Consider the following 226,485-nt stretch of genomic DNA (forward strand, 5'->3'; position numbering starts at 1 on the left):
GAAGCGATGGCGGAAGGCAGCGCGCTGGTGCGCAACTACGGCGTTTCCGGCGCCGACTACCTGCAGATGCTGAGCGGTACCGTCTTCGCCGCCCCGGCCTATCAGGGCTATGGCGCGCTGATCGCCGCCGAGAAGTATTCACCCGCCAGATTCCGCTTGGCGCTGGGGCTGAAGGACGTCGGGCTGGCGCTGGCCGCCGGCGCCGACAGCCATACGCCGATGCCGTTCGCCGGGGTGCTGAAAGACAATTTCCTCGACGCGATGGCGCAGGGGGATGCGGATCTGGACTGGGCGGCGCTGGCCAAGGTAGCGGCGCGACGAGCGGGCCTGAAATAACGAACGGGGGCGTTGGCCCCCGTTTTCCGTACTCAGAACACGATGTCCGCCGCGGGCACGGCGCGGATCGGCACGCCGAAGCTGTCGATATTCGACAACGTCTCGTTATGGTGGGTACGGATCAGCAAACCATCGGCATAGGATTTGTCGTGGCAGGTATGCGCATCCGCCGCCAACGTCACCGGATAACCGTGCGCCGCCGCGCTGCGCACCGTGGTATCGATGCAAAACGGCGTGGAGTAGCCGCAAACCACCAACTGCGATACGCCGTTGGCGATCAGTAACGCGCCGAGCGAAGTGCGCAGGAACGAGTCCGGCGTGGTTTTATCCACCCGATGGTCGCCCGGCGCCACCTTCAGCGCCGCGAGCACTTGCCAGGCGGCGCTGCCGTGCGGCAGTTCGTCGTCCGGCGTATGGTGCTGAATCACGATCACCGGCACACCCGCCTGGCGGGCGCGCTCGCTCAGTTGGTTGATGCGCGCAACGGTGCCCGCGGCATCCGCCGGCGGCGGCGTAAACAACCCTTCCTGCACATCGATAATCAACAGCGCGCTGGTCATGGCGGCTCCCGAAGAGAAGACAAGACAAGTCGCGTCAGCACACCGGCTGGCGCGGGCGGAAAATATGGTCGACGCCCTGCTCGCGCAGCCTGTGCACCAGATCGTGCCCGCCGTTCGGCGTGGCGTGCGCCAGCTGGCGCTCGGCGGTAAACACCGGGCTGGCCCAGAACAGGTTCACCGGGTCGCCATACTGCTGAGGCAACGTCAGGTGCGCGTGATGCGGGTAGAAGGACGACGATAAAATATAGCCTTCATAGCCCAACGGCGCCACGTCGGACTCCAGCGTATGCCCTTCGCCGATCCAGGTCAGCCGCGCCCAAGGGGCGTGAGCGAAACCGGCCAGCGCGCTGGCCATCTGCACCGCGTTGTCTTCGGTCATGTATTGGCTGTCGATGGCGATCGCCATCTCCATGCGGCGATAGCGCGAAGCCTCATCGTTGAACAGGATCTCCACCCACGGCATCGGCCGAATGCTGACGCCCATGGTGAGGAAGTAATAGATGCCGTCGCGCTCGTGCTGAGTGATGGCCATCGGCGGCCACTTGCCCTGATCGATGGCGTAGTATTTTACCGAAGGGCCGAAATGCTGCTCATAGCGCGCCTGAAAATCGCGCTGCATCTTCGGCCACGGATTGCCCTCTTCACGCTGCCAGCTGCGCCAAAACTGGCGGGTGCTTTCCGCCTGCGCATATTGCGTGTTGGTCGAGGCCGAACCGAGCGGATAGGCCAACGGGCTCTCCTTGATGCAGCTGGCCGAATAGCACACCGAATGGTCGATATACAGGCTCCAGCCGGGGATCACCGCCAGCAGTTGGCCGTAATACCACAGGGCCGCGCCGTCGTCGCTTTCGCTCCACACCACCATCAGCCCTTCCGGGTTCAGCGGCGCTTCCCCTTCCAGGTTGCGGCAAAATTCCGCCGCCAGCATCGGCGGTTGCCCCTGCTCCAGCGCGGCGCGATCTTCCTGCAACGGCGCGGCGGCCAGATTGCGCAGCCAGCAGGCGCGCACCTGATAGCGATCGCTGTAGGCTTCGGCGGGATAGATGTAAAAATAGGCTGCCCGGTGATCTTGCTGAACCACCGCGACCAGCGTCTGGTTCTCATTGCTGACTTCAGCAAGTACGTATGACTCGTTCATATCACCTCAATAGGGTCAGGGCGCGGCAGAATCGGCTGCGCGCAAAAAATGGAATGTGGCTTTGCCCTCAAGTGTAAAACGCATTACTGGCCGGATCACCCGTAAAAGTCTCAAAAACGGCCGTAAACGAAGATAAACAAAGGTTAATTATAGCGGCTGCGGCTCATGACGCCTGAGTGATGCGCCGCACCGCGCGCTGATAGGAACCGTTGCGCATCGACGCGCCCAGCACTTTGCCGAGGCCTGCAGCCCCCGTTCGCACCAGCCGCCGCCGCAACGCGCCCGGATGAAAGCCGAACTGCCGCTGCGCCCAATCGGGCAACAGATCGATGCCCGCCTGCATCACCACCCCGCCGAGCGGGCGCGCCAACGCGCTCGGCGCCGGCGCCTTCAGCAGAATGCGCGCCACCTCTTGGGTGCGTTCGTCACAGACCAGCTGCGGCCGCATCGCCTGCAGATAGTCGTCTACTTCCGCGCAGGACTGAGGGATAGCGGTCGCCCCCAGCGCGGCGGCCACGCGCGCCGCTTCGCGATAGTATTGATCCTGCAAATCGCGGGAAAGATGCGGGTTGCGGTAGCGCAGGTGGCTGGCCAGAAAACGGCTGCTCTCCGCCACGTGCACCCAGGTCAGCAGCGCCGGATCGCTGGCGGCATAGGGCGTGCCGTCGCTGCCGACGCCGGTCACCCGCAGGTGGATGGCTTTGACTTTGGCGATCAGCCGCTCCGCCTCGGCGGTCGGGCCGAAGGTGGTGACCGACACGAACTGGCTGGTGCGGCGCAGGCGGCCAATCATATCGTCGCGGAAGTTGGAGTGATCCCATACGCCGGCCAGCGCCAACGGGTGCAGCATTTGCAACAGCAAGGCGCTGACGCCGCCGCACAGCATCGGGGTGAAATCGCGGTGTACCTGCCAGATGACAGACTGCGGGCCGAACAGCCCCGGATCGCCGGGCGGATTCTCAAAATCGACGCCGCCGAGCGCCAACCCGGTCAGGCTGAGCACCTGTTTTTCTATCGCTGCGCGTACCGCTTCCATCCTGCCGCCCTCTTGCTCATTCAGCGGCCAGTGTATCACGCGGCGAGCGCCTCATTGCGCCCTGCGGCGGTTGAAAGCTTTAACTTACTGAATTACAGTTGTTATACCGCTTGCAACCAGGCGGGCCTATTCGATCCACTGCAGAGGCGCTTTGCAGGGCGTTAACCCACGTTAATTCGGCACTAACCCCACAAAACCTCTATCTAGTTTCTTTTCCTTCAACTTAGATAGCAGAGAGTTCGATGATTACCATCAGAGCACGCGCGGCGGAAGACAACGCGCAATTGGCAGATATCTGGCTGCGTTCGGTGCGCGCCACTCACCACTTTTTAACCGAAGACAACATCGCACAACTGTTCCCGCTGGTGCTGAACGACTATCTGCCGGCGGTCAACGTTTGGGTGGCCGAAGAGCAGCCGGGGCATCCCTGCGGCTTTATCGGTCTGAACGGCAACAAGGTGGAGATGCTGTTTATCGACGCCGATCAGCGCGGCAAAGGCGTGGGCAAAGCGCTGCTCACCCACGCGGAAACGCTGCACGATGAGCTGCAGCTGGACGTGAACGAGCAAAATCCGCAGGCCAGCGGCTTCTACCGCCACTACGGTTTTGTCATCACCGGCCGCTCACCGCTCGACGGCCAGGGCAACCCGTTCCCGCTGCTGCACATGAAGCTGGAAAAACGCTAGTCCGCCCCCGCCGGCCGCCCTGCGGCCGGTTTTCTCCCCCTTCTCTCGCCCGCCGCCTAATATATCAAATCAGAATAAGTAATAGATTTTACATTCTTCCTGTCACTATCAACCCTCGGTAGGATTGCCCGGTATTCACCCGCAACAGAGGTTCCGTCCGTCACTTCCCGCCGGGTTGTGCCCCGCCGAAAAGCCGAACGATCCTTGTCCGGCGCGACGCGCCCCGGACGGAATGCTGTGATGTATCAATAAGGATCCGCTTCGCTATGATCGTTCTTTCGAACGTTTGCAAAACTTTTGACAGCGCACAGGGCCGCGTCGTGGCGGTTGACGACGTCAGCCTGGCGATAGAAGCCGGGCAAATTTACGGCATCATCGGCTACAGCGGCGCCGGCAAAAGCACGCTGATCCGCCTGCTCAATGGCCTGGAAAAGCCCACCAGCGGCCGCATTGACGTGGGCGGATTCGATATCGCCCGCGCCAAAGGCAGCCACCTGCGCCAGGCGCGGCTGAAAATCAGCATGGTGTTCCAACACTTCAACCTGCTGTGGTCGCGCACCGTCAGCCAAAACATCGCTTTTTCCATGCAGATAGCCGGCGTCCCCAAGGCGCAGATTGCCCCGCGCGTGGCGGAACTGATCGCGCTGGTTGGCCTGCAGGGGCGCGAAAACGCCTACCCGTCGCAGCTCAGCGGCGGCCAGAAACAGCGCGTCGGTATCGCCCGCGCGCTGGCCAATAACCCGAGCGTGCTGCTGTGCGACGAGGCCACCTCGGCGCTCGATCCGCAAACCACCGACGCCATTCTCGACCTGCTGCTGGCCATCAATCGCCAGCTGAAATTGACCATCGTGCTGATCACCCACGAAATGCACGTGGTGCGCAAAATCTGCCACCGCGTGGCGGTAATGGAAAACGGCCGCATCGTCGAAGAGGGGCCGGTGCTCGAGGTGTTCACCCGGCCACAGCAGCCGATCACCCGGCAGTTCGTCAAACAGGTGTCGCAGTATGCGGACACGGCTGAGAGCTTCAACCCGCAGCTCACCGCCCACCTGCCGGGGGCGATCTTCAAGCTGACCTTCGTCGGCGAACAAACTCATCAGGCGGTAATCGCCGAGGTGATTCGGCGCTACCCACTCACCGTCAACATTCTGCACGGCAAGATCAGCCACACCCTCAACGGTTCGTTCGGCGAACTGTACATCCACGCCGAAGGCAACGAACAACACGTCGCCGACATGCTCAGCCTGCTGAACGAAAGAGACATCGCCGTCGAGGTTATCCAACATGATTGAATCCCTGTTCCCCCACCTGCGTCTGGACCAACTGTGGGACGCCACCTGGGAAACGCTGTACATGACCGGCATCGCCGGTTTGGCCACGCTGGTGCTGGGCATCGTGCTCGGCGTGCTGCTGTTTTTAACCTCGAAGGGGCAGTTGCTGCAAAACCGCACGGTCTACACCCTGATCTCCGTGCTGGTCAACGTCTTCCGTTCCATTCCGTTCATCATTCTGATCGTGCTGCTGATCCCGTTCACCAAGTCGCTGATCGGCACCATTCTCGGTGCGGACGCCGCCCTGCCGGCGCTGATCGTCGGCGCCGCGCCGTTCTACGCCCGGCTGGTGGAGATCGCGCTGCGCGAGGTCGACAAAGGGGTAATCGAAGCGGCGCGCTCGATGGGCGCCAAAAACCGCACCCTGATTTTCCGCGTCTTGCTGCCGGAGAGCTCGCCGGCGCTGGTTTCCGGCATCACCGTTACCCTGATCGCGCTGGTGAGCTACACCGCGATGGCCGGGGTGATCGGCGCCGGCGGCCTGGGCAACCTGGCCTATCTGGAAGGCTTCCAACGCAACCACAGTGACGTGACGCTGGTGGCGACGCTGACGATCCTGCTGATCGTTTTCGTCATTCAGTTCATTGGCGACACCCTGACAAGAACGCTCGATAAACGTTAATTAACCAAGGAAAACGATGATGAAAAAGCACCTACTGATGTTGGCTTTCGCCTCTGTCGCCACCCTCGCCTCTTACGGCGCCGCCGCGGCAACCAAGCTGGTGGTTGGCGCCTCCAACGTGCCGCACGCCGAGATCCTCGAACAGGCCAAACCGATACTGGCGAAGGAAGGCATCGATCTGCAGATCAAGCGCTTCCAGGACTACATCCTGCCGAACACCGCGCTGGCCAGCCACGACATCGACGCCAACTACTTCCAGCACGTGCCTTACCTGAACTCGGTGCTGAAAGACCACGCCGACGACAAGAGCTACGACTTCGTCAGCGCCGGCGCGATCCATATTGAGCCTATCGGCATCTACTCGAAGAAGTACAAGAGCCTGAAAGATCTGCCGGAAAACGGCAAAATCATCATGCGCGACGCGGTGGCGGAAGAAGGCCGCATTCTGTCAATCTTTGAACGGGAAGGCGTGATCAAGCTGAAGCCAGGGGTGAGCAAGGTGGATGCACGCATCGCCGACGTGGTGGAAAACCCGAAACACCTGAAGTTCCAGGCTAACGTTGAAGGCGCGCTGCTGCCGCAGATGTACAACAACAACGAAGGTGACGCCGTGGTGATCAACGCCAACTACGCCATCGACGCCGGGCTGAATCCGACCAAGGATCCGATCGCGGTCGAAAGCGGCGAAAACAACCCGTACGCCAACATCATCACCGTGCACAAAGCCGACGTGAACAAGCCGGAGATCGTGGCGCTGGTGAAAGTGCTGCACTCCAAGCCGATTCAAGACTTTATCCGCGAGAAATACCAGGGCGCGGTGATCCCGGTCAACCAGTGACGCTGTATACGGCCCGGTAAAAACCGTAATGCTGGTCAGTTAGCGTTTTTATGCAGGCGTTCGTGAAATTTTCGGTCGATAAAAGTGAGATGCCCCATGTGGCTCCCACACCTCGACCGAGCCAGGGGCCGAAGGCGCGGCCCCTGGCAACCCGCGCCTTTGCCCTGTCAGACGGTTGGCTTTGCCAACTCCCCTCCCTCCGCCATAGCGCATTGAGGCCGGTTGCGACAGGCGTCCCTGCCTGTCTCACCTGAAACCGCCGTCCATGGCGGTTTCGCCTAATGCGCTACGTCTGCGTTCGGCGTCTTCAAGGGCGCCCAACACCGTGCTCATCTCCAACTTCTCTACCACAACCTCATAAGCGACAGATTTCCCGGTAGCTGCCAGCTCAGGTGTTGACCTTGGGCGCGCATCACCGGCTGCCGAGCAAGACGGCGTTGTCAGGGGCAACCGGCCAGGGAAGGCCGGTTGAGGCGAGACTAACAGGGACGTTTGTCGCAGCCGACCCGCCAGACAATGCAGGCGCGGCGAGGGTATCCGCATAGCGGACAGACGGTGTTAAGCAAAGGCGCGGGTGGAGGGGCCGCGCCATCGCCCCTCCAATTGCCGTTCATGTTGGCCATAGAGAAATGCAGGACATTTACGGCAATTCCCCTGCACAGAACGCCCAGAAGCTGGATAAAAAAATGCCACTCAGGATTAACTGATCAGCATTGCGGTAAAAACCGGGCCTGTTTCTACACCTTATTGCCAATCTGGCTGAGACGCGGCCACACCAGCATCAGCGCCTCCAGCAACCGCAACAGATCGTCCCGGCTTGCCCCTTCTCGCGCCTGCACCGACATGCCTTCAATGGTGCAAATCACGTATTTCGCCAGCAGCGCGGTATCGGTTTTCGCCAGCAGCTCGCCCTGTTGCACCTTGCGATCGAAGCAGGCCTTCAGCGCCGCTTCCTGCGCATGATGCTTTTTGCGCAGCATCTGGGCGACGTCGTCGGAAGCGGACGACAGCGCAGCGGAGGCGCACACCATAAAGCAGCCGGAGGGGGTATCGGGATCGGTGAAGACCTGAACCGAAGAACGCACGTAAGCCTCGACGATCTCGGCTACCGGCACATCCTGTTCCAACAGCTGGTTGGTGCAGGTGGTGTATTTTTGCAGATAGCGCTCCACCGCCGCGCGGAACATCCCTTCTTTGTTGCCGAACTCGGCATATAGCGTCGGCGCCTTGGCGCCGGTCACTTCCACCAGATCGGCCAGCGAGGTGGCTTCATACCCGTGCCGCCAGAACAGATCGAGTGCGCTTTCCAACGCCCGGTCGCGATCAAATTGTTTGGGTCTGCCACGGCTTTTCTTGCCGCAGACCGCTTCATTGATGCTCATCGTTCCTCTCCTATCCCGCTCCACAGCAGGCTTAGCACAAATAACTTAACGATCATTATAAAAAAATATTGCGCCCTCGTCGAGAACCGATTAGCATTTAGTTATCGATCGTTAATAAAAATTAGCGAACCGGATTAAAACCCTCTATTGACCGTTATCGAAAAGGAATTAACATCATGAAAAGCTTAAAACTAACCTTAGCCGCCCTCACTCTGGCCAGCGTTTCCTTCGGCAGCTTCGCCGCCGATTTGGTCACTAGCCAACCGGCCGACCAGCAAAAAGTGGGCGTCATCACCGTCAGCGGCGCATCCGATTTGACCTCGCTGGAAAACAGCCTGGCCGCCAAAGCCGATCAGGCCGGCGCCAAATCCTTCCGCATCACCAGCGCCGGCGGCAACAACCAGCTGCATGGCACTGCAGAAATCTATCAATAACAAAGCATTAAGCCTGTGGACTGCATATCCTTATTGCTCACAACGCCAGGGCGTAAAAAAAATTAATTAACGAGCATTAAAAAAATACTTGCAATCCGTCAAACCGGCATCTAACATTAAATTATCGATCGTTAATTAATTTAACGACCTTACAAAACAAACATCGTAAAGAACACTGATAGGAAATAAGACCATGAAAAACCTGAAAATGACCATCGCAGCCATCGCACTGGCTTCCGCCTCCTTCGGCAGCTTCGCCGCCGAACTGGTTAACACGCAACCCGCCGACCTGCAAAAAGCCGGCGTCGTTACCGTCAGCGGCGCGTCCGACCTGAGCAGCCTGGAAAACAAACTGGCGGCCAAAGCCGACGCGGCGGGTGCCAAATCCTTCCAGATCATCGCCACTACCGGTGACAACAAACTGCACGGCACCGCGATCATCTACAATTAATGGCCGGATCGGCAATCGTGCAAAAGGGCGGCTCAGGCCGCCTTTTGTTTGCTTTAACGCCAACGTTCTGTTGTAAGCTGTAGCGACCTCTTCCCGCTGAGCCGAGCAACGCCATGACTCCCCTGCTGTTTCACAAATATCACGGTCTGGGCAACGACTACCTGGTATGCCACCGTTCGGTCGCCGATCGCCTGAGCCAGGAACAAATCCGCCTGCTGTGCCACCCGCATTACGGCATCGGTTCCGACGGCCTGCTGATCGACAGCGGCGACGCCGTCAATCCCACCCTGCGCATCATCAACCCGGACGGCTCCGAAGCGGAGAAAAGCGGCAACGGCTTGCGTATCTACGCGCGGTATCTGTTCGACAGCAAGCGCGTGGCGCATCAGCCGTTTCTGGTGCACACCGCCGGCGGCGACGTGCGTTGCCAGGTGGCGGAAGACGCGCATCAGATAACCGTGGAGATGGGGCGCGCCAATTTCAGCCCGGCGGCGCTGCCGGCCTTGATCGATCTGCCGGAGGCGCTGAACTATCCGCTGCCCCTGAAGGAGGAGACGTTAAGCGTTTCGCTGGTGTCGATGGGCAACCCGCACTGCGTGGTGCCGGTGGAAAAACTGGATCTGGCGCAGGTGCATCGGCTCGGACCGCAGATTGAGCTCCATCCGCTGTTCCCGAAACGCACCAATGTACAACTGGTGGAAGTGGTCGATCGCCAGACGCTGCGCATCGGCATCTGGGAGCGCGGCGCCGGCTTTACCCTCGCCTCCGGCAGCAGCAGCTGCGCCGCCGCCAGCGTGATGCGCAAGTTGGGACGAGTCGGCGAGCGGGTTAGTGTGCGGATGCCGGGCGGCGAACTGCAGATCGCCTTCAGCGGCGATTTTCAGGTCAGCATGCGCGGACCGGTGCATAAAATCGCCACCCTGACGCTGGACGAAGACTGCTTTGCCGGCGGCGCGGGGCTGTTTACGGGATCCACCCCAGCAGCCTGAACCACAGATAGTCCAACGGCACCAGCAGTGCGAAGCTGAGCGCGGCCAACAGCAGGCACAGCTTTAGCCCTTCGCGCGCCGGCACTTTGCCCATCCCCATCGCCACCACGATCGGCGAGGCCTGATACGGCAACAGCGGCGTGGCGTAACCGATCACCTGGGTCATCAGCACCGTCAGCAGCGGCAAGCCGCTGCCTGCGGACAACGCCTGCGCCAGCGGGGTAAACAGCGCCGGCACGCCGTTGGCGGTCACCACGAAATTCAACAGCGCGGTGATCCCCACCAGCGAACCGAATGCGGCAAACGGTTTGCCGTGCAGATCCGGCATCATCGCCAGCAGCGCGCCGCCCAACCGATCGCCGAGCCCCGAGTGGCTGACCAATGCAGTCAGCCCCAGGATCCCCGCCACGTAAATACAGGTGCGCACGTTGACCCCGGCGGCGAACTGCTCGCCGTTGAGAAAACCGATGCGCGGCAACAGGCAGAAGCAGGCCGCCGCCAACCCTATCCAGGCGGGGGCGATGCCGTGCCAGCTGTCGGTCATCCACAACAGTACCGTAATGCCCAACAGCGCGATCAGCCGCCACTCGGCGGCACTGAGCGGCGTTTGCCCCGCCTCGGTCGCCACCGGCTGCGGCCGCGCACGGAACAGGCCGCAGATGCACAACGTCAACAATGCGCCTTTGGCCACCCCGAGCACCGGGGCATGCAACAGCAGATAAGAGAGATAGGCGAAGTGGCTGCCGTAGGCGCTTTCTGCCGCGCCGCTCATCACCAGGTTAGGCACGTTGGCCGGCAGGATGCTGGCGGAAAGCTGGAAGGTGCCGAACCCCACCGCCAGCGCCAAACCGATGCGGCCGCGCGAACCTTCAGTCAGACCGGCGCGCTCGGCCAACGCCATGACGATCGGCATCAGCAGCGTAATCCGCCCCATGTTGGAGGGCATGACAAACGCCAACGCGTAGCTTATCGCCACCACGCCGCCCACCAGGCGCGGCCAGGAACCGGCCAGATGCGGCAAGAGTCGGTTGGCCAGGCGATCCGCCAAGCCGGTGCTGCGGATGGCGGTGCCCAACACGAAACCGCTGAGCACCAGCCAGAATGCGGAAGACGCGAAACCGGAAAAGGTCACCGCGGCGGGTGCCAGCTGCAATACCATCACCGCCGCAAAGAACAGCAACGCGACCAAATACTCCGGCAAACGGGCGCTGGCCCATAGCGCGATGACCACCAGCGTGACCAGCGCAGACAGCGCCATGGGATCCCCCAACATAATTCTCCTCCCTGATAAAACGTTGTGATTGTTATCAAACGGTTAACAGGGTGACACAAGGCGCGGGCGTTAACCTTGAAACCGCTCACATATCGTCGTTCTGCAGATTTTTCAGCATGCACACATTGCAGCCGTGGTGGCCGGTATTGCCGCGCCGTTCCGTCAGCAGCGTGAAACCCAGCGCGTAATACAACCCGATCGCCTCTTTCAATTGTTCGGTGGTTTCCAGATAGCAATAGCGATACCCTGCCGCCCGGGCCGCCTTCAGCGCCTGCACCACCATATAGCGCGCCATGCCCAACCCGCGCGCGCCGGGTTTGAAGAACAGTTTCTGCAGCTCGCAATAGCCGGGCTCTTCGCCGGCCAGCGGCGCCATGCCGACGCCCCCCACCACCTGCCCGTCCCGCTCCAGCACCCAGTAGCGGCCGCCGTTGTCGCGATACAGGCCGGTCAGCCGATCGAGATCGGGATCGTGCAGGCTGACGCCTTCCATCTTGTCCATGCCGTACTCGCGAAACACCTCGCGAATGATCGCCGCCATCGCCGCATCGTCGCGCTCGGCGATCGGCCGCACCCGCAGATTGGCGTCGCGCTGTTTGCGTGCGCTCCGCAGCGCCGCGGTCATCTTTTTCATCGCCGCAGTGGTGCTCGCCAGCTCATCGTCACCCAACTGCGCCAGCGCCGCCTGCATAAAACCGTCGGCGTCGCTCTCGATGCCGGCCAGCGCCTTGCCGCCCTGTTTACTCAGCCGATGCAGGTTGTGCCGCCTGTCATCCGGATGATCCACCGTTTCTATCACGCCGGCGGCCACCAGGCTGCGCAGCGCCCGGCTGGCGCTGGCCTTGTCGATGCACAGCCGGGCCGCCAGCTCGGTGACGCCCAGCGGCTGCTCGCTGACTTCGATCATCAGATGGATCTGCAGCGGCGAAAAGCGCGAGCCGTTGCTCTGCTTGTTCAACATGCCGAATTCTCTGACCAAATTGCGCGCCAATGCTCTGAAATCCCTGATGTTCACAATTGATATCCCCAATTAGCTACCGATAAAAAATGAGATTTAGTTGATAGTGTTACCTAATTCTCACTACCTTAACGGATCATCAAACCGCCATGAACCCCGGTATAACAGAGGAGCTGATGCAAAACGTTACATTACCCAATACAGTAAACTGATTAATTCAAAAAAATCAGAATAAAAATTCATTAATTTAATGTTGATAAAACAATAAACCAGTTAAAAAACATACAATCGTGAAAAAATCTGCGGATGAGAGAAGAAATCGATATCAATTCATTGCATTACAATAGGTTACAACAATGTTAATAGCGGCATTAATGCCGATATCTTGTTGTAATTTGTTACATATTCATGGCAGGATCGCGGCGCTTCCATAACGGCGACAATGCTCGTTATGGAAACATCGGGCGCGGGTTGCTCCCGCGCCGTTTTATGCTCATGGAGAGATCGCATGCCAATGAAAAAATCACTCGCCGTCTGTTCCGTCGCCCTTTCCGTCACTTTGCTGGCGGGCTGCGCGACCGAATCCTCCCGCTCTTTGGAAGTGCCGAAAGTGGCTTCCTACAACACCACTTATCAGGGCCCACGCAGCCCTATCGCCGTCGGTAAATTCGACAACCGCTCCAGCTACATGAATGGCATCTTCTCCGATGGCGTCGATCGGCTGGGCAATCAGTCCAAGACTATCCTGATCACGCATTTGCAGCAGACTGGCCGTTTCAACGTGCTGGATCGCGCCAACATGGAAGAGTTGAAAACTGAAGCCGGCATTAAAGGGAAAGCACAAACGCTGAAAGGCGCCAACTATGTGATTACCGGCGATGTCACTGAATTCGGCCGCAAAGAAGTCGGCGATCATCAGCTGTGGGGCATTTTGGGCCGGGGTAAATCACAGGTCGCTTACGCCAAAGTTAATCTGAACGTCGTGAACGTACAGACCTCAGAAGTCGTCTATTCCTCTCAGGGCGCCGGTGAATACGAACTGTCCAATCGCGAAATCATCGGTTTCGGGGGCACCGCCAGCTACGACTCCACCCTTAACGGCAAGGTGCTGGATCTGGCCGTGCGTGAAGCCGTCAATAACCTGGTTACCGGTCTCGAAAACGGCGCATGGCGCCCTGCTAACTAACGGACTAGAAGCAGAAAGATGATAACTAAAAAAATGGGCGGGGCGCTGTTTGCAGCGACCCTGTTGGCCGGCTGCGCCGCGCCGAAAACGCTTTACAATTGGGATGGCTACCAAACTTCTCTTTATCAATACTACCAGCAGGATGGGCAAAGCCCTGAGCAGCAGATCGCTACGCTGAAAGAGATCGTCGAGAAATCCCGCGCCAAGGATAAAGCCGTACCGCCGGGGCTGCATGCGCAACTGGGGCTGCTGTACAGCAAAACCGGCAACGACGGACAAGCCATGAGTGAATTCAACACGGAAAAAGCGCTGTTCCCGGAATCGGCATCGTTTATGAATTTCCTGATGGCCAAGGATAAGGGGAGCTTTAAATGAAGCGTGTACTCACTTTCCTCAGCGTTACCGCCATCCTGTTGCTGAGCGGCTGTGCTAAGCAAACGCCTTATGACTATGCGGCATTCCATGAGAGCAAGCCGAAGTCGATCCTGGTCTTGCCGCCGGTTAATCAGTCGCCGGATGTCAAAGCCAGCCACAGCGTGCTCGCCAGTGCAACCTTACCGCTGGCCGAGGCCGGTTACTATGTGCTGCCGGTCGCTGTAGTGGAGGAAACCTTCCTGCAAAACGGTCTAACCAACGCCAACGACATCCGCGCCGTCAGTCCGAAAAAACTGCACCAGATTTTCGGCGCCGACACCGTGCTGTACCTGGATGTCACGCAATACGGTACCAGCTACATGGTGATCAGCAGCGAAACTCGCGTTACCGTAGCCGCTCGCCTGGTTGACCTGCGCAACGGCAAACAGCTGTGGGCCGGCACCGCCACCGCATCCAGCAACGAAGGCAACAACAATTCAGGTGGCCTGCTGGGCATGGTGATCAGCGCCGCGATTTCACAAATCGCGGATACCATCAGCGACAAAGGGTTCGACATTGGTGCCATCGCCAACACTCGCCTCCTGTCGGCAACAGGTCAGAACGGCGCCATTCTTTATGGCCCGCGCTCACCTCATTACGCCAGCCAGCGTTAAGCAGTCTCTCGGGCGGCCTTCTCGGGCCGCCTATGCCAAACTTGTCCCTTTTGCCAAAAGTAGCCCATGCTTTAACTGCTCCTTTCCTTCTGGCTAACCGGGACGCTGGCTCATGACGAAAAAAACCACCCTGCTGCAATTCTTCCACTGGTACTACCCCGACGGCGGCAAACTGTGGCAGGAGGCCGCCGAACGCGCCCCGCACCTCGCCGAACTGGGCATTACCGATCTGTGGCTGCCGCCCGCCTACAAAGGCGCTTCCGGCGGTTACTCCGTCGGTTACGACACCTACGATCTGTTCGATCTGGGCGAGTTTGACCAGAAAGGCAGCGTGGCCACCAAATACGGCGACAAGGCGGCGCTCGAACACGCCGCCACTGCGCTGCGCGAACACGGCGTGGGGGTGCTCTACGACGTGGTGTTCAACCACAAGCTCGGCGCGGACGAGAAAGAACGGGTGCACGTGTTCAAGGTGGACGCCAACAACCGCAACGACATTGACGACCAGGGCTTCGACGCGCTGGCCTATACCCGCTTTACCTTCCCCGGCCGCCAGGGCGCGCATTCCGAGTTTATCTGGGATTACAAATGCTTCAGCGGCGTCGATTACGTTGAGCAGCCGGACGATAAAGGGGTGTTTAAAATCGCCAACGACTACGGCGACGACGGCTGGAACGATCAGGTCGACGACGAGAAAGGCAACTACGACTACCTGATGGGCGCCGACGTGGAGTTCCGCAATACCGCCGTGACAGAGGAGCTCAAATACTGGGCGCGCTGGCTGCTGGACACGCTGCCGTGCGACGGCTTCCGCCTCGACGCCGCCAAACACATTCCCGCCTGGTTCTTCAAAGAGTGGGCGGATCACGTGCGCGACAGCGCGCAGCGCGATCTGTTTATCGTCGCCGAATACTGGTCGCACGATCTCAGCGCGCTGCAACAATACATCGAGTTGGTGGACGGCAAAGTGATGCTGTTCGACGTGGCGCTGCACCTGAAGTTTCATCAGGCGTCAAAACAGGGCGACGGCTTCGACATGGCGCAGATCTTCACCGATACCCTGACCGCCGCCGATCCGGCCCACGCGGTGACGCTGGTCGCCAACCACGATACCCAGCCGCTGCAATCGCTGGAGGCGCCGGTGGAACCCTGGTTCAAACCGCTGGCCTACGCGCTGATCCTGCTGCGCGAACAGGGCGTGCCCTGCGTGTTTTACCCCGACCTTTATGGCGCCAGTTACCGCGATAAAGGGCGTGACGGCGGCGAGTACCAGATTGACATGCCGGCGATCCCGGAGCTGGAGAAGCTGATTGCCGCTCGCCAGCGCTTCGCCAACGGCCCGCAAACCGACTACTTCGACGACAGCCACTGCGTGGCCTTCAGCCGCGCCGGCACCGCCGACGCCCCCGGCTGCGTGGTGGTGTTGACCAACGGCGGCGAAAGCGGCAAGACGGTCGCGCTCGGCGCCGATCTGGCGCGCACCGCCTGGCGCGATTTCCTCGGTAACCGCCAGGAGGAAATCACCACCGACGACCAGGGCAGCGCCCATTTCCCGGTCAACGCCGGCAGCGTCAGCGTCTGGGTGCCGACAGGCAGCCTGTGAACGCCCGCCGCCGCGCAATGATGCCGCGGCGGCAAAACTAATGTTTGCCTTTCGGGTCTAACTTACGCTATCAACTGCGCAAGCCATTCACACCGGAGCCTAAATAGGGTACAAGGCTGCATGAAAATTCCAAAACGACTCCAGCCGCTGGTGGATGACGGATTAATCGACGAAGTCATCCGCCGTTTGAAAAGCGGCAAAGAAGCCGACGTGTTTATCGTGCGCTGCGGCGATGAGATCCGCTGCGCCAAAGTGTACAAAGAAGCCGAGAAGCGCAACTTCAAGCAGGCCGTGCACTATCAGGAAGGGCGCAAGGTGCGCAACAGCCGCGACGCGCGCGCCATGAGCAAAGGCTCCAAATTCGGCCGTCAGCAACAGGAAGAAGCCTGGCAGAACACCGAAGTGGACGCGCTGTATCTGCTGGCCAGGGCCGGGGTGCGGGTGCCGCAGCCGGACATCTGCCTGGACGGCGTGCTGCTGATGGAGCTGATCACCGACGAGGAAGGCCTGGTGGCGCCGCGTCTGAGCGATGTCATCCTGACGCCGGAACAGGCGCGCGCCGATCATGCTCTGATGATGAACTACGCGGTGCGCATGCTGTGCGCCGGCTTGGTGCACGGCGATCTGTCGGAATTCAACGTGCTGATGGATAAAGACGGGCCGGTGATCATCGATCTGCCGCAGGTGGTGGACGCCGCCGCCAACAACCACGCCAAAAGCATGTTCGAGCGCGATATCGACAATCTGGCGGAATATTACGGCCAATTTGCGCCGGAGCTGCGCGACAGCCAATATGCCAAAGAGATCTGGGCGCTGTATCAGGAAGGCACGCTGACGCCGGACAGCGTCCTCAGCGGCCGATTCAGCGAAATCCAAAAGCGCGCCGACGTCGGCTCGGTGCTGGAAGAGATCCAGGCCGCCAGCGAGGAACATCAGCGCCGCCTCATGGCGCGCAACGCGGAAGAGTAACGCCCGCGCTACTCGACGCGAAACACGTCCGGCCGCTGCGGGGTCGCGGCTTCGTGATAGATATCCCCCAGATAGCCGGCGATCTCCTCTTCGCGCAGATCCGCCGGCAACACGATATCGTAGCTGGGGGCATATTTGCGCTCCGGCAGCGTCACGCGGAACAGCCGCCATTCGTCCCCGATACGCTTCACGCCTACCAGGCGGCCGAACACGTTAAAAATCATCATCCGCCATTCCCCTTTTCGTCGCTTTCAGGCTATAACACTGTGATGCCGCCGCAGTGAAAAGGAAAGCGCATGAGTGAAAAAACGCCCCAGTTCTGGCGCGACCCGCAGTTGCCTTTTGTCGAAGCGCGCGCCATCAATGATGGCCGCAAAGTGTGCTACAGCCTGCACAGCCACGAATTCTTTTCCATCGGCGCCATCACCGGCGGCGTCAGCACCTATGTCAACGGCGAGCGGCGCATGCAGGTCGGCGCCGGCGATGTGGTTGTCATCAATCCGCAGCAGGCGCATGCCTGCAACCCGATCGCCGACCGCCGTTGGTCATACATCATGTTCTATCTCGATCTCGCCTGGCTCGGCGCGCTGCAGCAGGAAATGATGGGCGGCGACGGCGACCGCTTTGTCCCCTTCAGCCGGCCGCTCAGCCGCGATCCGGCGCTGTTCAACGGGCTGAACCAACTGTACGCGCTGCTGACGAACGCGCAGTGCGGCGCGCTGGAAAAACAGATCGCCCTGGTGGAGTATTTCAGCGCCCTGCAGCTCGCGCTGGGCAGCGGCCGCCATCCGGAGACGCCGCCGCACCCCCGACTGGAAGCGGCGGCGGCGTTTATCGACGCGCACTGCACTCAGTCGCTGACGCTGGAAGACATTTGCCACGCCGCCGCGCTCTCGCCCTCCTACCTGATCCGCGCCTTCCGCCAGCGCTACGGCATGACGCCGCACGCCTATCTGGTCAATCGCCGCGTGCAGCACGGCCATCGGCTATTGAAAAGCGGCCTGCCGATCGCCGCGGCCGCCAGCGAAAGCGGCTTTGCCGATCAGGCGCACTTCCAGCGCACCTTCAAACAGTTGCTGGCCGCGACGCCCGGCCAGTATCAAAAACCCTCCGCCAACAGATAGCAGGCGCTGGCCGCCAGCAACGCCGCCATCGCGCGATTGAAACGCTGTACGTTGCGCGCCTGCCTGAGCAGGCCGCGCAACATCGCGCCAACGTAAGCCCAGCAGGCCACCGAAGCATAGCAAATCACGAAGTAGAGCCCGGCGAACTGCCACAGCAACCGGATGTCACCGTCGCCGACAAACGCCCCGAGACTGGCCACCGACGCCAGCCACGCCTTGGGGTTCAGCCATTGCATCAGCGCGCCGTACCAACAGGAAGGCGCCTGCGCCTCGCCGTTGCCCAGCCTGCCGTCGTCAAACGCCAGCCGGTAGGCCATAAACAGCAGGAAGGCCACGCCGGCCCATTGGATCAAGCGGGTCAACGCCGGCCACAGGATCAGCAGTTGGTGCATGCCCAAACCCAGCAGCACCAGCAACAGGGTAAACCCCAGCGTGGCGCCGACCACGTGACGCTGGGTCGCGCCAAAGCCGAACTGCGCCCCAGCGCTCAATGCGACGATGTTGACCGGGCCGGGCGTGATGGAGGCCGCCAGCGCAAATGCGGCCATGGAAAGGTAGATATTATTCATGAGGGCACCTGAGGAAAAATTCACAGGCGCCAGAATGCCGGGCCGCGCCGACAACGTATTGAACAGAATTGCCCTGTTAGGTTTAGCGCACCGCGACGGCCCGTCGGCGCGGCAACCCGAAGGTATTGACCGCCATGCCGGCCAGCACCAGCAACGCGCCGCCGAACTGCGCCGGCGACAGCGCTTCGTCCAGCAGCAGCCAGGCGGCGAACAGCCCGACCAGCGGCACCAGCAGCGTCAGCGGCGCGACGCGCCAGGTTTCGTAGCGCCCCAGCAGGCTGCCCCACACCGAATAACCGAACAGCGTGGCGGCGAACGCCAGATAGGCAACCGCCAGCCAGGTGCCGACCTGCACATGGCTCAGGCTGGCCAGCACCGCCTGCGGGCCGTCGAACAGCCAGCTGCAAATCAGGAACGGCAGTACCGGGATCGGCGCGCTCCACACCACCAGCGACAAAATGTTGCGCTGCGGGAAACCGGCCAGGATCTTCTTGTTGGTCAGGTTGCCCAGCGCCCAGGAGAACGCCGCCGCCAGGGTCAGCAGCAGGCCCGCCAGGGGGACCGCGCCGCTGCCCGGCTTATGCAGGCTGGCCTGCGCCAGCGCCAGCATGCCGCCGCTGGCGATGGCGATGCCGACGAAATGATTCACGCGCAGCTTTTCGCCCATCAGCACGACACCTAACAGCAGGGTGAAGAACACCTGCGCCTGCAACACCAGCGAGGCCAACCCCGCCGGCATGCCCACCTTGATGGCGACAAACAGAAAGGCAAACTGCGCGAAGCTCATGGTCATGCCGTAGAGCAACAGCCATTTCCACGGGATGGTCGGGCGCGGGATAAAGAAGATCGCCGGCAACGCCACCAGTAAAAAACGCATCCCGGCCAACAGGAACGGCGGCATCCCCTGCAGGCCGAACTTGATTACCACGAAATTCACGCCCCAGATCACCACCACCAACAGCGCCAACAGCCGATCGCGCAATGTCATCCTCGCCCCGCTTATCCCATTGAAAATTCGCTTTGCCTTGCAGGTTACAACCAAACCGGGCGCATGGACACCGGCAAACGCCGGCGTTTATTCCGGCATCAGGCCGATGAAGGTGGTTTTCTTGCGCGGGCCGGTCATCAGCGCTTCCAGCTTCTCCACGCACTGCAGATAGTGTGGGGTCTGCTTGTGCGCCGCCACCGCCTGCTCGTCGCGATAGGCTTCGTAGATGTAAAACCGCGTCGGAATATGCTCATCCTGCAGCACGTCGAAACGCAGGTTGCCCGGCTCTTCGATCGCCCCCAGGTGATTGGCGCGGAAAACGTCGATAAATTCGTCGATCTTGTCCTGTTTAACGTTGATCTCTACCAATGTGACGTGCATGACAGCTCCTTGTTTAAACGGCGCGCCGCAGCATGGCGCTTTCCAACCATAGGTTTATTCCCGTCGATTGCCCTGCCGCAACGGTAATTTTGCCGCCTGGCTCACAAATCGCACCGGCGATGCCCACCCCGCCCCCGGCGAGGGAAGACGGCGGCATCTATAGTTACTATTCCTCCCCCTGAGAGCATAGGCTATGGATAACTACTTGATGGCGCTGGACGCAGGAACAGGCAGCATCCGCGCGGTGATCTTCGATCTGGCGGGCAATCAGATCGCGCACGGCCAGGCCGAGTGGCAACACCTCGCGGTGCCGGGCGTACCCGGCTCGATGGAATTCGATCTCAACCGCAACTGGCAGTTGGCCTGCCAGTGCATCCGCCAGGCGTTGCAGCGCGCGGGGCTGAGCGCGCAGGCGATCCGTGCGGTAGCCTGCTGCTCGATGCGTGAAGGCATCGTTCTGTACGATCGCAACGGCGTGCCGATCTGGGCCTGCGCCAATGTCGATGCGCGCGCCAGCCATGAAGTCAGCGAACTGAAAGAGTTGCACAACCACGGCTTCGAACGTGAGGTCTACCAGTACTCCGGCCAGACGCTGGCGCTGAGCGCCATGCCGCGCCTACTGTGGCTGGCGCACCACCGGCCGGACATCTATCGCCAGGCGGCGACGCTGACCATGATCAGCGACTGGCTGGCCTACATGCTGAGCGGCGAGCTGGCGGTCGATCCTTCCAACGCCGGCACTACCGGCATGCTGGATCTGACCAGCCGCGACTGGCGGCCGGCGCTGCTCGATATGGCCGGGCTGCGCGCCGATATTCTGTCGCCGGTGAAAGAGACCGGCGTCGTGCTGGGGCGCGTCACCGAGCAGGCGGCCCAGGAGAGCGGGCTGCTGCGCGGCACCCCGGTGGTGATGGGCGGCGGCGACGTGCAGCTCGGCAGCCTGGGGCTCGGCATCGTGCGCGCCGGGCAGACGGCGGTGCTCGGCGGCACCTTCTGGCAGCAAATCGTCAACCTGCCGGAACCGGCCATCGATCCGGAAATGAACATCCGCATTAACCCTCACGTCATTCCCGGCATGGCGCAGGCGGAATCCATCAGCTTCTTTACCGGCCTGACCATGCGCTGGTTCCGCGACGCTTTCTGCGCCGAAGAGAAACTGCTGGCGCAGCGACTGGGGATCGACGCTTACAGCCTGCTGGAAGAGATGGCGGCCAGGGTGCCGCCGGGCGCCTACGGCGTGATGCCGATCTTTTCCGACGCCATGCATTTCAAAACCTGGTATCACGCGGCGCCGTCATTCATCAACATGTCTATCGATCCTGAACGCTGCAACAAACAGACGCTGTTCCGCGCGCTGGAGGAGAATGCCGCCATCGTCTCCGCCTGTAATCTGGAGCAGATCGCCGCCTTCTCCGGCGTGCAGGCCCGCTCGCTGGTGTTCGCCGGCGGCGGTGCGAAGGGCAAACTGTGGAGCCAGATCCTCAGCGACGTCACCGGCCTGACGGTGCGGGTGCCGGTGGTGAAAGAAGCCACCGCGCTGGGCTGCGCGATCGCCGCCGGGGTCGGCGCCGGGCTTTACGCGTCGCTGGCCGAAACCGGTGAGCAGCTGGTGCGCTGGGAGCGCGAGCATCAGCCGGATCTCACCAACCATGCGCGGTATCAGGAACAGAAAGAAAACTGGCGGCGAGTCTACGCCGATCAGCTGACGCTGGTGGATAGCGGCCTGACCACCTCATTGTGGAAAGCGCCGGGGCTCTAGCGCCGCGCGCGGCCCGGTCATAACCTTATACCGTTTTATTCCTTTCCCCTCGGCGCGGCGCAAGCCGCGTTTTAACTCGCTGCCGTCATTGTTCCCCCTCAGAAACAGTGTAACCACCGCAGATGGATTTATCTGCGCCTTCAGCCTGCCGTAGATTGTGACTTTGATCACGCCGCGCCCCGAGCGCGGCCTGCGCATTCACCTGAGAAGAGCGGCATTATGCTGAATAATAAAGATAACCCTGCATCATCCCCGTGGCCGGCGATCTTCTCGCTGACGGTCGCCTGTTTTGTCATGGTCACCACCGAGTTTTTGCCGATCGGCCTGCTGACCAACATCGCCCCTTCGCTCAGCGTCAGCACCGGCACCGCCGGGCTGATGGTGACCATGCCCGGCATCGTGGCGGCGGTGGCCGCGCCGGTATTGAGTCTGGCTTCCGGCCGGCTGGACAGACGCCTGCTGATGCTGGGGCTGTCGTTGCTGCTGATGGTGTCCAACCTGGTGGCGGCACTGGCCGTCAACTTCCCGATGATGCTGCTGGGCCGCGTGCTGCTGGGCATCTGCGTCGGCGGCTTCTGGTCATTCGCCGCCAACTACGGCCGCCATCTGGTGCCGGAAGCCAGCCAGGGCCGCGCCACTGCGCTGATCCTCAGCGGCATCTCGGTCGGCGCGGTATGCGGCGTGCCGGCCGGGGCCCTGATCGGCGATCTGTTCGGCTGGCGCGCCGCCTTCTTCGGCGGTGCGGCGCTGGCAGTCGGCGTACTGTTGGCGCAGCTGCGTTTGCTCACGTCGGTACCGCCTTCCCGACCGGTCACGCCGCGCGATCTGGTGCTGCCGCTGCGCCTGCCGATGGCGCGCATCGGCCTGATCGCCATCGTGCTGTTGTTCATCGGCCACTTCGCCGCCTATACCTATCTGCGGCCCCTGCTGCAGCAGGTGTTCGTGCTCAGCCCATCGGCGATCTCGCTGCAGCTGTTGGCCTATGGCGCCATCGGCCTGCTGGGCACCTTTCTCGGCGAGCGTCTGGCGGAACACAGCCTGCGCGCCACCTTCATACTGATCGCCGCCATGCTGGCGGGCATTTTGATCGTTTCGCCGCTGCTCAGCGGCCTCGCCGGCGCCACTTTGATGGTGCTGGTATGGGGGCTGGCCTTTGGCGCCGTGCCGGTCTGCGCCACCAACTGGATGTTCGCCGCCGTGCCGCAGGCGCCGGAAGCCGGTCAGGCGCTGTTGGTGTGCGTCATCCAGATCGCGCTGGCCTCCGGCGCACTGCTGGGCGGCGAGGTGGTGGACTGGCAGGGCGTCAGCAGCGCCATGCTGTTTGGCGGCGCGCTGATCCTCTCCGCCACGCTGGTATTTGGCCTCAGCTTGCGCTCCGGCGCGATTGGCGCTAAACAGTGTTAATCATTATCTATCTGCAGAAACATGCCCCGGCCACCGCCGGGGCATGGCGTTGAGAACCTATGGACCATCATTTGCTCGCTATCCGGGTCTTTAACCGCGTCGTGGAAACCGGCGGCTTTACCCGCGCCGCCGATTCGCTGGGCATGCCGAAAGCGACGGTCACCAAGCTGATCCAAAATCTGGAGGATCACCTGCAGACCAAACTGTTCCAGCGCACCACCCGCAGCGTGTCGGTCACCCGCGAAGGCGAATGCTATTACCAGAATACGGTGAAATGGCTGGCGGATTTGGAGCAGATGGAGGGCTGTCTGACCGAGTCGCAGAATTCTCCGCAGGGCGTGCTGCGCATCGATACCGGCAGCGGCACCGCCCGCCAACTGCTGTTGCCGGCGCTGCCCGGCTTTTTGGAACGCTACCCGCAAATCCAGATCGATCTCAGCATCGGCGATCGCGTTATCGATTTGATCAGCGACAGCGCCGACTGCGTGATCCGCAGCGGTCCGTTGGCCGATTCCAGCCTGATCGCCCGGCGTCTGTTCGATCTGGACTGGGTCAGCTGCGCCACCCCGGCCTATCTGGCGCGCCACGGCACCCCGCGCCATCCGTGCGATCTGGAACAGGGTTTTCCGATGGTGCACTACCGCCATCCAGTCAACGACCGCATCCATCCGCAACGCTATGTCGAGCGCGGCAAAGAGATCGCCATCCAACAGCGCTACCCGGTCAGCATCAATGAAGGCAACGCGCTGCTGGCGGCGAGCCTGGCCGGCTTGGGCATCATCCAGATCTATCGGTTTATGGCGCAGCCGCACCTCGAGCGCGGCGAACTGGTCAGCCTGCTGCACGACTGGCAGCCGCCGCCGGAGCAGATGTACGTGGTCTACCCGTCCAATCGCCACCTCAGCGGCAAGCTGCGGGCGTTCATCGACTGGGCGGTGGAGACGTTTCATTAACCGGCCGCTTAGGCAGGAGCGGCTTTTTTCCCGACTTTAAAAAAAATAGGCACATCATGCATATCGAACCGCTGCTCGCCCATCGCCGGCGCATTGAGGAACTGGCCGCGTTGCTGCACCAGGAATGGGGCGCCTTTGCGCAGTGGAGCAGCCGCGATACCATCAGCCGGCGGCTGGCTGAACGCTGCGCACCCGAGAGCCAAGGCGTCGTGTTGCTGGCGCTGTCGCCACAGCAACAGATCGTCGGCACCGCCAGTTTGACGCTATATGAATTGACAGATAAACCGGAGCGCCAATACTGGCTGAGCGAAGTCTTTACCCACCCGCAGCACCGCGGCCAAGGCATTGCCCGCAACCTGATCGCGCGCTGCATCGAGCACGGTCGAATCCAGGGCATCAGCGAACTGTATCTGTATACGCCCGACCAGCAGACGCTGTATCAGAAACTCGGCTGGCGCCCTCTGGAGCAACGCCAGGTCGCCGGTGAAACCGTCACGGTGATGAGCCGCACGTTGTAGCCGCACGCACTGTGGTATTATTGGCCGCATAGTGATTCACGACGGACGACCACCATGGCCTATATCCCCAAAAACTATGCGAAGCTGGAAACCGGCTACCGCGAAAAAGCGCTGAAACTGTTCCCCTGGGTATGCGGGCGCTGCTCGCGCGAATTCGTTTATTCCAACCTGCGCGAGCTGACGGTGCATCACATCGATCACGATCACAGCAACAACCCGGAAGACGGCAGCAACTGGGAAATGTTGTGTCTGTATTGCCACGACCACGAACACTCGAAATACACCGAGGCCGATCAATACGGTTCGACGGTGGTGGCCGGTGAAGATGCGCAAAAAGATATCGGTGTCGCCACCCACAACCCGTTCGCCAACCTGAAGGCGATGATGAAGAAGTAACGCCATCGACAGCTTAATGAGCCACTAACTTATTAAGCTGTTAAACTAACAAAAGGCGCTTCCGTTCCGCCACTTCCCAGAGAATTCCTACTTACCCATCCGGTCCATTCACCGCAAAATAAGCTGCGCAGTTAACAACATACTGGCTTGGCAAGCCGCCGCAGTTGGTGCATATTGTTCGCGAGTTGTTCTTGTTAACCTGTTTGATTATCAACCTAATAAGCACATTAACTTAATAAGTTACCCGCTTAATAACTTGAGAGATGGCAGCATGATTGTTCTGATTGGCTCGCAAAAAGGCGGCGTCGGCAAATCGACGAAAGCAGTGAATATCGCCGGGTATCTGATTCTTAAGCAAGGCAAGACGGCGATCATCGTCGATGCCGACGACCAGAAATCGATCATGACCTGGTACAACGACCGTCAGAATGTCGAGGGGCTGCCGCACATTCCGGTGGTGGCCGCGTCGGGTAAAATCAAGGAAACGCTGCTGGAGCTCGATCGCCATTACGACTACGTGATCGTCGATACCGCCGGCCGCGACAGCGCCGAACTGCGCTCCGGCCTGCTGGCCGCCGATCTGTTCCTCTCGCCGCTGCGCCCTTCGCAGATGGATCTCGACACCATCGGCTATCTGTCGGAGATGTTCTCCACCGCGCAGGAATACAACGAGAAGGTCAAAGGCTACATCGTATTGAACATGTGCCCGACCAATATCTTCATTAATGAAGCCAACGAAGCGGCGCAGGTGCTGAGTGAATACCCGGAGTTCACCCTGGTGAGCAATCGCCTGTGCGACCGCAAGATTTACCGCGATGCCTGGGGTGAAGCCATCACCGTGCACGAAGCGAACAATGAAAAGGCGCAGACCGAAATTGAATGCCTGGTGAAAGAGGTGATCCTGTGAAGAAACGCACCCCCACCCACCGCATGTCGGAAGACGAATTCATCAACAGCGCCACCTCGCATACGTTGCCGGTTGCGGCGCCCGCGCCGGAAGCCAAGCCGGCCGGCCGCAAGCGTACTTATAAGGCGATCTCCGTCAGCCTGACGGACAACCACATTGAGGCTATCGATGAAGTGATCGTGCAGGCGGCGCGCAACGGCATCGTGCGTATCACCCGCTCCGACATCATCAAACTGGCGATCGACGGATTGGCGGAGAAAAGCGAAGCGCAACTGCTGGCGCTGCTGAAAAAGCTCTGACCGCACGGCAGCCGCCGGCTGATCGAGCCGGCGGGCCGTTACACCGACGAGAACTCGCGTGGGAACGGCATAGTACGATAGGTTTTGCCGGTGGCCTTATGCAGCGCGCTGGCCATCGCCGGGGCGACCACCGCAGTCGACACTTCCCCGCATCCCTGCGGCGCTCGCGCGCTGTCGAGTATCACGACCTCCACCTTGGGCATTTCGGCGATCGCGAGCAGCGGATAGCGATCGAAATTCCCTTCCACCACGCCGCCCCGTTCAAAATGCAGCTCGCTGTGCAGACAGGTGGTCAGCGCAAAGCCGATGCCGCCCTCTACGTTGGCGCGCACCAGGTTCGGGTTTATCACCTTGCCACAGTCAATCGCACATACCGCGCGCAGCACCCGTAGTCGCCCCTCCTGAATGGCGATTTCAACCACCAAACCGACGTAGGTGGTGAAAGCATTATTGCGGCCGACCCAAATATTGCACGCCATACCGCGAGAAACGCCCGACGGCGGTTCATGCTGCCAACCGGCCGCCGTGGCGGTGGCGTCCAGGACGCGCAACGCTTCCGGGCTGTCCTGCAACAGATGCCGCCGATACGAATACTCGTCCCGGTTGGACTTATGGCTGAGTTCGCTGATAAAGCTTTCCAAAAAGAACAGACTGGCGACGCTGCCGACACCGCGAAGATAGCTCAGGGAGATCGGCTGTTCGACGATGCCGGCCTCCACCTTCAGATGAGGGATGCGATACGGCGTGCTGTAAACGCACTCCACCATACTTTCATCCCATCCCCCGGCCTCGTTGACCGTTTCGCGCCGCATTTGCCAGAAGAGCGACTGCCCGGCATAGCGCGCCCACAGCGCCTGCGGGTAGCCGTTTTCATCCAACAGCGCCCGATAATGGCTGATGCAGGCCGGACGATAGTATTCATGCCGCATGTCGATCTCGCGCGGATAGACCACTTTGACCGGTTTCCCCACCGCCCGGGAGGCGGCGGTAGCATGCATCACGGCATCCGGCAGATATTTGCGCCCAAAGCTCCCCCCCAGATAGGTCGTATTCACCACCACATCCGTCGGCTTCAGCCCGAACATTTTCGCCAGAACGTTGCGCACCATGTCCTGCCCCTGGAAGGGGCCCCAGGTTTCGATACGGCCCTCGCCGTAATGGCTGGTGGCATTGCAAGGCTCCAGGGTGGCGTGCGCCACATAAGGTGCGCTGTAACGCGCCTCATGCAAGCGCGAACCTTGTTCAACGCCACGAATCAACGCCGACGCCTCGCCGCGATCGACCGCCGGCACCAGCGTATCGCCATCCAGCATCGCCAGATTCTCTGCCGCAATCGCGCTATCGGTCAGCGCTTTTCCTGCGCCCGGCAGCCAGTCGACCTCCAGCAAATCAGCCGCCTTTTTGGCCTGCCAGTAACTCGCCGCCACCACGATCACCGTATTGAGCGACATATCATGATCCAATCCGACCATGTTGTTCATCGACCACTGCCGGGTCAGCACCAGATCCACCACGCCCGGCATGGCCCGAATCTGTCGTTCATTACGCACGGCGACCAGCTTTCCGCTAAGGTCGGGCACCATCCAGGGGACGCCGATCAGCATCTCCGGCAAGTCGATATCAATACCGTAAATCGCACTGCCATCTACTTTCTCCGGCGTATCGACCCGCAACAGCGGCTTGCCAATGACACTCTCTCGCTCTTGCGCCTCACTCTTTAAAGCAGGCTGCGGATCCAACGGCAGTTCGGCGGCATAGCGCACCAAATCGCCATAGGCGACCTTGCGCTTCCCGCCTTTCTCAAGCACCCAGCCTTTCTCCGTGCGGCACTGCGATGGTGAAAGCGCGAAATGTTTTGCGCCGGCCCGCAGAAAGAAATCTCTCGCCTGTGCGCCGGCCAGCCGGGCACGCTGATAAAATTTGGTCATGGAGGTTGAGGCGGCGACAAACTGCGCGAAAGCCTCGCCCCCGGCAACCTGACGGTAAGCGTCACGGCCGGTGACGAATTTCACCGTCACCTGCGCCCAATCGGCATCCATCTCCGCCGCCACCACTTCGGCCAGGCCGGTGTAAATCCCCTGCCCAACCTCACATTGCGACACGCCGATGACGATGCGCCCATCGCGGTCGATCCAGATCCAATCGTTCAATTCATGCTGACTGTCCGGTGGCGCCACGTCTTGTGAAACCACGGCCGCCAGGCTGCGCGTCGATATCGGCAGCAACATGGCGGCCACTGCCAACGCGCTGCCTTTTATCAAGGTTCTGCGGGTGATCGCCATACTCAGGGTTCTCCCTTGTCGGCGGCGCGGTGCACCGCCGCACGGATACGGTGGTAAGTGGCGCAGCGGCACAGATTGGTCAGGCCCGTATCTATCTGCCGATCGTCCGGCCTCGGGTGTTCCGCCAGCAGCGCGCTGACCGCCATGATCATGCCTGATTGGCAGTAGCCGCACTGCGGCACGTCCTCCGCAATCCAGGCCTGCTGCACCGGATGACGGCGATCGATGGACAGCCCTTCGATGGTGGTCACCTGCCGATCGCGCACCAATTGCAGCGGATAACAGCATGAACGCACAGCCTTACCGTCGACATGTACCGTACAAGCGCCACAGGCGCCGATACCGCAGCCGAACTTGGTGCCGGTTAATTTAAAATGTTCTCGGATCACCCACAGCAGCGGCGTATCCGGCTCGCCGTTAAATTCGACCGCCTGGCCGTTCAGATTGAACTTCATGCCATCCTCTCTTGGATCAGTGCTTCACCCGACGTTTCACCCACGCCCCAATGACGATCAATACCAGCAATACGCCGCCCCAGAACACATAATGCAATGACGTAATCAACAGCGGTTTTTCACCGCCCGCCCGCTGCAGAGCCACTTGCTCCGGCGTTATCCTGACCGCCGGATTGCCGAATTGCTGCAATACGTAATTGCCCAATTCAGCCAGTTGCCGGTCATCCAGACTATCGGCGAACCCCGGCATCCAGGTCTGCAGCGTCTCCCCCTGACGCTGCACGCCATACAGCATCACCATGATCAGGTTATTGGCCCGTTCGCTGCCTACGGTGGTGTTGTGCGTCAAAGAAGGGAAATGGCCGTCATAAGCCCCCTCGCCGCCCAGACGATGGCAGCTGGCGCAGGAAACGGCATACAGCGCCTGTCCGGCGGCACGGCCTTTACCGCCCCCCTGATATTGATAGGCCGCTTTCGTTCCTTGTACGGTGACGATCGGCGGCGTTTGTTTAAGCCAATCGGCGATGGCGCCGAGGTCGTCGTCACTCAGGAAACGCAGGCTATGCTCCACCGCCTCCGCCATGCCGCCGGCAGCCTGAGCTTTGTCATTGCGGCCGGTACGCAGATACTGCACCAATTCTTTCTGGCTCCAGCCGCCGATGCCGCTCACGGGATCCGAGGTGATATTCGGCGCGATCCAACCGCCGGCTTCTCCTCCTGCCAGATAGCGATCGCCGCGTTCCGCCATCATCCCGTTACGTGGGCTGTGACACGCCGAGCAATGCCCCAACACATCCACCAGATAGCGGCCACGCGCCTTCCTCTCGTCTGCATCGACGGGCGTCTTTTTCAGAAACAGCCAGTTCCAGCCGTGGATCGCATAACGCCAGGAAAAAGGGAACGTCAGTTGGGTCTCAGGCACCGCACGATCGACCGGTACGACACCGGCCATAAAATAGCGATACAGCGCGTGCAGATCGTCATCACTCAGCCCCCGATAAGCGGTATAAGGCATGGCGGGATACAAGGGTTGGCCGTCCCGCCGAATGCCCTGCGTTAACGCGCGGCGAAACTCTTGTTCACTGTAGTCGCCAATGCCGGTTCCTTTGGCGGGCGTGATATTGCTGGCGATGATGTCGCCCATCGGCGACGCGATGGCATAACCGCCGACATAGGGGGCGTCCTGTTGATTGCTGCCGCGGTGACAAGCCGCGCAATCTGCGGCGGTAGCCAGATATTTTCCCCGTGCGATGACCTGTTGGTCATTCTGGCTGGCGAAGACCGAGCAGGAGAAGATCCCCAACGCGATAACGCACAGCTGTTGTGCTCTCCGCCAGCGGCCGTTCACGCTTCACCTTCCGGCTTCATCGCACCCGCTCGCTCCTCCGCCAGAAGAGCAAACTCGTCCGGCAACAGATTTTCCTGTTCGAGCATCGCTATCGCGTTATGCTTGATGCCAAACAATACGCGGTAAAAAGCCTCCAGATCGTTGGCCGAAATGCCGTTGAGCAGTTTTTGCCGCGCTTGCTGGCTGGAATGATCCAACTGCGCCAGCATCTCCTGCCCGGCCTCGGTCATTCTCACCCCTTTGGCGCGCTTATCTTCGGACAGAGCATCGCGGGCGATAAGCCGATTTTTTTCCAGAAACAGCAGCGCGCGCGACATCGTCGAGACTTCGGCGTTCAAATGCTGCGAAACGTCTTTCAACGTGCAGCCATCCCCCAGATCGGCAATCGCACTCAGCGCCAGCCAATGCGGGCGCGTCAGATTGGTCATTTTCACCGACTGGTCCATCGCCGTGCGCCACAGGCGATTGGTCACATCCAGATGGATGCCCAGTGCAGCAGGAAGTTTACGTGGTTGTGACATGTCGGGTTACTCTCGATTATTTATTTGCTTGTGCAAACAAATAGTAGATCGAACATGAGAACAGGATCAAGCAGAGGAGGGAGAATAAAATAAAAGCAAGTTAATACATTTGGTTAGTTTGTATCGCACGGCGTACGCTCCCCAACGACGGGGAGCGATAAGAAAAACTCAGTTCCCCGCGACCTCGCACCGGTAGTCCTGAATTTCACCGGCCGACCCCAGGTTGAGATCGGTCAACTTCAAACGGTTTGCCAACAGCAGCATCTCGCCCTGCGGGCTGATCGCCAGCGCCAGGCCGTAATTGCCGATGCTGTCGCCCTGCTCGACCACGTAGTTTTGCAACAAGCGGAAAGGATCTTCCTGGGTTAAATCGGTGCCCGCCAATTTTCTGGCCAGATATTGATGGCCGACCAATTTCACCGCCAGCGGCCGCCACTGTTGATCTAATTGCTCAGCCTGTTCCCCCAGCGCGTTATAGACATCCTGGCGCAAGCAGGCAACGTGAATATGCAACTGATTTTGAGAGCGGCCATATTTCGAATTGACCGCCAGAGAAACCCATGCGTCTTTTAACGGTTTACCCAGCTCGCTGGATATATGTTCGCGGTTATTCCAGGCCTGGGCGAAATAAGGCGGCGTTCGATCCGCTTGCAATATCGGGCTCTCGATGCCGCTGACCTTTTCGGTCGGCATCACCAGATCGTGGTAAGGGCCCTTGCTGTCCTTAAACAGCACATATCCTTCGGTTAAATCCACCTTTAAGCAGGGTGCAGGATCGTGGTTCTGCTGCTGATTGGGCACGCACTGTTGGCTGACTATCTGCCACAGCGCATTCGGATTGCCGCGCCCGAAGAACCACCACAGCACCGCCGCCAGCAGCAAAATGACAAGCAAAATAATTAATAGTCTGAAAAGTCTTTTCATCGCGACTCCCTGTTTATCTATTCCATACCGAAAGGAGCGCCAGCATAAACCAAGGCTCCGGCATCGACCAGAATATTATCCTTAATGTCACCTTTTATTGACGTCTTGTTAGCAATGGATAATTAAAAATAAGCCTCCACCTGAGTAATTTACGGTAAATTAATACCGTGGGTTGAATATGAGTGTGATATAAGCAGCCGGGACTCTTTTTATATAAGGAACCGATAAGATGCCAACGATGGGCAAATCCCTGCATTATCTCGACGTAGGTTCAGGCTTTCCATTGCTGCTGGGCCACAGCTATCTGTTCGATCTGAATATGTGGGCGCCGCAGTTCGAAGCGCTGGCTAAACGCTACCGCCTGATCGTACCGGATCTCTGGGGCCACGGCGATTCACCGGCGCTGCCACCCGGGCGAAACAGCCTGTCGGATATCGCCGCCGATCATTTGGCGCTGATGGATCATTTGGATATTGAAGAGTTCGGCATCGTCGGCCTGTCCGTCGGCGGCATGTGGGGCGCCGAACTGGCGGCGCTGGCGCCGGAGCGGGTGAAAGTGCTGGCGCTGCTGGACAGCTACCTGGGCGACGAAACTCTAGAGGCGCGGCAGCGCTATATGGGCATGCTGGCCGCCGTGGAACAGGCCGGCGCCATCACGCCGCCGCTGCTGGAATATATCGCCGCGCAGTTCTATTCCGACGAAGTGCCCGCTGCGCTGTCGCAGCCGTTGCTGGCCCATCTGCAAAGCCTGCCCGCCGAGCGCCTGCGCGAAAGCATCGTGCCGCTGGGCCGGATGATCTTCGGCCGCCCCGACAAGCTGGCGCTGCTGGAACACATCACCGCCGCCAGCATCGTCATCACCGGCGCGCAGGATAAGCCGCGCCCGCCGGCGGAAGGCCAGCGCATGGCGGATCTTCTCGGCTGCCGACATGTGCTGATCCCCAACGCCGGGCATATCAGCAACAAGGAAAATCCGGCGGCGGTCAATGAAACGCTGCTGGCGTTTCTTGCCGAAAGCACCACGCCGCTGTTTTGGTAAGTCGCTCCGGGCCGCCAGGCCCGGACCTGCCATGCCATCGCTCAGACGACGTGGCTATCGCCATTTCCCTGACCGAACTCCCCCAGACGCAACCAGCGGTAAAGCTCCGCATCGCGCTGAAAATGCATCTTTCTCATCACCGCCCGTTTATGCGTGCTCACCGTCTTGATGCTGACCCGAAGCCGACGGGCAATGGCGGTCGGCGTCATTTCCCAACTCAGGTAACGCATCACTTGTTTTTCCTGCGGCGTCAATGGCAACGGCTGGCACCAGGCGCAACAAGAAAAACCGCAGGCGCCGCCGGTTCGGCCTTTTATCACCCGCGCTACCGTGTGCAACAGCTTTGCGACGCCTTCATTGCGGTACACCCTGCCCGCTTCCCTCAGGCACCCCGAAATGGCGCGAATGCGGGCTTCTCTGAGATCGTAAACGGCGAGATAAAGGGCGTGAGGAGCATGGGGAGGATGGCAAAAACGCGCCATGTCGCCTTTGGCGATCGCCTGGAACACAAGGTCGGCATTCATCGGCTCGCTGCAGCGCGCCTCGATGCCACGTTCACTAAAATAGTCGCTCAACGCCCGATACGCCCCGGCGACAAAAAAGCGGTCGATATCCAGGAAGGCGATATTGATGACCGTGTTCACGCCGTTTCCCTCCGCGCGAAAACAAACCGGCAAAACCGGCCGGCATTGAGCCTGCTGCGCCCATCCAACGTAACGAGCAGCAGCGTCAAAACCGCCCATTGGATGAGCGACAGCCCGAACGGGTAGGAAAACTGCGCGCACAGCAGCAAGGGAATGCCGCTCGCCGCCAACGCGGCCTCTTCCCCGGCGGCCGGGCTGTGCAAGCGGGCGGCGATGCGCTCCCGTCGCCATGTTTGGCGCACCAGCGCCGCCACGCCCGCCAGCAGGCACAACATGCCCGCCAACGCAACGACGCCGCCTTCTATCCACCACAGCAGGAGCTCATTATAGGGTTGCCGCGCTGCGCCTGCCCGCGCCACCGCGGGCAGCGCATGGGCCTGTAAATGCTCAAAGCCATGCTCGAATCGGCCATAGCCCCATCCCAACCAGGGCCGCTCTACCACCAGCGCCAGCGAGTCAAGCAGCGTATCGCAGCACGGCGCGGCGTTCGACAAACGAACGCCAGCGTTCAATTCATCCGCCAATATCGCCAGACAGAATCCCAATGCCGTCATCAGCAGCGCGAGCACGCAATGCAGCGGGTATCTGCGCACAAACATCAGGGTCAACAGCGCGGCACCCAATAGCACGCTGAGACAAACGGTCTGCGATGCCCCCCAGCCCAGCGCGGCGGATAAACCGATCAAGAGCGGCAGCAAGAGTAAAATACGCCATCGCTCGTTATCTCGGCGCAACATGCGGAACCGAGGCAACACCGTCAGACCCCATCCCGCCAATAATCCGCTCGCCAATAAACTGCTCGCGGCATCCGGCCAACGCCCCCCGCTGCCGGCATAGCCCGCCGCCGCCTCGGCCGGGGAGGAAAAAAGCCAAATGCCTCCCACGGCAGCGGCTAATACCAGCGTATAGATAAACGCAATACGCACGTGTTGCATGACCCGATATTGCAATAGGATAAAGTAAATAATCCAACTGCCAAACAGGCAGGCCATTCGCCCGACGGTAAGCACGCCCCACTCGGCACGAGAATAAAAAAGGGGCAGCAGCAATATCACCGCGCCCAGCGCAAAGAAAAAACACGCGGGGGTCATCCCCCACGCTTTTCGCAAAAAAAGGAGCGCGCCGCCGACGCCCAATAAAGCAAACAGGACAACCCCAATCACAAGAGAATATGGAAACGTCAGCGAGAAATAGTTCATATCATAGTGATAAATATAGCCACCCAACAAAAGCAATACGCTGACATAGACCATCACCATGAACTTTAAACATGGAATAGACATAATAATTTCATCCCAAAATATCTATCTGAAAAATCATCAGAAAAGGCTAAGCCATTTTTCAATTGCAATAAAAGAAATGCCTGTCAGCAACACCAGCCCGGTAACTATCGCCATCACAATCCCGACAGATTGAATAGCTTCAAAAAGCTTTCGCCTGTAGCGTAAAAGCGTCCAGTTTCTTTTAAACATACCTTTTCCTCTTGGCCATTCAGGCTTCAAGCAAAGAAATCCCGCAATTTAAACGTGGATTACCGGCAAAATCCTGTCGCATTTCCCAGCGAGTTCCATAGTATCGCCGCAGCCAAAATCAAGATATATGTATTAAATTTAACCATAAAAACAGTTTTTAATTCCTAAAGATAATAAAAATAAGGAATTAAAAACCAAAACAAAGAAAACCTAATATTATAAAACTGGCGCCCCCCGTACGTTTGAACTTTCGCCAAAAATTTCACAACATGAAAAAATCGCCATCATCTTGACGGGTGAAAAATAATAGATAACTCTGTCCTCGCTAAATTTCACCGTCGCTATAAGGGCAAGCAGCACATTATGGAATACGTCATTAATCAGATGATTATTTTCTCACCTGCCGAACGCGCATTGTTCATCATCAATGAACGGGAATCTTTTATGCCGTTATCTAACCCTGCCACCCGCTTGTTGTTAGAGTTGGTTACCCATCATAAAGAGATGCTCACCCGCAGGCATTTGATGCAGCGGGTCTGGGAAGATAATGGTTTTGTGGGTTCAAACAATAATCTGAATGGTTGCATCAGTGAGATAAGAAAAGCGCTTGAGTCGTTGGCGCTGGATCCGCAAATCATTATTACCATCCCCAAACTGGGGTTCATTCTTGAAGCGGAAATTACCTCATGCGAAAACATGCGCTCACCGGACAACCAAGAAGCGGTTATTCCCACCCTGTTGACCCGGGCCGGCGCACTGTTAAAACGGCGTGGGAATATCTGCCTGGCAAATAAAGCGCCCCTTGCCGCAGCATTGATGATGATTGCGTGCTTTAGCCTCGTCTGCGCTTTATTGTGGTTCAACCGGCCGGTTCACGCGTTCAAAAACGCCAGGGTCGATTTTTTTTATCGCCATGAGCAGTGCAACGTTTTTACGTTGGAAACCGCCGCGCTGAACGATCGGCGTGAAACGCAAGCGCAAATTGCCGCTGCATTGAAAGCTGAAGCGACCGACTGCGGCACAACGCCCGCCGATCTGTTCTACACCAAAATCGCCAACCCCAATCTTCCTTTTCAGATCACCTTCATCGCCATCTGCAATCTGGCGCAACCTGGTCAATATGGCCGGTGCCGCACGATCAAAAACACCGACGGTATGACGCCATGAACAAAAAAACACGCTTTATCGTCGGCTTGTTATTATTGATGGCACCCCTGGCAAGCCAGGTCGCCCAGCTGTCGCACCATCCTAAAACCTTACTGCGTTGCGAAGCGGAGATCACCGCGCGCAACCGCTATGGCCCAGCCATGGAGCCCGCCGCGGTTTTAAAAGCAAAGATGTATTTTTTCCTCTACCACAACGGCACTGGCTTTATCAGGCTCAATGGTTTTATCGAGCGGCAAGAAAAAACCTATGTGCTGAACCGCGAACTTCACTATGTGTATGACACCCCCGGCGATGAGGCGGCTGAAGAGGATGGCGGCGGCGATGGGTACACGCTGCGATTCGCCGCCGACCGTAAACATGCCGGAGATACGGTTCCCGCCCCCCTTTGGGCGACCTTTTTGCAGTCGGAAGATCCCCGAATCTCCTACCATGTCGCCATCGAACACGTACTCGGCAATCTGTATGTGGTCACTACGCTTCAAAGCCCGACCTTTGTCTGCCGGCGTTATTAGGCTATGCGTTGCGAGTGTTGCCTATCGGAAGAAAAGCCCGCAAGCGGCAGCCATTTCAGCGGTTAATTGAACGCGCCATGCGGCTGTAGGTGTGGCGCACGCCGCGAATCGCCACGCTGTAGGCGAAGATGTTTTCCGGCAGTGCCAGCCCCAAATAGCCGGTATCGCCGATATGGTGCAGATCCGCGCCGGCCATTTTGCTCATCAGCGCAATCTGCCGCACGGTCTGCACGTCGGCCCCCTCTTGCGAGGTGCCGATCGCCGTCATCGCCAGCGCCCCCTGCCGCTGGGCAAAGGCGATCAGCGCCGCCACTCTCTCCTGCGACATACCGGGAATGGTGCCCGGAGCAGGCAGCAGCACGATGTCCGCACCGTTCTCCACGAACAGCGCGATGTCCTGCTCGCCGATCAGTTGGCTGCCGCTTTCGCGCACAATGCCGGCGCCGTGCATTTTGCCGGTCACCAGCACCATCTCGTCGCCCACTTCATCGCGTATCGCTTTCAGCGCGGCGGCGATCGCCTGATTGCTGACGCCGTTGTTCGGGTTGCCGGTCAACACCAGCATGCGCGCGCCAAGCTGATACAGCTTGCGCGCATTCTCGGCGGTGGCGGCGCGGCCCGCCGTCATCTGCCAAAAGTCGTTATGTTCGCTGGCGAAAGCCGGATCGACGGCCTCCAGGTTCACCCCGATCACCCGCCCGGTCAGTCGCTGCAGCGTGCGCAGCGCCTCCTGCGGCGGCACGTCGGCGGGCAGGCCCGCGATATGTGGACGATCGACGTCGAACAGGTTCAACAACAGCAGGTCGGCGCCCTGGCTGGCCGCCAGTTCGGCGTTGGTGACGTTATTGAGCAGCGGCTGAGTGACCGCGATGGTTTCGCTGACCAAGATGCGCCCTTCGCTGGCGCGGATGGCGTAGAGCAGATCGGCTTTGCCGATATCGGCCAGATCGCTGGCGCTGCAGTCCAGATAGCGTTTCATGAGGCAAGCTCCGGTGACGTTAGCGGAAAGGGATGGATGCCCCCTCTCCCACCGCAGTGAAAGAGGGGGAAAAGGTTACTTCAGCGTAAAGCTTTGCGCCTGCACGTTGTCGGAATCCAGGCCGACGAACACGTTGAATTTGCCCGGCTCCGCCCCCCACTTCAGGCTGGCGTTGTAGAACTTCAGATCGTCTTCGCTAATCGGCAGCTCAACCTGCTGCGACTGACCGGCCTTCAGCGTCACTTTCTTGAAGTTGCGCAGCTCTTTCACCGGGCGGCTGACCGACGCGGTGACGTCCTGCAGATACAGCTGCACCACCGTGGCGCCGTCGTACTTGCCGGTATTCTTCAGCGTGACGCTGGCGGTTAACTTGCCGTTGCGCGCCATCGTCGGGCTGGATAACTTCAGATCCGACAGGCTGAAGGTGGTGTAGCTCAAGCCGTAACCAAACGGATACAGCGGGCCGTTCGGCGAATCGAAGTAGCGCGAGGTGTACTTGCCCGGGTTCTCCTTGCCGAACGGCCGGCCGGTGTTCAGGTGGTTGTAGTACATCGGGATCTGGCCGACCGAGCGCGGGAAGGTCATCGGCAGCTTGCCCGACGGGTTGTAATCGCCGAACAGCACGTCCGCCACCGCGTTGCCGCCCTCGGTGCCGCTGTACCAGGTTTCCAGCATCGCGTCCGCCTGCTCGCTCTCCCAGCTCAATGCCAGCGGGCGGCCGTTCATCAGCACCAGCACCAGCGGCTTGCCGGTGGCTTTCAGCGCGGCGATCAGATCGCGTTGGCTCTGCGGGATCGTGATGTCGGCGCGGCTGGAGGCCTCGTGCGCCATGCCCTGCGATTCCCCCACCACCGCCACCACCACATCGGCCTTGTTCGCCGCCTGCACCGCTTCGTCGATCATCTGCTGCGGCGAACGGGTATCGAACGCCACCGCCGGCTCATACTCGTTCAGATAATCGATGATGCCTTTATCCTGCGTGACGTTGGCGCCCTTGGCGTACAGAATGCGCGCCTTGTCGCCCACCGCCCGCTCCAGCCCCTCGCGCAGGGTGACCGACTGCTTGACCACCCCGGCGGCCGACCAACTGCCCATCACGTCGCGCTGGCTGTCGGCCATCGGCCCGACCAGCGCGATGGTCGCCTGCTTGCTCAGCGGCAGCGTCTGCTTATCGTTCTTCAGCAGCACCATCGTCTTGCGCGCCACCACCCGCGCTTCGGCGCGGTGCAGACGGCTTTCGGCGTTGGTGTCCTGCGGATCGGAACCCGCCGGGCCCAGATGCACGTAAGGATTGGTGAACAGCCCCATGTCGTATTTGGTGTTCAGCACGTCGCGGCAGGCGCGGTCGATATCGCTTTCAGACACCAGTCCGTCCTTCACCAGACCCGGCAGGTATTTGTCGTAGAACTCGTCGCTCATGCTCATGTCGACGCCGGAGGTGATCGCTAGGCGCACCGCATCGCGCGCATCGGCGGCCACGCCGTGCTTAATCAGTTCCTTAATCGCGCCGTGGTCGCTGATGGTGATGCCTTTAAAGCCCCACTGCTCGCGCAGCAGATCTTTCAGCAGCCACGGGTTGGCGGTGGCCGGCACGCCGTTCACCGAGTTGAGCGACACCATCACTCCGCCGCTGCCGGCGTCCACCGCCGCTTTGTAAGGCGGCAGATAGTCCTGATGCATGCGCAGCGGGCTCATGTCGACGGTGTTGTAATCGCGGCCGCCTTCGACGGCGCCGTACAATGCAAAGTGCTTGACGCTGGCCATCACCGAACCGGGTTTGGCCGGATCGCCGTTCTGGAAACCGTCGACCATCACCTTGGCGATTTTCGAGACCAGCCAAGTGTCTTCGCCGAAGCCTTCGGAGACCCGGCCCCAGCGCGGATCGCGGGTGATATCGACCATCGGCGCGAAGGTCATGTTCAGGCCGTCATCGCTGGCCTCTTGCGCCGCGACCCGGGCGCTGAGCGCGATGGCTTCCAGATCGAAGCTGGCCGCCAGCCCCAGGCTGATCGGGAACACGGTGCGCTGGCCGTGCACCACGTCATAGGCAAAGAAAAACGGGATTTTCAGGCGGCTGAGCTGCATCGCCTGATCTTGCATCACCCGGATATCCGGCCGGGTGACGGTATTGAAGATGGCGCCGATCTGCCCTTTGCGGATCCCCTCGCGGATCGCTTCTTTCGGGTTATCCGGCCCGACGCTGATCAGCCGCAGCTGGCCAATCTTCTCTTCCAGCGTCATCTGCTTCATCAAATTGGACACGAAGGCGTCGCGCTGCTGGGCGTGAATGCCCTGCGTTATCGGCGTTTCCTGCGCAAAAACCGGGCTGAGGGCCAGACCGGACAACATACTCACCACACAAAGCCATTTCATCTTGTTTTATCTCAGGCGTGTTTCCGCCGCCAACGCCGCGGAGTTTAATCGGAGTGAAGAAACAGTTTGCCACACTCTGTTTCATCGCCAAGGGAATTCGCATCGCTAATGTTTACAAAGCATTACAGGTTATCGGCAGGTAATTCTGCAGCCGGGCGCGGCTGTCGGCGGCCTCCGTCGCCAGAAAATCGATCAGCGCGGTTAACGTCGGCGGCGCCACCGTGCGTTCAGGATAGACCAAATAATAGGCCGCGCCGCTGCTGACGCAGAGCGGGAACGGCGTTACGATGCGCTGCGCCTGAATATCCTCCTCCAGCAGGCACAGATCGCCGATGGCGATGCCGAATCCCTGCAGCGCGGCGCTCATCGCCAGATCGAGGGTATCGAAATGCTGGGCCTTGCCGGACGGCAACGCATCGGCGCCCGCCGCCTTCAGCCAGCGCAGCCAGTCGCGCCGATCGCGCGTCGGGTGCAGCAGGGTTTTGTCCGTCAAGTCCGTCAACCGGGCTGCCGGCGGCAGGAACGTCGGCGTGCAGACCGGCGTGAGGATTTCGTCGAACAGCAAGTGCGCGGTCAGCTTTTTACCCGGCGGCCGGCCGAATACCACCGCGGCGTCAAACTGCTCGGTACTGAAATCCAGGCCGTGCGACACCGAGGCGGTCAGCTCGATATGCATGTCCGGCCGTTCATTTTGCAGGCGAATGATGCGCGGCAGCACCCAGCGCATGGCGCAGGTCGGGCATTTGATGCGCAGCGCCCCCGGCGGAGCGGCGGCCCGCGTCAGGGCTTCATCCAACTGCCCCAGCGCCTGCTGTACCGGCGCCAGCAGCTGCGCGCCCTGCGGCGTCAGCGCCAAACCGCGCGCCTGACGGCTGAACAGCGGATAGCCCAGACGCTGTTCCAGCCCGAGAATTTGCCGGCTGACCGCCCCCTGCGTCAGGTGCAGCTGCCGGGCGGCATGGGTAAAGTTGAGGCGTTGCGCCACCACCACAAAGGTTTTCAATACGTCGAGCGACGGCAGGGATATCGGCATAGCGTGCCTCGATTAGGTATGATCGTAGTGCATGGCAAGTATGACAAACTTTCCCTTGTCCGCCTACGCCGCCTGATGCTTAATCGCTCAACACTTCCCTGTTTGCCTGGAGCCCATCATGCAGAGCGCCTGCTCATCCCGCTCGAAGCTGCCGGACGTCGGCACCACCATCTTCACCGTCATTGGCCAACTCAGCGCCGAACATCAGGCCCTCAACCTGTCTCAGGGCGCGCCCAACTTCGCCGGTGACCCGCAGCTGATCGAGGCAACGGCACAAGCCATGCGCGCAGGTCATAACCAATACGCGCCGATGAGCGGCGTGGCGGCGTTACGTGCTGCTCTGGCGGAAAAAGCTGAACGATTGTATGGCGCGCGCTATGACGCCGACGAAGAAATCACGGTGATCGCCAGCGCCAGCGAAGGGCTGTACTCGGCGATCAGCGCGCTGGTGCATCCCGGCGACGAGGTGATCTATTTCGAACCGGCGTTCGACAGCTATGCGCCGATCGTACGCCTGCAGGGCGCCACGCCGGTGGCGATCAAACTGTCGCTGCAGGACTTTCGCGTCGACTGGGATGAAGTGGCCGCCGCCATCAACGGCAAAACGCGCATGATCATCGTCAACACGCCGCACAACCCGACCGGCGCAGTGTTCGACGCGCAGGATATCGACCGCCTGACCGCCCTGACCCGCGACACCGACATCGTGATCCTGTCCGACGAGGTCTACGAGCATGTGGTGTTCGACGGCGATATTCACCACAGCATGGCGCGCTACCCGCAGTTGGCGGAACGCAGCGTGATCGTGTCGTCGTTCGGTAAAACCTACCACGTCACCGGCTGGCGCGTCGGCTATTGCCTGGCGCCGGCGGCGTTGATGGACGAAATCCGCAAGGTGCACCAGTTCATGGTGTTCTCCGCCGATACGCCAATGCAGCACGCCTTCGCCGCCGCGCTCGCCAACCCGCAGAGCTACCTGGGGCTGGCGGCGTTTTACCAACAAAAGCGCGATCTGCTGGCCAGCGCCCTGCAGGATTCGCGCTTTGAGCTGCTGCCCAGCCGCGGCAGCTTCTTCATGCTGGCCCGCTTTAGCAGCTTCAGTCACGAAAGCGACAATGATTTCGCCGTGCGCTTGATCCGCGAAGCGAAGGTGGCGACGATCCCGCTGTCGGCGTTCTACAGCGACGGCACCGATACCGGCCTTATTCGGCTGAGTTTTTCCAAAGATAACGAGACCCTGCTGGAAGGCGCGCGCCGCCTGAGCCAGGCGTAATTTTTTGTCCGACCATGGGAAAGGGGCACTGCCTATGAAAGCACTGAAAACGCTGTTCGCCGCCGGATGCCTGCTGGCCGCCGGCACTTCGCTGGCGGCGGAAAACAGCCTGCGCTTCGGCCTGGAAGCGCTGTATCCGCCGTTCGAATCCAAATCCGCCAACGGCAAACTGGAAGGGTTCGACATCGAACTGGGCGACGCGGTATGCGCCGCCGCGCAGTTGAAATGCAGCTGGGTGGAAACCTCGTTCGACAGCCTGATCCCGGCGCTGCAGGCGCGCAAGTTCGACGCCATCAACTCGGCGATGAACGTGACCGAACAGCGGCGCCAGGCCATCGCCTTTACCGACGCCATCTATCAGGTGCCGAACCGCCTGATCGCCAAGGCCGACAGCGGCCTGCTGCCGGACGCCAAAGCGCTGGCGGGCAAACACGTGGGCGTGCTGCAAGGCTCGATTCAGGAGATTTACGCCAAAAACCATTGGGCGCCGGCGGGCGTGGATGTGGTGTCTTACCAGGATCAGAATCAGGTGTATCTCGATCTGGCGGCCGGTCGGCTCGACGCCACGCTGGTGATGGCGCCGTCGGGGCAAAGCGGCTTCCTGTCGCAGCCGGACGGCAAAGGCTTCGCCTTCGTCGGCGAGGCGGTGCGCGACGACAAAATCCTCGGTGAAGGCATCGCCTTCGGCCTGCGTAAAGGGGATGAGGCGCTGAAGAAAAAACTGGATGCCGCCATCGCCAAAGTGAAACAGCAAGGCACGGTGGCGGCGCTGTCTAAGAAGTATTTCGGCGATATCGACGTGACGGTGAAGTGATGGACGGGGGCGGCACCGCCGCCCCCTGCCGCGTTTAGCGATCGAACACCGAACTGTTCAGCGCGCGATCCTGCTGGTGGCGCTCCAGCGCCAATTCGATCAGGCGCGTGATCAGCGCCTGGTAGCTGACGCCGCTGGCGGCCCACAGCTTGGGATACATGCTGATGTTGGTGAAGCCCGGCAGCGTGTTAATCTCGTTGATCACCACCTGGTTATCCGGCGTCAGGAACACATCCACCCGCGCCAACCCGAAGCACTCCAGCGCGCGGAACGCCTTCAGCGCCACCTCACGGATGTGGTCGCTCACTTCCGGCGCGATCGCCGCCGGCACCACCACCTGAGCGCCCTGCTCATTGATGTATTTGGTGTCGTAGGAGTAGAAAGCGTCGCTCAGCACGATCTCGCCGCACACGCTGGCCTGCGGATCGTCGTTCCCCAGCACCGCGCACTCGATCTCGCGGCCGACGATCGCCGACTCCACCAGTACTTTATGATCGAAACTGAAGGCCAGTGCCACCGCCGCGTCAAACTCGGCGCGGTTCTCCACCTTGCTGACCCCGACCGACGAGCCCTGGTTGGCCGGCTTGACGAACAGCGGCAGGCCGAGGCGCTCGCTCAGTTGCTCAAACGTGAATCCGGCGCGGTTGGCGCGCGTCAGGGTGACGAACGGCGCCACCGCCAGCCCGGCGTCGCGCAGCAGGCGCTTGGTCACGTCTTTGTCCATGCTGACCGCCGAACCGAGCACGCCGGCGCCGACGAACGGCATATTGGCCATGCGCAGCAGCCCCTGCAGCGAGCCGTCCTCCCCCAGCGTACCGTGCACGATCGGGAAGATGACGTCCAGTTGGCCCAGCGCGCCGGCGCTGCCCGCTTCGATCAGCTGTTGTTTTTCCTGGCCCGGGATCAGCGCCACGTTCTTGTTCGAGCGGTTCAGCGCGATCAGCGCCGGGTTCTCGGCGTTGAGCAGGTAGTTGGAGGCGTCGTTGATGTGCCACTGCCCCTGTTTGTCGATCCCCAGCAGCGTGACGTCAAACTTCTCTTTGTCGATTGCATCCACAATGTTTTTGGCCGACTGCAGCGACACCTCATGCTCTGCCGATTTACCGCCAAAAATCACCCCAACACGTAGTTTAGTCACGCCTTAAATCCTTCTGAAAAATCATGGCAAAAAAGTCGTTCATCACAATAAACGCATTGCCTGGCGGCGGCAATCGTTGTTACCAGAATCTTCTTACGCCACAGAATGCCACATCGCGACCATCCAAAACGTATACACTTCGTATATCGTTCATTTATGGAGACGCCGATGGGCATCGTAAAAATTTCGGACGCGCTGCATGACGATCTGCGCCTCGCCAGCCTGACCATGACGCGTTCGATCAACGCGCAGGCCGAGTACTGGATCAAGATCGGCATGCTGGCGGAGTTCCATCCGGAACTGACCTACCCGCAACTGGTAAAAAAAATGATGAAAGATAATGCGCTGACGCTGAAGGAGATTGTCGGGTGAAACAGATTGTGATTAAAACGCCGGAAGAGATTGCCAAAATGCGCCATTCCGGCGCTCTGCTGGCTAAAGTGTTTGCTATGCTCGATGAGGTCATCGTCGAAGGCATCTCCACCATGGAGATTAACGACCGCGCCGAGGCGTTTATCGTCGAAGAACTGAAGTCGCGCCCGGCCAGCAAGGGGCAGTATGATTTCCCCTATGTGCTCAACACCTCCGTAGACGACGTGGTGTGCCACGGGGTGCCGTCGGCCAGCAAAATCCTGCGTTCCGGCATGATTGTCAACGTGGACATCACGCTGGAAAACGGCGGCTACATCGCCGACTCCAGCAAGATGTACTGCATCGGCCAGGTGACGCCGCTGGCTAAACGGCTGGTGAACAACGTCTATGAATCGATGTGGCAGGGCATTCGCGCGGTGAAACCGGGCGCGACCCTGGGGGATATCGGCCACGCCATCCAGCGCCACGCCGAGCAGGCCGGCTACAGCATCGTGCGGGAGTATTGCGGCCACGGCATCGGCCGCGACATGCACGAAGAGCCGGCGGTGCTGCACTACGGCCAACCCGGCAGCGGCATGGCGCTGCAGGAAGGCATGGTGTTCACCATCGAGCCGATGATCAATCAGGGTGACCGCCGCATCAAGCAGAAGAAAGACGGCTGGACGGTGGTGACGCGCGACAAAAAACTGTCGGCGCAGTGGGAACACACCGTAGCGGTCACCGCCGACGGCGTGGAAATCCTGACGCTGCGCGACGAAGAGCGTCGGGCCGGTTACGCCGAACGCTACTAAATCCGCAAGCCATTAGCTTAATAAGCTAATTGCTTGATAATTTATTTAATTGATAGCCTCTTAGCTGACTGCGCGGCACTCCGGCGCCGCGGTTAAAGCGACGGGGATGACAGGGAGACAGGCAGCATGCAGTCAGGCAATCAGGCGTTTCTCAACCAGCTTAAGGACATCGTCGGCGGCCCGCAGTTGTTGACCGGCGATCGCAACACCGAACGGTATCGCAAAGGGTTCCGCTCCGGCGAAGGCCAGGCGCTGGCGGTGGTGTTTCCCACTAGCCTGCTGCAGCTGTGGCGCATTCTGCAGGCCTGCGTGGCCGCCGATAAAATCGTCATCATGCAGGCCGCCAACACCGGCCTGACCGAGGGCTCAACCCCCAGCGGCAACGACTATGATCGCGATATCGTCATCGTCAGCACCCTGCGCCTCGACCATATTCAGGTGCTGGACAACGGCAAGCAGGTGGTCGGCTTCCCCGGCAGCACCCTGCACCACCTCGAGAAATTGCTCAAGCCCTACGGCCGTGAACCGCATTCGGTGATCGGCTCTTCCTGCATCGGCGCCTCGGTTATCGGCGGCGTGTGCAACAACTCCGGCGGCTCGCTGGTGAAACGCGGCCCGGCCTATACCGAAATGGCGCTGTACGCCCAGTTAGGGGAAGACGGCCAGCTGCGCCTGGTGAACCATCTGGGCATCCGGCTTGGCGACACGCCGGAAGAGATCCTCACCCGGCTGGAAAAAGGCGACTATCGCCCGAGCGACGTCGAATACGGCGAGCTGCGCGCCTCGGATAACGAGTACGCCAGCCGGGTGCGCGACGTCGACGCCAACACCCCTTCCCGCTTCAACGCCGACAAACGCCGCCTGTACGAAGCCTCCGGCTGCGCCGGCAAACTGGCGGTGTTCGCGGTGCGGCTCGACACCTTCGAGAAAGAGGGCAAAGAGCAGGTGTTCTATATCGGCACCAACGACACCGCGGTGCTGACCGAACTGCGCCGCCACATGCTGAGCCAGTTCGAAAACCTGCCGGTGGCCGGTGAGTACATGCACCGCGATATCTTCGACATCGCCGAGGTGTACGGCAAAGACACCTTCATGATGATCGACAAGCTCGGCACCGATCAAATGCCGCGCTTCTTCACCCTGAAAGGCCGCATGGACGCCAACCTCAACAAGCTGCCGCTGCTGCCGCACAACCTGACCGATCGGTTAATGCAGGGCCTGAGCCACCTGGCACCGAGCCACCTGCCGAAGCGCATGAAGGAATACCGAGAACGTTTCGAACACCACCTGCTGCTGAAGATGGCCGGCCCCGGCGTAGACGAAGCGCAGCGCTACCTGACCGACTATTTCGCCCAGGCCGAAGGCGCCTTCTTCGCCTGCACGCCTGACGAAGGCAAAAAGGCCTTCCTGCACCGCTTCGCCGCCGCCGGCGCCGCCGTGCGCTACCATGCGGTGCACGCCGATAAGGTAGAGGATATTCTGGCGCTGGACATCGCCCTGCGCCGCAACGACACCGACTGGTTCGAAACCCTGCCGCCGGAAATCGACAGCCAGCTGGTGCATAAGCTGTATTACGGCCACTTTATGTGCCACGTCTTCCATCAGGACTACGTGGTGAAAAAAGGCGTGGACAGCCACGCGCTGAAGGAAAAGATGCTCGAGATCCTCAACCGGCGCGGCGCCGAGTACCCGGCGGAGCATAACGTTGGCCACCTGTATCACGCCAAACCGGATCTGCAAACGTTCTACCGCGCCGCCGATCCGACCAACAGCTTCAACCCCGGCATCGGCAAAACCAGCAAACGCAAAGGCTGGGCCGAAGACCCACGCTAAACGCCACCCGATCGGCCCGCCGCCCACCCGGCGCGGGCCTCACCGCCCCTGCCCGCCTCGTCGAGATCTTTGCGCCCATAAAGATGTATTCTTATTGCAACTTATAAAATTCCCGATTACCATTCATCGCAAATGAGAATTAATTACAAAGCTGTCGTGACGGATACATGACATCCGCCGTGGCATTCACCGCGAACTTAATGAGAAGGAACCTACCATGAGTCAGACCCTCGATTCCGCCCAGCTGTTGGCCGCGCTCGATAAAGTGATGGTGATCTCCACCACCGATCTGCAGGGCACTATCACCTACGTCAACGACCTGTTCTGCCAACTGACCGGCTTTTCCCGGGAAGAGCTGGTGGGCCAGCCCCACAGCATCGTGCGTCACCCTTCCGTACCGAAAGCCGTTTACAAAGCAATGTGGGACACCATCAAGGCGGGCGGCATCTGGACCGGAATCATCCCGAACGTCGGCAAGGGCGGCGTGCTGTACGTGGTCGACACCACGGTGCAACCGCTGTATGACGCCCAAGGCAATATCGAGGCTTATATCAGCATCCGCCGCGTAATTAACGATCTGATGACCGACTTCGAATCGGTGGAATTCGCCAAAGAACAGTTCGACAACCACTACGACAAGTAACCGCTATGGCCGACATCATCGAACGCATCCTGATTGGTTACGGTTCGGAGTCGGGCAACGCCCGGGCGCTGGCGATGCGCCTGGGCGAGCAAAGCAGCCTGCAACCCTACCGCCCCGTCGTTAAAGAACTCAACGCCATCCAGCCCGCCGATGTGGGCAAACGCGACGCCCTGTTGATTGTCTCGAGCTCATTTGGCGACGGCGAACCGCCCGCCAACGCCGAACGTTTCCCCGACGCGCTGGCGCAATGGCCGGATCGCCACCGGTTGCGCTACGCCATCTTCGGTCTCGGCGACACCGCTTACCCGCATTTCTGCGGGTTTACCCAGGCGCTGGATGCGCGCCTGACGCAATACGGCTCCCGTGCCATCATCAATCGCGTTGACGCCGACGTTAACGTCGAACGGTTCTTCACCACCTGGCTAACGACGCTGGATAAGGTGCTGGCCGGCGATGCCCAGGCGGGCCGCGATTTGCATCTGCGCGTGACCGCCTACGGTGAAGACCATGCGTTCAACGCCGCCCTCCTCGAACGGCGGCCGCTTAGCGCACGCACGCCGCAAGCCTGGCATCTGCGGCTGAATATCGCCGGCAGCGGCATCGTTTACCGGGCAGGGGATACCGTCTATCTGTTGCCGGAGAACGACGAAGGATTATTGATCCGGCTGGCAGAGTGGCTCGGCAGGCCGGAGGCCATCGACGCACTGCGGCGCCGGGAGCTGCGCCAGATCAGCAAAACGACGCTGCGCGAACTGGCGCAGTTGGCCGACAGCGAAGAGCTCAAAAGCCTGCTCAAGATCCGTCAGCGCAAATCCCTGGAGAGTTATCTATACGGCGCCGATCTGCTGGACGTGCTGCACGATTTTTGCCCGCCGCACGCGATCACGCTGGAGAACCTGTTGGCGCTGCTGCCCATTTGCCTGCCGCGCGCCTACTCCATCGCTTCGGCAACGCGGGAAGAGAGCCTCGATCTGTGCGTGCGCGACGTGCGTTATGAACGCGGCGGCCGCACGCGGCGCGGCACGGCGACCGGCTGGCTGCTCAAGCACCCCGGCCCTTTCCGCCTCTTCTGCCGCGCCAACCCCGGCTTTTACCTGCCGCGCGACACCGCCTTGCCGGTGCTGCTTATCGGTACCGGTACCGGCATCGCACCGTTGATTGGCTTACTGCGCGAAATGGCCGCCCAGGGCGAACGGCGTGAAACCGTCCTGATCTTCGGTGAGAAAAGGCGCGATGAAGACTTCCTGTATGGCGAGGAGTTGGTCACGCTGAACGCGACGGGCGTACTCACACGGCTCATCACGGCATTCTCGCGCGACGCCGCCGACAAGTATTACGTGCAACACGCCATCGACGATCACGCCGATGCCGTCAGCGGCCTGCTGCAACGGGGCGCGCATGTCTACCTGTGCGGCAATCGCCAGTATCTGGAACATGCCGTGGCGACGGCGCTGGAGCAAGCCTGCGGGGCGGAAAACCTGTGGCAGACGCTGATTGAGCAGCAGCGCCTGCACCTGGAACTCTATTGAGACAGGGCGGCGTTCACCGCTCCGCGCGCAACAGCAAGGAGACGATGAACGCGCCCCCCAGCCCCGCCGTAATGATGCCGATGGGCAGCTCCTGATTGGGGATCAGGCTGCGGCTGAGCATGTCGCCGCCGGTCAGCAGCATCGCCCCCAGCAGGCCGCACATCGGCACGGACAAGCGGTGGCGCACACCTACCAGGCGCCGGGCCAGATAAGGCACCATCAGCCCGACAAAACCGATCACGCCCGTCAGCGAAACGAGAAACGCCGTAGACAATGCGCAGCACAGAAAGGTCTCGGTGCGCAGGCGCGCCACGTTGACTCCCATCGAATGGGCGGTTTGCTCGCCCGCCAGCAGCGCGTCCAGCGCCCGCCAACGCAGCGCCGTAAATCCGGCCAGCAGCGCGAAACTCACCAGCGGAATGAACAGATTATCCCAACGCGCCAACCCCAAGCCGCCCAGCGACCAGAACAACACTGAACCGGCCGCCCGCTGATCGCCGGAAAAGACCAGATAGCTGGTGAGCGCGCTGAACAAAAATGAGACCGCCAGGCCGCAGACGATAAGCTGCTCGGCGCGCCTGACCCGGCTGACGCGAAACAGGATCATCACCGCCAACGCGGACAGAATGCCGCCGACGAAAGCGGACAGCGGCAACGTCAGCGCCCCCAGCGCATCGCCGAAGCGCGTGATGACCAGCACCGCGCCGGCGGCGGCGCCGGAGGAGAGCCCAAACAAAAAAGGATCGGCCAGCTCATTGCGGGTGGTGGTCTGCAGCAGCGCGCCGGTCATCGCCAGCCCGGCGCCGGTCAACGCCGCCAACAAGGCCCGAGGCACGCGCAGTTGCACGACGATAGTGTCCAGCATGCCGGAAAGCGGCGCCGAACCTATCCCTAACGCCGCCAACGCCTGCCGCCATGACAGCGCGACGCTGCCCAATTGCAGGCTCCAGACCATTAATCCGCACAACGTCAACAGCGCCAGCGGCGCGAGCACCATAAACCGCCGTGTCGGCGAGTTCATTCAGCCTCCGGCGCGTACAGCGCCCGCGCCAACTTTTCCACCGCGCCGATGTTGGCCGGCCCCGGCGTCAGCTCCGCATACTGCAGTTTCAGATAACGATGGTGCCGTACCGCAGGTGTCAACTTCATCAACGGATGAGACTCGAGGAAACGCCGCAGCGCCTCGGCGCCTGACCCGGTCTGGTAATCCAGCAGAATGATGAAGTCGGGTTCCGCCGCCGCCACCGCCTCCCAAGATGCCGTCGTCCAGCTCGCCGCCAAACCGTCCATCACGTTGCGGCCGCCCGCCGCTTCGACAATCGCCGTCGGCATGGCGTATTTACCGCTGGTAAAAGGCTTCTCTTCTCCCGAGTCATACACGAACACCTTGAGCGGCGCCTGCCCCGCCGGTCTGGCGGGCAGCGCGGCTAACCGGCGGCGCCAGCCCTCAACCAGCGCGGCGGCCTCTCGCTGCTTGCCGAAAATCTTGCCGAGCTTCAGCTCATCGTCATACAGCAGGTTCATATCGGCCTTCTGCGGCCGACCGCCGGCCTGTACGCAGCTCTCGCTCAGCACCAGCGTTTTGATGCCGAACGGCGCGAGCGTCTCCGGCGTGACGTCGCCGCCGATCTTCATGCCGTAATTCCAGCCGGCGAAGAAAAAGTCCGGCTGCGCCGCCAGCAACGTTTCCAGAGCGGGATACTTCGGCGCCAGTTCGGGAATGGCGCCCATCGCCGCCTTGAAATCAGGCGTCAATTTGTACCAGCCGGTGATGCCGGTCAGCCCGACGATCCGATCCTGCAGATGAAGCGCAAAGGCCATCTCGGCCATATTGATGTCGTTGATGACGGCGCGCTGCGGCGCCTGATTGAAGGTGATCGGCTTCCCGCAGCTTTCTACGGTGACGGGAAATTTTTCAGCCGCTGCCGCTCCGCCGGCCAACAGCAGGAGCAAGGGGAATACGCGTATGTTCATGTTTCTCTCTGGTTTATCAAGCGCAATGGGGAACTTCAAAAATACGCAGCGTTTTCCCGCTGACGGGATGCGCCACGCTGAAACTGTGCATGCCGAACACCGGCAGAATTACCGGGGTTTGCAACACCGCCGCGGGCGAGCCGCAGGCCACCTGGCGGCTTTCGTTGAGCACCAGGATCCGATCGGCGAACGCCTCCGCCACGGGCAGGTCATGCAGTACCGCAATCACGGCGATGGCTTTATGTTTTACTAACGACAGCAGCGCCGAACGCCCGGGAGGATCGAGGTGATTGGTCGGCTCATCCAACAACAACAGGTCGGGAGTCTGCGCCAACGCCCGGGCCAACGCAGCGCGCTGACGCTGGCCGCCCGAGAGCCGCCCCAACGGATGGTGCCTGAGCGGCGCCAGGCCGGTTTCCCCGATGATCTCGTCAACGATGCGTTTTCCCGCCGCGGGCCGTTCGCCATGCGGCAAACGCCCTAACGCCACATAGTCCTCCAGCGACAGCCGCAAATCCGGCAGATCGTTTTGCGCCAGAAAGGCGATGCTTCTGGCGCGTTCCGCCGCCGACAAGCCGGACAAAGCGCGCCCTCGCCAGTAAATCTCGCCGCTGTCCGGCCGCGTTTCGCCGATCAGCGTGCGCAACAGGCTGGATTTGCCGCTGCCGTTAGGGCCGATCACCGCCAGCTTCTCACCGGCGCGCAGCGTGAAATGGATGTTGTAGAGTATCGAGGCCCCGCCGTGGCCGGTCAGGCTAACCCCATCAACATGGAGGATGTCGTGAGCTGAATTCATTATGTGTTAATTGTTATATTATAACATATCAATATTTTTATCACGATTGCGCGCCCTCTGCAAAAATGAATCGTAAAGTCTCTTGCCGCACGCATGACGGGAAACGGCGGCGGGGAGCCTACCCCCTTGCGCCTCGCGCTGGCGCTAAAACTGCGTTTTTGCAGCAACATAGCACACCTTTAATTTAATGATAATGATTTTCATTATCATTTATGATTCTGTGATTTTCGGTTGCACGCCACGCTGAACTTGGCTATGTTTGAAGCGATTGGTTTCATTCACGGTTTTCTGGAACTCACATGACCTACCTGGCGCACAGCACAGATCCGACAAACGCGACCGTTCCGGCCGTCGTTTTGCTGTGTGCTTCCTCCGCTCCACCCGCCGTTTTCTCTGTCGTTTCCGCGGTTGCCGCTTACCCGCCACGCCTTGTGGTCGTGCGCTAAGCCACACCGACTTTTACCTCCGGCTTATGTTGATTTATTGCGTTCAGGCGTAGACCGCCGCGCGCGCCGGAGCCTGTAATTTTCACGACAGGTGAAATTGATATGCGATTACCTTCTCTCTGGGCCAATGCCGGCCTGGCTACGCTGTTCGTCCTGCTTTGGAGCAGCGGCGCGATCTTCTCCCGTTGGGGGTTGGAGCACGCCTCCGCCTTCGCTTTTCTGTTCTTCCGCTGCGCCATCGCGCTGGCGGTGCTGTTGGCCATCGGCCTGTGGCAGCGCCAGTGCCTGCCCGCCGCCTGCACCCGTCGGCGCGTCGCGTTGATCGGCGTGCTGATGATCGGCAGCTATCAGATCTGCTATCTGCTGGCCCTCGAACGGGGCATTACCCCCGGCGTGCTGGCCACGCTGCTTGGCGTACAGCCGATCCTGACCCAGTTCATTACCGAACGGCGCTGCGCCGGGCTGCGCGCGCTCGGGTTGGCGCTGGCGTTGGCGGGGCTGACGCTGGTGGTGTACCAAAGCCTGATGGTGGCCCATTTCTCGCTGAGCGGCATGCTGTTCGCCTTTATCGCCTTGGGCTGCATGACCGCCGGCACCCTGCTGCAAAAGGGCATGACGCAGCCGCCGCTGGCGGTGTTGCCGCTGCAGTATGCCGTCGGGCTGTTGATGTGTGCGTTGGCGCTGCCGTTTGAGCCGCTGCGGGTCGAATGGCGGCCTGAGTTCGTGCTGCCGCTGCTGTGGATGGCGGTGGTGATCTCGGTGCTGGCGACGTTCTTGCTGTATCGGCTGATCCAGCGCGGCAACCTGGTGCAGGTGACCAGCCTGTTCTACCTGATCCCGGCGGTCACCGCTCTGCTGGATTATCTGCTGCTCGGCCACGCGCTGGCCGCGCTGAGCCTGCTGGGCATGGCGGGCATCGTGCTCGGCGTGATGCTGGTTTTCCGCCGCGCATAGCCTAAAAACAAAAGCCCCCGCGCCGTTCCACCGGCGCGGGGGCGATAACAACAACCGTTAACTCAGAACAACCAGGAACCGTACCCCCACAGCAGCACCGTCACCCCAAGCAGCAGCTCGAGCAACAGAATGCCGATGGCGAAGGTCGAGCTGGAGAAGATGAACCCTTCCTTACTGTCGATATTCAGGAAGTGCGGGATCCCCAGATTCAGCAGATAGCCCGAATAGCACAGGCCGATAATGCCGACAAACAGACACAGCCAGACGACCGGATAAAGCGCCACTACCCCGCTGAGGAACATCGGGGTCGCCACGTAGCCGGCGAACACCATGCAGCGGTGCAGGCTTGGGCGCGATTCATAACGCCGCGCCATCCAGTGAATGACTTTCCCCATGGCCGCTACGCCTGCCAGCATCAGCAGGTAGAACGCCACGGCGGTATAAAACGCGGTAAACATGTCGAGCCTGATGGCATGTCCCTCGCCGGAGAGCCAGCCCAACTGGGTGGTGCCGATAAAGGCGCAGACCACCGGGATTGCTGCCAAGAGCAACACGTGATGGGTGTATAGGTGCGAGACGCTTTCATTCTCGCTTTTGATCTGTTCGAACTCGGCGCTGGGATGCGCCAGAAGTCCCCAAACATGACTGACCATGAGACACCTCCTATCTCGCCGTAGGCCGCGATCGGCGAACGAATTTCACACCTCTGACGGACAGCTACCCGTGCGAGGATTGCGGCCACGGGGCTCTCTCCCCTGTACTAATTATAGTCTTTTGGCGAAAAAACGTGCGGAAAGCGAAAGGCGCGGCGCTTTGTCTTATACTCCCCCCATTAAACCCAGGCTGTGAGGAAGGTTATGTCATCCGCTATCATCACCCGCCAGGCGGGGATCGTCGACGTCGACGCCGGGCGCAACGTCACCGTGGTAGAACCCTGCAATCTTTACGGCTGCCGGCTCGGCGACGATGTCTTCGTCGGCCCGTTCGTCGAGATCCAGCGCCACGTCAGCATCGGCGCGCGCAGTAAAATTCAGTCGCACAGCTTTATCTGCGAATACGTTACCCTCGGCGAAGCGTGCTTTGTCGGCCACGGCGTCACCTTCGCCAACGATCTGTTCAAAGACGGCGCGCCCAACGCCGATCCGGCCAGCTGGGGGCGCACCTGCATCGGCGATCGGGTGTCCATCGGTTCCGGCGCCACGATCCTGGCGGTGACGATCTGTAGCGACGCGGTGATCGGCGCCGGGGCGGTCGTGACCCGCGACATCACCCGCAAGGGGATCTACGCCGGCAACCCGGCGCGTCTGCTGCGGGAGCTGCCGTAATGAACCCGACCATCCGCATCGCGGCCATTGAGACGTTGCCCGACGATTATCTGGCCCGCGGCGATTTCAGCTTCACCATCGCCTGTTACGCCCTGCCGCAGTTCGACAGCCCGGTGGACAGCTGGCCAACCCGCCCGGTGGCGCCGTTTCGCAAACGCTATCCCCTGGCGCCGTTCGCCAACGAAGACAGCGTGACCTTCCTGGCTTATCGCCAGAACGACGCCGTTGGCCACATCACGCTGAGCAAAAACTGGAACGGCTACACCCTGATCGACGAGATCGCCGTCAGCGCTGACGCGCGCCGCCAAGGCATCGCCGGGGCGCTGCTGGACTGCGCCAAACAGTGGGCGCGGCAGCAGGAAACCTCAGGTATGATGCTCGAAACGCAGAACAACAACCTGGCGGCCTGCCGCTGCTACCAGCACTATGGGTTTATCCTCGGCGGCATCGATCGCTTGCTGTACCGCGCCGAACCGGAGATCGCCGATCACGAAATCGCGCTGTTCTGGTATTTGCCGTTCAATAGCGAAATCGGTTACTGATTTATCGATTGCCATTGAGGTTATGTTTACTTTTTAACCCCTACCATCGGATGAGAACTGTTATCACTTACTCTGATAAACCAGCGACACCCATGGAGGGCCGTATGAACAAGAACAAGGCTGTTTTACTGATGTTAGCTATCGCCATGAGCGGATGCGCCGATCGCCCCACCGCCGTCACCCCCGCAACGCCGCCGACCGACGCCGCCGTTTCGCCGCCGAACCTGCAACCGCAGATGGATGACAGCACCCGCAGCAAGCTGCGTGAGATCCTCGCACTGCGCGCCGGTTGGCCCGCCGCGCAGCCGCATGGCCGCACCGTCGATTTGATTTCGCGCGAATTCCTCGGCACGCCCTATCTCGCCAACCGCCTGATCGGTTCGCAGAGCACGCCCGAGCAGTTGGTGATCGACTTCCGCGGGCTGGATTGCTTCACCTACATCGATTATGTCGAAGCGCTCAGCACCGCCCGCAGCGAAGCCGAGTTCGTTCAGCGCCTGGTGGACATCCGCTATGTCGACGGCAAAATCGCCTTCCCGCAGCGCAAACACTTCTTCACCGACTGGGCGCAGCGGCCGAAAAAAGTGGCCGAAGACATCACCGCCCAGCTCAGCCCGCACGCCGTCAGCCTCGTGAAAAACCTCAATCAGAAAGCCGACGGCGGCAGCTACCTGCCCGGCTTGCCCGTCGTGCAGCGCAGCGTGACCTACATTCCCAGCGACCGCGTCGACGACAAGGTGCTGGCCCAGCTGCGCACCGGCGACTACATCGGCATTTACACCAACCTCGCCGGGCTGGACGTGACCCATACCGGCATCTTCGTCATGACCGACAACGGCCCGGTGCTGCGCAACGCCTCATCGCGCAAGGCCAACATGCAGGTCGTCGATTCACCCTTTATGGATTATGTGATGGCCACGCCGGGCATCGTGGTGCTGCGTTCGCTCAGCCGATAATCCCCCATCGCATAACGGCTATAAGCTATAGCCGTTTATGCTGAACGAGCGTTTGACTTCATCGGCGGTTCAGGCTTAGCTGTAAGAACAAAAACCAACTGATTTTATTGTTCTTTTCAGGGAGAGTTCGATGACCTTACGCTGGCGTATCACCCCTCTGGCGGCGGCCTTCGCCGCCGTCTTGGCGCTTCAGGGCTGCGATCAAAAAACCGACCAAAACCATATCAAAGTCGGCGTCATCAACGGCGCGGAACAAGACGTGGCAGAAGTCGCCAGGCAGGTGGCGAAAGAGAAATACGGGCTGGACGTCGAACTGGTCGGTTTCAGCGGCTCGCTGCTGCCGAACGACGCCACCGACAAAGGCGAACTGGACGCCAATGTGTTCCAGCACCGCCCGTTCCTCGAACAGCAAAACAAAGATCACGGCTATAAGCTGGTGGCGGTCGGCAATACCTTCGTCTTCCCGATGGCCGGCTACTCCAAAAAGATAAAATCGCTGAAAGAGTTGCCGGACGGGGCGGTGATCGCCATTCCGCTCGATCCGACCAACCTGGGACGCGCCCTGCTGCTGCTGGAAAAAACCGGGCTGATTAGCCTGAAGCCTGGCAAAGGGTTGCTGCCTACCGCGCTGGACATCAGCGCCAACCCGCATCATTACCAGATCATGGAGCTGGAAGGCGCGCAGTTGCCGCATGTGCTGGACGATCCGAAGGTCACCGTCGCCGTCATCAGCACCACCTACATCAACCAAACCGGCCTGTCGCCGACCAAAGACGGCATCTTCATCGAAGATAAAGACTCGCCGTACACCAACATCATCGTCACTCGCGAAGACAACAAGGACGCGCCGAACGTGCAGAACTTCATCAAGGCCTATGAATCGGATGAAGTGGCCAAAGCCGCCGAAAAAATCTTCAACGGCGGCGCGGTGAAAGGCTGGTAATGCCAGGCAAACCGCCTCAGGGGCTCTCCCCAAAGAGCCCCTTCCCGCTCATCATCGCCTTTTCTTATCTCACCATAAGAAAACCCGATTTATCCCGGCGGCGAGCAGCGCGCATAATGGCGTTTATCCGCTGATTTTCAAGGTAAACAGACACGTGACAACGCTCTCCGCCCCCGTACTCAGCCTTCTTGACGCCACACCGGACGATATGGCAGCCGTGCTGCGTATTTACACCCAGCACGTGCTGTACGGCGCGGCCTCATTTGAAGAGCAGCCGCCGACGCTGGCGGAAATGCAGCTGCGCCTGAGCAAGGTGCGGGAGGCCGGCCTGCCCTGGCTGGTGGCGAAAAGCGCAGGCGTCATTGTGGGTTACTGTTATGCCACGCCTTATCGCCCCCGGCCGGCTTACCGCTTTACCGTGGAAGACTCGGTGTACATCGCCGAAGGGCAACAGGGTAAAGGCATCGGCAGAGCGCTTCTGAGCGCCTTGATCGCCCGCTGCGAACAAGGCCCCTGGCGCCAGATGCTGGCGATCGTCGGCGATTCCGCCGCCAACCGCGGCTCATTGGCCTTGCATCAGTCACTCGGCTTCACCAGTGCAGGAACGTTAAAAGCGGTGGGGTTCAAGCTGGGGGAATGGCGCGACACGCAGATTATGCAGCGCGCGCTGGGCGCGGGCGACAAGCGCCGCCCGTGAAGGCATGACGACGCACGATAGAGAGATAGCGTCTATAGTGAAGAATGATTTCATTAAGTTAGCGCCAATCGCGCCCCACCTTTAACCGGTAAGGAAGAAGCCAATGAAAATTATTCTGTGGATTGTCGCCATCATCTTCATCGTGGGTTTGTTGACGATTACCGGCGTTCTCAAACTGATCTTTTAATTCGTCTGATACGTCCCGCCCCTCCCGGGGCGAGACTTTTCATCAAGCCTTGAAACGCGCGCGCACGGCGCCCAGCGCCGACACCACCGCCAGCACGACACCGCCGGCCACCAGCCCGAACGCCACGTTCAACAGCGCCGGGATCACCCCCTGCAAAAGATGGCCAAACGTCGGCACCACAGTGGTGTACGAGGCCCAGTCTTCGAACAGATGATGCACCGGCGGCAAACCGTGGGTCAGAATACCGCCACCGACCATAAACATGGCGACAGTGCCGACGATCGACAGCGTTTTCATCAAATAAGGCGCGGCGCGCACGATGCCGCCGCCGAGGGAGCGCGCCACCGCGCTGCGTTTGCGGCTCAGATACAGCCCCAGATCGTCCAGGCGGACGATGCCGGCGACAATGCCGTACACACCGAGCGTCATCACGACGGCGATGCCGCACAAGACGATCACCTGCTGGCTGAAGGTGGCGCCGGCGACCGTGCCCAAGGTGATGGCGATAATCTCGGCGGACAGCACAAAATCGGTGCGTATCGCCCCCTTCACCTTGCGTTTTTCATAGGCCGCGGCGTCCTCATTGGCGCCGGGCCCGTCCGATGCCTCCTCCTGCGCCGCCTTGCCGGGGCTCAGGCTGTGGAACACCTTTTCGAACCCTTCGTAACACAGGTAGGCGCCGCCCACCATCAGCAGCGGCGTAATCGCCCAGGGCGCGAAGGCGCTGATCAGCAGCGCCAACGGCACCAGGATCGCCTTGTTGATCAGCGAGCCTTTGGCGACGCTCCACACCACCGGCAGCTCGCGGTCGGCTTTAACGCCGGTGACCTGCTGCGCGTTGAGCGCCAGATCGTCCCCCAGCACCCCGGCGGTTTTTTTCGCCGCCATCTTGCTCATTAAAGAGACATCGTCCAGCAATGAGGCGATGTCGTCGATGAGAGTGAGTAAGCTACTTCCTGCCAAAATGATTCATCCTTTTACATTCACATTTATTATTTGTTTAGCATAGCGGTTAAGTGCCATGCAGGGATATAGGATGAGAGAGGAAAACGCCAGGCCAGCAATGGCCGCCCCGCGCCGACGTTAAACCCCCTCGCCCGCCGGCCCCTCATCGGATCCGGTAGCGGCCGCACGCGAGATATGTTGAAGGACAAGGGGATGGGCATCAAATACGCACGATAAATGCGTGCTGCCTTCAAGCAAACCAAAGGCGGTTTGGGCGTTGCCATGCTGTTCGACGAAGCGCTGCATCGCTTGCGCATTGAACAACTCATCCTGCGCTGCCGCCAGCAGCAAGGTCGGTAATCGCAGCGCCGCCAGTTGCCTGGCCGGGGCGCGAGGCGTCAACGCGTTAGCCATATTGACGCTGTATTGGCAGACAAAATCGGGGGCGGCGGCCAGCACAGCCGGGGGAAAATTCAGGCTGACCGCCCGAACGTGCCCAAACCAGCGCCCGCCGCTGAGCGCATTGGCGACAAACGGCCATTGACGCACCTGCGCAAAACGGGCCGTCGCCGCCAGATCGCGGGCCATCCCGGAAAATGGCCCCAGCTCGGGCGCCAGCATGATCAGGCTATCCGCACGCTGTTCGCCTGGGTAACGGGTCAGGTAGTTGAGCAACATCCCGGCGCCGCTGGAATGGCCCAGCAGGTGCCTGCGCGCCAACGGAAACCGGCGGCGCATTTCCGCCAGGATGACATCGACATCGCGCCAAATACGCTCAGGCCGCTCAACCGTCCCCCGCTCTCCCGTGGAATCGCCATGTCCGCGGATATCCACCAGGCACACCGCGAGCGTTGGCTCGGCCGCCAACTGGCGCGCCAGGACGTCATACCCGGCGGCGCTGTTAACCCCGCCGCCGTGATAAACCACGATCGCGTCTTCACTCTCGGCTGCGTGCCGATACAGACGATAGCTCAACCCCTCGACGCAACCGGACGACATGTCCACATGCCCGCCCGGCCACTCGCCGTAAGACTTCGCTTGCTCAACATAGCGGTCAAAATCAATCAAAGCGCACCTTTCCATGATGTTGTCGGTATTGCCCACGGCAGAGAGCCCTGCCGCCATGGCGATAAGCATATGAAACAACAGTAGGCGCTACCATCCCTTTTGCACGCCGCGCGCTGAGCTCAGGGCAGATCGCCCGCCGGCACATTGAGCTGCCAGGAAAGGCCGAAACGATCGTTGAGCCAGCCGAAACGGGCGCTGAAGCCGTAGTCATCGAGCGGCATCAGCACCTTGCCGCCCTCCGCCAGCCGGTGGAACGCCCGCTCCAACGCTTCTTCGTTAGGCAGGTTGATGAACAGCGACACCGCCGGGGTAAAGCTGAAGTCATGGCTGATCGGGCTATCGGTAAACACCAGGTTCTGCCGATCAAAATCGATGGACGCATGCTTGATCAACCGCCGGCCGTCCGGCGTCGGATCGTAATGCTGCACCTGCATGAGCCGAAAACGCTCGAACACCTGGCTGTAGAGATCGATCGCCCGCTGCGCCTCTCCCTGGAACATGACAAAGGTCGAAACCTGACTCATAACATCCCCTCCGGCAAACGTTGTGGTATTAATGGAGGATAGCGGATTACCGTTGAAGCGGCGGAAAGGAGCAACCATGAGCATCATTCATCGCCTGGCGCAGCCGGACGATCTCAACGGCCTGTTAGCCTTGTATCGCGAGCTGCGCCCGCAGGACGCGCCGCTGCGCGCCGACGATGCGCGCCGTACCCTGCAACGCCTGTTGGACGATCCGGCGATCCGTCTGGTGGTGGCGGCGAAAGAAGAACACCCGATCGCCACCTGCATGCTGGCACTGATCCCGGGGCTGGCGCATCAGGCACAACCGTTCGGCGTCATCGAACACGTGGTGACGGCGGAGCCCTACCGCGGCCACGGCGTGGCGCTCGCCATGATCGAATACGCGCTGCAGCTGGCCTGGCGCAAAGGCTGTTACAAGGTGATGCTGTTGTCGGGGCAGCAACGCACCGGCGCGCACCAGCTCTACCTGAAAGCGGGCTTCGACGGCGATCGCGAGCGGGGATTTGTCATCAGACGGCCCGAGGGCCGATAGCGGCCCGCCGCAAACGGGCGGACCGCCAGGCGGGTTATTCGCTGTCGTTCTTCGCCAGACGGGCGTCTTTTTGGCGGCGATAGTCACGCGCGGCGGCCGGGATCGGCGTCACCTTGCCGGTTTCAATCCAGCTGCGCAGACGGTTGGCGTCGGCGAAGTGGGTGTATTTGCCGAAGGCGTCCAGCACCACCAGCGACACCGAGCGGTTGCCGATCACGGTACGCATCGCCAGGCAGTGCCCCGCCTGGTTGGTGAAGCCGGTCTTGGTCAGTTGAATGTTCCATTTCGGGTTGTACACCAGGTGGTTGGTGTTGCGGAACGGCAGCGTGTAGTTGGGATCCTTGAAGCTGGCCATGCGTTCGGTGGTGGTGCTGAGCTGGCCGATCAACGGATATTGCTTGGTGGCGATCAGCAGTTTGGTCAAATCGCGCGCCGTCGACACGTTATGAATAGAGAGCCCGGTCGGTTCCACATAATGGGTATTGGTCATGCCGAGCGCCCTGGCCTTGGCGTTCATCGCTTTGATGAAGGCGTTGTAGCCGCCCGGATAGTGGTGCGCCAGGCTGGCGGCCGCGCGGTTTTCCGACGACATCAGCGCCAGCAGCAGCATATCCTTGCGGCTGATTTCGCTGTTCAGCCGCACCCGCGAATACACCCCTTTCATCTCCGGCGTCTGGTGGATGTCCACCGACAGCATCTCGTCGAGCGGCAGGTGCGCGTCCAGCGTGACCATAGCGGTCATCAGCTTGGTGATCGAGGCGATCGGCACCACCTCATCCGGGTTGCGCGCGTACATCACCTTATGGGTTTGCATATCGACGACCATCGCGCTGCCGGAAGCCAGCTCCGGCTGGGTGGCGTGCACGGCGGCGGCGTTGTCGCTGGCCAGCGCGCGCGGCGCAAAGCCCGCGCCCGTCTGTAAAGCGAGCAGAGTCAGAACCAAAACACGTATTTTCACAGGCATTACTCTGAAATGGGGGCTTGAATTCAGCGAATTATATGTGAGGGTTCAGCGCTTGGCACTGGGATTGTATGGCGGATTTGTGACAAATTCTGTCGGCCGAAAATCGGTACAGCCCGCGGGCGCTCTGGGATGAACGCCCGCGGGGAAAAAGTTACAGTGCCGGCTGCCACGCCGACTGCGGCAACAGGTACAGCCCCGGCGTTTGCCGCGCTCCCGCGCCGACGATATGGCCGATGCCGGCCGCCATCACCGCCAGCGTGACGTCGAAAGCGTTAAGGCTGTCGCCATAGCCGGCGGTCAGGTTGAACATCGAGCCATTGGCCAGCAAATAGACCGTCTTTTCATTCAGTTGGTAAGCATTCACATAAGGCATCGGCTCGTGGTGCGGCAGGCTCTTGAGGAAGCCGACATCGATCTCTTCGGCCACGTGGCCGACGTTGAGGATAAATACGCCGTCCTGCGCCTGTTGCAGATGCTGCGCCGAAAGCACGTTTTTCGCGCCGGTCGCGGTGGCGATAACGTCCGCCTGCGCGACCGCGCTCGCCAGATCCACCACCTGCCAGCCGTCATAACGCGCCTGCAGCGCACGCGCCGGATCGATTTCCGCCACCATCACCTGGCCGCCGTACGCCCTGGCCGCCGCCGCCGTGCCCTGCCCGACCAGGCCGTAACCGATCACCAGCACGCGCTTCTCGTGCAGCGTCAAATGGGTGGTCTGGAAGAAGGTATGCCAGGCGGTCAGCCCAACCATGTGCCGGTTATGCAACCCTTCTTTCACCGGCAGATCGTCCCAATTGAAGATCGGGTAGCGCGGCGCCACGCCGTTCAACCGGCTGATGCCTGAACCGGTGGCCTCCAGCCCGGCAACGATCTGCGGGCCGTTCGGCGATTGGTGCAGACGGGTGGTCAGATCCGCTCCCATTTCGCACAGGTGAGTCGGCCGCCAGGCCAGCGCGCGATCGAAAGATTCCGACCATTCGCCGGCGTTCATATCGCGCCAGGCGTAAGCCTGCGCGCCCCGCCGTTCCAGCCAGGCCACCACGTCGTTCTGTACCGTGGTGGGATTGCAGGTGGTCAGAAAGATCGCCGCGCCCTTGTCCAGCAGGCCGGCCACCAGCGGCGCCATTTTCAGATCCAGGTGCATATTGCACGCCAACCGCACCCCGTGCAGGTCCGGCAACGCCGCCACCGCCGCCCGGGTGCGCGGCATATGACGCATCGCCCAGCTCAATTCGCTCTCAAAATCCTGATACATCCGTTGCTCCTCTGATGCGCCCCGCCGCCAGGCGTGGCAAAAAAGTTATCCCGCGCGGCCAAGCCGGCGGATCGCCTGCGGAGACAGGCCAAATACGCGGATAAACGCCCGCCTCATACGCTCCGGATCGCTGAACCCCACCGAGCGGGCGATCGCCTCCAGCGGTTCGGCGCTCTCTTCAATACGCCCTCTGGCCGCCTCTACCCGCAGCTGCTCGATCACCTTGGCCGGCGTCTGCCCGGTTTCGGCGCGGAACAGCCGGCCGAATTGCCGCTCGCTCAGGCAGGCGGCGTCGGCCAGATCCGCCACCGACAGCGGCAGATGCAAATGCTCGCGCGCGTACGACAGCGCGGTGCGCATGCGATCCGACGACGGATTCAGCGCCAGCAGCAGCGAGTACTGCGACTGCCCGCCGGGGCGGCGGTGATAGACCACCAGCTGCCGCGCCACGGCCGCCGCCAGGGTGGCGCCCAGATCGTCTTCGATCAGCGCCAACGCCAGATCGATGCCGGCGCTGATGCCGGCCGAGGTCCAGATATCCCCGTCGCGAATGAAGATGCGGTTGCTGTCGACGCGAATGCGCGGGTAGTTCTGCTGCAGCCGCGCCGCGTGATACCAGTGAGTGGTGGCGCGCTTGCCGTCCAGCAGCCCGCAGGCCGCCAGAATAAACGCGCCGGTACATACGCTGGCGATGCGCCGCGCTCGTCGGCTTTGGTTGGCCAGGAACGCCGCCAGCGCCGGTGATTGCGCCGCCATCACGTTGCCGCTGCCGCCGGCCACCACCAACGTATCGAAACGCTCGTCGCCGCACGGCTGCGTGGCGATTTCCACCCCGGCCGAGCTGGCGACCATGCCGCCCTGCGGCGAGATCGCCACACAGCGGTAGGCCGGCGGGTCGGTGAACTGGCTGACGTTATCGAACGCCGCCAGCGGCCCGGCAAAGTCCAGCAGGTTAAAACCGGGAAAAACCACAAAACCGATCGTTTTCATGATGGCGCTTTTTGAGGGTTATCTGTCATATCAGCCAAAAACAGGGCGGCTATTATGACCCAGGTCCAACGATAAAAATGAGGCGAATATCATGTCTGAATCACTCGTGATTGTATTTCCCATCTATCAAGGCGTCACCCAGCTCGACTTCACGGGCCCCTTGCAGTTCCTGCGCCGCATGCCGGGCGCGGAAATCGTCGTCGCCTCGGTAGACGGCGCGGATGTCGAGTCGGAAGGCTTGCACTTCACCCAGCTGCGCCCGCTGCCGGAGATCGCGCGCTGCGACGTGCTGTGCGTGCCGGGCGGCAGCGGCTGCACCCAGGCGCTGCAAGATGAGGCCTTCATGCAGCAGATCCGTCGGCTGGGCGCCGATGCCCGCTACCTGACCTCGGTGTGCACCGGTTCGCTGATCCTGGCCGCCGCCGGTCTGCTGCAAGGCAAACGCGCCGCCTGCCACTGGTCGATGCGCGACAGCCTGAAGCTGTTCGGCGCCGTGCCGAGCTCAGCGCGCGTGGAGCGCGACGGCAATGTGATCAGCGGCGGCGGCGTCACCGCCGGCATCGATTTCGCGCTGGCGCTGATCGCCGAACTGCACGGCGAAGAGACCGCCCAAATGATCCAGCTCTATCTGGAATACGCCCCGGCGCCGCCGTTCGAGGGCGGCACGCCGGAACTGGCCCCGCCGCACATTTACGCCAGGGTACAGGCGCAGATGGCGGAGAGCCTTCAGCGGCGCAGAGCGTTGGTGGCCCAGATCGCCCAAGGTTAGCAATCGGGCGTATACTTGCCCTTATGCGTCAGCCACATAAGGAGTAAGGAATGACCGATTTAGCCCACTATATTACGGACTACGGTTACTGGGCGTTGTTTATCGGCTGCCTGGCGGAAGGGGAAACCATCACGCTGCTGGGCGGCATCGCCGCTCATGAAGGGCTGTTGCACTGGCCGTGGGTGATCGCAGTGGTGGCGCTGGGCGGCATGATGGGAGACCAGCTGCTGTACTTCGCCGGCCGCCGGTTTGAAGGCCGCGTCATCTCGCGGCTCAAGGGACAGGAAAAGCGCATCGCGCGCGCCAGAAGGCTGATCGCCCGCCACCCGATGCTGTTCGTTATCGGGGTGCGTTTCATGTACGGTTTCCGCATCATCGGCCCGGTGTTGATCGGCGCCAGCCGTCTGCCGCCGTCGCGCTTCGTGCCGTTGAACATCCTCGGCGCCATTTTATGGGCGACGATCTTCGTCATGCTCGGTTATTTTGGCGGCCAGGCGATCGAACGCTTCGTTACCGGCTTCGACAAAAAGCTCTCCAGCCTGCTGTTTGTCGCGCTGGCGATCGCCGCCATCCTGCTGGTGCGTTTCTGGTGGCGTAAACGCCACCCGGAGTAAGCAAACACAGCGGGCGTCAGCTTTCCTGCGGCGCCTCGCGCATCAGCGCGACCAGTTCGCGCGCCGCTTTGTCCAACGGACGATTCTTAAGCCAGATCAAATGCATCGGCAAGCGCAGCTCGTTCTTGGTGTTTTTGAACTTCAGCCGCACCAACCGCCCCTGCGCCAGCAGCGGCTCGGCCAACGACAGCGGAAAATTGCCCCACCCCAGACCCGCTTCCACCATGTTCAGCGCCATCGGCAGGCTGTCGGTGCGCCAGTAAGCCTCCGCCACCTGGGGACGCAGATCGCCGATCGGCAGATCGCGACTGGCCACAATGATCTGCCGCACGTTGACCAGATCCTCGAGAAACAGCTCGCCCGCCGCGCCGTCCAGCGCCGGGTGCTGCGGCGACAGCATCGCCACCAGCGATTCCGCGCCCACGAAGTGGAACTGTTCCGCGCTGTTGACGTTCAGCCCGCCGAACGCCAGACAAACGCCGATGCGCCCCTCGTGCAGCATGTGCAACACGTCGTCCTGCGGCGCGCTGAGCACTTCGATGTTCAGCAGCGGATAACGTTGCGACAGCGTTTTCACCGCTGCCAGCAGGCCGGCGCCGTTGATATCCGACGCCACGCCGATCGAAAGCCGGCTCTCCAGCCCCTGGGACAGTTCGATGGCATGCACCTGCAGCTGCTTGAGCTGCCCGGCGATCAGGCGGGCGTGCGGCGCCAGGGCCAACGCCAGCGCGGTCGGCGTCGGTTCACGGTGAGAACGGTCGAACAAGGCGAAACCGAGTTCCGCCTCCATGTTGGCGATGGCCATGCTGACGGCGGAGGGCACGCGCCGCAGCGCGCGGGCGGCGGCGGAAAACGAGCCGCGATCGAGCACCGCCAAAAACAGTTCGATGTTGTCGCTGGAAAAATTCATTGTTCAACCTGTCAGATTAACTGACAACTCCTGACTTTTTCTATCAATGTGATTGACGTTATCTTAGCCGCCGTCGCCACAGAGGCAACTAAAAACAGATCGGGAGAAAACGATGCAAGGCGTCAAACGCAAACTGGTGTATGTCACCGCTTATGAAATCATCGGCATGGCGATCTCGGCGTTGGGGCTGGCGCTGCTGTCGGGCCATGCGCCAAGCAGCACCGGGCCGCTGGCAGTGGTGATCACCACCATCGCGGTAAGCTGGAACTTTATTTACAACTATGTATTCGAGTGGTGGGAAAGCCGCCAGGTGTCGCGCGCCCGCACGCTCAAACGCCGCATTTTGCACGCCGTCGGCTTTCAGTTGACGCTGGTAGTGTATCTGATCCCGCTGATCGCCTGGTGGATGGGCATCACGCTGTGGCAGGCGCTGCTGCTGGATATGGCGTTGATCGTCATCATTCCCTGTTATACCTTCGTGTTCAATTGGGCATTCGACAAGCTGTTCGGCCTGCCCGCATCGGCTCTGCCGGCCAGCGAATCGGCCTAAGACTCGTTACGCGCCCACCGACCCGCTGCTGATGCCATTTTCTGCGCGGGTCGCCATTTCCTTTCCCCTTATTTCTCACCGCGAAATATAAGAACAACACCCTGTAATTTGCACGGTAATTATTATTTTGTGATTTTAATCACTTTTTATTCCTCGATATTTCCGTCTTGATAAAACATCACATCTTTTTGAATAATATATCCTTTTATATTTGGATTAAAAAATAAACACACTTGTTCACGTTTTATGCGCAGTATTTTTTGCCACCATTACGGAGAAAAGGTAGCATGCTTCGCCGTTATTTTAATGATGGCTGTATACACAATAAACAGCGGAATGATGCCACGACCTCATTCTCATGACGATTGGTCATAGCAATCGTTTGCTCTCGCTAAGAGCAGGGTTAACATAGACAGGTAAACAGGACGGATAATGCACTCACAAAAACAGTCTGCGGATGAAAAACACGCCGCCAGAAGACGCTGGCTAGACTCTCATGAATCCGGTTATCACAAAAGCATGGGCAACCGGCAAATCCAAATGATCGCCATCGGCGGCTCCATCGGCACCGGCTTGTTCCTCGGTACCGGCGGCCGTCTCGAACTGGCCGGGCCGGCGCTGGCGCTGGTCTATCTGGTGTGCGGGATCTTCTCTTTCTTCATCCTGCGCGCACTGGGCGAACTGGTGCTGCATCGCCCTTCCAGCGGCAGCTTCGTTTCTTACGCTCGCGAGTTCCTCGGTGAAAAAGCCTCTTACGTCGCCGGTTGGATGTATTTCCTCAACTGGGCGATGACCGGCATCGTCGACATCACCGCCGTGGCGCTGTACATGCACTATTGGGGCACCTTCGCCGACGTGCCGCAGTGGCTGTTCGCCCTCGGCGCGCTCGGCATCGTCGCCACCATGAACATGATCGGCGTGAAGTGGTTCGCCGAGATGGAGTTCTGGTTCGCGCTGATCAAGGTCGCCGCCATCGCGCTGTTCCTGATTGTCGGCGTCGTCTTCCTCGGTACCGGCACGCCGGTGGCCGGCCACACCACCGGCATGCACCTGATCACCGAAAACGGCGGCATGTTCCCGCACGGCCTGCTGCCTGCGCTGGTGCTGGTGCAAGGGGTGATCTTCGCCTTCGCCGGCATCGAGCTTATCGGCACCGCCGCCGGCGAGTGTAAAGATCCGGCCAAAATGATGCCTAAAGCGATCAATAGCGTGATCTGGCGTATCGGTCTGTTCTACGTCGGCTCCGTGGTGCTGCTGGTGCTGCTGCTGCCGTGGAACGCCTATCAGGCCGGCCAAAGCCCGTTCGTCACCTTCTTCAGCAAGCTGGGCGTGCCTTACATCGGCACCATCATGAACATCGTGGTGTTGACCGCCGCGCTGTCCAGCCTCAACTCCGGCCTCTACTCCACCGGCCGCATCCTGCGTTCGCTGGCGATGGGCGGCTCCGCGCCGAAGCTGATGGCCAAAATGAGCAGCCAGCAGGTGCCTTACGCCGGCATCCTGGTCACCTGCGGCATCTACGTGATCGGCGTGGTGCTCAACTACCTGGTGCCGTCGCAGGTGTTCGAGATCGTGCTGAACATCGCCTCGCTGGGCATCATCGCCTCCTGGGCGTTTATCATCGTTTGCCAGATGCGCCTGCGCAAAGCCGTGCGCGAAGGCCGCGCTCAGCCGGTGTCGTTCAGAATGCCGGGCGCGCCGTTCACTTCGTGGCTAACGCTGGCGTTCCTGCTGATCGTGGTGGTAATGATGGCCTTCGACTACCCGAACGGCACCTGGACCATCGCCACCATTCCTGTGTTGGCGGTGCTGCTGACGCTGGGCTGGTTCGGCCTGCGCAAACGCGCGCAGGAAGTGAAGCTGGAACAGCAGGCTCACGAAGAGCAGAACCCGCACTGAATCGACAAACCGCCCTCCGGGGCGGTTTTTTTATCCGCTATAACCGCCCGTAGAACGTCATTCTGGCGCTTTCCGACAGCATCACGTCCGGCTGCGCATTGTAGGCCAGCACCACCAGCATGCGCGTGGTGTCGCCTTCGGTCGGCGTCACCCGGTGCATGGCGTTGCGCCCGCGAAACAGCACCAAATCCCCCTCCTCCATCGCCAGCTGTTTGACCGCCCGCTCGCCGTCCAGCACCTGCGTGACCCCGGCATAGTTCATCTCGCCGCGATCGGCGTCGCGCAGGTTCTCCACGTATTCGAAGCGCCCACCCGCCTGCGGTTTCTGGATCAGGAGCGTGATGGCGAACGAGGAGTTGTCAAAATGCCAGCCAAGCTCCTGGCCGGTGTGGGCGTAATGCAGGTTGATCGACGACAGCCGATCGGCGTAGGGATACAGCTGCGCCTCATCCAGCACCGCGCACAGGAACGCGCGAAACGCCGGAGCGTCGTACAACGCGCGCAGCGGCGACTGCGGCGGAATATCCTCGTCGGTAATACAGCCCTTGGACGACACCACCAGCCGGTTGCGCGCATGGTCGGCCGGCAGCGCGTCGTCCTGTGGCCGTAGATACACGTTGTGTTTGCTGGTGGCGTAAAACGCCGCATGGTGCTGTTCGGCGCCTTCCAGCCGCACCGTCGCCAGCGCGGCTTCGCGCAGAAATCCCGGCAGCACCAGCGCGCCGGCGCGCGCCAGCGTTTGCCGGCAGCGGACGCGGAACGCGGCGTCGTCGATGGGGTGGGCTGACAGATCGATAATATCGGCAAGTTGCGGCATGACGTTCCCCTCGTGTGCGAAAGCCGGATGCCTCCCACTGTAGCGAATGCCGCATTGCCGCCATAACAAAAATACGTTATGGATAAGCTAACGAATTCTTAGCGATAAGCCCTGCTCATGCACTCACCGTCCCGTGCGCGCTTGCCCAAGCTGAGCGCCATTCTGGCGTTCGAAACCGCCGCCCGCACCGGCAGCCTGGCCCGCGCGGCGGATACGCTGGCGCTGACCGCCGCCGCCGTCAGCCAGCAGATCCGCCAGCTGGAGCAACATCTGGGGATCACGCTGTTCATCCGCGCCAAAAGCGGCGTCACGCTGACCGAACAGGGCGCGGACTACCTGGCCTACGTGCAGGAGGCGTTCGAAACGCTGCGCGTGGCGCAGCAGCACGTCGAGCGCCAGCGCGGCAAACAGGCGCTGACGGTATTCGCCCTGCCGGCGTTGACCTCCAAGTGGCTGAACCCGGCGCTGGGCGACTGGCTGGCGCAGTGCCCCGACGGCGATCTGCGGCTGCACGCGACCCATGCGGCGGTCGATTTCGCCCATTCGGCGGCGGACTTCGCCCTGTGCTTCGGCGATCAGGACTATCCGCTGCTGGAAAAGGTGCGGCTGTTTCAGGATCGGGTGCAGCCGGTGTGCAGCCCGGCGCTGCGCGATCGCGGCGACTGGACGCAGCTACCGCTGATCCACGTCGACTGGGGCAAGGAGAGCCAGTTTCTGCCGGGCTGGCACGAGTGGTTCACCGCCGCCGATCGAATGCCGCCGCCGCGCCGCGGGCTGACCTATAACCTGACTTCGCTGGCCATCGACGCCGCCGTGCAAGGACGCGGGGTGCTGCTCGGCCAGCGGCGGCTGATCGCCCGTGAACTGGCGGAAGGCCGGCTGGTCACCCTGGCCGAACCGGCGCTGCCGCTTAGCAAGCCCTACTACGTAGTTTACCCGCCGCGCACGCTGGAAAAACCCGGCGCCGCAGCGTTTTTGGGCTGGCTGCAAGCACTCGCCCTCGCCGCCAGCACCTAAAATCCGCAACGTGATGTTTGCTGGCGTCAGACACAACCCTGGACGCTTAATGCCCTCGCCTTAGCCTGTTAATTTATTCCTGCCGACCGGGATCATGAACGGGCTCCCTCTTCGGTCACAATGCCACTTACTTAAGCCTCCGCCTCTGCAACTGCCACATATTGCATCGGCCTCTTATCGTACCAAATGAGGGTTATTCCATGATTTCATTAAATGATTATGCCAATCTGCGCAACTATGCCGGCAGCGAAACCGCAGTGATGCTCGAAAACCGCTACCACCATGGCGTATTTACCCGAGACGACGCGGATTCCACCAGTCAGGATAACGGTGTTACCCTGCTCGTCGACGCGCAAAACCGCCGCTGGAAGCGCATCATCAATGACGGCGATTACAGCATCGATTGGTGGCACCTGCCGGGCGATGAGCTGGATTACTCTCTGACCATCACCCGCGCTTGCAACTTCTTGCAGGTCAAAGGCGAAGAGTGGTGGCAACTGCCGATCCCGACGACCCCTGCGGGGATTACTCTGGTCGGCCCCGGCGGCGTACGCCCTTGTAAAACCACCGCCAACCTGAAGCTATGGAAAAACGCCGTCGATTTTAAGGGCACCATTCTTGATTTCAGCAGCGCGGCCAATATCGAGTGCGTACGCGTGCAATACTCTTTGGGTGCGCCGGCGATTTACAACCTGCGCATCGTCGGAGCGCCCGGCGCGGCGGCCAATCTGCGCGGCCTGTGCGTCTACAGCGATGCCTCGAACATGCACGGCCTGCCGGCCTGCCAACTGCTGGTGCAAAACGTCTGGCTGACTAACCTGCACAAGGGCATCGTCTTCGGCAACAACGCCTATATTCAGAGCTGGCACAGCATCATGGTGCGCGGTTGTGTGTGGCCAATTTGGTCGGAAACCACCGCCAACGCCGGCGAAAAAATCGTCTTCTACAAATGCCTGTTCGGCGACAGCCGAAACTACTATCAGGGCGTGCATACTTTGGCCTTCCGAGATTGCTCTTTCGATTACAGCGGCTTTAACAATGAAACCGAACAGTTGGCCAATACCGATTACGGCTTGTTTGATCTCAAAGGCGGCACGCTTGACTTTAAAAACTGCCACTTCGAATGGGGCAACGCCAACTGCCGCAACTATCGACCGGTATTTACCAGCGACAACGGCGGCACGGTAAAAATCAAAGACAGCCAATGGCACAGCGTGATGACTAACAACACCGATACCGGCAGCAAGGTGCCTTATCAATACGTTGAATATTTCTACTTCGATAAATCCAGCGATCTGAGCGGAAAATGTTATATCGATGGGTTCGATCTGGTGAACGCCGACATTAAAAAAGGCTGGTCCAACAACCACATCGAAATGAAAAAGATCGTCGCGCCTGGCTATGTCAACATGTGGCGTCTGCTCTATCTGGGCGATGGCGTCAACCATCTGCCGGAACCCACCTGGAAAGAGAGCAGTGCGCTGGCGCTGAATAATGTCTACGCCTTCGGCGGCGCACGCGTTTCGCAAACGGAAACCGCCGATTTGGCAGTAACGCTGCAAAACGGCGTGCTCACCGCCACCACCAAAACGGCGACAACGGCCGACAAGCGCATCGAGATCTACTTCCCGGTCGCGAAAAACGATCTGGTGCTGTGGCGCGCCACGTTGGCAAACCTAAAAGGCCAGAACAGCCTTGATGTCACAATCGGTACCTACCAAGGAAAGTATGTGCTGAACGGCGATGCCGGCGTCACCACCTTGCTGGAAAAAGTCTGTCAGTGGGGCCGCACCGGCACAGTCACCCCGACCACTTCAGCAACGATGACCTCGGATCGCATTACCGCGCTCGACGTTGCCGAGTATTTGCCGCTGCCTGAGGGCTACGTTAATTACGCCCGCATCGCCATCGTGCTGAAAAACTTTGTCGGCAGCGCCGCTCAGCCAACCTCGGTGGACATTACCAAACTGCTGTGTCAAAAGATCGACATCGTCTCCCGCAACCCGCATAAATCCTGGTAACTGCACAGGCCCCATCAGGGGCCTGTTTTTGTTAATGCGTGGAATAACCGCCGTCGATGCAGTAGAACGCGCCGGTGGCTTTCCCGCTATTTCTTTCCTGTCCTGTTTTCAACGCATCCAACTTGGGATGCGCTTCATGACTGAAGATCGCCTGCGCCACGAAACGACACTGCATTCGAAGAGGAACGCCGCGGCGTTTTTGGGCTGGCTGCGGGAACTGGCCCAACGCTCGGCATAGCGTTCAGGTTTTGGCCATCAGCTCGCCCAGCAGCAGGTTCGTGGCGCGCGGTTGGTACACTTCATTGCCTGCACCGGGGGTGAGCGTCAGCTCGCCGATATAGAGCCTGTCTTGCGTCAGGTAGAAATCGACCCGGCAGTAGTCCAGATCGGCGGCAACGGCTTGGGCGACTTCAATCATCTCATCCCAAAAGTCAGGCTTCGCGTGCAACGTGTTGATCTGGGGAATATCTTTCTGGGTAAAAAAGCAGTGATGCGCATGGCGGTCCAAAAACTCCAGCGACGTCGGCTCCGGGCCGCCCCGCAGCAACTCCACGAACAGATAAGGCTGGCTGCCGTTAAAAACATGCACTTTATAGTCGATCAATTCACCGTCGCGTTCGATGTCCAACAGGTTTTCAACCACAATTTGCAGTGGGATCTTCGCATAGTGCTTCTCACGAAAGCGCTTCCAATACGTTATTTTTGACCATTTCTTGAGAGTGCTTGCAATCTCATCATAACTCACTCGCGCTTTATCTCTGACAATCTTAACTTGCTGCGAGGCATTATTTGTTTTGATAACAAAAGATTGAGGCAACGACAAATAGTCTTGCTCAGTGAAGTTCTCCGTTATCATGATGACCGGCGTTAGGTATTTTTCCGAAACGCGACTGGATATATAATCCCTCACCGCCACCTTGTCCGCCAACAGGCTGAACTCTTCGCGCGGGTAGCGCATTCTGTGGTAAATCCTTTCGGAAAAACTTTTAGGATTCAAAAAGTTGACAAAGCTTCCGTGAGCAAAATAATGCGACAGCTGATAATAAATAAAGTCAGGCGAAACCTTATAGAGGTATTTTACGAATTTTCTCATTCCGTTGATTCATCCATTAATCCAACATAACAAAAGACCCAGCTAAAGTTTAAATGCAATTGACTTCAATTGTAAAATATAAAAAAAGCCTTGGTGATTATTAAAGGATAAAAAACGGAATAATCCTATATCATAAGGTATTCAGGGAAGCGTCAGTGAAACTAAAGATCATAGACTTCAGCATAATAAGAAACGCTTCCTGGATGATAGCGGAAAAGACGGTATCAATCCTCGGCGTTATATTCATCACCGCCTACATGGCCAAATATATTGGGCCGGAAAGCTTCGGAAAGATTACCTTTGCCACGGCGATTTTCGCCATTACCCAAACGTTGGCGCTGCTGGGGTCGGACACCATCCTCTTCAAACGCATTAGCCGTAATCCGCGCTCCGGCGCAGCGCTGATGTTCTCCACCAACCGGCTGAGGCAAGCCTGTTTCCTGGCCTTTTCTGCGATCATCTTGCTTTATACCGGGCTGCGGGAAGACTTCACGACCTTTTACTTTTGCGCCGCCACATTCCTGGCCTCGTTTTTTTCACTCAAAGACGTCTTCGCCATTTACCATGACGCCCGGCTGGAATCGCGTTTCAATACCCTGGCCAACGTGGCCGGCTTAGCCAGCGCATTGTTGGCTCGCTGGCTGATCGTGTTTTTTGATCTGCACCTGTACTTTCTGGCCATCCCTATCGTGATGGTGTACCTCATCCCCTATCTGATCCGTCATCACCTTTATCATCGCCGCCATCCGGGCTTTTCGGCCCCCGGCCGTATTCGGCGCAAATATGTGCGCTATCTGCTCGCCAGCGGCCTGCCGTTGGCGGTATCCAATGTTTCCATCGCCATCTATACCCGGCTGGCGCAGCTGTTTTTGATGTGGTTCGTTTCCGCCGCGGTGCTGGGCATTTACTCGGTCGCCATTACCCTGGCGACCGCCTGGATGTTCGTTACCGATGCCGTCATCACCTCGTTCTTCGCGAAAATATTCGCCTATCGGCGCGAAGACGCGATGCGCGCCGCGGCCAAACTGAATGGGTTGGTGCTGGCCATCGCCTTAGCCATCGTCGCCGGGATCGTTTGGCTGGGCAAACCGGTCATCGCACTGTTGTACGGCGAGCAATACCTGGCGGCCTATGCCGCCATGGGGGTGTTGGCCGTCGCCACCCTGCTCTCCGCCCTGGGGACCGTGGCCTATAAATACATCGTGCTGTTTTCCGGTTACGGCTTCCTTTCCCGCAAAATGTTGTTGGTGTTTATCATTAACATTCCTCTGTCATACGGCCTGATTCGGCAATACGGCATGATGGGCGCCGCTTACAGCACCTTGCTGACCGAACTGCTGTCATTGACCGTACTCAACTATCTCTTTCAACGGGGTACCGTACTGAAAATGCATCTGCGCTCACTGAACCCGGCGCTTTACCTAAGACGCCCGTCGGGAAAGTAATCCGGCTGCCGAGGCGCAGCACGTAATGCGCTCACAAACGCCACAAAGCCCGCTATTTTAAGCCTACTTTTTCTCATGCGAGACTCCCTGTGGATACCCAACGCTACCTGCAGCATATCGGCTTTACCGGTGCCGCCCGCCCAGACCTCCCCACGTTGCAACAGCTGCACCATCGCCACATGCTGAGCGTCCCGTTCGAGAACCTGAGCATTATTTATCATCAGGGCATTCAACTGGCGCCGGAGGCGCTGTTCAGCAAGGTGGTCGAGCGTAACCGCGGCGGTTTCTGTTATGAGCTGAACACGCTGTTCGCCCTGCTGCTGCGAGAGCTCGGCTTCAAGGTGAGCTTCATCTCCGGCGAGATCCGCGCGCGCGACGGCCATTTCGGCCCGCCCTACGACCACCTGGCGCTGCGGGTGGATCTGGAAGATCAAGCATGGCTGGTAGACGTCGGTTTCGGCGATTCCTTCCTGACGCCGCTCAAAATCGTCGTTGCCGAGCCGCAACCGCAGGCCAGCGGCACCTTCCACCTGGAGCAGGAAGGCGAGTATTACCTGCTGGAGCGCCGCAACGGCGACCAACGCTCGCATGCCAAAACCCTGTATCGCTTTACCGTTCAGCCGCGCGAATTGCATGAGTTCGACGAGATGTGCCACTTCCACAGCACTTCGCCGCAGTCGCATTTCACCCAACGCCTGGTGTGCTCACGGCCGACGGAACACGGCCGGGTGACCCTCAGCGACATGAAGCTGATCGTGACTGAAGATCACCAGCGCCACGAAACGACGCTGCATTCGGAAGAGGAACGCCGCGCCGCGCTGTGGCAGCATTTCGCCATCGATGTGGATCGTTGACGGCGCGGGCGACGCCCTTTTATTACGATTCTGTTACATCGATTGCATAACCGCGCTTGGCTGATTGCCAGCATCGCGGCGGCAGGCATCATAGGATCATGATTCGGCAACAGAGTGCGAAAAATGATCCGTGTGATACTGGTCGATGACCATGTGGTGGTGCGCTCCGGCTTTGCGCAATTGCTCAGCCTCGAAGCAGACATCGACGTAGCGGGGCAATACAGCAGCGCGGCGGCGGCCTGGCCGGCGCTGCTGCGCGACGACGTCAGCGTCGCGGTGATGGACATCGCCATGCCGGATGAAAACGGCCTGAGCCTGTTGAAACGCCTGCGGGCGCAGAAGCCGCAGTTTCGCGCGATCATACTCAGCATTTATGACTCCCCCACCTTCGTGCAGAGCGCGCTGGATGCCGGCGCCAGCGGTTATCTGACTAAACGCTGCGGGCCGGAAGAGCTGGTGCAGGCGGTGCGCTCCGTCGATATGGGCGGCCATTACCTGTGCGCCGACGCGCTGCGGGCGCTGCGCGGCGGCGAGCAGCCGGCCACGGCGCTGGAAGTGCTGACCCCGCGCGAGCGTGAAATCTTCGAGCTGCTGGTCAAAGGCGACAGCGTAAAGGAGATCGCTTTCAAGCTCGATCTCAGCCATAAAACGGTACACGTACATCGCGCCAACGTCCTGGGCAAGCTGCAGTGCAACAGCACCATTGAGCTGGTGCATTTCGCCCTCGATCATCAACTGCTGGCGGGGCATTGATGTCACTCCGCTCACGGCGCTGGGTTATCTCGCTGTTTATCCTGTTGGCCTGGGGCAGCGGCTGGCTGATGCTGTGGACGCTCGGCTTCTATCTGACCCACAACGGCAATCAGGCGGCGCTGTTTCTGCCCCACGGTGTCTATCTCGCGCTGCTGATCTTGCTGGCGCGCCGCTATTGGCTCGCCCTGATAATACCGCCGGTGCTGCTGCTGTTCTGGCTGCACGGCGAACGCCTGCTGAGCGGCTATGGCCTGCTGGCCGCGCCGTTCATCACCCTGCTCCCGGCCGCGCTCGCGCAGCGATTCTGGCGCCGTTTTCCGCTCTACTGGCAACGGCTGACGCTGCTGCTGGCCGCAGTGACCGCCGCCTCGCTGCTCAATACCGCCCTGCTGTCGCCTTTCGCGCAGAGCCCGGCGATGCTGCTCGGCCTGGCGTCGTTTACCGGCGGTGTTTTGTTGACCCCGTTCGTCTACCTGATCTTTGAATTTCTGCGCCAGCAGCACCGCTACCATCTGCTGGGGCTGGACACCGCCAACCCGCCGCTGCGCGCGTCCTTAATCATCTGGTGCAGCCTGTTTTTCGTTATCGGCATCGGTACGCAGATGGTGCTGTCGCCGGAAATCGAGCGCCTGCTGCTGATCGTGGTGTTTTTGCCGAACGTGGTGATGGCGTGGAAGTTCGGTTGGCAGGGCGGCGTGCTGTCCGGCCTGCTCGGCAGCATGATGATCACCCTCGCGCGGCAGGTCGGCGTGGGGTTCGGCAATCTGGTCGAGCTGGAAATCTTTCTGGCGACCCAGGCGCTGCTCGGCATCGGTCTGGGCATCGCCATCAGCCGTCAGCAGCACCTGGCGCAAAACCTGCACCACTATCGCCGACGCCTGGAAGAAGAGTTGGCGGCGCGGCGGGCGTTGACCGAAAAACTGATCCACACCGAAGAAGACACGCGAAAGAACCTGGCGCGCGAGCTGCACGATGAAATCGGCCAGAACATCACCGCCATTCAAATTCAGTCGCAGCTGGTCAAGCGGGCGCGCGATCCGGCGCAAACCCAGGCCGCCGCGAACCAGATAGGCGATCTCGCCCGGCGCATTCATCACTCCACGCGCCAGCTACTGCGCCAACTTCGCCCGCCCGCGCTGGACGAGCTGGCGTTCAAAGACGCGCTTCACCACCTGCTGAGCGAATTCGCCTTTAGCGAGCGGGGCATCCGTTGCCGTTTCGACTACCGCCTGACCGACACGCCCGCCGGCGAGACGGTGCGCTTCACCCTCTACCGGCTGCTGCAAGAGCTGCTCAACAACGTGTGCAAACACGCCGAGGCCAGCGAAGTCGCCATCGTTTTGTATCAGCAAGGCGCCATGTTGCACCTCGAGGTACGGGACAACGGCGTCGGCATCCATGCGGGCAACGCGCCGGGCTTCGGCATTCAGGGAATGCGCGAACGGGTCAGCGCGCTCGGCGGCGAACTGACGCTGGAAACGCAGCGCGGCACCCGGGTAATTGTTAACCTGCCCACAAATTTGCAACAAACCGCCGACTAACTAGGAAAAAGTCTTAGCCACTCCGGACTTTATCTCATCCCCTTTCCTTTTCACCTTCTTATAGTCAGCACCAGGGAGGCGGCTATGCAAGCACGCTCAGCATCTGAAATCGATCATCGTTACCGCGCGCTGCGCCCGCGGCTGCTGCTGTACATGGTCATCGGGTACGCCGCCTTTTACCTGACGCGCAAAAGCGTGAATTACGTGCTGCCGGCGCTGCAAACGGATTTGGGGCTGGATAAAGGAGACATCGGCCTGCTCGGCTCGCTGTTTTATCTGAGCTACGGCCTGTCGAAATTCGTCGCCGGGTTGTGGCACGACGGCCATGGGCAGCGCGGGTTTATGGGGATCGGCCTGTTCGCCACCGGTTTGCTGAACGTGGCGTTCGCCTTCGGCGAATCGCTGACGCTGCTGCTGGCGGTCTGGGCGCTGAACGGCTTCTTTCAGGGCTGGGGCTGGCCGCCCTGCGCGCGGCTGCTGACCCACTGGTATTCGCGCAACGAGCGCGGCTTCTGGTGGGGCTGCTGGAATATGTCGATCAACCTCGGTGGCGCGATTGTGCCGCTGATCAGCGCCTTCGCCGCCCAGCGCTGGGGCTGGCAGGCGGCGATGTTGATCCCGGGGGCCGTCAGCATGGTGCTGGGCATCTGGCTCACGCGGCAGCTGACAGGCACGCCACAGGAAGAAGGCCTGCCGTCGGTCGGCCAGTGGCGCCACGATCCGCTGGAGCTGCGCCAGGAACAGCAAAGCCCGCCGATGGGGCTGTGGCGAATGTTGCGCACCACGATGCTGAAGAACCCGATGATCTGGTTGCTCGGCGTCTCTTACGTGCTGGTCTACCTGATCCGCATTGCGTTGAACGACTGGGGCAACCTGTGGCTGACGGAAAGCCACGGCGTCAACCTGCTCAGCGCCAATGCGACAGTGATGCTGTTCGAGATAGGCGGCCTGCTCGGCGCGCTGTTCGCCGGCTGGGGCTCGGATGTGCTGTTCGGCGGGCAGCGCGCGCCGATGATTTTGCTGTTCACGCTCGGGCTGATGGTTTCCGTCGCCGCGCTGTGGCTGGCGCCGGTGCATCACTACGCGCTGCTGGCGGGCTGTTTCTTTACGGTGGGCTTTTTTGTCTTCGGCCCACAGATGCTGATTGGCCTCGCCGCCGTGGAATGCGGGCACAAAGGCGCCGCGGGCTCCATCACCGGCTTTCTCGGCCTGTTCGCCTATCTGGGGGCGGCGCTGGCGGGCTGGCCGCTGTCGCGGGTCATCGAAGGCTACGGCTGGTCAGGCATGTTCAGTTTGCTGTCGATCGCCGCCGTTCTTATGGGTTTATTGCTGATGCCGCTGCTGATGGCGAGCGTTACCACCTCTACCGAGAGAAGGATAAAACAATGAAAAAAACGTGGGTCACTACCCTGATAGCGTCCGGCATCGCGCTGGCGACCCTGAGCGGCGCCGCGCACGCCAAGGGCCGCCTGGTGGTCTACTGCAGCGCCACCAATGAAATGTGCGAAGCGGAAACCAAAGCTTTCGGCGAGAAATATGACGTGAAAACCGCGTTCATCCGCAACGGATCCGGCAGCACGCTGGCAAAAGTGGACGCCGAGAAGAAGAACCCGCAGGCGGACGTCTGGTACGGCGGTACGCTCGATCCGCAATCCCAGGCCGGTGAAATGGGGCTGCTGCAGCCGTACAAATCGCCGAATCTCGACCAGGTGATGACGCAATTCCGCGATCCGGCCAAGCTGAAAGGCAACTACTCCTCGGCGGTCTACGTCGGCATTCTCGGCTTTGGCGTCAATACCCAGCGCCTGAAAGAGAAAAATCTGCCGGTGCCCAAGTGCTGGAAAGACCTGACCAAGCCGGAATACAAAGGCGAGATTCAAATCGCCGATCCGCAAAGCTCCGGCACCGCCTACACCGCGCTGGCGACCTTTGCCCAGCTGTGGGGAGACGATCAGGCGTTCGCTTACCTCAAACAGCTGAACGCCAACGTCTCGCAGTACACCAAGTCCGGCATTGCCCCGGCGCGCAACGCCGCCCGCGGCGAAACGGCGATCGGCATCGGTTTCCTGCATGATTACTCGCTCGAAAAGGAACAGGGCGCGCCGCTTGAGCTTATCTCGCCGTGTGAAGGCACCGGCTACGAAATCGGCGGCGTCAGCATCCTCAAAGGCGCGCGCAACCTCGACAACGCCAAGCTGTTCGTGGATTGGGTGTTGTCGAAAGAGGCGCAGGAGCTGGCGTGGAAGCAAGGCAAGTCCTATCAGATCCTGACCAACACCACCGCCGATACCTCGCCGAACTCGCTGAAGCTCGACGACCTGAAGCTGATCAACTACGACATGGACAAGTACGGTTCGACCGACGTCCGCAAGGCGCTGATCAATAAATGGGTCAGCGAAGTCAAGATGGGTAAATAAGCCCACATTCTGCGCCTGTTGCCGGGTAAGCCTCACGGCTTGCCCGGCCTGAACATCCGGGAAACTTATGTCACATACACATGCACTCCATCTCGTGAAAAAACGAGATGCGATATCCCTTTGGGTTTTGCTTGGCTGGCTGGCGTTCGCCCTGCTGCCGAGCTGGAGCCTGGATTACGGCCTGCTGGAGTCCACCGGCGAAGAGATCCTCGCGGCCTACGGCTGGTCACACCGCAATATCAGCTGGCTTTGGTGCCTGCTGCCAAGCCTGCTGCTGTTGCGCCCTTACGCTGCGGCAGGCCGTGAGCAGCGGCGCCGCCACGCGTTCGATGCCGGCTGGGCGCTGCTGTGCATGGCCTTTATCGTTGTCAGCGCCACGGTGGCGGGACGCGGTTTAGGCTACGCCACCCTGGTGCAGTTGACCGCGCTGGGCGCCATCATGACGCTGGCGCTGACCCGCCTCGACTGGCTGGGCGGCGACCGTTTCGTTATCGGCGCGCTGGTCACCATCGTGGCGCTGATCGGCGTCTTCATCGTCTGGCCGAGCATCGCGATTTTCATTCCGATGTTCACCGACCAGACGGGCGCTTTCGCGCCGCTGGCCTTTATGAACGTGCTGTCGCAGGCGCATATCATTCAGGTGATCCTCAACTCCATCGCCCTGTCGATCGCGGTGGGCGCCGGCTGCACCTTTTTCGGCCTGGTGCTGGCAATTTACACTACCCGCATCGCCAAGCGCAGCGCCATTATCGGCCGCATCTTCTCCATCTTGCCCATCGTCACGCCGCCGTTCGTCGTCGGGCTGGGCGTCACGCTGATGATGGGGCGCTCCGGCTATGTCACCGAGTGGATGGTGGCCTGGTTCGGTTTGACCAACACCAACTGGCTGTACGGCTTTACCGGCATCTGGCTGGCGCAGGTGCTGGCGTTCACCCCGATGGCGTTCATGATCCTCGACGGCGCGATCAAGACCATTCATCCTTCGCTGGAAGAGGCCTCCTACACCCTGCGCGCCAGCCGCTGGCAAACCTTTAACGGCGTGTTCGTGCCGCTGCTGAAACCGGCGCTGGCCAACGCGTTTTTGATCGTGGTGGTGCAATCGCTGGCTGATTTCAGCAACCCGCTGGTGCTCGGCGGCAACTTCGACGTGCTGGCGACGCAAATCTATTTTTACATCACCGGTTCGCAGCTCGATTATCAGGCCGCCAGCACCCTCGGCGCCTTCCTGCTGCTGTTCTCACTGCTGGTGTTCTGCATCCAGTATATGTGGATCGGCAAACGTTCCTACGTCACCGTGTCCGGCAAATCGTATCGCGGCGACGTGCAGCCGCTGCCGGTCACGCTGGTGTGGGGCGTGATCGCGCTGCTGGCGGTGTGGGTAGCCTTTAACGCCCTGCTTTACGGCAGCATTTTCTACGGCAGCTTCACCGTCAACTGGGGAGTGGATTACACGCTGACGCTGGATAACTTCATCAAACTGTTCGGCCAGGGCATGAGCGACGGCGCGTGGCCTTCGCTGCTCGACACGCTGCTGTACGCCGGGATCGCCGCGCCGATCACCGCCGCGTTCGGCCTGCTGATCGCCTGGATCGTGGTGCGCCAACAGTTCAAGGGCAAAAAGACCATCGAGTTCACCACCATGCTGTGCTTTGCGGTGCCGGGTACCGTGGCCGGCGTCTCTTACATTCTCGCCTTTAACGGCGCGCCGGTGTACCTCACCGGGACGGCCGCCATCGTGATTATTTCGATGGTGATGCGCAACGTGCCGGTGGGCATTCGCGCCGGGATCGCCGGGCTGGGCCAGATAGACAAATCGCTGGACGAAGCCTCGCTCAGCCTGCGCGCCGGCTCGCTGCGCACCATCACGCACATCCTGCTGCCGCTGCTGCGCCCGGCGATCCTGTCGGCGCTGATCTACAGCTTCGTGCGCGCCATCACCACCGTCAGCGCCATCGTCTTCCTGGTCACCCCCGATACCCGCGTGGCCACCGCCTACATCCTCAACCGCGTGGAAGACGGCGAATACGGCGTGGCGATCGCCTACGGTTCAATTCTGATCGTGGTGATGCTGGCGATTATTTTCCTCTTTGACTGGCTGATCGGCGAGGCACGCATCTCCCGTTCAAAAGCCAAAAACCAGGCGTAATGGAGCCCATGATGAGCCAGAAAAATTTCGTTGAACTGCGTAACGTCTCCAAACGGTTCGGCAGCAACACGGTAATCGATAACATCACGCTCACCATCCCACGGGGGCAAATGGTGACGCTGCTCGGCCCTTCCGGCTGCGGCAAGACCACCATTTTGCGCCTGGTCGCCGGGCTGGAAAAACCGAGCGACGGGCAGATATTCATTGATGGTGAAGACGTCACCCATCGTTCCATCCAGCAGCGTGACATCTGCATGGTATTCCAGTCTTATGCCCTGTTCCCGCACATGTCGCTGGGGGAGAACGTCGGCTATGGCCTGAAGATGCTCGGCATTCCGCGCGCCGAAGTGAAAGCGCGCGTGCAGGAAGCGCTGGCGATGGTGGACTTGGCGGGGTTCGACGATCGCTATGTCGATCAGATCTCCGGCGGCCAACAGCAGCGCGTGGCGCTGGCGCGCGCGCTGATCCTCAAGCCGAAAGTGCTGCTGTTCGACGAGCCGTTGAGCAACCTCGACGCCAACCTGCGCCGCAGCATGCGCGAAAAGATCCGCGAGCTGCAAAAGCAGTTTGATATCACGTCGCTGTACGTCACCCACGATCAGAGCGAGGCTTTTGCAGTCTCCGACACCGTACTGGTGATGAACAAGGGGCATATCATGCAGATGGGCTCGCCGCAGGATCTCTATCGGCAGCCCGCCTCGCGCTTTATGGCGAGCTTTATGGGGGACGCCAACCTGTTCCCGGCCAGCTTCAGCGCCGATCATGTCGATATCAGCGGCTATCGCCTGCCGCGCCCGGCGCATTTTGCCGCCCAGGGCGCCGGCACGGTGGGCGTGCGGCCGGAAGCGATCACGCTGAGCGAGCATGGCGATGAAAGCCAGCGCTGCGAGATCCAGCATGTCGCCTACATGGGGCCGCAGTATGAGGTGACGGTGGCGTGGCACGGGCAACAGATTTTGCTGCAGGTTAACGCCACCCGCCTGCAACCGAACGTCGGCGAGCAGTATTATCTGGAAATTCACCCCTACGGCATGTTTATGCTGGCGGACGCGGCATAGTCGGCCTCACGCTTAAGGGGTAGAATAACGGCCATCCCATACGGGATGGCCGAAAATAATCGCCAAAAACACCGTATTTATCTATTTTTACAATTCCACCCAAGTCCTTGTTCAGCCGAAAAATAAATATAGCCACACCCACTCAAAAATAACCACCCAGACCACTCAGGGTGATATTTTTATTTAAATAGGGTAAGCTTGATCCCGCAGTCGAAATTATTTAACGGCCAACTCAAGGAGAAATTCATGAGCAACAATGCAAATGCACAGGCGCAGCTGGATAATTTACGCAATGTCGCTTCCCAGCTGAAGGAAATGCGCCACTACGCGCAGTCGAATATCGAGACGCTCTCCGCACACTGGCTGGCCTTCGATCAGGGGGAATGCAAAAATAAGGCATTCGCCGAAGCCATTAACGACCTATTGAATAAACAGGGCGCCTGTCTGGAAGGACTGGAAAAAACCATTCAGGATATCGAGATAGAATTAAACCGTCTTGATAAAGCCGCCTGATAATGCCGATTTAAATAAACCCGCCACGCGCGGGTTTATTTTCAGCTGCGGCAGATGACGCGCGCAATATCCCCGGACGTCGTCAGCGCGCGTATTTCGCTGAACAGTTCAGTTGCTTCATCATATTCTTTACGCAAATAACCCAGCCACTGTTTAATGCGCGCCACGTGATACAGGCCGGTGTCGCCCTGCTTTTCCAGATGGACGTATTTTTGCAGCAGCTCAACCACCTGCGGCCAGGGCATGCGCGGTTCGTTATATTTCACCACCCGGCTCAGGTTCGGCACGTTGAGCGCGCCGCGCCCCAGCATGATGGCGTCGCAGCCGGTCGTCTGCAGGCAATCCTGCGCGCTCTGGTAATCCCAGATCTCGCCGTTGGCGACAACCGGGATGCTCAGCCGCTGACGGATCTCGCCGATCGCCGCCCAGTTGATGCGATCCGCCTTGTAGCCGTCCTCTTTGGTGCGGCCGTGCACCGTCAGTTCGCTGGCGCCCGCCTGCTGCACCGCATCGGCGATTTCAAAGCTGCGATTGGAAGAGTCCCAGCCCAAGCGCACCTTCACCGTGACCGGCAGATGGGCCGGCACCGCCGCGCGCATCGCTTTGGCGCCCTGGTAGATCAATTCCGGATCTTTGAGCAGCGTCGCCCCGCCGCCGCTGCCGTTAACCAGCTTGGACGGGCAGCCGCAGTTGAGATCGACGCCGTAAGAGCCCAATTCCACCGCGCGCGCGGCGTTCTCCGCCAGCCACTGCGGGTACTGCCCCAGCAGCTGTACCCGCACCAGCGTGCCCGACGGCGTGCGGCTGGCGTGACGCAGCTCCGGGCACAGCCGATAGAACGACTTGGCCGGCAGCAGCTGATCGACCACGCGCAAAAATTCGGTGATGCACAGATCGTAGTCGTTCACTTCGGTGAGTAACTCACGCACCAAAGAGTCGAGAACGCCCTCCATCGGAGCCAATAATACGCGCATGACCAATCCCAGCTAAAAAAAGACCCGCAATAATACGGGTGAATGCCCGCGCCAGACAAGCCTCTGCGGGCATTAAAAACGCCATCAGCCCAGCCGACGGATCGGTTGACCGGCGAGAAACGCCGCAATGTCCTCGACCGCCTCGGTGAAGTAGGCGCGGTAGTTATCGTCCGCCACGTAACCCACATGCGGCGTCGCCAGCACGTTGGGCAGTTGACGAAACACATCGTCGGCCGGCAGCGGCTCCGTCTCGAACACGTCCAGCCCGGCGCCGGCAATCTTCCGCTGTTGCAGCACGTCCACCAGCGCCGCCCGATCGACGATCCCCGCGCGCGAGGTGTTGATCAGGTAAGCGGTGGGTTTCATCGCCGTCAATTCGTCCCGCCCTACCAGCCCGCGGCTGCGATCGCTCAGCACCAGGTGAATGGAGACAAAATCGCTCTGCTCGAACAGCGCCCGTTTGGACGGTGCCAGCAGGGCGCCCTCCTGCGCTGCCCGTTCCGCCGTCAGGTTCTGGCTCCAGGCCAGCACCCGCATGCCGAACGCCTGTGCCACCTTGGCCATTTGGCCGCCGATCTTGCCCAGCCCCAGCAGCCCCAGCGTCTTCCCCTGCAGCGTGACGCCCAAGCCCAGCTGCCACGGGCCGTTGTTCCGCAGCCCGGCGCTTTCCGGCACGATATGCTTGGCCAGCCCGAGCAGCAGCGCCCAGGTCAACTCCATCGGCGCCGCCGACCCGCTGCGGGTGCCGCACACCACTACGCCGCGCTCAGCGGCGGCGGCCAAATCGATAGCGGCATTGCGCATGCCGGAGGTGATCAGCAGCTTCAGCTGCGGCAACCGCGCCAGCAGCGAGGCGGTTATCGGCGTGCGCTCGCGCATGATGACCAGAATGTCGCATTCCTGCAGATGCACCGCCAGCTCCGCCTCATCGGTAAAGTGCGCGCTGATGGCGGACACCTCCACCCGATCGGCCAGCGCCGACCAGTCCGCCATCTTGAGCGCCACCTGCTGGTAATCATCGAGAATTGCGCACTTCAATTTCATCTCCGTCTCCTGGAATGTAGGGGTAGCCACCGTCCAGCCTAGTACGAAAATGCCGTTCCGCCAGGCAAAAAAAAAAGCCGCCCATACAGGCGGCTTGCTTTTGCGCAATCGGGCTTATTCGGCCGGTTTGCGACTGCGCGGGCGACGCGAGGCCGGCGCGCCGGAACGGCGCTGGCCGTCACCCTGCGGGCGAGCGTTGCCGTTACCGTTGCCACGGTTTTCACGCTGGCCGCCGTTGGCGTTACCGCTGCGCTGACCGCCGCCGTTGCCGGAACGCTGGCCACCGCCGTTGCCGCGCGGCGCGCCGCGTCCACCACCCTGGCGGCCGTTGATGATCGGCTCGGCCTTGATGGTCGGATCCGGCTCGTAGCCCGGCAGCGCAATGCGCGGAATTTCACGCTTCAGCAGACGCTCGATGTCGCGCAGCAGCTTGTGTTCATCCACGCACACCAGCGAGATAGCTTCGCCGGTGCGCTCCGCGCGGCCGGTACGGCCGATGCGGTGCACGTAGTCTTCCGGCACGTTAGGCAGCTCGTAGTTCACCACGTGCGGCAGCTGGTCGATATCCAGGCCGCGCGCCGCGATGTCGGTCGCCACCAGCACGCGGATGCGGCCGTCTTTGAAGTCGGCCAGCGCACGGGTACGGGCACCCTGGCTCTTGTTGCCGTGGATCGCCGCTGCGGTGATGCCGTCTTTGTTCAGCTGCTCCGCCAGGTGGTTGGCGCCGTGCTTGGTGCGGGTAAACACCAGCACCTGTTTCCAGTCGCCTTCGCCGATCATCTGCGACAGCAGTTCCCGCTTACGCTTCTTGTCGACGAAGTGCACGCTCTGCTCGATCTGCTCAGACGCGGTGTTGCGGCGCGCCACTTCTACCGAAGCCGGGTTGTGCAGCAGCTTGTTGGCCAGCGCCTTGATGTCGTCGGAGAAGGTTGCGGAGAACAGCAGGTTCTGACGCTTGGCGGGCAGCTTGGCCAGCACGCGGCGGATGTCGTGGATAAAGCCCATGTCCAGCATGCGGTCCGCTTCGTCCAGCACCAGAATTTCGATTTTGGACAGGTCAACCGCGTTCTGATGTTCCAAATCCAGCAAACGGCCCGGCGTTGCCACCAGGATATCGACGCCGCCGCGCAGCTTCATCATCTGCGGGTTGATGCTCACGCCGCCAAACACCACCAGCGAACGCAGGCGCAGGTGTTTGCTGTAGGCATCGACGTTTTCGCCGATCTGCGCCGCCAGCTCACGGGTTGGCGTCAGGATCAGCGCGCGCACCGGGCGACGGCCCTTGACCGGATGGTCATGCTTGCTCAGCAGCTGCAACAGCGGCAGGGTAAAACCGGCGGTTTTACCGGTGCCGGTCTGGGCGCTGGCCATCAGGTCACGACCTTCCAGCACGACAGGGATAGCCTGACGCTGAATTGGCGTCGGTTCGCGATAGCCCTGTTCTTCAACAGCGCGCACAATTTCAGCACTTAAGCCGAGGGTTTCAAATGACATAAAGAGAAAAACTCCAGATCCCCCCTAACCTAACAGTGTTCGGTGCAGTTTCCTGGGAGGATGATCAGACGGGGCATTAAGCATGACCACGAGGGATTGGCACAAACTGCAGTGCACCAGGCGGCGATTGTAACAGAAGTCGCGCAATAAAAAGTACTTTTACGCACCCAGAGCACAATCTGCCGTAAATTCAGCATTGTCTGAAGCCGATCACATAACTCATTGTGATTAGCGGTTGCGTTTTAAACAATCTGGCATAAAGTTAATCATATGATTGATTAACTTTGAGCGTGCCCCATGCCAGCTTCCGTCCCTCATCAGGCCGCCGGCCGAGCGCGCGGCGAGCAAACGCGCCGGCAGCTGCTCGCCGCAGCGACCGACCTGTTCGGTGAATATGGCCTGCAGGGCGCCACCACCCGCGATATCGCCCAGCGCGCCGGCCAGAATATCGCCGCCATCACCTACTACTTCAGCTCCAAAGAGGGGCTGTATCTGGCCGTGGCGCAGTCGCTCGCCGATTTCATCCAGCAGGCGTTCGCCCCGCTGGCCGAAGAGGTCGATCGCTTTGGGCAGCAGCCTGCCGCACAGCGATCGCCCGACGCGGCGCTGCGTTTGCTGCAGCGTGGCCTGCTGGCCTTCAGCGAGCTGATGACCCAGCCGCACACGTTGAATCTGAGCAAAATCATGTCGCGCGAACAGCTTGCCCCAACCGACGCCTACCCGCTGATCCACCGCCAGGTGATCGCGCCGATGCACGAACGGCTGTGCCGCCTGCTGTCGGCCGCCACCGGCATCGACGAACGCGCCGCCCGCCTCGTGTTGCATACCCATGCGCTGATCGGCGAGGTGCTGTCGTTCCGCGTAGCGCGGGAGACCATCCGCCGTCAGGCCGGCTGGCAAGAGATTGGTGAGGGCGAAGCGGCGCAAATCGCGGCGGTGCTGAGCGAGCATATCGAGATTTTAGTTATTGGGCTGCGCCAACGTCACGGCGCGTAAATTCAGGCAGGGAGTGTTATGAACAAAAAACGCAGTGCCTTGATCGTGTTGTTGATTCTGCTGATCGCGGCCGTCGCTTACGGGGTATGGCATTACCAACAGCAGCAAGAGCGGCCGCTGACGCTGTACGGAAACGTCGATATCCGCACGGTCAACCTCGGCTTTCGCGTCGACGGCCGCCTGGCGTCGCTGACGGTGGATGAAGGCGATACCGTTCAGCCGGGCCAGCTGCTCGGCAAGCTGGACGATGCTCCCTACCGCAACGCGCTGCAACAGGCCGAAGCCAACGTCGGCAGCGCGCGCGCCAAACTGTCGCTGCTGCAGGCCGGCTATCGCAGCGAAGAGATAGCCCAGGTGCAGTCAGAAATGGCGCAGCGCCAGTCCGCTTTCGCCTACGCCGACAGTTTCCTGAAGCGCCAGCAAGGGCTGTGGGCGAAAAACGCCACCTCCGCCGACGCGCTGGAGGATGCGCGCACCGCCCGCAATCAGGCGCAGGCCAATCTGCAAGCGGCGAAAGACAAACTGTCGCAATACCGCAGCGGCAACCGCCCGCAAGAGATTGAACAGGCCAAGGCCGAGGTGGCGCAAAGCGAAGCGGCGTTGGCGCAGGCGCAATTGAACCTGCAAGACGCCACGCTGCTCTCCCCTTCAGCCGGCACGGTGCTGACCCGTGCGGTAGAGCCGGGCACCATGCTCGGCGCCGGCGGCACGGTGTTCACCCTGTCGTTGACCCGGCCGGTGTGGGTGCGCGCCTACGTCAACGAAACCAGCCTGAACCAGGCGGTGCCCGGCACCGAGCTGGAGATCTACACCGACGGCCGCCCCGGCAAGCCCTACCACGGCAAGATCGGTTTCGTCTCGCCGACCGCGGAATTCACGCCGAAAAGCGTTGAAACGCCGGATCTGCGCACCGATCTGGTGTACCGCCTGCGGGTGATCGTCACCGACGCCGACGATGCGCTGCGTCAGGGCATGCCGGTCACCCTGCGCTTCGCCAAACCCTGAGGCCGGCTATGGAACAGGCGCACACCATCGAGTTGGAAGGGCTGGAAAAGCGCTTCCCGTCGCTTGAGAAACCGGCGGTCGCCAGCCTGACCACCACCCTGCGCAGCGGCGCGGTCATCGGGCTGGTCGGCCCGGACGGCGCCGGCAAAACCACCCTGCTGCGCATGCTGGCCGGGCTGCTGAAGCCAAGCAGCGGCAAACTGCGGGTCGCCGGGCTGGATCCGATCGGCCAGGATCGCCAACTGCATGCGATCCTCGGCTACATGCCGCAGAAATTCGGGCTGTATGAGGATCTGACGGTGATAGAGAACCTGACGCTGTACGCCGATCTGCGCGGCGTCACCGGCGATCTTCGCCGCCAGACCTTCGAACGGCTGCTGAAATTCACCGATCTGACCCGCTTCACCGGGCGTCTGGCGGGCAAGCTGTCCGGCGGCATGAAGCAGAAACTGGGACTGGCCTGCACGCTGGTGGGCGAACCCCAGGTGCTGCTGCTGGACGAACCGGGCGTCGGCGTCGATCCGATCTCGCGCCGCGAGCTGTGGCGCATGGTGCACGAGCTGGCCAATGACGGCATGTTGATCCTGTGGAGCACCTCTTATCTCGACGAGGCCGAGCAGTGTCGCGAAGTGCTGCTGCTCAACGAGGGCGAGCTGCTGTTCAGCGGCGCGCCGCAGGATCTGACCCAGCGCATGGCCGGACGCACGGTATTGATCGCCGCGCCGCCCGGCAGCCATCGATCGTTGCTGCAGCGGGCGATCTGCCTGCCGGCGGTCACCGACGGCGTGATCCAGGGCAAGTACCTGCGCCTGATCCTGAAAGAAGGCGAAGATCATCGGCAGCTGCTGCAGACGCTGGATCTGCCGGACGCCGAACTGGACGAAGCGGATCCGCGCTTCGAGGATGCGTTTATCGATCTGCTCGGCGGCGGCCCCAACCATCGCTCGGCGCTGGCGGAGATCATGCCGACCGTTGACGGAGAAAGCGGTGAAACGGTGATCGAAGCGGTGCAGCTGACCAAGAAATTCGGCGATTTCGCCGCCACCGATCACGTCGATTTTCAGGTGCGGCGCGGCGAAATCTTCGGCCTGCTCGGCCCGAACGGTGCCGGCAAGTCCACCACCTTCAAAATGATGTGCGGCCTGCTGGTGCCGTCCGGCGGCAAGGCGCTGGTGCTGGGGATGGATCTGAAGACCAGTTCCGGCAAGGCGCGCCAACGCCTCGGCTACATGGCGCAAAAATTCTCGCTGTACGGCAACCTGACGGTGGCGCAGAATCTGAAGTTCTTCTCCGGCGTCTACGGCCTGAGCGGCAAGGCGCAGCGCGACAAAATCAACGAGATGTCCCGCGCCTTCAACTTCGCGCCGATCCTCGATCAGACGCCGGATGCCCTGCCGCTCGGCTTCAAGCAACGCCTGGCGCTGGCCTGCGCGCTGATGCACGAACCGGATATTCTGTTCCTCGACGAACCGACCTCCGGTGTCGATCCGCTGACGCGGCGCGAGTTCTGGCTGCACATCAACGGCATGGTCGACAAGGGCGTCACGGTGATGGTGACCACCCACTTTATGGACGAGGCGGAATACTGCGACCGCATCGGCCTGGTGTATCGCGGCAAGATCATCGCCGCCGGCACGCCGGACGATCTCAAACAACAGGTAGCGCGCGACGACAACCCCAACCCCTCGATGGAACAGGCGTTTATCGAACTGGTGCAGGGCTACGACGAGGAGGAACCGCGGTGAGCGACAACCGAGCCCCAATCGACGACGGCGGCTTCTCCTGGCGCCGACTGCGCGCGCTGTGCCTGAAGGAGACGCGGCAAATACTGCGCGATCCCAGCAGCGGCCTGATCGCCTTCGTTATCCCGCTGATGCTGCTGTTTATCTTCGGCTACGGCATCAACCTGGACTCCAGCAAGCTGCATCTGGGCATTCTGATGGAGCAACAGAGCGAAGACGCGCGCGATCTGGCCCAGGCGTTCGCCGGTTCGCCCTATATCGAACCGACCATCAGCGACAACCGCCGGCAGTTGATCCAGCAGATGCAGGCCGGCACGATCCGCGGCCTGGTGGTGATCCCGGTGGATTTCGACCAGCGCATGGCGCGCCCGCACGACAGCGCCCCCATCCAGGTGATCACCGACGGCAGCGAGCCGAACACCGCCAACTTCGTGCAGGGCTATGCCCAGGGCGTATGGCAAGTTTGGCAGCAGCAGCGCGCCGCCGATCGAGGGAGCAACGACAAGCCGCTGATTGACGTGCAGATGCGCTACTGGTTCAACCCGGCGGCCATCAGCCGGCACTACATCATTCCCGGCGCCATCACCATCATCATGACGGTGATCGGCGCCATTCTCACCTCGCTGGTGATCGCCCGCGAATGGGAGCGCGGCACCATGGAAGCCCTGCTCTCCACCCAGGTGACGCGCAGCGAGCTGCTGCTCTCCAAGCTGATCCCGTATTACTTCCTCGGCATGATCGCCATGGCGCTGTGCATGGCGGTGGCGGTCTGGGTGCTCGGCGTGCCCTATCGCGGTTCGCTGCCGATCCTGCTGCTGATCAGCAGCCTGTTCCTCGCCAGCACCCTCGGCATGGGCCTGCTGATCTCCACCCTCACCCGCAACCAGTTCAATGCGGCGATGGTGGCGCTGAACGCCGCCTTCCTGCCGTCGATCATGCTGTCCGGCTTCATCTTCCAGATCGACAGCATGCCGGCCATCGTACGCGCGGTGACCTACATCATTCCGGCGCGCTACTTCGTCAGCACGCTGCAAACGCTGTTCCTGGCGGGCAACGTCGGCACCGTGCTGCTGATCAATCTGTTGTTCCTGATCGCTTCCGCCGTGGTGTTCATCGGCCTGACGGCCTGGAAAACCCAGCGCCGGCTGGATTGAGGAGAAAGAGCGATGTTTCATCGTCTGTTGACGCTCATCATCAAGGAAATGCAGGCGCTGCTGCGCGATCCGCAAACCCGCGCCATTTTAATCATGCCAGTGATCCTGCAGGTGCTGCTGTTCCCGTTCGCCGCGACGCTGGAAGTCACCAACGCCACCATCGCGGTCTACAGCGAGGACAGCGGCCAGGCCTCGGTAGAGCTGACCCAACGCTTCGCCAAGGCCAAAGCCTTCTCCCATGTCCTGCTGCTGCGCAATCCGCAGGAGATAAAGACCACCATCGACAACCAGCGGGCGCTGCTGCTGATCCGCTTCCCGGCGCAGTTCTCGCGCGATATCGCCGTCGGCAATACCGCGCCGCTGCAGCTGCTGCTCGACGGGCGCAACTCCAACAGCGCGCAGATCGCCGCCAACTACGTGCAGCAGATCGTGCAGGAATATCAGAACGAGCTGCTCGGCAACCGCGCGAAACCCAACAACAGCGAACTGGTGGTGCGCAACTGGTATAACCCGAATCTGGACTACAAATGGTTCGTGGTGCCGTCGCTGATCGCCATGATCACCACCATCGGCGTGCTGATCGTCACCTCGCTGTCGGTGGCGCGCGAACGTGAACAGGGCACGCTGGAACAGCTGCTGGTCTCGCCGCTCACCACCTGGCAGATCTTTATCGGCAAGGCGGTGCCGGCGCTGATCGTCGCCAGCTTCCAGGCCAGCATCGTGCTGTTGATCGGCATCTTCCTGTATCAGATCCCGTTCGCCGGATCGCTGCTGCTGTTCTACGCCACCATGTTGATCTACGGGCTGTCGCTGGTCGGTTTCGGCCTGCTGATCTCGTCGCTGTGCGCCACTCAGCAGCAGGCGTTTATCGGCGTGTTCGTGTTCATGATGCCGGCGATCCTGCTCTCGGGGTATGTCTCGCCGGTGGAGAATATGCCGGTGTGGCTGCAGGATCTGACCTGGGTGAATCCGATACGCCACTTCACCGACATCACCAAGCAGATCTACCTGAAGGACGCCAGCTTCAGCATTATCTGGCGCAGCCTGTGGCCGCTGCTGGTGATCACTGCCACCACCGGCAGCGCCGCCTACGCGCTGTTCCGCCGCAAGATCGCATAAAAAAAGCTCTGCATGTCACATGCAGAGCTTTTTGATCGCCAAATACCCTAAGGCATGAAAGACGACGGATTTAGCGGCGGTTGCCGAAAATGCGCAGCAACATCAGGAACAGGTTGATGAAGTCGAGATACAGCGTCAGCGCGCCGACGATGGCGTACTTGCGGAAGCCGTCTTTATCATCGGCGTTCAGCTGCTCGCCCATCGCCTTGAGTTTCTGCGTGTCGTACGCGGTCAGGCCGACGAACACCACCACTCCGATGTAGGTAATCGCCCACATCAGCGCGGTGCTTTTCAGCCAGATGTTCACCAGCGAAGCCAGCACGATGCCGATCAGCGCCATGAACAACATGCTGCCGAAGCCGCTCAGATCGCGCTTGGTGGTGTAGCCGTACAGGCTCATCGCGCCGAACATGCCGGCGGTGACGACGAAAGTGCTGGCGATCGAGCTGTAGGTGTACGCGATAAAGATGCTCGACAGCGTCAGCCCGGTCAGCGCCGAGTACAGCATGAACAGCGAGGTGGCCACCGCGCCGCTCAGGCGGTTGACCATGCCGGAAATCACGAACACCAGCGCCAACTGGGCGATGATCAGACCGAAGAAGGTGATCTGACTGGAGAAGATGAAGTTGAGGATCGCGGGCGTATTGGCCGCATACCAGGAAACGAACGCCGTCAGCAGCAGACCGCAGGTCATCCAGCCGTAAACCTGCGCCATGTAGGCCTGAATGCCGCTGTTGGCACGTTCGACGATTGAACCATTAGAGCGTGGATATCGGTCCATGACGGTTACCTTTTGCGTTGTAAACAAGATTCCGAAGCCCCGTAAACGGGGCTTCGCCTGCTATAAGCGTACCACAGAATAGGCCGCGCGAAAGCGGCAAAGGTCTTGATTTGTTTCCGCTGTTGAGGCGTTATTTAGCCGCGTCATGCCAGCGCTGCGCGGCCTGACGATCGCTGTCGCGAGCGTCCACCCAACGATCGCCCTGGCCGGTCGCTTCGCGCTTCCAGAACGGTGCGCGGGTCTTCAGGTAGTCCATGATGAACTCGCTGGCGGCGAACGCCATGCCGCGGTGCGCGCCGGTCACGCCGACGAACACGATCTCATCGCCGGGATACAGCGCGCCGACGCGGTGGATCACCGTCACGCGCTGCAACGGCCAACGGCTGCGCGCCTCGGCCACGATCTCCGCCAGCGCCTTCTCGGTCATGCCGGGGTAGTGTTCCAGCGTCAGCGCGCTGACGTCGTCCCCGAGGTTATGGTTGCGCACCTTGCCGGTGAAGGTCACCACCGCGCCGTCGGCGTCGCACTGCGCCAGCCACTGATACTCGTCGCCGACGTTGAACGGCGCTTCGCCCACGCGAATGCGGGTGTTTTCCATGCTTACCCCCCGGTAACCGGCGGGAAGAAGGCCACTTCATCGCCGGCGCGCAGCGGGTGATCCGCCGCCACCAGCGACTGATTGACCGCCGCCAGCAGTTTGCCGGACTCCAGCGCCAGCGCCCAGCGATCGCCGCGCGCGCACAGCGCCTGACGCAGCGCCTCGACGGTCGGGTAATCCGCCGGCATCGACAGCGCGCCGGTGCCCACCAGTTCGCGCACCTGCGCGAAGAAAAGAATATCGATCATGCGTTCACCTTAAAATCACCGGATTTGCCGCCGCTTTTCGCCAGCAGGCGCACCGGGCCGATCACCATGTCTTTCTGTACCGCTTTGCACATGTCATAGATGGTCAATGCCGCCACCGAGGCGGCGGTCAGCGCTTCCATCTCGACGCCGGTTTTGCCGGTCAGCCGGCAGCAGGTTTCAATGCGCACCCGGCTGTGCTCCGTTTGCGCCTCCAGCTGCACTTCGACCTTGCTCAACATCAGCGGGTGGCACAGCGGGATCAGTTCCCAGGTGCGTTTGGCCGCCTGAATGCCGGCGATGCGCGCCGTGGCGAACACGTCGCCCTTGTGATGGCTGCCGTCGACGATCATCGCCAGCGTGGCGGGCAGCATGTCGACGAAGGCTTCGGCGCGCGCCTCGCGCACCGTTTCGGCCTTGGCGGAAACGTCAACCATATGGGCTTCGCCGGCGGCGTTAATGTGGGTTAGCTGTGTCATGACTCAGGGCTTCTTCAAATGGGGCTGGAAGTTGCACGGGCGATGGCGCGCGTCCAACTGCTCTTCGATAATCCGCTCCCAGGCGGTGCGGCAGGCGCGGGTGGAGCCCGGCATGGCGAAAATCACCGTGCGGTTGGCCAGGCCGGCCAGCGCGCGCGACTGGATCGTCGCGGTACCGATCTCTTCGTACGACACCATGCGGAACAGTTCGCCGAACCCTTCCACCTCTCTGTCGAACAGTGGCAACAGCGCTTCCGGCGTGTTGTCGCGCGCGGTAAAACCGGTGCCGCCGGTGATCAGCACCGCCTGCACGTTGTCATCGGCGATCCACGCGGAAACCCGTGCGCGGATCTGGTAAATGTCATCTTTGACGATGGCGCGATCCACCACCTGATGGCCGGCTTCCTGCGCCGCTTCCTGCAGATATTGGCCGGAGGTGTCTTCCGCCGCGCCGCGGCTGTCGGACACGGTCAGGATGGCGATATGCGCCGGAATAAACTCGCTGCTCGCATGGCTCATGGTTCAATAAGCTCCTATTGGCTGTCAGCCGCCGATAAACGACAGGTTCTGGGTGATCCCGCTGTTGCCCTGATGCAGGAAATGGGTCTGCTTCTTGCTCAGCAGCCCGCTCTGAATGCGCGCCTTCAGCGCGTCGAGCTGGCCGTCGTCCGCCAGCAGATCGCGCAGGGGCACCCCCTGCTCGCCGAACAGGCACAGATGCAGATTGCCGATGGAAGAAACGCGCAGCCGGTTGCAGCTGGCGCAGAAGTCTTTTTCATACGGCATGATAAGACCCACCTCACCCTGGTAGTCCGGGTGGCTGAACACCTGCGCCGGGCCGTCGCTGCGGCCGCGCGCCTGGCGCTGCCAGCCCTGCTGCTCCAGCTGCAGGCGAATCACTTCGCCGGAAACGTGGTGTTTGCGAAACAGTTCGCCCCCCTCGCCGGTTTCCATCAGTTCGATAAAGCGCAGCTGGATCGGCCGATCCTTGATCCAGGCGAGAAACGCGCCGAGTTGCTGGTGATTGACGTCGCGCATCAGCACGGCGTTGACCTTGACCTTGCTGAAACCGGCGCTGAAGGCGGCGTCGATACCGTCCATCACCTGGCGGAACTTGTCCTGACCGGTAATGGCGTGAAACTGGCGGGGATCCAGACTGTCGATGCTGACGTTGATCGCCGTCAGACCGGCGTCACGCCAGGCGGCGACGTCGCGCGCCAGACGGTAGCCGTTGGTGGTGACCGCCAGCGTGCGAATGGCCGGATTTTCCCGCACGGCGGCGATGATCTCGGTAAAGTCGCGGCGCAGCGAAGGCTCGCCGCCGGTCAGACGCACCTTTTCGGTGCCCAGTTCGGCGAACGCGCGGCTGACGCGGCGGATTTCATCCAGCGACAGGAAGCTTTTCGGGCTGCCGCTCGGCTTGTAGCCGTCGGGCAGACAGTAGGTGCAACGAAAGTTGCACACGTCGGTGATCGACAAGCGCAGGTAATAGAACTTGCGCTCATAAGCATCAATGAGTTGCGGTACCATAACACCTTTCCAAAGTCGGGAGATGCGAGCGTTTCCCCTCTGCACCCTGGTGGCTGACTTCGCCACGGCCCAGGCGCCATATCGTTCCGGATGAACAACGTAGGCGCAGGGGCTAGGAGTTTGATTTCTCTTCCCGCTACCTTGAGTAGCCGGAATGAAACCGTGGTTTTCAGCAGAATTCTAGCGCTAATCGGCAACGATAGCCAACGCGTTAATTCGCTATATAACTGTCTATACAGCGTTTTTAGACGCCGCGTAATCGGGTAAACCATGATAAACATCGCTTACGAGGGCGAATTGACCAGAATCACGCAAATGGCACTCTTTATCCCCTAAATAATGGGCGTCGCCTCCCGACGGCAAGCCCGCTCCCCCCAGAGGCAACGTCAAGGATAACGGGTATATCGCGTTTTTACGCCGGATCCGCTACCTTATGCGGGCAGTTCAGCCCCTTTGTAAGGAAATTTATGCGTAATCGTACCCTGGCCGATCTCGACCGCGTGGTGGCGTTGGGCGGCGGACACGGCCTGGGCCGTGTAATGTCGGCCCTGTCGTCCTTAGGCTCCCGCCTGACCGGCATCGTTACCACCACCGACAACGGCGGTTCCACCGGCCGCATCCGCCGTTCGGAAGGCGGCATTGCCTGGGGCGATACCCGCAACTGTCTCAACCAGCTGATCACCGAGCCGAGCGTCGCCTCGGCGATGTTCGAATACCGCTTCAGCGGCAACGGCGAACTGGCCGGCCATAACCTCGGCAACCTGATGTTGAAAGCGCTGGATCACCTGAGCGTGCGCCCGCTGGAAGCGATCAACCTGGTGCGCAGCCTGTTGAAGGTGGACGCGGCGTTGATCCCGATGTCGGAACAGCCGGTGGATTTGATGGCGCACGATCACGAAGGCAACCATGTTTACGGTGAAGTGAATGTTGACCAACTGACTCATATGCCGCAGGAGCTGATGCTGTCTCCCCCGGTCAACGCCACGCGCGAAGCGCTGGACGCCATCGCGCAGGCCGACGTGATCCTGATTGGGCCGGGCAGTTTTCTCACCAGCCTGATGCCGCTGCTGCTGCTCGACGATCTCACCCAGGCGCTGCGCCGCAGCAGCGCCAGCATGATCTATATCGGCAACCTCGGCCGCGAGCTGAGCGTGGCCGCCGCGGCGCTGTCGTTAAAGGACAAGCTGACGCTGATGGAAGAGAAGATCGGCCGCCGGATGATCGATGCGCTGATCGTCGGCCCGGCGGTGGACGCCAGTGAAGTGCAGGATCGGGTGGTGATTCAGCAACCGCTGGAAGCGAGCGACATCCCTTATCGCCACGATCGCCAGCTGCTGCGCCAGGCGCTGGATCAAGCGCTGGTAGAGCTGGCCGACCGCCGCTAACCGAATTTAACCGTCTCGCCCGCGCAGCCAGGGATTATCGCTGGCTGGGGCGGGATGGCTGACCATATCGATATACAGATCTTCCACCTCTTTACGCGCCCAGGGCGTGCGACGCAAAAATTTCAGACTGGACTTGATGCTCGGATCGCTGCGGAAGCAGTTGATGCGAATGCGCGCGCCCAGCTCGGACCAACCGTAGTGATCCACCAGTTTATTCAGCAGTTGCTCCAGCGTCACGCCGTGCAGCGGGTCTTTAGACTGGTGTTGGCTCATGTTCGGTACTCTTCGTGGTCAAATCGGGCCGCACACCATAACAGCTTTGACGCGGCCGACAAGGAATTTTGACGCCCACAGCGCGGGCGCCGTCCAACGGTCAGGAAATCGCGATGAACTGCTCGCGCAGCTGGTGGATCTCGTCGCGCAACGCAGCCGCCTGCTCGAACTCCAGATTTTGCGCATGGGTATACATCTGCGCTTCCAGATCGCGGATTTTCTGATCCAGCGCTTTCGGCGTGAGGTTCTGCAGCTGAGCGCCGCTGTCCGCCGCCTTGCCCCTGCCTTTACCCTTGGCGCGGTTGACCGGCTGGCCAATCTGCAGAATGTCGCCGATCTTCTTGTTCAGCCCCTGCGGCACGATGCCGTTGGCTTCGTTGTAAGCCTGCTGCTTGGCGCGCCGCCGCTCGGTTTCACCGATCGCTTTGGCCATCGAATCGGTGATGCGATCGCCATACAGGATCGCCTTGCCGTTCAGATTACGCGCCGCGCGGCCGATGGTCTGGATCAGCGAACGTTCGGAACGCAGGAAGCCTTCCTTGTCGGCGTCCAGAATCGCCACCAGCGACACCTCAGGCATGTCGAGCCCCTCACGCAGCAGGTTGATGCCCACCAGCACGTCAAACTCGCCCAGACGCAGGTCACGAATGATTTCGACGCGTTCCACGGTGTCGATATCCGAGTGCAGGTAGCGCACGCGCTCACCATGCTCTTCCAGGTATTCGGTCAAGTCTTCCGCCATGCGTTTGGTCAGGGTGGTCACCAGCACGCGCTCGTTGATCGCCGCACGCTTGCGGATCTCGGAGAGCAGATCGTCCACCTGAGTGGCGACCGGCCGCACTTCCACGATCGGATCCAGCAGCCCGGTCGGGCGCACCACCTGGTCGATCAGATCGCCGCCGGATTTCTCCAGCTCATATTTGCCCGGCGTGGCGGAGACATAGATGGTCTGCGGCGCCAGCGCCTCGAACTCCTCGAAGCGCAGCGGGCGGTTGTCCAGCGCCGACGGCAGGCGGAAACCGTACTCCACCAGCGTTTCCTTGCGCGCGCGGTCGCCCTTGAACATCGCGCCGATTTGCGGAATGGTGACGTGGGATTCGTCGACCACCAGCAGGCCGTCCGCCGGCAGGTAATCGAACAGCGTCGGCGGCGGCTCGCCCTCGGCGCGCCCGGAAAGGTAGCGCGAGTAGTTTTCGATGCCCGAGCAGTAACCCAGCTCGTTCATCATCTCCAGATCGAACTGGGTGCGCTGCGTCAGGCGCTGCTCTTCCAGCAGCTTGTTGTTGGCCAACAGCACCTTGCGGCGGTCCGCCAGATCGACCTTGATCTCTTCCATCGCCTGAATGATCCGCTCGCGCGGCGTCACGTAGTGCGACTTCGGGTAGATGGTAAAACGCGGCACCACCTGCTCAATCTGCCCGGTCAGCGGATCGAACAGCGACAGCCGCTCCACTTCGTCGTCGAACAGCTCGACGCGCAGCGCCAGCTCGTCCGATTCCGCCGGGAAGATGTCGATCACCTCACCGCGCACGCGGAAGGTGGCGCGCTGGAAAGCCTGATCGTTGCGGGAATACTGCAGCTCCGCCAGCCGGCGCAAAATGGAGCGCTGATCGATGATCATGCCCTTGGTCAGATGCAGCATCATCTTCAGGTAAAGATCCGGATCGCCCAGGCCGTAGATCGCCGACACCGACGCCACCACCACCACGTCGCGCCGCTCCAGCAGCGCCTTGGTGGCGGAAAGGCGCATCTGCTCGATGTGCTCATTCACCGAAGCGTCTTTTTCAATGAAGGTGTCGGAGCTGGGCACGTAGGCTTCCGGCTGGTAGTAGTCGTAGTAAGAGACGAAGTACTCCACCGCATTCTCCGGGAAAAACTCTTTCATCTCGCCGTACAGCTGCGCCGCCAACGTCTTGTTCGGCGCCAGCACCATGGTCGGCCGATTCAGATCGGCTATCACGTTGGCGATGGTGAACGTTTTGCCCGAGCCGGTTACCCCCAGCAGCGTCTGGTGCGCCAGGCCGTCTTCCAACCCCTCTTCCAGTTTGCGGATGGCTTCCGGCTGATCGCCGGCCGGTTTGAAATCAGAATGCAGTTTGAAAAGTTTACTCATTGCTCGGCTACCCTGTGGAGATGCGCGCGCTCAGGCGGCCAGCCGGCTCTGCGCCGGACGTGGCCCCTAATTATGGAAAGTGTCGGCGATTTGCGCCAGTGCCCATGATACTGGATATAAAACCAGCTTCAAGCGGATTCGTCGCTGCGCGCGGCAGCGCGGCAACGCCGTTGCACCGTGAGGTTACAGCGGGGTGACATTTTTATTGTCAATAACAGATTTATCCCCAGAACTTGCCGAAAATTAACTTATTGATAGCACCGCGGCGAAAAATCACACATAGAAACCCGATCAATGCCCTGGCGTCTTGATTTTAGTTAATTTATTGATAATTAATAGTTTTAATAAAAAGACGAGATTGCGGACAAAGCGAACAGAACCCGCGTCGGCTCTCGCTTTACAGCGTTTTTCTAAATCTAATGCACAAGGTTATCCACAGGAATAGTGGATAACTCTCACCGCCCCGCCCGTGGCGGGAGTTACAGAAAGAAAGCTTTTCGCCCTTTACACTCGCCAAAATGGCTTTTTTAGTTATTTTTTCATAAAAATATCGCTTTGTTTATGCCGATTAATACTAAAAATCCCCATTGCCAAAATCGCATTGCCCCCTTTCACGCCGATCGCGCTTGACGGCGGCGCAACACCTTGCACCACGCCCACGCCGGAGAGCACCACAAGAGTGCAAAAAACGTCCGGGTTAACTTCCCGGCGTATTTTCAGGCCGCCGCGGCAGAGCGCGTCGGGCCTGACAGGCGGTTAACAAAGCGATAACACTCCCTCTTTTCGGCCAGTGGCAAAACTGGCCTGGGAGTTGCTTTATCTTCCCGCGTGCGAACGAGGCGCGACAGCATAATGCGCTGCCGAATGCGGCGTGCAACCGCCGCCTGGCTATGCCTCGTAAAAGCGCGAGAACGACACCAAGTCGTCATAAACGTCGTTTTTCACGACATATTGACTGTCTTTCCGTCCACCGCAGACATTGCTCAGGTGAATCGGAGGGACGGCATTTTGTTCCGGACATTGCCACACTCGGGAAATCAACCGCCAATGCGGCCTTTGCAGCACCCCACCAACGAGTGGAACGGGCGCCTATGTCTATGAGGAGAATGCCACATGCTGAGTCTGAGATCGGTCAATCAATTTTACGGGCAAAATCATACCCTGTGGGACATCAACCTGGAGCTGCCGCGCGGCCAGTGCACCGTGCTGCTCGGGCGCAACGGCGTGGGCAAGACCACGCTGGTCAACTGCATCATGGGGCATTTGCCGGTGGTGAGCGGCAGCATGACCTGGCAGCCGGCGGATCAGCCGCCGCAAAACCTGCTGCTGCAACCGATGGAGCGCCGCGCCGCACTCGGCATCAGCCACGTCCCGCAAGGGCGGCAACTCTTCTCGCAGCTGAGCGTGGAAGAGAATCTGCAAGTGGCGCAGATGGCCGTGCGCGGCGCCCCTTACCGCATTCCGCCGCTGATCTACAGCCTGTTTCCCAATTTGCGCCAGATGCGCACCCGCCGCGCCGGCGATCTGTGCGAAGGCGCTCAGCGCCAGTTGGCGATTGGTCGTGCGCTGGCGCAGGAGCCGGCGCTGCTGATCCTCGACGAACCGACAACGGGCGTACCGCCCTCGATCGCCGCCGACATCGGCAACGTGATCCGCAGGCTCAACTATGAGTTGGGCATGACCATTTTGCTGGTAGAGCATCAGCTGCCGTTCGTGCGCCGGGTGGCGGATCGTTTTTGTCTGCTCGATAGCGGGCGCACCGTGGCGCACGGCGCGCTGGCGCAGCTGGATGAGGCGCTGATCGGCGCCGGGCTGGCAGAGTGAGTGCTCGGGTTAGCGATTAGGTTGCTGTTGTATCAGTCACGGCCGGTCTGCGCCCAATAGGCATGGACCGGCCATCTTTTCATACTCGATAGGGGTCACACCGACACCATAATATCGAGGGATGTAAGCATGACAGACAACAACGCGGCATTTATTCAATACGCGGATTTGCGCAACAAAAACTGGAGCCTGCAGGAACGTCTTAATATTGAAGGCATTTACGTCAGTTCGCGCGACGAACTGGTCGGCGCACAAGACTTTATCATCAAAACGTTAAAACGCCCTGCGATTGTCAGATTCGCCGCGCCTTTTGCCCTTTGGACGGCGCCTAAAACCGATATCAATGTCGGATTCGTCTATATCGACGGCAACGGCGTCAACATCACTACCGAGATCCCCAACGGCACGGAAAGCGACCATAACTATTTCCTGCGCTGCTATACCAGCAGCGGCGCGCTGGATAACAACGTTCCTATTCGCCCGGCGCCTATCATGAAAGATTTCACCGTAAAGGGCATCGGCGCCAGGATTAACAACAGCAAAGATGAAACGACGATCGAATACACCTATATCGACGGCGTCCGTTTCGATTCGCCTGAAGGCCCGCTGGGCAACTTTTCCGTCAATAACGTCTATATTTCCGGCTTCTACTACGGCCTGTACTACGGTACCAATGCCTATATCGCCCACCACTACGCCTGTGAAGTCATTCGCTGTTTTGAGTGCCTGCATATGCCTTCAACAAACAGCGGCGCCCAAAACTTCGGCGAAGGCATCAACTTCTTCGGTGGCACCCTCGGCAATTCCCAGGGGCTGGCCGTTCGCAACGCTAACCCCAACGGCGCCTTCCGCCTGTTCGGCACTTCGATCGACTATGCCGGCTCGATTGCCGACGTTGAGGCCGGTAGCATTGAATTGCATGGCTGCCATATGGAATTCAACAACGGTAATAGTCCGCTCACGGAAATTCCCTTCCGTTGCAGCGCCAATCAAAATGCATCGCTGTTGATTCACGGCGGCGAAATCATCGTCGCCGGCGGCCGACTGGCGCAAGCGTCGCTGTTTTACGCCGAGGCCGGCAGTAGCGGGATTATCGTCGACAGCGTGAAGTTCTATGGCGTACGAACCGCCAGCGGCCGCTATTTCAGCGGTACCGGCGACTTTGTCATCGTCAATAGCCGACTGGATGGCGGTGGGGGTGGCGCCGGGATCCAGACGCTGGTCGGCGCCGTGAATAACAAGTTAAAAGACGGTGAGTTCGCCTTTTCCGCTAAGCCGTTTGGCTGGGAAGTGACAGGCGGCACGATCAGCGAGCCCTTTACCTCAGACGCAGTGACTATCAGTATCGAAGCCGGCGCGGGCGTCAACGGCAGCAATGCCCTGAAAGTGACCAAGTTGGGCAACGCCAATACCAACGCCGGAGTGAGAGTGATCGTGCCCGCCGCGCAATATGAGCAGCTGGGCGCCTGTTTTACCCTGAAAACGGTCAACGGCGGTACCGGCAATCTGTTCGCGACGCTGCAATATGCCTGTATCCAGGACCATGCGGACAACGGCGTCTCGCTCATCGCCAAAGCCGCGCCGGCAGCCTGGGACGCCGCCTTGAAAGCCGATGCTTACGCCGAGTACACCGAATATCGTTTCAACGCCAATCGACGAAAAGTCCCGGTCTGGGCGACCCATGTCATCCTGACGTTCAACCTGTTTGCCCTGGCGAAAAATGGCGTGCTTTATCTCGATAACGCCTGTATTACCGCTATGTAAAAGCCAACGCCGGGTCATAAGACCCGGCGTTGTGATTCATCAGCCAGAACCTCTCACTGCGCCAGCAAGCTGATATCCAGATACTGCCCCAGCGGCGCCCGTTCGGCCTGCGGCAGGTGCGGGATTTCGCCCAGCAGCGGCGCGGGCAGCATACGGTGCAGCGTAGCCAGGTATTCCTGATGCCGCCGCCCCGGCGGCGCCACGTCGTTGGCGATCCAACCGGCCAGCTTCAGCCCGGCCTGTTGCACCGCCTGGGCCGTCAGCACCGCGTGGTTGATGCAGCCCAGCTTGATGCCCACCACCAGGATCACCGGCAGTTGCTCTTGCCGCACCCAGTCGGCGAAGGTGTACTCCGCCGACAACGGGGTAAACCACCCGCCGGCCCCCTCGACCAGCACCCAGTCGGCGCGCTGCTCCAGCCGGCGCAGGCCGTCGGACAGCCGCGCCGCGTCGATCGGCCGGCCTTCATCGGCGCTGACGATATGCGGCGAGGTCGGTTCGGCAAATACGTAAGGGTTCACTTCGTCGTAATCCAGCGCCACACCGCTGTTGGCCTGCAGCGCCAGCGCGTCGCCGTTGCGCAGCCCCTCGGCGGTCATCTCGCTGCCGGAGGCCACCGGCTTATAGCCGGCGCTGCGGTAGCCCGCCCGGTTGGCGGCCTGCAGCAAGGCGCTGCTGGCGACGGTTTTCCCCACTTCGGTGTCGGTGCCGGTCACGAACCAACGTTTACTCACGATAAATCACTCCATAAGCCAGATGATAGCTGAGCGGGAACTGCCCCTGCCGGCACGGGTAAGCCGCCTGCAGCGCGGCGAGGCGGCCGCGCGACATCAGGCCGCCCTCGCGCCCCTGATGCAAATGCGTCGCCCCGATGCCCTTGAGCGAACGCATCAGCGTCATCACGTCCGGGTAGTTCAGGATACGCAACTCCGTCACCAGTTCGTGTCGATAGGCGGCGCAGGCGGTGCGGATCTGCGTCAACGGCAAAAAGGCGTTCACGTGACGTTCGCCGTCCACCTGTTGCCAGGCGTCCCCCAATTCCTGCAGCGAGCCCGCCGCCAGCGTGGAAAACAGGATCACGCCGCCGGGACGGGTCACGCGATACAGCTCTGCCAGCGCGGCAGGCAGATCGCTGCACCACTGCACCACCAGGCTGCTGAAACAGATGTCCATCGCCGCATCGGGCAGCGGCACCTGTTCGATATCGCCCAGCAGATAATGATGCGCCGCCTGCCGTTGGCGGGCGACGTCCAGCATGCCCGGCGCCAAATCGAGCGCGGTCACCCGTTTGCCGCGCTCACGCCACATACGGCTGAAATAGCCGGTGCCGCAGCCGGCGTCCAGCAGCTGTTCGCCCGGGTGGGAACTCCCCATCCCCAGTAAGCGCTCGCCAACGTCACGCTGCAGCTCGGCGGCGGCGTCGTAGCTGCCGGCCGCGCGGCTGAAGGCCGAGGCGACCGCCTGTTTGTTCACTGTGTCATTGGCTGACGTCATTCAGCACCTCCAGCAGGCGATCGATATCCTGCGGCTGATGCGCCGCCGTCAGGGTAATGCGCAGCCGCGCGCCGCCCGGCGGCACCGTCGGCGGGCGGATGGCGCTCACCCACAGGCCGCACTCGCGCAGGCGGGTCGCCAGATCGAGCGCGCGCTGATTATCCCCCACCAGCAGCGGCTGGATGGCGGTGTCGGAATCTGTCAGGGTCAGCGCCAGCGGCGCCGCGCCCTGACGGAAACGCCGAATGTTGTCCTGCAGCCGGGCGCGCAGGTCATCGCCCTCTCGAATGCAGACCAGCGCCGCCTGCAGCGCGCAGGCCTGCGCCGGCGGCATCGCGGTGCTGTAGATCAGATGGCGGGCGAACTGCAGCAGATACTCGGCGGTCGCCTCATCGCACAGCACCGCCGCGCCGCTGACGCCGAACGCCTTGCCGAAGGTCGCCACCAGCAGTTCAGGGCGCACGCCCTGCTGCCAGCAGCTGCCGCGGCCTTGTTCGCCGCGCACGCCGATGCCGTGGGCGTCGTCCACCATCAGCCAGGCGCCCGCCGCACGGGTTAAGCGATGCAGCTCTGCCAACGGCGCGCCGTCGCCATCCATGCTGAACACCCCTTCGGTGACCGCCAGCCGCTGCCCGTCGCAGGGTTTGGCCAGCAGATCCGCCAAGGCCTGCGGTTGATTGTGCTGGAACCGGCGCAGCTCGGCCGGCGACTGCGCCGCCGCCTCCAGCAGCGAGGCGTGGCTGAGACGATCGGCCAAAATGCGATCGCCCTTTTGCATCAACGCCGCCAGCACCGCCTGGTTGGCGGCGTAGCCGGAGATGAACAGCAGCGCGCGCGGATAGCCGAGCCACGCCGCCAGTTGCTCTTCCAGCGCCTGATGCGCTGCGCTAAAACCGGTCACGTGGCCCGAACCGCCGCTGCCGACGCCATAACGCTGCGCGCCCTGCTGCCAGGCGGCGATCACCCGCGCATCCTGGCTCAGCCCCAGGTAGTCATTGCCGGAGAAGTTCAGATAGAGACGATCGCCGAGCCGGATCTGGCGGCCATTGCCGCCCTCGGTGGTCTGTCGCCGGCGGTAGGCGGCGTTGAAGCGCCGCTCTGCCAGCGCCTGCTCGATGCGTTGCTGCCAGCTCATCACGGCGCCGCGTTGTAAAACTCGGCGGTATCGGCGTTCAGCAGTTGCTTGGCCAGCACCTGCTGTTGCTGGTTGTCGCCGTGTTCGGTTGCGGTCTGCTGCGGGTTGAGCCCCAGCTTGCGGAACAGCTGCAGGTCTTTGTCTTCTTCCGGATTCGGCGTGGTCAGCAGCTTGCAACCGTAGAAGATCGAGTTGGCGCCGGCCATGAAGCACATCGCCTGCGTCTGTTCGTTCATCTGTTCGCGGCCTGCGGAGAGACGGACATAAGAAGATGGCATCATGATGCGCGCCACCGCGATGGTGCGGATGAAATCAAACGGATCGACGTCATCGTTATCCGCCAGCGGCGTGCCTTTCACCTTCACCAACATGTTGATCGGCACGCTCTCCGGTGGTTTTGGCAGGTTGGCCAGCTGCACCAGCAACCCGGCGCGATCGCGCACCGTTTCACCCAGCCCGACGATGCCGCCGGAGCACACTTTGATGCCGGCGTCGCGCACCTTGTCGAGCGTATCCAGGCGCTCCTGGTAGCTGCGGGTGGTGATGATGCTGCCGTAGAACTCCGGCGAGGTGTCGAGGTTATGGTTGTAGTAATCCAGCCCGGCCTCCGCCAGCCGCTCGGCCTGGGTGCCATCCAATGTGCCCAGCGTCATGCAGGTTTCCATGCCCATCGCTTTCACGCCCTGCACCATTTGCTGCAGATAAGGCATATCGCGCTCGTGCGGGTTCTTCCACGCCGCGCCCATGCAAAAACGGGTCGAACCGTTCGCCTTGGCCTTGCGTGCCGATTCCAGCACCTGCTCGACCTGCATCAGCCGCTCCGACTCCAGGCCGGTCTTGTAGCGTGAGCTCTGCGGGCAGTATTTGCAGTCTTCCGGGCAAGCGCCGGTCTTGATCGACAGCAGCGTGCTGACCTGCACCTGACGCGGGTCGAAGTGCTGGCGGTGTACGGTTTGCGCTTCGAACAGCAGTTCCAGCAGCGGTTTATCAAACAGGGCCTGGGCTTGCCCTACTGTCCAGTGAATGCGGTCGGCCATCATGGCGTCTCCAAAACGAAAAAGTGTCGCCAGTTTAAATATTGTGGATATACTGTCAACCAATCTTAATCCAATTTGGTTTACAACAATGTCTGTCACCGCTTCCGACCTGGCGTTTGACCAACGCCATATCTGGCACCCCTACACCTCCATGAGCCGCCCGTTACCCTGTTACCCGATCGAATCGGCCAGCGGCGTCGAACTGCAGCTGGCGGACGGCCGGAGTCTGGTGGACGGCATGTCCTCCTGGTGGGCGGCGATCCACGGTTACAACCATCCGCGCCTGAATCAGGCCGCCAGCCAGCAGTTGGAGAAGATGTCGCACGTGATGTTCGGCGGTATTACCCATCCGGCCGCCATCTCGCTGTGCCGTCGGCTGGTGGACATGACGCCGGAAGCGCTGCAGTGCGTGTTCCTGGCGGACTCCGGTTCGGTAGCGGTAGAAGTGTCGTTGAAAATGGCGCTGCAGTACTGGCAGGCGCGCGGCGAGCGCCGGCAGCGCATCCTGACGCTGCGCCACGGCTATCACGGCGATACCTTCGGCGCGATGTCGGTCTGCGATCCGGACAACTCGATGCACAGCCTCTATCAGGGGTATCTGGCGCCGCACCTGTTCGCCACCGCGCCGCAGTGCCGCTTCGACGAGGAATGGCGTGAAGAGGATATCGCGCCGTTCGCCGCGCTGCTGGAGCAGCACGCCGGTGAAGTGGCGGCGGTGATTCTGGAACCGGTGGTGCAAGGCGCCGGCGGCATGCGCATCTACCATCCGACCTATCTCAAGCGGGTGCGCGAGCTGTGCGATCGCCATCAGGTGCTGCTGATCGCCGACGAGATCGCCACCGGTTTCGGCCGCACCGGCAAGCTGTTCGCCTGCGAGCACGCGCAGGTGGTGCCGGACATTCTCTGTCTGGGCAAGGCGCTGACCGGCGGCTATATGACCCTTTCCGCCACCTTGACTACCCGCCATGTGGCGGAGACCATCAGCAACGGCGCGGCCGGCTGCTTTATGCACGGGCCGACCTTTATGGGCAATCCGCTGGCCTGCGCCGTGGCGGACGCCAGTCTGGCGCTGCTGGCGGAAAATCGCTGGCAGGCGCAGGTGAGCGCCATCGAAACCCAGTTGAAGCGGGAACTGTTGCCGTTGGCGGCGCTGCCGAAGGTGGCCGACGTGCGGGTGCTGGGCGCGATTGGGGTGGTGGAGATGCGCGAACCGGTGGATGTCGCCGAGCTGCAGCGCGGGTTCGTCGAGCGCGGGGTATGGATCCGGCCGTTCGGCAAGCTGATTTACCTGATGCCGCCTTACATCATCGAAGCGGAACAGCTCAGCCGCCTGACCGCCGCCGTGGCCGACGCCGCGCGTTAATGCCTTACCAATGCTGGTCCAGATAGCGGGCCAGCAATCCCAAACACAGCAGCCACAGTAAAATGATCATCGCCGCCGCCATGCGGCCGGTGGGATTATCGACGCGCTTTTGCGCCTTCTCGCGCAGCTCGGCCATCAGCGGTTTGGGGATCAGCCGCACCGCCAACATGATGCCCAACGGCACGATGATCACATCGTCCAGATAGCCCAGCACCGGAATAAAATCCGGGATCAGATCGATCGGTGAGATCGCATAGCCGGCGACCAGCAGCGCGATCAGCTTGGCGTACCACGGGGTGCGCTTATCACGGGCGGCCAGCCACAGCGCGTAGATATCGCGCTTGATGCCTTTGGCCCAACGGCGCAGCCAGCCGAACCACGGCGTGCGTTTTTTCAGTGAAATCATGATTACTTCATATAAGAACGTAAAACGGTCATCAATTGCTCGATGTCCTGCTCGCGCTGCTGCGGCGTAGCGTCCGCGGCAGCCAGATGTTCGCGCACATGCCCTTCCAGCACCTGCGCCATCAGACCGTTGACCGCGCCGCGCACCGCCGCGATCTGCTGCAGAACAGCCGAACATTCGCCGCCGCTCTCCAGCGCGCGTTCCAGCGCTTCGGCCTGCCCTTTAATGCGGCGTACCCGCGCCAACAGCTTCTTTTGATCTCTGTGGGTATGGCTCATCATTTCCGCCTGATTGTTATTTACTATACTGGGGTATAGTATATTTCAGCACACTATCTTTTGCTGAGGAACTTCACCATGACGTCTCACGCGCCCGTTTTGCACCGCGAGCACAGCCACGTTTTTGACGATGGTAACCCATTGGCCGAAAGAAACACCAGATGGGCGGTGATACTCACCGCCAGTATGATGGCTATCGAGATCGCCGGCGGCTGGCTGTTTAACTCGATGGCGCTGCTGGCCGACGGCTGGCACATGAGTTCGCACGCGCTGGCCCTGGGCCTGTCGGTGCTGGCTTACGGCGCCGCACGCCGGCTGGCCAAGGATCGCCGCTTTAGCCTCGGCACCTGGAAGATCGAGGTGCTGGCCGGTTACACCAGCGCGGTGTTGTTGGTGCTGGTGGCGGCGCTGATGCTGTTTCAGTCTGGGCAGCGGCTGCTGAATCCCAGCCCGATTCATTACAACGAAGCCATCGCCATCGGCGCGATCGGGCTGGCCGTCAACCTGCTCTGCGCCTGGCTGTTGCGCGGTGGCGGCCACCATCATCATCACGGGGATGACCACGACGACACTCATCATGACCTCAACCTGCGTTCTGCCTATGTTCACGTGCTCGCCGACGCCGCCACCTCGGTGCTGGCGCTCGTCGCGCTGTTCGGCGGCAAGCTTTGGGGCGCCGCCTGGCTCGATCCGCTGATGGGCATCGTCGGCGCGGCGATGGTGGCCGCCTGGGCCTATAGCCTGATGCGCGATAGCGGAAAGATTTTGCTGGATGCCGAAATGGACGCCCCGGTGGCGCAAGACATCCGCCAGGCCCTGGCCGCTTCCGGCCACGCGCTCACGCTGACCGATTTGCATGTAGGCCGCATCGGCAAAGGAAAATATCATTGCGTCCTCGCCCTGAGCAGCGCCGATCGCACCCTCACCGCCGATCGGGTGCGCCAACTGTTGGCCGCGCATCCCGAACTGGTGCATGTCACCGTCGAGATCAACCGTCCGCCGCTGGCGCAAGGGGTTGTATTGTTCCACCGAAAAGATCTAGCTTAAGGGTCCGCGTTTATCGACAACTGGGAGTCATTATGGCTTTTCGTTTGTACAGCAACGATCTGCAGGACGGCGGCACAATGCCGCAGACGCAGGTCTTCAACGGCATGGGCTACCGCGGCGATAACCTGTCGCCGCACCTGGCCTGGGACGGCGTGCCCGCCGGCACCAAAAGCTTCGTCGTCACCCTGTACGATCCCGATGCCCCGACCGGCTCCGGCTGGTGGCACTGGGTGGTGGCCAATATTCCGGCCGACGTGCGCGAGCTGCCGCAGGGCGCAGGCTCCGGCAAAGCGCCGCTGCCGAGCGCCGCGCTGCAAACCCGTACCGACTTCGGCTCGGCCGGTTACGGCGGCGCCGCGCCGCCGAATGGCGAACGCCACCGCTATCAGTTCACCGTGCATGCGCTGGACGTGGAAAGCATTGAGGTGGATGAAGGCTCCAGCGGCGCGTTGGTGGGCTTTAACGTGCATTTCCACAGCCTCGGCAGCGCCACGCTGACGGTGATGTTCAACTGATTGATCTCCGCCCATAAAAAAGCGCGGCTCAACCGAACCGCGCTTTTCTGCTCTGCCCGCCGAATTACTTCGCCAGCACGCTTACCCACATCGGGCCTTTGCCCACCGGATAACGCGCCAACATAGTCAGCTGACCGCTGGCCTGATCAATTTCATGCACCGCGATGTGATCGGACTTCTGGCCGGACGAAATCACGAAGCGGCCGCTGTGATCGATATTGAAACCGCGCGGTTGCGCTTCGGTCGGATAATAGCCGACCACGCTCAACGTGCCGCCGTCTTCGGAGACGCTGAAGAGGGTCAGAATGCTGGCGGTGCGATCGCTGGTGTACAGGAAGCGGCCGTTCGGCGTGATATGAATGTCCGCCGCCCAGCGGGTGCCGTCGAAATCGTCCGGCATGATATCCAGCGTTTGCGTCACGGTGTATTTGCCGCCGTTTTCCGAAATGGCCAGCACGTCCACCGTGCCGTTCAGCTCATTGACGCAATAAGCGAACTTGTCGTTGTGGTGGAACGCCATATGGCGCGGGCCGGCGCCGGCGGCGATATCCACCGCGTCCTGCGCGTGCGGCGTCAGCTGGCCCGCCAGGCTCAGGTTGAACAGACGGATGCGGTCTTCTTTCAGACACGGCACCAGCACCAGCTGGTTGGTCGGATCGATGTTGGCGGAGTGCGGCGCGCTCAGGCCGTCGATCTGTTGGATCGGCGCCGTGACCACGCCGTCGTGGCCGATCGGGCTGATGCTGGCGCAGTTGCCGCTGTAGGAAGCGGAGAACAGGTAACGCCCCTGCAAATCGGTGGAGATATGGGTCGGGCTGCCCGGCAGCGGCGCCATGCCGGCCTGCTGCAGCGTGCCGTCCGCCTCGATGCGGTAACTGACGATGCCGAACGCCGGACGCACGCCGACGTACAGGTGAGTCTTGTCCGGATGAAGGGTCATCGGCTGCACCTGGCCCGGCACGTCAACGGTTTGCAGCAGCGTCAGCGCGCCAGCGTCGTCCAACTGCCAGACGTGGATCTGCTGGCTCTCCGGGCTGGCGACATAAACGATTTGCTTCATGTGTTCTCCTTGCAAAGGGTAAAAGAGGAACCGGTTTCAGGCCGTTCGATTGTCCCTAGCTTACCGCACATCCACCGCATGGCAACCCTGCTTAGCACCGGAAGCTCACGCGGTTTTCTCCATTGGCTATCCGGTGTACCATCGGATTAATTTTATGGCTAACGATAACGAGAACCCTATGAGCTACCGCGTCATCGCCCTCGATCTTGACGGCACCCTGCTGGACAATCAAAAACGCATCTTACCGCAGTCGCTGGAAGCGCTGGCGCAGGCGCGCGCCGCCGGCGTCCAGGTGGTGGTGGTCACCGGCCGCCATCACGTCGCCATCCATCCGTTCTACCAGGCGCTGCAGATTGACACCCCGGCCATCTGCTGCAACGGCACTTACCTGTATGATTTTCAGCAGAAAAAGGTGCTGGCCGCCGATCCCTTGGCGAAGGAGCAGGCCAAACAGGTGCTGCAGATGCTCAAACAGACCGACATTCACGGGCTGATGTACGTTGACGACGCCATGCTGTATCAGGAACCGAGCGGCCACGTGACTCGCTCGCTGGCCTGGGCCGAAACCCTGCCTGCGGCGCAGCGCCCGACGCTGCTGCAGGTCGGCAGCCTGGCGCAGGCGGCCGACGACGCGCAGGCGATCTGGAAATTCGCCACCTCGCACGCCGATATTCCGGCGCTGCGCGAGTTTGCCGACACGGTGGAAAAAGAGCTGGGGTTGGCGTGCGAATGGTCCTGGCACGATCAGGTGGATATCGCCAAAGGCGGCAACAGCAAAGGCAAACGCCTGCGCCAATGGGTGGAGTCGCAGGGGCTGAGCATGGATCAGGTGGTGGCGTTCGGCGACAACTACAACGACATCAGCATGCTGGAAGCGGTCGGTTTGGGCGTGGCGATGGGCAACGCCGATGACGCGATCAAGGAACGCGCCGATCTGGTGATCGCCGATAACCTGCAGCCGGGCATCGCCGAGGTGATCCGCACCCGCGTGCTGTAGTCTTTTCGCCCTCCCGCCGGGAGGGCCCGCCTTAACGGCTCTCGCGGCTGATCGACACGCTTTTCACCTGCGCGTACAGCCACTGCCCGGGGCGGATCGCCAGTTCGTCTCGCGCCCAGGGCGTGATGCGCGCCCACAGCACGTGTTCCCCGACCGCCAGCTTCACCTCCACCTGCCCGTCCACGTCCAGACACTCGCTGACCTTGGCCGGCAAGACGTTGCGAATGCTGCTGTTGACCGGCGGCTGCAGCACCAGCGAGACGTCGGCGGCATTGATGCGAATGCGCAGTTGGGTGCCCAATTCGGCGTCGATGCCGCTGACCCACAGCCGCTGATCGCCGAGCGCCAGCGCGGTCATGGCATAGCGTTGATGATGCTCGATCACGCTGACGCGCAGCACGCTGCTCTGATCTTCACGTTGTAGCCACGGCCGCAGCGCGCTGCTGGCCCAGACGGCTTCCAGCCCGCCGAACGCGCGCACCTCGCCGCGATCCAGCACCAACACCTGCTCGGCCAGGCGCAGGATCTCGTCCAGGCTGTGGCTGACATAGAGGATGGGGATGTTCACGTCCTGCGCCAGCCGCTCCAGATACGGCAGCAGCTCGCGTTTGCGCGGCAGATCGAGCGAGGCCAGCGGTTCGTCCATCAGCAGCAGTTCCGGCGCCGTCAGCAGCGCGCGGCCGATCGCCACCCGCTGTTTTTCACCGCCGGAGAGCGTCAGGGGCAGCCGATTAAGCAGCGGCCCGATGCCCAGCAGCTCGACGATGGTGTTGAACTGCGCGCGCATGCCGGCCGCCATGCCGTACTGCAGGTTGCCGCGCACCCGATAGTGCGGGAACAGGCGCGCATCCTGAAACACGTAGCCGATACGGCGCTTTTCCGGCGGCAGGCAGAGGCCCGCGGCGGTATCCACCAGCGTGCGGCCATTGAGCGCGATGCGCCCCTGCTGCAAACGGGTCAGGCCGCCGATGGCGTTGATCAATGAAGTTTTGCCCGCGCCGGACAAGCCGAAAATCGCGGTGATGCCCTGCGCCGGCAAATCGGCGCGGACGTTGAGATTGAGATCGCCCAGCTGCTGCGAGAAATCCAGCTCCAGCATTTACACCCCCATCCGTTTGCGGCCCCAGCGGGCCAGCCATTCGGACACCATCAGCGAAGCCAGCGACAGCACGATGGCGATCACGCACAGACGCGCGGCGGCGGCCTCCGCCCCCGGCGTTTCAATCAGCGTATACATCGCCAGCGGAATGGTGCGAGTTTCACCGGGAATGTTGGAGACGAAGGTGATGGTGGCGCCAAACTCCCCCAGCGAACGGGCGAAGGCCAGCACCACGCCGACAATGACGCCGGGCAGCGACAGCGGCAGCGTGATGGTGAAAAATACCCGCCACGGATTGGCGCCCAGCGTGCGCGCCGCCTGTTCCAGCCGGGTATCCACCGCCTCCAGCGCCAGCCGAATGGCGCGCACCATCAGCGGAAACGCCACCACCGCCGACGCCAGCGCGGCGCCGCGCCAGCTAAAGCTGAAGCTGAAGCCGAACCAATCGTACAGCCGCTCGCCGATGACGCCGCGCCGCCCCATGGCGATCAGCAGCAAATAACCGACCACCACCGGCGGCAGCACCAGCGGCAGGTGAATGACGCCATCGAGCAGCGCCTTGCCGGGAAAACGGCAGCGCACCAGCACCCAGGCCATCAGAATGCCGAACGGCAGGCTGCAGACTACCGCCAAACCGGAAACTTTCAGGCTCAGCTCAACCGCCTGCCACTCGTACTCGCTCAGAATCATTTACGCGGGGTGAATCCATAATGTTCGAAAATAGCGGCCGCTTCCGGGCTCTTCAAATAGGTATAGAAAGCGCTGACCGTCGGATTTTGACGATCTTTCACAATCGCCATCGGATATTCAACCGGTTTGTGGCTGTCTTCCGGGAACACGCCCACCACTTTCACCTTGTCGCTGGCGACCGCGTCGGAACCGTAGACGATGCCGAGCGGCGCTTCACCGCGCTCCACCAACGCCATCGCGCTGCGCACATTGTTGGCGCGCGCCAGTTTAGGCTCCAGCGTGCGCCAGGCGCCCAGATGCTCCAGCGCCTCTTTGGCGTAGATGCCGGCCGGCACGTGATCCGGATCGCCCACCGCCAGACGGCCGCCGTTCAGCAGTTTGGCCCAATCGGTCTGCTTGTCGATGGCGATCTTGTCTTGTTTATCGTTCTTGGCGGCGATCAGCACCAGTTCGTTGCCCAGCAGCGTGTAGCGGGTGTCTTTCACCATCTGCTGTTTGTCGATGGCGTAATCCATCCACTGTTGATCGGCGGAGATAAACAGATCGGCCGGGGCGCCCTGCTCAATTTGGCGCGCCAGCGTCGAGGACGACGCGAAGGAGGAAACCACCTGCACGTCCTTGCCTTTTTGATACTGGGTGGCGATGTCCTGCAGCGCGTTGGTCAGCGACGCGGCGGCGAACACGGTGATCTTTTCCGCCGCCGAGGCCTGAGTCACCAGGCCCGATGCCAACACGATCCCGCCAACCCATTTGGTCCATTGCTGTTTCATTGTTTTTCTCCGCAAGTTAACGTGCATTATCACTCTTCGTTATATAAAAAATAATATAACGTTGCGCGAAAGCTTGTCATGCGGTTTATCGGCAAAGCGTGAGATAACTTGAGGAATGCCCGCCGGGCGATGCCGACGGGTATCGGGATGGGGAACGGTCAGTGCTGGGTGCGGTTTTCTTTCGAACGGCCCACTTTGGAGAAGACGTTGAACACTTCGCCAAAACCGTAGATCAAGCCGAGAATGAGCGCCATGACCACCGGCACCATCACCACGGCGAATAACAGACTTTTCAATAATTCCAACATGATAGCCTCGCTTAACTGCCCATTGAGCGGCAAATGCCTTTCACCGCATATCAGGTTATTCTAACCCAAAAAATCGCTAAAACCGGAGTTATTTTAGCCAGCGAGGCGAAATTGTGATCGGCCAAACGTGCCCTTTGGCGCTTTGCCGCCAAATCGGCGACAATACGATTTTTGCCGCCGACAGGATGCGCTATGCAGGCCGAAATTCTTCTGACTCTCAAACTCCAGCAAAAGCTGTTCGCCGATCCGCGCCGCATCGCGCTGCTGAAACAGGTGCAGCACACCGGCTCCATCAGCCAGGGCGCCAAACTGGCGGGCATCAGCTACAAAAGCGCCTGGGACGCCATCAATGAGATGAACCAACTGGCGGAACAAACGGTGGTGGAACGCGCCACCGGCGGCAAAGGCGGCGGGGGCGCGCATTTGACGCACTACGGCCAACGGCTGATCCAGCTGTACGATCTGCTGGGCCAGGTGCAGCAAAAAGCCTTCGACGTGCTGCAGCAGGACGATCTGCCGCTCGACAGCCTGCTGGCGGCCATCTCGCGCTTCTCGCTGCAAACCAGCGCGCGCAATCAGTTTTTCGGCACCGTGATCGAACGCGACCACCAGCAGGTACAGCAGCATCTGGCGATCCTGCTGAACGACGGCAGCACTCGCCTGACGGCGGCCATTACCCAGCAAAGCGCCGATCGGCTGCAGCTGACGCCCGGCAAAGAGGTGCTGGCGCTGATCAAGGCGCCCTGGGTGCGTCTGAGCGTCGATGCGGCCGATAACGCCGACGCGGAGAATGCGCTGGCGGGCGTGGTGGCCGGCATTCAGCCGGGCGCCGAACACAGCGAGGTGCTGGTGACGCTGGCGGGCGGCGAAACCCTGTGCGCCACCCTGACGACGGCGGAGCTGCAGCGCCTGCAGCTGAGCGTCGGCGACGCCGTATACGCCCTGTTCAACGCCGATCGGGTGATTGTCGCCACGTTGTGTTAAGCGCAACGTGATGTTGCGTTTTTGTTGATTGACATCACCCTGCAATGCGCCTATTTCTAAGGAAAATAATTGCAAAAAAAGGAACAGGTGATGTCGTCGTTGCACATTTCGCAAGGTTCATTCCGCTTGAGCGATACCCGCACCCTGACGCTGGAAGCGCTGGCGATCCAGGCCGGTGAAAGCTGGGCCTTCGTCGGCGCCAACGGCAGCGGCAAATCCGCCCTGGCGCGCGCGCTGGCCGACGAACTGGTTCTGCTGCGCGGCGAACGCCGCAGCGACTTTCAGCATGCGGTGCGCATCTCCTTCGAACAGTTGCAAAAGATGGTCAGCGACGAGTGGCAACGCAACAATACAGATCTGCTCAGCGCGGACGAAGACGACACCGGCCGTACCGCGGCGGAGATCATTCAGGAAGAGGTGAAAGACGCCGCGCGCTGTGAGCGACTGGCCGCGCAGTTCGGCATTACCGCCCTGCTGACGCGCCGCTTCAAATACCTCTCCACCGGCGAAACGCGCAAAACCCTGCTGTGCCGCGCGCTGATGCCGCAGCCCGACCTGCTGATCCTCGATGAACCTTTCGACGGGCTGGACGTCCACTCACGCGCGCAGCTCGCCGCGCTGCTGAGCGAGCTTTCCGCCCAGGGGCAGACCGTGGTGCTGGTGCTCAACCGTTTCGACGAAATACCGGATTTTGTCCGGCAGGTGGGCGTGCTGGCGGACTGCACCCTGACCAACCGCGGGCCGCGCAGCCAGGTGATGGCGGACGCGCTGGTGGCGCAGCTGGCGCACAGCGAAAATCTCAGCGGGCTGGCGCTGCCGGAAACGGAGGATCCGGCGCATAAAGTGGCCCTGCCGGCGGATCGTCCGCTGATCGTCCTGCGTGACGGCGTGGTCAGCTATAACGATCGGCCGATCCTCAATCATCTCGACTGGCAGGTTAACCCTGGTGAACACTGGCAGATCGTCGGTCCGAACGGCGCCGGCAAATCCACCCTGCTCAGTTTGATCACCGGCGATCACCCGCAGGGCTACAGCAACGATCTGACGCTGTTCGGCCGCCGCCGCGGCAGCGGGGAAACCATCTGGGAAATCAAACGCCATATCGGCTACGTCAGCAGCAGCCTGCATCTGGATTATCGCGTCAACACCAGCGTGCGCAACGTGGTGCTGTCGGGGTTCTTCGATTCGATCGGCATTTATCAGGCGGTCTCGGATCGCCAGCGGCAGCTGACCGAGCAATGGCTGGCGCTGCTCGGGCTCGACGGCGCGCGCGGTGACGCCCCGTTCCACAGCCTTTCCTGGGGCCAACAGCGATTGGCGCTGATCGCCCGCGCGCTGGTGAAGCACCCGGCGCTGCTGATCCTCGACGAGCCGCTGCAAGGGTTGGATCCGCTCAATCGCCAGCTGGTGCGCCGCTTCATCGACGTGCTGATCGGCCAGGGCGCCACGCAGTTGCTGTTCGTTTCGCACCATGCCGAAGATGCGCCGCAGTGCATCACCCACCGCCTCAGCTTCGTGCCCGACGGCGAGGGCGGCTACGGCTATCAACACCAGCGGCTGGAGGCAGCCTCCGCCTGAAACGCGGCGTAAACATATCCGGCAACACTTCACCGCAGCACATCACATTTGGCCTTTTATCATAGAAAGAAAGAAGGCCATTTTCTGGAGACGCCATGTCCGCTGCGTTGATTATTATCGACCTGATCGAGGATCTTATCGGGCCCAAAGGCCGCGCCAACCACTGCCGTGAACAGGTGGCGGCGACCCACCTGCTCGCCAACGTCAATGCCGCCGCGGCCTATGCGCGGGTGCGAAAAATCCCGGTAATTTGGGTGCGGGTGGGATTCGCCGACGATTATCATGACATCCCGCCTCACTCGCCGCTGTTCAACCATCTCAAGCAGATCGGCGCGCTGCGGCTAAATGGCCCGGGCTGCCGCTGGATGCCCGAACTGCATCAGGAAGAGACCGATCTGCAGTTTGAAAAAACGGCAGTCAGCGCTTTCTCCGGTAACAATTTGTTAGCCTGGCTGCGGCAACATCGGTGCCACCATCTGCTGCTGGCGGGCATCAGCACGCCGCTCGCCATCGAGAGCACCGCGCGGCAGGCGCACGACGCCGGCTTTCAGGTGACCGTATTGCACGATCTGTGCGCAGCCCCTACGCAGGAGATCCACCAGCAGAGTCTGGATACCCTGCAAAACCTGGCCGAAATCACCCGCTCGCAGGCCTGGATGAAAGGCTGACCCGCGTTGTCGCCGGTCGTGTGGGCCGGCATCATGCACAAATCCGTCACTGCCCCGACCTTTAGCGTCATTTGGGTGTGCTACTATCCGCTTTAGCGCTCAATTTCGCCATCATCGCACGCCGCAAAGGCGCTGAGCGCCGTGTACATATTTTAAAGGGACATATTATGTGGGGCGTACTGGCTGCTTCGTTATTTTTCTTGCCGTTTAATCGGCTGATAGCCTGGGTGATCCTGGCCGCCTCGGCGGGCATGGGGCTTTATCATGGGGTGCTGACGCCACTCAGCCTGGGTTGCCTGTTGGCCATCGTGGCGCTGGCGGGTCTACGTCATTATTTTCGCGCGCAGCGTAATCTGGCGATCGCGCTCGAAGGGTTGGTGATCGCCGGCTGCGTGGCGCTGTTCTTGCATCTGGTGCCTGGCATCCACAACCAGCTGATGATCGACGGCGAAAAGGCCGGCCCGCTCAGCGCGCCGTTCACCATGTATTACAACTTCGACAAGGCGATGGTGCCGTTCCTGCTGTTCGCCTGCTTGCCCACATTGTTTTCCGCCGAACGCGGCGGCAACGGCGGCAAGGCGGGCTGGATTGCGCTGCTGCTGGCCGTGCCGGCGCTGTTGCTGCTGGCGGTGGCGCTGGGCGGCTTAAAAATCGAGCTGCATGCGCCTGCCTGGATCCTGCCCTTCGTCATGGCGAACCTGTTCTTCGTCTGCATGGCCGAAGAAGCGCTGTTTCGCGGCTACCTGCAGCAGCGCCTCAGCCAGTGGCTGGGGGCCTGGCCGGCGCTGATTGTCGCCTCCCTGGTGTTCGGCGCCGCGCATCTGGCGGGCGGTACGCTGATGGTGATCTTCGCGACCCTCGCCGGGGTGATCTACGGCCTGGCGTGGATGTGGAGCGGCCGTCTGTGGGTGCCGATTCTGTTCCATTTCGGGCTTAATCTGACCCATCTGCTGTTCTTCACCTACCCGCTGTATCAGCATCCCTAACGTCTGACGCCGGCAGAGAGCGCTTCTCTGCCGGTGGCTGGATGAAAACGCTATCACAAGCGCCTCACCGCCCCGCCATCAACCGCTTTGCATGCTGCTTTACGCCGCCTGTCCGGCGCTTTTCACCGAAGTGTAAACGATTCCATTTTTCGCGTTGGATCACCTTTTTATCGCTGTAGCCATGCTATCTTTTTGCGCATTGACCACTCCCTGTTCAGCAATGGGCGTATCAAGACGGTAATTGGAAGCGATTACACCCTCGTCGACGCCAAGAAAGGAACCGTATGACGGAATTTAACCCTATCGACCATCCGCACCGCCGCTTTAACCCGCTGAGCGGCCAGTGGGTGCTGGTCTCACCGCACCGCGCCAAGCGCCCCTGGCAGGGCCAACAGGAGAGCGTCCCCACAGCAACGCTGCCGGCGCACGATCCCGACTGTTTCCTGTGCCCGGGCAACGCGCGCGTCACCGGCGATCGCAATCCGGAATATCGCGGCACCTATGTCTTTACCAACGATTTCGCCGCGCTGATGAGCGATACGCCGCCGGCGCCCGACAGCCACGATCCGTTGATGCGCAGCCAGAGCGCGCGCGGCGTCAGCCGGGTTATCTGTTTCTCTCCCGATCACAGCAAGACCCTGCCCGAACTGACGCTGCCGGCGCTGGAGCAAGTAGTCGCCGCCTGGCAGGCGCAAACCGAGGAGCTGGGCAAGCACTACCCCTGGGTGCAACTGTTCGAAAACAAAGGTGCGGCGATGGGCTGCTCCAACCCGCACCCGCACGGGCAGGTCTGGGCCAACAGTTTTCTGCCGAACGAGGCCGAACGTGAAGATCGCCTGCAACACGACTATTTTCGGGAACATGCCTCCCCGCTGCTGCTGGACTATGCGCAGCGCGAGCTGGCCGCAGGCGAACGCATCGTGGTGAACACCGAGCACTGGCTGGCGGTGGTGCCCTACTGGGCCGCCTGGCCGTTTGAAACGCTGCTGCTGCCGAAAACGGCGGTGCAGCGCATCACCGATCTCAGCGCGGCGCAGAGCCGCGATCTGGCGCTGGCGCTGAAGAAGTTGACCAGCCGCTACGACAACCTGTTCCAGTGCTCGTTCCCCTATTCGATGGGATGGCACGGCGCGCCGTTCAACGGTGCCGACAACCGGCACTGGCAGCTGCACGCCCATTTCTATCCACCGCTGCTGCGTTCAGCCAGCGTGCGCAAATTTATGGTCGGTTACGAGATGCTGGCGGAAACCCAGCGTGACCTGACCGCCGAACAGGCCGCAGAGCGTCTGCGCGCCGTCAGCGATATTCATTACCGTGAAGCCGGAGCCCAAGCATGAGCCTGAAACCGCTTACCCATTCCCTGTTTACCGAACACTTCGGCTATGCGCCGGCGTTGACCATCCAGGCGCCGGGGCGGGTGAACCTGATCGGCGAGCATACCGATTACAATGACGGCTTCGTGCTGCCCTGCGCCATTGATTACCAAACCGTTATCGCCTGCGCCAAGCGCGACGACCGTCAGATCCGCGTGCTGGCCGCCGATTATCAGAATCAGCAGGATCAATTCTCGCTCGACGATCCGATCGTCAGCCATCCCGACCAGCGCTGGTCCGACTATGTCCGCGGCGTGGTGAAGCACCTTCAGCGCCGTAACGCCGATTTCGGCGGCGCGGATCTGGTGATCGCCGGCAATGTGCCGCAGGGCGCGGGGCTCAGCTCCTCCGCCGCGCTGGAAGTGGCGGTGGGCCAGGCGCTGCAGGCGCTCTATCAGCTGCCGCTGGACGGCGTGGCGCTGGCGCTGAACGGCCAGGAGGCGGAGAACCAATTCGTCGGTTGCAACTGCGGCATCATGGACCAGCTGATCTCCGCGCTCGGCCGGCGCGACAGCGCTCTGCTGATCGACTGCCGCTCGCTGGAGACCCGCGCGGTGCCGATGCCGGACAGCGTGGCGGTGGTGATCATCAACTCCAATGTGCAACGCGGGCTGGTGGACAGCGAATACAACACCCGCCGCAAACAGTGCGAAGAAGCGGCGCGTTTCTTCGGCGTCAAGGCGCTGCGCGACGTCAGCCCCGAACAGTTTGCAGCGCGTCAACATGAGTTGGATCCGTTGGTGGCCAAACGCGCGCGCCATGTCATCAGCGAGAATGCCCGCACGCTGGCGGCGGCCGATGCGCTGGCGGCCGGCGATCTGCAACGCATGGGCCGGCTGATGGCGGAGTCTCACGCCTCGATGCGTGACGACTTTGAAATCACCGTGCCGCCAATCGATCGGTTGGTCGAGATTGTCAAAGCGACCCTCGGCCCGCGCGGCGGCGTGCGCATGACCGGAGGCGGCTTTGGCGGCTGCATCGTCGCGCTGATGCCGCAGGACCTCGTGGAAACGGTGCGCGCCGCCGTGGCGCACGAGTATCCGCTGCAAACCGGCGGATTGCGGGAAACGTTTTACGTCTGCCAGGCTTCGCAGGGGGCCGGCACATGCTGACGGTGAGCACGGAAGCGGCGCCCGATGGGCAGCCTTACCAGCTGACGCGGCTGCAAAACGCCGGCGGCATGACCGTCACCCTGATGGACTGGGGCGCCACCTGGTTGTCCGCGGTATTGCCGCTCACATCCGGCGAAAAACGCGAGCTGCTGCTCGGCTGCCGCAGCCCGGCGGACTATCAACGTCAGGGCGCCTATCTGGGCGCCACCGTTGGCCGTTACGCCAACCGCATCGCCAATGCCAGCCTGCCTATCGACGGTAAATCCCATGCGCTGCTCGCCAATCAGGGCGCGCACCAGTTGCACGGCGGCCCCGACGGTTTTCATGCCCGCCGCTGGCGCCGGGTACAGCAGGATGCGCACCAGGTCTGCTATGCGCTGCATTCAGCGGATGGCGATCAGGGCTTCCCCGGCAATCTCGACGTGCAGGTTTGCTACCGCCTGACCCTCGATAATCGTCTGGAAATCAGCTATCTGGCGCAGGTCGATCGCCCCTGCCCGGTCAACCTGACCAACCACGCCTATTTCAATCTGGACGGCCCCGGCACCGACGCCCGCGCCCAACGGCTGCAGCTGTTCGCCGATCGCTATCTGCCCGTCGACGCCGAGGGCATTCCCTGCGCCGAGCTGACGCCGGTGGACGGCAGCGGTATGGATTTTCGTCAACCGAAAACGCTGCTGCAGGATTTCCTGCGCGATCGCGACCAACAGCGGGTCAACGGCTACGATCACGCCTTTCTGTTGCACCGCATCTGCGGCGCGCTGGAAAGCCCGGCGGCCCATTTATGGTCCGCCGACGGGCAGGTGCAAATGAGCGTGTTCACCGACGCACCTGCGCTGCAACTCTACAGCGGCAATTTTCTGGCCGGCACGCCGGCGCGCGACGGCGGCAGCTATGCCAACCATGCCGGCGTGGCGCTGGAAAGCGAGTTTTTGCCGGACAGCCCGCACCATCCCGAGTGGCCGCAGCCGGATTGCTGGCTGCAGCCGGGGAGCCGCTACCGCAGCGCCACGCATTATCAGTTTTATCCTATCTAACCCGCCATGCCCCTCGCCGTACGGCCGGGGGCGATTTGTTATAAATGCTTACCTTTTAGCCCTATCCCCCCGCCGGCGCCCACCTTCCCTTATTCCAAAGCGCGCACTACACTCAGGCTACCGTGATAAGCACAACGCCTTGTGCAACGTCACAATTTTCGGCCGATGGCGGCCAATCAATAGCTGAAGGAACACCTATGCGTCTGATTACTGCACTTCCATTGCTGGCGGGCTTAATGCTGAGCACCAATCTGATGGCGGCCGACGCGACGACGGCGACGAAAACGCCTTCGCCGGCGCAGGCGGCCCAACAGAAACGCATGACCGATTGCAACCAGCAGGCATCCACCAAGTCGCTGAAAGGCGCGGACCGCTCCACCTTTATGAGCACCTGTCTGAAATCCGAAGGCGCCGCTGCAACGGGCAAAACCCTGACGCCGCAGCAGCAGAAGATGAAAAGCTGCAACGCCGACGCCAAGACCAAGGATCTGAAGGGCGACGCGCGTAAAACCTTCATGAGCAACTGCCTGAAAAAATCGGCCTGATTTTCCCTCTGCCACGGCGCGTCCGAAGCGATTCCGACGTGCCGTTTCTCCCCCTTCCGCATCAGCCTGAACGATTCAGCTTTTTCCTTTCTCCAGCCCTTACTTTGCGGCAAGAAATTGGCTATGGTTAGACACTATCGATTGCCGAGCCCCGGCCCGCGGCAATATAATGATTTTCGTTATCATTGAAATGTCAGATTATTAAGGAGTTAAGCTATGGCTGTAACTAAGCTGGTTCTGGTGCGTCACGGCGAAAGCCAGTGGAACCAAGAAAACCGCTTCACCGGTTGGTATGATGTTGATCTGTCCGACAAGGGCCGCACCGAAGCGAAAGCAGCAGGCAAGCTGTTGAAAGAAGAAGGTTTCACTTTCGACTTCGCTTACACCTCCGTACTGAAGCGCGCGATCCACACCCTGTGGAACATCCTCGACGAGCTGGATCAGGCCTGGTTGCCAACCGAAAAATCCTGGAAGCTGAACGAACGTCACTACGGCGCGCTGCAGGGTCTGAACAAAGCCGAAACCGCTGAAAAATACGGCGACGAGCAAGTGAAACAATGGCGTCGCGGCTTCGCGGTGACCCCGCCGGAGCTGACCAAAGAAGACGAACGTTACCCTGGCCACGATCCGCGCTACGCCTCGCTGAGCGAGCAAGAGCTGCCGCTGACCGAAAGCCTGGCGCTGACCATCGATCGCGTTATCCCTTACTGGGACGAAGAGATCCTGCCACGCATCAAGAGCGGCGAACGCGTGATCGTTGCGGCGCACGGCAACTCGCTGCGCGCGCTGGTGAAATACCTGGATAACCTGAGCGAAGACGAAATCCTCGAGCTGAACATCCCAACCGGCGTGCCGTTGGTGTATGAGTTCGACGAGAACTTCAAGCCAACCAAACGTTACTACCTGGGTAACGCCGATGAGATCGCTGCAAAAGCGGCGGCCGTGGCGAACCAGGGTAAAGCGAAGTAATTTCGCCGGTTCACGAAAAAGCCCCCGGTTTTCACCGGGGGCTTTTTTATTTCTGCTGCGCCATCGCCTCATTTACCGCATCCAGCCGTTCCTGCATCGCCGGATGAGTGCTGAGCCAGGCAGGCAACGCCCAGTCATCGGTCTTTTCTCGTTCAGGCGCCTGCGCCAACGCGCGGTAGATCGCCGCCATTTCCGCCAGCGAACGCCCCTGGCGCTGCATTTCCGCTATCGCAAACGCATCCGCCTCACGCTCCATCCCGCGAGAAAACTGCATCTCATTTACGAAGGATGCGGACTGCAGCAACGTGTCGCCGATGCCGCTGACGTCACCCGTCATCCACATCAGCGTCAATGCCACCAGTGACGAGCGCACCAACATGCGCATCGGATGGCGATAAGCGTGATGCCCCATTTCGTGCAGCATCACCGCCGCCAAGCCATCGTCGTTTTTCGACAAGGTGACCAGGCTATCGCTGAGCACCAGCGTGCCGTCCGGCAACATAAAGGCGTTCGGCGCGCCGGGCGCCGCCATCAACTTCAGCGAGAGCGGCGTGCGCTCTTGGCGCATGTCGGCCGGCATCACCTGCCGGAACAGCTGCTGCAGCGCCCGTTGCCGTTCGGCCGGCAGTGCCGAGGGCGCGAAGCCACTCTGCTCCAAGAACGTCTGCGTATGTTCGCCCAGCTTCTGTTCCACCGAGGTGGGGATGCGCATGGCGATCTCGCTGCTCGCCCACGGCAGCACCACGTAAACGTAAGTCACTACCGCCAGCAGCGTCATCAGCAGCGCCAGGGCGACGCCGCGTTTATGGCGTTCCAGGCGATGCACCCAACCCGGCGAACGGCGCTGATAGAACCAGCGGCGAAAGGCCGCGTCGTCATCGGGCACAAAACGCCCGCCGCCCTTGAAGGTAAGCGTCAGCGGAATATTGCCCAGCGCGGCAGAAACGGTGATGTCCGTCAGCGGGATGTAACGCTGTTCATCCTGCCGCTGCAACGTCACGCCTTCGCCGCTTTCGTTCACCAGCAGACGAGCCGCCTCACGTGCGGCCCGCCCCGGCAACTGATAAGCGCCTTCAAGGATCATCGGCGCCTCAGAAGCTGCCGCCCAGATCCAGCGCCTGCACCGCTTCTTCGGCCACCGCGCTGTTGGCGGTTTCCTGATGCGCCGTAATGTCCAGCAGCGCCAGATCGCCTTCAACCGCCGTGCACGCCGCCAGATAACGGGCATGACGCACTTCCGCCACCGGCGCCGCCAAACCGAGCGAGAACAGGGTAATCAGGGTATTGGTGATCAACAATCCCATGTACGGCAGCGTTTTCATTGAGGAATGCAGCTTGATGTCGCCGTTCAGCCTTGCCTGGTTAAACAGGTAGTTGCGTTGGGCGACAACCTGGTAGCTGCTGGCCACCAGGGCGCCGATCAGCAGCACCACCATCATCAGCAGAAGGCTGCTGATATTGTCCAGCACCAGCACATCGATGGCTTCGTTGGTCAACATGCCCATCAATACCATCTGATAGAGGGTAAAGAAGAACGAACCGATGCACACCAGCGCGACCAACATGAACGGCAGGAATATGAGCAGGCCGATCAAGGCAAATTTGATAAAGGCCGATTTCTTCAGTTCGGCAATAAACGGCGTGTTCCCGAAAAACAGGTTATTAACGTACAAATCATGCTGCAGTGCGCTAATAATGCCGTTTACCGCCGCAAATGCCGGCACGGCCAAAATCAGCGTCAGCACCAGCATAAATGCGATGGCGTTGATGCTGCCAAGACCGCTGCCAATGCCGAGCAAGACGATCAGACCGACATACAGTCCGATAATCAGCAATAACGGGCAGAATAGCAAAGCCCAATAGGCGCGCCCGGTGCGGCAGACATAATTAAAGCGCACGCCGCGATAGCTCGACATAATCGCATTGTAGCGCCAGCTGCGGATAACGATCCACGGCAACAGGGCAAGCAATACCAGCAGCGCCAACAGCCCCAGCAATGGCGTCACCGCCAGCAGGAAATAAAATACGATGATGCCGCCGATCACCAACAGCCGTCCTTTCAGAATTTGCAGCGGCTGCGCATGATAATCGAAACGATCGCCGTCCAATTCCGTGTTGCCGTAAAAATAGCGACGACGACGCACCGTCGCCCAGGCGGAATAGATGCCCAGGGTCAGAGCGGTCAATAACGCGTTGACTAACCAAATAGCGAAGTACTCACCACCTTTCCCATGGAATTTAATCCGGTGCAGCCCCAGCGGCTGCGAGGTATTGTTTGTCATAATTCTTTCGTCCTGAAAGGAATAGGTCATACCACTCCCCGCTTATTCGTCATGCGGAGTTTGTGGAATAAAAAAGCGTCTTATATAAGCACAATGCCGAGAGCGGTGACAATTATTCTTTTATTAAATAGGAATAATGCGAATACGGCCGCTTAAAGATTTAATAAGCCTATTGACTGTAGGCCTTAAATTGACAGGAGATATAAAATTTTAAGGTAAATAGAAAAAGGGCCCGCTGACGAGCCCCTTCTTTACGCGATTAACCGCGGCGCGCTTTCACCGCCGCCGCCAGATCGCGCAGCACGGTTTCGGTATCCTGCCAGCCGATGCAGCCGTCGGTGACGCTCTTGCCGTAAACCAGCGGCTCGCCGCTTTCGAGGCTCTGGTTGCCTTCCACCAGGTGGCTTTCGATCATTACACCGATAATCGCTTTTTCACCGCCGCCAATTTGCCCGCAAACATCGGCGCTCACGTCCATCTGTTTTTTGAACTGTTTGCTGCTGTTGGCATGGCTGAAGTCGATCATCACCTGCGCCGGCAGCCCCGCTTTGCTCAGACCGGCTTTGACGTCCTTCACATGCGCCGCGCTGTAGTTTGGCTCTTTGCCGCCGCGCAGGATAATGTGGCAGTCACCGTTGCCGCTGGTGTTAACGATCGCCGAGTGGCCCCATTTGGTCACCGACAGGAAGCAGTGCGGCGCGCCGGCGGCGTTGATGGCGTCGATCGCCACCTTGATGGTGCCGTCGGTGCCGTTCTTGAAGCCGACCGGGCAAGAGAGACCGGAGGCCAGTTCACGGTGCACCTGCGATTCCGTGGTGCGCGCGCCGATGGCGCCCCAGCTCATCAGATCCGCCAGGTACTGCGGCGTGATCATGTCGAGGAATTCGCCGGCGGCCGGCAGCCCGCTGTCGTTGATCTCCACCAGCAGCTTGCGCGCCAGGCGCAGGCCGTCGTTGATGTTGAAGCTGTTGTCCATTTGCGGATCGTTGATCAGGCCTTTCCAGCCCACGGTGGTGCGCGGTTTTTCGAAGTACACGCGCATCACCACTTCCAGCTCGCCGCTCAGTTCTTCACGCAGCGCCAGCAGGCGCCCCGCGTACTCTTTGGCGGCTTGGGTATCATGGATGGAGCAAGGGCCAATTACCACCAACAGGCGATCGTCGCTGCCGCGGAGGATATTGTGAATTGCGCTGCGGGCCTGGGACACCGTCTTTGCCGCGCGTTCAGTGGCCGGGAATTTCTCCAGCAAAGCCACCGGCGGCAGGAGTTCCTTAATATCATTAATGCGTAAATCGTCGTTTTGGTAATTCATAGCTTTTCCATTCGGTATCGTGGAGTATTTCGCAGTGCGTAACGGTGTAGATCCCAACAATCTAGCCTGTGAGAATGGCGCTGTAAATCACCTTTGCCCCCCGCCGCTGGAACCGCCAAATTAACAGCAGATTGTGCTGTTTCATCTGGCGAGCGCAGAGCCTCCTTTTTCGCTATGCTAGCGATCAGAATATAAAGTGACCCGAGTTGAACATGCCCTCTCTGCTATTAGTTGATGACCACCCGGTGGTTCATGTCGCACTGGAAGCGGCGCTAATGAAATCATCCCGCCCCTACCGCCTGCAGGCGGCGCAGGATGACGTACAGGCGCTGGCCCTGCTGGCCGAGGCCGCTTTCGGCCTGGTGATCCTGGATATCGGCCTGCCGCAGGTCGACGGGCTGCAGCTGTTGAAAAAAATCCGCCGCCGCTATCCGCAACAAAAGATCCTGATCTATACCGCGCAGGAAGCCGATGTCTATGCGCGCATGGCGCATGCCGCCGGCGCCGACGGTTTCGTCAATAAAGGCAGCTCGCTGGCGGAGTTGGTGCAGGCGATCGAACAGGTGCTGGACGGTGAAATCAGCTTCCCCGCCGCCGCGCTGGCCGAAGAGGCGCCGACGGCGGACGGCGGGCTGCTCACCCCTAAGGAGCTCGAGGTGCTGGGCTTGCTGAGCCAGGGGCTGTCCAACCTGCAGATCGCCGACCGGCTGCACATCAGCAACAAGACTGTCAGCACGCACAAAAAAAACATCCAGCGCAAAACCGGCGCCGGCAACCTGCTGGAACTGGTGGCGGTGTTTAAAGAGCTGGCGCCATGATGCGCCGCGCCCTGCTGCTGCTGATCCTGTGGTGCGGCCTGGCGCAGGCGGCGGAGCCGGTGCGCTATCAGCTGGTCAGCAACCTGAATACCCCCGAGAATATGCTGATCGTCGGCGAGAAAAATCCCTGGCGCGATCGCACGCTGCGCGTCGGCATCATCAGTGAGAACACCAGCCCGTACAACATCATCGTGGACGACGATCTGTATGGGCTGAACGCCGACTACCTCGGCTATATCCAGCAGGTGACCGGCATCCGCTTCGCCATTTACGGCTTCGCCGATCTGACCCAGCTGGAACAGGCGCTGCACGACGGCAAGGTCGATCTGCTGTACGGCATCCCGCAGAGCGAAGCGCTGCACGGGCTGGAGATCTCCCAGCCTTACTACATCAGCAACCTGCGCGTATTGCGCGATCGCAGCAACGATAGGCCGGTGATGCTCAATTCCGCCAACGCCCGCGTCGCGATCGGCGCGCTGACCGACATGCAGTCCGGCGGCGCCCTGCAGGCGGTGGCGTCGCAGATCCAGCGCTACGACAACAACCTGCAGGCGGTCTATTCGCTGCTCAACGGCAGCAGCGACTACTTTATCGCCGACGAGGCCAGCGCCAGCTTTATCATCGACCAACTGCAGCTCGGCCAGCTCTATCAAATTGAAAGCAACGAGAACCTGGGCAACCTCTCCTTCGTGTTCGCCGCCGCCGACCCGCGCCTGATAGACACGCTGGACACCGCCATCGCCGACGCGCCGATGGAACTGATGAATGCCCTGCAGAGCCGCTGGAGCAAAAAGATCCCCAGCTACCTCGATACCGGCAATGCCGATCTGACGACGATGGAGAAGAATTGGGTGGCGAGCCACCGCGTGGTTTACTATGCCGCCATCGAGAACAACTTCCCGTTCGCCTACCGCGGTTCCGACGGCCAGCCGCGCGGCTACGCCATCGATATTCTCAACATCATCGCGCAAAACACCGGGCTGCGTTTCGCGCCGCTGTGGGCGCGCAACGCCGAGCAGGCCGATCAGCTGGTGCAATCCGGCCAGGCCAGCTTCCGCGCCGCCCTGCCGCTGGCGCGCGGCGTCAAGGCGCGCTATGGCGCCAGCATGCCGATCCACCGTTCGCTGTGGGGCGTTTACGTCGGCCAGTATGCCAACGGCGTCTCGACCTGGAGCGATCTGGCCGGCAAGCGCATCGGCGTGCTGCAGGGCGATTTGGCTCAGGGGCTGGTGCCGGAGCAGGAACAGACCGTCAGCTTCGCCGACAGCAAGTCGATGTACGACGCGCTGGCCAACGGCCAGTTGGATGCGCTGGTGGATAACGTCATTTCCGCCAACTTTTTGGCGCTGTCGCGCTATTCCGGCACCATCAAACTGGCCTTCGCCGCCAACAACATCCCCTATCCGGTAGCGTTCGGCGTACGCCGCGATCAGCCGCTGCTGCTGGCGATCCTCGATAAGAACCTGATGCAGATCCCGGCGGATACCCTGCAATCGCTGCGCGACGAGTGGATCGTCGACCGCAGCAACCTTATCGACGCGGTGAACGACAACCGCATGCCGCCGCAGACCACCTGGCTGCTGGCGCTGTTGGCCGCCGCCACCGTGCTGCTGTTGGCGCTGACGCTGCGCCGTTTCATGCTGCAGCGCCGTGAAAAACGCGAACGCGAAGAGCTCGAGCAGGCGCGCCGCCGCGCCGAAGCGGAAAACCGCATGAAGAGCAAATTCCTCGCCACCGTCAGCCATGAACTGCGCACGCCGATGCACGCCATCCTTGGCCTGCTGGAACTGGAGCTCAAACGCCAACCGGCGCCGGAAGGCCTGCCGGTGATTTACAGTTCGGCCTCATCGCTGCTCAACCTGCTCAACGACCTGCAGGATCACGCCCGACTGGAAACCGGGTCGTTGACGTTGGCGCCAAAACCGGTGGCGCTGCGCCCCTGGGTCGCGCGTATTGACGCCCTTTACCGGCCGCTTATCGGCGAACGGCCGTTGACGTTGAAAGTGGCGGCAGATCCGGCGCTGCCGGAGGCGGTGGTCATTGATGGTGAGCGTTTACTTCAGGTGGCTAACAACCTGATAAACAATGCGATAAAGTTCACGACGCGCGGAACCATTCAGGTCGAGGTCGGCTGGCGCGCGCAGGATGAACGACGGGGAGAGTTGCAGTTAACGGTGAACGACAGCGGCTGCGGCATCGCCGCCGATGAGGTAGGCAAGCTGTTTCAACCGTTTTACCGCGCGCGCGGCGCGCAACGCATCTCGGTGCAAGGTACCGGTTTGGGCCTGTCTATCTGCAAAGAAATCGTCGAACAGATGGGCGGCCGCATAGAGCTGCACTCGCAGCCGGGCGTCGGCACCCGCGTCGAGGTAGTGATACCGGTCGAGCTGAGCGGCGACGCGCCGGCTGACGCCCAGGAGGAGCACACCTTCGCTCTGCCGTCTTCCGCCTTGCGTACCGCGCTGATCGACGATCATCCCACCAATTTGTTGCTGCTGGAACGCCAACTGCGCCACTTCGGGCAGCAACCCGCCCGCTTCGAACAAGGCTATGCGCTGCTGAAGGCCCAGCGACGGCAGCCGTTTGACCTGCTGTTTATCGACTATAACATGCCGCGCCCGGACGGCCTGACGCTGGCCAGGCTGATCCGGCGCGACGAACAGCGGCTGCAGCGCCCGCCTTGCCGCATCGTGCTCTGTTCGGCGGACGTGCAGGAGTTTACCCGCATCCCGCCGGGGCTGGTGGCGATCGATCACTTCCTGACCAAGCCGATTTCGCTGACGGCGATCGGCCAGGTATTGGCTCAGCAACCGCAGGCTCAGGAAGAAAAGTCAGTCCTTACTGACCTACGGCAAACGCTGGCCGACATGGCGGGCGGCGATCGCGCCATGCTGCAGCGGCTGGCGCAGACGCTCGGCGATACGCTGCGGCAAGACCGGCAGCGGCTCGCGGACGCCGTCGCCGCGCACGACTGGCCTCGCCTGGAGCAGGCGGCACACCGCATCAAGGGCAGCCTGCTGATGCTGCAGCTGCCGGAAGCCGCGCAGCTGTGCCAACAGCTGGTGGATACCGCACGTCGGGGCGAGCTTGCCGCCGCCGCTTATACTAAATTAAAGGCGTTAGTGGCGCAGATAGAACCGGAGCTGGACGCTCTGCTCGCCGCCGCCCCCTCTTTCGCTATGCATAAGGATGAATAATGTCGGACACTCCACACGTACACCTGCCGAAAGACAGTAATAGTAAACGCCTACTGACCGCTTTTTTAGTCACCGCCGTCTTTATGGTGGTCGAGGTGGTCGGCGGCCTGTTGTCCGGCTCGCTGGCGCTGTTGGCCGACGCCGGCCATATGTTGACCGACGCCGCCGCGCTGCTGGTGGCGCTGATGGCGGTGCACTTCTCCCAGCGTAAACCCAACGCGCGCCACACCTTCGGCTACCTGCGCCTGACCACGCTGGCGGCCTTCCTCAACGCCGCGGCGCTGCTGGTGATCGTGGTATTCATCCTGTGGGAGGCGATACGGCGTTTCTTCGAACCACAGCCGGTGATGGGTACCCCGATGCTGATCATCGCCATAGCGGGGCTACTGGCGAACCTGTTCGCCTTCTGGCTGCTGCATCGCGGCAGCGAAGAAAAGAATATCAACGTGAGGGCGGCCGCGCTGCATGTGCTGGGCGACCTGCTCGGTTCGGTGGGCGCCATCGTCGCGGCCATCGTTATTCTCGCCACCGGCTGGACGCCGATTGATCCGATCCTGTCGGTGCTGGTCTCCTGTCTGGTGCTGCGCAGCGCCTGGCGACTGCTGAAGGAGAGTTTCCACGAACTGTTGGAAGGCACGCCGCAGGAGGTCGACATCGCCAAGCTGCAAAAAGACCTGTGCCTGAATATCCCGGAAGTGCGCAACATCCACCACGTACACGTCTGGCAGATCGGCGACCAGAAGCTGATGACGCTGCATGCGCAGGTGATCCCGCCGCATGACCACGATGGGCTGTTGCAACGCATCCAGGCTTATCTGTTGGAACACTACAAGATCGGCCACGTGACCATTCAGATGGAGTACCGGCACTGCGAGACGCCGGACTGCGGTATCAATCGGGCGCCGGAGCCGAGTGAACACTCACATGCCGAAGCGCATTCGCACCTGGGGCATCGCCACTAAGCCAAGAGGGCGCCATCACGGCGCCCTCTGCGTTGTTACGGAGCGGAAGATAACGGATTGGAATGGTTGCGCCCGGCGCTCTTGATCCACAGCCAGGAGCCGTTCAGCGCGATCAACGTCAGAATGACGTACTCCAGCGCCATCGCGTAAACGCCCTGGTAAGCGAAGATCGCCACGCTGATGACATCGATCACCACCCACAGCAGCCAGTTTTCCACGTACTTGCGCGTCATCAGGATCATCGCCACGATGGAGAGCACCATCATCGCCGAATCCCAGAACGGGAAGGCGTCCGGCTGCAGCGTCGGCATCTGTACGTTCAGCCCCAGCCCTTGCATCACCGCCACCGCAATCTGCGTCAGCCAGGCGAACACGCGGTCGATGTTAAAGGTCATCAGGCCAATGCCGATGACGCACACCGCCGCCCAAGCCAGCGCTTTCGGCAGCGGCAGCCAGCGGATCTGCAGCTCAGCCTGATTATCCTGGGTCTGGCGGCTCCAGGCATACCAACCGTAAATGTTGGCGACGAAGAAAAACAGCTGCAGCAGCAGGCTGGCGTACAGCTGGATCTGGAAGAAAATCACCGCGAACAGCGTGACGTTGATCAGGCCGAACAGGTAGTTGACGATTTTTTCCTTGCTGGCGTACCAGATGCACAGCAACCCGAACAGCGTGCCGATGGCTTCGATCCACGACAGATCGTAACCGCCCGCGCCAAGCGGAATGTGCACCAGAATATTGCTGGTACTGAAGAAGCTCATGAGGTCATCCTTTTAAACGGTTAAGCGTTGCCTTTAACCTGCATCTTAAGCTGAGCGGCGAAATCCAGCATGCGGTTCAGCGGTACCAGCGCCTTTTCACGCAACGCAGCGTCCACGTGGATCTCATGCTGTGCGCCCCCCTGCTCCAGCCCTTCGGCAATCGCCTTCAGGCCATTCATCGCCATCCACGGGCAATGCGCGCAGCTGCGGCAGGTCGCGCCTTCTCCGGCGGTCGGCGCTTCGAACAGCTCCTTGTCCGGACAAGCCTGCTGCATCTTGTAAAAGATACCGCGATCGGTGGCGACGATCAGCTGTTGATGCGGCAATGTTTTCGCCGCCTGAATCAGTTGGCTGGTCGATCCCACCGCATCCGCCAACTCGACCACCGCCTGAGGCGATTCGGGATGCACCAGGATGGCCGCCTGCGGATAGAGCGCCTTCATGCGCCGCAGCGCCTGGGTCTTGAACTCGTCATGGACAATGCAGGCGCCTTGCCAGCACAGCACGTCGGCGCCGGTCTGCTTCTGCACGTAGCTGCCGAGATGGCGATCCGGCGCCCAGATAATTTTCTCGCCCAGGCTATCCAGATGCTCGATCAGTTCGACGGCGATGCTGGAGGTCACCACCCAGTCGGCGCGCGCTTTGACCGCCGCCGAGGTGTTCGCATAGACCACCACGGTGCGATCGGGATGGCTGTCGCAAAACGCATGGAACTCCTCTTCCGGGCAACCCAGGTCAAGCGAACATTCGGCAAACAGGGTCGGCATCAGCACCTGTTTTTCCGGGCTGAGGATCTTGGCGGTCTCCCCCATGAAGCGCACGCCGGCCACCAACAACGTGGAAGCCGGATGGGCGCTGCCGAAGCGCGCCATTTCCAGCGAATCCGCCACGCAGCCACCGGTTTCTTCCGCCAGCGCCTGGATTTCCGGATCGGTATAGTAGTGGGCGACCATCACCGCATTGCGCTGCTTGAGCAAGGTTTTGATCTTTTCGCGATAAAAGGCTTTTTCCGCTACGTCCAGCGGTACCGGTTTGGGCGGGAAAGGATACACCGCCGCGTTGACATCAAACATTTCACTCATCGCTGCAATCTCATGCTAGGCTGGGCGCCTGCCGCGTGAATATCGCCTGCCGCAACACCCTTAGTTTTATATACTAAACAAAATACCTAAAACTGCGCGAAAAGTCCGCTGATATTTTCATATTTGCGCACCTATTGTTTAATGAATTAAAAAAACAGGCGTTACCGCGCAGTTCACAGCGGATTAACAGCCTGGCGAGAACGTATAGCCGTTCAGAAAAGAGCGGGATGACGATCGGTGTGGTGTTGAAACGAGAAAGCAGCGGATTTAGATTGCGATGACGCAGATGCGAAAAAAGCGCCAAAAGGCGCTTTTTTCTGAATTGGTGGGTCGTGCAGGATTCGAACCTGCGACCAATTGATTAAAAGTCAACTGCTCTACCAACTGAGCTAACGACCCGCAGTGTGGTGGGTGATGACGGGCTCGAACCGCCGACCCCCTCCGTGTAAAGGAGATGCTCTACCAACTGAGCTAATCACCCACTGCTGTGGTACTGCTATTTTTCACACCTTGCTCTATTAAAGAGTGGTGGGTCGTGCAGGATAACTCGGCCTTTGGCCTCGCCCTTGCGGGCCATCACCGGGGTGATGTTGTCTCGCTTTGCGAGACTCGAACCTTTACGGTTCTCATCCTGACGATTTAACACCTTGCTCTATTAAAGAGTGGTGGGTCGTGCAGGATTCGAACCTGCGACCAATTGATTAAAAGTCAACTGCTCTACCAACTGAGCTAACGACCCACTGATGTGGTTTACTGCTGATGGCGAATAGGTTATTGGAACCGACTCGCGGAAAACAAGGATGGGGATGTTCAGGACAACTCGACGGGTACTCGACTCGGACCTTTACTTTGCCACATCAAACCGATTCTGAAGCTGCCATTCTCTAAGAATGGTGGGTCGTGCAGGATAACTCGGCCTTTGGCCTCGCCCTTGCGGGCCATCACCGGAGTGATGTTGTCTCGCTTCGCGAGACTCGAACCTTTACGGTTCTCATCCTTTACGATTCTCTATCGCAGCCATTCTTAAAGAATGGTGGGTCGTGCAGGATTCGAACCTGCGACCAATTGATTAAAAGTCAACTGCTCTACCAACTGAGCTAACGACCCATAACAGTGGTGGGTGATGACGGGCTCGAACCGCCGACCCCCTCCGTGTAAAGGAGATGCTCTACCAACTGAGCTAATCACCCACTGTTGTGGTTACTGCTACTTCAGAAATTGGTGGGTCGTGCAGGATTCGAACCTGCGACCAATTGATTAAAAGTCAACTGCTCTACCAACTGAGCTAACGACCCAATTTCCCTGCCGCTTTAACATCTTGCAAGATGTCTTGGCAACGGCGGCATATATTACTAATTTATCTTGGCAGCGCAACCTAAATTTTTTACCGATGCGTTCAACTGCTTGTTCTTCACGCGAATGAGCCCAGAAATCGGTCAAATCGACTAACTTCTGGGCTCATTTTTCTAACCGTTAACCGCCTACGCGACTTTTCGCCTGCTTGGCCGCCGCACTGGTTGGGTATTGTTTAATCACCTGCTGGAACACGGCCTTGGCTTTATCGGCCTGCCCTTTTTCCTGCATGATGATACCCACCTTGTACATGGCGTCCGGCGCCTTCGGTGATTTAGCGTAATTCTTCACCACCACCGCAAAATAATAGGCCGCATCGTCTTTTTTACCCTTGTTGTAGAACAACTGGCCCAGCCAATAGTTGGCGTTGGGCTGGTAAGTAGACTTCGGGTACTGTTTTACGAAGGACTGAAAGGCGGAAATCGCCTGGTCATACTGTTTTTTTTCCAGCGCCAGAGAAACAGCGGCGTTGTAGTCGCTGTTCTCATCACCGCCGCTCGGCGTTGCAGAAGCGGCTGCAGGCGCGCTGCTGCCCGCATCGGAAGATGCGCCTGCGGCTGCCCCGCCGGCAGCGCCCGCTGCCGCAGAGGCGCTCTGAGCGCCGCCCTGGCTGAGGCTATCCATCTGTTGATAGATTTGCTTCTGGCGTTCAACGACCTGATTCAACTGATACTGGCTTTCCTGGATTTGCCCACGGAGAGAATCAATGTCGCGTTGATTGTCAGAGAGTTGTTGCTGGAGTTGGTTTAAAAGCTGGCCTTGAGCATTGCTGATGCGCTCAAGCGAGGTGACGCGGTCTTCGACCGAGCCGGAGCCGACATTACTGATTGGCGCTTGGGCAGTAGCGGCCCAAGGGGCCGCTACGCCAACCAGTAACGACAGACTCAACAGGTGACGTCTGAAGTTACTGTTCATGCGATTCTCTTAGTAAACCAGAACGGCACGACGGTTTTTAGCATAAGCCGCTTCGTCGTGGCCCAGTACTGCTGGTTTTTCTTTACCGTAAGAAACGATAGAGATCTGGTCAGCGGAAACGCCTTTACCCTGCAGGTACATTTTAACGGCGTTAGCACGACGCTCACCCAGAGCGATGTTGTATTCCGGCGTGCCGCGTTCGTCAGCGTGGCCTTCAACGGTCACTTTGTAAGACGGGTTGTTACGCAGGAATGCAGCGTGCGCGTCCAGCATCTGAGCGAATTCGGAGCTTACGTCATACTTGTCCAGGCCGAAGTAAACGATGTTGTTCTTCTGCAGTTCTTGCATCTGCAGACGAGCTTGTTCTTCGGAAGACAGGTTGCTGCTGCCGTTTTCCATACCAGTGCCGGCGCCAGCGCCCATACCAGATTGGTCGTTGTTCGCGCTTTTGTTAGAACTACAAGCTGCTACAGCCAGAACTGGCAGTGCCAGCAGAAGCCCTTTCAGCACTTTGTTCAGTTGCATTTCTTTGATCCTTTTATAGTTTGCCATACATATTTACACATGCATCACAGATACGGCGACCAGGCAGGGAATTTGACCTGTCCATCAGTTGCCGGAAGACGCGCTTTGAAACGCCCATCAGTTGACACCAACTGCAGCACGGAGCCCATACCTTGCGTGGAGCTATAGATCACCATGGTGCCGTTTGGCGCAATACTAGGCGTTTCATCCAGGAAGGTGCCGGTCAAAACCTGAACGGCGCCTGATCCAAGATCTTGTTTGGCGATGTGTTGTGCACCACTGTTGGTGCTGACCATCACCAGGAATTTACCATCGGAGCTGACTTCAGAATCCTGGTTCTGAGAGCCTTCCCACGTCAGACGCTGTGCGGCACCGCCGCTGGCGCTGATTTTATAAATCTGCGGACGCCCGCCCTGGTCGGAGGTAAACGCCAGAGACTGGCCATCCGGGAACCAGGTCGGTTCGGTGTTGTTGTTGCGGCCATCGGTCAGCTGCGTGATCTGGCCGGAGCCGAGGTTCATCACGTACAGGTTCAGGCTGCCGCTCTTGGACAGCGCGAACGCCAGCTTGCTGCCGTCCGGCGAGAACGCCGGCGCACCGTTGTGGCGCGGGAAGGAAGCGATCTGGCGGATGGCGCCGTTAGCCAGGGTTTGCACCACCAGCGCGGAACGGCCGCTCTCGAAGGTCACGTAAGCCAGTTTGCTGCCGTCCGGCGACCAGGCCGGCGACATCAGCGGCTCAGGCGAACGGTGCACCGTGAACTGGTTGTAACCGTCGTAATCCGCTACGCGCAGCTCGTACGGGAATTTCCCGCCGTTGGTCTGCACCACGTAGGCGATACGGGTGCGGAACGCGCCCTTGATGCCGGTCAGCTTCTCGAACACTTCGTCGCTGGCGGTATGGGCAGAATAACGCAACCACTGTTTGGTCACTTTATACTGGTTCTGCGCCAATACGGTGCCCGGCGAACCCGAAGTATCCACCAACTGGTAGGAAATCAGGTAGCTGCCGTCGGCGCCAGGTTGAACCTGACCGACCACTACGGCGTCGATGCCCAATGCAGTCCAGGCCGCCGGCGTCACTTCAGACGCGGAGGTAGGTTGCTGCGGCATGCGCGCCACGTCGATCGGGTTGAATTTGCCGCTGTTGCGCAGATCCGCGCCGACAATCTTGCCGATATCTTCCGGCGGCGTGCCTGGGCCCGCCCATTTAAACGGCACCACGCCAATCGGACGAGCGGAGTCGACCCCTTGGGTGATTTCAATGCGAACTTCCGCGTGCAACACGGACGCCCACAGAATTAAAAAACCTAGCGCTACTCGAAATGCCTGCTTCATCTCATCTCCCTTATCCAGGCGGGATGCCTGCGATAAATTAGCAGAATTTTAACAAACCAACTTACGTAAAACTACATAATCCCTGTTGGTTACCTTAGTACATCCCTGTGATAACACTCACTCAATCAACCGTTATTGCGGCTTGAATTCAAGTATAGAATTCTTAAAGTGCTGATAAACGGCATCGCTCGGCGGCTTCGGTATATGCGCCAACTTGGCGGCAGACACCGCAGCTTGACACAGAGCAGGATCGCCCCCCGCTGCTTGTACGCTTATCAGCAGGCCGTCCGGCGCCAGCTTGATACGCAGGTCGCAGGTTTTGCCGGCGAACGAACTGGCGTCATAGAACTTGCTCTGAATCGCCCCTTGAATCTGCCCCATATAACCGCTGATATCCGCCCCGCTGGCGCCAGCCGTCTTGGCATTGCCCTGCCCGGCCGGTTTACCGTCGCCCTTCGATTTGGCACCGCCGCCTTTCGGCGCGTTCTTGCCATCCGCCAGGCCGCCAAACAGATCGCTAACTTCCTCCGATTGTTTCGCAGCCTCGGCGGCGGCCTTCTTCTTGGCGTCCGCAGCGGCTTTTTTGGCGGCAGCGGCTTTCTCGGCCGCCGCTTTCTTCTCTGCCTCGGCAGCAGCCTTCTTCTCGGCTTCCGCTGCGGCTTTTTTCTCGGCTTCAGCAGCCGCTTTCTTCTCCGCGGCCTCTGCAGCTTTCTTTTCTGCCGCGGCGGCGGCGGCTTTCTTCGCCTCTTCCGCCTGTTTCTTGGCGGCGGCGGCAGCGGCCGCTTCTTTCTTGGCTTCCGCTTCGGCTTTCTTCTGCGCGTCCGCCTGCGCCTTGGCGACCTTGTCCGCTTCGGCCTTCGCCTTGGCGGCGGCGGCTTCGGCGACCTTCTGTTGCTCTTGGGCCTTCGCAGCGGCGGCTTCCGCCGCTTTTTGCTGCTCGGCGGCCTGTTTCTGCTGCTCCGCCGCCTTCTGCTGTTGCTCAGCCTGCGCCTTGGCGTTCTGCGCGGCTTTCTCCTGCGCCGCCAAACGCTCTTTCTCCAGCTCTTTCAGGCGCTGCTGTTGCTCCGCCTGCTTCTGCTGAAGCTCTTCGGCCTGTTGCTCCGCTTTTTTCTGGCGCTGCTTCTCGGCACGCTGCGCATCGTTGCTCTGCTGCTGCTGGCGGTTGTACTGCTCCACCACCGCGCCGGGATCGACCATCACCGCGCCCACCACGGTACCATCACCGCCACCGCCGGCGCCCATGTCGACCTTTTCCTGCAGCGATCCCCAAATCAGCAGGGCAATCAATATGAAGTGCAGAACGACCGAAACAATAACGGCGCGGTTCAGCTTATCGTTTTGCTCAGTTGCCTTTACCAAAATAGATTCCCAAAAACTGGTGTTGCTTATACGGGGTTCCTGAGCCGCAGCGCAGGAACCGGGTTGCCGTTGGCCTTACGGTCAGATCGGCTGGGTCATCAGCCCCACGGAAGCCACGCCCGCCTGATGGAGAATATTCAATGCCTTGATAATCTCATCGTAAGGGACTTCCTTCGCACCGCCGATCAAAAAGACCGTTTTCGGGTTAGCCGCCAAACGCGACTTGGCTTCGGCCGCGACTTGTTCAGGCGGCAGCAGCTCCATACGGTTGTGATCCACCACCAGGGTGTATTGACCTACGCCGGAAACCTCGAGGATCACCGGCGGATTGTCATCGCTGGACACCGTCTTGGAATCGGTGGCGTCCGGCAGGTCAACCTCCACGCTCTGCGTGATGATTGGCGCGGTTGCCATAAAGATCAGCAGCAGCACCAGCAACACGTCGAGCAGCGGAACGATGTTAATTTCGGACTTCAGCTCGCGCCGACTACGTCCACGTACTCTCGCCATGCTACCTCCTACTTATTTGCTGTCGCTGGAGAAGGCCTGACGATGCAGAATAGCGGTGAACTCTTCCATAAAGTTGTCGTAATTCTGCTCAAGCTTGTTGACGCGCTGGTTGAGACGGTTGTAGGCCATTACCGCCGGGATAGCGGCGAACAGACCGATCGCGGTGGCGATCAGCGCTTCGGCGATACCCGGCGCCACCATCTGCAGCGTGGCTTGCTTCACCGCGCCCAGCGCGATAAAGGCGTGCATGATCCCCCACACGGTGCCGAACAGGCCGATATACGGGCTGATCGAACCGACGGTGCCGAGGAACGGAATATGGGTTTCCAGCGTTTCCAGCTCGCGGTTCATCGAAATGCGCATCGCGCGCGACGCTCCTTCGATCACCGACTCCGGCGCATGGTTGTTGGCGCGGTGCAGGCGGGCGAACTCTTTGAAGCCGGAATGGAAGATCTGCTCGGAACCGGTCAGGCTATCGCGACGCGCCTGACTTTCCTGGTACAGACGGGAAAGCTCGATACCGGACCAGAATTTGTCTTCAAAGGCTTCGGCGTCACGCGTCGCCGCATTGAGGATGCGGGTGCGCTGAATGATGATCGCCCAAGAGGCTACCGAGAAGCATATCAAAATCAACATGATAAGCTTAACCAGCAGGCTCGCCTTCAAGAATAAATCTAGGATGTTCATGTCAGTCACTGCTTAAACTCCGCGACAATAGACTTAGGAAGCGCTCTTGGCTTCATTTGGTGTGGATCAATACAGGCAATCAGGACATCTGCCTGGCTCAGTAGGGCCCCGTCAGAATTGACAATGCGTTGAGCAAACGTGAGAGAAGCCCCGCGCAGAGAGGTGATTTCACTCTGGACCTCCAGTTGCTCGTCGAGACGAGCCGGAGCCAGATAATCCACCGTCATGCGCCGGACGACAAAAGCGACTTGTTCACTGAGCAGCTGCTGTTGATGAAAGTTGTGCTGACGCAGCATCTCTGTGCGCGCTCTTTCAAAAAAGGCGACGTAGCGGGCGTGATAGACCACACCACTGGCATCGGTATCCTCGTAGTAAACGCGAACCGGCCATCGAAACAACGTATTACTCACTCTACTTCCCAGCAATGCAATTTAACGCTGCTACTATACGCAAGACAGATCGGGTTGGGAATGGGTTACAAGATGGGAATGAAAATAATTATGGGCCGTGAGGGCCCATAACGTGGGGACATCGGGGAGATTATAAAGAAACGTAAAGTAATCCTGCGCACAAGATCACAATTGCAGGAAGCGGCGCGAAAAAAGCGCGCCAGACGCTGCGCTGCGGGCGGAATCCGAAGCCGTGGATCACTCCGGCGCATACGGCCCAAATCAGCAACAGCCCTTCCCAAATCTCCAGCGAGCTGGTTTTGGCGGCGAAACGCGTCGGATCCCAGAACACGCACCCCGCCAAAATCAACGCCAGCACCAGGGAAAGGGCCCGAACCGGGCCCTTGTCGGTGACAGCGTACAGCTTGTCAATCACGGACGAGCTCATTACTTACCGTCTTGCTGAGCTTTGGTCGCTTCGCTCTGCTCAAGCGCCAGCGCCGTGATGATGCCGAAGGCGCAGGCAAGAAGCGTTCCGAGAATCCAGGCAAAATACCACATGGTTTAGCTCCTTATCCTTAGTACAGCGAATGCTTGTTGTTTTCGATGTAGTTCTTGTCGAGACGACCGAACATTTTGTAGTACGACCAGCTGGTGTACGCCAAAACGATAGGCACGAAGATCGCCGCCACGACGGTCATCACTTTCAGCGTCAACAGGCTCGACGTCGCGTCCCACATGGTCAGGCTGACGTTAGGCACGGTGCTGGACGGCATCACGAACGGGAACATGGTGACCCCGGCAGTGAGGATGACGCAGGCGATGGTCAGCGACGAGGTGACGAACGCCAGCGCGCCTTTCTCCAGACGCGAGAACAGGATTGTGAACAACGGCAGCACTACGCCCAGTGCAGGCAAGGCCCACAGCAGCGGATACTTGTTGAAGTTGATCAGCCATGCGCCGGCCTGATGCGCCACTTCTTTACGCAGCGGGTTGGATTCCGCCATGGTGTCCAGCGCCGAAGTGATCACGTAGCCGTCGATGCCTTTAACCAGCCACACACCCGCCAGCAGGAAGCATACCGCCATGATCAGCGTCGCGATCTGCGCTGCGGCGCGTGACCGCAGGTGGATCTCGCCGGTGGTGCGCATCTGCAGGTAGGTCGCGCCCTGAGTGACCAGCATGGTCAGACTGACCACGCCTGCCAACAGACCGAACGGATTCAGCAGTTGGAAGAAGTTGCCGGTGTAGAACAGACGCAGGTACTCGTCCACATGGAACGGCACGCCCTGCAGCAGGTTGCCGAACGCCACGCCGAACACCAACGCAGGCACGAAGGAACCGATGAAGATGCCCCAGTCCCACATGTTGCGCCAGCGGCTGCTCTCCAGCTTGGAACGGTAGTCAAAACCGACCGGGCGGAAGAACAACGCCGCCAGCACCAGGATCATGGCGACGTAGAAGCCCGAGAAGGCCGCTGCGTAGACCATCGGCCAGGCGGCGAACAGCGCGCCGCCGGCGGTGATCAGCCACACCTGGTTACCGTCCCAGTGAGGGGCGATGGAGTTGATCATCACCCGGCGCTCGGTATCGGTTTTACCGATGATGCGCACCAGGATGCCGACGCCCATGTCGAAACCGTCGGTGACGGCGAAGCCGATCAGCAGTACGCCAACCAGCACCCACCAGATAAATCGCAGTACTTCATAGTCAAACATACGTGGACTCCTGTTTAGCGCGCTTCCTGCACGGCGGCAGTCGGTTGTTCAAAGTGGTAGCGGCCGGTTTTCAGGCTGCTTGGACCCAGACGCGCAAACTTGAACATCAGGTACATTTCAGCCACCAGGAACAGGGTGTACAAGCCGCAAATCAGCCCCATCGAGAACAGAATGTCGCCCGCGGTCAGCGAAGAGTTGGCGACTGCGGTCGGCAGCACCTCACCAATCGCCCACGGTTGACGGCCGTATTCCGCCACGAACCAGCCGGCTTCCACCGCGATCCACGGCAGCGGCAAGCCATACAGCGCCGCACGCAACAGCCATTTTTTCTGGCCGATGCGGCCGCGCACCACGCTCAGGAATGACAGACCGATAATCAGCAGCATCAGCACGCCACAGGCCACCATGATGCGGAAGGCGAAGTACAGCGGCGCCACGCGTGGAATGGAGTCCTTGGTCGCCTGCTGGATCTGCGCTTCCGTCGCGTCGCTGACGTTCGGGGTATAACGCTTCAGCAGCATGCCGTAGCCCAGGTCTTGCTTGGTTTTGTTGAATTCCGCACGCACCGCAGGATCGGTATTGCCGCCGCGCAGCTCTTCCAGCAGCTGGTAGGCTTTCATGCCGTTGCGGATGCGCACTTCATGTTGCGCCAGCAGATCTTTCAGGCCGGTGACCTGAGTGTCGGTGGAACGCGTGGCGATCAGGCCAAGCGCATACGGGATCTGAATAGAGAAGGAGTTTTCCATCTTGTCCTGATCGGGGATGCCGAACAGGGTGAAGGACGCCGGCGCCGGCTGGGTATCCCACTCCGCTTCGATGGCGGCCAGTTTGGTTTTCTGTACGTCGCCCATTTCGTAACCGGATTCGTCACCCAGCACGATCACCGACAGCACCGCTGCCATGCCGAAGCTGGCGGCGATGGCGAAGGAGCGTTTGGCGAAAGCGATGTCGCGGCCCTTTAGCAGGTAGTAAGCGCTGATGCCCAGCACGAACATGGCGCCGGTGGTGTAGCCTGCAGCCACGGTGTGAACGAATTTCACCTGCGCAACCGGGTTAAGCACCAACTCGGAGAAGCTGACCATCTCCATGCGCATGGTTTCGAAGTTGAAATCCGACGCGATCGGGTTCTGCATCCAGCCGTTGGCGACCAGGATCCACAGCGCGGACAGGTTGGAGCCGAGGGCCACGAACCAGGTTACCGCCATGTGCTGCACCTTGCTCAGACGATCCCAGCCGAAGAAGAACAGGCCGACCAGCGTCGATTCAAGGAAGAACGCCATCAGACCTTCGATAGCCAGAGGGGCCCCGAAGATATCGCCGACGTAATGAGAGAAATATGACCAGTTAGTCCCGAACTGGAACTCCATGGTCAAACCGGTGGCCACACCCAGAGCAAAGTTAATCGCAAATAACTTTCCCCAGAATTTGGTCATGTCTTTATAGATTTGTTTGCCAGACAGGACATATACCGTTTCCATAATTGCCAGCAAGAACGCCATACCGAGCGTTAATGGGACAAATAAGAAATGGTACATCGCCGTTAAAGCAAACTGTAAGCGCGACAGTTCGACAATATCAAACATCTTGACTCCTTGCTCCTCGCAGGAAGACTCCGACACGCGGTTATCGGCACGCTTCTTTCAAAGCCGCCAGTAACGCCCCGCAGTGAATGCCCTTAAACACAACAAATTTGATCCAGCTTCTCCGCTTTCAACCGCACACTCGGCCAATAGCCCACACGGGCCGTCGACAAGCACGCCACTGAAAACCGACAACGGGTAACAAATGCAACAAGATCAACCATCCATAATCACAACATGGATGATACTCGCCCAATCCCACACAATAAATAGGTTTTTACGTGACGTGGGTTGGACTTTTGGTTACAGGTCAAATCTTAGCCGAAAGAGGTACTTCGGCCTAATTTGATCTGAGACAATTTAAGCCTATCCGCATATTATTTCCATATTCATCAGCACATTTCGCATAATTTTCTTAGGGTCATGTTGCGCAATGGTTTAATTGTTTTTTAATGATATTTTTGTGTTAAATAAATGTAATTCAAAAGAGCCGCCATTGTATTATTACGAACTTATTATGCGACATAATTAACCTTTTATTTCCAATAAGCCGTGACAGTGATAGCAGTCACAAAACAACAAATCTCTCTCCAATATTAGTCTATTTCTCGCAATGGGATCGTAAAGGTTGCGATTTTGTAGCAAAATGACCACTTATGTTAAAATTGCATTGAGTGACAATAACTTATGAAAAAAATCATCTTTGCCTCTGTCTTGGGACTCTCGGGAAACGCCATGGCCGCCGAAACGGTAAATATCACCCTGTTGGGCACCTCCGATCTGCACGGCACTTTCGTGCCCTGGGACTACGCCAGCGACACGGAAAACCTGGCGGGCAGCCTGAGCCAGATAGCCACCCAGGTCAAAAAGGTGCGCGCCGAACAGCCCAACCTGATTCTGGTGGACGCCGGCGACACCATCCAGGGCAACTTCGTCGAAACCTTCAAACAGGAGGCCGTCAGCCCGATGATGCTGGGCCTCAACGCGCTTGACTACGACGTTTGGGTGATGGGCAACCACGAATTCGACTTCGGTCTGCCGGCGCTGGCCACGCCGCTCAAACAGTTTAAAGGCGCGGCGCTGGCGGGCAACATCGTCTGGGACAGCGGCAAACCTTATCTGCCGGCCTATACCATCCTCGAACGCCAGGGCGTGAAGATCGGCATCATCGGCATGGACACGCCGATGACTGCGGAATTCGCCAAGGGCACCGATCGCATCAAAGGGCTGAACTTCACCGATCCGGTACAGGCGGTGAAACAGGTCATCAGGCAGATCGACGGCCAGGTCGACGCGATCGTGCTGGTCGCGCATATGGGCATCGACAACGAGAACCAGCGCCCCGGCACCGGCGTGGCGGACATCGCCAACGCCAACCCGGAGCTGACGGCGATCGTCGCCGGCCACATGCATGTGAAAATCGACAAAGCGGTGGTGAACGGCGTCATCATCACGGAGCCGGATAAGTACGGTCGCGCGCTGTCACGCATTGACCTGCAATTTGAACGCCGCGATGGCAAATTCACGCTGATCGACAAAAACAGCTACACCTATTCCATCAAGGGGCTGGCGCCGGACAGCGCCATGCAGGCTCTCTACCAGCCGTATCATGACATTTTGCGCGCCAACGCCAACCGAGTCGTGGCGAAGCTGAGCGGCAGCGATCTGGTGCCTGCCGACGAGTTCCGCGGCATTCCTCAGGTACACGTTCAGGATACCGGCATCAGTGAGTTATTTCAGCAGGCCGCCCGTCACTATGCACCGCTGGCGCAGGTGATCGCCCTGCAGATCGACAACGATCGCGCCAAACTGGATGTCGGCGACATCAAGGCCAAGGATATCGCCTTTAACTACCAATACGCCGGCGGCGAGATCACCGTTTATCAGCTCAACGGCAAAGCGCTTAAACGCTACATGGAGTGGTCTGCCGATTATTTCAATCAGCTGCAGCCGGGCGACGTCACCTACAGCTTTAACCCGGCGCGGCGCTCGTCCAAATATTCCACCAACGATTTCTTCGACGGCGTCACTTACACTATCGATCTGCGTCAACCGGCCGGTTCACGCATCGTCAGTCTGCGCCTGGCAGACGGCACGCCGGTCACCGATGACATGCCGATCCGCCTGGGCATGAACAGTTACCGTATGGGCCATCTGACGCAGAAGGGCGGCGCGCTGGAGGGGCAATCCTTCCCGGTGCTGTTCGACAGCAAAGCGCAATACGGTGAAGAAGAAGGCACCATTCGCAACCTGACTCTGCGCTACCTGACGGAAGTGAAACACGGCCAGTATCAGAGCGTGCCGCCGCAGCGCTGGAAACTGGTTGGCATGGAAGGATACGAACCGCAGCGGGCGATCGTCAAACGGCTGCTCAATGAAGGCGTTATCCAGGTGCCGACCACCGACGACGGGCGCTACACCAACGTCGCCTCGATCAACGTCAAAGACGCGCTGTTCAACAATGCCGACGATTACCGCACCGCCCTCACCTCGCTGGAGCAACAGTGGCAAACCGCCGCGGATCCGGTGCGGCAGCGCCGCCTGCAGGATCGGATCGCGCTGATCAAGGCGCTCAACGATTTCTGATCTTCACCCATAAAAAAGGCCACCCAATGGGTGGCCAAACATGTCGAGATAGTGTTATTTCGTACTCAATGCTTAGCGCTTCAGCACCGCTTTTACCGCGTCGCCGATGTCCGCCAGGCTGCGAACGGTTTTCACGCCCGCCGCTTCCAGCGCAGCAAACTTCTCGTCCGCCGTGCCCTTGCCGCCTGCGATGATGGCGCCCGCGTGGCCCATACGCTTGCCTTTCGGCGCGGTTACGCCGGCGATGTAGCCGACAACCGGTTTGGTGACGTGTTCTTTGATGTAAGCTGCCGCTTCTTCTTCAGCGCTGCCGCCGATCTCACCGATCATCACGATCGCTTCGGTCTGCGGATCCTGCTGGAACATCTTCAGGATATCGATGAAGTTGGAGCCCGGGATCGGGTCGCCGCCGATGCCCACGCAGGTGGACTGGCCCAGACCGGCATCGGTGGTTTGTTTCACCGCTTCATAGGTCAGGGTACCGGAGCGTGAAACGATGCCCACTTTGCCCGGCAGGTGGATGTGGCCAGGCATGATGCCGATTTTGCACTCGCCCGGGGTGATCACGCCTGGGCAGTTTGGCCCGATCATGCGCACGCCGGCTTCGTCCAGTTTCACTTTCACGGTCAGCATGTCCAGAGTCGGGATGCCTTCGGTGATGGTGATGATCAATTTGATGCCGGCATCGATCGCTTCCAGAATGGAGTCTTTGCAGAACGGCGCTGGAACGTAGATGACAGAGGCCGTCGCGCCGGTCGCTTCAACCGCTTCGCGCACGGTGTTAAACACCGGCAGACCCAGGTGCTGAGTGCCGCCTTTGCCCGGGGTGACGCCGCCAACCATTTTGGTGCCGTAAGCGATAGCTTGTTCGGAGTGGAAAGTCCCCTGGCTACCGGTGAAGCCCTGGCAAATTACTTTGGTGTTTTTATCGATTAAGATGGACATTATTTACCCTCCACTGCTGCAACAACTTGCTGAGCCGCATCAGTCAGGCTGGTCGCAGCAATGATATTCAGGCCGCTGTCCGCCAGTTTCTTGGCGCCCAGTTCGGCATTGTTCCCTTCCAGGCGCACAACGACCGGGACGTTAACGCCCACTTCAGCCACTGCGCCGATGATGCCGTCGGCGATCAGATCGCAACGTACGATACCACCGAAGATGTTAACCAGAACCGCTTTCACCTTGTCGTCGGACAGGATGATTTTGAACGCTTCGGTCACGCGCTCTTTGGTCGCGCCGCCGCCAACGTCCAGGAAGTTGGCCGGTTCGCCGCCGTGCAGTTTAACGATGTCCATGGTGCCCATCGCCAGACCGGCGCCGTTCACCATGCAGCCGATGTTGCCGTCGAGGGCAACGTAGTTCAGCTCCCACTGAGCCGCACGGGATTCACGCTCGTCTTCCTGCGAAGGGTCACGCATTTCACGCAGTTCAGGCTGACGGAACAGGGCGTTGCCGTCGGCGCCCAGTTTGCCGTCCAGGCACACCAGATCGCCCTGCTTGGTGATCACCAGCGGGTTGATCTCAACCATCGCCAGGTCGCGCTCCAGGAACAGCGTCGCCAGACCCATGAAGATCTTGGCGAACTGGCTGACTTGCTTGCCGGTCAGGCCCAGTTTGAAGGCCAGCTCACGGCCCTGATAAGGCTGTGGACCCGCCAGCGGATCGATGGTCATTTTGTGGATCAGTTCCGGGGTTTCTTCCGCCACTTTCTCGATTTCCACGCCGCCTTCGGTAGACGCCATGAATACGATGCGACGGGTCGCGCGGTCTACAACGGCGCCCAGGTACAGCTCTTTATCGATGTCGGTCGCCGCTTCTACCAGGATCTGGTTAACCGGCTGGCCCAGCGCGTCAGTCTGGTAAGTCACCAGACGTTTGCCCAACCAGGCTTCCGCGAAGGCACGGATATCTTCTTTGCTGTTGACGACTTTAACGCCGCCCGCTTTACCGCGGCCGCCAGCATGAACCTGACATTTCACCACCCACGGGCCGGAGCCGATTTTGGATGCGGCTTCTTCTGCTTCACGCGGAGTGGTACAGGCGTAACCGGTTGGTGCCGGCATGCCATACCGAGCAAACAGCTGTTTTGCCTGATATTCGTGTAAATTCATGATGTTCTATCCATTCAGTTCTGAAGGTTTTTAGCCGGACCATTATTACGCGGTAAACCGCATGGTTTTCCGGCCACATAGCACAGAGTGCGGGCGCGGCATGCCGCGCCCGGCAAGGGTTACTAGACGTCCAGCAGCAGACGAGCCGGATCTTCCAGCATCTCTTTGACCGTCACCAGATAACCGACGGATTCTTTACCGTCGATCAGGCGGTGGTCATAAGACAGCGCCAGATACATCATCGGCTGGATCACCACCTGACCATTGACCGCCATTGGGCGATCTTTGATGGCGTGCATGCCCAGGATGGCGCTCTGCGGCGGGTTGATGATCGGGGTGGACATCAGGGAGCCGAATACGCCGCCGTTGGTAATGGTGAAGTTACCGCCGGTCAGCTCTTCCACGGTCAGTTTGCCGTCGCGGCCCTTAACGGCCAGCTCTTTGATTTTCTTCTCGATGTCAGCCATGCTCATGGCGTCCACATCGCGCAGTACCGGCGTCACCAGGCCGCGCGGAGTAGAAACCGCGATGCTGATGTCGAAGTAGTTGTGGTAAACCACGTCGGAACCGTCGATCGACGCGTTCACTTCCGGGAAACGCTTCAGCGCTTCAACCACCGCCTTGATGTAGAAGGACATGAAGCCCAGACGCACGCCGTGGCGTTTCTCGAAGGCTTCGCCGTACTGCTTGCGCAGATCCATGATCGGCTGCATGTTGATTTCGTTGAAGGTGGTCAACATCGCGGTGCTGTTTTTCGCTTCCAGCAGACGCTCGGCGACGCGTTTGCGCAGGCGGGTCATCGGCACGCGTTTTTCGCTGCGGCCGGCCAGAGCAGGCTGCGGCGCGGCTTCAGCGGCGGCTGGTTTGGCAGCGGCGCCGCCTTTGGCCAGGTGCGCTTCCACGTCTTCACGCGTAATGCGGCCACCCACGCCAGTGCCTTTGATGGCGCCGGCATCGAGATCGTGTTCAGCAATCAGGCGGCGAATCGCCGGGCTGAGCGCGTCATTGCTTTCTTCTTCCAGGCTCGCGGTCGCGCGCTGTGCAGGCGTGGCTTCTTTCTCCTGGCTCTTCTCAGCGGTCGGCTTGCCGGAGCTGTCGCCCGGACGGATGCGGCCGAGCAGCTGGCGAGACAGTACGGTCGCGCCCTCTTCTTCCACGATAGCATCGAGAATACCCGCTTCACTGGCCGGCACTTCCAACACCACTTTGTCGGTTTCGATTTCAACCAGGACTTCGTCACGCTGAACGCTGTCGCCCGGTTTCTTGTGCCAGGTGGCTACGGTCGCATCGGCAACCGATTCAGGAAGGTCAGGAACCAGAATATCTACGCTACTCATTTAGCTTTCCCTTAAGTTTTTTATCATCTGCTTGCCGGCCCCTCGGCCGGCAAGCGAGCGAACATTAGTCAATATTCAGCGCATCATTCACCAGAGCCTGCTGCTGCTTCTGGTGTACGGACATATAACCCACCGCCGGAGAGGCGGAGGCCGGACGTCCTGCGTAACGTAAAGAAGCCCCGAACGGCACCACTTCACGGAAGTTGTGTTGGCTGCAGTACCAGGCGCCCTGGTTCAGCGGCTCTTCCTGACACCAGACGAAGTCATGCACGTGCGAGTATTGCTCCAGCACGGCCTGCACGGCCTGATGCGGGAACGGATACAGCTGCTCGATGCGCACGATGGCCACGTCTTTCTGCTCGTTCTTGCGACGCTGTTCCAGCAGGTCGTAGTAAACCTTACCGGAGCACAGCACGACGCGCTTGACCGCTTTCGGATCCAAATCGTCGATCTCGCCGATCGCCGGCAGGAAGGTGCCATTGGCCAGCTCGTCCAGCGAAGAGACCGCCAGCGGGTGACGCAGCAGCGACTTCGGCGACATCACCACCAGCGGACGACGCATACCGCGCAGCGCCTGACGACGCAGCATGTGGTAAACCTGCGCCGGCGTGGACGGGACGCACACCTGCATGTTCTGCTCAGCGCACAGCTGCAGATAACGTTCCAGACGCGCGGAGGAGTGCTCTGGGCCCTGGCCTTCATAGCCGTGCGGCAGCAGCATCACCAGGCCGCACATACGGCCCCATTTTTGCTCGCCGGAGCTGATGAACTGATCGATAACAACCTGCGCGCCGTTGGCGAAGTCGCCGAACTGCGCTTCCCAGATGGTCAGCGTGCGCGGTTCCGCCGTGGCGTAGCCGTATTCGAACGCCAGCACCGCCTCTTCAGACAGCACGGAGTCCCAGACCTTGAATTCGCCCTGGCCGCTGTGGATATTCGCCAGCGGAACATAGACCGAACCGTTTTTCTGGTTGTGCACCACCGCGTGACGGTGGAAGAAGGTGCCGCGGCCGGCGTCTTCGCCGGAGATGCGGATTGGAATGCCTTCATCCGCCATGGTGGCGTAGGCCAGCGTTTCGGCGGCGCCCCAGTCGAACGGCTTGTTGCCCGCCGCCATCTCGGCGCGGTCAGCGTAGATTTTCGCCACGCGTGACTGCATTTCGATCGCTTCCGGCACGGTGCTGATGCGGCGGCCCAGTTCCTGCAGACGCTTCATCTCAACCTTGCTCGGGTACTCTTCGTCCCACTCGTGGTTCAGGTACGGCGACCAGGTGAAGGAGTGCAGATTCATCGGACGCCATTCTTCAACCACACAATCGCCGCGGTCGAGCGCATCACGATACAGGTTGACCATTTCCGTGGCATCTTCCAGGCTGGCCACTTTCTGTTCGGTCAGAATGTCAGCGTAGATTTTGCGCGGCGTAGGGTGTTTCTTGATCTTCTGATACATCACCGGCTGGGTGGCGCTCGGCTCATCGGCCTCGTTGTGCCCATGGCGACGGTAGCAGACCAGATCGATCATCACGTCACGCTTAAAGGTGTTACGGAAATCCAACGCCAGGCGAGTGACGAAGGCCACGGCTTCCGGATCGTCCGCGTTAACGTGGAAGATCGGCGCCTGAACCATTTTGGCGATGTCGGTGCAATATTCGGTAGAGCGCGCATCCAGCGGGTTGGAGGTGGTGAAGCCAACCTGGTTGTTGATGACGATGCGCACGGTGCCGCCCACTTCGTAGCCGCGAGCCTGAGACATGTTCAGGGTTTCCTGAACCACGCCCTGGCCGGTAATGGCGGCGTCGCCGTGGATGGTGATCGGCAGCACCATGTTGCTGCGCGCTTCGTCCAGACGATCGCGACGGGCGCGAACCGACCCCATGACCACCGGGCTGACGATCTCCAGGTGCGACGGGTTGAACGCCAGCGCCAGGTGAACCATGCCGCCTTCGGTTTCCACGTCGGAGGAGAAGCCCTGGTGATATTTCACGTCGCCGGTGCCGAGGTGTTCTTTATGCTTGCCGGCGAATTCGTCGAACAGGTCGGCCGGCTTTTTGCCCAGCACGTTGATCAGCACGTTCAGACGGCCGCGGTGGGCCATGCCCAACACCACTTCACGCGTGCCGTTCTTGCCGGCGTGGCGCACCATCTCTTTCAGCATCGGCACCAGCGCGTCGCCGCCTTCCAGCGAGAAGCGTTTGGCGCCCGGGAATTTGGCGCCCAGGTAGCGTTCCAGGCCTTCCGCAGCGGTCAGCTCGTTCAGGAAACGGCGTTTTTCGTCGGCGGTAAAGCTGGCGCGCCCCACCACCGACTCGATGCGCTGCTGGATCCAGCGTTTCTCTTCGGTGTTGGTGATGTGCATGTATTCAGCGCCGATCGAACCGCAATAGGTCTGCTTCAGCGCGGCGTACAGATCGCCCAGCTTCATGGTTTCTTTGCCGATGGCGAAAGAGCCCACGTTGAAGGTTTCCTGGAAATCGGCTTCGGTCAGGTTGTGGTAAGCGGGCTCAAGGTCAGGAACTTGCTCACGCTGCCACAGGCCGAGCGGATCGAGGTTGGCATGCTGATGTCCGCGGAAGCGGAAGGCGTTGATCAGCTGCAGTACCTTGACCTGTTTGGCGTCGGTTGCCGGATCGGTGATGGTGGTGTTGTAGCGCGCGGAGTCTTTCGCCAGGCGGCGGAAGTAGTCGCGCGTTTGAGAGTGGAGCTGATCGGGTTTGACACCCGCGGTTGGTAGCTGTTGAAAAATGGAACGCCAGCTATCTTCAACGGAACCCGGATCGGTTAAGAAATCTTCATAGAGCTGCTCTATGTAAGACTGGTTCGCGCCCGCCAGATAGGAGGAATCCAGCCAGGCCTTCATTGCGCCGTTCTGCATCATGATCCCTTAAGCTTTGAAGCTTTAGTTTTCGCCGTGGTTAACATAATTACCGTGATGAATACGGTTTGCCGTAAAACGGTTCACTCGACGTACTTGCGGCCATGACGGCCCGATACGTTCTGTTATGGACCTTGCGGTCCCTTACAAGGAACCTCTAAAAACCGGCGGAAGAACCAGGCTGCATAGCGCCGCAGCCGCGGGTCAGTTTTTAGAGGTTCCCTCCCCTATGGGATGTGCGCCGGAAAAGAGCCCGGCGCAGCATCTCATTCCGTTTATGCGCCGCGTTGCAGCAGCATGGACTTGATATGCCCGATCGCACGCGTCGGGTTCAAGCCTTTAGGACATACACTGACACAATTCATAATGCTATGGCAGCGGAAAACACTAAAAGCATCGTCCAGATCATCTAAACGTTCTTGCGTTTCCGTGTCACGGCTGTCGATCAGGAAGCGATACGCCGCCAACAGACCGGCAGGCCCGATGAACTTGTCCGGGTTCCACCAGAACGATGGGCACGAAGTCGAGCAGCAGGCGCACAGGATGCACTCGTACAGACCGTCCAGCTTGGCGCGCTGTTCCGGCGACTGCAGGTGCTCACGCGCCGGCGGATTCTTGCCGTCGTTCAGCAGGTATGGCTTGATCTTTTCATACTGGGTGTAGAACTGCCCCATATCCACCACCAGATCGCGCACCACCGGCAGCCCCGGCAGCGGACGGATCACGATCTTGCCGTTGCCTTTGCGCAGCGACGAAACCGGAGTGATGCACGCCAGGCCGTTTTTACCGTTCATATTCAGGCCGTCGGAACCGCACACGCCTTCACGGCATGAGCGACGGAACGACAGGGTCGGATCTTTTTCTTTCAGCTGGATCAACGCATCCAGCAGCATCATGTCACGGCCTTCTTCCGCTTCCAGGGTGTAGTCCTGCATGTGCGGCGCGTCGTCGACATCCGGATTGTAGCGATAAATGGAAAATTCGAGTTTCATCTGTCGATCTCCGCAATTAGTAAGAACGCACTTTCGGCGGGAATGCCGGGCGCAGCTTCGGTTGCATGTTCACTTCACGACGCGTCATGCTTTCCGATTGCGGCAGATACAGCGAATGGCACAGCCAGTTGGCGTCATCGCGTTCCGGGTAGTCGAAGCGGCTGTGTGCGCCACGGCTCTCGGTACGGAAGTTGGCCGACACGGCGGTGGAATACGCGGTCTCCATCAGGTTATCCAACTCCAGGCACTCGATGCGCTGGGTGTTGAACTCGCTGGAGGTATCGTCCAGGCGTGCGTTCTTCAGACGTTCACGGATCACTTTCAGTTCTTCCAGGCCCTTGGCCATCGCATCGCCTTCGCGGAATACCGAGAAGTTGTGCTGCATGCAAGACTGCAGCGCTTTGCGAATTTCGACCGGGTCTTCGCCGGAACGGGTGTTGTTCCAACGGTTCAGACGGTCCAGCGAGGCTTCCACGTCGGAGTCGCTGGCGTCACGGCTCACGCCCTGCTCTTCCAGCGATTCCTGCAGGTGCATGCCGGCGGAACGGCCGAACACCACCAGGTCGAGCAGCGAGTTGCCGCCCAAGCGGTTGGCGCCGTGCACCGATACGCAGGCGATTTCGCCCACGGCGAACAACCCCGGGATCACCACGTCTTCGCCTTTCTCGTTCACGGTCAGCGCCTGGCCGGTCACTTTGGTCGGAATGCCGCCCATCATATAGTGACAGGTTGGGATAACCGGGATCGGCTCTTTCACCGGATCGACGTGCGCGAAGGTGCGGGACAGTTCCAGGATGCCCGGCAGACGGGATTCCAGTACCTCTTTACCCAGGTGATCCAGCTTCAGCTTGGCGTGCGGGCCCCAAGGACCGTCGCAGCCGCGGCCTTCGCGGATTTCGATCATGATCGAACGGGCAACCACGTCGCGCCCCGCCAGATCTTTGGCGTTCGGCGCATAACGCTCCATGAAGCGCTCGCCGTGTTTGTTCAGCAGGTAACCGCCTTCGCCGCGGCAGCCTTCGGTCACCAGCACGCCCGCGCCGGCGATGCCGGTCGGGTGGAACTGCCACATTTCCATGTCCTGCACCGGCACGCCGGCGCGCAGCGCCATGCCGACACCGTCGCCGGTGTTGATGTGGGCGTTGGTGGTGGACTGGTAAATACGGCCTGCGCCGCCGGTCGCCAGCACGGTGGCCTTGGCTTTGAAGTAAACCACTTCACCGGTTTCGATGCAGATAGCCGTGGTGCCGACCACCGCGCCGTCCTGGTTTTTCACCAGATCGAGCGCATACCACTCAGAGAAAATGGTGGTGTGGTTTTTCAGGTTCTGTTGGTACAGGGTGTGCAGCAGCGCGTGGCCGGTACGGTCGGCTGCGGCTGCGGTACGCGCCGCCTGCTCGCCGCCGAAGTTCAGCGACTGACCGCCGAACGGACGCTGATAGATGCGGCCGTCGTCCAGGCGAGAGAACGGCAGGCCCATGTGTTCCAGTTCCAGAATCGCTTCCGGGCCGGTTTTACACATATATTCGATGGCGTCCTGGTCACCGATATAGTCGGAACCTTTCACCGTGTCGTACATATGCCATTCCCAGTTGTCCTCGTGGCTGTTGCCGAGCGCGACGGTGATGCCGCCCTGGGCGGACACGGTATGGGAACGGGTCGGGAAAACTTTGGACAGCAGGGCACAGGTCGAGCCCGCTTGGGAAATTTGCAGCGCGGCACGCATGCCCGCACCGCCGGCGCCGATTACGACGGCATCAAACTCTCTGACTGGCAGTTTCATTTAAGCACCCCACACTACGATTGTTCCGTACAGTAAATAGACCAGCAACGCGACCACGACAGCCAGCTGCAACACCAGGCGAACCGCCAGCGGCTTGACGTAGTCCGTCAGCACCTGCCACAACCCGATCCAGGCGTGAACCAGAATCGACAGCAAGGTCAGCAGAGTGAACACTTTCGTAATGGAAGTGGCGAAGAAACCGCGCCAGATGTCATAAGTGAGTTCCGGAGCCGTGACGAAAAAGCCCAGGATATACAGGACGTACAGGGTGATGATGATAGCGGAAGCACGCAGCAGCAGCCAATCGTGCACGCCGTTGCGCCCTAATGCAGAAACGTTGTTTACCATACGAGGACTCCAGCCAGAACTGACAGCACGACGGTCAGACCGATCGCCACCTGGGCGGAACGGGTGCCGGCGGCCAAACTCTCTTCGATGTAGCCAAAATCCATTAACAAGTGACGGATGCCACCGCAAATGTGATAGGCCAGCGCCGTGAGGATGCCCCAGAATATGAATTTGACGATGAAGCTATTCATGATGGCGGCCGCCTGCAGGAACCCCTCTTGGGAAGAGAGTGACAGGCCCAGCAGCCAGAGGAGGATACCCACGGCAACGAAGGTAATTACGCCAGAGACTCGGTGTAAGATAGACGCTATCGCAGTTACGGGGAACCGGATCGTTTGCAGATCCAAGTTGACAGGTCGTTGTTTTTTCACGTATTTGCCCACACAGCTCTTATTATTTTCCTTCCTCCGGGCCTGGGCGGGGATCAGACAGCGTTAAGAGCCTAAAACCCTTACACGTCACGCGCTCAAACATCAACATCCTCTGTGCTCAAACGGCGCGCATTTATAACGCTGGGTGCTCCTACTTCAGGGTAATCCGGAGACCTGGCGGCAGTATAGGAGGATCACATTCTGATTACAATTCTCATACAACCGCTTTGATAACATTTCCCCCGAACAGTGATTCAGATCACGGATTTCACAATTAGTGCAAAATTAATTATCTGATTTGACAAGAGATCAACATTTCCATTACATATAGGGGCACAAACGGTCCTATGATGCGCTACGGGTCAGCAGATACACTTCCCCCCGGGTTCGAGTTATGCAACAGTGTATTTGGCGAACCTATCCCAATAGCCGTTGTTTCCCGCTCGATTTTGCCGGCGTCAAAAAGCAAATAAAGCAAATAAAAACAGTTTATTGGGATAGGTTCACATCTCTTCGAACAGCTCATAGGTAAGATTAACAGACTATAACGAATTACTCTGAATCGTTAACAACTGGTCACCCGTCTCGTTCGCCTGGTCAGCACTCTGTACCCTACCCGCGCACAGTTGCGCAGTCGCTCACAGAGTTAGCGTCCGCACCATTTTTTGCGGGCAACCTGCAGAGATTTAAGGTATTTCAGTTGTTAGTGGTTTTTAAAATAAGGCGCTAAGGAGACAGTAAATGACTGATAAGAAAGCGACGCTAACCATTAACGACAGCGAAGCTCCGATCGAACTGGGCGTATTGACACCGACACTGGGCCCTGATGTCCTCGATGTCCGCGCTCTGGGTTCCAAAGGTTATTTCACATTTGATCCCGGCTTTACCTCCACCGCTTCTTGCGAATCCAAGATTACCTTCATCGACGGCGACAAAGGCGTGCTGCTGCACCGCGGCTTCCCTATCGAACAGCTGGCGAAAGAATCTTCCTACCTGGAAGTGTGCTACATCCTGCTGTACGGCGAGACCCCGACGCCGGAAGAGTTCGAGACCTTCAAAACGACCGTAACCCGCCACACCATGATCCACGACCAGATCACCCATCTGTTCCGTGGCTTCCGTCGCGACTCGCACCCGATGGCGGTGCTGTGCGGCGTGACCGGCGCGCTGGCGGCGTTCTACCACGATGCGCTGGACGTCAACAACGAGCGTCACCGTGAAATCACCGCGTTCCGTCTGCTGTCCAAAATGCCGACCGTGGCCGCGATGTGCTACAAATACTCCCTGGGCCAGCCGTTCGTTTATCCGCGCAACGATCTGTCCTATGCCGGCAACTTCCTGCACATGATGTTCGCCACCCCGTGCGAAGAGTACGTGGTGAACCCGGTATTGGAACGCGCCATGGATCGCATCCTGATCCTGCACGCCGACCATGAGCAGAACGCCTCTACCTCGACCGTGCGCACCGCCGGCTCTTCCGGTGCCAACCCGTTCGCCTGCATCGCGGCCGGCATCGCCTCCCTGTGGGGGCCGGCGCACGGCGGCGCCAACGAAGCGGCGCTGAAAATGCTGGAAGAGATCAAGACCGTCGATCACATTCCGGAATTCATCAAGCGCGCCAAGGACAAGAACGACTCCTTCCGCCTGATGGGCTTCGGCCACCGCGTGTACAAGAACTACGATCCGCGCGCCACCGTGATGCGCGAGACCTGTCACGAAGTGCTGAAAGAGCTGAACAAGAAGGACGACAACCTGCTGCAGGTGGCGATGGAGCTGGAGCACATCGCGCTGAACGACCCGTACTTCATCGAGAAGAAACTGTACCCGAACGTCGACTTCTACTCCGGCATCATCCTGAAGGCGATGGGCATTCCTTCTTCCATGTTCACCGTGATCTTCGCCATCGCGCGCACCATCGGCTGGATCGCGCACTGGAACGAAATGCACGACGAAGGCATCAAAATTGCCCGTCCGCGTCAGCTGTACACCGGCTATGCCGAGCGTGATTTCAAATCCCAGCTGAAAACCAAGTAAGCCGCTTCCCCGGCTGAAACCGCACAGCGCCGCCCCTTCGGGCGGCGTTTTTTTGCTTATTTCTGGCAGCCCGGGCACCAATAAAACGGCCGCGACGACAGGTCGGTGCGCACAATCATCGCGCCGCAGCGCTCACAGGGCTCGCCGCTGCGATGAAACACCTTGAAGCGAAACAGCGCGCCGTGATGGCGGTTCTCATCCGCCTGCCCACGCGTCTGATAGGAAAGACGCGGCACCGCCAGCAGCGCCTCCGCCAGACGCCAAAGCGCTTCCGGCGCCAGATCCTGCGGTTTGTGCTGCGGCGCCAGTTCGGCCTGCCACAGAATTTCGGCGCGCAGATAATTGCCCAATCCGGCGAGAAACGCCTGGTCGAGCAGCATGCCGCCCAGCTGCCTGCGGCGAAAACGCGGCGTCAGCAAACGCTCCTGCACCTCATCCACCGTCAACGTCATGTCCAGCACGTCGGGGCCGATGCGTTGCAGGAACGGGTGCTGTTCTATCTCCTCGCGCGGCCCGACGGTGATGTCAGACGCGCTGTAGAGCAATATTGCGCTGCGAGCGGTTTCCAGCCGCACCCGCAGATCGCGCTTGGTCTCCGGCGTCTCTCCTGCCGCCGCCACTTTCCACACGCCATACAGCTGGTTATGGCTGTACATCGTCAGCCCATTGGAGAAATGGGTCAGCAGCGCCTTGCCGCGCGGCTCGATGGCGACGATGCGCTCGCCGATCAGACGCTGGCGATAGTGTTTCAACTGAGGAAAAGCGAAATCGACGGCGGTCAACGGCTGATCGATCACCGCCGCCGCCAGTTTGTCCGCCGCCCGGCGAATCTCCGGTCCTTCCGGCATAGACCACTCCTTGCGTAGGCCCGGCGCAGCCCGGTGCGCCGGGAGTGTTCTTGATTAATGCGTTGCGCCACCCACCACTTTCAGATCGTGTTCCACCTGCAAAGCAATGGAAACGGCCAGCTCCAGCGCAAACAGCACCGTCGAAGCCGCCATGCTCGGCGCACCGGGGTGGGCCGCCGCCTGTTCCGGCAGGTACGGAATATGGATAAAACCGCCCTTCACCTCACGCTGGCCGCTCAAACGGTGCAGCAGCCCATACATCACATGGTTGCACACGTAGGTGCCGGCAGTCTGCGAAACGGCGGCCGGAATGCCGGCCTCGCGCATCGAACTGACCATCGCTTTGATCGGCAAGGTGCTGAAATAGGCCGCCGGACCGCCGGCGACGATCGGCTCATCCACCGGCTGCTGCCCCTGATTGTCGGGAATGCGCGCATCGTCGACGTTGATCGCCACCCGTTCAATCGTGATATCGGTGCGGCCGCCGGCCTGGCCGATAGCCAGCACCATCACCGGCTGCACCTCATCGATCGCCGCATTGAGCGCCTCCAGCGCCGCGCCGAACACGCACGGCAGCTGGCGCGCCACGATGCGCGTGCCGACCAGCTCCATATCATTGAGCTGCTTCACCACTTCCCAGGAGGGGTTAAGGCGCTCACCGCCAAACGGCTCAAAGCCGGTAATCAATACTTTTTGCATCCTTACTCCTACAGGAACATCAGGAAATACAGCAGGAACACGTTAACCAACAGCAGCAGCACGCCGGTCGGCACCTGCGCCTTGATCACCGCATTCTTGTCCGGCAACTCCAGCAGCGCCGCCGGCACAATGTTGAAGTTCGCCGCCATCGGCGTCATCAGGGTGCCGCAATAGCCGGAGAACATGCCGATCGCCGCCATCACCGCCGGGTTGCCGCCGTGCTGCAACACCAGGATCGGAATGCCGATGCCGGCGGTAACGATCGGGAAAGCGGCGAAGGCGTTGCCCATCACCATGGTCAGCACCGCCATACCGATAGCGTAGACCGCCACGGCGATAAAACGGTTATCGACCGCCAGATATTCCTGGGTCAAATGCGAGATCGCGGTGCCGACGCCGGCGACGGTAAACAGCAGCCCCAGCGTGGCGAGGATCTGCGGCAGAATGAACGCCCAGCCGATCGAATCCAGCAGGCGCCGCGCTTCCTGTATCGGCTGCAGCGCCTTCTCATGGGTCATTGTCACCGCGATCGCCAACCCGATCAGGCAGCCGACGGTCATCGAGAACAGGGTAATTAGCGTCGCGTGGTTACCGCTGCCGAATACCGCGTTTTGCAACGCCGGCACGTTGTTGAACAGCAGCACGCCGACCACCGTCACCACCGGGATCGCCAGCGCGGGAATGAACAGCTTGTTGCCCAGGCGCTTGGCGCTCGCCTCGCGCTCCTGCGGCGTCCGCTGGTGATAGCTGCCGAGGCGCACGCCGCCGAAGCCGGCAATCAGGGCCATCACCACCACCACCGCGCCAACGATGATATGCAGCATGCGTTTTTCGTTACTGCCCTCGCCCAGTACATCGCCCAGCAGGCGATAAGTCCAGTCGCCGACCAGGAATACCAGGCCGTACAGCCCCCAAAACAGCCCGGTGGTGATGCGGCGCGGGTTGGCGCGATCGCGCAAGGACATCACCGCCACAATCAGCAGCACCGCGCCGGCCAGCCAGTAAAGGTATTGTTGCTGGAAGTTCATCGCGCTTCCCCCTTCGCCTGCAGCGCCGCCTGATTCAGCTGCGCCAGCTCGGCGCTCAGCTGTTTATCCATCCGATACAGCCGGAACGCGTGGATCAGGAAAGCGAAAATGGCGGTCGGAATGCCCCACAGCGCGATATGCAGCGGCTCGGTCTGAATGCCGCCGGACTCCAGCATAAAGTTATGCATGAAGATGATCGCACCGAAGGCCACGAAGATATCCTCGCCGAAGAACAGCCCGACGTTGTCGGTAGCGGCCGACATGGCGCGCAGGCGGTGGCGGGTACGCTCCGGCAGCTCGCCGTAGCGGTTTTCCGTCGCCCCTTCCGCCATCGGCGCCAGCAGCGGCCGCACCATCTGCGGATGCCCGCCCAGGCTGGTCAGCCCCATCGCCGCGGTGATCTCGCGCACGAACAGGTACACGATCAGCAAACGGCCGGCGGTGGCGCTTTTGATCTTGGCGATCCACGCCTGCGCCCGCTCTTTCAGCCCGTGACGTTCCAGCAGGCCGATCACCGCCAGCGGCAGCAGCAGGATCAGCGGCAGGTTTCGGGTATTGAGAAAGCCCTCGCCGAGCTTTTCCAGAATGACGTCCAGCGGCATCAGCGCCGCCAGACCGGTGATGATGCCGGCGGCGATCACCACCAGCACCGGATTGAAACGCAATACAAACCCGACCACGATCGCGGCGATGCCGATCAGTGGCCAGAGATTCACGGCCTGTTCCATAGTCTTCCCTCGATATTTTCTAATAATTTTTTGTTTGTGATGTTGTGTCTTGCTTTACTGCTCTGCGCTGACGCGGATGCCCTGTTGAACAAAACTGTCCCGCAGCTTGCGCGCATACGCCAGCGCATGCTCGCCGTCCCCGTGCAGGCAGACGGTCTCCGCCTGTACGGCGGTCCAAACGCCATCGACGCTGCGCACCCGGTGATGGCGCACCATCTCCAGGGTTTGCGCCAGCGCTTGTTCATCATCCTCGATCAATGCCCCCGGCAAACCGCGCGGCACCAGCGTGCCGTCGGCCTGATAACCGCGATCGGCGAACACCTCCTGCCGGGTGGTCAGACCGAGCCGTTGCCCGGCGCGGATCAGCTCGCTGCCGGCCAGCCCCACCAGCCGCAGCGCCGGATCAACCGCCTGCACCGCCCGGGCGATGGCTTCCGCCAGCGCCGGCTCAACCGCCGCCTGGTTGTACAGCATGCCGTGCGGCTTAACGTGCACCATCACCCCGCCCTCGGCGCGGGCGATGGCCGCCAGCGCCCCGAGCTGATACACCACCTGCGCGTACACCGTTTCCGGCGGCAGCTGCATGCGGGTGCGGCCGAAGTTCTCCCGATCGGGAAAACTCGGGTGAGCACCGATCGCCACGCCGTACTGCAATGCCCAGCGCACCGACTGACGCATGGTCTGCGCATCGCCGGCGTGGAAGCCGCAGGCGATGTTGGCCGAGCTCACCAATTGCAACAGCGCCTGATCGTTGGCGCAGCCTTCGCCGAGATCGGCGTTCAAATCAACGATCATGTAACCCCCAGGCAATCTGTCGAAGGAAGAGATCCTGCTCGGCTTTGGCGCGCTGCGCCTCCGTCAGTGAGCAGAGAACGAAGTGGATCGGTTCGCCGAGACGGATCTGCGCCAAGTGGTAGAGATCGGCTTCGATCACGCAGGCGATACGCGGGTAACCGCCGGTGGTTTGCGCATCGGCCATCAACACGATCGGCTGGCCGTTGTGCGGCACCTGCACCACGCCGGGCAGCAGGCCGTGCGACAGCATCTCGCGGTCGGTGGTGCGCTCCAGTGGCGTACCGCCGTGCAAGCGGTAGCCCATGCGGTTGCTCTGCGGGCTGAGCTGCCAGGCGGTGCGCCAAAACGTATCCTGCGCCTCTTCGCTGAATTCGGCGTACTCCGGCCCCGGCAGCGCGCGGATGCGGTTGGTGAACAGCAGCTGTTTCACGCCGCAGCGATGTTGCGGTTGAGCGGCAGATTTGCCCAGCGGCAGCCGATCGCCGTCCTTCAGGTTACGGCCTTCGTGGCCGCCAAAGGCAGCTTTCATGTCGGTGCTGCACGAGCCCAGCATTTCCGGCACGGCGATACCGCCCGAGATCGCCAGGTAGCTGCGCATGCCGCGTTTCGGCGTGCCCAACGCCAGCCGCTGCCCCTTTTTCACCGGGTAGCGCCAGCCGGTCCACAGCGGCTTACCGTCCAGCTGCGCGTCGCAGCCGGCGCCGGTCAGGGCGATCCAGCCGGGGCGGGTAAACTCGGCGCTGAACTGGCCGAGCGTGATCTCCAGCCCGGCGGCCTCCGGCGCATTGCCCACCAGCAGGTTGGCGATCTTCAGCGCCGGTTGATCCAGCGCCCCGCCGGTGCTGATGCCCAAGCGGCGGAATCCCTCGCGGCCCAAATCCTGCACCGTGGTATAGATGCCGGCACGCAGAATAATCAGCATACGCCCTCCTTCTGCGGCACGAAGCGCACGTTATCGCCCGGGCGCAGCAGCGTCGGCGGCATTTCATGCGGATTGAACAGCGCCAGCGGCGTGCGGCCAATCAGTTGCCAGCCGCCGGGCGTCACCAGCGGATAGATGCCGGTCTGGCCGCCGCCGATGCCGACGGAGCCAGCCGCCACCGCCAGACGCGGCTCAGCGCGGCGTGGCGTCGCCAGTTGCTCCGGCATGCCGCCCAAATAGGAGAAGCCCGGCTGAAAGCCGAGGAAATAGACCACATAGGCCGCCGCCGCGTGGCATTCCACCACCTGCCGCGGCGTCATGCCGGTATGGCGCGCCACGTCATCCAGATCGGGGCCTTGCTCCCCGCCGTAGACCACCGGAATATCCACCTGGCGCGATTCCGGCGTCAGGCTCTCTTTGCTTTCCCAACCTTGCTGCAGCAATGCGAGCATCGCTTCGGCGTCGGCCTGCGGCGTATGCAGCAACAGCGTCAGGTTATTCATCCCCGGCACCACTTCCCGCACGTCGGGGTGGTGATTCAGCTTTTCCGCCAGCGCCCAGATGCGCTGCTGGCTCGGCAACGTCACCGGCGGCGACAGTTCAAGCACTACCGCTCTTTCACCTAAAAGGTAATAACGCGCTTGTTGCACCCTTATTCTCCTTATTATTATCGCGCTGAAAAACACACCAGTTATGCGTGACGCAGCCCCGGCTGTCAATAGAACGCAACCATAAGGAAAATAAGGAAATAGCGCGGTAAAAGGATTCAGCCGGCGCGCAGGCCGGGCTGGATCCGACGCAGAAAAAAATCAGGCGGGATTCGGGATATCGATAAAGGTCACATCAAAACCGTGGCGCTGAGCCAGCCATTCCCCCAGCGCTTTCACGCCGCCGCGCTCGGTCGCGTGGTGGCCGGCGGCAAAGAAATGCACGCCCATTTCGCGCGCGCTGTGAATGGTCTGCTCAGACACTTCACCGCTGATGAAAGCATCGACGCCGAAGCGCGCCGCGCTGTCGATAAAGCCCTGGCCGCCGCCGGTGCACCAGGCCACTCGGCGAATATGCTCAGGCGCGTTATCGCCGCAGTGCAGCACCGCGCGCCCCAGCCGGCTTTCGATGCGCTGTTGCAGCGCTTCGCCGGTCAGCGGCTGCTCGAATTCCCCGTGCGGCACCAGCGGCTCGACGTCGCCAATCACCCGAATGCCCAGCGCCTGCGCCAGCTGCGCGTTGTTGCCCAGCACCGGATGCGCGTCCAGCGGCAAGTGGTAGCCGTACAGATTGATGTCGTGGGTCAACAGCGTTTTCAGGCGGTTGCGCTTCATGCCGCGCACCGCCGGCGCCTCGTTTTTCCAGAAATAGCCGTGATGCACGATGATCGCGTCGGCCTGATGCGCCACCGCGGCGTCCAACAGCGCCTGACAGGCGGTGACGCCGGTCACGATGCGCTGCACGTGCGGGCGCCCTTCCACCTGCAATCCATTGGGGGCATAGTCCTGAAACGCCGCGGCGTTCAGTTCCGTGTTGATCAGTTGTTCCAGATCGAGGTTACGCATTCTCTTCTCTCTTCATAGTCAAAATGTCTGCCGGTCGCCCTGCGCCATCAGGATGAATTTCACCCCCAGATCGTTGCCCTGCGCCAGCTGCTGCGCAATGGCGGCGCGCGCCTCTTCGCCCTGCTTCAGGCTCGGTTTGATGTGGCTGATCACCACCGGCAGACCGTTCAGCGAGCCTTCGCCGCCGCTGTACTGCGTCAGGTTCTTCAGCTCCTTCAGCAGCCAGGCCGGCGTCAGATGGCCGTACAGATGTTTGTCCTCCACCCCGTTAGGGTAAGAGGTTTCGATAATCATGCCCTTGAGCTTTTTCTGCTCGACAAGCGGCCCCAGCACGCGCCACACGGTATCGAGATCGCGCGACTGCTCCACCTTGTCCGGCCCGGTATCGCCGAAGTAGGCGAAGAACTCGTTGCCGTTGGAAATCAGCAGCATTGACGACGGGTAGCGATCGTGGCTGAGCGGGTACATCACGCCGGTCAACCCGGTCAGGCCGAGGGTAAAGCGCTGCTGCGGCCGCACCGTTTGCAGCCGGTAGGTGCCCAGCCGCGAACCGTTGCCGGCGTCGGTAAAGTTCGGCCAGGCCTTCCAGTTGAAGTAATGGTTGCGCAGGGTCAGCACGGTGTCCGCCTGGGCGTAAACGGTTTTTTTATTATCCTCGGGCGAGCCGACGATCAGCCCCGCCACGTGGTCCAGATGGCCGTGGCTGATGAAATAGCCGCCGATCAACTGCCGGAACACATAGCCCTGCGGCGTATAAGGCGCGGCCAGCTCGGGGGTCACCTGCGGGAAACTGCCCTTCTCCAGCCCTTTGGCGATGCCCGGCAGCAGCGAGCCGGCGTCCAGCGCCACATACTGCGGCTGATTATCGCTGCGGATCAGATAAGAGGTCAGGTTGCCGTCGCTGACGCCGCCGTCGACGCCCAGCGCCACCACGTCAAAGCCGGCGATCGCCAGCGCGGAATAGCCGCTCAGGCACAGGGCCAGCACCTTTTTCATCATTACGTCGCTCCTTGCAGTTGCCTCAAGACTCTCCCCGTTTCGCCGCCTCGAACGCCGCCAACGTCTCCACGCGGGCTTGTTTGTGATCGACGATCGGCAGCGGGTAGTTCAGCGTACGGCGCTGCTTTTCCGCCCAGCGGTGGGGGTAATGGATGTCATTGTCGGGCACATCCGCCAGTTCCGGCAACCATTTACGGATGAAAGTGCCTTGTGGATCAAAACGTTCACCCTGGGTGGTCGGGTTAAAGATGCGGAAATACGGCGCGGCGTCGGTGCCGGTGGAGGCCGCCCACTGCCAGCCGCCGTTATTGGCCGCCAGATCCCCGTCCAGCAGTTGCGACATGAAATAGCGCTCCCCGGCGCGCCAGTCGATTAGCAGATCCTTCACCAGAAAACTGGCGCTGATCATGCGCAGCCGGTTGTGCATCCAGCCGGTGGCATTCAGTTGGCGCATGGCGGCATCAACGATCGGATAGCCGGTTTCGCCCCGCTGCCAGGCCTGCAGCTTCGCCGCGTCATCGCACCAGCTCACCTTGTCCGTCCAGGCGATAAACGGCCGATGGCGACACAGCTCGGGATAGGCCACCAGCAGATGGCGGTAGAACTCGCGCCAAATCAGCTCGTTCAGCCAGGCGAAAGCGCCGCTCTCGCGATCTTCCAGCAGCTGCGGGCATTCGGCGCGCAGGCGGTTAAAACACTGGCGCGGCGACAGCGCGCCGATCGCCAGATAGGGTGACAGGCTGCTGGTGCCGGCGATGGCGGGCAGATCGCGCTGCCGAAGGTAATCTTGCACCTGCTCACGACAAAAGGCGCGCAGCCGCTGCAGCGCGGCCTCCTCGCCGGCGGGATAATCATCCCCGATGTCCGCCGCGGGATAATCGAACGCCGCCGGCGCTTCAGGCGCAGGCAACGCGCCATCGGCACGGATCTTCGGCGCCGGCAGGCAGCTCACGTCGGACTCAGTCAGGCGCTGAATGAAGGCGTTGCGAAACGGCGTATAAACCTTGTACATCTCGCCGCCGCCGGTTAGCACGCTGCCCGGCGGCAACAGCAGACTGTCATCAAAACCGTGGCACGTTACCCGTCCATTCAACTGCTGCTCCAGCCGCGCATCGCGTCGCCGTTCATTCAGTTCGTACTGGCGGTTGTAAAATAGCGCGTCCACCTGCTCTCGCCGGCAATACTCCGCCAGCCAGTCGATCGACGCGGCAAAGTCCGTGCCGGCATGGCAATGCAGCGCAATGCCCTTTTGCGCCAGCGCCTGCTGTACCGCCCGCAGGCTGGCGTGGATCAGCGCCGCCTGCCGCGGCGCCATCTCATGCTGCCGCCACTGCTGCGGGGTGGCGATAAACACCGCCAGCACCCGGGCTTTGGGATCGCTGCAGGCAGCGTGCAGCGCTTTGTTGTCGGTGATACGCAGATCGTTACGCAACCAGACCAGATGCGTGGTCATAAAATTCCCTTGTCAATCAATGGCCGTAACGCAAACGCAGCGCCTCCGGATAAGGTTCGAAATAGCGTTGTTCCGCCAAATAACTGTCGGGATATTCCGCCATGTAATGCTTAAGCAAGGCGATCGGCGCCAGCAGCGGCTGCATGCCCTGCCGGTAGCGGTCGATCAGGTGCGCCAGCTCCTGGCGCTGCGCCGCGCTGAGCTGGCGGCGGAAGTAACCCTGCACGTGCATCAGCACGTTGGTATGGTTGCGGCGCGTCGCCTTGTGCGCCAACAGCGCCATCAGGCGGCTGCGGTACTCCACGGCGAAGTCTTCCAGCGAGTCCCAGCGATGAATGTCGGCGACGAAACGCCCCAGTTCGCGGTACGCCGGCTGCGAATGCGCCAGCAGCGACAGTTTGTAGCGGCTGTGAAACGCGATCAGCCCGCCGCGGGTCAGCCCCTGACGCCACAGCATGTTCAACTCATACAGCGCGTACACTCGCTCGATAAAGTTTTCCCGCAGTGCCGCGTCCTGCAATCGTCCGTCTTCTTCCACCGGCAGCCACGGCATCTGGCGCAGCAGCTCGGCGGTAAACAGCCCGACGCCGTTTTTACGCGAGTCCTTGCCGTTCTCGCTGTAGACCCGCACCCGCTCCAGGCCGCAGCTCGGCGACTTGGCGCAGACGATATAGCCGCACAGGTGCTGCAACGCGGCCACGCGCTGCGCGGAGAAACTGCGCATCTCCTCGGTCAGATCCACGCCGGCGTCGTTGCTGTAGCGCATCGCCGGCCACGGCTGCGCCTGTTTCACCAGGCGCAGCGCCGGGCGCGGCGTGGGCAGGCCGATCGCCATTTCCGGGCAAACGGGCTCAAAGCGCACATAGGGCGCCAACTGTTCCACCGCGAAGGCCAGCCGCTTGTGGCCACCGTCGAAACGCACCGCGTCGCCCAGTAAACAGGCGCTGATGCCGATAGGGATCTTGTCACTCATACCGTTCTCTCGTGGTGTTGGTCGATGGGGAAAGTGTAGAAGAATGGCTTGCCAAATACGACCTTGCGCTGGACGGCAGCGGGCTTGGGGCATAAAAAAACCCCCGCCGCAGGGCGAGGGTTGTTCGTGAGTCGGCAGTGACTCAGTAGAAGTCGCAGGACGCCAGTTCCGCCTGCTGCAGCCAGACCGGCTTATCGCTGGTTTTTGACCAGACGCGGTGCAGGTAGCTGTAAAAACGCCCGCGATCGCTGCGGAACAGCATCACCGGCAGGGCCAAAATGCCCGCGATCACCACTGCGCTGCGGCGCAGGAGAATCCGATGCAGTGAATAAGCGTGATAGGTCGTAGACATGCGAACCTCCTTAAAAACGCCTGCCGTTGATTTGTCAGGGAAAACGGCGTGGGCGTATCAAATGAACAATCGGTAATTTGGTAACTGGACAAAATTTTAGCGCACTTGATGAAAGTTTACTACTCATCCGACCACTAAATCGCACAAAAAATCGCTAATCACCGCGGCGATTCGTAATTTTGTTACAACCAAGTTAATTTTTAACTTAACATTGGTTACGTTGTGGTTATTATCCGGTTCCTGCTTCCACGCCGCTGCCCTTGCTTATTCACTCATCAGGCGCAATCTCGCCGCCAACCTGCTGGTTGAAATGCTCAATTTTTGCTGAAATTTCAGCCATTTTTATACTTTTTTTACACCCGCCTGCGCGATTTTTTCATCTTCTTTCTACCCCGCTCCCTACACTGCCTCTATCAAAAACAACACCTCTGGAGGTGTCCCGTGAGTTTCAGCGTTATTGGTGGTGCGCTGTTGGTTCTGCTGCTGTTGGCCTATCTGGTCTACGCCCTGTTTAACGCGGAGGATTTCTGATGGCGGCTTCAGCCTTTTTACTGATCGCCAGTTTTCTGCTGGTGCTTCTGCTGCTGGCCCGGCCGCTGGGCGGTTTTATGGCGCGCCTGATCGAAGGTGAGCCGCTGCCTGCGCTGCGCGCAGTGGAAGCCGGCGTCTGGCGCGCCTGCGGCATCCGCCCCACCGAGATGAATTGGTGGCAGTACGCGCTGGCGATCCTGGCGTTTAACCTGCTCGGCCTGGCGCTGCTGTTCGCCCTGCTGATGGCGCAGGGCTCGCTGCCGCTCAACCCGCAAGGCTTCCCTGGCCTCTCCTGGGATCTGGCGCTCAACACCGCCGTCAGCTTCGTCACCAACACCAACTGGCAAGCCTACAGCGGTGAAAGCGCCCTCAGCTATTTCAGCCAGATGGCCGGGCTGGCGGTGCAGAACTTCGTTTCCGCCTCCACCGGCATCGCCGTGGCCTTTGCGCTGATCCGCGCCTTTACCCGCCGCGCCGGCAAGACCGTCGGCAACGCCTGGGCCGATCTGTTCCGCATCACGCTGTATGTGCTGCTGCCGATCGCGCTGCTGATCGCCCTGTTCTTCGTCAGCCAGGGCACGCTGCAAAACTTCCTGCCTTACCTACACGTCACCACGCTCGAAGGCGCGCAGCAGACGCTGCCGATGGGGCCGGTCGCCTCGCAGGAAGCGATCAAGATGCTCGGCACCAACGGCGGGGGGTTCTTCGGCGCCAACTCGGCGCACCCGTTCGAAAACCCGACCGTGCTGACCAACTTCGTGCAGATGCTGGCCATCTTCCTGATCCCTTGCGCGCTGTGCTTCTCTTTCGGACAACTGGCCGGTGAAAACCGTCAGGGCCACGCGCTGATCTGGGCGATGGCGCTGATCTTCGTGGTGGCGGTGGTGGTGGTGATGTACGCCGAGCTGGCGGGCAACCCGCACCTGAGCGCGCTGGGCGCCGACAGCAACATCAATATGGAAGGCAAAGAGTCGCGCTTCGGCATTCTCGCCACCAGCCTGTTCTCGGTGGTGACCACCGCCGCGTCCTGCGGGGCGGTCAACGCCATGCACGACTCCTTCACCGCGCTGGGCGGCATGGTGCCGATGTGGCTGATGCAGATCGGTGAAGTGGTGTTCGGCGGCGTCGGCTCCGGCCTGTACGGCATGCTGCTGTTCGTGCTGCTGACCGTATTTATCGCCGGTCTGATGATCGGCCGCACCCCGGAATATCTGGGCAAGAAGATCGACGTTTACGACATGAAGATGACCGCGCTGGCGATCCTGGTCACGCCGACGCTGGTGTTGCTGGGCAGCGCGCTGGCCATCGGCACCGACGCGGGCCGCGCCGGCATCCTCAATCCGGGCGCCCACGGCTTCAGCGAAGTGCTGTATGCCCTGTCCTCCGCCGCCAACAACAACGGCAGCGCCTTCGCCGGCTTGAGCGTCAATACGCCGTTCTACAACCTGCTGCTGGCCTTCGCCATGTTCGTCGGCCGCTTCGGGGTGATCCTGCCGGTGCTGGCGATCGCCGGTTCGCTGAGCGCCAAGCCACGCCAGCCGGCGGGCAACGGCACCCTGCCGGCCTATGGGCCGCTGTTTATCGGCCTGCTGATCGGCACCGTGCTGCTGGTGGGCGCGCTGACCTTCGTGCCGGCGCTGGCGCTGGGCCCGGTGGCCGAGCATTTGCAGCTTTGGTTGGCAAACTAACAGACGTCACAGAGAGAGAATAAGAGATGACTCGCAAACAACGCGCGCTGTTTGAACCGGCTCTGGTGCGCACCGCGCTGATCGATGCGGTGAAAAAACTGGACCCTCGCGTTCAATGGCGCAACCCGGTGATGTTCGTGGTGTATATCGGCAGCCTGCTGACCACCGCCATCTGGCTGGCGATCCTCGCCGGCCAAACCGACGGCGCCGCCGCCTTTACCGGCAGCGTCTCCCTGTGGTTGTGGTTCACCGTGCTGTTCGCCAACTTCGCAGAGGCGCTGGCCGAAGGCCGCAGCAAGGCCCAGGCGGAAAGCCTGAAAGGCACCAAGAAAACCAGCTGGGCGAAAAAACTGGCCGGCCCGCGCCGCGACGGCGCCACGGAGAAAGTGGCCGCCGAGAGCCTGCGCAAAGGCGATATCGTGCTGGTGGAAGCCGGCGACACCATTCCGTGCGACGGCGAAGTGCTGGAGGGCGGCGCCTCGGTGGATGAAAGCGCCATCACCGGGGAATCCGCCCCGGTGATCCGCGAATCCGGCGGGGACTTCTCCTCGGTCACCGGCGGCACCCGCGTGCTGTCCGACTGGCTGGTGGTGCAGTGCAGCGTCAACCCGGGGGAAACCTTCCTCGATCGCATGATCGCCATGGTGGAAGGCGCCAAACGCCGCAAAACGCCGAACGAAATCGCGCTGACCATCCTGCTGGTGGCGCTGACCATCGTGTTCGTGTTGGCCACCGCCACCCTGTTCCCGTTCTCGCAATACAGCGTCGAGGCGGCCGGCAGCGGCAGCGTGGTCACCATCACCGTGCTGGTCGCCTTGCTGGTTTGCCTGATCCCCACCACCATCGGCGGTCTGCTGTCCGCCATCGGCGTGGCCGGGATGAGCCGCATGCTCGGCGCCAACGTGATCGCCACCAGCGGCCGCGCGGTGGAAGCCGCCGGCGACGTGGACGTGCTGCTGCTGGATAAAACCGGCACCATCACGCTGGGCAACCGTCAGGCTTCGGAGTTCCTGCCGGCGCCGGGCGTGAAAGAGCAAGAGCTGGCGGACGCCGCGCAGCTGGCTTCGCTGGCGGACGAAACGCCGGAAGGCCGCAGCATCGTGGTGCTGGCCAAACAGCGCTTTAACCTGCGCGAGCGCGATCTGCAGGCGCTGAACGCCACCTTCGTGCCCTTCTCCGCCCAGACTCGCATGAGCGGCGTCAACGTGCAGGAGCGCATGATCCGCAAAGGCGCGGTGGACGCCATTCGCCGTCACGTCGAAACCAATCAGGGGCACTTCCCGCGGGCGGTGGACGATCTGGTGGAAAGCGTGGCGCGCACCGGCGGCACGCCGCTGGTGGTGGCGGAAGGCGCACGGGTGCTGGGCGTGGTGGCGTTGAAGGATATCGTCAAGGGCGGCATCAAAGAGCGCTTCAATGAGCTGCGCAAGATGGGCATCAAAACGGTGATGATCACCGGCGATAACCCGCTGACCGCGGCGGCGATCGCCGCCGAAGCCGGGGTGGACGACTTCCTGTCGGAAGCCACGCCGGAAGCCAAGCTGGCGCTGATCCGCCAGTATCAGGCGGAAGGCCGTCTGGTGGCGATGACCGGCGACGGCACCAACGACGCCCCGGCGCTGGCGCAGGCCGATGTGGCGGTGGCGATGAACTCCGGCACCCAGGCCGCCAAAGAGGCGGGCAACATGGTCGATTTGGATTCCAACCCGACCAAGCTGATCGAAGTGGTACATATCGGCAAACAGATGCTGATGACGCGCGGCTCGCTGACCACCTTCAGCATCGCCAACGACGTGGCCAAATACTTCGCCATCATTCCGGCGGCGTTCGCGGCCACCTATCCGCAGCTGAACGCACTGAACGTGATGCACCTGCACTCCCCGGCCTCCGCCATCATGTCGGCGGTGATCTTCAACGCCCTGGTGATCGTGTTCCTGATCCCGCTGGCGCTGAAAGGGGTGAGTTACAAACCGATGAGCGCCGCGGCCTTGCTGCGCCGCAACCTGTGGCTGTACGGGGTCGGCGGCCTGCTGGTGCCGTTCGTCGGCATCAAACTGATCGACCTGATCCTGGTCGCGCTGCACGTCGCCGGTTAACCATTGAGGGAAATGAACATGACGTATTTACGACCTGCGCTGGTGATGCTGATCCTGCTGACGCTGATCACCGGCATCGCCTATCCGCTGCTGACCACCGGGCTGGCGCAGCTGCTGTTTCCGGCGGCGGCCAACGGTTCGCTGCTGTACCGGGACGACAAGGCGGTCGGCTCCGCGCTGATTGGCCAGAACTTCACGCGCGCCGACTATTTCTGGGGCCGCCCGTCGGCGACCGGCGATTCAGCCTATAATCCACAGGCCTCCGCCGGCAGCAACCTGGCGGCCACCAACCCGGCGCTGGATAAGGTTATCGCCGAACGCGCGGCGCAGCTGCGCCAGGCCAATCCGGCCATGAGCGGCCCGATCCCGGTGGATCTGCTGACCGCCTCCGGCAGCGGGCTGGATCCGCAGATCTCGACCGCTGCGGCGCGGTATCAGCTGGCGCGGGTCGCGGCGGCACGTCATCTGCCGCCGGAACAGGTCGCCAAACTGATCGAAGACAACACCGATCGGGCCACGCCCAACTTCATGGGCGAATCGGTGGTCAACGTGTTGAAGCTGAACCTGGCGCTGGATGCGTTGAAGTAACGCACCGTATTCAGCATAGTGATAGGGTTCGGCGTGCCGAACCCCTTTTTGCTTGGTAACACAAGGAATTGTCATGGTCGAAGAAGAACAGCAGCGTCCCGATCCCGATAGCCTGCTGGCGCTGGCCAATGAAAAACCGCGCGGCCGGTTGAAGGTATTCTTCGGCGCCTGCGCCGGCGTAGGCAAAACCTACGCCATGCTGCAGGAGGCCCAGCGTTTGCGCGCCCAGGGGCTGGACGTGCTGGTCGGCGTGGTGGAAACCCACGGCCGCAGCGAGACCGCCGCCCTGCTCGACGGCCTGGCGCTGTTGCCGCAAAAGCGCATCCAGCATCGCGGGCGACTGGTGCATGAATTCGACCTCGACGCCGCGTTGGCGCGCCATCCGGCGCTGATCCTGATGGACGAACTGGCGCACAGCAACGCCCACGGTTCGCGCCACCCCAAACGCTGGCAGGATGTGGAAGAGCTGCTGGACGCCGGCATCGACGTGCTGACTACCGTCAACGTACAACATTTGGAAAGTCTGAACGACGTGGTGGGCGGCGTGACCGGCGTGCGGGTGCGCGAAACGGTGCCCGACCACGTGTTTGACGAGGCCAGCGAAGTGGTGCTGGTCGATCTGCCGCCGGACGATCTGCGCCGACGGCTGCACGAAGGCAAAGTGTATATTCCCGGTCAGGCCGAGCGCGCCATCGAGCATTTTTTCCGTAAAGGCAACCTGATCGCCCTGCGCGAGTTGGCGCTGCGCCGCACCGCCGATCGGGTCGATGACCAGATGCGCGAGTTTCGCGACACCCAGGGGCGCGAGAAAGTGTGGCACACCCGCGACAGCATTCTGCTGTGCGTCGGCCACAACAGCGGCAACGAAAAGCTGGTGCGCATCGCCGCCCGGCTGGCGGCGCGGCTCGGCTGCCACTGGCATGCGGTCTACGTGGAAACCCCCAAGCTGCACCGGCTGCCGGAAAACCAGCGCCGCGCCATTCTGCGCGCGCTGCGGCTGGCGCAGGAGCTGGGCGCCGAAACCGCCACCCTGGCCGATCCGTCCGAAGAGCGCGCAGTGCTGCGCTACGCCCGCGAGCATAACCTCGGCAAAATCATCATCGGCCGCCGCAGCGAGCAGCGCTGGAAGCTGCGCGGCAGTTTCGCCGATCGCCTCGGCCGGCTGGGTCCGGATCTCGATCTGGTGATCGTCGCGCTGGACAGCGACGCCGCACAGCCGCCGCCGGGCAAGGAGCACGACGGCCGCAGCTTCAATGAGAAATGGCGCATGCAGCTGCGCGGCTGCGCGGTAGCGGTGGCGCTGTGCGCGCTGATCACCCTGCTCTCGCAGTGGCTGCTGCCGGGCTTCGATCAGGCCAACCTGGTGATGGTCTACCTGCTCGGCGTGGCGATCGTCGCGCTGTTCTTCGGCCGCTGGCCATCGGTGCTGGCGGCGGTGATCAACGTCGCCAGTTTCGATCTGTTCTTCGTTCAGCCCGAATGGTCGTTCGCCGTCAGCGATATGCAGTATCTGCTGACCTTCGGCGTGATGCTCGCCGTCGGCATCATCATCGGCAACCTGACCGCCGGGGTGCGTTATCAGGCCCGGGTGGCGCGCTATCGCGAGCAGCGGGCGCGCCATCTGTACGAAATGTCACGCGGGCTGAGCCGCGCGCTGACCGTGGCCGACATCGCCAACACCAGCCGTCATTTCCTCTCCAGCAGCTTCCAGGCGAAAACCGTGCTGCTGCTGCCGCAGGAAGACGGCCGGCTGCAGCAAATGATCGGCGAGGAAGGCGGGCTGCTGTCGGTAGACGAAGCCATCGCGCGCTGGAGTTTCGATAAAGGCTTGCCGGCCGGCGCCGGCACAGACACCCTGCCCGGCGTGCCTTACCAACTGCTGCCGCTCAATACCCCCAAACAGACCTTCGGCCTGTTGGCGATCGAACCCAACAACCTGCGCCAGCTGATGGTGCCGGAACAACAGCGGCTGCTGCAAACCTTCGCAGTGCTGATCGCCAGCGCGCTGGAACGGCTGCACCTGGCGCGCAGCGCCGAAGAAGCCAAGCTGGACGCCGAACGCGAACAGCTGCGCAACTCGCTGCTGGCGGCGCTGTCGCACGATCTTCGCACCCCGCTGACCGTGTTGTTCGGCCAGGCGGAAATTCTCACGCTGGACCTGGCGGCCGAAGGTTCCAATCACGCCACCCAGGCCAGCCAGATCCGCCAGCAGGTGCTGAGCACCACCCGGCTGGTGAACAACCTGCTGGATATGGCGCGCATCCAGTCCGGCGGTTTCAGCCTGCGTAAAGAGTGGCAGTCGCTGGAAGAGATCGTCGGCGCTTCGCTGCACATGCTGGAGCCGCTGCTCAGCCAGCATCCGATCGAGGTCGATCTGCCGCCGGAACAGATCCTGGTCAACTGCGACGGCAGCCTGCTGGAACGGGTGTTCACCAACCTGTTGGAAAACGCCAATAAATACGCCGGCGCCGAGGCCACCATCGGCATTCGCGCCCGCACGCTGCCCGAGTGGCTGGAAGTCGAGGTCTGGGATAACGGCCCCGGCATCCCCGCCGATCAGCTGCAGCTGATTTTCGACAAGTTTTCACGCGGCAATAAAGAGTCGGCGATCCCTGGCGTCGGCTTGGGGTTAGCGATTTGTCGTGCCATTATTGAAGTGCATGACGGCCGCATCTGGGCGGAAAACGGCGCCAACGGCGGCGCCAGCTTCCGCTTCGTGCTGCCGCTGGAAAAACCGCCCGAGATCGACGGCGACGCCTTCGATCTGTAATCAACGCAGGGGAAACGTGAGCATAACGCCAACCAACATTCTGATTGTTGAAGATGAAAAAGAGATCCGCCGCTTCGTGCGCACCGCGCTGGAGAGCGAAGGCCTGCGGGTGTTTGAAAGTGAAACGCTGCAGCGGGGGCTGATTGAGGCCGGCACGCGCAAACCGGATCTGATCATCCTGGATTTGGGGTTGCCGGATGGCGACGGGCTGAGCTACATCCGCGATCTGCGGCAGTGGAGCGCCATTCCGGTGATCGTGCTCTCGGCGCGCAACGCCGAAGAGGACAAGATCGCCGCGCTGGACGCCGGCGCCGACGACTATCTCAGCAAACCGTTCGGCATCGGTGAGTTGCTGGCGCGGGTGCGGGTCGCGCTGCGTCGCCACTCGGCTAGCCAACAGGAAAGCCCGCTGGTGAGCTTTTCGGCGATCACCGTCGATCTGGTGAATCGCCGGGTGCTGCGCAACGACGAAGATCTGCATCTGACGCCGATCGAGTTTCGCCTGTTGGCGGAGCTGCTGGCCAACGCCGGCAAGGTGATCACCCAACGCCAGCTGTTGAGCCACGTCTGGGGGCCGAACTACGTGGAGCACAGCCACTATCTGCGCATCTACATGGGCCATTTGCGGCAGAAGCTCGAAGCCGATCCGGCCCGGCCCAAACACCTGCTGACCGAAACCGGCGTCGGCTATCGCTTCATGCCTTAACCCCGGAGGGCGCGGTTTGCCGCGCCTTTACGCCGCCGGGCCCTTCTTCAATCCGACCATAAATTCCTTAAACGCCTCGCGCAGCGGAGCGAACACCGGGTGTTTGCGGTTTTCGATCATCACTTCGGAGAACAGCTTCAACCCCACGGCGAAGGCCGCGCTCTGCTCGGGGCCGAAGTTCAGATCGTCACGCGCCCGAATGCGCTCGACGATCTCGAGAATATCGTCGTGGTTGCTCACTTCAAAACTCAGCGGCGCTTTCTCGACGGGATTGCCCTGGCGATCGCTCAGGGCTTCAACGGTAATGTTAAAACGGTGGCCGGGCATCAGTTCTTCTCCTGTTGCGAAGGTTGAATCTGCATTTCGCTTTCGATCGCCGCCACGGCGGTCAGCAACGCGGCGTTGATGCGCTCCACCTGCTGCGGCGTAAGATCGGCGCGCATCACGTTGCCGCGCAGCAGGCTGCGCAGACGGTTCATGGCGTCGTAGATGCCTTCCGCCAGGTTGCCGTGCCGATGACGCTCGCGGCCGGCGCCCGCCAGACGCGCCAGAATGACCTCAACCACCTGTTGATGCTTTTGCAGCTCGCCCTCGCCCGCCGCGGTGATGCGGTAGCTTTTGCGGCCGTTGCCGGTGGTGAGCGGTTCGAGGAAATCCTGCTCTTCCAGCAGCGTCAGCGTGGGGTAAATCACCCCCGGGCTCGGCACGTACAGGCCGGATGACGCTTCCTCGATCGCCTTGATCAATTCGTACCCGTGGCTGGGCTTGCGCGCCACCAGCGCCAGCAGCACCAGGCGCAGATCGCCGTGTTCGAACAGACGATGACGCCCGCCCCGGCCGCCGCGCCCACCCCGGCCGTGCTCTTCGCCTTCGCCGCCGAAGTGATGGCGCCCGCCGCGATGACGACGACCCTCTTCGCATTCATGGTGATGATGATGCCGGTGTAAGCCTAATCGATGAAACATAAGGTGAGACCTCGCTTTAGTAGGGAACATCAATACGAGGTTGTTTAGATATATCTAAACAGCATCGATAGCGCTAATCTAGATCGATATATCTAAATGCGCAAGCGCGTGCCGTGAAAAAGATATATCTAAATAGCGCCCATAAAAAAAGCGCTGTAAAAACAGCGCTTTTTATCAATCAAGAAAAGTGATTACTTGGCGGAAGCCAGCACTTCGCTGACGATCTCGACCGCTTCGTGCTCAATCTTCTCGCGGTGCTCCGCCCCGAGGAAGCTCTCGCAGTAGATCTTGTAAGCCTCTTCGGTGCCGGAAGGACGAGCCGCGAACCAACCGTTGTCGGTCATCACTTTCAGGCCGCCGATCGACGCGCCGTTGCCCGGCGCTGCGGTCAGACGTGCGGTGATCGGGTCCCCGCCCAGCGTACTGGCCTTGACCATCTCCGGCGACAGCTTGGACAGCGCCGCTTTCTGCGCATGGGTTGCCGGCGCCTGGATGCGGTTGTAGCTTGGCGCGCCGAAGCGCTTGGCCAGATCGTCATAGTGATGCTGCGGGTTCTCACCGGTTACCGCGGTGATTTCAGCCGCCAGCAGGCACATGATGATGCCGTCTTTGTCGGTCGACCACGGCTGGCCGTTGAAGCGCAGGAACGAGGCCCCGGCGCTCTCTTCGCCGCCAAAGCCCAGGCTGCCGTCGAACAGACCGTCCACGAACCACTTGAAGCCGACCGGCACTTCCACCAGCTTGCGGCCCAGATCGGCCACCACGCGATCGATCATCGCGCTGGACACCAGCGTTTTACCTACCGCAACATCGGCGCCCCACTGCGGGCGATGCTGGAACAGGTAGTTGATGGCTACCGCCAGATAGTGGTTCGGGTTCATCAGACCCTTCGGCGTGACGATGCCGTGGCGGTCGTAATCCGGATCGTTGGCGAACGCCAAATCGAATTTGTCGCGCAGCGCCAGCAGGCCGGCCATCGCCGACTCCGACGAGCAGTCCATGCGGATGATGCCGTCGTGATCCAGGTGCATAAAGCGGAACGTCTGATCGATGGAATCGTTCACCAGCGTCAGATCCAGCTTGTAGTGTTCCGCCACCCGCTGCCAATAGGCGATGCCGGAACCGCCGAGCGGATCCACGCCCAGCTTCAGGCCGGCGCGTTGGATGGCCGGCATGTCGACCACCTCCACCAGCCCTTCGACGTAAGGCTGCACCAGATCTTTGGCGTGCAGGTGGCCGCTGTTCCAGGCCTTGTCCAGCGACTGACGCTGCACGCCTTTCAGCTGCTGCGCCAGCAGTTCGTTGGCGCGCTTTTCGATCACCGACGTCAGGTTGGTGTCAGCCGGGCCGCCGTTCGGCGGATTGTATTTGATGCCGCCGTCTTCCGGCGGGTTGTGGGACGGCGTAATGACGATGCCGTCGGCCTGCGCGCCGCCGCGGCGGTTGTGGCACAAAATGGCGTGCGATACCGCCGGCGTTGGCGTGAAGCCGTTGTTTTCCTGCACGATCACATCGACGCCGTTGGCGGTCAGCACTTCCAGCACGGAAATGAAGGCCGGCTCGGACAGTGCATGGGTGTCTTTGCCCACGTAGCACGGGCCGGTAGTGCCTTGCTGATGACGAACTTCGGCGATCGCCTGAGCGATGGCGAGAATGTGCGCTTCGTTGAAGCTGTGGCGCTGCGCGCTGCCGCGGTGGCCGGAGGTGCCAAACTTCACCGCATGTGCGGCATTGCCGGCTTCCGGTTGCAGCACATAGTACTGCGACGTCAGCTGGGCTACGTTGATCAGATCGCTTTGACGGGCGGGCTGCCCGGCACGTGGATTATTCGCCATCGACATATCTCCCTCATCCCTGTCGGTGACCGGGCAAATACGTCGCGCACGGCCATCATGACGGGCTGTTCGCTAAATTAGACGGTACCGCAAACTTTCTCGATCAGTTCCGCCGGGAACTGCATGGCCTGCATGATGTGTTCGATCATGCTGCGTTTGCGGCCGGTATTGGTATTGGTGATCACCCAGTAAGGGGTGCCCGGCACATGCTTCGGCTTGGTATGCGTGCCGTTGGCCAGCAGGGTCTGCTGATCGCCGGCGAAATAGGTGCGGGTACGGCCGGTCAACGCCTCGGTGGCGGCGGCAAAACCGGCGGCATCGAGGGTGTACAGCGTGGACAGCACCAGCATGAAACGGTTGACCGCTTTGTTCTGCTCGGCGTATTCATCCGACAGCAGCAGTTCACGCACGGCGCGTACGCGATCGCGCGGGCGCTGAACCGGCGCCGCTTTTTCCGCTTCGACGGACGGCGACGCACTGGCGGCAGGCAACGCGCGCACCGGCTGACCGGCGGTGAATTTCAACATGCGGCGTAAAATATCGGACGCGCTTTCACCGATGTGTTGCGTGTGGCTGGCAATATAACGGTAAAGCTCTTCGTCGACTTCAATAGTTTTCATCTTTATCCAATACTGTTTTTTCTACTTAGAACCTGAAGCCAGATCCTGCATTCAAGCCATGGGATTATAAGGTTAAAAGCGCTGGGGCGAACACAACAATGTGCCTCCGGACGGCAAATGCAGACTAATACCTATAGCCGGCACTGCCAAGCCCGCGCCGCGAAAATTCCGCATGATTCATCGTGCGATTCAATCATGATACCCTAATCTGAATCTCTCTCAGTATGAACTTCGCCATGAAATTACATTATCAACTGCTGGCCGCCGAGTCAGACGCGCTGCCGGTGCTGCTGATCCACGGGCTGTTCGGCAATCTGGACAACCTGGGCGTGCTGGCGCGCGATCTGCATCAGCGTCACAGCGTAATTAAGGTCGATCTGCGCAACCACGGCCTCTCCCCGCGCGCCGACGAGATGAACTACCCCGCGATGGCGCAGGATCTGCTGGAGCTGCTCGACGAACTGCGGCTTGAGAAAGCGATCGTCATCGGCCATTCGATGGGCGGCAAAGCGGCGATGGCGCTGACCGCCATCGCGCCCGAGCGCGTCGCCAAGCTGATCGTCATCGACGTCGCGCCGGTGAATTACCAGACCCGACGTCACGACGAGATTTTCGCCGCCCTGAAGGCCGTCAGCGCCGCCGGCATCACCCAGCGCCAGGCCGCCGCCCAGCTGATGCGCGATTACCTGCAGGAAGAAGGCGTGATCCAGTTCCTGCTGAAGTCCTTCCATAACGGCGAATGGCGCTTCAACCTGCCGGTGCTGATTGAGCGCTATGATGACATCACCGGCTGGCAGGACGTGCCGGCCTGGCCGCACCCGACCCTGTTCATTCGCGGCGGCCTGTCGCCGTACGTGCAGGACAGCTACCGTGCGGACATCGCCCGCCAGTTCCCGCAGGCCCGCGCGCACGTTGTTGCCGGCACCGGCCATTGGGTGCATGCCGAAAAACCGGAGGCGGTGCTGCGTGCCATCCACCGTTTCCTCGACGAAGCCTGAAAAATACGCTCACCTGGCGAAAAAACGCGCTAAAGATAACGGCTTAGCGCGTTTAGCCCGCAGTTAGGCATTGTCGCCGCTCCATCTGCTGGGGTAATATGGCGCGCTATAATTTTGCCGCCGCGCCAGCGCGTTCGCGAACGCCGGGTCGGGGGTGAATTTGGGTTAGGGTTTATTGGCCCGAAGTGTGTTAACCGATGCCTCCGGAAGCGTGCGAGCGCTTTTTGATGCAAACTCCCTTGCAGTACCGCTACCTATGGCAAAAGAACAAACGGATCGCACGACGCTGGATCTGTTCGCAGATGAACGCCGTCCGGGGCGCCCGAAAACCAACCCGCTTTCCCGCGATGAACAGCTTAGAATCAATAAGCGCAATCAGTTACGGCGCGATAAAGTGCGTGGATTGCGGCGCGTAGAGCTGAAAATCAACGCGGATGCGGTGGACGCCCTGAACAAACTGGCGGAACAGCGCAACATCAGCCGCAGCGAACTCATCGAGCAGATGCTGTTGGCGCAACTGGCGGAAGAACAGCCGGAACATTGATCTCTTCGGCCGCACGCGCGGCGCGGCGTTAAGGACAACGCCGGATCGACACGCTTTTCTTCATCTCCGGCATCGCATAAATGCGATAAAACCCCGGCGCCACTTTCTGGCATGATACGCATTTACCGGTAAGAGACTGCGCCTGTCGGCGCCCGCCCCCCGCGGCGAACGGCTCTTGCCATGGCATCATTTTAATCGGCGTCAGCGGCGGCAGTGCTGGCATCGAGTAATGCAATTACTTGAATTTAAAGGTTATACGCGATATGGCTACTGTAGGCATTTTCTTTGGCAGCGACACTGGCAATACCGAAAACATTGCCAAAATGATCCAGAAAATTCTCCAGAAACAGTTTGGCGACGACGTCTCTGAAGTGCATGACATCGCTAAAAGCAGCAAAGAAGACCTGGAAGGGTTCGATATCCTGCTGCTGGGCATCCCGACCTGGTACTACGGTGAAGCGCAGTGTGACTGGGACGATTTCTTCCCGACGCTGGAAGACGTCGATTTCAACGGCAAACTGGTGGCGCTGTTCGGCTGCGGCGACCAGGAAGACTACGCGGAATATTTCTGTGACGCGATGGGTACCATCCGCGACATCATCGAACCGCGCGGCGCGGCCATCGTGGGCCACTGGCCGACCAAAGGCTACCACTTCGAAGCCTCCAAAGGCCTGGCGGACGACAACCACTTCATCGGTCTGGCGATCGACGAAGACCGTCAGCCGGAGCTGACCAACGAGCGTGTCGACGCCTGGGTCAAACAGATCGTCGAAGAGCTGAGCCTGGCCGATATCGTCGGCTAAACGCCGGGACTGGCGAAAGGTTGAACAAAGGCCCTGTAAAGTGCATAGTGTGCCGACAGGGCCGTCATCGGCAACAGGGATTGCTGCGATAGAAGCTACAGATTTGTAACTTCCCACCCCGTCACGGTAGACTGAGATATCGGTTTATCCCATCCATCAAGGCGTTGCATGCAAAACATGCAATAGTGCAATTATATCTTTGTTAACAACCGGCGGTTTCCATTTAGTACAACCGGTTCTATAATGAGACGCATTAACTCTTTGTGCCGACCGATGCCACAGGCGAGTACGCCTCAACTTGATTAGCATAGTAACAGGACTGAATTCGCATGACCGACAACAACATCGCATTGAAGAAGGCCGGCTTAAAAGTCACGCTTCCGCGACTCAAAATCCTGGAAGTACTGCAAAATCCGGAATGCCATCACGTCAGTGCGGAAGATTTGTACAAAAAACTGATTGATATGGGCGAAGAGATCGGGCTGGCGACGGTTTATCGCGTACTGAACCAGTTTGACGATGCGGGCATTGTGACACGTCACAATTTCGAAGGCGGCAAGTCCGTGTTCGAGCTGACCCAACAGCATCACCACGATCACCTGATTTGCCTGGATTGCGGCAAAGTGATCGAATTCAGCGACGAATCCATCGAAGTGCGCCAGCGTGACATCGCCAAGCAGCACGGCATCAAGCTCACCAACCACAGTCTGTACCTGTACGGCCACTGTGAAACCGGTGACTGTCGCGAAGACGAAACGCTGCACGACAAGAAATAAGCCCTGACCGGCTATGAAAAACCGCCTCATTTTGAGGCGGTTTTTTTATGCCCGCCGTACAGCGGGAAAAAAATCCCCGGACCAGCCGGGGAAAATCATGTCATGAAATACCACAATTGCAGCGGCACAGCGACTCCACGTACTACTCTCACTACAACGTCCGCCTTGCGCCGACACGCGCGGGCGAACGCATTCCCCCTTCGTTATGATGCGGCCCGCCGCCAAAACTGCGGGCCGCACCGCCCTTCTTAGACCTTCTCGGCGCGGCTGTAGCGTTTGCCGTCCGGGCTGACCGAGCGCACCTGTACTTCGCCGGAGACCGTAGGTTTAGCCTTGGCATCATAGCGCTGCCACTGCTTACCGCCGTCGGTGGAGTACTCGATGCCCAACCCCGGCAGCGCGATATTCGCCTCCAGCTTGCCGCCCGCCACGCGAGCGCCCGGCACCGGCAGACGATAAGCCACGCCGCCTTTGTCCAGCTTGGCCAGTTCACGCTGGCCCAGAATATTGGCGAAGCGTAGCCAATCTTTCTCCAGCGTCTTGGTATCGACAAAGTGGGTTTCCCCGCCTTTGTATTCGCGGCCGGCGCGATAGTCCTGCTCCCAACCGGCGCGATGCCAGGCGCGCTCCGCCACCGACAGCGCGCGTGGGAAGATCATGTATTCCATCTGCGGATCGGTGCGCTGGGTTTCGCTCCACAGCTGAGCGGAAAGTCCATATGCCCCCGGCCACGGCTTGTCGCTCTTGGCGTTGAAGTGGTTGCCGTCTCGGTCAACCGAGGTTTCCGCGTTCTGTGGCATGTTGTCCGGCGCGAAGCTGAACACCTTGCGCTCGTCGCTGAAGCGGGTGCCCCAGTAGTAACCGCGCTCGTCCGGGTTCACCTCGTAAGGGAAGTCCATATAGACGTAGTCCGGGTTGGAGACCACCACTTCATACCCTTTGTTGGCCCAGTCGTTGACGCTGTCGAAACCGCCCCAGTACAGGGTGTCCCAGAAGTTGACCCCCACGCGCGAGGTGGCGAACGCCTTCGAACTCTCGGCGTCTTTCAGGCCGTCTTGCCAGGCCTGCATTCTGTCGATGCCGTGCGCCTTCACCAGCTTGCTGACCTCTTGGCCGAAGTAGCTCGGCAGGTGCTCCATGTCGGCCACTTTGCCCTCTTTGATCATCACCTGGCACACCTGAGACTTGGCCCACGGCTTGTCTTCATTGCTCTGGTCAATGATGCCTTTACCCGGTTCCGGTTTCGCCTTGTCGGTGTAGCCGGCGCCCAGGCGGATGTTTTTCGCTTCGTCGCCGCCAAAGTGCCAGGTCTTAATCGGCTGGCCGGCTTCTTTATGCATCTGGGCAATCTCGCCAATCACCTTGTCGACAAAGCGCTGGGAGGAATCCAGGCACGGGTTCAGGTAACTCTGACGGTTAAAGAACTGCACCGAGGTGGTATTGGAGGTATCGGTCGGATCCACCAGGCGGAACTCGTTGGCCTCCTGCTCTTTGCCGGCGGCATGCAGTTTCTTGTAGCGCGCTTCCATCGAGACCACCGCCGCGCGGGCGTGCGCCGGCATGTCGATCTCCGGGATCACCTCAATCTGGCGCGCCTGGGCGTATTTGATGATGTCGATGTAGTCCTGACGAGTGAAGAAACCGCCGTAGACATCCGGCCCCTGGCCGTACTGCGGCAGCAGGCAGGTGGTTTCGCTCAGATCGTGGCAGCGCTGGCCGCCGACTTCCGTCAACTCAGGCAAGCCGGGAATTTCGATACGCCAACCTTCGTCATCGCTCAGGTGGAAGTGGAATTTGTTGAGCTTGTAAGCCGCCATCTGATCCAGCAGGCGCAGCACCGCATCCTTCTTATGGAAGTTGCGCGCCACGTCGAGGAAAATGCCGCGATACTGGAAGCGCGGCGCATCGCTGGCGTCGAGCGTGGCGATCTTGCCGCTGCCGTCGGTCGGCACTAACGACAGGATAGACTGCAACCCGTAGAACACCCCGGCCTGATCGAAGCCGATCACCCGCGCCTCTTTCTTGCCGATCTTCAGCTCATAAGCGCCCGGCACCGCCATCGCGCCTTTAAACTTGCCCGGCTGGATGTCGGTCTTGATCGGGTAACCGTTGGCCTGAACCGGCACGCCCAGCAGCGCGAAACGCTGGTTGACGACATCCGCCGCCGGCTTGACCAACGTGCTCAGATCCGGCGATACCCCTTTGCGCAGATCGGCGTCCTGCGCGTGCACTTTCACCTGCATCGGCGTCGGCACGATCTGGCCGCGCAGCGCGCCGGCGGGCAGCGTCTGCAGATCGGCGTTGCTGACAAAACGCGAAGCCGGCGTCATCAGAATATTTTTGTCGTCCTTGGTGCGCTTCCACTGATCGCCGGTAAACGGCGCCACAAACTGATCCAGATTTTCGGTGTCGGTATTCGCCAGCATTTTCGGCTTGGCGTCGCCGGACGTGGCATACCAGCGGGGCAGGAAGTCGTTTCTGAACAGCTGCCAGTATTCGGCGACCACCGGGATTTCCACCGCCTTACCGGCCGGGAAACCGCTGAATTTGGCGGTCGGCTCCAGCTTGTACAGATCGCCGGTGAGGTGAGCGATCTTGAACTGATCGTTGTCTACCCGCAGAGTCTGGCGCGGGCTGTGGAAATAAATGATCCAGTCTTTGCCGTCGATCGCCTGCCCGTCGTTGCTCAGGGTGAACAACACCCGGTTGCATGAGGCCCAGTCTGCGCCCAGCGCCGCGCAATCCACGCCGTTTTCCCCGGCGCGGTTATCCAGCATTTTCACGTTCAGCTTCAGTTGGCTCAGCTGATCCACCAGCTGTTGATCGGCCATGGCGCTCCCCATGCCGCCCAGGAATCCCATCGTTGCCGTCAAGGCGGCCAGTGCGCTCAGTTTGAATGCGTTCATCTTCTCGTCCTTCTTAATTATTGTTATCGCGAATTTCTTGCCACAGCTTGCCGCACTTGGCGTCGTAAGCCTGACCGTTACCGCTGTGAACCGCCATAATGCAGTTCTGATAATCCATCACCCGTACCGTTTCCTGCGCGGCGAACTGCTGGTGCTGTTTCTCTTGTTTCAGCACGTTCAGCACCGCCTTGCACGGCTGCAGACGCTCCGGCGAGCCTTCCGCGGTATTGATGCAGGCGCTGTAAGCCTGTTTCAACCTGGCGTCTTCCGGCGGCGCAGCGGGTTGCGCACAGGCGCTCAGGGCCGCAGCGGCCGCCAACATCAGCATGATTTTTTTCATCGTTGAATTCCCTTAACTGCCCCGGCGGCAAGGCCGGGGAACGCATCAGAAGATGGTGAATGGCGCGATGACCATGAACTTGACGTCTTTCTCGTCCTGGAAGATGTTGCCGTAACCGCCGCCCCAGCTCGGAATGTTGGTGTGGTTGTCATACTGGGTGTAATGCAGCTTGAGCAGCGTGCCCTTGGCTCGCCCTTCCTGGATGGTGTACATCGCGTCCAGACTCCAGGCGCTCTCTTTCAGGCGCTGGCTCTGATCGTAGATCGGGTTGGTGCTCGGCTTGGCGTCCCAGGCGTAAACGTAAGAGCCGCCGACCGCCATGCCCGGCAGGTTCCAGTTGCTGAGGTCATACATCACGCCGGCATACACCGCTTTTTCGCCGTTGGCGTTAAAGTCGGAGCGGTTATCCCACCACACGTCCAGGCGACCGTTTGACGAGGCGTAGGTCGGGGTCATACGTTGCAGGAAGAAGCCCTGATTGCCTTCCGCCTTGACCATGGTGCCTTCCAGACGCCAGTTGAACTGGCCGGTGGTGTAACCGAAGGTCAACGCCTGCAGCCAGGCCAGGCCGTCATAGATGCTGTTCGGATCGTTCTTGTTGCTGATGCGGTCTTCCGCGCCATAGAACTGGTAACTGGTGGTCAGCGGGTTGCCCAGCAGATCGAATTTGTAAGACGCCTTGGTGAAGTACTGATTCACGTACCCCTGGGCCTGGCCGTAAGCGGCTTCCAGCACCAGATCGTTTTTGAAATCGTACTTGGCGCCCAGCGAGTGCAGGTAGGAGACACGGGTTTTCTTGTCGTTCTGACGGAAGTCGTCCATCTCGATATGCCACGGCGCTTTGTATTTGTCGGCCCACATGTAGGAGAAGCTCAACGCGCCGGCATCGCCGTAGTCGAACTTGGCGCCGGCTTCAGCCCCCTGATAAGTGCCCGGCATAAAGCTCCAGTGCGGCGCCAGCAGGGTTTGGCCGCTCGGCTGAATATAGCCGGCGCGCGCCCAGACCGGGCCGTATTTGAATTTGGCGGCGGCTTTGTACAGGCTGATACCGCCTTTATCACCGGAGTAGTCTTCGTCGTAGGTACGGTTCTTCGAGGAGAACGCGATTTCGTTCGGGTGACCGCTGGCGCTGGATTCAGCCAGTTCGATGGCGGTAAAAGTGCCGACATCCAGACCGAACATGTCCCAGGCGTAGCCCGACGCGAAATCCAGGCTCAGGTTGGCGGTAGAGTGGGACAGGTTGGTGGTGTATTGATTGTAATCCTTGCTGTCCGGATTGAGATCTTTACGGTCACGCTCACGTTGCCAGTAATAAATGCCGCCGGTCAGCGTGGAATCCTCGATAAACCCTGCGGCTTTCGCCTCAGGCGCCATGGCAAACCCTGTTCCCAACAGCGCGCCCGCGACTGCGAGCGCCAGCGTTTTACGCTGAGCACCGTGCGTACCCATATTGAAATTCCTCTTTGACTTAACTTAAAAGTTGCAGCCGCCTGTGTTCACCACTGCCCTGCACGACTGCCAATAAAAAACCCGAACGGGTAAAAAATATTGCCGACGAGATGTTATTCCCACAGCACTAATTGCTACAGACAGACTATTTTTCGCGACGCGAATTATCAAATGAAAAATGCGGAAGATTTGTCAAAGTATGACAAGGAGCACATATCGGTGATAATTTGTTACGCTGGCATTCATGGAAGGTGTCGAATAAAAAATTCAATTAAATCAGAATAAATACGGATACCAGGTCAACCAGAGACGATTAATGGTTTCAGCCTGACTAAATCCGTCAGTCAGGAGATAAAAGTTGAGAGCGCTCTCTAAATGAAATTAATTCGCATCACGAATATATAAGTAAAGATTAAGACTACTAAGCCCAATTAAGAAAACTTATTGATTAACGCACCGCAGTTAATTAAACGCAGCCCGGAAAAACGTGGCGGGAATAGATGATTTACTCAATAGCAGGCATAAAAAAGCGCGGCCTGAGCCGCGCTGATACATTAATTTTCGAGGCGATTAAGATTAGCCTTCGATTTTCGCCCAGGTGTCACGCAGACCGACGGTGCGGTTAAACACCAGGTGCTCAGCCGAAGAGTAATGGCTGTCGGCGCAGAAGTAGCCTTCACGCTCGAACTGATAGGCTTTCTCCGGCTGTGCGGCCGCCAGACTCGGCTCAACGAAACCGTGCTTGATCACCAGCGATTCCGGGTTAATGGTGGAGAGGAAGTCCTCCGCCGCGCCCGGGTTGGGCACGCTGAACAGGCGATCGTACAGGCGAATTTCCGCCGGCAGCGCGTGCGCCGCAGACACCCAGTGGATCACGCCCTTCACCTTGCGGCCGTCGGCAGGATCTTTGCTCAGCGTTTCCGCATCGTAGCTGCAGAAGATGGTGGTGATCTCGCCGGCTTCATCTTTCTCGACGCGCTCGGCCTTGATCACGTACGCGTTGCGCAGACGCACTTCCTTACCCAACACCAGACGCTTGTACTGCTTGTTGGCTTCTTCGCGGAAGTCGGCGCGATCGATATAGATCTCACGGCTGAACGGCACATCGCGGTTGCCCATTTCCGGCTTGTTCGGGTGGTTAGGCATGCTGACCATTTCCACCGCATCGCCCATGTTCTCGATGACGATTTTCACCGGATCCAGCACCGCCATGGCGCGCGGCGCGTTCTCGTTCAGATCGTCGCGGATGCAGGATTCCAGCGCCACCATTTCGACGTTGTTGTCTTGCTTGGTTACGCCGATGCGCAGGCAGAACTCGCGGATCGAGGCGGCAGTATAACCGCGGCGGCGCAGACCGGAGACGGTCGGCATGCGCGGATCATCCCAGCCCTCGACGATCTTCTCGGCCACCAGCTGATGCAGCTTGCGCTTCGACATGATGGCGTATTCGAGGTTGAGACGCGAAAACTCGTACTGGCGCGGGTGGCAAGGAATGGTGATGTTATCCAGCACCCAATCATACAAACGGCGGTTATCCTGGAATTCCAGGGTGCACAGCGAATGGGTGATCCCTTCCAGCGCATCGGAAATGCAGTGGGTGAAATCGTACATCGGGTAGATGCACCATTTATTGCCGGTCTGGTGGTGTTCGGCGAACTTGATGCGGTACAGCACCGGATCGCGCATCACGATAAACGGCGAGGCCATATCGATCTTGGCACGCAGGCAGGCAGCGCCTTCGGCGAATTCGCCGTTGCGCATCTTCTCGAACAGCGCCAGGTTCTCTTCCACGCTGCGACCGCGGTACGGGCTGTCTTTGCCCGGCGCAGTCAGGGTGCCGCGGTATTCACGGATCTGCTCCGGCGACAGTTCGTCGACGTAGGCCAGCCCTTTGCTGATAAGCTCCACCGCATACTGGTGCAGCTGATCGAAATAGTCTGAGGAGTAACGAACGTTGCCGCTCCACTCAAAGCCCAGCCACTCCACGTCGTGCTTGATAGACTCGACGAACTCGATGTCTTCTTTCACCGGGTTGGTGTCGTCGAAACGCAGGTTGCACTGGCCCTGATAGTCCTTGGCGATGCCGAAGTTCAGGCAGATGGACTTGGCGTGGCCGATATGCAGATAGCCGTTAGGCTCCGGCGGGAAGCGGGTATGTACCGACGTGTGTTTCCCCGACGCCAGATCTTCATCGACGATCTGACGGATAAAATTGGTTGGGCGGGCTTCAGCCTCACTCATTTCACTGTTCCTCAATGCAAAGCGCTACACATAACCGCCTATGATCCAACAAGCCACGTCTGGAAACAACCGTTTGTTTCACGAAAAATGCGGCGCGTTGCGCCATCGGCGCGCAGCGCACCGCCGTGGGGCGAAACGGAATAAAAAAAGCGGGAAGAGATCGCTCTCTTCCCGCCAAGTCGGGGCAAACGCCGCCATGATGCGTGCTCGGCCCCAGGCACTACTCAGGTAAAAACAGCCTTATTTCTGGATCTCATACAGCTTGGTCTGACCGGCGACCACAGAGCCGCTGGCCAGCGCCGCCAGGCCGGCGTACTCGTCAGCGTTGCTGACTACCACCGGGCTTATCATCGAACGCGCATTGGCATTCAGGTAATCCAGATCCAGTTCCAGAATCGGTTGACCGGCTTTCACTTCCGCGCCCTCTTCCACCAGGCGTTTGAAGCCCTGGCCTTCCAGCGCGACGGTGTCGATCCCCATGTGCACCACGATCTCGGCGCCCTTGTCGGTTTCCAGGCAGAATGCGTGGTTGGTATTGAAGATTTTCACCACGGTGCCGTCAGCCGGCGCCACCACGATCTTGTCGGTCGGGCGAATCGCCAGGCCGTCGCCTACCGCCTTGCTGGCGAAAGCTTCGTCCGGCACCTGTTCGAGCGCCACCACTTCGCCGGTCACCGGCGCCAGCAGCGTTTCAAACGCGGCTTTCGGCGCGTTCGGCACCGCCTGCGGTTTAGCTTCCGCGGCAGGCGCCGCCGCCGGGGCCACCGCTGCCGCTACCGGGCCGGCCGCAATCACGTTGCGCATTGCGCTGGCGATAAGTTCGGCACGGGTGCCGACGATCACTTGCACGCTCTGCTTGTTCAGGCGGATAACGCCCGACGCGCCGAGGCGTTTCGCCAATGCGTCGTTCACCAGCGCGGAGTCTTTCACGTTCAAACGCAGGCGGGTGATGCAGGCGTCGATGCCGGTCAGGTTGTCGGAACCGCCGATCGCGCCGACGTAACGACGAGCCAGGGTGGTGGTTTCGTTCTCGTCTTTACCGGCGTTGCTGTCGACGTTGACGTCGTAGCCGTCGGTTTCGTCACCGGCAACCGCCAGCTCGCGGCCCGGGGTCATCAGGTTAAATTTTTTGATGGTGAAGCGGAACACCACGTAGTAGATGACGAAGAACACCAGGCCTTGCGGGATCAGCATGTACCAGTGGGTCGCCAGCGGGTTGCGAGACGACAGCACCATATCCACCAGGCCGGCGCTGAAGCCGAAACCGGCGATCCAATGCATGCTGGCGGCGATGAACACCGAGATACCGGTCAGCACGGCGTGGATCACGTACAGCACCGGCGCCACGAACATGAAGGAGAATTCCAGCGGTTCGGTAATACCGGTAAAGAAGGCGGCGAAAGCGGCCGCCAGCATGATGCCCGCCACTTTGGCTTTGTTCTCAGGACGCGCGCAGTGGTAAATGGCCAGCGCCGCCCCCGGCAGACCGAACATCATGATCGGGAAGAAGCCCGCCTGATAACGGCCGGTGATGCCGACAACCGCTTTACCGGCTTCGATCGACTGCTGGCCGCCAAGGAAGTTCGGAATATCGTTGATGCCGGCCACGTCGAACCAGAACACCGAGTTCAGCGCGTGGTGCAGGCCGACCGGGATCAGCAGGCGGTTGAAGAAGGCGTAGATGCCCGCGCCGACCGAGCCCATTTTCTGAATGTGTTCACCGAAGTTCACCAGACCGTTGAAGATCACCGGCCAAATGTACATCAGGATGAAAGCCACCAGGATCATCAGGAAGGAAATGAGGATCGGCACCAAACGGCGGCCGCTGAAGAACGACAGCGCCTTGGGCAGCTCGACGCCGCTGAAGCGGTTGTACACTTCGGCGGAGATGATGCCCACCAGAATACCGACGAACTGGTTCTGGATCTTGCCGAACGCGGCGGGCACCTGATCGAGCGGGATCTTCTGAATCATCGACACGGCGGCCGGCGAACAGAGAGTGGTCAGCACCAGGAAGCCGACGAAGCCGGTCAACGCGGCGGCGCCGTCCTTGTCTTTGGACATGCCGTAGGCCACGCCGATAGCGAACAGCACCGACATGTTGTCGATGATAGCGGAGCCGGATTTAATGAAGAAAGCGGCGAGCGCGTTGTCGCCGCCCCAACCAACAGGGTCAATCCAGTACCCGACGCCCATCAAGATGGCGGCGGCGGGCAGCGTGGCGACCGGCACCATCAGCGCCCGTCCCACCTTTTGCAAATAACTAAGAATGTTCACCTTTTCCCCCTATGTTGTCCGCGGACGGACCCTATTAGTAGTTTATTTGGAGCTCTCACTACCTTTTTAGAAACAGCGCTTGGCACGTATCACTCATGCCGAGTGTAAAAAATTTATTTTGTATCGCAAATTAAAACCTCCCTTTTTGTGATAAATATCACCAAAAAGTAGTCTTTACCTCCCAGATTGCTGGCCATCACACAAAACTTATTTTATCATTCAAAAAATCAACCGGGCGGACGATTCACGCGAGAATCATAAAGCTGGGTTACGCTTACGACTCCCGCAGGCCCGTACAGTATAGCTTTAGTTTACTTATCCCAAGAGGTGTTAGATGAGACTTATCCCACTGAAAGATACCGCACAAGTCGGCAAATGGGCCGCGCGTCATATCGTTCAACGCATCAACGCATTCAAGCCAACCGCAGAGCGCCCGTTTGTTCTCGGCCTGCCCACCGGCGGCACGCCGCTGGAAGCCTACAAACATCTGATTGCGATGCACAAAGCAGGTGAAGTAAGCTTTAAGCATGTTGTGACTTTCAACATGGACGAGTACGTTGGCCTGCCGCAGGAACACCCGGAAAGCTATCACACCTTCATGTACCGCAACTTCTTTGATCACGTTGATATCCCTCGCGAAAATATCAACCTGCTGAACGGCAACGCCGCGGATGTCGACGCCGAGTGCCGCCAGTACGAAGAGAAGATCAAGTCTTACGGCAAAATTAACCTGTTCATGGGCGGCGTGGGCATCGACGGCCATATCGCGTTCAACGAGCCGGCTTCGTCCCTGGCTTCGCGCACCCGCATCAAAACGCTGACCGAAGACACCCGCATCGCCAACTCGCGCTTCTTCGGCGGCGACGTCAGCCTGGTGCCGAAATATGCGCTGACCGTCGGCGTGGGCACGCTGCTGGACGCGGAAGAAGTAATGATCCTGGTCACCGGCCACGCCAAGGCGCAGGCGCTGGAAGCCGCAGTGGAAGGCAATATCAACCACATGTGGACCATCAGCTGTCTGCAGCTGCACGCCAAAGCGGTAGTGGTGTGCGACGAACCGGCCACCATGGAGCTGAAAGTCAAAACTGTCAAATATTTCCGCGAGTTAGAAGCGGAAAGCGTTAAAAGTCTTTAATCTTTGCAGGGGGCTACGATGTTCGCTTTAACCCACGGCCGAATCTATACCGGCCACGACGTACTTGATGACCATGCAGTCATTATCGCTGATGGGCTGATCGAGAAAGTCTGCCCGGCGGCTGAATTGCCCGCCGGCATCGAAACGCGCGACCTGGGTGGCGCCATCCTGGCCCCCGGGCTTATCGACGTGCAGCTGAACGGCTGCGGCGGCGTACAGTTCAACGATTCGCTGGAAGCGATCTCGGAAGAAACGCTGGAGATCATGCAGCGCGCCAACGAGAAATCCGGCTGCACCAGCTATCTGCCGACGCTGATCACCAGCAGCGACGAATTCATGAAGCACAGCGTCGACGTGATGCGCGCTTATCTGAAAAAGCACCAAAACCAGGCGTTGGGCCTGCACCTGGAAGGGCCATACCTCAGCCCGGTGAAAAAAGGCACCCACAATCCGGCGTTCATTCGCAAGCCGACCCAGGAAATGATCGATTACCTGTGCGCCAACGCCGACGTGATCACCAAGGTGACGCTGGCGCCGGAAATGGTTGAACCGCACTTTATCAAGCAGCTGACCGAGGCCGGCATCGTGGTCTCCGCCGGCCACTCGAACGCCACCTACGATCAGGCTCGCACCGGTTTCGCCGCCGGCATCAGCTTCGCCACCCACCTGTACAACGCCATGCCTTATATCACCGGCCGCGAACCGGGGCTGATGGGGGCAATCTTCGATACGCCGGAGGTCTATACCGGCATCATCGCCGACGGCCATCACGTGGCCTGGGCGAGTATCCGTAACGCCAAACGCCTGAAAGGTGATAAATTGGTCTTGGTCACCGATGCCACCGCGCCGGCGGGTGCAGATATTGACCAATTTATTTTCGCCGGTAAAACAATATACTATCGGGATGGGCTGTGCGTGGATGAGAACGGCACTCTGAGCGGTTCCGCGCTGACCATGATCGAAGCGGTGCGAAACAGCGTCGAGCATATCGGCATCGCGCTGGACGAAGCGCTGCGCATGGCGACGCTGTATCCGGCGCGCGCCATCGGCGTCGATCACCGTCTGGGCACCCTCGAAGCCGGCAAGGTGGCTAACTTGACCGCCTTCACCCGTGATTTCAAGATCACCAAAACGCTCGTTAACGGTAACGAGGTTTAATTCAATGAACAGCGAGTAAAATTATTGATGAGCACTGGCGGACAAGCACAAATAGGGAACGTTGACTTAGTCAAACAACTTAACGGCGCGGCAGTTTACCGCCTGATCGACCAGCAGGGCCCGATCTCGCGCATTCAGATTGCCGAACTCAGCCAGCTCGCCCCCGCCAGCGTCACCAAAATTACTCGCCAGCTGCTGGAGCGCGGGCTGATCAAAGAAGTCGATCAGCAGGCCTCCACCGGCGGCCGCCGCGCGATCTCCATCGTGTCGGAAACCCGTCATTTCCATACCGTCGCGGTGCGTCTCGGCCGCCACGACGCCACCATCACCCTGTATGACATGAGCGGCAAGTCGCTCAGCGAAGAACACTATCCGCTGCCGGAACGCACTCAAGAAACGCTGGAGAATGCGCTGTTCGCCGCCATCGCCCAATTCATCGACGCTAACCAGCGCCGCCTGCGCGAGCTGATCGCCATCGCGGTGATCCTGCCCGGCCTGGTGGATCCGGCGCTGGGCGTGGTGCGCTACATGCCGCACATCAGCGTCAGCAATTGGGCGCTGGTGGACAACCTGCAGCAGCGCTTTAACGTCACCAGCTTCGTCGGCCACGACATCCGCAGCCTGGCGCTGGCGGAGCACTACTTCGGCGCCACCCGCGACTGCGAAGACTCGATTCTGGTGCGCCTGCACCGCGGCACCGGCGCCGGCATCATCGTCAACGGGCAGATTTTTCTCGGCAACAACGGCAACGTCGGCGAGATCGGCCATATCCAGATCGATCCGCTGGGGGAACGCTGCCACTGCGGCAACTTCGGCTGCCTGGAAACCGTGGCCGCCAACGCCGCGATCGAACAGCGCGTGCGCCAGCTGCTGAGCCAGGGCTATCCGAGCAAACTGACGCTGGAAGACTGCGGCATCAACGCCATCTGCAAGGCCGCCAACCGCGGCGATCTGCTGGCCAGCGAAGTGATCGAACACGTAGGCCGCTATCTGGGCAAAGCGGTGGCCATCGCCATCAACCTGTTCAATCCGCAGAAGGTGGTGATCGCCGGTGAGATCACCGAAGCGGACAAGGTGCTGCTGCCGGCGATCCAGAGCTGCATCAATACCCAGGTGCTGAAGGACTTCCGCAAAAATCTGCCGGTGGTGACCTCCGAACTCAATCATCGCTCGGCGATCGGCGCTTTCGCCCTGGCCAAACGCGCGATGCTCAACGGCGTGCTCTTGCAGCGATTGCTGGAAAGCTGATCCGCCGCTTCTGGCAGGCGTGTTATCGTCATCCTTCGCCTGCCGTAATCATGAGAAACAGCGACAAATGAAAATCAAAAACGTTATATGCGATATCGACGGCGTGCTGCTGCATGACAATACGCCGGTGCCCGGCGCCGATCTGTTCCTGGCGCGCATCCAGGAACAGGGCATGCCGCTGGTGGTGCTGACCAACTACCCATCACAGACCGCACAGGATCTGGCGAACCGCTTCGCCGCCGCCGGGCTGGAAGTGCCGGAGAGCGCGTTCTACACCTCGGCGATGGCCACCGCCGATTTCCTGCGCCGTCAGGAAGGCAAAAAAGCCTATGTGGTCGGCGAAGGCGCCCTGATCCATGAGCTGTACAAAGCCGGTTTCACCATCACCGACATCAACCCGGACTTCGTGATCGTCGGAGAAACCCGCTCTTACAACTGGGACATGATGCATAAAGCCGCCTACTTCGTGAGCAACGGCGCGCGCTTTATCGCCACCAACCCGGATAGTCACGGCCACGGCTTCTCGCCGGCCTGTGGCGCGCTGTGCGCCCCCATTGAGAAGATCACCGGCCGCAAGCCGTTTTACGTCGGCAAGCCCAGCCCGTGGATCATTCGCGCCGCACTGAACAAAATGCAGGCGCACTCGGAAGAGACGGTGATCGTCGGCGATAACCTGCGCACCGACATTCTGGCGGGCTTCCAGGCCGGCTTGGAAACCGTGCTGGTGCTGTCCGGCGTCTCCACGCTGAGCGACATCGAAACCATGCCGTTCCGCCCGAGCTACGTCTACCCTTCCGTCGCCGATATCACCATCTTCTGATGCGGCCATGGCGGCCGCCCGGCCGCCATTATTTCCTTCTCCCTCAGCGTCAGTTTGAATTTAATTCGTTCATGGCCGTAAAAGGTTTCAGCCTGCCTGCGTTAAAAATCCTCATTATAACGTTACGCCCCGCCAATAGCTGATATTGCCGGCGAGCGAAAAACCCTTACCCCTAATTAATGAGGCTACCATGAGCACAAATAACACGATTAATGCCGTCGCCGCCGATGACGCGGCCATTATGCCGTCTATCGCCAATAAAAAGATCCTGATGGGTTTCTGGCACAACTGGGCCGCCGGCGCCAGTGACGGCTATCAGCAAGGCCAGTTCACCAATATGAACCTGACCGACATTCCCGCCGAGTACAACGTGGTGGCCGTCGCCTTTATGAAAGGCCAGGGCATCCCAACCTTCAAGCCTTACAACCTGTCCGACGCCGAGTTCCGCCGCCAGGTGGGCGTGCTGAACAGCCAGGGCCGCGCGGTGCTGATCTCCCTCGGCGGCGCAGACGCGCATATCGAGCTGAAAACCGGCGACGAAGACAAGCTGAAAGACGAGATTATTCGCCTGGTGGAAGTCTATGGCTTCGACGGACTGGATATCGATCTGGAACAGGCGGCGATCGGCGCCGCCAATAATAAAACCGTCTTGCCTGCGGCGCTGAAAAAAGTAAAAGACCATTACGCTGCCCAGGGGAAAAACTTTATTATCAGCATGGCGCCGGAATTCCCGTATTTACGCACCAACGGCACCTACCTGGATTATATTAACGCCCTCGAAGGCTATTACGACTTTATCGCGCCGCAATATTATAACCAGGGCGGCGACGGTATTTGGGTGGATGAACTCAATGCCTGGATCACGCAGAATAACGACGCCATGAAAGAGGACTTCCTCTACTACCTGACGGAAAGCCTGGTTACCGGCACCCGCGGCTATGCGAAGATCCCGGCGGCGAAATTCGTCATCGGCCTGCCAAGCAACAACGATGCCGCCGCCACCGGCTACGTGGTCAACAAACAGGCGGTGTATAACGCTTTCTCGCGTCTCGACGCCAAAAACCTGTCGATCAAGGGCCTGATGACCTGGTCAATCAACTGGGATAACGGCAAGAGCAAAGCCGGCGTCGCCTACAATTGGGAGTTCAAAACCCGCTATGCGCCGCTGATTCAGGGCGGCGTCACCCCGCCGCCGGGAAAGCCTAATGCGCCGACGGCGCTGACGGTCGCCGAGCTGGGCGCCACCTCGCTGAAACTGAGCTGGGCCGCCGCCACCGGCGCCTCACCGATCGCCAGCTACACCGTCTACCGCAACGGCAACCCGATCGGCCAAACCGCCGGTCTGTCGCTGGCCGACAGCGGTCTGACGCCGGCAACCCAGTACAGCTACTTCGTTACCGCGACCGACACCCTGGGCAATACCTCGCTGCCGAGCAGCGCGCTGGCGGTCAAAACCGCCAATGACGGTACGCCGCCCGATCCGGGCGCGCCCGAGTGGCAGAACAACCACAGCTACAAAGCCGGCGACGTCGTGAGTTATAAAGGCAAGAAATACACCTGTATTCAGGCGCACACCTCCAATGCCGGCTGGACGCCGGATGCCGCGTTCACCCTCTGGCAGCTCATCGCCTAATCGCTAATCGATTGCCGGTCAAACTGGCTGGCAATCCCGCCATCACGCTAAAAATTGCATAATCGATAATTTTTCACGCCGATAACTGAAAATCCGTTAAAAACCCCAGCTACGCAAACAACTATTTCTCAGCGCAGGGCTAAAACGCTTGCATCCTCTGCAGCTTTTGGCGCATTTTCATAACCACAGCGCAGCAAAACCGCGTTATCGCTGATAAATCGGCAATGCTGCCCATAACAGTAAAAACAACATCACAGTCATAAAAGCCCGTTAGGAGAGTTGTATGTGTTCTATTTTCGGTGTGCTCGATCTGAAGTCCGATCCCGTTGAACTGCGTAAGAAAGCGCTGGAGCTGTCACGTCTGATGCGCCACCGCGGCCCGGATTGGTCCGGCGTTTACGCCAGCGACAAAGCCATTCTGGCTCACGAACGCCTGTCGATCGTCGACGTCAACAACGGCGCTCAACCGCTGTACAACGCTGCGCACACCCACGTTCTGGCGGTCAACGGCGAAATTTACAACCACCAGGCGCTGCGCCAACGGCTGAGCGACCGCTATGCCTTCCAGACCGGCTCCGACTGTGAAGTGATCCTGGCGCTGTATCAGGAGAAAGGCCCGGAGTTCCTCGACGATCTGCAAGGCATGTTCGCCTTTGCCCTGTATGACACCGAAAAAGACGCCTACCTGATCGGCCGCGATCACCTGGGCATCATCCCGCTGTATATGGGCCATGACGAACACGGCAACCTGTACGTTGCCTCGGAAATGAAAGCGCTGGTGCCGGTGTGCCGCACCATCAAGGAATTCCCGGCCGGCAGCTACCTGTGGAGCCAGGACGGCCAGATCCGCGAATACTATCGCCGCGACTGGTTCGATTACGACAGCGTCAAGGACAACGTGACCGACGCCGCCGCCCTGCGCACCGCGCTGGAAGAGTCGGTGAAAAGCCACCTGATGTCCGACGTGCCTTACGGCGTGCTGCTCTCGGGCGGGCTGGATTCCTCGGTCATTTCGGCGATCACCAAGAAGTACGCCGCGCGCCGCGTGGAAGATCAGGAACGCAGCGAAGCCTGGTGGCCGCAGCTGCACTCCTTCGCCGTCGGGCTGGAAGGCTCGCCGGATCTGCGCGCCGCGCAGGAGGTGGCCAACCATCTGGGCACCGTGCACCATGAGATCCACTTCACCGTGCAGGAAGGGCTGGACGCCATCCGCGACGTGATTTACCACATCGAAACCTATGACGTCACCACCATCCGCGCGTCGACGCCGATGTACCTGATGTCGCGCAAAATCAAGGCGATGGGCATCAAGATGGTGCTTTCCGGCGAAGGCGCGGACGAAGTGTTCGGCGGCTACCTGTACTTCCATAAGGCGCCGGACGCCCGCGAATTCCACGAAGAGACCGTACGCAAACTGCTGGCGCTGCACATGTTCGACTGCGCGCGCGCCAACAAGGCGATGTCCGCCTGGGGCGTCGAAGCCCGCGTGCCGTTCCTGGACAAGAAATTCCTCGACGTGGCAATGCGCATCAACCCGAAAGATAAAATGTGCGGCAACGGCAAAATGGAAAAACACATCGTTCGCGAATGTTTCGAGTCCTATTTGCCCGCCAGCGTGGCCTGGCGCCAGAAAGAGCAGTTCTCCGACGGCGTCGGCTACAGCTGGATCGACACGCTAAAAGAGGTGGCTGCGCAGCAAATTAGCGATCAACAGCTCGAAACCGCGCGTTTCCGCTTCCCGTACAACACGCCGACGTCGAAAGAAGGCTACCTGTACCGCGAAATCTTCGAGGAGCTGTTCCCGCTGCCGAGCGCCGCCGAATGCGTGCCGGGCGGCCCATCCGTCGCCTGCTCGTCCGCCAAGGCCATCGAGTGGGATGAATCGTTCAAGAAGATGGACGATCCTTCCGGCCGCGCCGTCGGCGTGCACCAGGCCGCCTATAAATAATCGTGCGGCATTTTCCCCGAGGCGGGCCTTTTGGCCCGCCTTTTTGTTGCCTTTTCCGCCCGCCAACTGCCTGAATTGCCGATTTTATCGCCATAATGTTCACAACCCAGACAAACGGCGCTTCCGGGCGCTTTTTCGGGAAAAAACTTGTTGACGCAAATCGGTCATATACGCATAATGCGCCCCGCAACGCCGATGAAGGCAAAGCAAAAAAAGAGGGCTACGTAGCTCAGCTGGTTAGAGCACATCACTCATAATGATGGGGTCACAGGTTCGAATCCCGTCGTAGCCACCATCTATTTTTTGTATTTGCGGGAGTGGCGAAATTGGTAGACGCACCAGATTTAGGTTCTGGCGCCGCAAGGTGTGCGAGTTCAAGTCTCGCCTCCCGCACCATTTCTCTTCATCGTCGGCGCAGTATGTTGATGGGGTATCGCCAAGCGGTAAGGCACCGGTTTTTGATACCGGCATTCCCTGGTTCGAATCCAGGTACCCCAGCCATATTCTTTCGGGAACGGGGTTTCAACATAAGATTTGTTTGCAGGTGGGGTATCGCCAAGCGGTAAGGCACCGGTTTTTGATACCGGCATTCCCTGGTTCGAATCCAGGTACCCCAGCCATAACAAACTGCTTGCAAATCAAAGAAGTAAAAAGTAACATCGGCTACGTAGCTCAGCTGGTTAGAGCACATCACTCATAATGATGGGGTCACAGGTTCAAATCCCGTCGTAGCCACCATAATTGGGGTGTCGCCAAGCGGTAAGGCTCTGGTTTCTGATACCAGCATACCCAGGTTCGAATCCTGGCACCCCAGCCATATTTAGAAAAGCCCGCTTCGGCGGGCTTTTTGCTGTCTGCCGTTCAGCCAACCTTAAATAGGCCCAGCCACCGCTGAGCCCTGTCGGTTACAATCCCAAAGCGTACTTCAACGCATGCTCTTTCAGCTTACCCGCCCGCTGCGCGGCCATCAGCGCCAGATTGCGCGCCACGGTCAGCGGCGCCAGGTTATTGCTGAAGGCGGTATAGAACAGATCCATGCCGCTCTGCATCAACAGATTGTCGGTACGGCGGCGGCGTTGATAGCGCAGCAGCACCGCCTCGCCGCTCCAGTCTTCTCCCTGCTCCCGCGCCTCGCTCAGCACGTTCAGCAAGGCATCCACATCGCGATACCCCAGATTGACGCCCTGCCCGGCCAGCGGGTTGATGGTATGCGCCGCATCGCCCAGCAGCGCCAGGCCCGGCAGCACGTAGCGCTGCGCATGACGGCGCGTCAACGGGAACGATCCGGCGGCATGCACCTTGACCGGGCCCAGTCGCGCCGGAAAAGCGGCGGCGATCTCGCGCTCCAGCTGCGCCGGCGGCATCGCCTGCAGTTGGCGAATGCGCTGCGGGCTGTCATACCACACCAGCGACGCCCAGCTGTCGTACAGCGGCAGGAAAGCGCGCGGCCCTGACGGGAAGAAGCGCTGCCAGGTCACATCCTGCTGCGGCGCGCCGGTATCGACGGTGATCAACATGCACGCCTGACGATACTGCCAGCCGTTGGTGCCGATCGCCGCCAGCTTGCGCACCTGCGAGTTGGCGCCGTCGGCGCCGACAACCAGCCGCGCCTGCAGCGTTTCACCGCTGTCCAGCGTCAGTTGCCAGGCCTTGTCCGCCCGCTGCAGCGATTGCAGCCTGGCGGGGCACAGCAGCGTCAAATTGGCGCACTGTGCGAACTGCTGCCACAGCGCCAGCTGCAAAATGCGGTTTTCCACCATAAAGCCCAACTCCGGCAGCCCCAGCGATAGCGCATCGAACGCCACGCGCGACGACGCCCATTCCCAGGTCTCCAGCCGGCGATACGGCACCGTGCGCATCGCCGTCACGGCGGGCCAGGCGCCGAGCTGTTTCAGCAGCCCCACCGAGGTGCAGCCGATAGCGGAAATGCGCAGGTCCGGCGGGCTTTGCGCCTCGAACGCCTGCGGCGCCTGATGTTCCAGCAACGCCACCGACCAGCCCGCCTGCGCCAGGCCCAGAGCCGCCGCCGCGCCGACCATGCCGCCGCCCACCACCACCGCGTCGTACCGATTTTGAGATGTCTTCATATTGGCTATGTTTTCTATGTGAATGCTCGCCATCCCACCCGACATGGCGTTTTGCGCAGTGTACCGGATTTTCGCTTCGGCTTCAGGTTGCATGCCATTTTCCCCCGCGCTGGTCACAACGGCGGCAAATGATTACAATACGCGCCCTGCATGTCGCGTAACGCAACTTTCGCTCCGCACTGAGTAATGGCAAGTCAATGACGAAAAAACTACATATCAAAACCTGGGGCTGCCAGATGAATGAGTACGATTCATCGAAAATGGCCGACCTGTTGAACAGCACGCACGGCTTCGAGTGGACCGACAACGCCGAGGAAGCGGACGTGCTGTTGCTGAATACCTGCTCGATCCGTGAAAAAGCGCAGGAAAAAGTTTTCGCCATGCTGGGGCGCTGGCGCTTGCTGAAAGAGAAGAACCCGTCTGTCATCATCGGCGTCGGCGGTTGCGTGGCCTCGCAAGAAGGCGAACTGATCCGCAGCCGCGCGCCTTGCGTCGACGTGGTATTCGGCCCGCAGACCCTGCACCGCCTGCCGGAAATGATCAACCACGTTCAGGGCACCCGCAGCCCGGTAGTCGATATCAGTTTCCCTGAGATCGAAAAGTTCGACCGCCTGCCGGAGCCGCGCGCCGAAGGCCCGACCGCGTTCGTGTCGATCATGGAAGGCTGCAACAAATACTGCACTTTCTGCGTGGTGCCGTACACCCGCGGCGAGGAAGTGAGCCGCCCGAGCGACGACGTGCTGTTCGAAATCGCCCAACTGGCGGCGCAGGGCGTGCGCGAAGTCAACCTGCTCGGCCAAAACGTCAACGCGTACCGCGGCGCCACGCATGACGGCGATATCTGCTCGTTCGCCGAACTGCTGCGCCTGGTGGCCGCCATCGACGGCATCGATCGCATTCGCTTCACCACCAGCCACCCTATCGAGTTCACCGATGACATCATCGCGGTGTACGAAGACACGCCGGAGCTGGTCAGCTTCCTGCACCTGCCGGTGCAGAGCGGTTCGGATCGCATCCTGACCATGATGAAACGCGCCCATACCGCGCTGGAGTATAAGGCGATTATCCGCAAGCTGCGCAAGGCGCGCCCGAACATCCAGCTCAGCTCCGACTTCATCGTCGGTTTCCCGGGCGAGAGCCAGGCCGACTTCGAACAGACCATGAACCTGATCGCCGACGTCAACTTCGACGTTAGCTTCAGCTTCATCTATTCGTCGCGCCCCGGTACGCCGGCGGCGGACATGGTTGACGACGTCAGCGAAGAAGAGAAAAAACAGCGGCTGTATATTCTGCAGGATCGCATCAACCAGCAGGCGCTGCAGTTCAGCCGCCGCATGCTCGGCACCGTCCAGCGCATTCTGGTGGAAGGCACCTCGCGCAGAAGCGTGATGGAGCTGGCCGGGCGCACGGAGTGCAACCGTGTGGTAAACTTCGAAGGCACGCCCGACATGATCGGCCAGTTTGTCGACGTGGAAATTACCGAGGTGCTGACCAACACCCTGCGTGGCGCAGTGGTGCGCACCGAACAGCAGATGGATCTGCGCGTACATGAATCCCCGCAGTCGGTGATCGCCCGTACCCGCAAAGAAAACGCGCTGGGCGTCGGCATTTACCAGCCCTGACGCCGCGGCGGCCCGCATTATCGCCGCCCGTTCGCGCTACTCCTTACCGTTTCTCCGCCGGGCGTCCGCGCCCGGTGATGTTCTTTTTTTTATTTTTTATTGTTGAAGAGGCGACATAACATGCAACTCCCACACTGCCCGAAGTGCAACTCCGAATACACCTACCAGGACAATGCCCTGTTCATCTGCCCTGAGTGCGCCCACGAGTGGAGCGACAGCGCCCCGGCGGAAGATCAGGACGCGCTGATCGTCAAAGACGCCAACGGCAACCTGCTGGCAGACGGCGACGCGGTCACCGTGATCAAGGACCTGAAGGTTAAAGGCAGCTCCTCGATGCTGAAGATCGGCACCAAGGTGAAAAACATTCGTCTGGTGGAAGGCGACCACAACATCGACTGCAAAATCGACGGCTTCGGCCCGATGAAACTGAAATCCGAGTTCGTGAAAAAGAACTGATTCTCGGCGGCCTTGTTCTGTGATGACGCGGCGGGCTTTGCGCCCCGCCGCGTTTTTTCCTTATCTTCCCTTGAATTCCGCCGACGGCGCACAGATAGATCAGCGGTAAACTTGCGCCGTTGCGGCGCACCATGAATAATTCAAGAAAGAGAGTATTCAGGCTCGCCCTGAACGCGCGCGTCCCGGACGCGCTATGTGACATCAACCAGGCCCGATGTGACCTAGAGGAATAGTTTGAACGTCGCAACACAAGAAATTATGTTGGAGCCCGCAGACAACCAGCGTTTGCTCAGCCTGTGCGGCCCGTTTGATGACAACATCAAGCAACTCGAGCGCCGATTGGGCATCGAAATCAATCGTCGCGAAAACCGCTTCAAGCTGGTCGGCAAAAACCTGTGCGTGGTCGCCGCCGCCGATATCCTGCGCCATCTGTACGTGGATACCGCGCCGATTCGCGGCGTGATCCCGGATATCGATCCGGAGCAAATCCATCTGGCGATCAAAGAGAGCCGGGTGCTGGAACAGGTGGCGGACAGCGTGCCGGATTACGGCAAGGCGGTCACCATCAAAACCAAGCGCGGCATGGTGAAACCGCGCACGCCTAACCAGGCGCAGTACATCGCCAACATTCTCGATCACGACATCACCTTCGGCATCGGCCCGGCCGGTACCGGCAAAACCTACCTGGCGGTCGCCGCCGCGGTGGATGCGCTGGAACGCCAGGAAATTCGCCGCATTCTGCTGACCCGTCCCGCGGTCGAAGCCGGCGAAAAGCTGGGCTTCCTGCCGGGCGATCTGAGCCAGAAGGTCGATCCTTATCTGCGCCCGCTGTACGACGCCCTGTTCGAAATGCTGGGCTTCGAGCGCGTGGAGAAGCTCATTGAGCGCAACGTGATCGAAGTCGCGCCGCTGGCCTATATGCGCGGCCGTACGCTGAACGACGCCTTTATCATTCTGGATGAGAGCCAGAACACCACCATCGAGCAGATGAAGATGTTCCTGACGCGCATCGGCTTCAACTCTAAGGCGGTCATCACCGGCGACGTCACCCAGATCGACCTGCCGCGCAACCAGAAATCCGGCCTGCGCCACGCGGTGGAAGTGCTGTCGGACGTGGAAGAACTGAGCTTCAACTTCTTCCACAGCGAAGACGTGGTGCGCCACCCGGTGGTGGCCCGCGTGGTCATCGCCTATGAGGCCTGGGAAGCCGCCGAACAGAAACGCAAAGACGCGATTGCCGAACAACGTAAGCGCGAGGCGCTCGCCGCCTCCGAGCAGGAGACACCATGAGTCAGGTGATTTTGGATCTGCAGATTGCCTGTGAAAGCAGCGACGGCCTGCCGGATGAGGCCACCTTCCAGCGCTGGCTGGAAGGCGTGCTGCCGCAATTTCAGGAAGAGGCCGAGGTGACCGTGCGTCTGGTGGACGAAGCGGAAAGCCACGAGCTGAACCTAACCTACCGCGGCAAAGACAAGCCGACCAACGTGCTCTCTTTCCCGTTCGAGGCCCCGCCGGGCATCGAGCTGCCGCTGCTCGGCGATCTGATCATCTGCCGCCAGGTGGTTGAGCAGGAAGCGATTGAGCAAGGCAAAACGCTGGAGGCCCACTGGGCGCATATGGTTGTCCACGGCAGTCTTCATCTGCTAGGGTATGACCACATCGAAGACGATGAAGCCGAAGAAATGGAGTCTTTGGAAACCGAAATCATGCACGGACTGGGCTACCCTGATCCGTACCTGGCGGAAAAAGACCCCGTCTGACGTCAGCCGTTTACCTTACAGCCCCTAACGGGGCTGTCGCTGACGCCCCTTAACTCTGACATGAGTGACAGTAACGAAAACGCCATGAGCGACGACCATTCACAAAGCAATGACAGCCCCAGTCCCAAGAAGGGGTTCTTTACTCTTATCCTTAACCAGCTGTTCCACGGCGAGCCCAAAAACCGTGGCGATCTGGTCGAGCTGATCCGTGATTCCGAACAAAACGACCTGATCGATCCCGATACCCGCGACATGCTGGAAGGCGTGATGGATATCGCCGAACAGCGCGTGCGCGACATCATGATCCCCCGCTCCCAGATGGTGACGCTCAAGCGCAACCAGACGCTGGAAGAGTGCCTGGACGTGATTATCGACTCCGCCCACTCGCGCTTCCCGGTGATCAGCGAAGACAAAGATCACATCGAAGGCATCCTGATGGCCAAGGATCTGCTGCCGTTCATGCGCGCAGACTCCGAGCCGTTCAGCATCGACAAAGTGCTGCGCACCGCGGTGGTGGTGCCGGAAAGCAAGCGCGTCGACCGGATGTTGAAAGAGTTCCGCTCCCAGCGCTACCACATGGCGATTGTCATTGACGAATTCGGCGGCGTGTCCGGCCTGGTCACCATCGAAGACATTCTGGAACTGATCGTCGGCGAGATCGAAGACGAATACGACGACGAAGACGATCTGGATATCCGCCAGCTCAGCCGCCACATGTACACCGTACGCGCGCTGGCCCCGATCGAAGACTTCAACGAAGCCTTCGGCACCCATTTCAGCGACGACGAGGTCGATACCATCGGCGGTTTGGTGATGCAAGCCTTCGGCCATCTGCCTGCACGCGGGGAAACCATTGAAATCGAAGGTTACCTATTTAAAGTTGCCATGGCAGACAGTCGACGTATCATCCAGGTTCATGTAAAAATTCCGGACGACTCTCCACCACCGAAACTGGAAGATTAAATCCAACATGGCTAAAGCCTCATTACTTGAACGCCAGTGGGTTCGCGCCCTGCTGGCGCTGTTGTCAGGTGCCGGCGGGACGCTGGCGTTCTCTCCCTACGATTTCTGGCCCGCGGCCATCGTCTCCCTGTTCGGCCTGCTGGCCGTTACCCTCAATCGCACCACCAAACAGTCCGCCCTGCTCGGCTTTGTCTGGGGCTTCGGGTTGTTCGGCAGCGGGATCAACTGGGTGTATGTCAGCATCGCCGATTTCGGCGGCATGCCCTTCGCCGTCAACGTCTTCCTGGTGGCGCTGCTCGCCGCTTACCTGTCGCTGTATACCGGGCTGTTCGCCGGGCTGCTGACCCGCCTGTGGCCGGCTACCCGCTGGTGGCGGCTGGCCATCGCCGCGCCGGCGCTGTGGCAGGTCACGGAATTCCTGCGCGGCTGGGTGCTGACCGGCTTCCCATGGCTGCAGTTCGGCTATAGCCAGATCAACGGCCCGCTGAAAGGCATCGCGCCGCTGCTGGGCGTCGACGCCATCACCTTTGTGCTGATGGCCATCGCCGGCCTGCTGGTGTACGCCGTCAATCAGCGCCGCCTCTCGGCGGCGGTGATCGCCGCCGCGCTGCTGTTGTTGCCATGGCCGCTGCGCCAGCTGCAGTGGTTTACTCCGCAGACTGATAAAGCGGTGAATATCGCCATGGTGCAAGGCAACATCGCTCAATCGATGAAATGGGATCCGAAAGCGCTGGTCAGCACGCTGCAAACCTATCTGGACGAAACCCGTCCCTACATGGGTAAGGCACCGATCGTTATCTGGCCGGAATCCGCCATCCCGGATTATGAAGCCAATCAGAACGGCTTCCTGACGATGATGGACGACCTGATGCGGGCGAAGAACAGCAGCCTCATCACCGGCATCGTCGACGTGCGCGCCACGCCGCAGGGCCAGCAAATCTACAACAGCGCCATCGTGCTCGGTGAACCGACGCCGTACAGGTACCCAGCCAACGATCGCTACAACAAGCACCACCTGGTGCCGTTCGGCGAGTTCGTACCGCTGGAGACGCTGCTGCGGCCGCTGGCGCCGTTCTTCGACCTGCCGATGTCCTCCTTCAGCCGCGGCGACTACGTACAACCGCAGCTCAGCGTACGCGGCTACAACCTGACGGCGGCCATTTGCTACGAAATCGTGTTGGGCCAGCAGGTGCGCGATAACTTCCGCCCGGACACCAACTTCCTGCTGACCATCTCCAACGACGCCTGGTTCGGCCACTCCATCGGCCCATGGCAGCACTTCCAGATGGCGCGCATGCGGGCGCTGGAACTGGGCCGGCCGCTGCTGCGCAGCACCAACAACGGCGTCACCGCCGCAGTGGACGCGAACGGCGACGTGATCGCCGAGATCCCGCAGTTCACTCGTCAGGTGCTTGAAGTGAGGGTCACACCGACCACCGGCGTCACGCCTTACGCGCGTTTCGGCGCCGCGCCGCTGTGGGTGATCACCCTGTTGCTGGGCGGTTGGGCGCTGATGTTGGGCCTGCGCCGCAAATAGTCCTGTTCGCCGGGGCGCGCCCGCCGCGCCCCGCGTTTCCGTAAACGTTCCCCCACCTCGGTCAGAAAACGTCGTTAAATCAACGCGGCTGGCACACTCCTTGCTTTATCTAAGGTGACATCGCACGTCGGTTAACTTTTGCTGACGTTTTGTCGCACCCGTGCACATTTTGGAGGCGCCGAACGCACCATGCAGGTGCGTCGGGGTTTGGTTGCATTGATTTGGTGCGCGCGGCGTCTCAAAAAATGAAACATTTTAGTTTCAAGATATTCACAATCGGTTATTTTTTAACGGCTATCCGTTCTAAGACTATCTTTATAACTTGAGCAATAAATAGTCGATTTAACCTGACGCTCTTTAGTCAGAGCCACCACAACAGCAAAGGAGTTGGACCATGCAAATGCGTAAATTGGCGTTATCGTTACTGCTGCTCGGTATGGCAGGTAGCGTGGCGCATGCGGAAGACCTGTCCGGTACGCTGAAGAAAATCAAAGACAACGGCGTGATCGTTGTCGGCCACCGCGAATCGTCAGTGCCCTTTTCCTACTACGACAACCAACAAAAAGTTGTGGGCTACTCTCAGGACTACTCCAACCAAATCGTTGAAGCTGTTAAGAAAAAACTTAATGCACCGAATCTGCAGGTGAAAATGCTGCCGATTACCTCGCAGAACCGCATCCCGCTGCTGCAAAACGGCACCTATGACTTCGAGTGCGGCTCCACCACCAATAACCTCGAGCGCCAAAAGCAGGCCGCCTTCTCCGACACCATTTTCGTGGTCGGCACCCGTCTGCTGGTGAAAAAAGGCTCCGACATCAAAGACTTTAAAGACCTGGCCGGTAAGCCGGTGGTGGTCACCTCCGGCACCACCTCCGAAGTGCTGCTGAACAAGCTGAACGACAGCGACAAAATGAACATGCGCATCATCAGCGCCAAAGACCACGGTGACTCCTTCCGCACCCTGGAAAGCGGCCGCGCGGTGGCCTTCATGATGGACGATGCCCTGCTGGCGGGCGAGCGCGCCAAGGCCAAGAAGCCGGATCAGTGGGAAATCATCGGCACGCCGCAGTCGAAAGAAGCCTACGGCTGCATGCTGCGCAAAGACGATCCTGAGTTCAAAAAGCTGGTCGATGACACCATCGCCCAGGCGCAAACCTCCGGTGAAGCGGCCAAGTGGTTTGACAAATGGTTCAAGCAGCCTATTCCACCGAAAAACCTCAACATGAACTTCGAACTCTCGGACGACATGAAGCAGCTGTTCAAAGAGCCTAACGACAAAGCGTTGAACTAAATAGAACAAGAGCCGGGGCGGCCGCAGGCCAAACCGGCCCAGTTGATGACTGGGACAGACAGGTATGAGGGGGGCCGTTCCCCTCCCTCATTTTCCCCAACGCGCATCACCGATCTCCGCACACAACAAGCCAGCCAGACTGGCCGCACGGCGATCGGCGCTCATCAAGTCATCAATCTTCGGCGCCCTGCGCCCGTTTACCGGAGTTTGTTATGTCAATAGATTGGAACTGGGGTATCTTCCTGCAGCAGGCCCCGTTTGGGAACACCACTTACCTCGGCTGGATTTGGTCCGGCTTTCAGGTCACGGTGGCCCTCTCCGTCTGTGCATGGATTATCGCTTTCTTCGTCGGTTCGCTGTTCGGTATCTTGCGTACCGTGCCCAACCGCTTTCTTTCCACTCTCGGCACCTGTTACGTCGAACTGTTCCGCAACGTGCCGCTGATCGTGCAATTCTTTACCTGGTATCTGGTGATCCCCGAGCTGCTGCCGGCCAATATCGGCACCTGGTTTAAAAGCGAGCTGGATCCCAACGTGCAGTTCTTCGTCTCCTCCATGCTCTGCCTGGGGCTGTTTACCGCCGCCCGCGTATGCGAGCAGGTGCGCGCCGCCATTCAGTCCCTGCCGCGCGGCCAGAAAGCCGCCGGGCTGGCGATGGGCCTGACGCTGCCGCAAACCTACCGCTACGTGCTGCTGCCGAACGCCTACCGGGTGATCGTGCCGCCGATGACCTCGGAAATGCTCAACCTGGTCAAAAACTCCGCCATCGCCTCCACCATCGGGCTGGTGGACATGGCCGCGCAGGCCGGCAAGCTGTTGGATTACTCCGCACACGCCTATGAATCCTTTACCGCCATCACGCTGGCTTATATCGGCATCAACGCCGTTATCATGCTGTTTATGCGTCTGGTCGAAAAGAAAGTGCAGTTGCCTGGCAACCTGGGGAGTAAATAATGTACGAATTTGACTGGGCGTCGATCGTCCCAAGCTTCCCTTATTTGCTGCAGGGCATGGTGATCACGCTGAAGATCACCGTGACCGCCATCGTGGTCGGCATTCTGTGGGGTACCGTGCTGGCGGTGATGCGTTTGTCGCCGTTCAAACCGATCAGCTGGTTCGCCACCCTGTACGTCAACCTGTTCCGCTCGGTGCCGCTGGTGATGGTGCTGCTGTGGTTCTATCTGGTGGTTCCAAGCTTATTACAACAGGTTCTAGGGTTATCGCCGAAAACCGATATTCGCCTGATCTCGGCTATGGTAGCCTTTTCCCTGTTTGAAGCGGCCTATTACTCGGAAATCATCCGCGCCGGCATTATCAGCATCTCGCGCGGCCAATCCTCCGCCGCGCTGGCGCTGGGCATGACCCATTGGCAATCCATGCGGCTGGTGATCCTGCCGCAGGCGTTTCGCGCCATGGTGCCGCTGCTGCTGACCCAGGGCATCGTACTGTTCCAGGATACCTCGCTGGTTTACGTACTGAGCCTGGCCGACTTCTTCCGCACCGCGTCGACCATCGGCGAACGCGACGGCACCCAGGTTGAAATGATCCTGTTCGCCGGCTTTGTCTATTTTGTTATCAGCCTCGCCGCCTCGGCGCTGGTAAGCTATTTGAAGAAAAGGACTGTTTGATGATATCCCTGAAAAATGTTTCTAAGTGGTACGGTCACTTTCAGGTGTTGACCGATTGCACCACCGAAGTGAAAAAAGGCGAAGTGGTCGTCGTCTGCGGTCCTTCAGGTTCCGGCAAGTCCACCCTGATCAAAACCGTCAACGGCCTCGAGCCGATCCAGCAGGGCGACATCCTGGTGAACGGCACGCCGGTCAACGACAAGAAAACCAACCTGGCGCAGCTGCGTGCCAAGGTCGGCATGGTGTTCCAACACTTCGAGCTGTTCCCGCACCTGTCTATCATCGACAACCTGACGCTGGCGCAGGTAAAAGTGCTCAAGCGCGACAAGACCGCCTCACGCGAGAAGGGCCTGAAGCTGCTGGAACGCGTCGGCCTGTCCGCCCATGCCAACAAGTTCCCCGGTCAGCTCTCCGGCGGCCAGCAACAGCGCGTCGCCATCGCCCGCGCGCTGTGCATGGATCCGATCGCCATGCTGTTCGACGAACCGACCTCGGCGCTCGATCCGGAAATGATCAACGAAGTGCTGGACGTGATGGTCGAGCTGGCGAACGAAGGCATGACCATGATGGTGGTGACCCACGAAATGGGCTTCGCCCGCAAGGTGGCGAACCGCGTGATCTTTATGGACGAAGGCAAAATCGTCGAAGACCGCAACAAAGACGATTTCTTCAACAACCCCGAGTCCGATCGCGCCAAGGACTTCCTCGCCAAGATCCTGCACTAAGTTCTCACTATGCGCCCCGCCAGGGGCGCATCTTTTCTCCCGGCACGAAAAGCGCTTGTATCTCCTCGTTTTTGATCCGATGCTCGCCGGATAACAAACAGAGGAGAAAGAACATGCCCCGCCCTATTATCATCGATTGCGATCCCGGCCTCGACGACGCCATCGCGCTGGCTATGGCGCTGCGCTCGCCGGAGCTGGACGTCAAAGCCATCACCACCTCCGCCGGCAACCAGACGCCGGAGAAAACCCTGCATAACGCGCTGGGTCTGTTGACCCTGATGCAGCGCGAGGACATCCCTGTCGCCGCCGGCGCCGCTCGCCCGCTGATGCGCGAGCTGGTGATCGCCGACTATGTCCACGGCAAAACCGGCATGGGCAACACCCACCTGCCGACGCCGGCCCTCAAACCCGATCCCCGCGGCGCCGTCGAGCTGATCGCCGACCTGCTGCGCGCCAGCCCGCAGCCAATCACCCTGGTGGTGACCGGCCCGATGACCAACATCGCCCTGCTGTTGGCCCAGCACGCCGAGCTGAAAAGCCGTATCGAGCGCATCGTGTTTATGGGCGGCGGCATGAATGCCGGCAATACCACGCCGGTGGCGGAATTCAATATCTTCGTCGATCCCGAAGCCGCCGAGATGGTGTTGAAATCCGGCGTGCCGCTGACCATGGCTGGGCTGAACGTCACCCATCAGGCGCTGGTGTTGCCGCAGGATATCGAGCGCATTCGTCAGATAGCCAATCCGGTCGCGCAGGCGGTGGCGGAGATGCTCGATTTTTACCTGCCGCTGTATCTCAGCCACCCGCGCGGCCTGCCTGGCGCGGCGATGCACGATCCCTGCACCATCGCCTGGCTGCTGGCGCCGCAGCTGTTTACCGGCGTTGAACGCTGGGTCGGTGTGGAAACCAAAGGGGAGTACACCGTCGGCATGACGGTGGTGGACTATTTCCAGCAAACCGGCAACGCGGCCAACGTGGAAGTGCTGACCGGCATCGATCGCGCAGGCTTTATCGATCTGCTGGCCGAGCGCGTCGCGCGTTATTAATCCTCTCGGGGCGCGCTCGCGCCCTCATTCAACTTTTTTGATTTAACTCAGCGAATTTTTGCGCTATCACTGTTGATGGCTTGCCTCTACCATGCGTTTACACCGATTGACATCGTTACCAATTACACTTCGCCTGGAGATAAGCCAATGAGCCGCGTACTGGTCCTGAAATCAAGTATTCTGGGTGAATATTCCCAGTCTGGAAAATTAGTCGATTTTTTTGTTGAACAATGGCGTGAAGCTCATCCGGAAGACACTTTCACCGTGCGCGACTTGGCCAACCCAACGCTGCCGGAGCTGGATGGCGAAGTGATGGCCGGCTTTACCGCCGGCGACAAACCGTTGACGCCGCATCAGCAAAGCACCCTGGCGCTGTCCGATGAGCTGATTGCCGAGCTGAAGTCGCACGACACGCTGATCATCAGCGCCCCGATGTACAACTTCAACATCCCGACGCAGCTGAAGATCTACTTCGATCTGATCGCCCGCGCCGGTCAGACGTTCCGCTACACCTCCGCCGGCGCCGAAGGGCTGGTGACGGGCAAGAAAGCGATCGTCATCTCCAGCCGCGGCGGCATCCACGCCGACACGCCGACGGATCTGATCACCCCGTACGTGAAACTGTTCCTGGGCTTTATCGGCATCACCGACGTTGAATTCGTGCTGGCGGAAGGCTTCGCCTACGGCCCGGAAGCGGCGGAGAAAGCCGCCCAGGACAGCCGCATCGCGGTCGCGCAGAAAATCCCGGCCGGCGTCGCCGTCCCGGCCAGCGCACCGGCGCCGGCAAACGTCGCCCAAGAAGCCGTCAGCGGCGGTTTCCTGAGCAACCTGCTGAAGAAACTGTTCCGTTAACGGTAAACGTCAGCGTCCCCCGCCGCGACGGGGGACGTCATCAGGGTTCAAATGGCCGACGCTGGAATTGGTCGTGACCGCATTTCGGGCAGAGCGGCAGCACTTCCGGCGTGTAAAACGCCAGGTGGTAGTGACATTGTTCGCAGACCAGATTGCCCAGCCCCACCACTTCACCGCTGTGATACACGCCGTGGTGGCTGACATCCTTGAACACCTCGCGCCACTCCAACTGGGTTTTATCGGTGATATCCGCCAGTTCCTGCCACAGGCTCTCCTTAATCACCCGCATAAACACGCTGTCGGTAAACTCGTCCCGGCTTTCCTGATAGCTGCGGGCGAACTCTTCCAGATCGCGCCGCACCGCCTGCGTCACCTGCCGCACCTCGTCGCGCGTCAGATCTTCGGCCTCGTTCAACCGCCGCTCCGCGCTGGCCACCAGTTCGTCGATATCGCGTTCGCCGTTTTTCAGACGTTCGGTCAGCGATGCCACCAATTCGCGGTAATACTGAGCAACCTTGTTCATAGACTCTCCTCGATAAACGCTGCGCCGGACTTGGCCATGGGGATACCCTTAAGCTACTTGTTCTTATTTTAGCCGTAAATGACTGATGTCACTTGGCAAGACGCGGGATCCGCAGGTTGTGAGCCGCGTCATGGCGGCGTTTTTTTTAAATGCGCCGAGTCAGGCGCTTGGAGTTGTTGCCGGGAGGTCTTATCAGCTATGCTATGCGGATCTACGAATACTAAATGTTCATTGCGTTGCCTCTGACCGGGGCAACGGTTTACACCTACAGGACCACCGGCCGCCATGCAAGAGCAATACCGTCCAGAAGACATAGAATCGAACGTACAGCTTCACTGGCAAGAGAAGCAGACTTTCAAAGTTACCGAAGACGACAGCAAGGAAAAGTACTACTGCCTATCCATGCTGCCTTACCCGTCCGGCCGACTGCACATGGGCCACGTTCGTAACTACACTATCGGCGACGTGATCTCGCGCTATCAGCGCATGCTGGGCAAAAACGTACTGCAGCCGATCGGCTGGGATGCGTTCGGCCTGCCGGCGGAAGGCGCGGCGGTGAAAAACAACACCGCACCGGCCCCGTGGACCTACGACAACATCGAATACATGAAGAACCAGCTGAAACTGCTGGGCTTCGGCTACGACTGGGATCGCGAAATCGCCACCTGCCAGCCGGAATACTATCGCTGGGAACAGTGGTTCTTCACCAAGCTGTATGAAAAAGGCCTGGTCTACAAGAAGACCTCGGCGGTGAACTGGTGCCCGCACGATCTGACCGTGCTGGCCAACGAACAGGTTATCGACGGCTGCTGCTGGCGCTGCGACACCAAGGTCGAGCGTAAAGAGATCCCGCAGTGGTTCATCAAAATCACCGCCTACGCCGATCAGCTGCTGAACGATCTGGACACGCTGGAAAGCTGGCCGGAGCAGGTGAAAACCATGCAGCGCAACTGGATTGGCCGCTCCGAAGGCGTGGAAATCACCTTCGACGTGGCTGGCAGCGAAGAGAAGCTGACGGTTTATACCACCCGTCCCGACACCTTCATGGGCGCCACCTACGTGGCGGTCGCCGCGGGCCACCCGCTGGCGCAACAGGGCGCACACAACAACCCGGCGCTGACCGACTTCATCGACGAATGCCGCAACACCAAAGTGGCCGAAGCCGAAATGGCGACGATGGAGAAGAAAGGCATGCCGACTGGCCTGTTCGTTGTCCATCCGCTGAGCGGCGAGAAGCTGCCGGTGTGGGTCGCCAACTTCGTGCTGATGGAATACGGCACCGGCGCCGTGATGGCGGTGCCGGCGCACGACCAGCGCGACTGGGAATTCGCCACCAAATATGATTTGCCGATCAAACCGGTGATCCTGAACCTCGACGGCAGCCAGCCTGACGTGAGCGCCGAAGCGATGACCGACAAAGGCGTGCTGTTCAACTCCGGCGAGTTTGACGGTCTGGACAACGAAGCGGGCTTTAACGCCATCGCCGACAAACTGGTCGCCAAAGGCGTCGGCCAGCGCAAGGTCAATTACCGTCTGCGCGACTGGGGCGTTTCCCGTCAGCGTTACTGGGGCGCGCCAATCCCGATGGTGACGCTGGAAGACGGCACCGTGATGCCGACGCCGGAAGACCAACTGCCGGTGATCCTGCCGGAAGACGTGGTCATGGACGGCATCACCAGCCCGATCAAGGCCGACCCTGAGTGGGCGAAGACCACCGTCAACGGCCAGCCTGCGCTGCGCGAAACCGACACCTTCGACACCTTTATGGAGTCCTCCTGGTACTACGCGCGCTACACCTGCCCACAGTATGACCAGGGCATGCTGGATCCGGCAGCCGCTAACTACTGGCTGCCGGTCGATCAATATATCGGCGGCATCGAGCACGCCATCATGCACCTGATGTACTTCCGCTTCTTCCACAAGCTGATGCGCGATGCGGGCCTGGTGGATTCCGATGAGCCGGCCAAGCGCCTGCTGTGTCAGGGCATGGTGCTAGCCGACGCCTTCTACTACACCGGCAACAGCGGCGAGCGCGTCTGGGTATCCCCGGTTGACGCCACCGTCGAGCGCGATGACAAAGGCCGCATCATCAAGGCCACCGATCCGCAAGGCCGTGAACTGGTCTATGCTGGCATGAGCAAAATGTCGAAGTCGAAGAACAACGGCATCGACCCGCAGGAGATGGTGGAAAAATACGGCGCGGACACCGTGCGTCTGTTCATGATGTTCGCTTCACCGGCAGAAATGACGCTGGAGTGGCAGGAATCCGGCGTGGAAGGGGCTAACCGCTTCCTGAAACGCGTATGGAAACTGGCCTACGATCACGTGGAAAAAGGCGCGGTACAGCCGCTGGACGTGGCGTCGCTGAACGAAGAGCAGAAAGCGCTGCGCCGCGATCTGCATAAAACCATCGCCAAAGTGACCGACGATATCGGCCGCCGCCAGACCTTCAACACCGCGATCGCCGCCGTGATGGAGCTGATGAACAAACTGGCCCGCGCGCCGCAGGAGAGCGAGCAGGATCGCGCGCTGCTGCAGGAAGCGCTGCTGGCCGTCGTTCGCATGCTGTATCCGTTCACCCCGCACGTGTGCTTCGCCCTGTGGCAGGCGCTGGGCGGCGAAGGCGACGTGGACACCGCGCCATGGCCGGTTGCCGACGAGCAGGCGATGGTCGAGGACTCCAAGCTGGTGGTGGTGCAGGTGAACGGCAAGGTTCGCGCTAAAATCACCGTATCTGCCGATGCGACCGAAGAGCAAGTGCGCGCGCGCGCTGCCGAAGAGCATCTGGTGGCTAAATATCTGGACGGCGTCACGATTCGCAAAGTGATCTATGTTCCGGGCAAACTGCTTAACCTGGTTGTGGGTTAACACAAGGAGGAGTTGTGCGACAACGTATTCTGACGCTGTTGCTGGGGTTGGCGGTGCTGGTCACCGCCGGCTGCGGTTTTCACCTGCGTGGCACCACGCAGGTGCCTAATGAAATGAAAACGCTGATCCTGGACAGTTCGGATCCTTACGGGCCATTGACGCGCGCGGTGCGTGAGCAACTGCGTTTGAACGCCGTGACCATCGTCAGCGATCCGAAGCGTAAAGACGTGCCTTCTCTGCGCATCGTCGGCGCGACGGAAAGCCAGGATACCGCCTCGATCTTCCAGGACGGTAAAACCGCCGAGTATCAGCTGGTGCTAACCGTGCAGGCCCAGGTGCTGATCCCGGGGCATGACCTGTATCCGCTGTCGGTGAAAGTGTTCCGTTCGTTCTTCGACAACCCGCTGACCGCGCTGGCCAAAGACTCCGAGCAGGAGATCATTCGCCAGGAAATGCGTGAGCAGGCGGCGCAACAGCTGGTGCGCAAACTGCTGACCGTGCACGCGGCGGAAGAAGAAAACCGGCAGAAAGCCGCTGCCGTCGGCGAACGAGCGGCAAGCCAAACCGCACAATGATCCGCATTTATCCGGAACAACTTGCCGCGCAGCTCCGAGAGGGGCTGCGCGCTTGTTATTTATTGAGCGGCAATGAACCGCTGCTGCTGCAGGAAAGCCAGGATCTGCTCCGGCAGACCGCGCAACAGCAGCAGTTCAGCGAGCACTACAGCATTTCCCTCGACGCCCACACCGACTGGGACGCCATCTTCGGCATCTGCCAGGCGATGAGCCTGTTCGCCAGCCGCCAGACGCTGCTGCTGATTTTCCCGGAAAACGGCCCGACGGCGCCGATCGGTGAACAGCTGACCAAGCTCGCCACCCTGCTGCACGACGACATCCTGCTGATCTTGCGCGGCCCGCGCCTCACCAAAGCGCAGGAAAACAGCGCCTGGTTCAAGGCGCTCAGCCCGCACGGCGCCCTCGTCAGTTGCCAGACGCCGGAGCAGGCACAGCTGCCGCGCTGGGTCGCCGCGCGCGCCAAGGCGATGAAGCTGGAGTTGGACGACGCCGCCAATCAGCTGCTGTGCTACTGCTACGAAGGCAACCTGCTGGCGCTGTCGCAGGCGTTGGAGCGGCTGTCGCTGCTGCACCCGGACGGCAAGCTCACCCTGCCGCGCGTCGAGCAGGCGGTGAACGACGCCGCCCACTTCACGCCGTTCCACTGGCTGGACGCCTTGCTGGCCGGCAAGAGCAAGCGCGCCTGGCATATTTTACAGCAGCTGCAGCAAGAGGATGTCGAGCCGGTGATCCTGTTGCGCACCCTGCAGCGCGAACTGCTGCTGTTGCTGACGCTGCAGCGCCGCATGGCGTCCGCGCCGCTGCGCACGCTGTTCGATCAGCACAAGGTCTGGCAGAACCGCCGCCCGCTGGTGACCCAGGCGCTGCAACGCCTGTCCGGCGCCCAGCTGCAGCAAGCGGTACAGCTGCTGACGCAAATCGAGCTGACCCTCAAGCAGGACTATGGCCAGTCGGTCTGGCCGGAACTGGAAACCCTGTCGATGCTGCTGTGCGGCAAACCCCTGGCCACGAGTTTTACCGATGCCCACTAATCCGGAACACCCCACCGTATTGCACGCGCTGTTTGGCGGCACCTTTGATCCGATCCACTACGGCCATCTGCGGCCGGTGGAGGCGCTGGCCGCCGAAGTGGGCCTGAATCGCGTCACGCTGCTGCCTAACCACGTGCCGCCGCACCGCCCGCAGCCCGAGGCCAACGCACAGCAGCGCTTGAAGATGGTCGAGCTGGCGATCGCCGGCAATCCGCTGTTCGCGGTCGACGATCGCGAACTGCATCGCACCACCCCCTCCTACACCATCGAGACGCTGGAAACGATTCGTAAAGAGCGTGGCGCCGCCCAGCCGCTGGCGTTTATTATTGGCCAGGACTCGCTGCTGACGCTGCATAAATGGCATCGCTGGCAGGCGCTGTTGGACGTCTGCCATCTGCTGGTGTTGGCGCGCCCGGGCTATAACGATCGCATGGACACGCCGGAACTGCAGCAGTGGCTGGAACGTCATCGCACCGCCGACCCGGCGCTGCTCAGCCGCCGCCCGCACGGCCATATCTATCTGGCCGATACGCCGGAGCTGGAAATTTCCGCCACCGAGATCCGCCAGCGCCGCCATCAGGGCCTCAACTGCGACGATCTGCTGCCGCGCCCGGTGCAGCGCTATATCGAGTTGCAGGGTTTATATCGCTAGCGAAAGGTGCGTGATATACTGCGCCGCTATTTTTCAGGTATCCGCTGAAAACCCCGGAAACCTTAGCTGGCCGGGCAGTCACCAGTTAGCTGGCTTTCAGCGGCAGCCTGCCGAAACCTTTATCCGGTTACGCCGCGGCGCGCGCATGTTGCCCGCCGCAGCCGACTGAACAGAACATACCCGAGGGGGAACCTTTGCAAGGTAAAGCGCTCCAAGATTTCGTCATCGATAAAATCGATGACCTCAAAGGCCAAGACATTGTCGCTCTGGACGTACAGGGCAAATCCAGCATCACCGATTGCATGATCATCTGCACCGGCACGTCGACTCGCCACGTGATGTCGATCGCCAGCCACGTGGTGCAGGAATCCCGCGCCGCGGGCATGGAGCTGTTTGGCATGAAAGGCCAGGAAGCCTCCGACTGGATCGTGGTCGATCTGGGCGAAGTGATCGTGCACGTGATGCAGGAAGAAAGCCGTCGCCTGTACGAGCTGGAAAAACTCTGGAGCTAAGCGGTGAAACTGCAATTGGTGGCGGTCGGCACCAAAATGCCAGACTGGGTGCAAACCGGCTTTATGGATTACCTGCACCGCTTTCCCAAAGATATGCCGTTTGAGCTGACCGAGATCCCGGCCGGCAAACGCGGCAAAAACGCCGACATCAAACGCATTCTGGACAAGGAAGGCGAACAAATGCTGGCGGCGGTGGGCAAAGGCAACCGCATCGTTACGCTGGATATCCCAGGCACGCCGTGGGAAACGCCGCAGCTGGCGCAGCAGCTTGAGCGCTGGAAGCAGGATGGCCGCAACGTCAGCTTGCTGATCGGCGGCCCGGAAGGGCTGGCGCCCGCCTGCAAAGCCGCTGCCGAGCAGAGTTGGTCGCTTTCTCCGTTGACACTGCCGCATCCTTTGGTGCGCGTCCTGGTGGCCGAAAGCCTCTACCGCGCCTGGAGTATTACTACAAATCATCCTTACCACCGGGAATAGCCGGTGGTGACCGTGACAGAGTGAAATAAAGCAGCGGGATGAAAATAGAACGTAACCCTTTTCGCGACTATACGGCTGAATCCGCCCTGTTTGTACGCCGCGCCCTGGTGGCGTTCTTGGTCATCCTGGTGCTGTCCGGCATCCTGATCGCCAACCTGTATAATCTGCAAGTGGTCCGCGTCGAGGATTACCGCACCCGCTCCAACGAAAACCGCATCAAGCTGGTGCCCATCGCGCCCAGCCGCGGCATTATCTACGATCGCAACGGCACTCCGCTGGCGCTCAACCGCACCATTTATCAGCTGGAACTGATGCCGGAAAAGGTCGACGATCTCAAAGCCACGCTGCAGGCGCTGCGCCCGGTGGTCGACTTGACCGATGACGACATCACCAATTTCGAAAAAGAGCGCAAGCGCTCGCGCCGTTTCGTCTCCATTCCGGTGAAAACCGCGCTGACCGAGGTGCAAGTCGCCCGTTTTGCGGTCAATCAGTTCCGCTTCCCGGGTGTGGAAGTGAAAGGCTACCAGCGCCGCTACTACCCCTACGGCTCCGCCCTCACCCACGTCACCGGCTACGTGTCGAAGATCAACGATCGCGACGTCGAGCGGCTGGACAAAGACGGCAAACTGGCCAACTACGCCGCCACCCACGATATCGGCAAGCTGGGCATCGAACGCTATTACGAAGACACGCTGCACGGCAAAACCGGCTATGAAGAGGTCGAGGTCAACAACCGCGGCCGGGTGATCCGCCAATTGCACGAACAGCCGCCTTCCGCCGGTCAGGACGTCTACCTGACGCTCGATCTTAACCTGCAGCGCTATATCGAACAGCTGTTGGTCGGCAGCCGCGCCGCGGTGGTGGTGAGCGATCCGCGCACCGGCGCCATCCTGGCGATGGTCTCCAACCCGAGCTACGATCCGAACCTGTTCGTCGACGGCATTTCCAGCAAGGACTATCAGGGGTTGCTGAACGATCCGAATCGCCCGCTGATCAACCGCGCCACCCAGGGGGTCTACCCGCCCGCCTCGACGGTGAAGCCTTATATCGCGGTGTCGGCGCTGAGCGCCGGGGTGATCACCAAAAACACCGTGGTGTTCGATCCCGGCTGGTGGCAATTGCCCGGCTCGGAAAAACGCTTTCGCGACTGGAAGAAATGGGGCCACGGCCGCCTGAACGTCACCAAGGCGCTGGAAGAGTCCGCAGATACCTATTTCTACCAGGTCGCTTATGACATGGGGATCGATCGGCTGTCGACCTGGCTGACCAAATTCGGTTACGGCCAGTACACCGGCATCGATCTGTCCGAAGAGCGCTCCGGCCTGATGCCGACGCGCGAATGGAAGCAGAAACGCTATAAAAAACCGTGGTATCAGGGCGACACCATTCCGGTAGGCATCGGCCAGGGTTACTGGACCGCGACGCCGATCCAGATGGCCAAGGCGCTGAACACCCTGATCAACGACGGCACCGTCAAAACGCCGCACCTGCT

At 60.4% G+C, this 226,485-nt stretch carries 221 protein-coding genes, 12 tRNA genes, 2 other RNA genes and 1 riboswitch (2 of these 236 running past the window's edge); of the genes, 121 read left to right on the forward strand and 114 right to left on the reverse strand.

Annotated features, from left to right (window positions below):
• Positions 1-336, forward strand: the 3' end of a protein-coding gene (locus ACUTQY_RS09915; protein ID WP_046686639.1) for an NAD(P)-dependent oxidoreductase. 540 nt of this gene lie to the left of the window's left edge; 336 of the gene's 876 nt are visible here — the last part of the coding sequence; its start codon lies off the left edge, out of view; it ends in the stop codon at positions 334-336.
• 32 nt (positions 337-368) lie between these two features.
• Here the strand turns inward: ACUTQY_RS09915 and ACUTQY_RS09920 are convergent, their stop codons facing one another.
• From ACUTQY_RS09920 to ACUTQY_RS09930, 3 genes are all read right to left on the reverse strand, one after another.
• Positions 369-896, reverse strand: a complete 528-nt coding sequence (locus ACUTQY_RS09920; protein ID WP_033642321.1) for a cysteine hydrolase family protein — start codon at positions 894-896, stop codon at positions 369-371.
• 34 nt (positions 897-930) lie between these two features.
• Positions 931-2,034 carry a suppressor of fused domain protein gene (locus ACUTQY_RS09925; RefSeq protein ID WP_033642320.1) on the reverse strand — a complete coding sequence of 368 codons (1,104 nt, stop codon included), beginning with the start codon at positions 2,032-2,034 and terminating at the stop codon, positions 931-933.
• A 163-nt stretch (positions 2,035-2,197) separates the two neighbouring features.
• Positions 2,198-3,070 (reverse strand): oxygenase MpaB family protein, encoded by an 873-nt coding sequence (locus tag ACUTQY_RS09930; protein ID WP_046686638.1) that lies wholly within the window; start codon positions 3,068-3,070, stop codon positions 2,198-2,200.
• 242 nt (positions 3,071-3,312) lie between these two features.
• On the opposite strand from ACUTQY_RS09930, the gene ACUTQY_RS09935 reads away from it, so the two are divergent.
• The 4 genes from ACUTQY_RS09935 (at position 3,313) to ACUTQY_RS09950 (ending at position 6,547) form a co-directional block, all read left to right on the forward strand.
• Positions 3,313-3,756, forward strand: coding sequence for an acetyltransferase (locus ACUTQY_RS09935; protein ID WP_033642318.1), 444 nt, complete (start codon positions 3,313-3,315; stop codon positions 3,754-3,756).
• 266 nt (positions 3,757-4,022) lie between these two features.
• Positions 4,023-5,048: a methionine ABC transporter ATP-binding protein gene (locus tag ACUTQY_RS09940; RefSeq protein ID WP_033642317.1), complete on the forward strand. Its 1,026-nt coding sequence runs from the start codon at positions 4,023-4,025 to the stop codon at positions 5,046-5,048.
• Complete coding sequence (locus ACUTQY_RS09945) at positions 5,041-5,709, forward strand: methionine ABC transporter permease (RefSeq protein WP_033642316.1); 669 nt, start codon at positions 5,041-5,043, stop codon at positions 5,707-5,709. The genes ACUTQY_RS09940 and ACUTQY_RS09945 overlap by 8 nt, the downstream gene beginning before the upstream one ends.
• Positions 5,710-5,728: 19 nt before the next feature.
• Positions 5,729-6,547, forward strand: coding sequence for a MetQ/NlpA family ABC transporter substrate-binding protein (locus ACUTQY_RS09950; protein ID WP_033652662.1), 819 nt, complete (start codon positions 5,729-5,731; stop codon positions 6,545-6,547).
• Positions 6,548-7,284: 737 nt separating this feature from the next.
• Here the strand turns inward: ACUTQY_RS09950 and ACUTQY_RS09955 are convergent.
• Complete coding sequence (locus ACUTQY_RS09955; protein WP_033642313.1) at positions 7,285-7,929, reverse strand: TetR/AcrR family transcriptional regulator; 645 nt, start codon at positions 7,927-7,929, stop codon at positions 7,285-7,287.
• Between the two features lie 176 nt (positions 7,930-8,105).
• Here ACUTQY_RS09955 and bhsA (ACUTQY_RS09960) point away from each other — a divergent pair, with 176 nt between their 5' ends.
• From bhsA (ACUTQY_RS09960) to dapF, 3 genes are all read left to right on the forward strand, one after another.
• The gene (bhsA, locus tag ACUTQY_RS09960) at positions 8,106-8,363 is read left to right on the forward strand and encodes a multiple stress resistance protein BhsA (protein WP_033642312.1); all 258 of its coding nucleotides are present in this window, start codon (positions 8,106-8,108) and stop codon (positions 8,361-8,363) included.
• A gap of 193 nt (positions 8,364-8,556) precedes the next feature.
• Positions 8,557-8,814, forward strand: coding sequence for a multiple stress resistance protein BhsA (gene bhsA / locus ACUTQY_RS09965; RefSeq protein ID WP_033642311.1), 258 nt, complete (start codon positions 8,557-8,559; stop codon positions 8,812-8,814).
• 113 nt (positions 8,815-8,927) lie between these two features.
• Positions 8,928-9,803: a diaminopimelate epimerase gene (gene dapF / locus ACUTQY_RS09970; protein ID WP_046686637.1), complete on the forward strand. Its 876-nt coding sequence runs from the start codon at positions 8,928-8,930 to the stop codon at positions 9,801-9,803.
• Here the strand turns inward: dapF and ACUTQY_RS09975 are convergent.
• Both ACUTQY_RS09975 and ACUTQY_RS09980 read right to left on the reverse strand, forming a co-directional pair.
• Positions 9,778-11,076, reverse strand: coding sequence for an SLC13 family permease (locus ACUTQY_RS09975; RefSeq protein WP_046686636.1), 1,299 nt, complete (start codon positions 11,074-11,076; stop codon positions 9,778-9,780). The two genes, dapF and ACUTQY_RS09975, sit on opposite strands and share 26 nt — an antisense overlap.
• An 85-nt stretch (positions 11,077-11,161) precedes the next feature.
• The gene (locus tag ACUTQY_RS09980; protein ID WP_084710283.1) at positions 11,162-12,067 is read right to left on the reverse strand and encodes a bifunctional helix-turn-helix transcriptional regulator/GNAT family N-acetyltransferase; all 906 of its coding nucleotides are present in this window, start codon (positions 12,065-12,067) and stop codon (positions 11,162-11,164) included.
• A 481-nt stretch (positions 12,068-12,548) separates the two neighbouring features.
• Here ACUTQY_RS09980 and ACUTQY_RS09985 point away from each other — a divergent pair, with 481 nt between their 5' ends.
• The 5 genes from ACUTQY_RS09985 (at position 12,549) to ACUTQY_RS10005 (ending at position 16,820) form a co-directional block, all read left to right on the forward strand.
• Entirely contained in the window at positions 12,549-13,220 is a 672-nt protein-coding gene (locus tag ACUTQY_RS09985; RefSeq protein WP_033642307.1) for a CsgG/HfaB family protein, read from the forward strand.
• 18 nt (positions 13,221-13,238) lie between these two features.
• A complete protein-coding gene (locus tag ACUTQY_RS09990; RefSeq protein ID WP_046686634.1) occupies positions 13,239-13,595 on the forward strand; it encodes a DUF4810 domain-containing protein in 357 nt (118 codons plus the stop codon).
• Positions 13,592-14,248 carry a DUF799 domain-containing protein gene (locus ACUTQY_RS09995; protein WP_033642306.1) on the forward strand — a complete coding sequence of 219 codons (657 nt, stop codon included), beginning with the start codon at positions 13,592-13,594 and terminating at the stop codon, positions 14,246-14,248. The genes ACUTQY_RS09990 and ACUTQY_RS09995 overlap by 4 nt, the downstream gene beginning before the upstream one ends.
• 112 nt (positions 14,249-14,360) lie before the next feature.
• Entirely contained in the window at positions 14,361-15,851 is a 1,491-nt protein-coding gene (gene amyA, locus ACUTQY_RS10000) for an alpha-amylase (protein WP_033642305.1), read from the forward strand.
• Between the two features lie 120 nt (positions 15,852-15,971).
• Positions 15,972-16,820 (forward strand): PA4780 family RIO1-like protein kinase, encoded by an 849-nt coding sequence (locus ACUTQY_RS10005; protein WP_033642304.1) that lies wholly within the window; start codon positions 15,972-15,974, stop codon positions 16,818-16,820.
• Positions 16,821-16,828: 8 nt separating this feature from the next.
• Here the strand turns inward: ACUTQY_RS10005 and ACUTQY_RS10010 are convergent, their stop codons facing one another.
• Positions 16,829-17,047 (reverse strand): DUF7661 family protein, encoded by a 219-nt coding sequence (locus tag ACUTQY_RS10010; protein WP_033642303.1) that lies wholly within the window; start codon positions 17,045-17,047, stop codon positions 16,829-16,831.
• A gap of 69 nt (positions 17,048-17,116) precedes the next feature.
• On the opposite strand from ACUTQY_RS10010, the gene ACUTQY_RS10015 reads away from it, so the two are divergent.
• Positions 17,117-17,944, forward strand: coding sequence for an AraC family transcriptional regulator (locus ACUTQY_RS10015; RefSeq protein ID WP_116286897.1), 828 nt, complete (start codon positions 17,117-17,119; stop codon positions 17,942-17,944).
• Here ACUTQY_RS10015 and ACUTQY_RS10020 read toward each other — a convergent pair.
• The 3 genes from ACUTQY_RS10020 to lsrG form a co-directional block, all read right to left on the reverse strand.
• Complete coding sequence (locus ACUTQY_RS10020) at positions 17,920-18,513, reverse strand: LysE family translocator (RefSeq protein ID WP_046686632.1); 594 nt, start codon at positions 18,511-18,513, stop codon at positions 17,920-17,922. The genes ACUTQY_RS10015 and ACUTQY_RS10020 overlap by 25 nt on opposite strands.
• Positions 18,514-18,595: 82 nt before the next feature.
• On the reverse strand, positions 18,596-19,501 hold the full coding sequence (locus ACUTQY_RS10025) for an EamA family transporter (protein ID WP_033642300.1): 906 nt from the start codon (positions 19,499-19,501) through the stop codon (positions 18,596-18,598).
• 87 nt (positions 19,502-19,588) lie between these two features.
• The gene (lsrG, locus tag ACUTQY_RS10030; RefSeq protein WP_033642299.1) at positions 19,589-19,882 is read right to left on the reverse strand and encodes a (4S)-4-hydroxy-5-phosphonooxypentane-2,3-dione isomerase; all 294 of its coding nucleotides are present in this window, start codon (positions 19,880-19,882) and stop codon (positions 19,589-19,591) included.
• Positions 19,883-20,075: 193 nt separating this feature from the next.
• On the opposite strand from lsrG, the gene lsrK reads away from it, so the two are divergent.
• The 7 genes from lsrK (at position 20,076) to ACUTQY_RS10065 (ending at position 26,118) form a co-directional block, all read left to right on the forward strand.
• Positions 20,076-21,641, forward strand: coding sequence for an autoinducer-2 kinase (lsrK, locus tag ACUTQY_RS10035; RefSeq protein ID WP_046686631.1), 1,566 nt, complete (start codon positions 20,076-20,078; stop codon positions 21,639-21,641).
• A 219-nt stretch (positions 21,642-21,860) separates the two neighbouring features.
• The gene (locus ACUTQY_RS10040; protein WP_046686630.1) at positions 21,861-23,045 is read left to right on the forward strand and encodes an MFS transporter; all 1,185 of its coding nucleotides are present in this window, start codon (positions 21,861-21,863) and stop codon (positions 23,043-23,045) included.
• Positions 23,046-23,104: 59 nt separating this feature from the next.
• The gene (locus ACUTQY_RS10045; protein ID WP_033652403.1) at positions 23,105-23,998 is read left to right on the forward strand and encodes a LysR family transcriptional regulator; all 894 of its coding nucleotides are present in this window, start codon (positions 23,105-23,107) and stop codon (positions 23,996-23,998) included.
• Between the two features lie 56 nt (positions 23,999-24,054).
• Positions 24,055-24,516 carry a GNAT family N-acetyltransferase gene (locus tag ACUTQY_RS10050; protein WP_033652401.1) on the forward strand — a complete coding sequence of 154 codons (462 nt, stop codon included), beginning with the start codon at positions 24,055-24,057 and terminating at the stop codon, positions 24,514-24,516.
• Between the two features lie 54 nt (positions 24,517-24,570).
• A complete protein-coding gene (gene yajD / locus ACUTQY_RS10055; RefSeq protein WP_004939576.1) occupies positions 24,571-24,912 on the forward strand; it encodes an HNH nuclease YajD in 342 nt (113 codons plus the stop codon).
• A gap of 271 nt (positions 24,913-25,183) precedes the next feature.
• On the forward strand, positions 25,184-25,819 hold the full coding sequence (locus tag ACUTQY_RS10060) for an AAA family ATPase (RefSeq protein ID WP_016928620.1): 636 nt from the start codon (positions 25,184-25,186) through the stop codon (positions 25,817-25,819).
• Entirely contained in the window at positions 25,816-26,118 is a 303-nt protein-coding gene (locus ACUTQY_RS10065; protein WP_033642294.1) for a hypothetical protein, read from the forward strand. The genes ACUTQY_RS10060 and ACUTQY_RS10065 overlap by 4 nt, the downstream gene beginning before the upstream one ends.
• A 38-nt stretch (positions 26,119-26,156) precedes the next feature.
• On the opposite strand, the gene ACUTQY_RS10070 is transcribed toward ACUTQY_RS10065, so the two are convergent.
• The 5 genes from ACUTQY_RS10070 to ACUTQY_RS10090 form a co-directional block, all read right to left on the reverse strand.
• Positions 26,157-28,400, reverse strand: a complete 2,244-nt coding sequence (locus ACUTQY_RS10070) for a xanthine dehydrogenase family protein molybdopterin-binding subunit (protein ID WP_046686629.1) — start codon at positions 28,398-28,400, stop codon at positions 26,157-26,159.
• Between the two features lie 2 nt (positions 28,401-28,402).
• A complete protein-coding gene (locus ACUTQY_RS10075) occupies positions 28,403-28,855 on the reverse strand; it encodes a (2Fe-2S)-binding protein (protein ID WP_033642292.1) in 453 nt (150 codons plus the stop codon).
• Positions 28,856-28,871: 16 nt separating this feature from the next.
• A complete protein-coding gene (locus tag ACUTQY_RS10080) occupies positions 28,872-30,203 on the reverse strand; it encodes a c-type cytochrome (RefSeq protein WP_144414656.1) in 1,332 nt (443 codons plus the stop codon).
• Positions 30,200-30,724: a MarR family winged helix-turn-helix transcriptional regulator gene (locus ACUTQY_RS10085; RefSeq protein WP_080273375.1), complete on the reverse strand. Its 525-nt coding sequence runs from the start codon at positions 30,722-30,724 to the stop codon at positions 30,200-30,202. The genes ACUTQY_RS10080 and ACUTQY_RS10085 overlap by 4 nt, the downstream gene beginning before the upstream one ends.
• A gap of 168 nt (positions 30,725-30,892) precedes the next feature.
• Entirely contained in the window at positions 30,893-31,648 is a 756-nt protein-coding gene (locus ACUTQY_RS10090) for a CDP-diacylglycerol diphosphatase (RefSeq protein WP_046686628.1), read from the reverse strand.
• A 238-nt stretch (positions 31,649-31,886) separates the two neighbouring features.
• Between ACUTQY_RS10090 and ACUTQY_RS10095 the strand changes: the two genes are divergently transcribed.
• On the forward strand, positions 31,887-32,687 hold the full coding sequence (locus ACUTQY_RS10095) for an alpha/beta fold hydrolase (protein WP_084710281.1): 801 nt from the start codon (positions 31,887-31,889) through the stop codon (positions 32,685-32,687).
• 41 nt (positions 32,688-32,728) lie between these two features.
• Here ACUTQY_RS10095 and ACUTQY_RS10100 read toward each other — a convergent pair whose 3' ends face one another.
• Genes ACUTQY_RS10100 through ACUTQY_RS10110 form a run of 3 tightly spaced genes read right to left on the reverse strand, consistent with a single transcriptional unit; the run spans position 32,729 to position 34,803 of the window.
• On the reverse strand, positions 32,729-33,331 hold the full coding sequence (locus tag ACUTQY_RS10100) for a helix-turn-helix transcriptional regulator (protein ID WP_050440169.1): 603 nt from the start codon (positions 33,329-33,331) through the stop codon (positions 32,729-32,731).
• Positions 33,328-34,614, reverse strand: a complete 1,287-nt coding sequence (locus ACUTQY_RS10105) for an O-antigen ligase family protein (protein ID WP_046686625.1) — start codon at positions 34,612-34,614, stop codon at positions 33,328-33,330. The genes ACUTQY_RS10100 and ACUTQY_RS10105 overlap by 4 nt, the downstream gene beginning before the upstream one ends.
• A gap of 36 nt (positions 34,615-34,650) precedes the next feature.
• On the reverse strand, positions 34,651-34,803 hold the full coding sequence (locus ACUTQY_RS10110) for a hypothetical protein (protein ID WP_154219866.1): 153 nt from the start codon (positions 34,801-34,803) through the stop codon (positions 34,651-34,653).
• A gap of 363 nt (positions 34,804-35,166) precedes the next feature.
• Between ACUTQY_RS10110 and ACUTQY_RS10115 the strand changes: the two genes are divergently transcribed.
• Together ACUTQY_RS10115 and ACUTQY_RS10120 are read left to right on the forward strand one after the other, a co-directional pair.
• A complete protein-coding gene (locus tag ACUTQY_RS10115; protein WP_052752677.1) occupies positions 35,167-35,970 on the forward strand; it encodes a winged helix-turn-helix domain-containing protein in 804 nt (267 codons plus the stop codon).
• On the forward strand, positions 35,967-36,482 hold the full coding sequence (locus ACUTQY_RS10120) for a hypothetical protein (RefSeq protein ID WP_046686624.1): 516 nt from the start codon (positions 35,967-35,969) through the stop codon (positions 36,480-36,482). Before ACUTQY_RS10115 ends, ACUTQY_RS10120 begins: the two co-directional genes overlap by 4 nt.
• A gap of 55 nt (positions 36,483-36,537) precedes the next feature.
• Here the strand turns inward: ACUTQY_RS10120 and ACUTQY_RS10125 are convergent, their stop codons facing one another.
• The 3 genes from ACUTQY_RS10125 to ACUTQY_RS10135 form a co-directional block, all read right to left on the reverse strand.
• Positions 36,538-37,461 (reverse strand): DUF7916 family protein, encoded by a 924-nt coding sequence (locus ACUTQY_RS10125; protein ID WP_046686623.1) that lies wholly within the window; start codon positions 37,459-37,461, stop codon positions 36,538-36,540.
• Positions 37,462-37,536: 75 nt separating this feature from the next.
• Positions 37,537-39,834, reverse strand: a complete 2,298-nt coding sequence (gene bglX / locus ACUTQY_RS10130; protein WP_445583299.1) for a beta-glucosidase BglX — start codon at positions 39,832-39,834, stop codon at positions 37,537-37,539.
• A 112-nt stretch (positions 39,835-39,946) separates the two neighbouring features.
• Entirely contained in the window at positions 39,947-40,867 is a 921-nt protein-coding gene (locus ACUTQY_RS10135) for a LysR substrate-binding domain-containing protein (protein WP_046686621.1), read from the reverse strand.
• 118 nt (positions 40,868-40,985) lie between these two features.
• Here ACUTQY_RS10135 and ACUTQY_RS10140 point away from each other — a divergent pair, with 118 nt between their 5' ends.
• Together ACUTQY_RS10140 and ACUTQY_RS10145 are read left to right on the forward strand one after the other, a co-directional pair.
• Positions 40,986-42,140 (forward strand): methionine aminotransferase, encoded by a 1,155-nt coding sequence (locus tag ACUTQY_RS10140; protein ID WP_046686620.1) that lies wholly within the window; start codon positions 40,986-40,988, stop codon positions 42,138-42,140.
• A 34-nt stretch (positions 42,141-42,174) separates the two neighbouring features.
• Positions 42,175-42,954 (forward strand): ABC transporter substrate-binding protein, encoded by a 780-nt coding sequence (locus tag ACUTQY_RS10145; RefSeq protein ID WP_046686619.1) that lies wholly within the window; start codon positions 42,175-42,177, stop codon positions 42,952-42,954.
• Between the two features lie 34 nt (positions 42,955-42,988).
• Here ACUTQY_RS10145 and ddlA read toward each other — a convergent pair whose 3' ends face one another.
• Positions 42,989-44,092: a D-alanine--D-alanine ligase gene (gene ddlA, locus ACUTQY_RS10150; RefSeq protein WP_015377061.1), complete on the reverse strand. Its 1,104-nt coding sequence runs from the start codon at positions 44,090-44,092 to the stop codon at positions 42,989-42,991.
• Positions 44,093-44,260: 168 nt separating this feature from the next.
• Here ddlA and ACUTQY_RS10155 point away from each other — a divergent pair, with 168 nt between their 5' ends.
• The 5 genes from ACUTQY_RS10155 to ACUTQY_RS10175 all read left to right on the forward strand — a co-directional run bounded on the left by ACUTQY_RS10155 (position 44,261) and on the right by ACUTQY_RS10175 (position 49,260).
• The gene (locus ACUTQY_RS10155) at positions 44,261-44,464 is read left to right on the forward strand and encodes a ParD-like family protein (protein WP_006324220.1); all 204 of its coding nucleotides are present in this window, start codon (positions 44,261-44,263) and stop codon (positions 44,462-44,464) included.
• Positions 44,461-45,255, forward strand: coding sequence for a type I methionyl aminopeptidase (gene map, locus ACUTQY_RS10160; RefSeq protein WP_033642282.1), 795 nt, complete (start codon positions 44,461-44,463; stop codon positions 45,253-45,255). The genes ACUTQY_RS10155 and map overlap by 4 nt, the downstream gene beginning before the upstream one ends.
• Positions 45,256-45,381: 126 nt before the next feature.
• Positions 45,382-47,088, forward strand: coding sequence for a D-lactate dehydrogenase (gene dld, locus ACUTQY_RS10165; RefSeq protein WP_046686618.1), 1,707 nt, complete (start codon positions 45,382-45,384; stop codon positions 47,086-47,088).
• Between the two features lie 217 nt (positions 47,089-47,305).
• A complete protein-coding gene (locus tag ACUTQY_RS10170; RefSeq protein WP_023447580.1) occupies positions 47,306-47,731 on the forward strand; it encodes a PAS domain-containing protein in 426 nt (141 codons plus the stop codon).
• Between the two features lie 5 nt (positions 47,732-47,736).
• Entirely contained in the window at positions 47,737-49,260 is a 1,524-nt protein-coding gene (locus ACUTQY_RS10175) for a flavodoxin domain-containing protein (RefSeq protein ID WP_046686617.1), read from the forward strand.
• Between the two features lie 13 nt (positions 49,261-49,273).
• Here the strand turns inward: ACUTQY_RS10175 and ACUTQY_RS10180 are convergent, their stop codons facing one another.
• Genes ACUTQY_RS10180 through ACUTQY_RS10190 form a run of 3 tightly spaced genes read right to left on the reverse strand, consistent with a single transcriptional unit; the run spans position 49,274 to position 52,030 of the window.
• Entirely contained in the window at positions 49,274-50,281 is a 1,008-nt protein-coding gene (locus ACUTQY_RS10180) for a FecCD family ABC transporter permease (protein ID WP_033652390.1), read from the reverse strand.
• Positions 50,278-51,234 carry an ABC transporter substrate-binding protein gene (locus ACUTQY_RS10185; protein WP_042783910.1) on the reverse strand — a complete coding sequence of 319 codons (957 nt, stop codon included), beginning with the start codon at positions 51,232-51,234 and terminating at the stop codon, positions 50,278-50,280. Before ACUTQY_RS10185 ends, ACUTQY_RS10180 begins: the two co-directional genes overlap by 4 nt.
• Positions 51,235-51,250: 16 nt before the next feature.
• Positions 51,251-52,030: an ABC transporter ATP-binding protein gene (locus ACUTQY_RS10190; RefSeq protein WP_228287460.1), complete on the reverse strand. Its 780-nt coding sequence runs from the start codon at positions 52,028-52,030 to the stop codon at positions 51,251-51,253.
• A gap of 548 nt (positions 52,031-52,578) precedes the next feature.
• On the opposite strand from ACUTQY_RS10190, the gene ACUTQY_RS10195 reads away from it, so the two are divergent.
• Positions 52,579-53,430: a DMT family transporter gene (locus ACUTQY_RS10195; RefSeq protein ID WP_342188300.1), complete on the forward strand. Its 852-nt coding sequence runs from the start codon at positions 52,579-52,581 to the stop codon at positions 53,428-53,430.
• A gap of 62 nt (positions 53,431-53,492) precedes the next feature.
• Here ACUTQY_RS10195 and ACUTQY_RS10200 read toward each other — a convergent pair whose 3' ends face one another.
• Entirely contained in the window at positions 53,493-54,083 is a 591-nt protein-coding gene (locus tag ACUTQY_RS10200; protein WP_019453944.1) for a Yip1 family protein, read from the reverse strand.
• 204 nt (positions 54,084-54,287) lie between these two features.
• Here ACUTQY_RS10200 and ACUTQY_RS10205 point away from each other — a divergent pair, with 204 nt between their 5' ends.
• The 6 genes from ACUTQY_RS10205 to ACUTQY_RS10230 all read left to right on the forward strand — a co-directional run bounded on the left by ACUTQY_RS10205 (position 54,288) and on the right by ACUTQY_RS10230 (position 58,080).
• Positions 54,288-54,755, forward strand: coding sequence for an acyltransferase (locus ACUTQY_RS10205; RefSeq protein ID WP_033642275.1), 468 nt, complete (start codon positions 54,288-54,290; stop codon positions 54,753-54,755).
• The gene (locus tag ACUTQY_RS10210; RefSeq protein WP_033642274.1) at positions 54,755-55,297 is read left to right on the forward strand and encodes a GNAT family N-acetyltransferase; all 543 of its coding nucleotides are present in this window, start codon (positions 54,755-54,757) and stop codon (positions 55,295-55,297) included. The genes ACUTQY_RS10205 and ACUTQY_RS10210 overlap by 1 nt, the downstream gene beginning before the upstream one ends.
• Positions 55,298-55,401: 104 nt before the next feature.
• A complete protein-coding gene (locus ACUTQY_RS10215; protein WP_033642273.1) occupies positions 55,402-56,253 on the forward strand; it encodes a DUF1460 domain-containing protein in 852 nt (283 codons plus the stop codon).
• Positions 56,254-56,383: 130 nt separating this feature from the next.
• Complete coding sequence (locus ACUTQY_RS10220; protein WP_033642272.1) at positions 56,384-57,196, forward strand: MetQ/NlpA family lipoprotein; 813 nt, start codon at positions 56,384-56,386, stop codon at positions 57,194-57,196.
• Positions 57,197-57,350: 154 nt separating this feature from the next.
• Positions 57,351-57,893, forward strand: coding sequence for a GNAT family N-acetyltransferase (locus tag ACUTQY_RS10225; protein WP_033642271.1), 543 nt, complete (start codon positions 57,351-57,353; stop codon positions 57,891-57,893).
• Between the two features lie 103 nt (positions 57,894-57,996).
• Positions 57,997-58,080 (forward strand): membrane protein, encoded by an 84-nt coding sequence (locus ACUTQY_RS10230; protein WP_016928643.1) that lies wholly within the window; start codon positions 57,997-57,999, stop codon positions 58,078-58,080.
• Positions 58,081-58,122: 42 nt separating this feature from the next.
• Here the strand turns inward: ACUTQY_RS10230 and ACUTQY_RS10235 are convergent, their stop codons facing one another.
• From ACUTQY_RS10235 to ACUTQY_RS10245, 3 genes are all read right to left on the reverse strand, one after another.
• Complete coding sequence (locus ACUTQY_RS10235) at positions 58,123-59,043, reverse strand: DUF808 domain-containing protein (protein WP_046686615.1); 921 nt, start codon at positions 59,041-59,043, stop codon at positions 58,123-58,125.
• 120 nt (positions 59,044-59,163) lie between these two features.
• Complete coding sequence (locus ACUTQY_RS10240) at positions 59,164-60,129, reverse strand: alpha/beta fold hydrolase (protein WP_253947219.1); 966 nt, start codon at positions 60,127-60,129, stop codon at positions 59,164-59,166.
• Between the two features lie 83 nt (positions 60,130-60,212).
• A complete protein-coding gene (locus ACUTQY_RS10245) occupies positions 60,213-60,617 on the reverse strand; it encodes a VOC family protein (RefSeq protein WP_033652382.1) in 405 nt (134 codons plus the stop codon).
• A gap of 76 nt (positions 60,618-60,693) precedes the next feature.
• Here ACUTQY_RS10245 and ACUTQY_RS10250 point away from each other — a divergent pair, with 76 nt between their 5' ends.
• On the forward strand, positions 60,694-61,149 hold the full coding sequence (locus tag ACUTQY_RS10250; RefSeq protein ID WP_046686614.1) for a GNAT family N-acetyltransferase: 456 nt from the start codon (positions 60,694-60,696) through the stop codon (positions 61,147-61,149).
• Positions 61,150-61,183: 34 nt separating this feature from the next.
• Here ACUTQY_RS10250 and pbpG read toward each other — a convergent pair whose 3' ends face one another.
• The 3 genes from pbpG to ACUTQY_RS10265 all read right to left on the reverse strand — a co-directional run bounded on the left by pbpG (position 61,184) and on the right by ACUTQY_RS10265 (position 64,358).
• Positions 61,184-62,113: a D-alanyl-D-alanine endopeptidase gene (gene pbpG, locus ACUTQY_RS10255; protein ID WP_046686613.1), complete on the reverse strand. Its 930-nt coding sequence runs from the start codon at positions 62,111-62,113 to the stop codon at positions 61,184-61,186.
• Positions 62,114-62,264: 151 nt separating this feature from the next.
• A complete protein-coding gene (locus ACUTQY_RS10260) occupies positions 62,265-63,368 on the reverse strand; it encodes an adenosylhomocysteinase (RefSeq protein ID WP_033642267.1) in 1,104 nt (367 codons plus the stop codon).
• Between the two features lie 45 nt (positions 63,369-63,413).
• Positions 63,414-64,358: a GlxA family transcriptional regulator gene (locus ACUTQY_RS10265; protein ID WP_033642266.1), complete on the reverse strand. Its 945-nt coding sequence runs from the start codon at positions 64,356-64,358 to the stop codon at positions 63,414-63,416.
• Positions 64,359-64,449: 91 nt separating this feature from the next.
• Between ACUTQY_RS10265 and ACUTQY_RS10270 the strand changes: the two genes are divergently transcribed.
• Together ACUTQY_RS10270 and ACUTQY_RS10275 are read left to right on the forward strand one after the other, a co-directional pair.
• On the forward strand, positions 64,450-65,127 hold the full coding sequence (locus ACUTQY_RS10270; protein WP_033642265.1) for a DJ-1/PfpI family protein: 678 nt from the start codon (positions 64,450-64,452) through the stop codon (positions 65,125-65,127).
• Positions 65,128-65,177: 50 nt separating this feature from the next.
• Positions 65,178-65,741, forward strand: a complete 564-nt coding sequence (locus ACUTQY_RS10275; protein ID WP_015377041.1) for a DedA family protein — start codon at positions 65,178-65,180, stop codon at positions 65,739-65,741.
• A 16-nt stretch (positions 65,742-65,757) separates the two neighbouring features.
• Here ACUTQY_RS10275 and ACUTQY_RS10280 read toward each other — a convergent pair whose 3' ends face one another.
• A complete protein-coding gene (locus tag ACUTQY_RS10280) occupies positions 65,758-66,651 on the reverse strand; it encodes a LysR family transcriptional regulator (RefSeq protein ID WP_342188299.1) in 894 nt (297 codons plus the stop codon).
• A 112-nt stretch (positions 66,652-66,763) separates the two neighbouring features.
• Here ACUTQY_RS10280 and ACUTQY_RS10285 point away from each other — a divergent pair, with 112 nt between their 5' ends.
• Both ACUTQY_RS10285 and ansP read left to right on the forward strand, forming a co-directional pair.
• Entirely contained in the window at positions 66,764-67,201 is a 438-nt protein-coding gene (locus tag ACUTQY_RS10285) for a PACE efflux transporter (RefSeq protein ID WP_033642263.1), read from the forward strand.
• Positions 67,202-67,633: 432 nt separating this feature from the next.
• Complete coding sequence (gene ansP / locus ACUTQY_RS10290) at positions 67,634-69,100, forward strand: L-asparagine permease (protein ID WP_033642262.1); 1,467 nt, start codon at positions 67,634-67,636, stop codon at positions 69,098-69,100.
• A gap of 37 nt (positions 69,101-69,137) precedes the next feature.
• Here ansP and ACUTQY_RS10295 read toward each other — a convergent pair whose 3' ends face one another.
• Positions 69,138-69,917: a HalD/BesD family halogenase gene (locus tag ACUTQY_RS10295; protein ID WP_046686611.1), complete on the reverse strand. Its 780-nt coding sequence runs from the start codon at positions 69,915-69,917 to the stop codon at positions 69,138-69,140.
• A 117-nt stretch (positions 69,918-70,034) separates the two neighbouring features.
• Here ACUTQY_RS10295 and ACUTQY_RS10300 point away from each other — a divergent pair, with 117 nt between their 5' ends.
• Positions 70,035-70,934, forward strand: a complete 900-nt coding sequence (locus ACUTQY_RS10300) for a LysR substrate-binding domain-containing protein (RefSeq protein WP_046686610.1) — start codon at positions 70,035-70,037, stop codon at positions 70,932-70,934.
• Between the two features lie 200 nt (positions 70,935-71,134).
• A complete protein-coding gene (locus tag ACUTQY_RS10305; protein WP_046686609.1) occupies positions 71,135-72,955 on the forward strand; it encodes a hypothetical protein in 1,821 nt (606 codons plus the stop codon).
• A gap of 31 nt (positions 72,956-72,986) precedes the next feature.
• On the opposite strand, the gene ACUTQY_RS10310 is transcribed toward ACUTQY_RS10305, so the two are convergent.
• On the reverse strand, positions 72,987-73,130 hold the full coding sequence (locus tag ACUTQY_RS10310) for a hypothetical protein (RefSeq protein WP_154582435.1): 144 nt from the start codon (positions 73,128-73,130) through the stop codon (positions 72,987-72,989).
• Positions 73,131-73,196: 66 nt separating this feature from the next.
• Positions 73,197-74,048, reverse strand: coding sequence for an ATP-grasp fold amidoligase family protein (locus ACUTQY_RS10315; protein WP_046686608.1), 852 nt, complete (start codon positions 74,046-74,048; stop codon positions 73,197-73,199).
• A gap of 155 nt (positions 74,049-74,203) precedes the next feature.
• On the opposite strand from ACUTQY_RS10315, the gene ACUTQY_RS10320 reads away from it, so the two are divergent.
• From ACUTQY_RS10320 to ACUTQY_RS10360, 9 genes are all read left to right on the forward strand, one after another.
• Positions 74,204-75,493 (forward strand): oligosaccharide flippase family protein, encoded by a 1,290-nt coding sequence (locus tag ACUTQY_RS10320; RefSeq protein WP_046686607.1) that lies wholly within the window; start codon positions 74,204-74,206, stop codon positions 75,491-75,493.
• Positions 75,494-75,582: 89 nt separating this feature from the next.
• Positions 75,583-76,347, forward strand: coding sequence for an arylamine N-acetyltransferase family protein (locus ACUTQY_RS10325; RefSeq protein WP_046686606.1), 765 nt, complete (start codon positions 75,583-75,585; stop codon positions 76,345-76,347).
• 123 nt (positions 76,348-76,470) lie between these two features.
• The gene (locus tag ACUTQY_RS10330; RefSeq protein ID WP_033642255.1) at positions 76,471-77,100 is read left to right on the forward strand and encodes a response regulator transcription factor; all 630 of its coding nucleotides are present in this window, start codon (positions 76,471-76,473) and stop codon (positions 77,098-77,100) included.
• Positions 77,100-78,641 carry an MASE1 domain-containing sensor histidine kinase gene (locus tag ACUTQY_RS10335; RefSeq protein ID WP_033642254.1) on the forward strand — a complete coding sequence of 514 codons (1,542 nt, stop codon included), beginning with the start codon at positions 77,100-77,102 and terminating at the stop codon, positions 78,639-78,641. Before ACUTQY_RS10330 ends, ACUTQY_RS10335 begins: the two co-directional genes overlap by 1 nt.
• A 60-nt stretch (positions 78,642-78,701) precedes the next feature.
• The gene (gene uhpC, locus ACUTQY_RS10340; protein WP_226772964.1) at positions 78,702-80,030 is read left to right on the forward strand and encodes an MFS transporter family glucose-6-phosphate receptor UhpC; all 1,329 of its coding nucleotides are present in this window, start codon (positions 78,702-78,704) and stop codon (positions 80,028-80,030) included.
• A complete protein-coding gene (locus ACUTQY_RS10345) occupies positions 80,027-81,058 on the forward strand; it encodes an ABC transporter substrate-binding protein (RefSeq protein WP_046686604.1) in 1,032 nt (343 codons plus the stop codon). The genes uhpC and ACUTQY_RS10345 overlap by 4 nt, the downstream gene beginning before the upstream one ends.
• A 67-nt stretch (positions 81,059-81,125) precedes the next feature.
• Positions 81,126-83,204 (forward strand): ABC transporter permease, encoded by a 2,079-nt coding sequence (locus tag ACUTQY_RS10350; RefSeq protein WP_033642251.1) that lies wholly within the window; start codon positions 81,126-81,128, stop codon positions 83,202-83,204.
• A gap of 11 nt (positions 83,205-83,215) precedes the next feature.
• Positions 83,216-84,262, forward strand: a complete 1,047-nt coding sequence (gene fbpC, locus ACUTQY_RS10355) for a ferric ABC transporter ATP-binding protein (protein ID WP_033642250.1) — start codon at positions 83,216-83,218, stop codon at positions 84,260-84,262.
• Positions 84,263-84,508: 246 nt separating this feature from the next.
• Positions 84,509-84,775, forward strand: coding sequence for a hypothetical protein (locus ACUTQY_RS10360; protein ID WP_033642249.1), 267 nt, complete (start codon positions 84,509-84,511; stop codon positions 84,773-84,775).
• Positions 84,776-84,816: 41 nt separating this feature from the next.
• Here the strand turns inward: ACUTQY_RS10360 and dusC are convergent, their stop codons facing one another.
• The 3 genes from dusC to rhlE form a co-directional block, all read right to left on the reverse strand.
• The gene (gene dusC / locus ACUTQY_RS10365; RefSeq protein ID WP_033652368.1) at positions 84,817-85,749 is read right to left on the reverse strand and encodes a tRNA dihydrouridine(16) synthase DusC; all 933 of its coding nucleotides are present in this window, start codon (positions 85,747-85,749) and stop codon (positions 84,817-84,819) included.
• Positions 85,750-85,833: 84 nt separating this feature from the next.
• The gene (locus ACUTQY_RS10370; protein WP_046686603.1) at positions 85,834-86,793 is read right to left on the reverse strand and encodes a D-2-hydroxyacid dehydrogenase family protein; all 960 of its coding nucleotides are present in this window, start codon (positions 86,791-86,793) and stop codon (positions 85,834-85,836) included.
• A 114-nt stretch (positions 86,794-86,907) separates the two neighbouring features.
• The gene (gene rhlE, locus ACUTQY_RS10375; RefSeq protein WP_046686602.1) at positions 86,908-88,287 is read right to left on the reverse strand and encodes an ATP-dependent RNA helicase RhlE; all 1,380 of its coding nucleotides are present in this window, start codon (positions 88,285-88,287) and stop codon (positions 86,908-86,910) included.
• 297 nt (positions 88,288-88,584) lie between these two features.
• On the opposite strand from rhlE, the gene cecR reads away from it, so the two are divergent.
• Genes cecR through ACUTQY_RS10400 form a run of 5 tightly spaced genes read left to right on the forward strand, consistent with a single transcriptional unit; the run spans position 88,585 to position 94,303 of the window.
• Complete coding sequence (cecR, locus tag ACUTQY_RS10380; protein WP_033642245.1) at positions 88,585-89,283, forward strand: transcriptional regulator CecR; 699 nt, start codon at positions 88,585-88,587, stop codon at positions 89,281-89,283.
• 18 nt (positions 89,284-89,301) lie between these two features.
• Positions 89,302-90,288, forward strand: coding sequence for a secretion protein HlyD (hlyD, locus tag ACUTQY_RS10385; RefSeq protein WP_033652365.1), 987 nt, complete (start codon positions 89,302-89,304; stop codon positions 90,286-90,288).
• A gap of 8 nt (positions 90,289-90,296) precedes the next feature.
• Positions 90,297-92,033 carry an ATP-binding cassette domain-containing protein gene (locus ACUTQY_RS10390; protein ID WP_128869005.1) on the forward strand — a complete coding sequence of 579 codons (1,737 nt, stop codon included), beginning with the start codon at positions 90,297-90,299 and terminating at the stop codon, positions 92,031-92,033.
• Positions 92,030-93,184 carry an ABC transporter permease gene (locus ACUTQY_RS10395; protein ID WP_046686600.1) on the forward strand — a complete coding sequence of 385 codons (1,155 nt, stop codon included), beginning with the start codon at positions 92,030-92,032 and terminating at the stop codon, positions 93,182-93,184. The genes ACUTQY_RS10390 and ACUTQY_RS10395 overlap by 4 nt, the downstream gene beginning before the upstream one ends.
• Before the next feature lie 12 nt (positions 93,185-93,196).
• The gene (locus tag ACUTQY_RS10400) at positions 93,197-94,303 is read left to right on the forward strand and encodes an ABC transporter permease (RefSeq protein ID WP_046686599.1); all 1,107 of its coding nucleotides are present in this window, start codon (positions 93,197-93,199) and stop codon (positions 94,301-94,303) included.
• Positions 94,304-94,373: 70 nt separating this feature from the next.
• Here the strand turns inward: ACUTQY_RS10400 and ACUTQY_RS10405 are convergent, their stop codons facing one another.
• From ACUTQY_RS10405 to moaA, 6 genes are all read right to left on the reverse strand, one after another.
• Positions 94,374-95,084 (reverse strand): Bax inhibitor-1/YccA family protein, encoded by a 711-nt coding sequence (locus ACUTQY_RS10405; protein WP_004939761.1) that lies wholly within the window; start codon positions 95,082-95,084, stop codon positions 94,374-94,376.
• 130 nt (positions 95,085-95,214) lie between these two features.
• Positions 95,215-95,682, reverse strand: a complete 468-nt coding sequence (gene moaE, locus ACUTQY_RS10410; protein WP_033642239.1) for a molybdopterin synthase catalytic subunit MoaE — start codon at positions 95,680-95,682, stop codon at positions 95,215-95,217.
• Positions 95,683-95,684: 2 nt separating this feature from the next.
• A complete protein-coding gene (moaD, locus tag ACUTQY_RS10415; protein ID WP_004939768.1) occupies positions 95,685-95,930 on the reverse strand; it encodes a molybdopterin synthase sulfur carrier subunit in 246 nt (81 codons plus the stop codon).
• Complete coding sequence (moaC, locus tag ACUTQY_RS10420; RefSeq protein ID WP_025301929.1) at positions 95,927-96,406, reverse strand: cyclic pyranopterin monophosphate synthase MoaC; 480 nt, start codon at positions 96,404-96,406, stop codon at positions 95,927-95,929. Before moaC ends, moaD begins: the two co-directional genes overlap by 4 nt.
• Positions 96,407-96,409: 3 nt before the next feature.
• Positions 96,410-96,925 carry a molybdenum cofactor biosynthesis protein B gene (gene moaB / locus ACUTQY_RS10425; protein ID WP_033642238.1) on the reverse strand — a complete coding sequence of 172 codons (516 nt, stop codon included), beginning with the start codon at positions 96,923-96,925 and terminating at the stop codon, positions 96,410-96,412.
• Between the two features lie 24 nt (positions 96,926-96,949).
• A complete protein-coding gene (moaA, locus tag ACUTQY_RS10430) occupies positions 96,950-97,936 on the reverse strand; it encodes a GTP 3',8-cyclase MoaA (protein WP_016928681.1) in 987 nt (328 codons plus the stop codon).
• Positions 97,923-98,067: riboswitch (molybdenum cofactor riboswitch) on the reverse strand. It overlaps the preceding gene by 14 nt.
• A 336-nt stretch (positions 98,068-98,403) precedes the next feature.
• Here moaA and yvcK point away from each other — a divergent pair.
• Entirely contained in the window at positions 98,404-99,321 is a 918-nt protein-coding gene (gene yvcK / locus ACUTQY_RS10435) for a uridine diphosphate-N-acetylglucosamine-binding protein YvcK (protein WP_033642237.1), read from the forward strand.
• A 6-nt stretch (positions 99,322-99,327) separates the two neighbouring features.
• Here yvcK and ACUTQY_RS10440 read toward each other — a convergent pair whose 3' ends face one another.
• From ACUTQY_RS10440 to ACUTQY_RS10450, 3 genes are all read right to left on the reverse strand, one after another.
• The gene (locus ACUTQY_RS10440; RefSeq protein ID WP_004939783.1) at positions 99,328-99,594 is read right to left on the reverse strand and encodes a VF530 family protein; all 267 of its coding nucleotides are present in this window, start codon (positions 99,592-99,594) and stop codon (positions 99,328-99,330) included.
• A gap of 100 nt (positions 99,595-99,694) precedes the next feature.
• Entirely contained in the window at positions 99,695-101,707 is a 2,013-nt protein-coding gene (uvrB, locus tag ACUTQY_RS10445) for an excinuclease ABC subunit UvrB (protein WP_033642236.1), read from the reverse strand.
• Positions 101,708-102,238: 531 nt separating this feature from the next.
• Positions 102,239-102,367 carry a hypothetical protein gene (locus tag ACUTQY_RS10450; protein ID WP_255326645.1) on the reverse strand — a complete coding sequence of 43 codons (129 nt, stop codon included), beginning with the start codon at positions 102,365-102,367 and terminating at the stop codon, positions 102,239-102,241.
• Positions 102,368-102,820: 453 nt separating this feature from the next.
• Here ACUTQY_RS10450 and ACUTQY_RS10455 point away from each other — a divergent pair, with 453 nt between their 5' ends.
• Positions 102,821-103,531, forward strand: coding sequence for an ATP-binding cassette domain-containing protein (locus ACUTQY_RS10455; protein ID WP_033642235.1), 711 nt, complete (start codon positions 102,821-102,823; stop codon positions 103,529-103,531).
• Positions 103,532-103,660: 129 nt separating this feature from the next.
• Positions 103,661-105,295: a hypothetical protein gene (locus ACUTQY_RS10460; protein WP_046686597.1), complete on the forward strand. Its 1,635-nt coding sequence runs from the start codon at positions 103,661-103,663 to the stop codon at positions 105,293-105,295.
• Between the two features lie 53 nt (positions 105,296-105,348).
• Here ACUTQY_RS10460 and bioD read toward each other — a convergent pair whose 3' ends face one another.
• From bioD to bioB, 4 genes are read right to left on the reverse strand one after another with little or no spacing between them, the layout of a single operon-like run.
• The gene (bioD, locus tag ACUTQY_RS10465) at positions 105,349-106,029 is read right to left on the reverse strand and encodes a dethiobiotin synthase (protein WP_342188295.1); all 681 of its coding nucleotides are present in this window, start codon (positions 106,027-106,029) and stop codon (positions 105,349-105,351) included.
• Positions 106,022-106,789 (reverse strand): malonyl-ACP O-methyltransferase BioC, encoded by a 768-nt coding sequence (gene bioC / locus ACUTQY_RS10470; protein WP_033652357.1) that lies wholly within the window; start codon positions 106,787-106,789, stop codon positions 106,022-106,024. Before bioC ends, bioD begins: the two co-directional genes overlap by 8 nt.
• On the reverse strand, positions 106,773-107,924 hold the full coding sequence (gene bioF / locus ACUTQY_RS10475) for an 8-amino-7-oxononanoate synthase (RefSeq protein WP_046686595.1): 1,152 nt from the start codon (positions 107,922-107,924) through the stop codon (positions 106,773-106,775). The genes bioC and bioF overlap by 17 nt, the downstream gene beginning before the upstream one ends.
• A complete protein-coding gene (gene bioB / locus ACUTQY_RS10480; protein ID WP_031299723.1) occupies positions 107,924-108,961 on the reverse strand; it encodes a biotin synthase BioB in 1,038 nt (345 codons plus the stop codon). The genes bioF and bioB overlap by 1 nt, the downstream gene beginning before the upstream one ends.
• An 88-nt stretch (positions 108,962-109,049) precedes the next feature.
• Between bioB and bioA the strand changes: the two genes are divergently transcribed.
• Entirely contained in the window at positions 109,050-110,324 is a 1,275-nt protein-coding gene (gene bioA / locus ACUTQY_RS10485; protein WP_046686594.1) for an adenosylmethionine--8-amino-7-oxononanoate transaminase, read from the forward strand.
• A gap of 4 nt (positions 110,325-110,328) precedes the next feature.
• Here bioA and ACUTQY_RS10490 read toward each other — a convergent pair whose 3' ends face one another.
• The gene (locus ACUTQY_RS10490) at positions 110,329-110,730 is read right to left on the reverse strand and encodes a YkvA family protein (RefSeq protein ID WP_025301916.1); all 402 of its coding nucleotides are present in this window, start codon (positions 110,728-110,730) and stop codon (positions 110,329-110,331) included.
• Positions 110,731-110,732: 2 nt separating this feature from the next.
• A complete protein-coding gene (locus ACUTQY_RS10495; RefSeq protein ID WP_025301915.1) occupies positions 110,733-111,008 on the reverse strand; it encodes a metal/formaldehyde-sensitive transcriptional repressor in 276 nt (91 codons plus the stop codon).
• A 78-nt stretch (positions 111,009-111,086) separates the two neighbouring features.
• Between ACUTQY_RS10495 and dmeF the strand changes: the two genes are divergently transcribed.
• Entirely contained in the window at positions 111,087-112,055 is a 969-nt protein-coding gene (dmeF, locus tag ACUTQY_RS10500; RefSeq protein ID WP_072055813.1) for a CDF family Co(II)/Ni(II) efflux transporter DmeF, read from the forward strand.
• 32 nt (positions 112,056-112,087) lie between these two features.
• Positions 112,088-112,570: a kinase inhibitor gene (locus ACUTQY_RS10505; RefSeq protein ID WP_042783877.1), complete on the forward strand. Its 483-nt coding sequence runs from the start codon at positions 112,088-112,090 to the stop codon at positions 112,568-112,570.
• 64 nt (positions 112,571-112,634) lie between these two features.
• Here the strand turns inward: ACUTQY_RS10505 and pgl are convergent, their stop codons facing one another.
• Positions 112,635-113,630, reverse strand: a complete 996-nt coding sequence (gene pgl, locus ACUTQY_RS10510) for a 6-phosphogluconolactonase (RefSeq protein ID WP_033652352.1) — start codon at positions 113,628-113,630, stop codon at positions 112,635-112,637.
• 178 nt (positions 113,631-113,808) lie between these two features.
• Here pgl and ACUTQY_RS10515 point away from each other — a divergent pair, with 178 nt between their 5' ends.
• Complete coding sequence (locus tag ACUTQY_RS10515) at positions 113,809-114,627, forward strand: pyridoxal phosphatase (RefSeq protein WP_033652412.1); 819 nt, start codon at positions 113,809-113,811, stop codon at positions 114,625-114,627.
• Between the two features lie 31 nt (positions 114,628-114,658).
• On the opposite strand, the gene modC is transcribed toward ACUTQY_RS10515, so the two are convergent.
• From modC to ACUTQY_RS10535, 4 genes are all read right to left on the reverse strand, one after another.
• Positions 114,659-115,726, reverse strand: a complete 1,068-nt coding sequence (modC, locus tag ACUTQY_RS10520; protein ID WP_046686592.1) for a molybdenum ABC transporter ATP-binding protein ModC — start codon at positions 115,724-115,726, stop codon at positions 114,659-114,661.
• A complete protein-coding gene (gene modB, locus ACUTQY_RS10525; RefSeq protein ID WP_033642225.1) occupies positions 115,727-116,416 on the reverse strand; it encodes a molybdate ABC transporter permease subunit in 690 nt (229 codons plus the stop codon).
• Positions 116,413-117,186, reverse strand: a complete 774-nt coding sequence (gene modA, locus ACUTQY_RS10530; RefSeq protein ID WP_046686591.1) for a molybdate ABC transporter substrate-binding protein — start codon at positions 117,184-117,186, stop codon at positions 116,413-116,415. Before modA ends, modB begins: the two co-directional genes overlap by 4 nt.
• Positions 117,187-117,344: 158 nt before the next feature.
• Positions 117,345-117,494: an AcrZ family multidrug efflux pump-associated protein gene (locus ACUTQY_RS10535; RefSeq protein ID WP_004939813.1), complete on the reverse strand. Its 150-nt coding sequence runs from the start codon at positions 117,492-117,494 to the stop codon at positions 117,345-117,347.
• 192 nt (positions 117,495-117,686) lie between these two features.
• On the opposite strand from ACUTQY_RS10535, the gene modE reads away from it, so the two are divergent.
• The 9 genes from modE to gpmA all read left to right on the forward strand — a co-directional run bounded on the left by modE (position 117,687) and on the right by gpmA (position 126,746).
• Complete coding sequence (gene modE / locus ACUTQY_RS10540; RefSeq protein WP_046686590.1) at positions 117,687-118,478, forward strand: molybdenum-dependent transcriptional regulator; 792 nt, start codon at positions 117,687-117,689, stop codon at positions 118,476-118,478.
• Between the two features lie 90 nt (positions 118,479-118,568).
• Positions 118,569-120,056 carry a molybdate ABC transporter ATP-binding protein ModF gene (modF, locus tag ACUTQY_RS10545; RefSeq protein ID WP_046688438.1) on the forward strand — a complete coding sequence of 496 codons (1,488 nt, stop codon included), beginning with the start codon at positions 118,569-118,571 and terminating at the stop codon, positions 120,054-120,056.
• Between the two features lie 95 nt (positions 120,057-120,151).
• Positions 120,152-120,724 (forward strand): cysteine hydrolase family protein, encoded by a 573-nt coding sequence (locus ACUTQY_RS10550; RefSeq protein ID WP_046686589.1) that lies wholly within the window; start codon positions 120,152-120,154, stop codon positions 120,722-120,724.
• Positions 120,725-120,891: 167 nt separating this feature from the next.
• Positions 120,892-121,710: a CPBP family intramembrane glutamic endopeptidase gene (locus ACUTQY_RS10555; protein ID WP_033652347.1), complete on the forward strand. Its 819-nt coding sequence runs from the start codon at positions 120,892-120,894 to the stop codon at positions 121,708-121,710.
• 284 nt (positions 121,711-121,994) lie between these two features.
• Positions 121,995-123,047: a galactose-1-phosphate uridylyltransferase gene (gene galT / locus ACUTQY_RS10560; protein ID WP_046686588.1), complete on the forward strand. Its 1,053-nt coding sequence runs from the start codon at positions 121,995-121,997 to the stop codon at positions 123,045-123,047.
• Complete coding sequence (gene galK / locus ACUTQY_RS10565; RefSeq protein WP_046686587.1) at positions 123,044-124,195, forward strand: galactokinase; 1,152 nt, start codon at positions 123,044-123,046, stop codon at positions 124,193-124,195. The genes galT and galK overlap by 4 nt, the downstream gene beginning before the upstream one ends.
• A complete protein-coding gene (galM, locus tag ACUTQY_RS10570) occupies positions 124,189-125,232 on the forward strand; it encodes a galactose-1-epimerase (protein ID WP_046686586.1) in 1,044 nt (347 codons plus the stop codon). The genes galK and galM overlap by 7 nt, the downstream gene beginning before the upstream one ends.
• A 197-nt stretch (positions 125,233-125,429) precedes the next feature.
• Positions 125,430-125,777 carry a PsiF family protein gene (locus ACUTQY_RS10575; RefSeq protein WP_033642211.1) on the forward strand — a complete coding sequence of 116 codons (348 nt, stop codon included), beginning with the start codon at positions 125,430-125,432 and terminating at the stop codon, positions 125,775-125,777.
• 216 nt (positions 125,778-125,993) lie between these two features.
• Complete coding sequence (gpmA, locus tag ACUTQY_RS10580; protein WP_016928714.1) at positions 125,994-126,746, forward strand: 2,3-diphosphoglycerate-dependent phosphoglycerate mutase; 753 nt, start codon at positions 125,994-125,996, stop codon at positions 126,744-126,746.
• Between the two features lie 46 nt (positions 126,747-126,792).
• Here gpmA and ACUTQY_RS10585 read toward each other — a convergent pair whose 3' ends face one another.
• The 3 genes from ACUTQY_RS10585 to aroG form a co-directional block, all read right to left on the reverse strand.
• Positions 126,793-127,830, reverse strand: coding sequence for a M48 family metallopeptidase (locus tag ACUTQY_RS10585; protein WP_046686585.1), 1,038 nt, complete (start codon positions 127,828-127,830; stop codon positions 126,793-126,795).
• Between the two features lie 7 nt (positions 127,831-127,837).
• A complete protein-coding gene (locus ACUTQY_RS10590) occupies positions 127,838-129,028 on the reverse strand; it encodes a YjgN family protein (RefSeq protein ID WP_033642207.1) in 1,191 nt (396 codons plus the stop codon).
• A 259-nt stretch (positions 129,029-129,287) separates the two neighbouring features.
• A complete protein-coding gene (gene aroG / locus ACUTQY_RS10595) occupies positions 129,288-130,340 on the reverse strand; it encodes a 3-deoxy-7-phosphoheptulonate synthase AroG (RefSeq protein ID WP_025301893.1) in 1,053 nt (350 codons plus the stop codon).
• Positions 130,341-130,552: 212 nt separating this feature from the next.
• On the opposite strand from aroG, the gene ACUTQY_RS10600 reads away from it, so the two are divergent.
• From ACUTQY_RS10600 to zitB, 3 genes are read left to right on the forward strand one after another with little or no spacing between them, the layout of a single operon-like run.
• Entirely contained in the window at positions 130,553-131,158 is a 606-nt protein-coding gene (locus ACUTQY_RS10600) for a response regulator (RefSeq protein WP_033642206.1), read from the forward strand.
• The gene (locus ACUTQY_RS10605) at positions 131,155-134,355 is read left to right on the forward strand and encodes an ATP-binding protein (RefSeq protein ID WP_046686584.1); all 3,201 of its coding nucleotides are present in this window, start codon (positions 131,155-131,157) and stop codon (positions 134,353-134,355) included. The genes ACUTQY_RS10600 and ACUTQY_RS10605 overlap by 4 nt, the downstream gene beginning before the upstream one ends.
• Positions 134,355-135,317 carry a CDF family zinc transporter ZitB gene (gene zitB / locus ACUTQY_RS10610; RefSeq protein WP_342188293.1) on the forward strand — a complete coding sequence of 321 codons (963 nt, stop codon included), beginning with the start codon at positions 134,355-134,357 and terminating at the stop codon, positions 135,315-135,317. Before ACUTQY_RS10605 ends, zitB begins: the two co-directional genes overlap by 1 nt.
• 35 nt (positions 135,318-135,352) lie before the next feature.
• Here the strand turns inward: zitB and pnuC are convergent, their stop codons facing one another.
• From pnuC to cydA, 21 genes are all read right to left on the reverse strand, one after another.
• Positions 135,353-136,078 (reverse strand): nicotinamide riboside transporter PnuC, encoded by a 726-nt coding sequence (pnuC, locus tag ACUTQY_RS10615; protein ID WP_046686582.1) that lies wholly within the window; start codon positions 136,076-136,078, stop codon positions 135,353-135,355.
• 20 nt (positions 136,079-136,098) lie between these two features.
• Entirely contained in the window at positions 136,099-137,160 is a 1,062-nt protein-coding gene (nadA, locus tag ACUTQY_RS10620) for a quinolinate synthase NadA (protein WP_015376982.1), read from the reverse strand.
• Between the two features lie 323 nt (positions 137,161-137,483).
• Positions 137,484-137,559, reverse strand: a tRNA-Lys gene (locus ACUTQY_RS10625).
• Positions 137,560-137,565: 6 nt separating this feature from the next.
• Positions 137,566-137,641, reverse strand: a tRNA-Val gene (locus ACUTQY_RS10630).
• A gap of 45 nt (positions 137,642-137,686) precedes the next feature.
• Positions 137,687-137,810: non-coding RNA, RtT sRNA (locus tag ACUTQY_RS10635), on the reverse strand.
• A gap of 13 nt (positions 137,811-137,823) precedes the next feature.
• A tRNA-Lys gene (locus ACUTQY_RS10640) sits at positions 137,824-137,899 on the reverse strand.
• A gap of 152 nt (positions 137,900-138,051) precedes the next feature.
• Positions 138,052-138,176: non-coding RNA, RtT sRNA (locus tag ACUTQY_RS10645), on the reverse strand.
• A gap of 15 nt (positions 138,177-138,191) precedes the next feature.
• Positions 138,192-138,267 (reverse strand) — tRNA-Lys (locus ACUTQY_RS10650).
• A gap of 7 nt (positions 138,268-138,274) precedes the next feature.
• Positions 138,275-138,350 (reverse strand) — tRNA-Val (locus ACUTQY_RS10655).
• Positions 138,351-138,379: 29 nt separating this feature from the next.
• Positions 138,380-138,455 (reverse strand) — tRNA-Lys (locus ACUTQY_RS10660).
• Positions 138,456-138,633: 178 nt separating this feature from the next.
• Positions 138,634-139,428, reverse strand: coding sequence for a cell division protein CpoB (cpoB, locus tag ACUTQY_RS10665; protein ID WP_004939852.1), 795 nt, complete (start codon positions 139,426-139,428; stop codon positions 138,634-138,636).
• A gap of 9 nt (positions 139,429-139,437) precedes the next feature.
• On the reverse strand, positions 139,438-139,953 hold the full coding sequence (gene pal / locus ACUTQY_RS10670) for a peptidoglycan-associated lipoprotein Pal (protein WP_004939853.1): 516 nt from the start codon (positions 139,951-139,953) through the stop codon (positions 139,438-139,440).
• Between the two features lie 44 nt (positions 139,954-139,997).
• The gene (tolB, locus tag ACUTQY_RS10675; protein ID WP_004939856.1) at positions 139,998-141,290 is read right to left on the reverse strand and encodes a Tol-Pal system beta propeller repeat protein TolB; all 1,293 of its coding nucleotides are present in this window, start codon (positions 141,288-141,290) and stop codon (positions 139,998-140,000) included.
• Positions 141,291-141,422: 132 nt separating this feature from the next.
• Positions 141,423-142,649: a cell envelope integrity protein TolA gene (gene tolA / locus ACUTQY_RS10680; protein WP_046686581.1), complete on the reverse strand. Its 1,227-nt coding sequence runs from the start codon at positions 142,647-142,649 to the stop codon at positions 141,423-141,425.
• A gap of 81 nt (positions 142,650-142,730) precedes the next feature.
• On the reverse strand, positions 142,731-143,159 hold the full coding sequence (gene tolR / locus ACUTQY_RS10685) for a colicin uptake protein TolR (protein ID WP_004939859.1): 429 nt from the start codon (positions 143,157-143,159) through the stop codon (positions 142,731-142,733).
• 12 nt (positions 143,160-143,171) lie between these two features.
• The gene (tolQ, locus tag ACUTQY_RS10690) at positions 143,172-143,855 is read right to left on the reverse strand and encodes a Tol-Pal system protein TolQ (RefSeq protein WP_004939862.1); all 684 of its coding nucleotides are present in this window, start codon (positions 143,853-143,855) and stop codon (positions 143,172-143,174) included.
• Positions 143,852-144,256 carry a tol-pal system-associated acyl-CoA thioesterase gene (ybgC, locus tag ACUTQY_RS10695; RefSeq protein WP_004939863.1) on the reverse strand — a complete coding sequence of 135 codons (405 nt, stop codon included), beginning with the start codon at positions 144,254-144,256 and terminating at the stop codon, positions 143,852-143,854. Before ybgC ends, tolQ begins: the two co-directional genes overlap by 4 nt.
• Positions 144,257-144,386: 130 nt before the next feature.
• Positions 144,387-144,683, reverse strand: coding sequence for a cyd operon protein YbgE (gene ybgE, locus ACUTQY_RS10700; RefSeq protein WP_004939866.1), 297 nt, complete (start codon positions 144,681-144,683; stop codon positions 144,387-144,389).
• Positions 144,683-144,796 carry a cytochrome bd-I oxidase subunit CydX gene (gene cydX, locus ACUTQY_RS10705; RefSeq protein WP_004939868.1) on the reverse strand — a complete coding sequence of 38 codons (114 nt, stop codon included), beginning with the start codon at positions 144,794-144,796 and terminating at the stop codon, positions 144,683-144,685. The genes ybgE and cydX overlap by 1 nt, the downstream gene beginning before the upstream one ends.
• A gap of 17 nt (positions 144,797-144,813) precedes the next feature.
• Positions 144,814-145,953 (reverse strand): cytochrome d ubiquinol oxidase subunit II, encoded by a 1,140-nt coding sequence (gene cydB, locus ACUTQY_RS10710; RefSeq protein ID WP_015376980.1) that lies wholly within the window; start codon positions 145,951-145,953, stop codon positions 144,814-144,816.
• A 14-nt stretch (positions 145,954-145,967) separates the two neighbouring features.
• Positions 145,968-147,536, reverse strand: coding sequence for a cytochrome ubiquinol oxidase subunit I (cydA, locus tag ACUTQY_RS10715; protein WP_004939873.1), 1,569 nt, complete (start codon positions 147,534-147,536; stop codon positions 145,968-145,970).
• Between the two features lie 684 nt (positions 147,537-148,220).
• Between cydA and ACUTQY_RS10720 the strand changes: the two genes are divergently transcribed.
• On the forward strand, positions 148,221-150,119 hold the full coding sequence (locus ACUTQY_RS10720; RefSeq protein WP_445583298.1) for a bifunctional metallophosphatase/5'-nucleotidase: 1,899 nt from the start codon (positions 148,221-148,223) through the stop codon (positions 150,117-150,119).
• Positions 150,120-150,191: 72 nt separating this feature from the next.
• Here ACUTQY_RS10720 and sucD read toward each other — a convergent pair whose 3' ends face one another.
• The 8 genes from sucD to sdhC all read right to left on the reverse strand — a co-directional run bounded on the left by sucD (position 150,192) and on the right by sdhC (position 159,945).
• Positions 150,192-151,064 carry a succinate--CoA ligase subunit alpha gene (gene sucD / locus ACUTQY_RS10725; protein WP_004939878.1) on the reverse strand — a complete coding sequence of 291 codons (873 nt, stop codon included), beginning with the start codon at positions 151,062-151,064 and terminating at the stop codon, positions 150,192-150,194.
• The gene (gene sucC, locus ACUTQY_RS10730; protein ID WP_015376978.1) at positions 151,064-152,230 is read right to left on the reverse strand and encodes an ADP-forming succinate--CoA ligase subunit beta; all 1,167 of its coding nucleotides are present in this window, start codon (positions 152,228-152,230) and stop codon (positions 151,064-151,066) included. The genes sucD and sucC overlap by 1 nt, the downstream gene beginning before the upstream one ends.
• A 122-nt stretch (positions 152,231-152,352) precedes the next feature.
• The gene (gene odhB, locus ACUTQY_RS10735; protein ID WP_033642197.1) at positions 152,353-153,567 is read right to left on the reverse strand and encodes a 2-oxoglutarate dehydrogenase complex dihydrolipoyllysine-residue succinyltransferase; all 1,215 of its coding nucleotides are present in this window, start codon (positions 153,565-153,567) and stop codon (positions 152,353-152,355) included.
• A gap of 64 nt (positions 153,568-153,631) precedes the next feature.
• On the reverse strand, positions 153,632-156,439 hold the full coding sequence (sucA, locus tag ACUTQY_RS10740; protein WP_033644215.1) for a 2-oxoglutarate dehydrogenase E1 component: 2,808 nt from the start codon (positions 156,437-156,439) through the stop codon (positions 153,632-153,634).
• Positions 156,440-156,714: 275 nt separating this feature from the next.
• Positions 156,715-157,431 carry a succinate dehydrogenase iron-sulfur subunit gene (locus tag ACUTQY_RS10745; protein ID WP_015376975.1) on the reverse strand — a complete coding sequence of 239 codons (717 nt, stop codon included), beginning with the start codon at positions 157,429-157,431 and terminating at the stop codon, positions 156,715-156,717.
• A 16-nt stretch (positions 157,432-157,447) separates the two neighbouring features.
• Positions 157,448-159,214 (reverse strand): succinate dehydrogenase flavoprotein subunit, encoded by a 1,767-nt coding sequence (gene sdhA, locus ACUTQY_RS10750; protein ID WP_015376974.1) that lies wholly within the window; start codon positions 159,212-159,214, stop codon positions 157,448-157,450.
• Complete coding sequence (gene sdhD, locus ACUTQY_RS10755) at positions 159,215-159,562, reverse strand: succinate dehydrogenase membrane anchor subunit (RefSeq protein WP_004939891.1); 348 nt, start codon at positions 159,560-159,562, stop codon at positions 159,215-159,217. It abuts the gene before it with no gap.
• The gene (sdhC, locus tag ACUTQY_RS10760; protein WP_004939893.1) at positions 159,556-159,945 is read right to left on the reverse strand and encodes a succinate dehydrogenase cytochrome b556 subunit; all 390 of its coding nucleotides are present in this window, start codon (positions 159,943-159,945) and stop codon (positions 159,556-159,558) included. Before sdhC ends, sdhD begins: the two co-directional genes overlap by 7 nt.
• A gap of 729 nt (positions 159,946-160,674) precedes the next feature.
• On the opposite strand from sdhC, the gene ACUTQY_RS10765 reads away from it, so the two are divergent.
• The gene (locus ACUTQY_RS10765) at positions 160,675-161,967 is read left to right on the forward strand and encodes a citrate synthase (protein WP_033642196.1); all 1,293 of its coding nucleotides are present in this window, start codon (positions 160,675-160,677) and stop codon (positions 161,965-161,967) included.
• A gap of 56 nt (positions 161,968-162,023) precedes the next feature.
• Here ACUTQY_RS10765 and nei read toward each other — a convergent pair whose 3' ends face one another.
• The 12 genes from nei to ACUTQY_RS10825 form a co-directional block, all read right to left on the reverse strand.
• A complete protein-coding gene (nei, locus tag ACUTQY_RS10770; protein WP_046686580.1) occupies positions 162,024-162,815 on the reverse strand; it encodes an endonuclease VIII in 792 nt (263 codons plus the stop codon).
• A gap of 54 nt (positions 162,816-162,869) precedes the next feature.
• On the reverse strand, positions 162,870-163,514 hold the full coding sequence (pcp, locus tag ACUTQY_RS10775) for a pyroglutamyl-peptidase I (protein ID WP_016928732.1): 645 nt from the start codon (positions 163,512-163,514) through the stop codon (positions 162,870-162,872).
• Between the two features lie 8 nt (positions 163,515-163,522).
• Complete coding sequence (locus tag ACUTQY_RS10780; protein WP_033642193.1) at positions 163,523-164,542, reverse strand: DUF979 domain-containing protein; 1,020 nt, start codon at positions 164,540-164,542, stop codon at positions 163,523-163,525.
• Complete coding sequence (locus ACUTQY_RS10785) at positions 164,539-165,270, reverse strand: DUF969 domain-containing protein (RefSeq protein ID WP_016928734.1); 732 nt, start codon at positions 165,268-165,270, stop codon at positions 164,539-164,541. Before ACUTQY_RS10785 ends, ACUTQY_RS10780 begins: the two co-directional genes overlap by 4 nt.
• A 54-nt stretch (positions 165,271-165,324) precedes the next feature.
• A complete protein-coding gene (gene pxpA / locus ACUTQY_RS10790) occupies positions 165,325-166,065 on the reverse strand; it encodes a 5-oxoprolinase subunit PxpA (protein WP_004939906.1) in 741 nt (246 codons plus the stop codon).
• Positions 166,055-166,987, reverse strand: coding sequence for a 5-oxoprolinase subunit PxpC (pxpC, locus tag ACUTQY_RS10795; RefSeq protein WP_046686579.1), 933 nt, complete (start codon positions 166,985-166,987; stop codon positions 166,055-166,057). The genes pxpA and pxpC overlap by 11 nt, the downstream gene beginning before the upstream one ends.
• Complete coding sequence (gene pxpB / locus ACUTQY_RS10800; RefSeq protein ID WP_071845083.1) at positions 166,981-167,637, reverse strand: 5-oxoprolinase subunit PxpB; 657 nt, start codon at positions 167,635-167,637, stop codon at positions 166,981-166,983. The genes pxpC and pxpB overlap by 7 nt, the downstream gene beginning before the upstream one ends.
• Before the next feature lie 159 nt (positions 167,638-167,796).
• On the reverse strand, positions 167,797-168,540 hold the full coding sequence (locus tag ACUTQY_RS10805; RefSeq protein WP_046686577.1) for a type 2 GTP cyclohydrolase I: 744 nt from the start codon (positions 168,538-168,540) through the stop codon (positions 167,797-167,799).
• A gap of 18 nt (positions 168,541-168,558) precedes the next feature.
• Complete coding sequence (locus ACUTQY_RS10810; RefSeq protein ID WP_047025695.1) at positions 168,559-169,539, reverse strand: MBL fold metallo-hydrolase; 981 nt, start codon at positions 169,537-169,539, stop codon at positions 168,559-168,561.
• A 22-nt stretch (positions 169,540-169,561) separates the two neighbouring features.
• Positions 169,562-170,992 carry a deoxyribodipyrimidine photo-lyase gene (phrB, locus tag ACUTQY_RS10815; RefSeq protein ID WP_046686575.1) on the reverse strand — a complete coding sequence of 477 codons (1,431 nt, stop codon included), beginning with the start codon at positions 170,990-170,992 and terminating at the stop codon, positions 169,562-169,564.
• 16 nt (positions 170,993-171,008) lie between these two features.
• Positions 171,009-171,965 (reverse strand): YbgA family protein, encoded by a 957-nt coding sequence (locus tag ACUTQY_RS10820; RefSeq protein ID WP_033651168.1) that lies wholly within the window; start codon positions 171,963-171,965, stop codon positions 171,009-171,011.
• Between the two features lie 142 nt (positions 171,966-172,107).
• Positions 172,108-172,317, reverse strand: coding sequence for a YbfA family protein (locus tag ACUTQY_RS10825; protein ID WP_004939916.1), 210 nt, complete (start codon positions 172,315-172,317; stop codon positions 172,108-172,110).
• A gap of 441 nt (positions 172,318-172,758) precedes the next feature.
• Between ACUTQY_RS10825 and ACUTQY_RS10830 the strand changes: the two genes are divergently transcribed.
• The 6 genes from ACUTQY_RS10830 to kdpE all read left to right on the forward strand — a co-directional run bounded on the left by ACUTQY_RS10830 (position 172,759) and on the right by kdpE (position 180,696).
• Positions 172,759-172,848, forward strand: a complete 90-nt coding sequence (locus ACUTQY_RS10830) for a K(+)-transporting ATPase subunit F (RefSeq protein WP_016928742.1) — start codon at positions 172,759-172,761, stop codon at positions 172,846-172,848.
• Positions 172,848-174,536, forward strand: a complete 1,689-nt coding sequence (gene kdpA, locus ACUTQY_RS10835) for a potassium-transporting ATPase subunit KdpA (RefSeq protein ID WP_342188433.1) — start codon at positions 172,848-172,850, stop codon at positions 174,534-174,536. Before ACUTQY_RS10830 ends, kdpA begins: the two co-directional genes overlap by 1 nt.
• A 26-nt stretch (positions 174,537-174,562) precedes the next feature.
• The gene (gene kdpB / locus ACUTQY_RS10840) at positions 174,563-176,632 is read left to right on the forward strand and encodes a potassium-transporting ATPase subunit KdpB (protein ID WP_033642184.1); all 2,070 of its coding nucleotides are present in this window, start codon (positions 174,563-174,565) and stop codon (positions 176,630-176,632) included.
• A gap of 18 nt (positions 176,633-176,650) precedes the next feature.
• Complete coding sequence (gene kdpC / locus ACUTQY_RS10845) at positions 176,651-177,220, forward strand: potassium-transporting ATPase subunit KdpC (RefSeq protein ID WP_046688437.1); 570 nt, start codon at positions 176,651-176,653, stop codon at positions 177,218-177,220.
• A gap of 73 nt (positions 177,221-177,293) precedes the next feature.
• The gene (gene kdpD, locus ACUTQY_RS10850) at positions 177,294-179,990 is read left to right on the forward strand and encodes a two-component system sensor histidine kinase KdpD (RefSeq protein WP_042783854.1); all 2,697 of its coding nucleotides are present in this window, start codon (positions 177,294-177,296) and stop codon (positions 179,988-179,990) included.
• Positions 179,991-180,006: 16 nt separating this feature from the next.
• Positions 180,007-180,696 (forward strand): two-component system response regulator KdpE, encoded by a 690-nt coding sequence (kdpE, locus tag ACUTQY_RS10855; RefSeq protein WP_033637458.1) that lies wholly within the window; start codon positions 180,007-180,009, stop codon positions 180,694-180,696.
• Positions 180,697-180,723: 27 nt separating this feature from the next.
• On the opposite strand, the gene ACUTQY_RS10860 is transcribed toward kdpE, so the two are convergent.
• The 4 genes from ACUTQY_RS10860 to seqA form a co-directional block, all read right to left on the reverse strand.
• The gene (locus tag ACUTQY_RS10860; protein ID WP_033642181.1) at positions 180,724-181,023 is read right to left on the reverse strand and encodes a DUF3861 domain-containing protein; all 300 of its coding nucleotides are present in this window, start codon (positions 181,021-181,023) and stop codon (positions 180,724-180,726) included.
• Positions 181,023-181,661, reverse strand: coding sequence for a PadR family transcriptional regulator (locus tag ACUTQY_RS10865; RefSeq protein ID WP_033642180.1), 639 nt, complete (start codon positions 181,659-181,661; stop codon positions 181,023-181,025). Before ACUTQY_RS10865 ends, ACUTQY_RS10860 begins: the two co-directional genes overlap by 1 nt.
• Positions 181,662-181,852: 191 nt before the next feature.
• Positions 181,853-183,496, reverse strand: a complete 1,644-nt coding sequence (gene pgm / locus ACUTQY_RS10870) for a phosphoglucomutase (alpha-D-glucose-1,6-bisphosphate-dependent) (RefSeq protein ID WP_033638690.1) — start codon at positions 183,494-183,496, stop codon at positions 181,853-181,855.
• A 77-nt stretch (positions 183,497-183,573) separates the two neighbouring features.
• Positions 183,574-184,116, reverse strand: a complete 543-nt coding sequence (seqA, locus tag ACUTQY_RS10875) for a replication initiation negative regulator SeqA (RefSeq protein ID WP_033651164.1) — start codon at positions 184,114-184,116, stop codon at positions 183,574-183,576.
• Between the two features lie 224 nt (positions 184,117-184,340).
• On the opposite strand from seqA, the gene ybfF reads away from it, so the two are divergent.
• The 4 genes from ybfF (at position 184,341) to fur (ending at position 187,237) form a co-directional block, all read left to right on the forward strand.
• Positions 184,341-185,114, forward strand: coding sequence for an esterase (gene ybfF / locus ACUTQY_RS10880; RefSeq protein ID WP_080273370.1), 774 nt, complete (start codon positions 184,341-184,343; stop codon positions 185,112-185,114).
• Between the two features lie 256 nt (positions 185,115-185,370).
• Positions 185,371-185,658, forward strand: a complete 288-nt coding sequence (ybfE, locus tag ACUTQY_RS10885) for a LexA regulated protein (protein ID WP_004939936.1) — start codon at positions 185,371-185,373, stop codon at positions 185,656-185,658.
• A gap of 263 nt (positions 185,659-185,921) precedes the next feature.
• Positions 185,922-186,461: a flavodoxin FldA gene (fldA, locus tag ACUTQY_RS10890; protein WP_046686574.1), complete on the forward strand. Its 540-nt coding sequence runs from the start codon at positions 185,922-185,924 to the stop codon at positions 186,459-186,461.
• A gap of 329 nt (positions 186,462-186,790) precedes the next feature.
• The gene (fur, locus tag ACUTQY_RS10895) at positions 186,791-187,237 is read left to right on the forward strand and encodes a ferric iron uptake transcriptional regulator (protein WP_019454058.1); all 447 of its coding nucleotides are present in this window, start codon (positions 186,791-186,793) and stop codon (positions 187,235-187,237) included.
• Positions 187,238-187,485: 248 nt separating this feature from the next.
• Here the strand turns inward: fur and ACUTQY_RS10900 are convergent, their stop codons facing one another.
• The 5 genes from ACUTQY_RS10900 to nagE form a co-directional block, all read right to left on the reverse strand.
• Complete coding sequence (locus ACUTQY_RS10900) at positions 187,486-190,143, reverse strand: beta-N-acetylhexosaminidase (protein ID WP_196018732.1); 2,658 nt, start codon at positions 190,141-190,143, stop codon at positions 187,486-187,488.
• Positions 190,144-190,156: 13 nt separating this feature from the next.
• On the reverse strand, positions 190,157-190,483 hold the full coding sequence (chiQ, locus tag ACUTQY_RS10905) for a ChiQ/YbfN family lipoprotein (RefSeq protein WP_046686572.1): 327 nt from the start codon (positions 190,481-190,483) through the stop codon (positions 190,157-190,159).
• A gap of 45 nt (positions 190,484-190,528) precedes the next feature.
• Positions 190,529-191,932 carry a chitoporin ChiP gene (gene chiP, locus ACUTQY_RS10910; RefSeq protein ID WP_033642176.1) on the reverse strand — a complete coding sequence of 468 codons (1,404 nt, stop codon included), beginning with the start codon at positions 191,930-191,932 and terminating at the stop codon, positions 190,529-190,531.
• 576 nt (positions 191,933-192,508) lie between these two features.
• Entirely contained in the window at positions 192,509-194,173 is a 1,665-nt protein-coding gene (gene glnS, locus ACUTQY_RS10915; protein ID WP_033642175.1) for a glutamine--tRNA ligase, read from the reverse strand.
• A 240-nt stretch (positions 194,174-194,413) separates the two neighbouring features.
• Entirely contained in the window at positions 194,414-196,450 is a 2,037-nt protein-coding gene (nagE, locus tag ACUTQY_RS10920; RefSeq protein WP_122004339.1) for an N-acetylglucosamine-specific PTS transporter subunit IIBC, read from the reverse strand.
• 334 nt (positions 196,451-196,784) lie between these two features.
• Between nagE and nagB the strand changes: the two genes are divergently transcribed.
• From nagB to ACUTQY_RS10980, 12 genes are all read left to right on the forward strand, one after another.
• Positions 196,785-197,585 (forward strand): glucosamine-6-phosphate deaminase, encoded by an 801-nt coding sequence (nagB, locus tag ACUTQY_RS10925; protein ID WP_004939952.1) that lies wholly within the window; start codon positions 196,785-196,787, stop codon positions 197,583-197,585.
• Between the two features lie 18 nt (positions 197,586-197,603).
• Entirely contained in the window at positions 197,604-198,743 is a 1,140-nt protein-coding gene (nagA, locus tag ACUTQY_RS10930) for an N-acetylglucosamine-6-phosphate deacetylase (protein ID WP_033642173.1), read from the forward strand.
• A 27-nt stretch (positions 198,744-198,770) separates the two neighbouring features.
• Positions 198,771-199,991 (forward strand): DNA-binding transcriptional regulator NagC, encoded by a 1,221-nt coding sequence (gene nagC / locus ACUTQY_RS10935; protein ID WP_019454064.1) that lies wholly within the window; start codon positions 198,771-198,773, stop codon positions 199,989-199,991.
• 67 nt (positions 199,992-200,058) lie between these two features.
• Positions 200,059-200,811, forward strand: coding sequence for an HAD-IIA family hydrolase (locus tag ACUTQY_RS10940; RefSeq protein ID WP_004939957.1), 753 nt, complete (start codon positions 200,059-200,061; stop codon positions 200,809-200,811).
• A gap of 190 nt (positions 200,812-201,001) precedes the next feature.
• The gene (locus tag ACUTQY_RS10945) at positions 201,002-202,444 is read left to right on the forward strand and encodes a carbohydrate-binding protein (protein WP_046686571.1); all 1,443 of its coding nucleotides are present in this window, start codon (positions 201,002-201,004) and stop codon (positions 202,442-202,444) included.
• A 283-nt stretch (positions 202,445-202,727) separates the two neighbouring features.
• The gene (asnB, locus tag ACUTQY_RS10950; protein WP_046686570.1) at positions 202,728-204,392 is read left to right on the forward strand and encodes an asparagine synthase B; all 1,665 of its coding nucleotides are present in this window, start codon (positions 202,728-202,730) and stop codon (positions 204,390-204,392) included.
• 218 nt (positions 204,393-204,610) lie between these two features.
• Positions 204,611-204,687: transfer RNA gene (locus tag ACUTQY_RS10955), tRNA-Met, on the forward strand.
• 16 nt (positions 204,688-204,703) lie between these two features.
• A tRNA-Leu gene (locus tag ACUTQY_RS10960) sits at positions 204,704-204,788 on the forward strand.
• A 30-nt stretch (positions 204,789-204,818) separates the two neighbouring features.
• Positions 204,819-204,893, forward strand: a tRNA-Gln gene (locus ACUTQY_RS10965).
• A 44-nt stretch (positions 204,894-204,937) separates the two neighbouring features.
• A tRNA-Gln gene (locus tag ACUTQY_RS10970) sits at positions 204,938-205,012 on the forward strand.
• Positions 205,013-205,053: 41 nt separating this feature from the next.
• A tRNA-Met gene (locus tag ACUTQY_RS10975) sits at positions 205,054-205,130 on the forward strand.
• Positions 205,131-205,134: 4 nt separating this feature from the next.
• Positions 205,135-205,209, forward strand: a tRNA-Gln gene (locus ACUTQY_RS10980).
• Positions 205,210-205,297: 88 nt separating this feature from the next.
• Here ACUTQY_RS10980 and ubiF read toward each other — a convergent pair.
• The gene (gene ubiF, locus ACUTQY_RS10985; RefSeq protein ID WP_033642170.1) at positions 205,298-206,479 is read right to left on the reverse strand and encodes a 3-demethoxyubiquinol 3-hydroxylase; all 1,182 of its coding nucleotides are present in this window, start codon (positions 206,477-206,479) and stop codon (positions 205,298-205,300) included.
• Between the two features lie 197 nt (positions 206,480-206,676).
• On the opposite strand from ubiF, the gene miaB reads away from it, so the two are divergent.
• From miaB to ACUTQY_RS11045, 12 genes are all read left to right on the forward strand, one after another.
• A complete protein-coding gene (miaB, locus tag ACUTQY_RS10990; protein WP_033642169.1) occupies positions 206,677-208,101 on the forward strand; it encodes a tRNA (N6-isopentenyl adenosine(37)-C2)-methylthiotransferase MiaB in 1,425 nt (474 codons plus the stop codon).
• 120 nt (positions 208,102-208,221) lie between these two features.
• Positions 208,222-208,557 carry a zinc ribbon domain-containing protein YjdM gene (locus tag ACUTQY_RS10995; RefSeq protein WP_004939967.1) on the forward strand — a complete coding sequence of 112 codons (336 nt, stop codon included), beginning with the start codon at positions 208,222-208,224 and terminating at the stop codon, positions 208,555-208,557.
• Between the two features lie 258 nt (positions 208,558-208,815).
• Entirely contained in the window at positions 208,816-209,847 is a 1,032-nt protein-coding gene (locus tag ACUTQY_RS11000; RefSeq protein WP_175403938.1) for a PhoH family protein, read from the forward strand.
• Positions 209,844-210,317, forward strand: a complete 474-nt coding sequence (gene ybeY, locus ACUTQY_RS11005) for an rRNA maturation RNase YbeY (protein ID WP_016928766.1) — start codon at positions 209,844-209,846, stop codon at positions 210,315-210,317. The genes ACUTQY_RS11000 and ybeY overlap by 4 nt, the downstream gene beginning before the upstream one ends.
• An 84-nt stretch (positions 210,318-210,401) precedes the next feature.
• On the forward strand, positions 210,402-211,280 hold the full coding sequence (gene corC, locus ACUTQY_RS11010; protein WP_004939973.1) for a CNNM family magnesium/cobalt transport protein CorC: 879 nt from the start codon (positions 210,402-210,404) through the stop codon (positions 211,278-211,280).
• Between the two features lie 7 nt (positions 211,281-211,287).
• Positions 211,288-212,817: an apolipoprotein N-acyltransferase gene (gene lnt / locus ACUTQY_RS11015; protein WP_046686568.1), complete on the forward strand. Its 1,530-nt coding sequence runs from the start codon at positions 211,288-211,290 to the stop codon at positions 212,815-212,817.
• A gap of 394 nt (positions 212,818-213,211) precedes the next feature.
• The gene (locus tag ACUTQY_RS11020) at positions 213,212-214,108 is read left to right on the forward strand and encodes an amino acid ABC transporter substrate-binding protein (RefSeq protein ID WP_038877465.1); all 897 of its coding nucleotides are present in this window, start codon (positions 213,212-213,214) and stop codon (positions 214,106-214,108) included.
• A 212-nt stretch (positions 214,109-214,320) separates the two neighbouring features.
• Entirely contained in the window at positions 214,321-215,061 is a 741-nt protein-coding gene (locus ACUTQY_RS11025; RefSeq protein ID WP_038877462.1) for an amino acid ABC transporter permease, read from the forward strand.
• Positions 215,061-215,735, forward strand: a complete 675-nt coding sequence (gltK, locus tag ACUTQY_RS11030) for a glutamate/aspartate ABC transporter permease GltK (protein WP_004939982.1) — start codon at positions 215,061-215,063, stop codon at positions 215,733-215,735. Before ACUTQY_RS11025 ends, gltK begins: the two co-directional genes overlap by 1 nt.
• Entirely contained in the window at positions 215,735-216,460 is a 726-nt protein-coding gene (locus ACUTQY_RS11035; RefSeq protein WP_063991092.1) for an amino acid ABC transporter ATP-binding protein, read from the forward strand. Before gltK ends, ACUTQY_RS11035 begins: the two co-directional genes overlap by 1 nt.
• A 113-nt stretch (positions 216,461-216,573) precedes the next feature.
• Positions 216,574-217,506 carry a pyrimidine-specific ribonucleoside hydrolase RihA gene (gene rihA, locus ACUTQY_RS11040; protein ID WP_033642165.1) on the forward strand — a complete coding sequence of 311 codons (933 nt, stop codon included), beginning with the start codon at positions 216,574-216,576 and terminating at the stop codon, positions 217,504-217,506.
• Positions 217,507-217,653: 147 nt separating this feature from the next.
• The gene (locus tag ACUTQY_RS11045; RefSeq protein ID WP_033642164.1) at positions 217,654-218,358 is read left to right on the forward strand and encodes an FMN-dependent NADH-azoreductase; all 705 of its coding nucleotides are present in this window, start codon (positions 217,654-217,656) and stop codon (positions 218,356-218,358) included.
• Between the two features lie 40 nt (positions 218,359-218,398).
• Here the strand turns inward: ACUTQY_RS11045 and ACUTQY_RS11050 are convergent, their stop codons facing one another.
• The gene (locus tag ACUTQY_RS11050) at positions 218,399-218,881 is read right to left on the reverse strand and encodes a zinc ribbon-containing protein (protein ID WP_025301844.1); all 483 of its coding nucleotides are present in this window, start codon (positions 218,879-218,881) and stop codon (positions 218,399-218,401) included.
• A gap of 285 nt (positions 218,882-219,166) precedes the next feature.
• Between ACUTQY_RS11050 and leuS the strand changes: the two genes are divergently transcribed.
• The 7 genes from leuS to mrdA all read left to right on the forward strand — a co-directional run.
• The gene (gene leuS, locus ACUTQY_RS11055; RefSeq protein WP_046686566.1) at positions 219,167-221,749 is read left to right on the forward strand and encodes a leucine--tRNA ligase; all 2,583 of its coding nucleotides are present in this window, start codon (positions 219,167-219,169) and stop codon (positions 221,747-221,749) included.
• A gap of 14 nt (positions 221,750-221,763) precedes the next feature.
• Complete coding sequence (lptE, locus tag ACUTQY_RS11060; protein ID WP_033633932.1) at positions 221,764-222,324, forward strand: LPS assembly lipoprotein LptE; 561 nt, start codon at positions 221,764-221,766, stop codon at positions 222,322-222,324.
• The gene (holA, locus tag ACUTQY_RS11065) at positions 222,321-223,355 is read left to right on the forward strand and encodes a DNA polymerase III subunit delta (RefSeq protein WP_046686565.1); all 1,035 of its coding nucleotides are present in this window, start codon (positions 222,321-222,323) and stop codon (positions 223,353-223,355) included. Before lptE ends, holA begins: the two co-directional genes overlap by 4 nt.
• On the forward strand, positions 223,345-224,007 hold the full coding sequence (nadD, locus tag ACUTQY_RS11070; protein ID WP_015376938.1) for a nicotinate-nucleotide adenylyltransferase: 663 nt from the start codon (positions 223,345-223,347) through the stop codon (positions 224,005-224,007). Before holA ends, nadD begins: the two co-directional genes overlap by 11 nt.
• A 194-nt stretch (positions 224,008-224,201) precedes the next feature.
• On the forward strand, positions 224,202-224,519 hold the full coding sequence (rsfS, locus tag ACUTQY_RS11075) for a ribosome silencing factor (RefSeq protein WP_004940001.1): 318 nt from the start codon (positions 224,202-224,204) through the stop codon (positions 224,517-224,519).
• A 3-nt stretch (positions 224,520-224,522) separates the two neighbouring features.
• Positions 224,523-224,993, forward strand: a complete 471-nt coding sequence (gene rlmH / locus ACUTQY_RS11080; RefSeq protein ID WP_004940002.1) for a 23S rRNA (pseudouridine(1915)-N(3))-methyltransferase RlmH — start codon at positions 224,523-224,525, stop codon at positions 224,991-224,993.
• 38 nt (positions 224,994-225,031) lie between these two features.
• Positions 225,032-226,485, forward strand: partial view of a peptidoglycan DD-transpeptidase MrdA gene (mrdA, locus tag ACUTQY_RS11085; RefSeq protein WP_033642160.1) — the 5' portion only. It continues 442 nt past the right edge of the window; 1,454 of the gene's 1,896 nt are visible here — the first part of the coding sequence; the start codon lies at positions 225,032-225,034; the stop codon falls past the right edge of the window.

The sequence above is a fragment of the Serratia sp. TSA_130.1 genome (assembly GCF_052691795.1).

Bases quoted from the DNA above. Each gene is read 5' to 3' on its own strand.
- nagC (WP_019454064.1), top strand. From the start codon at position 198,771: ATGAGCACTGGCGGACAAGCACAAATAGGGAACGTTGACTTAGTCAAA.
- ACUTQY_RS10170 (WP_023447580.1), top strand. From the start codon at position 47,306: ATGAGTCAGACCCTCGATTCCGCCCAGCTGTTGGCCGCGCTCGATAAA.
- ACUTQY_RS10550 (WP_046686589.1), top strand. From the start codon at position 120,152: ATGTCCGCTGCGTTGATTATTATCGACCTGATCGAGGATCTTATCGGG.
- ACUTQY_RS10140 (WP_046686620.1), top strand. From the start codon at position 40,986: ATGCAGAGCGCCTGCTCATCCCGCTCGAAGCTGCCGGACGTCGGCACC.
- chiP (WP_033642176.1), bottom strand. From the start codon at position 191,932: ATGGGTACGCACGGTGCTCAGCGTAAAACGCTGGCGCTCGCAGTCGCG.
- ACUTQY_RS10345 (WP_046686604.1), top strand. From the start codon at position 80,027: ATGAAAAAAACGTGGGTCACTACCCTGATAGCGTCCGGCATCGCGCTG.
- ACUTQY_RS10335 (WP_033642254.1), top strand. From the start codon at position 77,100: ATGTCACTCCGCTCACGGCGCTGGGTTATCTCGCTGTTTATCCTGTTG.
- ACUTQY_RS10440 (WP_004939783.1), bottom strand. From the start codon at position 99,594: ATGAGCCAACACCAGTCTAAAGACCCGCTGCACGGCGTGACGCTGGAG.
- nadA (WP_015376982.1), bottom strand. From the start codon at position 137,160: ATGAGTGAAATGTTTGATGTCAACGCGGCGGTGTATCCTTTCCCGCCC.
- modB (WP_033642225.1), bottom strand. From the start codon at position 116,416: ATGATTCTGAGCGAGTACGAGTGGCAGGCGGTTGAGCTGAGCCTGAAA.
- galM (WP_046686586.1), top strand. From the start codon at position 124,189: ATGCTGACGGTGAGCACGGAAGCGGCGCCCGATGGGCAGCCTTACCAG.
- rihA (WP_033642165.1), top strand. From the start codon at position 216,574: ATGCCCCGCCCTATTATCATCGATTGCGATCCCGGCCTCGACGACGCC.
- ACUTQY_RS11035 (WP_063991092.1), top strand. From the start codon at position 215,735: ATGATATCCCTGAAAAATGTTTCTAAGTGGTACGGTCACTTTCAGGTG.
- cydA (WP_004939873.1), bottom strand. From the start codon at position 147,536: ATGTTTGATATTGTCGAACTGTCGCGCTTACAGTTTGCTTTAACGGCG.
- ACUTQY_RS09935 (WP_033642318.1), top strand. From the start codon at position 3,313: ATGATTACCATCAGAGCACGCGCGGCGGAAGACAACGCGCAATTGGCA.
- ACUTQY_RS10745 (WP_015376975.1), bottom strand. From the start codon at position 157,431: ATGAAACTCGAATTTTCCATTTATCGCTACAATCCGGATGTCGACGAC.
- pal (WP_004939853.1), bottom strand. From the start codon at position 139,953: ATGCAACTGAACAAAGTGCTGAAAGGGCTTCTGCTGGCACTGCCAGTT.
- ybgE (WP_004939866.1), bottom strand. From the start codon at position 144,683: ATGAGCTCGTCCGTGATTGACAAGCTGTACGCTGTCACCGACAAGGGC.
- ACUTQY_RS10015 (WP_116286897.1), top strand. From the start codon at position 17,117: ATGAGTGAAAAAACGCCCCAGTTCTGGCGCGACCCGCAGTTGCCTTTT.
- bioC (WP_033652357.1), bottom strand. From the start codon at position 106,789: ATGACGTCAGCCAATGACACAGTGAACAAACAGGCGGTCGCCTCGGCC.
- ubiF (WP_033642170.1), bottom strand. From the start codon at position 206,479: ATGAAGACATCTCAAAATCGGTACGACGCGGTGGTGGTGGGCGGCGGC.
- ACUTQY_RS10590 (WP_033642207.1), bottom strand. From the start codon at position 129,028: ATGACAAACAATACCTCGCAGCCGCTGGGGCTGCACCGGATTAAATTC.
- ACUTQY_RS10245 (WP_033652382.1), bottom strand. From the start codon at position 60,617: ATGAGTCAGGTTTCGACCTTTGTCATGTTCCAGGGAGAGGCGCAGCGG.
- ACUTQY_RS10260 (WP_033642267.1), bottom strand. From the start codon at position 63,368: ATGTATCAGGATTTTGAGAGCGAATTGAGCTGGGCGATGCGTCATATG.
- bioA (WP_046686594.1), top strand. From the start codon at position 109,050: ATGTCTGTCACCGCTTCCGACCTGGCGTTTGACCAACGCCATATCTGG.
- tolR (WP_004939859.1), bottom strand. From the start codon at position 143,159: ATGGCGAGAGTACGTGGACGTAGTCGGCGCGAGCTGAAGTCCGAAATT.
- ACUTQY_RS10020 (WP_046686632.1), bottom strand. From the start codon at position 18,513: ATGAATAATATCTACCTTTCCATGGCCGCATTTGCGCTGGCGGCCTCC.
- ACUTQY_RS10145 (WP_046686619.1), top strand. From the start codon at position 42,175: ATGAAAGCACTGAAAACGCTGTTCGCCGCCGGATGCCTGCTGGCCGCC.
- ACUTQY_RS10090 (WP_046686628.1), bottom strand. From the start codon at position 31,648: ATGAAAAGACTTTTCAGACTATTAATTATTTTGCTTGTCATTTTGCTG.
- cecR (WP_033642245.1), top strand. From the start codon at position 88,585: ATGCCAGCTTCCGTCCCTCATCAGGCCGCCGGCCGAGCGCGCGGCGAG.
- lsrG (WP_033642299.1), bottom strand. From the start codon at position 19,882: ATGCACGTCACATTGGTAGAGATCAACGTTAAACAGGACAAGATCGAC.
- fldA (WP_046686574.1), top strand. From the start codon at position 185,922: ATGGCTACTGTAGGCATTTTCTTTGGCAGCGACACTGGCAATACCGAA.
- ACUTQY_RS10205 (WP_033642275.1), top strand. From the start codon at position 54,288: ATGTCATCCGCTATCATCACCCGCCAGGCGGGGATCGTCGACGTCGAC.
- ACUTQY_RS10110 (WP_154219866.1), bottom strand. From the start codon at position 34,803: ATGTTTAAAAGAAACTGGACGCTTTTACGCTACAGGCGAAAGCTTTTT.
- ACUTQY_RS10220 (WP_033642272.1), top strand. From the start codon at position 56,384: ATGACCTTACGCTGGCGTATCACCCCTCTGGCGGCGGCCTTCGCCGCC.
- ACUTQY_RS10820 (WP_033651168.1), bottom strand. From the start codon at position 171,965: ATGAGTGACAAGATCCCTATCGGCATCAGCGCCTGTTTACTGGGCGAC.
- bglX (WP_445583299.1), bottom strand. From the start codon at position 39,834: ATGAAATGGCTTTGTGTGGTGAGTATGTTGTCCGGTCTGGCCCTCAGC.
- ACUTQY_RS09925 (WP_033642320.1), bottom strand. From the start codon at position 2,034: ATGAACGAGTCATACGTACTTGCTGAAGTCAGCAATGAGAACCAGACG.
- ACUTQY_RS10040 (WP_046686630.1), top strand. From the start codon at position 21,861: ATGCTGAATAATAAAGATAACCCTGCATCATCCCCGTGGCCGGCGATC.
- ACUTQY_RS10350 (WP_033642251.1), top strand. From the start codon at position 81,126: ATGTCACATACACATGCACTCCATCTCGTGAAAAAACGAGATGCGATA.
- ACUTQY_RS10070 (WP_046686629.1), bottom strand. From the start codon at position 28,400: ATGGCGATCACCCGCAGAACCTTGATAAAAGGCAGCGCGTTGGCAGTG.
- ACUTQY_RS10125 (WP_046686623.1), bottom strand. From the start codon at position 37,461: ATGAAACGCTATCTGGACTGCAGCGCCAGCGATCTGGCCGATATCGGC.
- yvcK (WP_033642237.1), top strand. From the start codon at position 98,404: ATGCGTAATCGTACCCTGGCCGATCTCGACCGCGTGGTGGCGTTGGGC.
- ACUTQY_RS10460 (WP_046686597.1), top strand. From the start codon at position 103,661: ATGACAGACAACAACGCGGCATTTATTCAATACGCGGATTTGCGCAAC.
- bhsA (WP_033642312.1), top strand. From the start codon at position 8,106: ATGAAAAGCTTAAAACTAACCTTAGCCGCCCTCACTCTGGCCAGCGTT.
- ACUTQY_RS10075 (WP_033642292.1), bottom strand. From the start codon at position 28,855: ATGAAGTTCAATCTGAACGGCCAGGCGGTCGAATTTAACGGCGAGCCG.
- ACUTQY_RS09990 (WP_046686634.1), top strand. From the start codon at position 13,239: ATGATAACTAAAAAAATGGGCGGGGCGCTGTTTGCAGCGACCCTGTTG.
- ACUTQY_RS10175 (WP_046686617.1), top strand. From the start codon at position 47,737: ATGGCCGACATCATCGAACGCATCCTGATTGGTTACGGTTCGGAGTCG.
- moaB (WP_033642238.1), bottom strand. From the start codon at position 96,925: ATGAGCCATGCGAGCAGCGAGTTTATTCCGGCGCATATCGCCATCCTG.
- tolB (WP_004939856.1), bottom strand. From the start codon at position 141,290: ATGAAGCAGGCATTTCGAGTAGCGCTAGGTTTTTTAATTCTGTGGGCG.
- ACUTQY_RS10050 (WP_033652401.1), top strand. From the start codon at position 24,055: ATGCATATCGAACCGCTGCTCGCCCATCGCCGGCGCATTGAGGAACTG.
- ACUTQY_RS10490 (WP_025301916.1), bottom strand. From the start codon at position 110,730: ATGATTTCACTGAAAAAACGCACGCCGTGGTTCGGCTGGCTGCGCCGT.
- chiQ (WP_046686572.1), bottom strand. From the start codon at position 190,483: ATGAAAAAAATCATGCTGATGTTGGCGGCCGCTGCGGCCCTGAGCGCC.
- bioF (WP_046686595.1), bottom strand. From the start codon at position 107,924: ATGAGCTGGCAGCAACGCATCGAGCAGGCGCTGGCAGAGCGGCGCTTC.
- aroG (WP_025301893.1), bottom strand. From the start codon at position 130,340: ATGAATTACCAAAACGACGATTTACGCATTAATGATATTAAGGAACTC.
- ACUTQY_RS10105 (WP_046686625.1), bottom strand. From the start codon at position 34,614: ATGTCTATTCCATGTTTAAAGTTCATGGTGATGGTCTATGTCAGCGTA.
- zitB (WP_342188293.1), top strand. From the start codon at position 134,355: ATGTCGGACACTCCACACGTACACCTGCCGAAAGACAGTAATAGTAAA.
- holA (WP_046686565.1), top strand. From the start codon at position 222,321: ATGATCCGCATTTATCCGGAACAACTTGCCGCGCAGCTCCGAGAGGGG.
- fur (WP_019454058.1), top strand. From the start codon at position 186,791: ATGACCGACAACAACATCGCATTGAAGAAGGCCGGCTTAAAAGTCACG.
- pgm (WP_033638690.1), bottom strand. From the start codon at position 183,496: ATGGCGAATAATCCACGTGCCGGGCAGCCCGCCCGTCAAAGCGATCTG.
- ACUTQY_RS10025 (WP_033642300.1), bottom strand. From the start codon at position 19,501: ATGACATTGCGCGATCGGCTGTTGGCGCTGTTGGTGGTGGTGATCTGG.
- odhB (WP_033642197.1), bottom strand. From the start codon at position 153,567: ATGAGTAGCGTAGATATTCTGGTTCCTGACCTTCCTGAATCGGTTGCC.
- sucC (WP_015376978.1), bottom strand. From the start codon at position 152,230: ATGAATTTACACGAATATCAGGCAAAACAGCTGTTTGCTCGGTATGGC.
- ACUTQY_RS10300 (WP_046686610.1), top strand. From the start codon at position 70,035: ATGCACTCACCGTCCCGTGCGCGCTTGCCCAAGCTGAGCGCCATTCTG.
- pxpC (WP_046686579.1), bottom strand. From the start codon at position 166,987: ATGCTGATTATTCTGCGTGCCGGCATCTATACCACGGTGCAGGATTTG.
- lnt (WP_046686568.1), top strand. From the start codon at position 211,288: ATGGCTAAAGCCTCATTACTTGAACGCCAGTGGGTTCGCGCCCTGCTG.
- ACUTQY_RS10360 (WP_033642249.1), top strand. From the start codon at position 84,509: ATGAGCAACAATGCAAATGCACAGGCGCAGCTGGATAATTTACGCAAT.
- ACUTQY_RS10215 (WP_033642273.1), top strand. From the start codon at position 55,402: ATGAACAAGAACAAGGCTGTTTTACTGATGTTAGCTATCGCCATGAGC.
- ACUTQY_RS10585 (WP_046686585.1), bottom strand. From the start codon at position 127,830: ATGATCCTTGAAGGCGCTTATCAGTTGCCGGGGCGGGCCGCACGTGAG.
- ACUTQY_RS10275 (WP_015377041.1), top strand. From the start codon at position 65,178: ATGACCGATTTAGCCCACTATATTACGGACTACGGTTACTGGGCGTTG.
- ACUTQY_RS10005 (WP_033642304.1), top strand. From the start codon at position 15,972: ATGAAAATTCCAAAACGACTCCAGCCGCTGGTGGATGACGGATTAATC.
- pgl (WP_033652352.1), bottom strand. From the start codon at position 113,630: ATGAAGCAAATCGTTTATGTCGCCAGCCCGGAGAGCCAGCAGATCCAC.
- ACUTQY_RS10505 (WP_042783877.1), top strand. From the start codon at position 112,088: ATGGCTTTTCGTTTGTACAGCAACGATCTGCAGGACGGCGGCACAATG.
- nei (WP_046686580.1), bottom strand. From the start codon at position 162,815: ATGCCGGAAGGACCGGAGATTCGCCGGGCGGCGGACAAACTGGCGGCG.
- modC (WP_046686592.1), bottom strand. From the start codon at position 115,726: ATGCTGGAGCTGGATTTCTCGCAGCAGCTGGGCGATCTCAATCTCAAC.
- ACUTQY_RS10865 (WP_033642180.1), bottom strand. From the start codon at position 181,661: ATGTTTCATCGATTAGGCTTACACCGGCATCATCATCACCATGAATGC.
- ACUTQY_RS10310 (WP_154582435.1), bottom strand. From the start codon at position 73,130: ATGCAGTGTCGTTTCGTGGCGCAGGCGATCTTCAGTCATGAAGCGCAT.
- miaB (WP_033642169.1), top strand. From the start codon at position 206,677: ATGACGAAAAAACTACATATCAAAACCTGGGGCTGCCAGATGAATGAG.
- ACUTQY_RS10940 (WP_004939957.1), top strand. From the start codon at position 200,059: ATGAAAATCAAAAACGTTATATGCGATATCGACGGCGTGCTGCTGCAT.
- leuS (WP_046686566.1), top strand. From the start codon at position 219,167: ATGCAAGAGCAATACCGTCCAGAAGACATAGAATCGAACGTACAGCTT.
- ybfF (WP_080273370.1), top strand. From the start codon at position 184,341: ATGAACTTCGCCATGAAATTACATTATCAACTGCTGGCCGCCGAGTCA.
- ACUTQY_RS10945 (WP_046686571.1), top strand. From the start codon at position 201,002: ATGAGCACAAATAACACGATTAATGCCGTCGCCGCCGATGACGCGGCC.
- pnuC (WP_046686582.1), bottom strand. From the start codon at position 136,078: ATGAGCTTCTTCAGTACCAGCAATATTCTGGTGCACATTCCGCTTGGC.
- glnS (WP_033642175.1), bottom strand. From the start codon at position 194,173: ATGAGTGAGGCTGAAGCCCGCCCAACCAATTTTATCCGTCAGATCGTC.
- ACUTQY_RS09945 (WP_033642316.1), top strand. From the start codon at position 5,041: ATGATTGAATCCCTGTTCCCCCACCTGCGTCTGGACCAACTGTGGGAC.
- ACUTQY_RS10995 (WP_004939967.1), top strand. From the start codon at position 208,222: ATGCAACTCCCACACTGCCCGAAGTGCAACTCCGAATACACCTACCAG.
- cydX (WP_004939868.1), bottom strand. From the start codon at position 144,796: ATGTGGTATTTTGCCTGGATTCTCGGAACGCTTCTTGCCTGCGCCTTC.
- ACUTQY_RS10785 (WP_016928734.1), bottom strand. From the start codon at position 165,270: ATGGAACAGGCCGTGAATCTCTGGCCACTGATCGGCATCGCCGCGATC.
- ACUTQY_RS10810 (WP_047025695.1), bottom strand. From the start codon at position 169,539: ATGATGAAAAAGGTGCTGGCCCTGTGCCTGAGCGGCTATTCCGCGCTG.
- ybeY (WP_016928766.1), top strand. From the start codon at position 209,844: ATGAGTCAGGTGATTTTGGATCTGCAGATTGCCTGTGAAAGCAGCGAC.
- modF (WP_046688438.1), top strand. From the start codon at position 118,569: ATGTCGTCGTTGCACATTTCGCAAGGTTCATTCCGCTTGAGCGATACC.
- pcp (WP_016928732.1), bottom strand. From the start codon at position 163,514: ATGCAAAAAGTATTGATTACCGGCTTTGAGCCGTTTGGCGGTGAGCGC.
- ybfE (WP_004939936.1), top strand. From the start codon at position 185,371: ATGGCAAAAGAACAAACGGATCGCACGACGCTGGATCTGTTCGCAGAT.
- galK (WP_046686587.1), top strand. From the start codon at position 123,044: ATGAGCCTGAAACCGCTTACCCATTCCCTGTTTACCGAACACTTCGGC.
- asnB (WP_046686570.1), top strand. From the start codon at position 202,728: ATGTGTTCTATTTTCGGTGTGCTCGATCTGAAGTCCGATCCCGTTGAA.
- ACUTQY_RS10400 (WP_046686599.1), top strand. From the start codon at position 93,197: ATGTTTCATCGTCTGTTGACGCTCATCATCAAGGAAATGCAGGCGCTG.
- ACUTQY_RS10155 (WP_006324220.1), top strand. From the start codon at position 44,261: ATGGGCATCGTAAAAATTTCGGACGCGCTGCATGACGATCTGCGCCTC.
- moaC (WP_025301929.1), bottom strand. From the start codon at position 96,406: ATGACACAGCTAACCCACATTAACGCCGCCGGCGAAGCCCATATGGTT.
- ACUTQY_RS10720 (WP_445583298.1), top strand. From the start codon at position 148,221: ATGAAAAAAATCATCTTTGCCTCTGTCTTGGGACTCTCGGGAAACGCC.
- ACUTQY_RS10605 (WP_046686584.1), top strand. From the start codon at position 131,155: ATGATGCGCCGCGCCCTGCTGCTGCTGATCCTGTGGTGCGGCCTGGCG.
- cydB (WP_015376980.1), bottom strand. From the start codon at position 145,953: ATGTTTGACTATGAAGTACTGCGATTTATCTGGTGGGTGCTGGTTGGC.
- ACUTQY_RS09985 (WP_033642307.1), top strand. From the start codon at position 12,549: ATGAAAAAATCACTCGCCGTCTGTTCCGTCGCCCTTTCCGTCACTTTG.
- ACUTQY_RS10085 (WP_080273375.1), bottom strand. From the start codon at position 30,724: ATGTCACAACCACGTAAACTTCCTGCTGCACTGGGCATCCATCTGGAT.
- ACUTQY_RS10600 (WP_033642206.1), top strand. From the start codon at position 130,553: ATGCCCTCTCTGCTATTAGTTGATGACCACCCGGTGGTTCATGTCGCA.
- ACUTQY_RS09950 (WP_033652662.1), top strand. From the start codon at position 5,729: ATGAAAAAGCACCTACTGATGTTGGCTTTCGCCTCTGTCGCCACCCTC.
- ACUTQY_RS09930 (WP_046686638.1), bottom strand. From the start codon at position 3,070: ATGGAAGCGGTACGCGCAGCGATAGAAAAACAGGTGCTCAGCCTGACC.
- nagA (WP_033642173.1), top strand. From the start codon at position 197,604: ATGTTCGCTTTAACCCACGGCCGAATCTATACCGGCCACGACGTACTT.
- ACUTQY_RS11000 (WP_175403938.1), top strand. From the start codon at position 208,816: ATGTTGGAGCCCGCAGACAACCAGCGTTTGCTCAGCCTGTGCGGCCCG.
- ACUTQY_RS10060 (WP_016928620.1), top strand. From the start codon at position 25,184: ATGATTGTTCTGATTGGCTCGCAAAAAGGCGGCGTCGGCAAATCGACG.
- ACUTQY_RS10195 (WP_342188300.1), top strand. From the start codon at position 52,579: ATGCGATTACCTTCTCTCTGGGCCAATGCCGGCCTGGCTACGCTGTTC.
- seqA (WP_033651164.1), bottom strand. From the start codon at position 184,116: ATGAAAACTATTGAAGTCGACGAAGAGCTTTACCGTTATATTGCCAGC.
- dmeF (WP_072055813.1), top strand. From the start codon at position 111,087: ATGACGTCTCACGCGCCCGTTTTGCACCGCGAGCACAGCCACGTTTTT.
- ACUTQY_RS10210 (WP_033642274.1), top strand. From the start codon at position 54,755: ATGAACCCGACCATCCGCATCGCGGCCATTGAGACGTTGCCCGACGAT.
- lsrK (WP_046686631.1), top strand. From the start codon at position 20,076: ATGGATAACTACTTGATGGCGCTGGACGCAGGAACAGGCAGCATCCGC.
- ACUTQY_RS10825 (WP_004939916.1), bottom strand. From the start codon at position 172,317: ATGTCTACGACCTATCACGCTTATTCACTGCATCGGATTCTCCTGCGC.
- ACUTQY_RS10045 (WP_033652403.1), top strand. From the start codon at position 23,105: ATGGACCATCATTTGCTCGCTATCCGGGTCTTTAACCGCGTCGTGGAA.
- ACUTQY_RS10860 (WP_033642181.1), bottom strand. From the start codon at position 181,023: ATGCCCGGCCACCGTTTTAACATTACCGTTGAAGCCCTGAGCGATCGC.
- ACUTQY_RS10495 (WP_025301915.1), bottom strand. From the start codon at position 111,008: ATGAGCCATACCCACAGAGATCAAAAGAAGCTGTTGGCGCGGGTACGC.
- ACUTQY_RS10230 (WP_016928643.1), top strand. From the start codon at position 57,997: ATGAAAATTATTCTGTGGATTGTCGCCATCATCTTCATCGTGGGTTTG.
- ACUTQY_RS10200 (WP_019453944.1), bottom strand. From the start codon at position 54,083: ATGGTCAGTCATGTTTGGGGACTTCTGGCGCATCCCAGCGCCGAGTTC.
- ACUTQY_RS10185 (WP_042783910.1), bottom strand. From the start codon at position 51,234: ATGAACATACGCGTATTCCCCTTGCTCCTGCTGTTGGCCGGCGGAGCG.
- yajD (WP_004939576.1), top strand. From the start codon at position 24,571: ATGGCCTATATCCCCAAAAACTATGCGAAGCTGGAAACCGGCTACCGC.
- sdhD (WP_004939891.1), bottom strand. From the start codon at position 159,562: ATGGTAAACAACGTTTCTGCATTAGGGCGCAACGGCGTGCACGATTGG.
- bhsA (WP_033642311.1), top strand. From the start codon at position 8,557: ATGAAAAACCTGAAAATGACCATCGCAGCCATCGCACTGGCTTCCGCC.
- ACUTQY_RS10190 (WP_228287460.1), bottom strand. From the start codon at position 52,030: ATGAATTCAGCTCACGACATCCTCCATGTTGATGGGGTTAGCCTGACC.
- amyA (WP_033642305.1), top strand. From the start codon at position 14,361: ATGACGAAAAAAACCACCCTGCTGCAATTCTTCCACTGGTACTACCCC.
- ACUTQY_RS10115 (WP_052752677.1), top strand. From the start codon at position 35,167: ATGGAATACGTCATTAATCAGATGATTATTTTCTCACCTGCCGAACGC.
- pxpA (WP_004939906.1), bottom strand. From the start codon at position 166,065: ATGATCGTTGATTTGAACGCCGATCTCGGCGAAGGCTGCGCCAACGAT.
- kdpC (WP_046688437.1), top strand. From the start codon at position 176,651: ATGACGTATTTACGACCTGCGCTGGTGATGCTGATCCTGCTGACGCTG.
- kdpD (WP_042783854.1), top strand. From the start codon at position 177,294: ATGGTCGAAGAAGAACAGCAGCGTCCCGATCCCGATAGCCTGCTGGCG.
- ACUTQY_RS11045 (WP_033642164.1), top strand. From the start codon at position 217,654: ATGAGCCGCGTACTGGTCCTGAAATCAAGTATTCTGGGTGAATATTCC.
- sucD (WP_004939878.1), bottom strand. From the start codon at position 151,064: ATGTCCATCTTAATCGATAAAAACACCAAAGTAATTTGCCAGGGCTTC.
- dld (WP_046686618.1), top strand. From the start codon at position 45,382: ATGCAGTCAGGCAATCAGGCGTTTCTCAACCAGCTTAAGGACATCGTC.
- ACUTQY_RS10135 (WP_046686621.1), bottom strand. From the start codon at position 40,867: ATGCCGATATCCCTGCCGTCGCTCGACGTATTGAAAACCTTTGTGGTG.
- ACUTQY_RS10270 (WP_033642265.1), top strand. From the start codon at position 64,450: ATGTCTGAATCACTCGTGATTGTATTTCCCATCTATCAAGGCGTCACC.
- ACUTQY_RS09975 (WP_046686636.1), bottom strand. From the start codon at position 11,076: ATGTTGGGGGATCCCATGGCGCTGTCTGCGCTGGTCACGCTGGTGGTC.
- moaA (WP_016928681.1), bottom strand. From the start codon at position 97,936: ATGGTACCGCAACTCATTGATGCTTATGAGCGCAAGTTCTATTACCTG.
- ACUTQY_RS10575 (WP_033642211.1), top strand. From the start codon at position 125,430: ATGCGTCTGATTACTGCACTTCCATTGCTGGCGGGCTTAATGCTGAGC.
- ACUTQY_RS11050 (WP_025301844.1), bottom strand. From the start codon at position 218,881: ATGAACAAGGTTGCTCAGTATTACCGCGAATTGGTGGCATCGCTGACC.
- ansP (WP_033642262.1), top strand. From the start codon at position 67,634: ATGCACTCACAAAAACAGTCTGCGGATGAAAAACACGCCGCCAGAAGA.
- ACUTQY_RS10250 (WP_046686614.1), top strand. From the start codon at position 60,694: ATGAGCATCATTCATCGCCTGGCGCAGCCGGACGATCTCAACGGCCTG.
- sucA (WP_033644215.1), bottom strand. From the start codon at position 156,439: ATGCAGAACGGCGCAATGAAGGCCTGGCTGGATTCCTCCTATCTGGCG.
- corC (WP_004939973.1), top strand. From the start codon at position 210,402: ATGAGCGACGACCATTCACAAAGCAATGACAGCCCCAGTCCCAAGAAG.
- nadD (WP_015376938.1), top strand. From the start codon at position 223,345: ATGCCCACTAATCCGGAACACCCCACCGTATTGCACGCGCTGTTTGGC.
- pbpG (WP_046686613.1), bottom strand. From the start codon at position 62,113: ATGCCTGTGAAAATACGTGTTTTGGTTCTGACTCTGCTCGCTTTACAG.
- ACUTQY_RS10390 (WP_128869005.1), top strand. From the start codon at position 90,297: ATGGAACAGGCGCACACCATCGAGTTGGAAGGGCTGGAAAAGCGCTTC.
- nagB (WP_004939952.1), top strand. From the start codon at position 196,785: ATGAGACTTATCCCACTGAAAGATACCGCACAAGTCGGCAAATGGGCC.
- dapF (WP_046686637.1), top strand. From the start codon at position 8,928: ATGACTCCCCTGCTGTTTCACAAATATCACGGTCTGGGCAACGACTAC.
- ACUTQY_RS10455 (WP_033642235.1), top strand. From the start codon at position 102,821: ATGCTGAGTCTGAGATCGGTCAATCAATTTTACGGGCAAAATCATACC.
- ACUTQY_RS10370 (WP_046686603.1), bottom strand. From the start codon at position 86,793: ATGAAATTGAAGTGCGCAATTCTCGATGATTACCAGCAGGTGGCGCTC.
- modE (WP_046686590.1), top strand. From the start codon at position 117,687: ATGCAGGCCGAAATTCTTCTGACTCTCAAACTCCAGCAAAAGCTGTTC.
- ACUTQY_RS10280 (WP_342188299.1), bottom strand. From the start codon at position 66,651: ATGAATTTTTCCAGCGACAACATCGAACTGTTTTTGGCGGTGCTCGAT.
- ACUTQY_RS10330 (WP_033642255.1), top strand. From the start codon at position 76,471: ATGATCCGTGTGATACTGGTCGATGACCATGTGGTGGTGCGCTCCGGC.
- ACUTQY_RS10295 (WP_046686611.1), bottom strand. From the start codon at position 69,917: ATGCCGCAACTTGCCGATATTATCGATCTGTCAGCCCACCCCATCGAC.
- ACUTQY_RS10180 (WP_033652390.1), bottom strand. From the start codon at position 50,281: ATGAACTCGCCGACACGGCGGTTTATGGTGCTCGCGCCGCTGGCGCTG.
- kdpA (WP_342188433.1), top strand. From the start codon at position 172,848: ATGGCGGCTTCAGCCTTTTTACTGATCGCCAGTTTTCTGCTGGTGCTT.
- ACUTQY_RS09995 (WP_033642306.1), top strand. From the start codon at position 13,592: ATGAAGCGTGTACTCACTTTCCTCAGCGTTACCGCCATCCTGTTGCTG.
- ACUTQY_RS10805 (WP_046686577.1), bottom strand. From the start codon at position 168,540: ATGCGTAACCTCGATCTGGAACAACTGATCAACACGGAACTGAACGCC.
- bioB (WP_031299723.1), bottom strand. From the start codon at position 108,961: ATGGCCGACCGCATTCACTGGACAGTAGGGCAAGCCCAGGCCCTGTTT.
- uvrB (WP_033642236.1), bottom strand. From the start codon at position 101,707: ATGAGTAAACTTTTCAAACTGCATTCTGATTTCAAACCGGCCGGCGAT.
- cpoB (WP_004939852.1), bottom strand. From the start codon at position 139,428: ATGAACAGTAACTTCAGACGTCACCTGTTGAGTCTGTCGTTACTGGTT.
- rhlE (WP_046686602.1), bottom strand. From the start codon at position 88,287: ATGTCATTTGAAACCCTCGGCTTAAGTGCTGAAATTGTGCGCGCTGTT.
- ACUTQY_RS11020 (WP_038877465.1), top strand. From the start codon at position 213,212: ATGCAAATGCGTAAATTGGCGTTATCGTTACTGCTGCTCGGTATGGCA.
- ACUTQY_RS10900 (WP_196018732.1), bottom strand. From the start codon at position 190,143: ATGAACGCATTCAAACTGAGCGCACTGGCCGCCTTGACGGCAACGATG.
- ACUTQY_RS10555 (WP_033652347.1), top strand. From the start codon at position 120,892: ATGTGGGGCGTACTGGCTGCTTCGTTATTTTTCTTGCCGTTTAATCGG.
- ACUTQY_RS10515 (WP_033652412.1), top strand. From the start codon at position 113,809: ATGAGCTACCGCGTCATCGCCCTCGATCTTGACGGCACCCTGCTGGAC.
- ACUTQY_RS10120 (WP_046686624.1), top strand. From the start codon at position 35,967: ATGAACAAAAAAACACGCTTTATCGTCGGCTTGTTATTATTGATGGCA.
- ACUTQY_RS09955 (WP_033642313.1), bottom strand. From the start codon at position 7,929: ATGAGCATCAATGAAGCGGTCTGCGGCAAGAAAAGCCGTGGCAGACCC.
- ACUTQY_RS10095 (WP_084710281.1), top strand. From the start codon at position 31,887: ATGGGCAAATCCCTGCATTATCTCGACGTAGGTTCAGGCTTTCCATTG.
- kdpB (WP_033642184.1), top strand. From the start codon at position 174,563: ATGACTCGCAAACAACGCGCGCTGTTTGAACCGGCTCTGGTGCGCACC.
- ACUTQY_RS09940 (WP_033642317.1), top strand. From the start codon at position 4,023: ATGATCGTTCTTTCGAACGTTTGCAAAACTTTTGACAGCGCACAGGGC.
- sdhA (WP_015376974.1), bottom strand. From the start codon at position 159,214: ATGAAACTGCCAGTCAGAGAGTTTGATGCCGTCGTAATCGGCGCCGGC.
- dusC (WP_033652368.1), bottom strand. From the start codon at position 85,749: ATGCGCGTATTATTGGCTCCGATGGAGGGCGTTCTCGACTCTTTGGTG.
- ACUTQY_RS11025 (WP_038877462.1), top strand. From the start codon at position 214,321: ATGTCAATAGATTGGAACTGGGGTATCTTCCTGCAGCAGGCCCCGTTT.
- moaD (WP_004939768.1), bottom strand. From the start codon at position 95,930: ATGATCGATATTCTTTTCTTCGCGCAGGTGCGCGAACTGGTGGGCACC.
- galT (WP_046686588.1), top strand. From the start codon at position 121,995: ATGACGGAATTTAACCCTATCGACCATCCGCACCGCCGCTTTAACCCG.
- ACUTQY_RS10535 (WP_004939813.1), bottom strand. From the start codon at position 117,494: ATGTTGGAATTATTGAAAAGTCTGTTATTCGCCGTGGTGATGGTGCCG.
- phrB (WP_046686575.1), bottom strand. From the start codon at position 170,992: ATGACCACGCATCTGGTCTGGTTGCGTAACGATCTGCGTATCACCGAC.
- ACUTQY_RS10265 (WP_033642266.1), bottom strand. From the start codon at position 64,358: ATGAAAACGATCGGTTTTGTGGTTTTTCCCGGTTTTAACCTGCTGGAC.
- gpmA (WP_016928714.1), top strand. From the start codon at position 125,994: ATGGCTGTAACTAAGCTGGTTCTGGTGCGTCACGGCGAAAGCCAGTGG.
- hlyD (WP_033652365.1), top strand. From the start codon at position 89,302: ATGAACAAAAAACGCAGTGCCTTGATCGTGTTGTTGATTCTGCTGATC.
- ACUTQY_RS10305 (WP_046686609.1), top strand. From the start codon at position 71,135: ATGATTTCATTAAATGATTATGCCAATCTGCGCAACTATGCCGGCAGC.
- fbpC (WP_033642250.1), top strand. From the start codon at position 83,216: ATGAGCCAGAAAAATTTCGTTGAACTGCGTAACGTCTCCAAACGGTTC.
- modA (WP_046686591.1), bottom strand. From the start codon at position 117,186: ATGAAACAGCAATGGACCAAATGGGTTGGCGGGATCGTGTTGGCATCG.
- moaE (WP_033642239.1), bottom strand. From the start codon at position 95,682: ATGGAAAACACCCGCATTCGCGTGGGCGAAGCGCCGTTCAACGTCGGC.
- ACUTQY_RS09920 (WP_033642321.1), bottom strand. From the start codon at position 896: ATGACCAGCGCGCTGTTGATTATCGATGTGCAGGAAGGGTTGTTTACG.
- ACUTQY_RS10285 (WP_033642263.1), top strand. From the start codon at position 66,764: ATGCAAGGCGTCAAACGCAAACTGGTGTATGTCACCGCTTATGAAATC.
- gltK (WP_004939982.1), top strand. From the start codon at position 215,061: ATGTACGAATTTGACTGGGCGTCGATCGTCCCAAGCTTCCCTTATTTG.
- ACUTQY_RS10315 (WP_046686608.1), bottom strand. From the start codon at position 74,048: ATGAGAAAATTCGTAAAATACCTCTATAAGGTTTCGCCTGACTTTATT.
- ACUTQY_RS10765 (WP_033642196.1), top strand. From the start codon at position 160,675: ATGACTGATAAGAAAGCGACGCTAACCATTAACGACAGCGAAGCTCCG.
- ACUTQY_RS10010 (WP_033642303.1), bottom strand. From the start codon at position 17,047: ATGATGATTTTTAACGTGTTCGGCCGCCTGGTAGGCGTGAAGCGTATC.
- ACUTQY_RS10780 (WP_033642193.1), bottom strand. From the start codon at position 164,542: ATGAACTTCCAGCAACAATACCTTTACTGGCTGGCCGGCGCGGTGCTG.
- ACUTQY_RS10405 (WP_004939761.1), bottom strand. From the start codon at position 95,084: ATGGACCGATATCCACGCTCTAATGGTTCAATCGTCGAACGTGCCAAC.